We start from the raw sequence: 225,832 nt of genomic DNA on the forward strand, positions 1-225,832 counted from the left end.
ACGGCCTGCGCATCGTCGGCGAGGTCGAGAACATCGCGCCGTCCGCGTCGCGCACGTTGACCGTCGTCGCCCAGCCCGGGAAGTACTTCACCCTGTGCAAGCCGGGCATGATCGGTGAGGGCGTCGGCAAGTCGGAGTTCACGGTCACCGGAGACCGGGTCGAGGTCGCCGGTGAGGACTCCGAGCAGAAGCAGCAGGCAGTGGACCTCTACGCCGCCTTCGTGAAGGATCAGGTCGGACAGCTCGTGCCCTCCGTGGAGGAGCTCGTCGCCGCGTACGAATCGGGCGACGACGAGACCGCGCGCACGCTCTTCCCGCAGACGCGCGCCTTCTACGAGCGCATCGAGCCCGTCGCCGAGGCGCTCGGAACACTAGACCCCCGCATCGACTACCGCGAGGTGGACGCCGTGGCGGAGGGGCTCGACTGGACGGGCTTCCACCGCATCGAGAAGGACCTGTGGGTGCCGGCGCAGGATGCGCTCAACGCCGACGGCGAGACGCCGGCCTGGCAGGACTGGGCGCCGTCGACGCCCCAGGAGCGCGCGGACTACGGCGACCAGCTGATGGCCGACGTGCAAGAGCTGTACGAGTACGTGCACTCCGATGACTTCACCACGGCGCTGGACGATCAGGGCATCGGCGGGATCTCCAACGGCGCCATCGCGCTGCTCGACGAGGTCGCGACGGGCAAGATCTCGGGCGAGGAGGACTGGTGGTCGGGCACCGACCTCTACGACTTCGCGGCGAACGTCGAGGGGTCGAAGATGGCGTTCTCCCTGGTCCAGGACTTCGCGACGGCGCAGGGCGACGACGGCGCCGCGCTGGTGTCCGAGATCGAGGACGGATACACCGCCCTCGAGGGGTCTCTGGCGGCCCATGGCTCCCTCGCCGACGGATTCGTCGGCTACTCGGAGCTCACGGATGCCGACAAGCGCGAGTTCACCGATCTCATCAACGCCCTCGCGGAGCCGCTGTCGCAGCTCACCGGCACGGTCCTCGACTGATCCGAAGGGTACGGTCTCGCACGTGGACGAACGATCGAACGACGCCGCAGCCGCGGACTCCGTGCCGGTGCCGGATCCTGCGGCCTCGGCACCCTCGTCGGGTGGTCTGAGCCGGCGAGGTCTGCTCGGACTCGCGCTCGGCGGCGGGGTCGCATCCCTCGCGGCAGGCGTCGGAGCGGGCTTCGTCGGTGGTGCCGCGGTGGCGAGGGCGGAGGCGGTCGAGGACGCGCAGCGAGCATACGACTTCTTCGGTGCGCATCAGGCGGGCATCACCACGCCCGTGCAGGAGCATCTGCACTTCGCCGCGTTCGACATGATGCCCCGGACCGACCGCGACGACCTGATCTCGCTGCTGCAGGACTGGTCGTACGCGGCCTCCAGGATGGCTGCGGGACTCGAGGTGAGCGCCACCGGCGCTGTCGGCGGGGACGCCGAGGTGCCGCCCGACGACACCGGCGAGGCGCTGGGCCTGCCGGCAGCGTCGCTCACGATCACGATCGGCTTCGGACCGAGCCTGTTCGAGAACGAGGAGGGGGATCGCTACGGCATCGCGGCGCGGCGACCCGAGGGGCTCGAACGGCTGCCGGCGTTCCTGGGCGATGACCTCGACCCGCAGTCCTCCCACGGCGACCTCTGCATCCAGGCCTGCGCCGACGACCCGCAGGTGGCGGTGCACGCGATCCGCAACCTCAGCCGCATCGCCTTCGGGCGCGCACGGCTGCGCTGGTCGCAGCTCGGCTTCGGCAAGACGTCGCGCACGACCTCGGCGCAGGCCACTCCGCGCAATCTCTTCGGCTACAAGGACGGCACGGCCAACATCCTCGCGGACGACGCCGACGCCCTCGCGGCGCACGTCTGGGTCGGTGCGGACGACGAGCCCGCCTGGTTGGCCGGTGGGTCGTACCTCGTGGCCCGCAGGATCGCGATGCTGATCGAGACCTGGGACCGGGTGCGCCTGTCGGAACAGGACACGATCGTCGGGCGGGACAAGGGCTCGGGCGCTCCTCTCTCCGGTGGTGACGAGTTCACCGCGCCCGACTTCGGCACCTCCGCCATCGACGCGAACTCGCACGTGCGGCTCGCGCACCCGGAGCAGAACGGAGGCATCCGCATCCTGCGCCGCGGCTTCAACTACGTCAACGGCAACAACGACCTCGGGCGCCTCGACGCGGGGCTGTTCTTCCTCTCGTACCAGCGGGATCCCGCGCAGTTCATCAGCCTCCAGCGAGCCCTCTCCACGGATCGCATGAACGAGTACATCCGACACGTGGGATCGGGTATCTGGGTGGTCCCGCGCGGCGCGCGACAGGGGTCCTACGTCGGCGCGGAGCTCTTCGCCTGACCTTCTCCGGAGTCAGACGTCGAGGAGGTCGGCGACGAAGGCCGCCATCGAGTCCGCTCCGAAGTGGTCGTCGGCGCTGATGGTCACCACCGCATCCCCGGCGAAGAGGATCAGCTGACCGTGTGCGCCGTGCAGTCGCCACTGGCGTCCGGGGCCGTCCCAGCCCGCGAGCGCATACCGCCGGTATCCGGGGTTCTCGCCCGAGGCGACCCAGTCGGAGTGCATCCCGTCGACGAGTTCCGCGGAGACGAGGCGCACGCCCTCCCATTCACCGCGGTCGCGGATGAGTCGTCCGAGTCTCGACATCTCCTCGGTGCGCAGAGCGATGCCGCTGCCGGCGACGACCCGACCCTGCGGGCAGCGCTCCCAGGCGATGTCGCCGAGACCCAGCGGGTCGAGCAGCCTCGGCCGCAGATACTCGAGGATGTCGCCGGTCCGCGACGCCAGCACCGCCATCGCGGTGTAGCTGCTGGCATTGGAGTACTGGAACACGCGTCCGCGCGCCGTCCGACCGAGGAACTCGCGGGCGAGATCGGGCCAGTCGGTCATCAGGGTCTCCGAGTAGGGAAGGTCGATGCCGCTCGACATCGTGAGCAGATGCCGGAGGGTCACCTCGTCGACACCGTCGCCGAGGACGACGTCCGGCACGTACTCGGCGACGGGTGCATCGAGCGAGACGAGTCCCTCGTCCGCGGCGATGCCGGCGGCGAGCACGCACACCGCCTTCGCCACGGAGTGGATCTCCTCGCGGACATCCTCGGTCCACCGGTGCTCGGCGACGTCGTCGCCGATGCGCACGTGCAGTCCGTGCGCGACGAAGCCCGTCGCGTCGCTCTGCTCGACGATGAGATCTCGGATCCGCTCGGCTCGGTTCACCGCTTCACACTCGCGTCCGGGGTCTGCCGGGGGCGACGGGAGCCGGTCGGGTCGCTGCGGTGGCCCTGCCTGCCGGTGAGCTCCGGATCGGCGAACAGCCAGCGCGGTCGGGGCTCGACGAGGGGGCGGAAGATCGACCGCACCGGCTTCGTCGCGAGAGCCAGGGCGAGGACGACCGACAGCAGGGTCACGAGCGGCAGCCACAGCCAGGTCGGATCGAGGTCGCGCAGCACTCCGGACTCTCGGAACGGGTAGAGCACGAAGGAGTGCAGCAGGAACACGTACATCGTGTACTGGCCGAACCGGGTCCACCAGTGGGTGCCGCGGGGGATGAGGGCGAAGAACGCGGCGCTGAGGATGACCGCAAGCAGCATCAACGCGATGCGCGCGCCACCCGCCCACCACTGCTCGCCGCCGAGATCCGCATACGCGTCCTCATAGAAGAACCACCGACCGAGGTCGACCTGCTTCCAGACGTCGATCCAGTTCCACGCCGCGAAGCCCGCGATCGCGAGCACGCACAGTGCTGTCGCCCTGACCCACCACGGGCGCACGTCGAGCAGGCGGAGGCGCGTGACGATGTCGCGGTCGCGCAGCCACCATCCCAGCGCGAAGAACGGCAGCAGTCCGAGGGTGCGTGACAGCGAGAACGTGCTGTCGACGTTGGGCAGATAGCCCACGCCCACCGAGATGATCACGGTCCACAGCAGCGGCCAACGCAGCAGGGCGAGATAGGGGAGGACCAGACGGAAGATCCCCAGCGCCAGCAGGAACCAGAGTGTCCACGACGGCTTGGTGAAGTTCGGATCCGCCTGTCCTTCGACGAACCACTTCGTCAGCGTCCAGAGGAACTCGAAGATGACGTAGGGGACGAGGATGTCGGTGATGACCCTCGCCATCTGCACCCGGGTGGGGGAGCCGGATTTCGAGAAGTAGCCGGAGATGATCGCGAATGCCGGCATGTGGAACGCGTACAGCGCGAGATACGCGGCGAGGGCGATGTCGGAGTCGTACGTGAGGCGCTGGATCGCGTGTCCGAGCACCACCAGCACGATGCAGGCGTACCGTGCGTTGTCCCAGAAGGGGACTCTCTTGCGCGGTCTCGGGGCGGACGTGGTGGCGGGGCTCGTCGGGTCGGCTCCGGTGCTGTGCATGCTCCGAGGCTACTCGGGGAATAAAGTTGCTGGCATCGCGTTGACTCAGATACATTCACATGAATAGAACCGGATGCGCGGCACCCGATTCGAGAAGACGGAGCAATCATGAGCGAGCAGGCAGGCGTCCCGGTGCAGTTCGGCATCATGTCGGTCAGCGACATCACCCGCGATCCCACGACCGGCAACACGCCGAGCGAGCAGGAGCGCATCAAGGCGACCCTGCGGATCGCCACGCACGCGGAGGAGGTCGGTCTCGACGTCTTCGCGATCGGCGAGCACCACAACCCGCCGTTCTGGTCGTCCAGCCCCACCACCTTCCTCGCTGCGCTCGCCGCGCAGACCGAGCGTCTGATCGTGTCGACCTCGACGACCCTCATCACCACGAACGACCCGGTGCGCATCGCCGAGGAGTACGCGATGCTCCAGCACGTGTCGGACGGCCGCATGGACCTCATGCTGGGTCGCGGCAACACCGGACCGGTGTATCCGTGGTTCGGCCAGGACATCCGCCAGGGCCTTCCGCTCGCGATCGAGAACTACGCGCTGCTGCACAAGCTGTGGCGGGAGGACGTCGTGGACTGGGAGGGCAAGTTCCGCACACCCCTGCAGGGCTTCACCTCGACTCCGCGTCCCCTCGACGGTGTCGCTCCCTTCGTCTGGCACGGCTCGATCCGTACACCGGAGATCGCCGAGCAGGCCGCCTACTACGGCGACGGGTTCTTCGCGAACAACATCTTCTGGCCCAAGGAGCACTATCAGCGTCTGATCGAGCTGTACCGTCAGCGCTACGCGCACTACGGACACGGCGCGCCGGAGCAGGCGATCGTCGGTCTGGGCGGTCAGGTGTTCATGGCGGCGAAGTCGCAGGATGCCGTGAACCGGTTCCGCCCGTACTTCGACAACGCCCCTGTGTACGGGCACGGTCCGAGCATGGAGGACTTCACCGAGATGACCCCGCTCACTGTCGGGTCGCCGCAGCAGGTGATCGACCGCTATGCCGCGATGCGCGAGCACTACGGGGACTATCAGCGGCAGCTCTTCCTCATCGACCACGCCGGTCTCCCTCTGAAGACCGTGCTCGAGCAGCTCGACATCCTGGGCTCCGAGGTCGTGCCGGTGCTGCGCAAGGAGCTGGCGAAGGATCGTCCGGCGAACGTCCCGGACGCGCCGACCCATGCGTCGCGGGTGCTGGCCGAGTTCGGCGACGGCCCGACGCGTCAGGCGCGGCCCGGAGCGAACCGGGGCGACAACCTCACGGGTGACTCGCCCTACCAGGACACGCCCGCTCCTGCCGGTTCCGCCTTCGGTCTGAGCCGGAAGGGTGCCTGAGATGGCCAGCCGTCGGATCGCGGTCGTCTCGGCCGGACTCTCGAACCCGTCGTCCACCCGCATGCTGGCCGATCGCCTCGCCGCTGAGACCGTCAAGGCGCTCGCCGGTCACGACATCGAGGCGACGGTCGACGTCGTCGAGCTGCGGGACTACGCGCACGACATCACGAACAACCTGCTCACGGGGTTCGCGCCGCCGGCGCTGGAGACGGCGATCAACACCGTGGTGTCCGCCGATGCGCTCATCGCGGTCACGCCGATCTTCTCCACGAGCTACAACGGCCTCTTCAAGTCGTTCATCGACGTGCTCGACCCCGACGCCCTCACCGGGATGCCCGTGCTGATCGGCGCGAACGCCGGCACGGCCCGGCATTCGCTCGCGATCGACTACGCGATCCGCCCGCTCTTCGCCTATCTGCATGCGGATGCCGTCTCGACGGGCGTGTTCGCGGCCTCCAGCGACTGGGGCGGGGCGGGCGACGACGTCGCCCCTCTCGCGAAGAGGGTGGAGAAGGGCGCGCGTGAGCTCGCCGAGGCCGTCGCCAGGCGGGACACCACCGAGGTCCTCGACCCGTACGATCCCGCGACCTACCTCGGCGAGGGCCGGTCGTTCGGTCACATGCTCGGCGGTCTCGCCGGCGAGTGACCTCGGCGTGCGCCGCTCGACGACGATCGAGCGGCGTACGCGCGGTCTCGGGACCGGGCCATGTCAGTCGCGTCCGTCTGTGCGCCGATTCCAGCCGTACTCGGTCTCCGGACGACCCCGCGCCCCGTACCGTGCACTGCGGATGACCACTCCGGACGCGGCGAGGTGCTCGAGATACCGACGCACCGAGACACGGGACATGCCGAGCCGCTCGGCAGCCTCGCTCGCCGACATCGCACCTCCGGAACGCAGCGCGCCGGTGACCTTCTGCAGGGTGGCGTCGGAGAGCCCCTTGGGGACGAGGACGGTGCCGGTGGCACGGCCCAGCAGGGCATCGATCTCCGATTGGGTGGCCTCGCCGTCGGTCGATCGCGCCTGCTCGCGATACGAGCGGTAGGCGGTCAGACGCTCCTGGAAGACCGCGAACGGGAACGGCTTGACCAGGTACTGATACACCCCCAGCGCGGCCATCTGCCGAACGCTCTCGGCGTCCCGCACACCGGTGATCGCGATCACGTCGATCGCCGTACCGCGGGCGCGAAGTGCGCGCAGGACGTCGATCCCCGAGCCGTCGGGCATGGTCAGATCGAGCAGGACGAGGTCGAACGGCCGATCCGACGGCTGCGCCAGCAGGGCCGAGAGCGCGGCGCGGGCTCCGGCGCACTCCCCGGCGACGACGAAGCCGTCGATCCGGTCGAGGTAGGACCGATGCAGTTCGATCGTCAGGGCGTCGTCGTCGACGAGCAGGGTGCGGATCATGCCGACGCCTTCCCCCGCGTCGGGGGGAGGACGACGCGGAAAGTCGTCGGATTCTCGGACACCGCAACAGTGCCCCCGGCCCCGAGCACCACCGAGCGGACCAGTGCGAGGCCCACGCCGCGTCCCTGCGTGTCCGCCTGCTTGGTCGAGAATCCCTGGACGAAGATCTGCTCGCGGAGCGGCGCGGGGATGCCGTGGCCGCTGTCCGAGACCTCCAGCAGGATGCCCCCGTCGGCGGACGTCTGCAGAGCGACCTCGACCCAGCGTGCCTCGGCCTCGCCCGCCGCATCCATGGCGTTGTCGATGAGGTTGCCGAGCACGGCGACGCTCTCGACCGCCGACAGCGGCGACCGCGGGGTGTCGGGATCTATGCGCACCCGCCAGTCGATGCCACGCTCCTTGGCCTGCGACGCCTTGCCGAGCAGCAGCGCGCCCACCGCAGGGTCGCCGGCGCGACGGGCCGTGACCTGGTCGACCAGGGATTGGCTCTGCCGCGACGTCTCGGTCAGGATCTCGATCGCCTCGTCCGTGCGTCCGAGCTCGAGCAGGGCGACAGCGGTGTGCATGCGGTTCCCGTGCTCGTGGGTCTGCGCCCGGATCGCGTCGCCGAGGGTGCGCAGGGACTCGTACGACGACACCGCGTCGCGCACCTGCCCCGGCGGCAGATCCCCGGCGATCCGGCGTGTGAACCGGCGAGCCGCCAGAGCTCCGAGCGCCCCGAAGGCGACGAGCCCCGCGGTGATGCCGAGGGAGAGGGGGAGCCTGCGCACCAGGGTCTCCGAGATCGATTCGATGGTCACGCCAGAGGAGACCCAACCCACCGCGGCGCCGCCGGGCCCGATCACGGGCACGATCGTGCGCACGGACGGGCCCAGCGTCCCGGTGAACACCTCCGTCAACGGGCGCGGGGCATCGGGGATGGTGCCGAGGTAGCGAGCGCCGATCTGATCGAGATCCGGATGCGTCACGCGCGTGCCGTCCAGGGTCATGATCGTCACGAAGTCCAGGCCCGCATCGGCGATGACGTCCAGCGCGTAGGGCTCGAGTGCGACGCTCGTCGCCGTGAGATCGTCGCCCCCGAGCATGTCGACCACGAGCGGGGAGGATGCGACGGTCGCCGCCGTCGCGGCCGTGACCCGTTCGGCCTCGGAATGGGTGGCCCGCTGGGCATCCACCACCAGGAACACCGCGACCAGCGCTCCGAGGACGATCGCCGCGACCAGCAGCACGAGGAAGACCCGTGAGGCGATGCTGCGCGCGGGTCTCATCGGGTCCTTCCGATCGGCGGTGATCGCGGGGTCTGCGATCCCGGTAGTGACCAATACGACCACAAATGGTGCCGCGGAGGGAAGTCGGCGACGGTGAACACACCGACAGGCGACGACGCCGTCGGTCATGAGACGACGACGTTCATGATCAAGGAGGAAAACATGGCCATCACGACGGGGTTCTCCCTTCCCGGTTTCAATTCTCGCCGCGGCAAGCAGGCCTGGGACAGGCACACCTGGCTGTACGTGTCGGTGATCATCGCGGTCGTCCTCGGCGCGGCGGTGGGTCTGCTCTGGCCGCAGGTCGGTCAGAGCCTGGAGCCGATCGGCAAGGGGTTCGTGTCGCTCATCAGGATGATGATCGCCCCGATCATCTTCTGCACGATCGTGGTGGGCGTCGGATCGATCGCCAAGGCCGCCACCGTCGGCAAGATCGGCGGGCTGGCGCTGCTGTACTTCATGGTCATGTCGACGTTCGCCCTCGCGATCGGCCTCGTCGTCGGCAACATCATCCACCCCGGATCCGGCCTCGACATGGCCAACTCGAACTACGACGCGACCGACACCGAGGCGAAGACCACGACCGAGTTCGTCCTCGGCATCATCCCCACCACGTTCTTCTCCGCGTTCACCGGTGAGAGCGTCCTCCAGGTGCTGTTCATCGCCCTCCTGGTCGGCTTCGCCCTGCAGGGACTCGGGGAGAAGGGTGCCCCGATCATGGATGCGGTGAAGAACCTGCAGAAGCTGGTGTTCCGCATCCTCGGGATGATCCTCTGGCTCGCGCCGCTCGGTGCCTTCGGCGCGATCGCCGCGGTCGTCGGCAAGACCGGCGTGGCCGCGATCTGGAGCCTGGGCGTGCTCATGATCGCGTTCTACATCACCTGCATCCTGTTCATCGTCGTCGTGCTGGGGACGCTGCTCTACGCGGTCACCCGCGTCAACATCTTCAGCCTCGTGAAGTACCTCGCCAGGGAGTACCTCCTGATCGTCGGCACGTCGTCGTCAGAGTCCGCACTGCCCCGACTGATCGCGAAGATGGAGCACATCGGCGTCTCGAAGCCGGTCGTCGGCATCACCGTGCCGACCGGATACTCGTTCAACCTCGACGGCACCGCGATCTACCTGACGATGGCCTCGCTGTTCATCGCCACCGGCATGGGCCAGCCGATGACGATCGGTGAGCAGATCGGTCTGCTCGTGTTCATGATCATCGCCAGCAAGGGCGCCGCCGGGGTCACCGGTGCAGGGCTCGCGACCCTCGCCGGCGGTCTGCAGGCCTACCGCCCCGACCTGGTCGACGGCGTCGGCGTCATCGTCGGCATCGACCGCTTCATGTCGGAGGGGCGTGCGCTCACCAACTTCACCGGCAACGCGGTCGCCACCCTGCTCATCGGCACGTGGACGCGGCAGATCGACCGTGACCGCGTGACGCAGGTGCTGAGCGGCCGGATCCCGTTCGAGGAGTCGCAGCTCGACGGCGTCGACGAGCACGGCATGGTCGACGAGGAGAAGGCCGTCGACGTGCAGGGGCTCAAGGAGTCCGCCCTCGATGAGATGGCGGCCAAGCAGGCACGGGCACGGGCCCGCGAGATGCGCGGCTGAACCCGAGTCGAGGAGAGGGATGCGGGAGTCGGCGATTCGTCGGCTCCCGCATCCGTGCGGTCAACCGCTCTTGCGTCGGAACTCGCGCCGCGTCTGCGGGGCCGCTGCGCCGTGGACGGCGGAGTCGCCATCCAGGTGCGACTCGCCCTGACGGTGGTGCGCGTTCTTCTTCTCGAGCGCTTCCTTGAACTTGCGCTTCATGTCCTCGGTGGAGGAGGCGCCTTCTTCGGTGCTCATGCCCGCAAGCCTAGGCCACGTCGCTGCGCGGCGGCCGAGCGGAGTCCGACGATCCGCGTCGTCCGCGTCGTCCGCGTCGCACCGCGAGGTCGATCACCGCACCGAGACCGAGAGCCACGGCGACAGAGACGACGACGGCCACCACCGGACCCCCGGGGATCACCGCGGCCACCACCGCGCCGACCGACGCCTGGTACGCGGCCCAGCCGAGAGCAGCCGTCGTCACGAGGGCGAGATACCGGCCGGGATGGATGCGCGAGGCACCGGCGACGAGGTTGATCGCCAACCGCGCGAAGGGGACGAAACGCGCCGTGAAGAGCACGCTCGCCGTGCCGCTGTCGAGCCGGAGCCCTGCCCAGTCCAGCGCCGCCCGGATGCGAGGGCGGCGCATCCACGCCCAGCGCTCGAGACCCACGCTGCGTCCGATGAGGTAGCAGGCGATGTCTCCCAGGGCCGCTGCCGCTCCCGCGCACCCGATGACCGCCCACAGCGAGGGTGACCCCGATGACGCGGCGATCGCGCCGAGGACGGTCACGGCGATCTCCCCGGGCACGACCACCAGGAAGGCGTCGCCGAGCACGAGGAGGCTCATGACGGGGAGGGCCCAGGGGCCGGTGAGCAGATCGAGCGGCACCCCTCCACAGTGCGCGCCGGAGGTGAACGGCAACCAACGTCGGGATAACCGGTGACCGGCGCTCCAGCATCCGGTGAACTTCTGGTGGCAGCAGCCCGTTCGCGCCTCAGCCGGGGCCGACACCGGGCATCCTGGGCGGGTGAGAGTCGCGATCGTGACCGAGTCCTTCCTTCCGCACATGAACGGTGTCACCGGATCCGTGCTGCAGATCCTCCGGCACCTCGAGCGCACGGGCCATGAGGCGCACGTGCTCGCACCGGATGCCGTCGGCCTGCCGACCGAGATCTCCGGTGCGGCCGTCGAAGCCATCCCGAGCCTGGCGCTCCCCGGCTACCGCAACGTCAGGGTGGGGACCTCGCCTGCGCATCGCGTGGCGGCCTCCCTCCGACGGTTCGAGCCCGACGTCGTGCACCTCGCCTCGCCGTTCGCGCTGGGATGGCGAGGTGCGCTCGCCGCAGAGCGTCTGGACGTGCCCTCGGTGGCGGCCTATCAGACCGATGTCGCGGCGTACGCGGCGAGATACCGGGTCCCGGCGACCACGGGGCTCGCCCACACCCACATCGCGCGCCTGCACCGGCGCGCGACCCTCACGCTCGCGCCCTCGGAGGACGCCGCGCTCCGACTCGCCGACCTCGGAGTCGATCGGGTCAGGCGATGGGGCAGGGGAGTCGATGCGGAGCGCTTCCAGCCGATGCGCCGGAGTGTGCAGCTGCGTGCCGAATGGGGTGCCGAGACGGTGATCGGCTACGTCGGCCGACTCGCTCCGGAGAAGCAGGTGGAAGACCTCGCGGTGCTGCAGGACATCCCCGGGGCGCGCCTCGTGATCGTGGGAGACGGGCCGACCCGACCCCGACTGGAAGCGCTGATGCCGAGCGCGGTGTTCCTCGGGCATCTCGAGGGGGATGCGCTCGCCGCCGCGCTGGCGTCCTTCGACGTGTTCGTGCACCCCGGCGAGAGCGAGACCTTCGGACAGACGCTCCAGGAGGCGCACGCCAGCGGAGTGCCTGTCGTCGCCACCGGACGCGGCGGGCCGCTCGACCTCGTGCGGATGGGGATCGACGGATGGCTCTACCGCCCCGGAGATCTCGACGATCTGCGCATGCGCGTCGCCGATCTCGCCGGCGACGTCCGAAAGCGCAGAGCGTTCGGGGCCGCCGGGCATCAGGCCGTGCAGGGACGCAGCTGGGCCAGCGTCTGCGACCAGCTGCTGGGGCACTTCGACGAGGCGACCGCACTGCAGGCCGTCGACGCGGGAGCGCGTGCTCGCCGCAGGACCAGACCCGAGCCGTCTCGGCCGATCGTCGCCCGTCGCTGGCAGCGGTACGTCGCGCTGGGGGACTCGCTCACCGAGGGGCTGTGCGACCCCGGACCCGAGGAAACCCTGCGCGGCTGGGCGGACCGGCTGGCGCTGCTGCTCGCGTCCAGGGGAGGACTGCACTATGCCAACCTCGCCATCCGCTCGAAGCGCGTGCGCGATGTCTGCGAGATCCAGCTGCCGCGGGCGATCGAGCTCCGTCCCGACCTCGTGTCGGTGCTCATCGGGGCCAACGACCTCGTGAAACCCCGTGTCGACGTGCCCGCGCTCGCCGCAGAGCTCGAGAGCGCCGTGGCCCGCCTCCGCGGCATCGGCGCCGACGTGGTCCTGGTCACGCCCTTTCTCCCCGACCGCCGTGCGGCAGCGGTCTACGCCGCGCGCTTCGCGTCGTTCGCCACCGCACTGGCCGGTATCGCGGCACGCACCGGCGCGATCCTGATCGATACCGATCTGCATCCGACGCTGCCCGAGCGTCCCCACTGGGGTGAGGACCTCGTGCATCTCAGCAGCCGCGGTCATCGCTTCCTCGCGTACCGGGTGGGGGAGGTGCTCGGCGTCCCGCACGCCGATGCGCTCGGTGCGCTCGACGCGTCGCTCCATGAGGACGAGGCGATCAGTGCCGGGCTGTGGTGGCGTCGCCACGCGCTGCCCTGGGTGTGGCGACGCCTGCACGGCCGTGCGGCCGGAGACGGCCGGGTCGCGAAGCACGACGACTACGTCTACCTCGGGCGCTCGCGAGCGCCGCGCGGGGTCAGCGTCGGCTGATCGTCGGTGCGGCTGCGAGTCAGCGGCGACCCATGCCGTGATACGACCAGCCGGCCGCGCGCCAGAGATCGGCGTCGAGGCAGTTCCTGCCGTCGATGATCACGCGCCCGGCGACGAGCGATCCCGCATGCTCGGGGGTGAGATCCCGGCGGTACTCGTCCCATTCCGTGACGATCACGACGGCGTCCGCGTCGCGCAGCGCGTCGTCGCGTTCGGCGGCGTACCCGAGCTGAGGGTGCGCGGCCGCCGCGTTGGCGAGCGCCGCCGGATCCGTCACCACGACGTCGGCGCCCAGCCCTCGCAGCCGCACAGCGACGTCGAGCGCGGGGGAGTCGCGGATGTCGTCGCTGAAGGGCTTGAACGCCGCGCCGAGCACCGCGACCCGTCGACCGAACACGAGCCCGCCCAGTGCGTCGACGACCAGCTGCACCGCCCTGTCGCGACGACGCAGGTTGATCGCGTCGACCTCGCGGAGGAACCCCACGGCCTCTCCGCGTCCCAGCTCCTCGGCGCGTGCCGTGAAGGCGCGGATGTCCTTGGGCAGGCACCCGCCGCCGAAGCCGATCCCCGACCCGAGGTAGCGTCTGCCGATGCGGGTGTCGTGGCCCAGCGCATCCGCGAGCAGTGCGACGTCGGCGCCCGCGGCCTCGGCGATCTCGGCCATCGCGTTGATGAACGAGATCTTGGTGGCGAGGAAGGCGTTCGCGGCTCCCTTGACGAGCTCGGCGGTCGCGAGATCGGTGACCAGGAACGGGCTGCCCGCGGTCACGGCGGAGGCATACGCCTCCCGCAGCAGCGTCGCGGCCCTGACGCCCTCGGCTCCGTCTGGTACGCCGACGACGAGTCGATCGGGTGTGAGCGTGTCGTGCACGGCCCAGCCCTCGCGAAGGAACTCGGGGTTCCACACCAGTGTCGCGCCCGTCTCGTCGACACGCGCGGCCAGTCGTTCCGCGGTGCCGACCGGCACCGTGGACTTGCCGGCGATGACATCGCCACGGCGGAGATGGGGGAGCAGCGACTCCACGGCCGCGTCGACGAAGCGCAGATCGGCCGCATGCCCGCCCGCGACCTGCGGGGTTCCCACGGCGAGGAAGTGCACGTCGGATCCGCTCGCGTCCGCCATATCGCTGCTGAACTGCAGGCGCCCCGACGAGAGGCCCTCGCGCAACAGCTCCTCGAGCCGTGGTTCGAAGAACGGCGCCGTGCCGCCCGCGAGCACCGCGACCCTGTGCTCGTCGACGTCGATACCGACGACATCGTGTCCGATCGAGGCCATCGCTGCGGCGTGCACGGCACCGAGGTACCCGCATCCGATCACTGACATGCGCATGTGCCCACGAGACCGGATGCTCCTCACGCGAGGGCGTCCGAGGGGTGAACGTCGCATGGACGGTGCATGTCGGAACAGCCGGGCGCCGAGCCCACGGGGCTTTTCGGGCCGCCGCTGATAGGCTGGAGGCGGTCGACGCGTGTCGACCGCATAACTTCATATCGACTCATGGAGCGATCGGCGGAGAGCTGGTCCCCTGTGGTGGGTTCCTCGGCGGGTCGCGTCGGGTGGCTTTCTACTGGTGGCCAGCGCAGGTGACATTCGCGGGAATGACCGCGCGCCCATATCCTGCCGCATCCGCTCCTTCATGAATACGCTCGCGCACCATACGGGTACGCGAGCCTAAACAAAGAAGGAGAGACCTCTTGGAAGGTCCTGAAATCACCGCCACCGAGGCCGTTCTCGACAACGGCCGCTTCGGCACCCGCACCATCCGCTTCGAGACCGGCCGCCTCGCGCAGCAGGCTCAGGGCGCAGTCGCCGCGTACCTCGACGGCGAGACCATGCTCCTCTCGGCCACCAGCGCAGGCAAGCACCCGCGCGAGGGCTTCGACTTCTTCCCGCTGACGGTCGACGTCGAGGAGCGCTCCTACGCCGCCGGCAAGATCCCCGGCTCGTTCTTCCGTCGTGAGGGCCGCCCCTCCACCGAGGCGATCCTCGTCTGCCGTCTGATCGACCGTCCGCTGCGTCCGTCGTTCGTCGACGGCCTGCGCAACGAGGTCCAGGTCGTCATCACGGTGATGTCGATCGCTCCCGGCGAGTACTACGACGCTCTCGCGATCAACGCGGCCTCCGCGTCGACGCAGATCTCGGGTCTGCCCTTCTCGGGTCCCGTCGCCGGTGTGCGCCTCGCGTTCGTTCCCGGCCACGGCGAGCACGCCGACCAGTGGGTCGCGTTCCCGAATGCCGAGCAGGTCGCAGAGGCCGTGTTCGACCTCATCGTCGCCGGTCGCGTCGTCACCAAGTCCGACGGCTCTGAAGACGTCGCGATCATGATGGTCGAGGCCGAGGCCACCGAGGGCAGCTGGAACCTGATCAAGGCCGGCGCCACCAAGCCCGACGAGACCATCGTCGCGCAGGGCCTCGAGGCGTCGAAGCCCTTCATCGCTCAGCTCGTCAAGGCTCAGGCCGAGCTCGCAGCGACCTCGTCGAAGGAGCCGGGCGTGTACCCGGTCTTCCCGGCGTACAGCCAGGAGGTCTACGACTTCGTCGCCGGCCGCTCCTACGACGAGCTCGTCGGCGTCTACCAGATCGCCGACAAGTCCGACCGTCAGGCTGCGGACGACGCGATCAAGGACCGCGTCCGGGCAGAGCTCATCGAGGCCACCGAGTCGGGTTCGCTCCCGGCCGGCGCCCCGCTGGAGTTCTCCGCGGCGTACAAGTCCGTGACGAAGAAGATCGTCCGCGGTCGCATCCTCACCGAGGGCGCTCGCATCGACGGCCGTGGCCTCGCCGACATCCGTCCGCTCGACGCCGAGGTGCAGGTCATCCCGCGCGTGCACGGATCGGCGATCTTCCAGCGCGGTGAGACCCAGATCCTGGGCGTCACCACGCTGAACATGCTCAAGATGGAGCAGCAGATCGACTCGCTGTCGCCCACCACGAGCAAGCGCTACATGCACCACTACAACTTCCCGCCCTACTCGACCGGTGAGACCGGCCGGGTCGGTTCGCCGAAGCGTCGCGAGATCGGGCACGGCTTCCTCGCCGAGCGCGCGCTCGTGCCGGTGCTGCCGAGCCGCGAGGAGTTCCCGTACGCGATCCGTCAGGTGTCCGAGGCGCTGAGCTCCAACGGCTCGACGTCGATGGGCTCTGTCTGCGCGTCGACCCTGTCGCTGCTGAACGCCGGTGTGCCGCTGCGCGCACCTGTCGCCGGCATCGCCATGGGCCTCGTCTCCGATGAGGTCGACGGTGAGACCCGCTACGCGGCGCTGACCGACATCCTCGGTGCGGAAGACGCTCTGGGCGACATGGACTTCAAGGTCGCGGGTACGGGTGAGTTCATCACCGCCATCCAGCTCGACACGAAGCTCGACGGCATCCCGACCTCGGTCCTCGCCGGTGCGCTCACGCAGGCCCGCGATGCCCGTCTGACGATCCTCAACGTCCTGAACGCCGCGATCGACGCGCCCGACGAGATGGCGCCCACCGCGCCTCGCGTCATCAGCGTGCAGATCCCGGTCGACAAGATCGGTGAGCTGATCGGCCCGAAGGGCAAGACGATCAACGCGATCCAGGACGAGACCGGCGCGCAGATCTCCATCGAGGAGGACGGCACCGTCTACATCGGCGCGACCGACGGACCGTCGGCCGAGGCCGCGCGCGCCCAGGTCAACGCGATCGCGAACCCGACCAACCCCGAGGTGGGTGAGCAGTTCCTCGGAACCGTCGTGAAGATCGCGACGTTCGGTGCGTTCGTCTCGCTGCTTCCGGGCAAGGACGGTCTGCTGCACGTCACCGAGGTGCGCAAGCTCGCCGGTGGCAAGCGCGTCGAGAACGTCGACGACGTCCTCTCCGTCGGACAGAAGATCCTCGTGAAGATCACGAAGATCGACGACCGCGGCAAGCTGTCGCTCGAGCCCGTCATCGACGAGGCTCCTGCGGATGCTGCGGCAGAGGAGTCCGCTGCGGAGTAATCCCCAGCGCTTCGACACGGAGCCCGGTCGTCCGTCAGGACGCCCGGGCTTCGTCGTCCCCGACGTGACCAAACCGTTATGGGAAGTTCGCTCGCCGTTCCCCGGATTGGTCGGCGAGTTCGCGGAACTCGCCTACTCTCGAAGTACGCACCGGGGGGTGTATTCGGGCAGTGATGCGGGCCGTGGTCCACGGCCGAAGCGGGGTGAGGATATGCGGTTGTTCGGCGTAGGCGCAGGAGCCTCGAACGACCGTGCGCAGGAGGGCGTGGCGGAGCATCCGTCGGCACCCATCCCGATCGTCGGACCCGGAATAGGGGAGGGCATCCGCGTCCCGCTCGGAGAGACGGGTTTCGAGACCTTCCCGCTCATGCTCGGCGCCGCGGAGTTCGGCTGGAACGTCGACCTGGAGACCAGTCACGGGATCCTCGATCGCTACGTCGAGTTCGGGGGGAATGCGATCCACACCGCCGACGGCTTCTCCGGCGGACGCAGCGAGCACATCATCGGCCAGTGGCTGCAGTCCCGCGGTCAGCGGGAACGCTCCGTCGTGAGCGTGCGCATCGGTGCGCACGCCGACAACCCGGGTCTCGGATCCGTCAACCTCGTTCGCGCCGTCGAAGGATCGCTCACCCGACTCGGAGTCGAGCGGATCGACGTGCTCTACCTCGACGCGACTCTCGACAGGACGACGAACCTCGAAGACACGCTGGCGACCGTCGAATGGATGGTCGACGCCGGGAAGATCGGCGCGCTCGGAGCCTTCGGCTTCGCACCCGAACGCCTCGTCGAGGCGCGGATCCTCGCCTCGGCCGGATACCCGCGCATCGAGGTCATCGACTCTCCGTACAACCTGGTCAGGCGTCAGCCGTTCGAGGGGGATCTGCGACTCGTCGCGGGTGCGCAGAGTCTCGCCGTGACCCCGTCGCATGCGCTGGAGCACGGATTCCTGTCGGGGCGGCACCGCAGCAAGGCGCTGGCCTCGAAGGGCGTGCGCGGAGAGCAGCTGCGCGGACATCTGAACCGCCGCGGCACCAAGATCCTCCGCGCCCTCGATCAGGTCGCCACCGAACTCGAGGTTCCCGTCGCCGCCGTGTCGATCGCGTGGCTGCTCGCCCAGCGCACGGTCGCTGCGCCGATCGTGAACGCCTTCGCCGCCGAGCACGTCGACGAGCTGATGCAGGGCGCCGGTGTGACGCTGTCGCGCGCACAGGTCGCAGAGCTCACTCGCGCCGGCAACTGAGCGGCGTCACGACGCTGTCATAGACCTGGCATAGGGTGGAGTGGAACCGACAAACGCTGTCGATGAAGCGAGCGAGTTGTGACGCATTACATATATCTGGTCAGACATGGCGAACATCAGGACGCCGAGCACGGCCTCGCCGACGGACCCCTGTCGCCCCGTGGTCAGCGCCAGGCCGAGCTGATCGCCGACCGCCTCTCGGGTCTTCCGCTCGACGCCGTCTGGCACTCGCCCCTGCTGCGGGCGAACGAGACGGCCAGGGCGATCGCTGCTCGCCTGCCGTCGGTCGACCCCGCACCGACGGCGCTCTTGTTCGACTGCGTGCCCACCGGCATGACCGACGAGACTCCCGCCGCGTACGAGCCGTTCTTCGGGGCCGTCACCGACGCCGAGCTCGAGGCCGGGCGGGCGCAGATGTTCGACGCCGTCAACGAGTTCCTGGTGCGCAAGCCGGGAGACGTCCACGAGGTCCTCATCACCCACAACTTCGTCATCTCCTGGTTCGTGCGCGAGGTGCTCGGAGCTCCGGAGTGGCGGTGGATGACCCTCAACCAGGCGCACTGCGGACTCACGGTCATCGCGCAGAAGCAGGGCAGACCGTGGACGCTGCTCACGCACAACGACACCGGCCATCTTCCGGTCGAGCTCCGCACCGGCATCCCCGACACGATGCCGGTCTGATCCTCCCGCCCTCGGCCCGCCGCCGGGGCAGGGAGCCGCAGCGAAATAGACTGGGCGCATGACCATCCAGGTAGCACTCGTCGGCGGCACCGGCAAGCTCGGCTCGATCATCCGCGCGGTGATCGACGACCTCGAGGGCTTCGAGGTGGGCCGCGTGCTCACATCGCGCAGCGATCTCGCCGAGCTGGACGGCGCCGGACTCGTGATCGACGCCACCACGCCCCAGGTGAGCATCGACGTCGTGCGCGCGGCGGTCGAGCGCCGCATCAACGTGCTCGTGGCGACCTCCGGCTGGTCGACCCAGCGGCTCGCACTGGTGCGTCCGCTCGTCGAGGACGCGGGTACCGGTGCCGTGTTCATCCCGAACTTCTCCCTCGGATCCGTGCTGGGGTCCGCCCTCGCCGCCGCGGCCGCACCGTTCTTCGGGTCCGCGGAGATCGTCGAGGCGCACCACGAGGCGAAGGTCGATTCCCCGAGCGGCACCGCCGTGCGGACGGCCGAGCTGATCGCCGCCGCCAGGGCGGAGCAGGGGCCGGTGAGCGCGCCCCACGCCGACCAGCGTGCCCGCGGTCAGCAGGTGGGCAGTGTGCCCATCCATTCCCTGCGCCGTCCAGGGGTGATCGCGAAGCAGGAGGTCGTGCTCGCGGGCCCCGGGGAGTCGCTCACCTTCACCCACGACACCGTCGAGCCCGCTCTCGCCTACGCGCCCGGCATCCGCCTCGCGGTGCCGTTCGCCGCGCAGGCCATCGGCGTGCACGTCGGGCTGGAGAGCATGATCGACATCGGCATCCGCTCATGATGTCGAGGATCGGCGTCGCCCTCATGGCCGCGGCGCTGCTGGTCTACCTCGCGGTCGCGATCTGGCTCGCGGTGATGTTCTTCGCCGTCGGGACCGCGGTGTCGATCGGTATGGGAGTCGCATTGATCGTGCTCGCGCCGATCGGCGCCTGGGCGCTGGTGCGCGAGATGCAGTTCGGATTCGCGGCGGACCGTCTGGGCCGTGAACTCGATTCCGAGGGCGGCATGCCGGAGGCGGAGTCGGAACTCACCCCCAGTGGGCGTATCGCTCGCACGGATGCCGACCCGCTGATCGCGCGGTATGCAGCCGAGGCCGACGCTGCCCCGAGCGACTGGCGAGCACGGTATCGGCTCGGGGTGGTGCAGGACGCCGCAGGGCGCCGCAAGGACGCCCGTGCGAGCATCCGTGCGGCGATCCGCGTGGCCCGAGGCTGAGGCGACTCAGGCCAGCGTGGCCTCGAGCGTGATCTCGATGCCCGCGAGAGCCTGGGAGACCGGGCAGCCGACCTTGGCGTCGGCGGCGATCCGCTGGAAGTCCTCGGCGCTCAGCCCCGGTACGACGGCGTTGACGTTGAGGTGGCTGCCGGAGATCCCGACGCCCGGCTTGAAGGTGACCGAGGCGCTGGTGTCGACGCGCTCGGGCGGAGTGCCGTTCTCGGAGAGCGCGTGAGACAGCGCCATGCTGAAGCACGAGGCGTGAGCGGCGGCGATCAGCTCCTCCGGAGTGGTGGTCGTGTCGCTGCCTTCGCTGCGCGCCTTCCAGTTGATGGGGAAGGTGCCGAGCTTCGACGAGGAGAACGACACGGTGCCCGAGCCCTCCGCGAGGGATCCGGTCCAGGTGGTGGCGGCTTCGCTGGTGACGGGCATGATCTCTCCGATTCTCGCGCCGCGGGATGTGCGGACGCGTGTCCGGTCAGCCTACCGAGCGGGGCGAGGCGGGGGAACAGCCGTCGGGCGGCCGGCGCGTGATCCTCAGGTCGCGGCGGAGCCGCGCGCGACGAGTCCTGCGCGCTGCAGGAGCAGGTACAGCTGGCAGCCGAGGCAGACCGAGAAGGCTGCGTTCAGGAACGCGGCGACGAAGGCCGCGGCGGTCGCGATCGGAAGCGCCCACGGCACGCCGACCAGATGCAGGACGAGTCCGACGGTGACGACGAAGAGCCCGACGCCCTGTGCGAAGCGCGGCGGACGCGGGTCCTCGAGCTCGGTCGGAGGCGAGAGCCGAGGGCGCACGAACCGCCGGAAGACGACGCCCCAGGGTGCGGTCGATGGCCATGCGACGCCCCAGAGGAACAGGAACGCGATCACGACGGTGAGGAGAAAGCCCGGGTCGACTGCCCGCTGGGCGAGCGATGCCGAGGCGACCGCCCAGGTGCCGGATCCGAATTCCGCCGTCGCGAGCGGCTGGTATGCGAACCAGCCGAACGTCCGGGCTGTCGAGATCCCGATCAGACCGAGGAAGGTGGCCACCAGCAGAAGCACTGTCGTGATCGTGGCCGCGAAACGCGGCCCGCGCGGGTCGATACCGGGGGTGCTGGTCATCTCTGCTCCAGGATCTCTCGTCAGGCGGCGAGGGCGTCGGTCAGGGCGTGGCGCTGCGGCACGCCGTGGAAGCGGGCTAGGACGGCGCCCGAGGCGTCGACGACGAAGGTGGTGGGGGTCTGGAGCACCCGATAGCGGGACGCCAGGTCGGGGCGATGGGTGAGATCGACCTCGACATGGTGCACGCCGTCGTGCTCGGCGACGTACGACGAGAGCATCCGTCGCACCTGCGGGCAGCGGGTGCACATCTCGGTGCTGAACTGCACCAGGGTCGCATGAGAGCCCAGAGCGCCGACGCCCGCATCTGCGGGGTCGAAACGCAGTCGACCGCCCGCTCGCCGGCGGCCGTCGCGGACGCGCAGCACGATGCCGACGGCGGTGGCGAGCGCGAGCAGAGCCACGGCCGCGGCGAGGGCGAGTGCGGGCGACATGGATCGAGGATACGGGGCCGATGACGGGCCGAGGGCGGTTGTGTCGGCTCGTGACGATCGGGCATCCGCGCCCCAAGGGCGGGTAGTCTGGCAGACATGAGCGCAGCCGTCCCGACGCCGTATGAAGACCTGCTCCGCGACGTGCTGAAGTCCGGCACGCACAAGTCGGATCGCACCGGCACGGGGACCACCAGCGTCTTCGGCCGGCAGATCCGCTTCGATCTCTCCCAGGGCTTCCCCCTGATCACGACGAAGCGCGTGCACTTCAAATCGATCGCCTACGAGCTGCTCTGGTTCCTCCGCGGCGAGTCGAATGTCAGGTGGCTGCAGGACAACGGGGTCACGATCTGGGATGAATGGGCCGACGAGACCGGCGACCTCGGTCCGGTGTACGGCGTGCAGTGGCGCTCGTGGCCGACTCCCGACGGTCGGAGCATCGATCAGCTCGCCGAGGTGATCGAGCAGATCCGCCAGTCGCCCGACTCTCGTCGCCTCATCGTGTCGGCGTGGAACCCTGCCGACATCCCCGACATGGCCCTCGCGCCCTGCCACGCCCTCTTCCAGTTCTACGTCGCCGACGGCAGGCTCTCCTGCCAGCTCTACCAGCGCAGCGCCGATCTCTTCCTGGGAGTGCCGTTCAACATCGCCTCCTACGCGCTGCTCACCCTCATGGTCGCGCAGCAGGTGGGTCTCGAGCCCGGCGACTTCGTCTGGACCGGTGGCGACTGCCACATCTACGACAACCACGTCGAGCAGGTGCGCGAGCAGCTGAGCCGGGAGCCGTATCCGTACCCGACGCTGCGCTTCGCCCGCACCCCGGAGTCCGTGTTCGACTACCGGTACGAGGACTTCGTCGTCGAGGACTACCAGCACCACGCCCCGATCCGCGCGGCGGTCGCGGTATGACCTGGGTCGGCCTCATCTGGGCGGAAGCCAGGGGAGGGGTCATCGGCGCCGAAGGCGGCATGCCCTGGAACGTCCCCGAGGACCTCGCCCACTTCAAGGAGACGACCCTCGGCGCGCCCGTCATCATGGGGCGCAAGACCTGGGACTCTCTGCCCCCGCGATTCCGTCCTCTTCCCGGTCGCGACAACATCGTGGTCACGAGGCAGCAGGACTGGTCCGCGGAGGGTGCGACACGTGCCGCCACCGTGACCGATGCGGTGCGCGGACACGAGAGGGTCTGGATCATCGGCGGGGCGGAGATCTTCCGCCTGGTGATCGGCGATGCGGACCGCCTTGAGGTCACGGAGCTCGATCTCGACGTCACCGGCGACGCTTACGCGCCCGACAAGACCGGCTGGCGGCTGGTCGACGAGTCGGAGTGGGAGACCTCGCGCTCCGGCATCCGCTACCGCTTCCTCGGATACGAGCGCTGATGCCCACCGCACTCATCACGGGCGCGAGCGCCGGACTCGGCGCCGAGTTCGCCCGCGAGCTGGCCCGTCGACGGGCGGATCTGATCCTCGTCGCGCGGACGACCGAGGCTCTCGAGGACGTCGCCGCGGAACTGCGCGGCGAATTCGGTGTGGCGGTGGAGGTGCTCGCGGCCGATCTCTCGATCACGGCCGATGTGCAGCGCGTGGCCGATCGTCTCGGCGATGCGTCGGACCCGGTGGACCTCCTGATCAACAACGCGGGCTTCGGGCTGCCGCTGCAGTTCGCCGACAACGACATCGACGACGAGGTGCGCCACCTGCGGGTGCATGTCGAGGCATCGATGCGCCTCATGCACGCCGCGCTCGGATCGATGCGCGGCCGCGGAGGACGCATCATCAACGTCGCCTCCGTCGCCGGCTTCATCTCTCGGTCCACGTACTCGGCGTGCAAGAGCTGGCTCATCGGCTTCAGTCGCTGGGCGAATGTCGAATACGCGTCCGAGAAGGTCAGCGTGACGGCGGTCTGCCCGGGGTTCACGCACACGACGTTCCATGAGCGGATGGGACTCGCCCCCGGTCACGAGGGCGTCCCGTCCTTCCTGTGGCTCGATGCGCGAGACGTGGTCCGTGCGGGTCTCCGTGATGCGGCGCGAGGCAGGGCCGTCTCGGTCCCGTCGCTGCGCTACAAGGCGATCGTGGCAGTCGCGAGCCTGCTCCCGAGCTCCGTGACATCGGGTGTGGCGAGGCGCGGTCGCGTCTGATCCGGGTGCTCGGAGCGATCGCCCTCGGGCGCACCGACGCCGTTCAGCGGAATCTGCGCAGGTGGATGCCGGCGTAGGCGATCGCCGCCACGGTCTCCCCATCGGTGATGCGCCCGTCGGCGATCATGCGCAGCGTCTCGGCGAACGGCACCCAGCTGACGGCGTCGATGCCCTCCTCCGCCTGCGTGCGCGTGGAATCGTCCGCAGAGGTCAGGCCGCGGGCCAGGTACACGTGCTCGGGCGCATCCGCGATGCCGTTCAGGGCGTTCATGGTTCCGAGCGGCGTCCAGTCGGCGGCGACGAACCCGGTCTCCTCGAGCAGCTCGCGCTTCGCGGCCGCGAGAGGATCCTCGCCGTCGCTTCCCCCTGCCGGCACCTCGATCGAGACGCCCGTCGTGTACCGCTCGAGGGTGACGAGGCAGACCCGATCCTCGTCGTCGAGCGCGATCACGAAGACAGCCGGATGCCGCATCGTCACCACGCCGTAGATCCCGTCGCCGGCGGGGCCCGTGACCTGGTCCTCCCGCACCTCGATCCACCGGTTCGCGTAGACCGTCGACGACTCGTGTGTGACCCATGTCATGGTGTCGAGCCTAGGTGGCTCCGTAGGATCGTCCGTATGGGATGGCTGTTCGGAAGAAAGCGAGACGCCGAGGACGCGAACGAGGTGCTCCGGCGGTACAACGAGGCCGAGGCCGCGCGACTCACGGCGATGACCTCCGGTGCCGCGCAGGAGCCGACGGTCGACGACAGGACGCGCCCTGCGGCATCCGGCGCGCTGTCCGTGCACTCGACCGGGGCGGAGTTCCAGGTCGAGGACGTCTTCACGATCACAGGGCGCGGAATGGTCGCCACGGGCACGATGAGATCAGGCGTGCTGCGGGTGGACGATGACATCCAGGTGCTCCGTGAGGGCGTCGTGCAGGCGCAGACGCGCATCACCGGCATCGAGATGTTCCGGAAGCATGTCAAAGAGGCCACGGTCGGTGAGCTGGCGGGTCTTCTGCTCCGCGAGAAGATCGCCGTCGCCCGCGGCGACGTCATCCGCCCCGCCCCGTCTGCGTGAGCAGCACCCGAAGCGATACGCTGGGGGGCATGACGCATTCGGGCAATCCCTTCGGACAGGTCCTCGTCGCGCTCGTCACTCCGATGACGGCCGACGGCGAAGTCGACTGGCCCGCCGTCGAGAAGCACATCGACGACGTCATCACCGCGGGTGCCGACGGCATCGTCGTGACGGGGACGACGGGGGAGACCTCCACGCTCACCGACCCCGAGAAGCTCAGGCTCGTCGAGGTCGGCAAGTCCGTCTCGTCCGGGCGCGCGAAGATCATCACCGGCGGTGGATCGAACGAGACCGCGCACGCGATCGAGCTGTATCGGGCCAGCGAGAAGGCCGGGGCGGACGGCATCATGATCGTCACCCCGTATTACAACAAGCCCACGCAGGCGGGGATCCTCACGCATTTCCGACTCGTGGCTGACGCCACCGATCTGCCGGTCATCCTCTACGACATCCCCGGGCGCACCGGCGTGCCGATCAAGTACGAGACCATCCTGCGCCTCGCGAAGCACCCGAACATCCTCGCGGTGAAGGATGCGAAGGGCGACTTCTCCGAAGTCAGCCGCGTGCTGAACCAGACCGATCTGATGTACTTCTCCGGCGATGACGCGAATGCGCTCCCGCATCTCTCGATCGGGGCCACCGGCCTGATCGGCGTGACCGCGAACATCACCGCCACCCCGTACCGCACCATCGTCGACGCGGTGAATCGCGGCGATCTCGCCGCCGCCACCGTCGAGCACAAGCGTCTCGAGCCCCTGGTGCGCGCGGTCATGACGCACGTGCCGGGAACGGTCGCGGCGAAGTACATCCTGCACGGCCTCGGGCGCATCTCGAGCCCCCGCGTGCGTCTGCCGCTCGTCGGTCCCGAAGAGTGGGAGGCCGCCCTCATCGAGGACGAGCTCGACCTCGTGAGCGATCTCGCCGGTGCCGACTTCTCCAACTTCCGCCCCGACCGCAACGCGGCCGCGGGCGGCGCCCTGCCGAAAGTGCACGGCACCACCCGCTGACACCTGACGCGCCGAGGCGCGTCGTAACGAACGAACGGATGCCTCGGGCATCCGACTGAGGAGACCACATGTCCATTCCGCTCTCAGAACCCGCTGCCCTCGCCGAGGGAACCCTCCGAGTGACCCCGCTCGGCGGACTCGGCGAGATCGGCCGCAACATGACGATCTTCGAGTTCGACGGAAAGATCCTGATCGTCGACTGCGGCGTGCTCTTCCCCGAGGAGCACCAGCCGGGCGTCGACCTGATCCTGCCGGACTTCGAGCCCATCAAGCACCGCCTCGACGACATCGTCGGCGTCGTGCTCACCCACGGCCACGAGGACCACATCGGCGCCGTGCCCTACCTGCTGCGCCTCAAGAGCGACATCCCGGTGATCGGTTCGGGCCTCACCCTCGCCCTCGTCGAGGCGAAGCTCAAGGAACACCGCATCAAGGCGTACACGCTGACGGTGAAGGAGGGGCAGAACGAGAAGGTCGGGCCCTTCGACCTCGAGTTCGTCGCCGTGAACCACTCGATCCCGGATGCTCTCGCGGTCGCGATCCGCACCCCCGCCGGCCTCGTCCTCGCCACCGGCGACTTCAAGATGGACCAGCTCCCGCTCGACGGCCGGATCACCGACCTGCGTGCCTTCGCGCGCCTCGGCGAGGAGGGCGTCGATCTCTTCCTCGTGGACTCCACGAACGCCGACGTCCCCGGATTCACCCCCACGGAGCGCTCGATCGGCCCTGTGCTCGACCAGGTCATCGGCAAGGCCCCGCGCCGGGTCATCGTCGCGAGCTTCTCCAGCCACGTCCACCGTGTGCAGCAGGTCCTCGACGCCGCCCACGCGCACGGCCGTCGCGTCGCCCTGCTCGGACGGAGCATGCTGCGCAACATGACGATCGCCGAGGACCTCGGGTACCTGAAGGTGCCCAGCGGGCTGCTGATCGACTACAAGAAGGCCAAGGACCTCCCCGACGACAAGATCGTGTACATGTCCACGGGGTCGCAGGGCGAGCCGATGGCCGTGCTCAGCCGCATGGCGAACCTCGACCACGCGATCGAGCCCGGACCCGGTGACACGGTCATCCTCGCGTCCAGCCTGATCCCGGGGAACGAGAACGCCGTCTACCGCGTGATCGACGGCCTGACCAAGCTCGGCGCGAACGTCGTGCACAAGGCGAACGCCAAGGTGCACGTCTCCGGTCACGCCGCCGCCGGCGAGCTCATCTACTGCTACAACATCCTCAAGCCCAAGAACGTCCTCCCCGTCCACGGGGAGTACCGACACCTGATCGCGAACGCCAAGCTCGCGCAGGACACGGGCGTCGAGGCCGAGCGCACGATCATCGCGTCGAACGGCACCGTGATCGACCTGAAGGACGGCGACGCGCGCGTGGTCGGGCAGCTCGACCTCGGATTCGTCTATGTCGACGGCTCGACCGTCGGTGCCATCACCGATGCCGACCTCAAGGATCGTCGCATCCTCGCCGAGGAGGGGTTCGTCTCCGTCATCGTCGTCGTCGACGCCGCCACCGGCCGGATCATCTCCGGGCCCGAGATCCACGCCCGCGGCATCGCCGAGGACGACTCCGTGTTCGACGACGTGACGCCGAAGATCATCGCCGCGCTGAAGGAGGCCTCCGGCAACGGAGTCCGCGACACGCATGCGCTCTCGCAGGTGATCCGCAGGACCATCGGTCGCTGGGTGAACCAGAAGCTCCGTCGCCGTCCGATGATCGTCCCGCTCGTCATCGAGGCCTGATCCTCGACCGCGACCCCGTTCACAGCCGCGCGTCATGCGGCTGTAACGCGGGCGTCGTACCCTCCAGGCATGCCGGACGCCTTCTCGATCCGCACCGCCACACAGGCGGACGGGAGCTTCCTCGGCGACATGGTCGTCGAGGCGGCGAACTGGCGTGCGGGCGGAGCCCGCGCGCGGCATGAGATCCTCACCGCCGTCGAGCACCGTCGCTACGTGGCGGGGTGGATGCGACCGGCGGATGCGGGCTTCGTGGCTGTCGACTCCGACGACGGGCCGATCGGCGCGGCCTGGTACCGGATCCTCGCGCAGGACGACCCGGGATTCGGGTTCGTCGGCACAGCCGTGCCCGAACTCATCATCGGGGTGCGGCCGGTATGGCGGGCGCACGGGGTCGGTCGGGCGCTCCTGCGACGGCTGGTGGCCCATGCCCGCAGCCAGGGGCATCCCCGGATCAGCCTCAGCGTGGAGCACGACAACTTCGCGAAGACGCTCTACCGCTCCGAGGGCTTCATCGTCACCGAGTCGGGACCCGCGCGCGACACGATGGTGAATCGGATGTCCTGACCGTGCCGCCGGGGCATGGAAGCGTCCGGAATGCCGCGTCATTACGGGGAATGTCGGCCTCTCACCGTAACGTGAGAGCATGGCCAGGAGCACCACGAAATCAGCGCGCGCGTCCGAGAGCGCCACGCCTCGCCCGAAGAGGCAGGCCGCTCCGAAGGCTCAGGCGGCGCCCAAGAAGTACATCGACGAGATCGACAAGCCTCCGGTGGCGGTGCGGGCGTGGAACGGACTCGCCCACGGCGTGGGCGGACTCTTCCGGGCATTCGGGCCCGAGACCCTCGAGAAGGACGATCGCCGCGACGGCTTCCCGTTCCTGCTCGTGCTTCTGGCGATCGCCGGCGCGGTCAACGAATGGTTCTTCATCGGCAACGAGGTCGCTGCGAACATCAGCGCCTACTCAGTGGGGCTTCTCGTCGGGCGCGTGGCCTTCGTCATGCCGGTCCTGCTCCTCCTGCTCGCCGGCTGGCTGTTCCGCCACCCGTCGTCCGTGCACGACAACGGACGCATCGGTATCGGGTTCGGGCTGTTCATCCTCGCTCTCGCGGGCTTCTGCCACACAGCGGCAGGCCGCGCGGATTCCGCGGGTCTCCTCGTGCGTCCGCAGCCCAAGGACGGCATGCCCGCTCTCAGCGAGGCAGGCGGTCTGTTCGGCTGGATGCTCGGGGAACCGCTGTCCTACCTCACCCCGGTCGGCGCGTACATCCTGCTGTCGGTCCTCGCCGCCCTCAGCATCCTGATCCTCACGAAGACGCCGCCCAACCGCATCGGCCAGCGCCTCGGCGACCTGTACGCGTGGATGTTCGACGCGGAGCGCACCGAGAAGCCCGCCAAGGACGCCGCATCGATCGACGACGCCGACAAGGTCGACGACCCCGATGTGCTGCCGTGGTGGAGACGCAACAAGACCGGACGCGAGGAGGACCCCGACGAGGGCACCCTCGGCTCCGACGACATCACGGCGCTGCTGACGACCGCTGAGCCGACGCCCGCCTACGACCAGGCCGTCGTCGTCGAAGACCCCTACGACGCGGCCACCGAGGTGCTGTCCGAGGTGCGCGCGGTCGCCGACTCGCTCGCCGGGCAGCAGACCACGGCGCTGCTCGACGACGGGTCCGACACCGGCGAGGCCCCTGAGCTTCCCGGTCTCGACGGCTTCGGAACGGCGGGCCCGGGGGAGCGCGGGCCGCAGGCTCCCGTCGCGCCGTACATCCTGCCCTCGCCGGGTCTCCTGGTCGAAGGGCCGCCTCCTGTCGTGCGATCCGAGGCGACGGACAAGGTGATCGAGCAGATCACCAGCGTGCTGACCCAGTTCAAGGTCGATGCCAAGGTGACCGGCTTCTCGCGCGGTCCGACGGTCACCCAGTACGAGGTCGAGGTCGGTCACGGCGTCAAGGTCGAGAAGATCCTGCAGCTGAGCAACAACTTCGCGTATGCGGTGGCTTCCAACGACGTGCGCATCCTCTCGCCGATCCCCGGCAAGAGCGCCATCGGCATCGAGATCCCCAACGCCGACAAGGAGATGGTCGCGCTCGGCGACGTGCTCCGCTCGCCCGCGGCGCACAAGAGCACGCATCCCATGACCATCGGCGTCGGTAAAGACGTCGGGGGCAACATCGTCATCGCGAACCTGGCGAAGATGCCCCACCTGCTCGTGGCCGGATCCACCGGCTCGGGTAAGTCGAGCTTCGTGAACTCGATGATCACGAGCCTGCTGATGCGCGCGCGACCCAGCGATGTGCGGATGGTCCTCATCGACCCGAAGCGCGTCGAGCTGACGAGCTACGCGGGGGTTCCGCACCTCATCACGCCCATCATCACGAACCCGAAGAAGGCGGCCGAAGCGCTGCAGTGGGTCGTGAAGGAGATGGACATGCGGTACGACGATCTCGCATCGTTCGGCTTCCGACACATCGACGACTTCAACCGCGCGGTCCGCGCCGGCGAGGTGCAGCTTCCGGTGGGCAGCGAGCGCGTGCTCAAGCCGTATCCGTACCTGCTCGTGGTGGTCGACGAGCTCGCCGACCTGATGATGGTCGCCCCGCGTGACGTCGAGGACTCGATCGTGCGCATCACGCAGCTCGCGCGCGCGTCCGGCATCCACCTGGTGCTGGCCACGCAGCGTCCGAGCGTCGACGTGGTGACCGGCCTGATCAAGGCGAACGTGCCGTCCCGGCTCGCCTTCGCGGTGACCAGTGTCACCGACAGCCGGGTCATCCTCGACAGCCCCGGAGCCGACAAGCTGATCGGACAGGGCGACGCGCTCTTCTCTCCGATGGGGTCGTCCAAGCCGTTCCGTCTGCAGGGAGCGTGGGTCGACGAGAAGGAGATCGACGCCGTCGTCAAGCACGTCACGCGTCAGGCCCGCCCCGACTATCGTCCCGACGTCCAGGAGGCCCTGGAGCCGACGAAGAAGAAGGAGGTCGACGAGGACATCGGCGACGACCTCGAGCTCCTTCTCGCGGCCGCCGAGCTCATCGTCTCGTCGCAGTTCGGTTCGACGTCGATGCTCCAGCGCAAGCTGCGCGTCGGCTTCGCGAAGGCCGGACGCCTCATGGACCTCCTCGAATCGCGAGAGATCGTCGGACCCTCGGAAGGATCCAAGGCGCGCGACGTGCTGGCCACGGCCGAGCAGCTTCCCCAGGTCATGGCCAAACTGCGCGGTGATGATGCTCCTGCCGCGAACGCCGCGCCGACGGCTGTCGGAGCCACGGCCGCTGGCACGCCGCACGATCCGGTCGAGGCACAGTTCCAGGGTCTGCCCGTGGTGGAGTCCGATGACGACGGCGATGAAGACGCCTGGGGATTGACGGGGCGCGACTGATGGGCATCCCACGCCAGCTCCCGAACGCGATCACGATCGCGCGAATCCCGCTCGCCGTCGTCTTCTTCGTCGTTCTCCTCCTCGGCGGAACGTACGGCATCGAGAGTCTCGCGATGCGATGGGTCGCCGGAATACTCTTCATCGTCGCGATCTCGACCGACTGGGTCGACGGCTACCTCGCCCGACGCTTCGACATCGTCAGCGACTTCGGCAAGCTGTGGGATCCGATCGCGGACAAGCTCCTCACCGGGGCCGGTTTCGTCGGACTGGCCATTCTCGGCGAACTGCAGTGGTGGCTCGTGATCGTCATCCTGATCCGCGAGATCGGCATCACGGTGCACCGCCTGGTCGTCGCGAAGGAGCACGTCGTCGCCGCGGCCTGGATGGGCAAGGTGAAGACCGCCGTGCAGGGCGTCGCACTCTCCTGGGCGCTGCTCCCGTTGCACGTGGTGATCGGTGCGGAGCTGTGGATCGTCATCACGGCGATCCTGATGATCGCGGTGCTGATCCTCACCGTCGCGAGCGGAATCGATTACATCGTCGCGCAGGTACGAGGGTCCCGGCGATCGTCGTGACCGCATCCTCCGCGGTCGTCGCAGCGCTCTCGACGCGCGGGTGGACGCTGGGCATCGCCGAGTCGCTCACCGGCGGAGCCCTCGCGGCTGAGGTCGTCGCGGTTCCTGGAGCGTCGACCGTTCTTCTCGGCGGTGTCGTGGCGTATGCGACGCCTGTCAAGCACAGCCTTCTCGGCGTCGATGCCGAGCTGCTGGCGCGCCACGGACCCGTGCATGCCGAGGTCGCTCTGCAGATGGCCTCCGGAGTGCGCCGGGCGGTGCAGGTGCACGGACGTGACGCCGATGTCGGTGTGTCGACGACCGGCATCGCCGGCCCCGACTCGCCCGACGGCCAGCCCGTCGGAACCGTGCACATCGCCGTCGTGACACCGGAGGCAGCGAGTGCAGAGGTCTTCGGGTTCTCGGGGGATCGGGCGCAGATCCGTGCCCTCACGGTCGAAGCCGCACTCGCGCTGCTCGTGCGCGTGGTCGGGGAATAGGAGCGAGCCATCGACGGTTGTCTGGAATGTGCTCACACGGAAACCACAGCGTGCAAGGGTAGATTTTGTGAAGTTCGGTAGGACTAGACTGGCGATCTCATCGAGGCAGACCTCGATCGGACGACCTGGGAGGAGGTTCCGATGATTCTTGTACGACAGGAAATCGGCGATGTGCTGAGGGACTTCCGCCTGCAGAAGGGGCGCACGCTCCGGCAGGTTGCGAGCAAGGCTTCTGTGGCCCTCGGCTACCTCAGTGAGGTGGAGCGCGGTCAGAAGGAGGCCTCGAGCGAGATCCTCGCATCGGTGGCCGACGCCCTCGACGTTCCGATCTCGATCATCATGCGTGAAGTGGGAGACCGGATCTCGGTCCTCGAGGGCATCCAGGTGTTCCCGGATGTCGTTCCCGACGACCTCGTCGCATCGGTCGAGCCCGAGCTCTCGCTGCACTGACGCCCGGATCCCCGGACTCGCATGCGTCGTAGCGAATTCCTCCGCGCCGTCGACGCCGAGTTCGGCGGCCGTGCGTCCTCTCTCGTCAACGATCTCTCCCTGCCTCAGCTCTCGGGCCGTACGGCCGACGAGGCTCTCGAGGCCGGCGTCCCGCCCCGCGACATCTGGTCGGCGCTCTGCGTCGAGACCGATGTCCCGCTCGAGCGGCGCCACGGAGCCGGACGGCTCGAGCCGCGCGGACGCTGACGCACCCACCCGTCATTCGTTCGGTAGGACGCGCCGTGAAATCGGCGTGTCGTCGAAGATGTGTTCGATATCGGCGTAGTGTTCTGCACAAGTGGTTCAGCGGAACTGTTCTCCCGAATTCTCGGTACCGACGACGCAATGTCGGAGGTGCCTCGTACCGTGAGGAACAAGCCGAAGAGCCATACGCCTTGTCGGAGAGTTCCGCCCAGCCGGGAGGACCGCGACAGCCTACAGGCGGCACCATGCGAGCATTAGGAGCACGACATGCCATCACCCGCTGACCGCGAGAAGTCCCTCGAGACCGCACTCGCACAGATCGATCGTCAGTTCGGAAAGGGCTCGGTCATGCGGCTGGGCAGCGACGAGCGCGCACCCGTCGCCGTCATCCCGACCGGCTCCATCGCCCTCGACGTCGCGCTCGGCGTCGGAGGACTGCCGCGTGGACGTATCGTCGAGATCTACGGCCCGGAATCCTCCGGTAAGACGACGCTGACTCTGCACGCGATCGCCAACGCTCAGCGCGCCGGCGGCATCGCCGCCTTCATCGACGCCGAGCATGCGCTCGACCCGGACTACGCAGCCAAGCTCGGCGTCGACATCGACGCCCTCCTCGTCTCCCAGCCCGACACGGGTGAGCAGGCACTCGAGATCGCAGACATGCTCGTCCGCTCGGGCGCCATCGACCTGATCGTCATCGACTCGGTCGCCGCGCTCGTGCCGCGTGCCGAGATCGAGGGCGAGATGGGCGACTCGCACGTCGGACTCCAGGCCCGCCTGATGTCGCAGGCGCTGCGTAAGCTCACCGGTGGTCTCAATCAGACGAACACCACGATGATCTTCATCAACCAGCTGCGTGAGAAGATCGGTGTCTTCTTCGGTTCGCCCGAGACCACCGCCGGTGGAAAGGCGCTCAAGTTCTACGCCTCCGTCCGCATGGACATCCGGCGTATCGAGACTCTGAAGGACGGCACCGACGCAGTCGGAAACCGCACCAGGGTCAAGGTCGTCAAGAACAAGATGGCCCCGCCGTTCAAGCAGGCGGAGTTCGACATCCTCTACGGAGTCGGCATCTCTCGTGAGGGCAGCCTGATCGACTTCGGTGTCGAGCACGCGATCGTCAAGAAGTCCGGCTCGTGGTACACCTACGACGGCGACCAGCTCGGTCAGGGCAAGGAGAACGCCCGCACGTTCCTCCTCAAGAATCCTGACATCGCTCTGGCGATCGAGACGCAGATCAAGCAGAAGCTCGGCATCGGCGGAGCCTCCGAGGCTCCCGCCGATGAGCTCGCCGAGCGCCGACCGGCGTGATCATCGGCGCGCGTCAGCTCCGTACTCGGAGTGAGCGATGAGTGATCACGGGGGCGAGCCGGAACAGCTCGCCCCCGTGATCCCGCTGTTCGGTCGGACGCCCCGTGCGACACCGGCCGACAGCGGGAGTGCGGATGCCGTCTCTACACCGGCGCGTCCAGCGACCGAACCCGGAGACGGTGCAGCCGAGATTGCAGGGACCGGGAGCGCAGGCGTCGACAGCCAGCGCAACGCTACCGATGGCATCGGAGCGTGGCGATCGACGTGGAGTGGCGGTTCGGCGACGGCAGGTGCAACGGCAGGTGTGGGTGCAGCGACGGGTCCGCGTGACCCGAGCGAGCGTCACCCCGCACGAGGAGGAGCGGCGAGATCGGCTCCCAGGCTGCGGGCGCTGCACGTGGGCGAGGACTCTGCAGGAGTCGAGGACTCCGCAGGAGGCCGAGAGGCGCCGGACGCCGATGCACTGCGCGAGGCGGCGGAGCAGGTGCTCGTACGCAAGCTCCGCTCCCGTTCCCTGTCCATCTCCGAATCGCGCATGGTGCTGAAGGGGTACGAGCAGGATCGGATCAGGCTCGAGACCGGTGTGATCAACGACATCATCGACGACTTCTGTCGGCGAGGGTATCTCGACGACGCCCTCCTCGCGGACCAGCTGGTCACCTCCGGGGTCGGACGCAAGGGGCAGGGCCGGGTCGCGCTCTCGCGGGCACTCTCGCAGAGAGGCCTCCCGCGCGACATCATCGACGCGGCGCTCGACGAACTTCCCGACGACGATGCGGAACGCGCGCTGGAGTTCGCGAGGTCCAAGGCGCAGAGCCTGTCCCGCCTCGACGCTGACACCGCGCTGCGGCGACTGGTGGGTCAGCTCTCGCGGCGCGGGTATAACGGCTCGGTCGCCATGAACGCCGCCAAGACGGCACTCGCGGAGTCATCGTTCCGTGGACCGCGGTCCGGTGTGCGCTTCGTCGACTCCGACTGACGGGTTCGACGGCGCCGGGTCATCCGGGACTGCGTCGACGGGAGCTTTGCAGGAGGGTGGCGTGAGCATCGAGGCTGCGTCGGTTCGGCGGTCCGCACACGGCATCCGCGATGTGGCGCTCGTAGAATGGAGAGACCATGACTATTCCGCGCAGTGAGCCGACGATCATCAGTTCGTTGTCGGCGGCAATCGACCTCGACGGACGCCAGCGCTCCTACGAAGTGCGTACCTTCGGATGCCAGATGAACGTCCACGATTCCGAGCGGCTGTCCGGCTCTCTGGAGAGCGCCGGGTATGTCCGCGCCACCGAGGGCGACGAAGCCGACGTCGTGATCATCAACACCTGCGCGGTCCGCGACAACGCCGCAGGCAAGCTCTACGGAACTCTCGGCCAGCTCGCTTCGGTGAAGCGTCGGAAAGACGGCATGCAGATAGCCGTGGGCGGCTGCCTGGCCCAGATGGACAAGCAGGCCGTACTAGACAAGGCACCGTGGGTCGACGTCGTCTTCGGCACACACAACATGGGCTCCCTGCCGGGGCTCCTCGAGCGTGCGCGTCACAACGGCGATGCCGAGCTCGAGATCCTGGAATCGCTCGAGGTCTTCCCCTCGACTCTGCCCACGAAACGGGACTCCGCGCACAGCGGCTGGGTGTCGATCTCCGTCGGATGCAACAACACCTGCACGTTCTGCATCGTCCCCAGCCTGCGCGGCAAGGAGAAGGATCGCCGACCGGGCGACATCCTCAACGAGATCCGGCTGCTCGTCGATGACGGGGCGATCGAGGTCACCCTGCTCGGCCAGAACGTCAACTCCTACGGCGTCGAGTTCGGAGACCGCCAGGCCTTCGGCAAGCTCCTGCGCGCCGCCGGCGAGATCGAAGGCCTGGAGCGCATCCGCTTCACCAGCCCGCACCCGGCGGCGTTCACGGACGACGTGATCGACGCGATGGCCGAGACCCCGAGCGTCATGCCGCAACTGCACATGCCGTTGCAGTCGGGCAGTGACAGCATCCTCAAGGCGATGCGGCGCTCGTACCGCAGCGACCGCTTCCTCGGCATCCTCGATCGCGTGCGGGAGCGCATCCCGCACGCGGCCATCACGACCGACATCATCGTCGGGTTCCCGGGGGAGACCGATGCGGATTTCGAGGACACGCTGCGTGTCGTCGAGAAGGCGCGATTCTCGAGCGCGTTCACCTTCCAGTACTCGATCCGCGAGGGCACGCCGGCGGCGACCATGGGTGACCAGGTCCCCAAGGCGGTCGTTCAGGAGCGGTACAACCGCCTGATCGCGCTTCAGGAGCGGATCTCGCTCGAGGAGAACCAGCGTCAGGTCGGCCGCGAGGTCGAGGTCCTCGTCTCGACAGGCGAGGGCAAGAAGGATGCCGAGACGCACCGGCTCACCGGGCGCGCTCAGGACAACCGGCTGGTGCACTTCGAGATCACGCCCGGGTCGGACGTTCCGCGCCCCGGTGACGTGGTGTCGGTGATCATCACCCACGCGGCACCGTTCCACCTGCTCGCCGACGATCCCTCCGCTGCGCCTCTGCGCATCCGTCGCACTCGCGGCGGAGACGCATGGGAGCGCGGCCAGGCGGAGTCCTGTGCCGTTCCGGCGCCGAGTTCCGGTGACGGGGCGCGGGCGGTCTCGCTCGGACTCCCCACCCTGCGCGTCGGCGTGTGACTTCCGCGCACGAGGCGGCGGACCCCACACCCTCCCGCGACCTCGGAGCTCCGCGCCTCTGGGCGATCGTCGGTGCGACGGGGACAGGCAAGAGCGATCTCGCTCTCGATCTCGCCGAGGCACTGCGCGCACGCGGCAACCCCGCGGAGATCGTGAACGCCGACGCGATGCAGCTCTATCGCGGCATGGACATCGGTACGGCGAAGCTGCCGCTCGACGAGCGCCGTGGTATCCCGCATCATCTCTTCGATGTGCGTGACGTCGACGAAGACGCGGCGGTGGCCTGGTATCAGCCACTGGCACGGGCGGCGGTCTCGGAGATCCAGCAGCGTGGAGGGGACGCCATCCTCGTCGGAGGCTCCGGGCTGTATGTCTCGAGCGTCGTGTTCGACTTCGCCTTCCCCCCACGAGACCCCGTGATCCGTGAGCGTCTCGAGCAGGAACTCGCGGTCGAGGGCGTCGGGGTGCTGCTCGATCGGCTCCGCCTGCTCGACCCCGAGACGGCGGCGCGGGTCGATCCACGTAACGATCGACGGGTCATCCGTGCTCTCGAAGTCATCGAGCAGGGGAGCCGCACGCACGGAGCTGCACTGCCGGAAGCCCCTGCTCTCTGGCAGGAGCACACGCGGCTGTGCGGACTCCATGTCGATCGCGGCGTCCTGGTCCAAAGGCTCGATGCTCGAGTGGAGCGGATGTGGAGCGCAGGTCTCATCGACGAGGTGCGCGAGCTGCGCGAGCGGGGGCTCGAACGGGGGACGACCGCCCCTCGCGCGATCGGGTACGCCCAGGCGCTCGGACAGCTCGACGGGCGCCTCACAGAGCCGGAGGCGATCGCCGAGACACAGGCGCTCACCCGCCGCTACGCGCGTCGCCAGGTCTCCTGGTTCAAGCGCTACCCGGCACTGACCTGGCACGAGCCGCCGGTCGACGCGAAGACGCTGCTGCGCCTCTGACGCACGCCCTCCTGATGTCGGTGGCGCGTGCAAGAGTCGCAGCATGGCCACCCACTACTACACGTCCAGCAGCCTCGACGGATTCATCGCCACAGACGACCACTCGCTGGACTGGTTGCTGACTCAGGACATCGACCCCGAGGGGCCGATGTCCTACGCGGCGTTCGAGAAGTCCATCGGAGCATTTGCCATGGGGGCCTCGACCTTCGAGTGGGTCATGCGGCACGAAGAAGGGCGTTGGGGATACACGCAGCCCACCTGGGTCTTCACCCACAGAGAGCTCGATCTGCCGTCGGGCTCCGACATCCGTTCGGTGCAGGGCGACGTGGCGGACCTGCACTCCGACATGCTGGCCGCCGCGGACGGCAAGGACATCTGGATCGTCGGGGGAGGAGACCTCGCCGGGCAGTTCGCCGATGCCGGGCTGCTCGACGAGGTCTGGGTCCAGTACGCCCCGGTCACCCTCGGGTCCGGAGCGCCCCTGCTGCCCAGGGCATTGGACCTCGAACTCCTCGAGGTCGCACGCAACCGCGCCTTCCTGTGCGGTCGGTACCGCGTGCGGCGAGGTTGAGACGTGCGACGAGGCTGGATGCAGGCGGATCGTAGACTGGAGCCATGAGCTGGGCGGTACGGGCGTTCGAACGCGCCGACACGGAACCTGTGGTCGCCCTGTGGACGGAAGCCGGACTGACCCGGCCCTGGAACGATCCGCGACTCGACATCGAACGCAAGCTGCGGGTGCAACCGGAGCTGTTCCTCGTCGCCGAGGACACCTCGGGCGATGTCGGCGAGTCCGCCATCGTCGGCACGGTCATGGCGGGATATGACGGCCATCGGGGATGGATCTACTACCTGGCCAGCGCGGAGTCCCACCGTCACCGCGGCATCGCCCGGGCACTGGTGCACGAGGTCGAACGACTGCTGGAGGAGATGGGCTGCCCGAAGGTCCAGCTCATGGTGCGAGAGGGCAACGACGGAGTCCTCGCCTTCTACGATGCTCTGGACTACGAGCGCTTCTCGGTCACGAACCTCGGCAAGCGGTTGATCGTCGACGGGTGATCGTCGACGGGTGATCGGTCTGGGCTGAGGGGCGACTCTAGACTGGACACATGGTCGCATTCACCAAGGGACACGGCACCGGCAACGACTTCGTCATCATCGCCGATCCCGAGGGTACTCTCGAGCTCACCTCGGAGCAGGTGGCGGTCCTGTGCGATCGACACTTCGGCATCGGCGCCGACGGCATCCTCCGCGTCGTGCGCTCCGCCGCGATCGACGAGGGCCGCGCGTCGTTGCTGGAGGAACCCGCCGCCGAATGGTTCATGGACTACCGCAACGCGGACGGGTCCATCGCCGAGATGTGCGGCAACGGCATCCGGGTCTTCGCCCACTATCTCGTCCGCTCGGGGCTCGCGACCATCGAGCCCGGATCGACGCTGCCCATCGGCACGCGGGCGGGGGTCCGCGACGTGACCCGCAGCGAGACCGGATACCAGGTCGACCTCGGGCTGTGGAAGCTCTCCGGCGACGACCCGCTCGTGACCGCGGAGGGGCTGTCGGTCACCCGGCCCGGACTCGGAATCGACGTCGGCAACCCGCACGTGGTCGTGGCCCTCGCCTCCGAGGACGAGCTGGCTTCACTCGAGCTGCACCGTGCACCGGCGCTCGACCCGATCCTGCCTGCCGGTGCGAATGTCGAGTTCGTCGTGCCGGGGGAGCCCCTCGTGCGCGACGGGATCGGCCATGTCACCATGCGGGTGTCCGAGCGGGGAGTAGGCGAGACGCTCAGCTGCGGCACCGGCGTCGCGGCCACCGCTCTCGCCGTCAGGCACTGGGCGGGGGAGAAAGCCCCCCACCATTGGCGGGTCGAGGTTCCGGGAGGCACGCTCGGCGTGCGGATGTTCCCGGCGGAGGACGGCGAGCACGTCGCTCTCTCCGGCCCCGCACAGCTCGTCTACAGCGGTGAGGTCGACTTGATCTGATGCGGTCCTCGAGCCCGTTCGACCTCGTCATCTTCGACTGCGACGGCGTCCTCGTCGACAGTGAGAGGCTCTCGATCGAGGTGGATCGTCGGGTCCTGGCAGACCTCGGATGGGCGCTGTCGCACAGCGAGATCCTGCACCGGTTCGTCGGACGGTCGGCTGCCCACTTCCGTGCGGAGATCGAGCGCCACCTCGATACCTCGCTCTCCGAGGACTGGGAGGCCCCGTACCAGAGCTGGTACGAGGACACCTTCTCCCGCGAACTCACCGCCGTGCCCGGTGTGGAGTCGGCGCTGGATGAGATCCCGACTCGCACCTGCGTCGCGTCCAGCGGCTCCCACGCGAAGATCCGGCGCACGCTGGGCCTGACCGGGCTGCACTCCCGTTTCGCCGGACGGATCTTCAGTGCGGATGACGTCGTGGAGGGCAAACCCGCCCCCGACCTCTTCCTGCATGCGGCGGACAGCCTCGGAGTCGCTCCAGGACGCTGCGCAGTGGTGGAGGACAGCCGGTTCGGCGTGCAGGCCGCGCGGGCCGCGGGGATGCAGGTCTTCGGGTACTCCGGCGGTCTCACCCGGCCAGAGTGGCTCGAGCGCGAGGGTGCGACGGTGTTCTCGGACATGCGACGATTGCCCGCACTGCTGCGCGGGTGAACATCCTCGAGCCCGGACTCAGACGAGGGCGATGGGCTCGGTCGGGGGACTGCCGTGCTTGCGGACCTTGAGCACTCGATAGCCCTTGGAGGTCGTCGTGCGGTGGACGCTGTAACCGGGGCTGAACGTCGCGGCGATCCACCTCTGCAGCGAATCGGCGCCGAGGTTGCGCTGCACCACCAGCCACGCATCGCTGCGCTCGTCGAGGCGGGGTATCCACTTCTCCAGCAGTCCGTGCAGCTCGTTCTTGCCGACCCTGATCGGCGGATTCGACCGGATCGTCCGGAACGTCACGTCTGCGGGAACATCCTGCGGGAGCGAGGCGTTGACATTGGTGAGGCCGTGCGCCGCCGCGTTCCGACGAACGAGATCGAGTGCACGCTCGTTCACATCGACGGCCCACACCGTCGAGTGCGGAGCGGCGAGGGCCATCGAGAGCGTGATGGGACCCCATCCGCTTCCGAGGTCGAGAAGGTGACCTCCCGGCGGTACGGGAGGCATGTTCGCGAGTAGGACGGCAGTACCGGCATCCAGCCGATCCGGGCTGAAGACGCCACCGGCAGTGGTGACGGACAGCTCTCGGCCTGCGAGCGTCACGCGGATCGGACGCAGGTTCTCGGGGCTTGCCGGGGCCGCAGTGAAGTAATGGTCGGACCCCATACCGTGAGCGTAGCGGACACCGCGGGCTAAGGTTAAGGACCGCAACGAAACCCAGAGATTAGGAACGGATGACGGATACCACCTCACACTCCACCGGCGACGAAGCAGTCGATCGGGTACTCGCGAACGCGGAGAAGCGGACGGAGGCTCGAGTGTTCGGCGCCGCACAGGCGCTGCAGGACCGATCGACGGCGTCGCACGCGTCGTCGGACGGCGACCAGTGGGACTTGGAAGACCGCCACGCGCTGAGGCGCGTCGGCGGGCTCTCGACCGAGCTCGAAGACGTCACGGAGGTCGAGTACCGCCAGCTGCGGCTCGAGAACGTCGTCCTGGTGGGCGTGTACCCTCAGGGCGCTCAGGAGGATGCCGAGAACTCGCTCCGCGAGCTCGCGGCTCTCGCAGAGACCGCCGGCGCCGTCGTGCTCGACGGCGTGCTGCAGCGTCGCCCACACCCCGACGCCGCCACCTACATCGGGCGTGGCAAGGCGCAGGAGCTCAAGGACATCGTCGCGGCCACCGGTGCCGACACGGTGATCGCCGACACGGAGCTCGCGCCCAGCCAGCGCCGCGCTCTGGAGGACGTCGTCAAGGTCAAGGTCATCGACCGCACCACTGTGATCCTCGACATCTTCAGCCAGCACGCGAAGAGTCGCGAAGGCAAGGCGCAGGTCGAACTCGCGCAGCTCGAGTACCTGCTGCCGCGTCTGCGCGGCTGGGGTGACTCCATGAGCCGTCAGGCCGGTGGCCAGGTCGGCGCCGGCGGAGCCGGTATGGGATCCCGTGGACCGGGTGAGACGAAGATCGAGCTCGACCGCCGTCGCATCCGCACGAAGATGGCGTTGCTGCGCAAGCAGATCCGCGATTTCGGTCCCGCTCGCGAAGCGAAGCGCGCGGAGCGCAAACGCAACACGATCCCGTCCGTCGCGATCGCCGGATACACGAACGCCGGCAAGTCGAGCCTGCTGAACGCTCTGACGAGCGCCGGCGTACTGGTGGAGAACGCGCTGTTCGCGACGCTGGATGCGACGGTGCGCCGTTCCGAGACCTCGGACGGCCGCGTCTACACCCTCACCGACACGGTCGGATTCGTCCGGAACCTTCCCCACCAGCTCGTCGAGGCCTTCCGCTCCACCCTCGAGGAGGTCGGCGACGCCGACGTCGTGCTGCACGTCGTCGACGGTTCCCACCCCGACCCGGCGGGCCAGCTGCAGACGGTCCGCGATGTGATGGGCGACGTCGGCGTGCGCGACATGCCCGAGCTCGTGGTCTTCAACAAGGCCGACCTCATCGACGACGACGACCGTCTGGTGCTGCAGGGCCTCGAGCCCACGGCGCACTTCGTCTCGTCGCGGTCGGGCGAAGGCGTCGAGGAGCTGCGTGCCGCGATCGAAGAAGCGCTGCCGAAGCCCGCGGTCGAGGTGCACGCGGTCGTCCCGTACGACCGAGGCGACCTCGTCGCGGCGATCCACGAGACGGGGATGCTGCTGTCGGTCGAGCACAGCGAGGACGGCACGGTCGTCCATGCGCGGGTGTCGGAGCGGCTCGCCGCCGACCTGGCTCCGTTCGCCGCAGCCTGACGTCGTCCGCCCGGGGCCGAGCCCCGGACGGGCGGCTCAGCGGGCGATGAACCGCGCCTCGACGGTCGCCGTGATGACGATCTCATCGGGCTCGTAGGACATCGACGCGCCGGTCATATCGCCCGATTCCTGAACCATGCCACGGAATTTCGCCATACCCGCGGCGGGATGTGCGGCGGTGGGCGTGATCAGCCCGACATCCGCGATCTCGACGGGCTCGACGTCGTGGAGTCCGAGTGCGGTCGCATATGCGCGGGCCCTGGCCACGGCCACCCCGACCGCCTCGGAGGCGACCTCGCTCTCCAGCCGGGCGTTCGTCTCGGGAGTGAGGTGCCAGTTCACCCACCCGACCTCGACGCCGTCCCATGGCGACACGTCCGAGACCCAGAGGGAGAGTTCGGATGCCTCGGTGAAGGTCGCCGTCAGATCGATGCTCGCGTAGTGCACCGGAGCGAGCCTCGTGCCCTCGTTGTTCCATGGACGCTCGGCGCGCACGGACAGGCGCGTGCTCGTCCAGTCGACGACGGCGCCGGACTCCTTGCGCGCCGTGATGCTGTCGCGGACCGGCTCGGTGAGGCGCATCGCATGCTCGACGACGGAGGCGCGCTCCGGGCCCTCGGCGCGCACACTGACGCGGATCGTGGCGCGCTCGGGGGCGACTCGGATCTCGTGTTCGCCGCGGACGGTGACGGTGACTTCACTCATGGGGCGACTCTACGCCAGCGCTTCGTCGGCGAGTGGAATGGCGGAGCGCCGTCGGACGTTGTAGTCTGTGATGCTCGGGCACTTCGGTTCCGAGCAGGTAATTCCACAGTGTGACAGCGGCTCCTTCGAGAGAAGGAACACGGGGCTGATCGGTTTCGACAGCGCCTGTTAATCCACGAGAAGCGGGCCGAGGATGCAGAGTTATCTCGTAAACGCTCTCTGCAAAAAAATAGTTGCCGAAACCAAGCGCAACGACTTCGCCCTCGCTGCATAAGCGAGCCCGATAGTCCGTCAGGCCGTATGTGATTCCGATACGGATCCTGGCGTCATCTAGGAATCTTGCTGCGTGATGGCGTCTGGACGTCACGTGGGACTCTTCCCAGGCTGGGCTTGTCGACTTAGGTGTCTGTGACAAAGGTCGGAGCCGAGTAGAACGTCTGCACAGACTGCGCCCGGAGAAGACGTGGAGTCTCAGCGTTGGACGGGGGTTCGATTCCCCCCAGCTCCACCAGGTCGCTGTCACAAGCAAAGAGGCCCGCCTCCCCAGCAACCACTGGGGAGGCGGGCCTTTTCGATGTCCACGAAGGCATCGCGGCGGGCGTGCGGCCGGATCAGGCTCGCGGGTCAGGTTCCAGGCGGATCCTCGATACCGCGGCGCGCGTGTTCGACCGCCGCCTCCGCATCCTCCACGGAGCGCGCTCGCGCCGCCTGCTCCGCATCCGCCTCCTCGAGCGCGGCTCGGGCTCGCGTCGCATCGCGGCGGATGGAGACGAGCTCTGCCTCGAGTTCGCGCTCCCGGCGATCCAGTTCCTCGACGCGCAGAGACGCGGCGCGCAGGCTGCGGTCCGCCGATGCCGCGTCGCGCACCGCTCGCTCCCTGCTCTGTTCGGCGGCACGCAGGGCGCGTTCGGCCTCCCGCCGTTCGCGGCGTGCCTTCACCTCATCGCGCGGTGCGGCAGCGGTATCCGGCAGCTCCGGAGCGCCACCGCCGACGAGGGCGTCCGCGCCCTCGTCGAAGACGCCCGAGGGTTCCAGCTCACGAAGCAGCCGGCCCGAGGCGACCGCGACGGCGGCCACAGGATCGAAGAACGCGGCCGTGATCGTCTGGTGCACCGCCTCACGGGTCGAGGCTGTGACACGCTCTCCTCGCGTCTCGGCGAGCTCCGCCGCAGCCGCGGCGAGCCGGTTGGTCAACGCTCGTCGGTCGCGACCCAGCTGCGCGAGCGCGCGGGCGTCCAGGTCCTCCTGAGCCTCCCGCAGCTCGTCGGCGAGGTGCAGCGCCTCCTTCAGCTGGGAGGCACGCTCCTGCGCGAACACGTTGACGATCCACGCGGCGACCGAGGGCTTCTTCAGTGCGCGGATCTCGGCGGCGAGTGTCGAGTCAGACGTGTCTGCGGCGCGGTCATTGCGTGCGGCGATGAACTCTGCGAGCGGAGTGACGTAGAGCTCTCTCGCGATGTCCGACAACCCAGAGGCCATGCGAGCGACGATACACCGGACCTGCGGCGGGAACGTGGCGGTCGCAACCGTCCTCGGAGCCGCGACCAGTCAGTACTCTGGGGGAATGGCCACGCTGTTCTACGGTGCGTCCGATGTCCCGATCCACATCGAGGACCGGGCGCTCGCGCACTTGAAGATCGTCATCGCGACGAAGCTGCGCCGGCAGGAGAGTTTCACGCTCTCGTGGCGGCATCCCGATGGCGATGCCGGCGGACGCTCCACCATCTGGATCCACCCGTCGATCCCGCTCCGGTTCACCTTCGACGACCCCGAACAGCCGGAACTCAACCCGCAGTGGGTCGACGACCTCATGCAGTCGGTCAACTCCACCGGCGGGATCATGCTGCTCGACGAGGTGCTGGACACGTCACAGAGGTGACGACGGTGCGCAGGCCGTTCTCGCCGATCGCACCGTCGATCCGGATGGGCGTCGCGGTCAGCCGGCCCACTCGATGAGGATGAGGCTCTGCCGGGTGTCCGCGAACTTCACCCATCCGTCACCGAAGAGATACGTCATGCCGTAACCCTCCGTGTCCGTACCCATCGAGTACTGCGGGTTCTCGGTGATGTAGATGCCGTCATCCCCGTCCTCGCGGGTCCAGCCGGCGGCCAGCAGCGACGATTGCGCCTCGGTCGCGTCCTCCGCCGAGATGGGCGACCATCCGTAGAGCTGGCCGTGGTCGGAGGCGACGGTGTAGTCCGCCCAGAAGCACAGCAGACCGTCGGGCAGGGGCACTCCGCCGACCACGAACTCCTTCTCCTGGAACGTCCATCCCGCGTCGGTGAGCAACTTCACGGTGCCGGCGGAGACGATCGTGTCACACGTCGGAGCGGTCGGTGTCGCAGGCGGCGGCGTCGGGCTCGGCTCCGTGCTCGCCTCGGCGGACGGCGCCGGCGACGGCGACGCCGGGGTGGCGGCGGCATCCGGAGCGCCGGCGCACGCCGCGAGCACGACGGCCAGTGTCAGAGCGCCCAGGGCGGCCGAGATCTTGCGGTTCTTCATCATGCGCTTTCTTCAGTCGTGCAGGAGCTCGAGGAAGGCATCGTGAAGGATGCCGTTGGTGGCGAGTGTCGACAGGTCGGAGATCGTCTCGGTGCCGTCGAATCCGGTCATCCGTCCGCCGGCTTCGCGCACGATCGGCACGGCCGCGGCGACGTCGTACTCCTTGACGCCGAACTCGGCGACCATGTCGATACGACCCTCAGCCAGCAGCATGTAGGCGTAGATGTCCCCGTAGGCGCGGTCGCGCCAGACGCGGTCGGCGAGCGTCAGCAGCTGGTCGAGGTGCCCCGACTGCGCCCACTGGGTGATGCTCTGGAAGCTCACGCTGGCGTCATCGAGAGACGACACGGCGGAGGTGCGGATGCGGCGCGGCTCGGCGTCCGTCGCCGTCCAGGCCCCGGCGCCCGCAGAGGCCCACCAGCGGCGCCCCAGGGCGGGCATGCTGACGACACCGACCTGCGGCACGCCGTCGACGGCCAGCGCGATCATGGTGCCCCACAGCGGCACGCCGCGCAGGAAGTTCGCGGTGCCGTCGATCGGATCGATGATCCATTGGCGGTGCGTGCTGCCCTCCGCACCGAACTCCTCGCCGAAGATCCCGTCGTCGGGTCGCTCGGTCGCGAGGATCGCGCGGATGGCGCGTTCGGTCGCGAGGTCGGCGTCGGTGACATGGGAGCGGTCGGCCTTGGTCGACACCTTGAGGTCGGGGCTGTCGAACCGGGGAAGCGACTGCGCATCGGCGGCGTCGGCGAGGCGGAGCGCGAGGGCGAGATCGAGGTCGAGGGAACGGCGGTCGGCGCTGGGGGAGGCAGTCACCCGTCCAGGATAGTCGCCCGACCCTTCGCGACCGCGAGCCCTTCGACACGCTGCGACACGCGCGGCGGACCCGGAGGAGGAGGCTCGATTTCGCACCGCGACCGTCGGCTGGTAATGTAATTCCTCGGCCGGGGAAACCGGGCCACGCACCTCTAGCTCAATCGGCAGAGCAACTGACTCTTAATCAGTGGGTTCTCGGTTCAAGTCCGAGGGGGTGCACGGATCAGCCTCGATGACTCTCGCCAGTCATCGGGGCTTTTCTGCTTTCACGGCGATGCTGCCCGGAGCCGCACGCGTGCGCTACCTTGAGGCACACGCGAAGGGGTGGCGATGCGGCGACGGATTATCGAGGGTGGGGCGGTGTTCGCCTGCGCGCTGCTCGCGCTGGTGCTGACGGGGTGCGCCGCCGGTTCTTCGGAGACCGTCGACTACACCACGTCAGCCGTGACGCTCGCGCCCGGTTCGGCGCTGGTCGTGGACTTCGGAGAGATCAATCCCACGGTCGGCGACGAGTGGGTGATCACGCGCGAACCGGATCCCGCCGTCCTCGATCCGGGTGCCGCCGACTCGCGTTATCTCGGTGAGGACGGGGAGGTCGGCGCGCCGAGCGAGTTCCGCTATCGCTTCGCTCCGGTCGGACTCGGCACCACGGTGATCGAGTTCGAGTACCGGTTCCGCGGTGCCGTGCCCGACGAGGAGAGCGACCGGCGAAGCGCCGAGATCACCGTGACGGTCAAGCAGTAGACAGGCTGCGTCCTCGCCTCATGCGGCATCGCCCACCAGGATGGCCGCGGCATCTTCGGCGGCCGGGTCCTCGGGCTCGTCGTCGATGTGCGCCAGCGTCTTCCTGCCGAGGAGGATCGTCAACGCTGCCACCAGCACCGCGATCGCCGCCACCAGGTAGGGGACGGTGGCGCTGAACGCGTGCCAGAGTGCCGCTGCGAGCGGCGGGGCGATCGCGCCACCGAGGAAGCGCACCGAGGAGTACGCCGACGACGCCACCGACCGGGGGAGGTCCGTCGCCTCCATGACGGCTTCCGTCAGCACGGTGTTCATCACTCCGAGCAGCAGACCGCCGATCACGATGCAGATGACCAGCGCGACCGCGGACTCGACGAGGAGGCCGGCGACGACGAGATCGAGCGCGAGGAGCGGGAGCACCAGGAGGATCACCCGGGTGCGCGGCATCCGACGCATGAGCATCGGTGCGACCCAGACGCTGGTGATGGCGAGAGCGAGGCCCCATCCGAAGAAGGTGAAGCCGATGCCCATCGCCCCGAACCCGAGGGGGAAGGGCGAGAACGCCAGCAGGATGAAGAACCCGATGTTGTAGAAGAACGCCGCGGTGGCGAGCACCGCGAGGGCGGGACGCCCGAGGGCTTTGAAGGGCGCGGAGAAGGCGACGGGGGTGCGCTTCTCGCCGGGTCCCCGCAGGAGCACGAGCACGGCGAGGAAGGCGATCGCCATGAGCACCACGACTCCGAAGAACGGCGCGCGCCAGCTCTGCTCCCCGAGCAGACCGCCCAGCAGGGGCCCGATCGCGATGCCGAGGCCCAGGGCGGCCTCGTAGAGGATGATCGCCGCCGAGCTGCCGCCGGAGGCCGCCCCGACGATCGTCGCCAGGGCGGTGGAGATGAAGAGCGCATTGCCCAGCCCCCAGCCTGCACGGAAACCGATGACCGCGTCGACGCTGCCGCTGAGAGCGCAGAAGAGAGCGAAGACCACGATCAGCGCGAGTCCGATCAGCAGGGTCTTCTTCGCGCCGATGCGCGAGGAGATCCAGCTGGTGACCAGCATGGCGAGCCCGGTCACCGCGAGATAGCTGGTGAATAGCAGCTCGGTCTCGAACGGGCTCGCCTGCAGGGACTCGGCGATCGCCGGGAGGATCGGGTCGACCAGGCCGATGCCCATGAAGGCGACCACGCACGCGAACGCCACGGCCCAGACCTGTGCCGGCTGCTTCCATACGGAGGGGGTGGCGGTGCTCACTGTGCTGCTCCTGTCGGGTCGTTCGTGGTGTGCGCGGCGAGGATCTCCGCCGCGCGCGTGAGAATGCGCCAGTCCTCGTCTGCCAGCTCGGCGAAGCGCGGGGCCAGCGTGTCGCGGAATTCTGCGCGCCATGCCTGCAGTGCGTCCGATCCCGCCTCGGTGATGGCGACCGCGGTCGCTCTAGAATCCTCCGCGACGGGGGAGCGGAGCACCAGACCGTCGCGCTCCAGGACGCCGACGAGTCGTGTCATGCCCGGTTGCGTGGTGCGTGCGGCCGCGGCGAGCTCACCCACCCGTCGAGGCCCGGATCGCTCCAGCAGATTGAGTACCCGCCACTGGGCGGCGGGCGCGTCGTTTCCCGCGTCCTGGGCGGCGATGCGTCCGAGCGCGTATCCCGAGAGCACGAGGGAGGGGATGACATCCTGACGTTGCATACCAGAAAGTATATACCCGATGGTATGAATTGGATTCGGCGGTGATCGTGCTCAGCGTCGCGCGCCGGCGATCCGTGCCGAGAGCTGGTGCGCGTGCGCGAGCAGGATGCGTCCGAGCTCGGTGATCCGTTCCGGTCCGAACCGGAAGCCGACGCCCGTGAGGCTCAGCGCCCATTCCGGGCGACCCGTCCGGTCGAACACCGCAGCGCCCAGTCCCCAGCTGCCTTCCACGATCAGGCCGGGGTTCACGGCGTATCCGCGCTCCTTCGTCTCGGCGAGCCGAGTGCGCAGGGCGCTCGTGCCGTGCGTGCGACCCCATGTGCTCTCCAGCTCCGGATGCCGCTCCAGGTATGCGTCCACATCGTGGTCGGGCAGGAAGGCGAGGATGGCGAGTCCGGCGCTGGCGACGCCGAGGGGGAACCGCACGCCCTCGCTCAGCACGAAGGAGCGGATCGGGAACGAGCCCTCCTCGCGCACGAGGCACACCGTCTCGTCCGCGCGGCGCACCGAGAGGAACGCGCTCTCCTCGGTCTTCACCGCGAGCGAGCGGACGATGTCACGCGCCAGTCCGGTCACGTCGTAGCGGGTCGCCGCCACCGACCCCATCAGGAACAGCTCGGGACCGGGCATCCATCGGGCGCTCACCTCGTCGCGGTCGACCAGCCCCTCGACGCGCAGGGCGGACAGGAGCCGGTGCGCGGTGGACCGCGACAGGTCCGCGGTGCGCGCGAGGTCCACCACCGAGGCACCGTCCGCGCCGCTCGCCGTGACCGCGCGAAGGAGCCTCGCTGCTCGGGCGATCGCCTGCGTGCCGGGAACGACCTGGGCTGGTTTGTCCATGATGTGGACGCTACGGGGAGATACGCCCACATCGCAAGCGGCGCTCTTCCCGATCGCGCGGTGCGGAGGGATGCTGGAGACAGCCACCCTTCGAAGGAGCACGCGTGATCGACAAACACTGGGCCTCTGCGGCCGACGCCGTCGCCGACATCTCGGACGGCTCCTCGCTCGCGGTCGGCGGGTTCGGGCTCTCCGGCAATCCGATCGCGCTGATCGAGGCGCTCCTCGCACAGGGGACGAAGGATCTGAGCGTGGTGAGCAACAACTGCGGGGTCGACGACTGGGGTCTCGGGGTGCTGCTCGCCGCCCAGCGCATCCGCAAGATGACCTCGTCGTACGTGGGCGAGAACCGCGAGTTCGAGCGGCAGTTCCTCTCGGGCGAGCTGGAGCTCGAGCTGACGCCGCAGGGCACGCTCGCGGAGAAGCTGCGGGCGGGCGGATCGGGTATCGCCGCCTTCTTCACGCAGACCGGGGTGGGGACCCAGGTCGCCGAGGGCGGGCTGCCTCGACGCTACGCACCCGACGGGTCCGTCGCCGTCGCTTCGCCCGTCAAGGACGTGCGCACCTTCGACAACGGCCAGGGGCCGCGGGAGTATGTGCTCGAGGAGGCCATCACGACGGACTTCTCGCTCGTGCACGCGCTGGCCGGCGACCGGCACGGCAATCTGGTCTTCAACAAGGCTGCACGCAACTTCAACCCGCTCGCCGCGATGGCCGGACGCATCTGCATCGCACAGGTCGAGGAGCTCGTGGAACCCGGGGAGCTCGACCCCGATCGCATCCATCTTCCCGGTGTGTTCGTGCACCGCGTGGTCGAGGTGGGCCGCGACATCCCCAAGCGCATCGAGCGACGTACGGTCGCCACGGAAGGATCCTGACATGGCTCTCACCCGAGACGAGATGGCCGCGAGGGCGGCAGCAGAACTGCAGGACGGGTCGTACGTGAACCTCGGGATCGGACTGCCCACGCTGGTCCCCAATCACGTGCCCGACGCGGTCACCGTGGTGCTGCAGTCCGAGAACGGCATTCTGGGTGTCGGCCCGTATCCGCGCGAGGACGCCGTGGATCCCGACCTCATCAACGCCGGTAAGGAGACCGTGACCGTGCGTCCGGGGGCGGCGTTCTTCGACTCGGCGACGAGTTTCGGGATGATCCGAGGCGGCAAGATCGACGCGGCCATCCTCGGGGCGATGCAGGTGTCGGCGACGGGCGACCTCGCGAACTGGATGATCCCGGGGAAGATGGTCAAGGGTCCTGGCGGTGCGATGGACCTCGTGCACGGGGCCGCTCGCGTCATCGTCCTCATGGAGCATGTGGCGCGGGACGGATCCGCCAAGATCGTCGACTCCTGTTCGCTGCCGCTCACAGGTCGCGGCGTCGTCGACCGGATCATCACCGATCTGGCCGTGATCGACGTCACCGGCGAAGGGCTCGTGCTCGTCGAGACCGCACCGGGCGTGAGCGTGGAGCAGGTCGTCGACGCGACCGAACCTCCCCTGATCATCGCCGATGACCTGCTGAACACGAACACGAACACGAACACGGAGAGCTGAAGATGACATCGACCGACCGGTCCACGAACCCGGCCGCCGACCACGACATCGTGATCGTCGCCGCCGCCCGCACCCCGCAGGGGCGCCTCAAGGGACAGCTGGCGAGCTTCACGGCGGTGCAGCTCGGAGCCCTCGCGATCCGCGGCGCGCTGGAGCAGGCATCCGTGCCGCCCGACGTCGTCGACGCCGTGATCGTGGGGCAGGTGCTCGCCGCAGGCTCGGGGCAGAATGCCGCAAGGCAGGCGGCCATCGGCGCGGGCATCGGATGGGACGTCCCCGCGCACTCGGTGAACAAGGTCTGCCTCTCGGGGCTGACGGCGATCATCGACGCGGCACGGATGATCCGCACCGGAGACGCCACCGTGGTGGTCGCGGCCGGCATGGAGTCGATGACCCGCGCACCGCACCTGCTCATGGGCTCGCGCGACGGATGGACCTACGGCAGCGTGGAGGTTCTCGACCACATGGCGTACGACGGCCTGACCGACGCCTACGACCAGGAGAGCATGGGGGCATCGACCGAGCGTCACAACGCCCGCTTCGACCTCACCCGCCGTGCGCAGGACGAGGTCGCCGCGCTGTCGCATCAGCGGGCCGCGTCCGCGCAGGCCGCCGGGGTCTTCGACGACGAGATCGTTCCCGTCTCGGTGCCGCAGCGCCGGGGCGAGGCGCTGACGGTCACGGCGGACGAGGGCATCCGTCCCGACACCACGGTCGAGTCGCTGGGCACGCTTCGTGCGGCCTTCACGGAAGGCGGATCCATCACCGCGGGCAACTCGTCGCAGATCTCCGACGGGGCCTCCGCGGTCGTGGTGACCACCAGGGAGACGGCGGATCGACACGGATGGCCTGTGCTGGTGGCCGTCGGCGCCAGCGGTCAGACGGCGGGGCCGGACAACTCCCTGCAGGCGCAGCCCGCGCGCGCGATCAAGCGGGCCTGCGAGAAGCAGGGGATCGAGCCGTCCGATCTCGACCTCGTCGAGATCAACGAGGCGTTCGGGGCGGTCGTCGCGCGCTCGCAGACGGAACTCAGGCTGTCGAGCGACATCGTGAACATCCACGGCGGCGGCATCGCCATCGGTCACCCGATCGGCGCGTCGGGGACGCGACTGGTCGTCCACGTCGCCCATGAACTGGCGCGGCGGGGAGCGGGGACGGCTGCGGTGGCCTTGTGCGGAGGCGGCGGTCAGGGGGAGGCGCTGATCCTCACCCGGTGAGCATCAGCGCTTGATCGGCTTGATGCCCTTCTTCGCGTCCTTCTCCTGCTGCTTCTGCTGCTTCGCGTAGACGGGGGAGTCGGGCGAGACCGGGCGACCCTGCTTGGCGCGCCGCGTATCGATCGCGGCGCCGATCGCGAGGGCCATCGTGATGCCCCAGCTCACCCAGGCGAGAGCGGACCGCCACGTCAGCTTCGTTTCGCGAGAGCCGCGGAGCAGGTTCGCCCCGGTCATGAGAGATCCGAGGAGTCCGGTACCCGTGAGGTAGTTCATACCCTCACGCTACCCGGCCGAGTCCGTCGACGCTCCTGCTTGACAACCGGGCGACGCGCCTGGCATGCGGCAGCGCTCGCCCAGCCGTCGTTCGGATCGCCGCGCTATCATGGGGGAGTCGCGGCTGGTCCGCGGCCGCAATCCGTGTATCTACCGGCCGCCGGCACTCCGGCGGACAGCGGCGGCACCCGACCCCGCGTCCGCGGACGCGCGAGAGCCACGATGAGTCACGTCACCCCCACCCCGCAGCGCTCACCCCGTTCGACCGCAGAGGGGCCGGGACTGCTCCGCATCGCGGGCCTTCCCTATTTCCTGATCGCGTTCATCGCCCGCCTCCCGTTCGCGATGATGGTCGTCGGCGTCCTGACGGTCGTCGTCTCGGCGCGAGGCTCCCTGTCGCTCGGCGGACTCACCTCCGCCGCGGTGGGCCTCGGCACCGCATGCTTCGGTCCGCTGCTCGGCGCCGCGGCCGACCGGTTCGGCCAGCGCACGGTGCTGCTGATCCTCGCCCTCGCCAACGGCGCGATGCTCGTGGTCTTCACGCTCGTCGTCTACACGGGCGCGGCCGACGCGCTGGTCCTCGTCTCCGCGTTCGGCATCGGGGCGACGGCACCGCAGGTCGCCCCCATGTCGCGGTCGCGGCTCGTGACGATGATCGCGGACCGCATGCCGGAGGCCGTGCGCCCCCGGACGGTATCGGGAACCATGGCGTACGAGTCCGCGGCCGACGAGACCGTGTTCGTCTTCGGACCTTTCCTCGTCGGCATCCTCGCCTCCGTGCTCGCGCCCTGGGCGCCGCTCATCGGAGCCGCCGCTCTGACGGTGGTGTTCGTCGGCGCCTTCGCCCTGCACCCGAGCGCACGCGTGGTCTCGGTGCACCGTGGCGTCGACGGACGAGCGCCGTCCGCGGTCTCGGAGCTCTTCACCCCGCGCGTGCTCATCGTCGTCGTCGGCATCCTCGGCGTCGGCATGTTCTTCGGGACGATGCTCACCGCGCTGACCTCCTTCATGGCGGACCGCGGCGCCCCCGAGCAGGCGGGCCTGCTCTACGGGGTCATGGGGGTCGGCTCCGCCATCCTCGCGCTCGGCGTGGCCTGGCTTCCCGCTCGGTTCTCGCTGCGGGCGCGCTGGCTGGCGTTCTCCGGCATCCTGCTCGGGGGGAGCCTGCTCCTGCTGCGCGTCGACACCCCGGAGCTCATGATGCTCGCCCTCGCGATCATGGGGATCGGGATCGGCCCGACCCTGGTCACCCAGTACAGCTTCGGGGCCGCGCGCAGTCCGCTCGGTCGCTCCGCGACGGTGATGACCATGCTCGGCTCCGGCATCGTCGTCGGCCAGTCGCTCGGGGCCGCGGTCGCGGGAGAGCTCGCGGAGAGCGCAGGGACGACCAGTGCGCTCGTGCTCCCGATCATCGCCGCGTCGGTAGCGTTCGCGGCGGGGCTTGTCAACTGGCGACTGAGCGCCGCCGAACCTCGCGTAGCCTCGGTCTGAGCTTCGGTAGCCTGAGAAGCACACCTTCCAGCGTCAGGAGATCTCGCCATGTCAGACGCAGAATTCGTCGTCGTCGCCAACCGACTGCCCGTAGACCGGGTCGTGGGCATCGACGGCGTGGAAGAGTGGCGGACGTCGCCCGGCGGACTCGTCGCGGCCCTCGAGCCGATGATGCGCACTGCGCACGGCGCGTGGGTGGGATGGCCCGGCCAGCCGGATGTGCACCTCGACCGCTTCGAGATCAACGGCATCGACCTCGTGCCCGTCGCGCTCAGCGCGGAAGAAGTGGCCGACTACTACGAGGGCTTCGCGAACGACACGATCTGGCCGCTGTACCATGATGTGATCGCGCCGCCCCAGTACCACCGCGAATGGTGGGACGCCTATGTCAAGGTCAACCGGCGCTTCGCCGAGGCCGCGGCCTCCGTGGCAGCGCCGAACGCCACGGTCTGGGTGCACGACTACCAGCTGCAGCTCGTGCCGCAGATGGTCCGCGAGCTGCGGGACGACGTGACGATCGGCTACTTCCACCACATCCCGTTCCCGGCCCACGGCCTGTACGCGCAGCTGCCGTGGCGAGACCAGGTGCTCACCGGTCTGCTGGGCGCCGACGTCATCGGCTTCCAGCGCGCGCAGGACGCGACGTACTTCCTCACCGCCGTGCGGCGGCGGCTGCGCCACGAGGTCAAGGGATCCGCGGTCGCCGTTCCCACGCCCGACGGCGGCACGCGCACCGCCCTGGCGAAGGCGTTCCCGATCTCCATCGACACCGAGCCGTACCTCGAACTCGCCGCACGCCCCGAGGTGCGGGCTCGTGCGGCCGAGATCCGCGCCAGCCTCGGCAACCCCAAGAAGATCCTGCTCGGCGTCGATCGACTCGATTACACCAAAGGCATCCGGCACCGCATCAAGGCCTACGGGGAGCTGCTCGACGACGGCATCCTGAGCGTCGAGGACATCACCTTCGTGCAGGTCGCCAGTCCGAGTCGGGAGCGGGTGGACGCCTATGTGCACCTGCGGGACGAGATCGAGCTCGCGGTGGGCCGGATCAACGGCGACCACGACACGATGGGCCACACCGCCATCCGCTACCTGCATCAGGGCTACCCGCGTGAAGAGATGGTCGCGCTGTATCTCGCCGCCGACGTCATGCTCGTGACGGCGCTGCGTGACGGCATGAACCTGGTCGCGAAGGAGTACGTCGCGACCAGGGCGGACAACCGCGGGGTGCTCGTGCTCAGCGAGTTCACCGGTGCCGCGGACGAGCTGCGTCAGGCGGTGCGGGTCAATCCGCACGATATCGCGGGCCTCAAGGACGCGATCATGACGGCGGTCGAGATGACTCCGTCGGAGCAGGGCAAGCGGATGCGGTCGCTGCGTCGGCGCGTGCTCGAGAACGACGTGAACGCCTGGTCGTCGTCGTTCCTGCGTGCGCTCGCGGAGGTCCGCGGGTCCTGACCGCGGCATCCATACTGGAGGGACCCGCCTCGATTGGAGACCCTGTGACCCGTACCTGGACCCCCGGAACCGCCGATGAGGCGCTTCGTGCGATCGCCGCGACGCCGCGACTCGTCGTCGCCCTCGATTTCGACGGCACGGCGTCACCGCTCGTCCCCGACCCGATGGCGGCACGCGCACTGCCGGAGGTGGCGGCCCAGGTCGCGCGACTCGCGGCGATGCCCGACACGATCGTCGCCTACGTCTCGGGGCGCAGCATGCACGACCTCCGTGAGATCACGGAGCACACCGACGACTCGCCCATCGCTCTCGCAGGCTCCCATGGCGCCCAGTACTGGTTCCCCGGAACGGGCGAGGCCGACGCGACGGGGCCGGACACCGCCGAGGGTGACCGCGAGGAGCTGTGGGCGGCTGCGCGGCCCATCATCGATCGTCACGAGGGCGCCGAGTTCGAGCCCAAGACGTTCGGGATGGGCGTGCACACCCGCACCGCGACCGGGGAGGTCGAGAAAGAGGTGTTCGCCGAGATCGACGCGCTCGTCGCCGAACGCTTCCCGCACTGGCGTCGACGCGCCGGACACCGTGTGCTCGAGTTCTCGTCGCGCACCGAGGGCAAGGATGCCGCGATGGCGGCCCTCCGCGAGCGGTTCGATGCGACCGGCATCCTGTTCGCCGGCGACGACGTCACCGACGAGGACGCGATGCGGGTGCTGACCGACGGAGATCTCGGCGTGCGCGTGGGCCCGGGGGACAGCGCCGCCGTGCTCCGTGTGGGGAATCCACAAGAGATGGCCCAGCTTCTGGAGGCGCTCGCGGACGAGCGCGCCTCTCGGCGGGAATAGACTTCCGTCATGTCCTCGCATGATCCCTCCAGCAGCGCGCCCATCGACATCAAGCCCCGCAGTCGTGTCGTCACCGACGGCATCGAAGCGACGACCTCCCGAGGCATGCTCCGTGCCGTCGGCATGGGAGACGCGGACTGGGACAAGCCGCAGATCGGCATCGCGTCCAGCTGGAACGAGATCACGCCCTGCAACCTGAGCCTCGACCGTCTGGCGCAGGGCGCCAAGGAAGGCGTGCACTCGGGCGGCGGCTACCCGCTGCAGTTCGGCACCATCTCCGTGTCGGACGGCATCTCGATGGGACACGAGGGGATGCACTTCTCCCTCGTGTCGCGCGAGGTCATCGCCGACTCGGTCGAGACCGTGATGATGGCCGAGCGGCTCGACGGATCCGTCCTGCTGGCCGGCTGTGACAAGTCGATCCCCGGCATGCTGATGGCCAGCGCCCGTCTGGACCTGTCGAGCGTGTTCCTGTACGCGGGATCGATCGCTCCGGGGTGGGTCAAGCTCTCCGACGGCACCGAGAAGGACGTCACGATCATCGACTCGTTCGAGGCCGTCGGCGCCTGCCGCGCCGGGCTCATGAGCGAAGAGGACCTCAAGCGCATCGAGTGCGCGATCGCCCCCGGCGAGGGCGCCTGCGGTGGCATGTACACCGCCAACACGATGGCATCCGTCGCCGAAGCGCTCGGTCTGAGCCTGCCGGGATCGGCTGCGCCGCCCGCGGCCGACCGGCGTCGCGACTACTTCGCGCACCGCTCGGGCGAAGCCGTCGTCAACCTGCTCCGCCAGGGGATCACGACCCGTGACATCCTCACCAAGGAGGCGTTCGAGAACGCGATCGCCCTCGCGATGGCACTCGGCGGCTCGACCAACGTGGTGCTGCACCTGCTCGCGATCGCCCGTGAGGCGGAGATCGACCTCTCGCTGCACGACTTCAACCGCATCGGCGACAAGGTGCCGCACGTCGCCGACATGAAGCCGTTCGGGAAGTACGTCATGAACGACGTCGACCGCCACGGCGGCATCCCGGTGATCATGAAGGCGATGCTCGACGAGGGGCTGCTGCACGGCGATGCCCTCACCGTCACCGGCAAGACTCTGGCGGAGAACCTCGCGGACCTCGACCCGCAGCCGATCGACGGCGAGGTCATCCACACCTTCGACAACCCGATCCACGCGACCGGCGGCCTGACGATCCTGCACGGCTCGCTGGCTCCTGAGGGCGCCGTCGTCAAGACCGCGGGCTTCGATGCCGCGGTCTTCGAAGGCCCCGCACGGGTCTTCGAGCGCGAGCGCGCGGCGATGGATGCCGTGGCGAACGGCGAGATCGAGGCGGGCACCGTGATCGTGATCCGTTACGAGGGTCCGAAGGGCGGACCCGGCATGCGCGAGATGCTCGCGATCACCGCGGCCATCAAGGGCGCAGGGCTCGGAAAAGATGTACTACTCTTGACTGACGGACGATTCTCAGGCGGCACAACCGGCCTGTGCATCGGCCACATAGCACCCGAAGCGGTGGACGCAGGTCCTATCGCCTTCGTGCGCGATGGTGATCTGATACGGGTCGATATCGCAGCTCGCTCTCTCGACCTACTCGTCGACGAGGCGGAGCTCGCCTCCCGCCGTTCTGGCTGGGAGCCGCTACCCCCGCGCTATACCCGTGGCGTCCTTGCCAAGTACTCGCGCCTGGTGCGGTCCGCCGCCGAAGGCGCGACGACCGGCTGATCCGCGTCGGCCTCCGGCTTCCGACGTCGCCACCAGACCATCAGAAGGAATCTCATGACTGCTGACACCGTCTCGGCTGTGCCGAGGCCCCCCGCACCCAAGTCGGCCGCGCCGGAGATCACAGGCGCCGAGGCCGTGGTCCGTACGCTCGAGCTCCTCGGCATCACCGATGTCTTCGGGCTTCCCGGCGGCGCCATCCTCCCCGTCTACGACCCGCTCATGGACGCGAAGGACCTCCGTCACATCCTCGTCCGCCACGAGCAGGGAGCCGGGCACGCCGCAGAGGGGTACGCCTCCTCCTCCGGCAAGGTCGGCGTCTGCATCGCGACCTCGGGCCCCGGGGCCACGAACCTCGTCACCGCGATCGCCGACGCGTACATGGACTCCGTGCCGTTGCTGGCCATCACCGGGCAGGTGTTCTCGACCCTCATGGGGACGGACGCCTTCCAGGAGGCGGACATCGTCGGCATCACGATGCCGGTGACCAAGCACTCCTTCCTCGTGAAGGACGCGTCCGAGATCCCCGGTGCCATCGCGGCCGCCTACGAGATCGCCTCCACGGGGCGTCCCGGACCGGTTCTGGTCGACATCACCAAGGACGCCCAGCAGGCGATCGCGCCGTTCATCTGGCCCGCCAAGATCGACCTGCCCGGCTACCGACCGGTGACCAAGGCGCACGGCAAGCAGATCCAGGCCGCGGCCGCTCTTCTCGCCGACGCCAAGAAGCCCGTGCTCTACGTGGGCGGCGGTGTGATCCGCGGCCGCGCGTCGAAGGAGCTGCTCGCGCTGGCCGAGACGACCAACGCACCGGTCGTCACGACCCTGATGGCCCGCGGCGCCTTCCCGGACTCCCACCAGCAGCACCTCGGCATGCCGGGAATGCACGGCACGGTCCCGGCCGTGCTGGCGCTGCAGGAAGCAGACCTCATCGTGTCGCTCGGCGCGCGGTTCGACGACCGCGTGACGGGCAAGGCCGCGCTGTTCGCACCGAACGCGAAGGTCGTGCACGTCGACATCGACCCCGCCGAGATCTCGAAGATCCGCATGGCCGACGTCCCGATCGTGGGCGACGTCCGCGACGTGATGGTCGACCTCGAGTCCGCCTTCCGCACCGCGACGAGCACGACGACTCCCGACACCGAGGAGTGGTGGTCGTACCTCGACGGGCTGCGCACCGAGTTCCCGCTCGGGTATGCGCCGACCACCGACGGTCTGCTGGCACCCCAGCACGTGATCCAGCGCATCGGAGAGCTCACGGGGCCCGAGGGGATCTACGCGGCCGGCGTCGGTCAGCACCAGATGTGGGCGGCCCAGTTCATCAAGTACGAGCGCCCCAACTCCTGGCTGAACTCCGGGGGAGCGGGCACGATGGGCTACTCGGTTCCCGCGGCCATGGGCGCCAAGGTCGCCGAGCCCCACCGCACGGTGTGGGCGATCGACGGCGACGGATGCTTCCAGATGACCAATCAGGAACTCGCGACCTGCGCGATCAACAACATCCCGATCAAGGTCGCGATCATCAACAACTCCTCGCTGGGCATGGTGCGCCAGTGGCAGACGCTGTTCTACGACGGCCGTCACTCGAACACCGATCTGAACACGGGCCACGGCACCGTGCGCATCCCCGACTTCGTGAAGCTGGCCGAGGCCTACGGCTGCCTCGCGATCCGGGTGGAGAAGGAGGAGGAGGTGGACGCCGCGATCACGCTCGCCCTCGAGACGAACGATCGTCCGGTGGTCATCGACTTCGTGGTCAGCGCCGACTCCATGGTGTGGCCGATGGTTCCGCAGGGCGTCAGCAACAGCTACGTCCAGTACGCCCGCGAGCACGCGCCCGCCTTCGACGAGGAGGACTGACCATGTCGACTCACGTGCTGAGCCTCCTCGTGGAGAACACCCCGGGTCTGCTGACCCGTGTCGCAGGGCTCTTCGCCCGTCGCGGCTTCAACATCGACTCGCTCGCGGTGGGCGTCACCGAGGTGCCCGGCATCTCGCGCATCACGGTGGTCGTCGACCTCGATGAGCTGCCCCTCGAGCAGGTGACCAAGCAGCTCAACAAGCTGATCAACGTCATCAAGATCGTCGAGCTCGACTTCCCGACGTCCGTGCAGCGCGAGCACATGCTCGTCAAGGTGCGCACCGACAACGCGACGCGGTCGAACGTCATCGAGGTGGCGAACCTGTTCCGCGCCTCCGTCGTGGACTACGCATCCGATGCGCTCGTGATCGAGGTCACCGGCGATCGGGGCAAGGTCGATGCGCTGCTGCGGGCCCTCGAGCCTTTCGGCATCAAGGAGATCGCCCAGTCGGGGCTCCTCGCGATCGGTCGCGGCGGCAAGAGCATCACCGAGCGCGTCCTGCGCGGCTGATCAGACATCACACACGTACACGAACACCCAATCAAGGAGAGAAACCAGTGAGCACCGAGATCTTCTACGACGCAGACGCCGATCTGTCGATCATCCAGGGCAAGAAGGTCGCGATCGTCGGCTACGGCTCGCAGGGTCACGCGCACGCGCAGAACCTTCGCGACTCGGGCGTCGAGGTCGCGATCGCCCTCAAGGAGGGCTCGAAGTCGGCGCCGAAGGCGGAGGAGGCCGGTTTCGCGGTCAAGACCGTCGCGGAGGCGACCCAGTGGGCCGACCTCATCATGATCCTCGCGCCCGACCAGCACCAGCGCACGATCTACAGCGAGTCGATCGCCCCGAACCTGGCCGAGGGCAAGACCCTCGCGTTCGCGCACGGATTCAACATCCGCTTCGGCTACATCGACGCCCCCGAGGGCGTCGACGTGATCCTCGTCGCTCCGAAGGCTCCCGGCCACACGGTTCGTCGCGAGTTCGTCGCCGGCCGTGGCATCCCCGACATCATCGCGGTCGAGCGCGACGCCTCGGGCAACGCCTGGGCGACCGCGCTGTCGTACGCGAAGGCGATCGGCGGCACCCGTGCGGGTGTCATCAAGACCACCTTCACCGAAGAGACCGAGACCGACCTGTTCGGCGAGCAGGCCGTGCTGTGCGGTGGCGTCAGCCACCTCGTGCAGGCCGGCTTCGAGACGCTGACCGAGGCGGGCTACCAGCCGCAGATCGCGTACTTCGAGGTGCTGCACGAGCTGAAGCTCATCGTCGACCTCATGTGGGAGGGCGGCATCGCCAAGCAGCGCTGGTCGGTCTCCGACACGGCCGAGTACGGCGACTACGTCTCCGGTCCGCGCGTCGTCACCCCCGAGGTCAAGGAGTCGATGAAGGCGATCCTCGCCGACATCCAGAACGGCGCCTTCGCCAAGCGCTTCATCGACGACCAGGACAACGGCGCGGAGGAGTTCCTCGCGCTGCGTGCCAAGGAGGAGACGCACCCCATCGAGGCCACCGGCAAGGAGCTCCGCTCGCTCTTCGCCTGGAAGCAGCAGGATGAGGATTACGTCGACGGCAGCGCCGCACGCTGATCCGACGACTCACGCACGACAGAACGGGCATCCCTTCGGGGGTGCCCGTTCTGTCGTCCGCACGACCGCGTCCGGCGGTGCTACTCGGCCGGAGCGTCGTCGATCACGGGAGGCGCGTCTTCCCCGTTCGTCCACACGGGCGCCGGGAGGACGGTGTCCACCGCCCCGCCCTGGATCTCGCGCAGTGCATCTTCGATCTCGTCGGCGTTCTGCGGCACGGCGAGTCCGCAGGCCTTCAGCTCGGAGGCGAATTTGAGCGTCAGGCGGATCTTGCCCGCCTCCACCGCCTGCGCGGTCGTTCCGGTGCGCTTCTCGCTTCCGGTCTGGATGTCGGAGACGCTGTCGCACACGTGGTAGACCGATCCGCCGTCGACCCAGACCACCTCGTCCTCGCCGAGCAGCTGGATCACCGCCGACTGATCGGCCGTGTACTTCTCGACCGACGGCGGCGAGAAGTCGACGCCGATCACCGCGGCGATCACGGCGAGCACGATGCCGACGATGCCTGCCGTGGCCTTCTGGCCCTTGTCCATGTCCTTGTTCAGGAAGATGAGGATGATCAGCGGCAGGAAGGCGATGATCGCGATGATCGCGCCGAGCTGGTTCTGCACGAAGAACCGCAGGGTCTCCGCCCGACGCGCAGGGTCGAGGCGGTTCGCCTTCTTCCAGAGGATCGAGCCGGTGATCGCGAGTGCGGCGATCACGACGAGCAGCACGAGGAGTGCGATGAAGGCCCACTGCGGGAACTGCGCGGTGGCGCCCTGCGCCTCGAGGAGTCCCGTGTCGGGATCGCGCACGAGAGTCCCGTCGGCACCGACGAACTCGCGCTGACGCAGGAGCCAGAAGATGGCCACCGCTTCCGCCGCGATCGCGAGAACCCAGACGGCGACGGCGATCCAGCGGTAGGTGGTCGCCGTCGACCGCGCCGCGGCGGTCGGCATCCATCCGGCGGACGGATCCCGGACCTGGTCGGTCGGGTCCGACGACTCGTCACTCTTGCTCTGCTCGGCCACGGTGATCCCTCCGGACGCGGGCCCCGGTGGCCCGGATGCCCTGAGCATAGTGGACGACGTGTTCTACGCTGGGGGCATGAATTCCGATTCCGACGATGCGCTGAGCTGGGATGGCGATGAGGGCAGTGCTCGTGGGGAGCCTGTTCGGAAGAAGCCCGCGCGGACGCCCTCGGGGTCTGCTGCGACTGCGTCGAGCGAGCGCCCCGCCGACGACCCCACCTTGCCCGAGGGATGGAATGCCGTCGGCAGGGGGAGCGCCGACGTCGGGCGCCCCCAGAACGAGGACGAAGACGAGCGTCCAGCGCTCAGCACGGGGATGCTCCTGACTCTCGGAGTCATCGGCGGCGTCTACCTGCTCTACAGCATCGGATGGGTCGTGGGCGGCATGAGGCTCAAGCCTCTCGCCAATCTGATCGTCGCCGATGCCATGTACGTGCCGTGGTTCGTGCTCGCCGTCGCCGCCCCCGCGCTGTGGTTCCTCGCCGTGTGGGTGCTGACCCGCGCGAGGGCAGGCTGGATCCGCGTCGCGCTCCTGCTCCTCGGGGTCGTGCTTCTCGTGCCCTGGCCCTTCGTGACCGTGGGGGTGATCGGATCATGACCGCGCAGCAGATCGACGCGCCGCGTTCCTCGCCGTCGCCGAAGTGGCTCAGCGCTCTCGTGCTGGGACTGGCGGGCCTCTTCTACGCCTACGCGATCTGGAACGCCGTGGCGCATCTCGTCTCGATGGCGCAGAGCGGACTCACCGGCGTCGGCTGGCTGACGCTGGGCTTCGGAGTGGTCTTCCCGGCGCTCGTGTTCGTGTTCGCCTACGTGATCGGCAGGCGCCGCCGCGCCGCAGAGCTCGGTCTCGTCCTGCTCGCGGGTCTGGGCGTGGTGGCGGTGTTCTGGCTGAGCCTGATCGGCTACAGCATCCTCAACATGTCGGATCTGGTGACGGTCGCCCCCTGACCGCCCCCGTCATACGGCACGGAGCAGCCGGAGCCCTCGGGTACAGTTGACGTGATCGCGCCCCCATGGTGTGCGGCGCATCGGCCCCCTGTCGCGCTGCCCCGAAGGATCCCTGTGCCGAAGCCCGTCGTGCTCATCGCCGAAGTTCTCTCTCCTGCCACCATCGAGGCCCTCGGTCCCGACTTCGACGTGCGCAACGTCGACGGCACCGACCGCGAGGCGCTGTTCGCCGCGCTCGCCGACGCCCATGCCGTGCTCATCCGGTCGGCGACGCAGATCGACGAGGAGGCGCTGACCCATGCGCCGAACCTCAAGGTCGTCGCCCGCGCGGGTGTCGGCCTCGACAACGTCGACATCAAGGCCGCGACAACCGCGGGCGTCATGGTGGTCAACGCCCCGACCTCCAACATCGTCTCGGCCGCCGAGCTCACCGTGGGACACATCCTCAGCCTCGCCCGCCGCATCCCTGCCGCGCACGCGTCGCTCGCGGCCGGCGACTGGAAGCGCAGCTCCTTCACGGGCGCCGAGCTCTTCGAGAAGACCGTCGGCATCGTCGGCCTCGGTCGCATCGGCGCTCTCGTCGCGGCCCGTCTCGCCGCGTTCGACATGCGTGTCGTCGCCTATGACCCCTACGTCACGTCGGCGCGCGCGCAGCAGCTGGGCGTCCAGCTGCTGTCGCTCGACGAGCTCGTCGCCGAGTCCGACTTCCTGACGATCCACATGCCGAAGACCCCCGAGACCACCGGCATGATCGGTGCCGAGCAGTTCGCAGCCATGAAGCCGACCGCGTTCGTCGTCAACGTCGCTCGCGGCGGGCTGATCGATGAGGAGGCGCTGCACGCAGCCCTCGTCGCGGGCGAGATCGCCGGCGCGGGTCTCGACGTGTTCACCTCCGAGCCCCCGGCCGAGGGCGGCACGGCGCGTCCGCTGCTCGACCTGCCGAACGTGGTCGTCACTCCGCACCTCGGAGCCAGCACGGAGGAGGCACAGGAGAAGGCCGGCGTGTCCGTCGCCCGCTCGGTGCGTCTGGCCCTGGGCGGCGACCTCGTGCCGGATGCCGTCAACGTCGCCGGCGGCGTGATCGACCCCTACGTCCGCCCCGGCATCTCGCTCGTCGAGAAGCTCGGACAGATCTTCGCCGCCCTCTCGACCTCGCCGCTCACGAGCCTCGACGTCGAGGTGCACGGCGAGCTGAACGAGTATGACGTCAGCGTGCTCAAGCTCGCGGCCCTCAAGGGCGTCTTCACGAACATCGTGAGCGAGACGGTCTCATACGTCAACGCGCCTCTGCTCGCCGAGCAGCGCGGCATCGCCGTGCGTCTGCTGAAGGACGACGTGAGCGACGAGTACCGCAACGTGATCACCCTCAGCGGAGCGCTGTCTGACGGGTCGCAGCTCTCGGTCTCCGGCACCCTGACAGGTCCGAAGCAGTCCGAGAAGCTGGTCGCCATCAACGACCACGCGCTCGAGCTGCCGATCGAGAAGCACCACGTCGTGATGCTCTACACCGATCGTCCGGGAATCGTCGCCGTGTACGGGCAGAAGTTCGGTGAGGCCGGCATCAACATCGCCGGCATGCAGATCTCGCGCCTCGGTGCGGGAGACCAGGCGCTCAGCGTCCTCACGCTGGATTCGCCCGTCTCAGACGAGCTGCTCGACGACGTGCGCGACTCGATCGACGCCGACCTGTTCCGTCAGATCGAGATCACCGAGGTCTGAGCGGGGGAGTCCCTGCATCAGCGGAGCGGGAGGGCGGCCGAGAGGCGGCCTTCCCGCTCTCTGCGTGTGAGGCCGTGCGTCAGGGTGCCGTCGCGCGCAGCACGAGCGCGATCAGGTCGGAGAGCTCGTCGCTGCGGGGGACCAGTCGTTCCGGTCCGTGCACGTCGAGCGAGTTGTTGAAGTAGAGGCCGTCGCTCAGCAGCATGACGAGGTCGAGGCTCGCCGCATCCCGCACATGGGGACGGATGGTGTCCTCCCATCGGTCGCGATTCCTGCGCAGCGCGTCGGCGGCCGGGGCCGAGCCGCCCTGGGCGAGCCTGGTCGCGGCGATCAGGGCGCGATCCAGTGCGTCGTCCTCCATCACGGACGTGCGCACGTAGTACGCGACGGGTCCCTCTTCGGCTGTCGTCATCCGCTCGAGGTCGGTGGTGGTGAGGGCGTCGAGTCGCTCCAGCAGGCCTGCGGCCAGATCGTCCTTCGAGGCGAAATGGTAGAGCAGGCCACCCTTCGAGACCCCGGCGGCGCGGGCGGTGGCCTCGAGCGTCGCGGCGCGTTCGCCGTCTTCGATCACGATCGACTCGAATGCGTCCAGCACACGTTCGCGGGCCAGGGGCGGTCGGGGCATGGGGGTCCTCTGTTCGTCGTCCTTCACCGTAACGCGTGGAGATGACGATTCTGTTACTATACCATCTGGACGGTTTAGTAATCAGGCCGTCACGTTCCTGAGAGGTGTTCCATGTCCCGCACTGCGTCGATCCCGATGACAGAGACGGATGCCCCCCGCGTCGGGGCCCGCGGCTGGGCCGCGCTCGTAGTCCTGATGCTGCCTGTGCTCCTCGTGTCGGTCGACAACACGGTGCTGAGCTTCGCGCTGCCCGAGATCTCGATCGCGCTCGCCCCCACCGGCGCAGAGCAGCTGTGGATCATCGACGTGTACCCGCTCGTCCTCGCGGGGCTCCTCGTCACGATGGGCACGCTGGGGGACCGCTTCGGTCGCCGCAGGATGCTCCTCATCGGCGCCACCGGTTTCGCTGCCGTGTCGGCGCTGGCGGCCTTCGCCCCGACAGCCGGGCTGCTGATCGCGGCCCGCGCGCTGCTCGGCCTCTTCGGCGCCATGCTCATGCCGTCGACGCTGTCGCTGCTGCGGTCGATCTTCCGCAACCGCGACCAGCGGCGACTGGCGATCGCGGTCTGGGCCTCGGCGTTCTCGGCGGGATCGGCCCTCGGCCCGATCGTCGGGGGTTTCCTGCTCGAGCACTTCGACTGGGGCTCCGTGTTCCTCATCGCCGTGCCGGTGCTCATCCCGCTGCTCGTCACCGCTCCGCTGCTGGTGCCCGAGAGCCGTGACCCGAACCCCGGCCGCATCGACCTCGTCAGCATCGTGCTGTCGATGGCCGCGATGATCCCGATCGTCTACGCGATCAAGTCGCTGGCGGTCGACGGTCCCAGCCTCACCGCGGGCGCCTGGGCGCTGCTCGGAGTCGTGATGGGCTACCTCTTCGTGCGGCGTCAGCTCTCCGCCGACGTGCCGATGCTCGACATGGCCCTCTTCCGTCGCGGGTCGTTCTCCGGAGCGATCCTCGTGAACCTGCTGAGCGTGGTCGCGCTGGTCGGCTTCCTGTACTTCGTGTCGCAGCATCTGCAGCTCGTGCTCGGTCTCTCCCCGATGACCGCGGGTGCCGCGCTCGTGCCCGGAATGCTGGCGATGATCGTGGCGGGCCTCTCGGTGGTGCCGATCTCGCGGCGGGTCCGCCCGCACATCCTCGTGCCGGTGGGGCTCGTGTTCTCGCTGGCCGGATACCTGCTGGTGGCGTTCACGACCTCCGATCACGGCGTCGCGCCGTTGATCATCGCTTTCGTCGTGCTGGGCATCGGGATCGGCGGCGCGGAGACGATCTCGAACGAGCTCATCCTCTCCAGCGCCCCGGCCGAGAAGGCGGGCGCCGCGAGCGCGGTGTCCGAGACGGCCTACGAGCTCGGCGCGGTCCTCGGTACCGCGGTGCTGGGCGGTCTTATCACCGCGTTCTACCGCGGAGCGCTCGTCGTGCCCGCGGGCGTGCCCGCCGACGCCGCGCGCGCCGCCGAGGAGACACTGGCCGGGGCGTACACCGCCGCGCAGGGACTTCCCGATGCTCTCGGGACGGCACTGTGGGAGGCGGCATCCGCGGCGTTCGGCTCCGGAGTGATGGTGACCTCGCTGATCGGTGCCGGCCTGGTCGTGCTGGCCGGCGCGATCGCGGCCGTCACACTGCGCAAGGCCCCCACGCACTGACCAGTACGCTGGGAGGACCGGCCCGCTCGGCATCCGTCCGCGCGCGAGCCGGTCCATCCCGGTGCAAGGAGAGTCATGTCGCGTGTCGTGAAGCTGGCGGTCATCCCCGGCGACGGAATCGGCCCCGAGGTCGTCGCCGAGGCCGAGAAGGTGCTCGACGCGGTGACCGCGTCGTCGGAGGTCACCTTCGACAAGACCCGCTTCTCGCTGGGCGCTGCCCGCTATCTCGAGACGGGCGACACCCTGACGGACGACGACCTGCAGGCGATCGCCGGTCATGACGCGATCCTGCTCGGCGCGGTGGGCGGCACGCCAGGCGACCCGCGCCTCAAGGACGCGAACATCGAGCGCGGACTGCTCCTGAAGCTCCGTTTCACACTCGACCACTACGTGAACCTGCGTCCCTCGAAGCTGTTCGCGGGCGCGCCGGGACCGCTGTCGAACCCCGGCGAGATCGACTTCGTCGTGGTCCGCGAAGGCACCGAGGGGCCCTACGTCGGCAACGGCGGGGCGATCCGCACGGGCACACCGCACGAGGTGGCGAACGAGACCTCCGTCAACACGGCCTTCGGGGTCGAGCGGGTCGTCCGCTACGCGTTCGACCTCGCCGAGCGTCGCGGAAAGAAGGTCACGCTCGTGCACAAGACCAACGTGCTGGTGCACGCCGGGGCGATCTGGCAGCGCATCGTGAACGAGGTCGCCGCCGCGCACCCCGACGTCACGGTCGACTATCTGCACGTGGATGCCGCGACCATCTTCCTCGTCACCGACCCCTCGCGTTTCGACGTCATCGTGACCGACAACCTGTTCGGGGACATCCTCACCGATCTCGCCGGCGCGGTCACCGGGGGGATCGGTCTCGCGGCCTCCGGGAACATCAACCCGGACGGTGCGTTCCCGTCGATGTTCGAACCGGTGCACGGCTCCGCCCCCGACATCGCCGGTCAGCAGAAGGCGGATCCCACCGCGGCGATCCTGTCGGTGGCCCTGCTGCTCGACCATCTCGGCCTCACCGCCGAGGCGGCGCGGGTGAGCGCCGCCGTCGAGACGGACATCGCCACCCGCACGGGTGCGCGCACCACGGCGGACGTCGGCTCCGCGATCACCGCACTGCTCTGAACGACGGGCGTAGGCTGGACCCGCGCGAGGTTGCGCGCCGCACGAGGAATGGATGACGAGATGACGACCATCGATGCCGAGACCGCCACGACTCCGCTGGAGTTCCTGGTCAGGAAGAATCTGAGCGCGGCCACGCCCGCACGCGTCGCCGAGGTCCACGAGGACCCGGGCTTCGGCGTGGTGTTCACCGATCACATGGTCGACATCTGCTGGTCGGTCAAGGGCGGGTGGCATCGTCCGCGCGTGCAGCCGTACGGCCCGATCCCGCTCGACCCCGCAGCCTCCGTGCTGCACTACGGTCAGGAGATCTTCGAGGGCATCAAGGCCTACCGTCACGAGGACGGCTCGATCCACACCTTCCGCCCCGACCGCAACGCCGCACGTCTGCAGGCCAGTGCGCGTCGGCTGGCACTGCCCGAACTGCCCACCGAGTACTTCATCCAGTCGCTCCGCGAGCTCGTCGCGGTGGATGGCCGATGGGTGCCCTCCGGAGCCGACCAGAGCCTCTACCTGCGTCCGTTCATGTTCGCCAAGGAGGCCTTCCTCGGTGTCCGCGCCGCGCAGAAGGTCGCGTACTACGTGATCGCGAGCCCGGCGGGCGCGTACTTCAGCGGCGGCGTGAAGCCCGTGCGCATCTGGCTCTCCGAGGACTACGCCCGGGCAGGCAAGGGCGGCACCGGCAAGGCCAAGACCGGGGGCAACTACGCCTCCAGCCTGCTCGCGCAGAGCGAGGCCAGCGCGAAGGGCTGCGACCAGGTCGTGTTCCTCGACGAGAAGCGCAACGTCGAGGAGCTCGGCGGCATGAACGTGGTGTTCGTGTTCAAGGACGGCCGCATCGTGACCCCCGAGTCCGACAGCATCCTCGACGGGATCACGCGCGATTCCCTGCTGCAGCTCGCCGAGGACCGCGGCTACACGGTCGAGAGACGACCCATCTCGATCGACGAGTGGCGCGAAGGCGTCGCTTCCGGCGACATCGTCGAGGTCTTCGCGTGCGGCACCGCCGCCGTCGTGACGCCGATCGGCGCGCTGGTCGGCGAGGGCTTCGACGAGCCGCAGCCGCTCGGCGAGCTCGCGCTGTCGCTTCGCGAGGAGCTCACCGACATCCAGTACGGTCGCCGCGACGACACCCACGGCTGGCTTCTGCGTCTGGACGCCTGACTTCCGCATCATCCCCGAGACCCCGCCGTGCCCCACGCGCACGGCGGGGTCTCGTCGTCCGTGCGGCTGGCTAGGCTGGTCATATGAAGATCGCCCGTTTCAGCCACGACGACGCCATCCTGTTCGGGATCGTCGACGACACCGACCTCGTCGTCCTCTCGGGCGACCCCCTCTTCGCCGGGTACGAGCCCACGGGAGACCGCGTGCCGATCGCGGATGCGGTGATCCTCGCCCCGGTGATCCCTCGCTCGAAGATCGTGTGCGTCGGCAAGAACTACCATGACCACGCGGCCGAGATGGGCGGAGAGGCTCCCGAGGAGCCGCTGCTCTTCCTCAAGCCGAACACGTCCGTGATCGGACCGGGAGACGCCATCGTGCGCCCGGCGATCTCGGAGCAGACCGAGTACGAGGGCGAGCTCGCGGTGGTGATCGGCAAGGTCGCGAAGAACGTCAGCCAGGCCGATGCGCTCGACCATGTGCTGGGCTACACGATCGCGAACGACGTCACCGCCCGCGACCTGCAGCGCAAGGACGGCCAGTGGGCGCGTGCGAAGGGCTTCGACACGTTCTGCCCGCTCGGGCCGACCATCAGCACCGACTTCGACCCGGCCGAGGCGACGATCGAGACCCGCGTCAACGGCGAGGTGCGTCAGAAGGCGCCGCTGTCGGACATGATCCACTCCGTCGAGGCGATCATCGAGCACGCGTCGGCGGTGTTCACCCTGCTGCCCGGCGACGTCATCCTCACCGGCACGCCCGCCGGTGTCGGCGAGTTCGGCGCGGGGGACACCGTCGAGGTCGAGATCACCGGACTGGGGATCCTGCGCAACACCGTGCGCGACGCCGCACGCGCGTCATGACCGATGCCGCTCTGACCGTGGCCGAGCAGGCCGCGGTCCAGCGGCGTACGGTCCTCGTCCTGTCGATCGGGCAGGTGCTCGGGGGGATCGCGTTCGGTGCGACGGTCTCGCTCGGCGCACTGCTCGCGGCCGACCTGTCCGGCGACGACGCGCTGTCGGGCCTCGCGACGGCATCCGTCACCCTGGGGGCTGCACTGTGCGCGATCCCGCTCGCCCGGTTGGCGGCGCGGGTCGGGCGTCGTCGGGCGCTCACTCTCGGCAACATGTTCGCCCTCGTCGGCATCGCCGTGGTGATCCTGGCCGCATCGCTGCGGGTCTTCCCTCTGCTGCTCGTCGGCATCCTCATGATCGGCGCCGGCAACGCCGGCAACCTGCAGTCCCGCTTCGCCGCCACCGACCTCGCGGCAGCGAAGCACCGCGGGCGTGATCTCTCGATCGTCGTGTGGGCGACTACCATCGGCGGTGTGGCGGGCCCGCTTCTGCTCGGCCCCGGCGAGATCGTCGGCGAGGCGATCGGCATGCCGCCGCAGACCGGCTCGTACGCCTTCTCCTTCGTCGCGCAGTGCGCCGCGCTCGTGCTCTATCTCGTCGCGCTGCGTCCGGATCCGCTGCTGTCCGCGCAGCGACTCGCCACGGCGGCCGTCGCGGCGACCGGTGTGGCCGTCGCCGATCGCCCCGTGGTCGCTCGCTATGCGATCTTCGCCGTCGCGGGCTCGCACGTGGTGATGGCCTCGGTGATGGCGATGACGCCGGTGCACCTCGCCCACATGGCCCATGGTGCGCACGGCATGGCTCCCACGCCGGCCGATGTCTCGGCGCTGGTCGGGATCACCATCGCCCTGCACGTGGGCGGGATGTACGCGCTGTCGCCGCTGTTCGGCATCCTCGCCGACCGGTGGGGGCGACTGCGCGTGGTGCTGCTCGGCCAGCTGCTGCTCGGCGGGGCTCTCGCCTTCGCGGTGCTCGTGAACGATCAGGAGTGGGGCGTGATGGTAGCGCTGATCCTCCTGGGACTCGGGTGGAGCGCGGCGACGGTCGCGGGAGCGGCGCTGCTCACCGAGTCGAGTGCGCCCGAGGTCCGCACGCGACGGCAGGGGCGCAGCGATTCCCTGATGAGCCTGTCGGCGGCAGCAGGTGCCGTGCTCGCCGGGGTCGTGCTCTCGAACTTCCAGTACGCGGGACTGGGCATCGCCGCATCGGTGATCGTCCTGGCCATCGTCGTGCTCTCGCCGCTCGGACGCGCGAAACGGTGAAGGGCGTGGTGGGCGCGGACGCGACCGCGCCCACCGTCGCTCAGGTGTACCAGGTCGGCTCGGGTACCTCGTTCTTCAGCACGAACGTGCCGACCTCGCGCTTCTTGTACGCGATCGGATCGTGCAGGCTGTGCGTACGCAGGTTGCGCCAGAAGATGTCGAGGCCGACCGAACTCGCCGACGCCCGAGCACCCGTGAGCTCGTAGACCTTCGTGGCGACCGTCAGCCCGTCGTCGACGACCCGCAGCTTGCCCGCCGCGACACGCACCGCGATCTCACCGCGTCGGCGAGCGGTCAGCTCCTCCCGTGGGGCGTGCAGCACGGCGCTGATCTCGCCGCCGACGGCGTCCAGCAGTGCCTCGTCGGCCCAGAGCGTCGACGCCAGTTCGCCATAGCCTTCGAGCAGGTACCACTCGTCGGTCGCGTGCTGCTTGTCGTCTCCTCCGTACGGCCAGGGGCGCGTGCGGGTGCGCGTGTATGCGGAGGCCGTCTCGAGCGCTCCCTGCGCGATGCCGAGGTAGAAGTTCGCGAACACGAGCTGGATCGTCGGCACGTTGAGGGTGTTGTAGGTCAGCGGCCGGAACTGCCTGTCGACGAAGCCCGCCGCCTCAGCCCACGGCACGCGGACATCGCGGATCTGCACCGAGCCGGACTCGGTCAGGCGCTGGCCCAGGCTGTCCCAGTCGTCTGCGAACACGATGCCGTCCTGAGCGGTGGGGACGATGGCGAAGATGTGCGTGTCGGTGCCCTCGAGGACTCCTTCGAGCACCGTGAGATCCGAGATCTGGCCACCTGTGGAGAACGACTTGCGCCCCGAGAAGACGAGGTCGTCTCCGTCCTCTCGGATCAAGAGGTCGGAATCGCGCGGATTGACCGCCCCGCCGAAGACGAAGGCGTTCGAGGTGTACAGCTCTTCGACGGCCGCGATCTGCTCCTCCGTCCCCACGAGCCGCGCGGCCCATGCCCAGAGGTAGTGGTACCCCAGGACCTGTCCGATCGACCCGTCCCCGCGAGCGACCGTTCTGATCACCCGATAGGCCGTCTCCCACGTCTCGCCGGCGCCGCCGTGCGCTCGAGGGCCGAGCAGCGTGACCAGGCCGGAGTCCTTGAGCAGCTGCACCTCGGCGTGGGGCGTCCTGTTCGCGCGGTCCCTCTCGACGGCATCCACCGCGAGGATGTCGGCCACCTCCTGAGCGCGGCCGAGCCATTCGTCGGTGGTCTGCGGCCGTGCGCTCTCGCGCCAGCGGTCGCCGAGCCCTGTGGTCACTGCATCCGTGATCGTCACGTCTTTCCCCTTCCGGTTGGTCGATGCGGCAACGATAGGAGCACGATGCCGCTGTGCCGAGCGCTGTTACCCCGGGTGAGGGGGTGTGACGCCGGGTGAGCATCTGTGACCCGCCGTGACGGGAGGCGGGCACTCGCGAACCTCCGTGGGACGGGCAGGTCGCGACGACTCGCGGCAACTAGAATCGGAGGGATATGGCTACCCCGCACCCCCTCACCACGACCGCCAGTGGCACCGACGTCCGCGTCCGCTTCTGCCCCTCGCCGACCGGACTGCCGCATGTCGGCATGGTCCGCACGGCCCTGTTCAACTGGGCGTACGCGCGCCACACGGGCGGGAAGATGGTGTTCCGCATCGAAGACACCGACGCCGCGCGCGACAGCGAGGAGAGCTTCCGCCAGCTCGTCGACGCCCTGACCTGGCTCAAGATCGACTGGGACGAGGGCGTCGAGGTCGGTGGCCCGCACGCGCCGTACCGGCAGTCGGAGCGTCACGAGATCTACCGCGGCGTCATCGACAAGCTGCTCGCGACCGGTGCCCTCTACGAGAGCTACTCGACCGCCGAGGAGATCGACGCCCGCAACGAGGCGAACGGTCGCGCGAAGCAGCTCGGCTACGACAACTTCGATCGCACCCTGACCGAGGAGCAGAAGGCCGCGTTCCGTGCGGAGGGTCGCCAGCCGGCCCTCCGACTGCAGGCGCCTGACGAGGACCTCACGTACGTCGACCTGATCCGCGGCGAGGTGACCTTCCCCGCGGGATCGTTCCCCGACTTCGTGGTGGTGCGCCCGAACGGCATCCCGCTCTACACCTTCGTCAATCCGGTCGACGATGCGCTGATGGGCATCACGCACGTGCTGCGCGGCGAGGACCTGATGCCGTCGACCGCGCGCCAGCTCGCGCTGTACGCCGCGCTGATCGAGGCGGGCGTCACGACGTTCGTCCCGCGCTTCGCGCACATGCCGCTGGTGCTGGGGGAGACGGGCAACAAGAAGCTCTCCAAGCGCGACCCGCAGGCCGACCTGTTCCTGCACCGCGACCGCGGGTTCATCCACGAGGGGCTGCTGAACTACCTCGCACTCCTCGGCTGGTCGATCAGCCATGACCGGGACGTCTTCTCGCTCGAGGAGTTCACCACCGCCTTCGACATCGTCGACGTCAACCCGAACCCGGCCCGCTTCGACCAGAAGAAGGCCGAGTCGATCAACGGCGACCACATCAGGGCGCTCGACGGCAAGGACTTCGCCGAGCGGACCATCCCGTACCTCGCCGCCGCCGGACTCTTCGACGAGCCGACGCACGAGCAGCTGGTGCTGGCATTCCGCGTCGCGCCGCTGGTGCAGGAGCGTGTGCAGCTGCTGGGGGAGGTGCCCGGTATGGTCGGGTTCCTGTTCACCGACGAGGTGTCGTACGACGCGGATGCGCTGAAGGGCCTGCCGGCGAACGCCGCCGAGGTGCTCGAGGCGTGCGCCACGGCGCTAGAGCCGGTCGACGAGTTCACCCCGGACAGGATCCAGGAGGCTCTCGCCGAGGCTCTGGTCGAGAAGCTCGAGCTCAAGCCGCGCATAGCCTACGGACCCCCGCGCGTCGCGATCACGGGTCGTCGGGTCTCGCCGCCGTTGTTCGAGTCGATGGAGCTGCTGGGCAAGGACGAGTCGCTGCGGCGCCTGCGGGCGCTGTCCGCGTTCCTCGCCCGCTGAGTCGCAGAGCGGATGGCCGAGAGGGCGGGTGCCGACGGGCGCCCGCCCTCTCGTCGTCTTCGCGACGGAATGACAGCGCGGGAGACGGATCGGAGGGCGACGCGCCCGGCCCGGTCGGTGCGTTTTGGCATTAGGGCCGTGGCTCGGGTAGGCTTGACTCTCGGTGCGAGGCTCCGGTTTCGCCCTTGGGGTATGGTGTAATTGGCAACACGGCGGTTTCTGGTTCCGTTGTTCTTGGTTCGAGTCCAGGTACCCCAGCAAGACGAAAACCCCCGCTCAGGCGGGGGTTTCGTCGTTTCCGCGCCCGGCTTCTATTCGCACTCTCCGAGGAAGCCGAGGTAGCAGACGGCCTCGTGCGTCTCGGCGGGCCGGTAGTCGTCGTTGGACACCTGCCTCGTGTCGATCTCGGGCGTGCGGCTGAGTGTGCCGTAGGTGCCCAGGGTGGCCACGTAGTAGCCGTCGCCGTCCTGCGCCCTCATCTCGTCGATCGCGCCGCTGTACTCGGTGCAGAGGGCGGTCGCGGCTTCCGTGAGCTCCACGCCGACACAGGAGGCGGTGTAGGTGGCGGCCATGAGGTCCGTGCAGTCGGTCCAGTCCTGATTGACGGTGCAGGGGTTCGTCGAATCCATCGCCACGTCGTAGCGCCCGGTCTCGAACTCCTCGCTGTGGAAGGTCTCGGGCTGCTCCGGCACGTCGGTCTTGGTCCAATGCCGCGCCGTCGTGAACGCGAAGACCACCACGATCGCCGCGATGACGAACAGGGCGCCGAGGACCGAGAGGGTGACCCACAGGCCCACCCGCTTCTTCTTCACGGGCTGGCCGTCGGGACCGGGCAGATGACCCGGGTATCCGGGAGCCGCCCCGTACGCGGGGTCGTACCCGGGGTACGGCTGCGTCGCCGCGTAGGCCTGACCGGCGGGTGCCGCGAACACCTGATCCGCCCGCGCTGCGGGGACGGTGTCGTGGATCGGGATCGTCGGCTGCGAATCCGCGGCAGGGGCGCTCTCGGATCCGGGCGGAGCGTACGGCGCAGACACGGCGTACGCGGGAGGCGGCGGGGGAGCGGCGGCCGGGGACGGCTGGATCGACAGCCAGTACGCGTGCCAGCTCTGCGTGGATGCGGGGTCGCCGGCGACCTGCTGCGCCTCGAGGTCGGTGAGCGGAAGTCCGAGCGTCGCCCTCAGATCGGGTCTGACCAGGGCAGCGTGGAAGTCCTCGAGCGACATCGTCATAGTCAGAGGATGGCAGACCTGCGCCGCGGTCGACAATCCGGCGATCGCGCCTAGCAGGTCGGATGCGGTCGGCGCCACACCCTTCCCGAGGTGCGCCGGGGGCGGGCATCGTAATGACGGTATTCCGCAGGACGGCGCCGCAGCGGCGGTGCAGGCAGGAGCAGACCATGGCACTCACCCGAGTCGTGCCCGGGCAGACCCCCGGCATCCGTCGCGTGCGATCGGGGTCGGGGTTCCGCTATCTCGACGCCGCGGGTCAGCCGGTCGTCGAGGCCGACCGCGAGCGCATCGACGATCTCGTCATCCCGCCGCGGTGGCACGACGTGTGGATCGCGGCCGATCCGCTCGCGCACATCCAGGCCGTCGGCACCGACGATGCGGGCCGACGCCAGTACCTCTACCACCCGCTGTGGCGCACCGGTCGCGATCAGCGCAAGTTCGCCCGCGCGCTCAAGCTCGCCGCGGCGCTGCCCGCGGCGCGGGCGAAGGTCACGCGTGCCATCGGCGAGCCCGGCCTGTCGAAGGAGCGCGCCCTCGCCGTGGCTTTCCGCCTGCTCGACGACGGTGCGCTGCGCATCGGCTCGGAGCGATACCTCGTCAAGCACGGCAGCAGGGGGCTCAGCACGCTGCGGCGCCGTGACGTACGCATCGAGGGGAGCACGGTCTCGCTCGAGTTCCCGGCCAAGAGCAGGCAGCTCGCCTCGATCGAGATCACCGACGGTCCGCTCGCAGAGGCCCTGTCGGAATTCGCCGTGGGCTCGCCCCGGGAGACGCTTCTGGCGTATCGCAAGGGGCGGCGTCGAGTCCGACTGACATCGGGGGAGATCAACGCCTACCTGCGCACGGTCGCCGGGTCCGCGTTCACGGCGAAGGACTTCCGCACCCTCCACGGCACGATCCTCGCCGCGGACGCCCTCGCGCGGATCGGACGCCTCGAGACCAAGAACGAGCGGCGGCGAGCCGAGCGCCTGGCCGTGCAGGCCACGGCCTCGGCGCTCGGCAACACCATCGCGGTCGCCAGGGGGAGCTACATCGACCCGAAGGTGTTCCGGCTGTACGCCCGAGGGCGGCTGCTCGACCTCTCCGTGTCGCCCGAGACCGCCATCCGCAAGCTGCTCGCGCGGTGACACCGTCTGCGGCGTCCGGTCGTTCCGGTCAGTTCGCGCGCGGGTACGTGTAGAAGCCCTCGCCCGTCGAGACGCCGAGCTTGCCCTTGTCGATGTACTGCTCCTTGAGCAGCTGCGCGAAGCGCTGCTGCTTCTCGCCGCCCATCCGGGAGATGTTGTAGGCCGTCGTGAGACCGACGATGTCGTAGATCTCGAACGGGCCGGCCGGCGCTCCGGTGCCGATCCGCCAGGTCGCGTCGATCGCCTCGGGGTCGGCGATGCCGTCGACGAGGAGTCCGGCCCCGGCTTCGAGGAACGGCACGAGCATGGAGTTCAGGAGATAGCCCGCCTTCTCCTTCTTGATCGGGATCGGGACCATGCCGATCTCCGCCGCGAACGCGACGACCGCGTCGTAGACCGACGGGTCGGTCTCGGGAGTTCCCATCACCTCGGCGGTGTTGTGCGACCAGATCTCGTTGGCGAAGTGCAGGGCGAGGAACCGATCGGGGCGCCCCGTCGACGCGGCGAGTGCGCTGGGGAGCAGAGTCGAGGAGTTGGTCGCGAAGATGGTCGTCTCCGGCGCAGCGTCCGCGAGCGTGCGATAGATGTTCTGCTTCAGCTCCAGGTTCTCGGGGACCGCCTCGATGACGAGGTCGGCGGTGGCAGCGGCATCCGTCAGGTCGGAGGTGAGGCGGATGCGGGCGATGGTCGCCGCCGCTCGGCCGCCTGCGGCATTCTCCACACCGTCTGCGACGTATCGTGCGGCGAGTGCGTCGAACCGCTCGGCCGCGCGGTCGAGCGCGGCCTGATCGATGTCGTACGCCACGACGTCGAAGCCGTGGAAGGCGGTCTGGAACGCGATCTGCGATCCGAGGACGCCGGTGCCGAGAACGGTGATGTTCTTCATTTCTCTTCCTTCTGTGGGGGCCTTGTGGGCCGTGGTCACGATGTGACGTCGCCGCGGTCGAAGCGCTGGAGGTCGTGCGCGAAGCGCGAGACCTCGGCATCCGACCATCGAGCGAGATGGGTGTCGATCACGTCCTGCAGCGTGTCGAGCGTCCGTCGGAAGGCGTCTTCGCCGTCTGGTGTGAGTTCGAGGGGGCGACCGCGCCCCGCGGTTCCCGGCGCCTCGCGGACGAGCCCGAGCGTGATGAGGGAGGAGAGCTGCCGCGACACCGTCGAGCGGTTGAGCCGGAACATCTGCGCGATGTCGATGGACCGGATCCCCGGGGTGTCGGCGATCGCCATCACGATCGACTGATCGGTGATCGAGAGTCGGGTCTCGCCGGATCGGGCGTCCACCAGTCCTCGGCGGGTGATGGCGAGGAGGGATCGCAGCACCGCCGCACTGTCCGCTCCTCGCGCATCCGCGTCGTGCTCTTGTTGCATAGTGCAACTGTAAACCTTCATGTTGCGCAATGCAACGCAGAGCGTCGCAGGACTGCGACAGCCTTGCGACACCCTGGCGACCACCTGCCGCGATCCGCTTCCTACGCTGACGGCATGACCACTCCGTACCCGCCGCACCCGCTCTCGCCCGCACCGCCGTCGCGCACGAACGGTCTCGCCATCGCGACCCTCGTGCTGGGGATCTGCGGTTTCGCCATCATCCCGATCATCCTCGGTCACATCGCTCTGGCGCAGATCCGCGCGCGACATGAGGGCGGCGGCGGCATGGCGATCGCGGGCCTGGTGCTGGGGTATCTGACGTTCGCCGGGTACGCGGTGCTCGTCGTGGTGCTGGTCGCATCCGTGACGGGGGGAATCGTCTGGGGAGCCAGATGAAAGGATGGGGGTATGGACACAGCCAACCTCACGCGAGAGGAGACTGCCGCGCGATCCGCTGCGGTCTCGGTCCGCAGCATCCGCGTCGAACTCGATCTGACCGGAGCGCCCGAGCGGGCCCGCAGCGGATTCCCGACGGCGACGACGCTGGAGTTCGCCTCGACGGTCGAGACGACGTGGCTCGATTTCATCGGCGAGAGCGTGACGCGCCTCGTCGTCAACGGCGCAGAGCAGGAGATCGTCTACGACGGCGCCCGCATCGCGCTGCGCGGCCTCGCGAGCGTCAACACCGTCCGGGTCGAGGCCGTCGGCGCGTACAGCCGCTCCGGTGAGGGGCTGCACCGCTTCCACGACCCGGTCGACGACCGGACGTATCTGTACACGCAGTACGAACCCGCCGACTCCCGGCGGGTGATGGCCTGCTTCGAGCAGCCCGACATCAAGGCGCCCTACACGTTCGTGGTCGACGCGCCGTCGGGCTGGGAGGTGCTGTCGAATCAGACCGCCGCGGTCGTGGACGTCGGCGTCGGCGTGCAGCGCGTCGAGTTCGCCCCGACGCTCCCCATCTCCAGCTACATCACCGCGGTCGCGGCCGGCCCCTATCTCCGCGTCGACGGCGAGTGGCGGCGCGGCGAGCAGCACATCCCGCTCGGGCTGTTCGTCCGTCGGTCCCTGTCGCCGTACCTCGAATCCGATGAGATCCTCGAGGTCACCCGCCAGGGGCTCGACTTCTTCGACGAGTCGTTCGCCTCCCCGTACCCGTGGGGCAAGTACGACCAGATCTTCGTTCCCGAGTACAACCTCGGAGCCATGGAGAATCCGGGTCTCGTGACCTTCACCGAGGCGTATCTCTCGCGAGGGGCCGCGACCCAGGCCCAGCGCGCGGCGCGGGCGAACACGATCCTGCACGAGATGGCACACATGTGGTTCGGCGACCTCGTGACGATGAAGTGGTGGGACGATCTCTGGCTGAAGGAGTCCTTCGCCGACTACATGGGATCGCACGCCTCGGCCGTCGCGACCCGCTTCCACGACGCATGGGTGAAGTTCGCCGCGAACCGCAAGGCGTGGGCCTATCAGCAGGACCAGCTCCCCACCACGCATCCGATCGTCGCGGACATCACCGATCTCGAGGCGGCGAAACTCAACTTCGACGGCATCACGTACGCGAAGGGTGCGGCCGTGCTCAAGCAGCTCGTCGCGTTCGTCGGCGATGAGGCGTTCTTCGAGGGAGCGCGTCGCTACTTCGCCGCCAACGCGTTCGGCAACACGACGCTCGAGGACTTCCTCGTCGAACTCAGCGCGGTATCCGGTCGCGACATGTCGGAGTGGTCGCGAGCCTGGTTGCAGACGACCGGCGTGTCGACACTGTGGATCGAGCGGGATGCCGACGGGGCGACGGTGCTCGTGCAGAGCGATGCGCGACCGCACCGCCTGCGCGTGGGGTTCTACGAGCACGTGGACGGCCGGGTCGTCCGCCGCGAGCAGATCGCGCTGGACATCCACGACGAGCGCACTCGGGTCGAATTCCCTGACGCCGATCTCGTGCTGCTCAACGACGACGACCTGACCTACGCCAAGGTGCGCCTCGACGAGGCGTCACTGGTGACCGTCCACGACCTGCTGTCCGATGTCGAGGATCCGCTCGCGCGCGCGGTCATCTGGTCGTCGCTGTGGAACGCGACACGGGACGGCGAGCTGGCGGCGACCCGCTACACCTCGATCGTGCGAGCGCACGCGCCCGGGGAGACGAACATCGGCCTCCTGGGCGGTGTGCTCGCGAATGCGCTGTTCGCCGTCAGACACTACGTCACGGACGAGGACAGGCAGCACGAGCAGAGGCAGTGGGTGGAGGCCGCTTGGAGCGCGCTGCACGCGGCGGATGCGGGCAGCGACGCGCAGCTCTCCTGGGCGCGTGCGGTGGCGGCCGCATCGGCGTTCGATGACGTGCGTGTCGATGATCTCCGCGCGATGCTCGACGGCCAGGTGCCCGAGGGGCTCGTCGTCGACCCGGACCTGCGGTGGCAGCTGCTGACGGCGCTCGCGACGACGGGGCACGCGGGATCGAGCGAGATTGAGCACGAGCTGCAGCGTGACGACACCGGAAGCGGCCGCACCGCCGCGCGTCGGGCCCTCGCCGCGCGACCAGATGCGACGGTGCGAGCCGCCGCCTGGCACGCCGCCTGGACGGACGAGGGCCTCAGCAACGATCACCTCGATGCCGAGATCGCCGGGTTCCGTGCCGGTGGCCGCCGAGATCTCGTCGAGGGCTTCGACGAGGAGTACTTCGACCGCATCCTGCACGCGTGGCGTTCGCGGAGCATCGAGCTGGCGCGACGCCTGGTCGCTGGGCTCTTCCCCGCGATGCCGACGCTGCAGCGCGTCGACGCGTGGCTCGACGAGCACCACGACGCCCCGGCCGCCCTTCGCCGGATCGTCATCGAGCAGCGTGATCATCTCGCCCGGGACATCCGTGTGCGAGCGGCGCAGGCTCAGTCCGCCTCGAGCTCTGCGACGGTGCTCTGACCCACGGCGAGATGGTCCGGTCGATCGTCGCTCTGCGTCAGGAGGACGAGGGCGATGTACGCGGCCCAGGCTCGCGCGCGCACCCAGGTCGCGTCGTCGTAGCGAGAGCCGGTCGAGGCTCGGAACTCGGCGCGGCCTGGCGCGTCGAAGAGCATCCATGCCGACGCGAGGTCGTAGGCGGGGTCTCCCGATGTGACGTCGCCGAAGTCGATGAGCGCTGCGAGCGACCCGTCGCGAACCAGGAGGTTGCCGGGGTGCAGATCGCCGTGCACCCAGACCTGCTCGACGCTCGGCGGCGCCCCGAGACCATCGGCCCACGCCTGTCGCAGCGCCGAGCGGGTCGGGAGCGCGTCGAGCCGAGGGCGCATCGCGCTCTCCCGTGTGCTCAGGGCGCGACCGCGCACGGGATTACGCGGCGCATCGGCGGGTGCCGGTACATGGAGGGCGAGAAGTGATGCGGCGAGCCGCGGTGCCCAGCGGGAATTCACGGTTCGTGATGACCGCAGCGCGGTCGTGCCATCGATCCAGGGGATGATCGACCACGGTCGGGGGAACGCCTCGGTCGGCTCGCCGGCGAGCACCGGGATCGGAGTGCGGATGCCGAGCGCCGCCAACACCGGCCCGATCTCTGCCAGTGCACGGTGCTCGTTGGCGATGAGAGGCACCGCGAGGGCACGTCTCGGCAGGCGCACGAGCAGCTCGGAGCCGAGCCGCCACATCGCGTTGTCCCAGCCCTCGGCGAAGAGCCGGAGGGGGAGTTCGGACAGGCGCGGCGCCGCCGTGCGGAGCAGCGCCCGCACGGCGACCTCGTCGACCGGATACTCTGCGGCGGGGGAGTCCGCCATGCTCAGATGTCGAGCGACTCGCCCGGTTCGAGGACCGAGAACTCTCCGCCGCCCTGTTCAGTGGCCCACTGCAGGCGCTGGCGGTGCATGGTCTTTCCCGCGACCGACAGCGTCATGTCGTGCGTCCCGAATGCACGACGGGGCGCGACTGCGAGCACGTAGTCCATAGCCTCGCCGACCTTCAGCCAGGGTGCGCCGAGCGGGGCGGCGAGCGTGCCGACCTCGACCCCCTCGGGTACCGCGTAGGAGTCGCCGGGGTAGTAGAACGTGTCGTTGACCAGCACGCCCACGTTGTCGACCGTGGGGAGCGAGGAGTGGATCACCTCGTGGGTGCCGCCGAAGAACCGCAGGGTGAACGCACCGACCTCCACCGTGTCTCCGGGAGCGACCACGGAGATCTCGTAGCCGCCGGCGGCGGCCGCGACGCCGGCGGGCGCATAGATCGGCGTGCCGGGGGCTGCTCGGAGGATGCGGTCGAGGTGTTCGGGGGTCCAATGATCGGGATGCTCGTGCGTGATGACGAGGGCGACCAGCCCGCCGAGGTCGTTCAGCGGAGCGGTGAACGAGCCCGGATCGATGAGGAGGATGTCGTCGCCCTGCTGGATGCGGAGAGCGGCATGTTCGAATTTGGTGACGCGCATGAGACGAGTCAACTCCTTCGCGACGGCGCTGGCAAACCCCTTGCGCGTGCGCCACGCCCGGGATTCGGATGGAGTTCGGCTCGATTTGGCGGCGCGATAATCGTCATGGCATACTTGAACAGTTGTCGCGGCACGGAAACGTTCCGCCAGACGGCCCCATCGTATAGCGGCCTAGTACGCTGCCCTCTCACGGCGGTAACGCGGGTTCGAATCCCGCTGGGGTCACACAACACACGAAAGCCCTCGGTTCGCCGAGGGCTTTCGTCATCTCCGGGTGTCTCCCTCCGTTCTCCGGGCGGGGCCCGACCCGGTTCTGTAGGTCAGCGCAAGGCTGAGCGGGTCGTCGACATCAGTCGCAGCGCAGCCGCTGTCCCGATCAGCGCCGCCGCCGCGAGCGGGAAGTCGAGTCCGTACGCGGTGATCCCGACGACCGGAGTGACGAAGAGCAGCACGGCGGCGACGGTCGCACCGGCGCTCGGGTGACGGGCGACTCCGGCCGGCGGGGTCTTCTCGAACCGCACCAGCCACAGCGAGAGCGCCCACACGGCTCCGAGGACGACGAGCAGGAACAGCGGTCGCGTCCACCACCAGGCCGGACTCCCCGGCGCGGGAAGGGGGAGCGGCAACAGGAGCTGGATGCCGATGAGGATCATGATCACCGGCAGGTGCCAGAGGTAGATCGTCATGAGGCGGGAGCCGATGAGGAACACCGCGCCCTGGGCCGCCCTGGTCCGCATGAGCGCAGTGAGAGGACGACGCAGAAGCGTCAGAGCGGATGCCTGGACGACGGCGAGCATCACCATCGCCGCGGTCGGCGGCCACTGGTTGCCGAGCATGTTCCAGGAGTAGCCGCCGAGCGACACCAGGCCCCAGAGCGCGGCGTATCCGGCGGCGATGAGCAGCATCAGCTGCCAGTCCCGCCTCGCGGCGAACCACCCGTCGAACAGGAAGAACCCGAGCTGCTGGGCGAACAGCCACACGAACACGATGTTGGGGATGCCGAACAGTTCCTGACCGAGGCCGTAGCCGGTGCCCGCGATCGGCTGGATCGCGAGCATCCCGCCCACGACCGTGAAGCGGAGCGTGTCGATGACCACGGCGCCCGCGAGAAGGACGATCAGCACGTGCATGCCGTGGCGTTCGTGCAGGCCCATCATCGTCGGGGCCAGGGCCTGGACGATCATGTACGCCGCCAGGAACCAGAGCGGCGATCCGATGCCGATGGCAACCACGTCGACGAGGGCGGGGTCGAGCCCGATCAGTCGGGCGGCGCCGAGCGCTGCGGTGAGGAAGACGAAGAGTGCGAGCGCGGGGCGTGCGAGCCGCAGCAGGCGCACGCGCACGAACACGTCTGCGGACTCGCCGCGGGCGACCGCCGACCGCCAGCCGGCGCGTGCCGCGTACCCGCCGACGACGAAGAACAGCGGCATGATGTTCGCCACCCATGAGGCGGCCGTGAACCACGGCTGCGCCTCGACCGTCCGCTCGATGAGCAGCGATCCGTCGGGCGCGCGCCCGACCCCGGTGAAGAGGATGTGCACGAACACGACCAGCAGCACGCACGTGACCCGCGCCAGATCGAGCGTGAGGTCGCGGCCCTGCGGGGCCGTGCGAGGCGTCGAGACTGCGGCGGCGCTGCTCATGCCGACGACTCTAGCGGTGCACGGCTCCCGGCCCGGGGAGCCTCACTCCGAGAACTCCTCGGCGGCAGGCACCCCGACCGTGCGGCGAGCGCGACGTGCTCGTCGGATCACCCAGATCGCGAGGAGGACGACGGCACCCAGTGCGAGCCAGGGGAGGACGAAGCCGAGTGCGATGACCAGGGCGTTCAGCGACACCACGAGGCCGTTCCAGCCGGCGAACAGGCCGTCGGCGAACCCGGCGGGGTCGGCGGTCGTGGCGGGAGCCGTGCGGGTGAGCTGCACCTGCAGAGTCGACATCGAGACCTGATCCTCGAGGGCGGTGAGCTGCTGCTGGTAGGACTCGAGCTGCGCCTGTCGGTCCGTGAGCGCGACCTCGGCCTCGATGAGCTCCGCGACCGTCCCGGTCTGCGCCATGAGCTCGGTCAGCCGCTGCACCGACGCGGACGTCGCGTCGACCCGCGCGCGGAGGTCGATCGCCTCGGAGGTGACGTCCTGCTTCGAGATCGACGACGTGAGCACGTCGCCGGTCTCCGCGAGCTCGTCGACCACGGTGGTGAGGTCTGCGGAGGGCACCCTGATGCTGACCCACCCGTAGCCCGGATCCACGGGAGCGGGCGCGGAGGTGTCGTCGGTCGCCTCGCTCTTGCCGATCTCGGTGCTCTCGACGTAGCCGCCGTGCTTCTCCGCGAGGGCGGCGATCGCCGCCCCGGCATCCGCGATGTCCTTCACCTCGAGGGTGGCGTTGGCCGTCGCGATGATCTCGCGGTCCACCGCATCGTCGGCAGCGGGCGCCACCCCTGTCGACTCCGGGGCCGCATCGGAGGCGCTCTGGTCGACGCTGCCGGAGCGGGAGGTGTCGACGGCGACGCCGGGGGGCATCCCGCCCCCGTCGGCGGTGCTGGACGCGCTGCCGCCGACGATGCCGAGGATCGGCGGGGTGACGAGGACGCCCACCACGAAGGCGGCGGCCACCCCGGTGCCCGTCAGCCATCCGCGTCGGCGGGCCCGCGCTCGGGCCGCGGCCGGGGTCGGCCGGGGACGCCGGGCGGCGATCTCGTCGAACACGGCGGCCTCGATGCGCGAAGCCGCGGCATCCGACAGCTCGGGAAGGTCGTCGTGGGGTGTGTGGTCGTTCATGCGTCGCTCGCTTCCTTCACGGCACCGCGCAGTCGGGTGCGGACTCGGGAGAGACGGTTCCGGACGATCGCGTGACTCACGCCCAGCTCCTCCGCGGCAGCCTGGTACGCGTAGCCCTCCGCTGCGCAGAGTCGGAAGATCTCTCGGTCGAGGTCGCTCATCGTTCCGACCTCAGCCGCGATCCTCGCCGCCATCGCCGCGGTGATCACCTGCTCCTCGACGCTGATCGTCGAGGGGAGGGTCTCGTCGACGGCCTCTGTCGTGTGCGCCCGATCCCGCAGGCGCTGGCGCAGACGGTTCGCGGCCTGGAACCGGCAGATCGTGGCCAGCCACGGGAGGATCGACTCTCCCCGCAGCTCGAGGTCCGGCAACTTGCGCCAGGCGGTCACGAAGGTCTCCTGGGTGACGTCCTCGGCGTCGGCGGGGGAGCCGAGGATGCCGTGGGCGATCCAGTAGACCGGGCGTACGTGCAGGCGGTACAGCTCGCGGAACGCGCTCTCGTCGCCGGCCGCGGCCTGAGCCGCCCATCTCTGATCACTCGTCTGCACGGGCATCCTGTTTCCGTTCGGTGTCTCTCACCCGGGAAGTGTCGGCGGATGCCTCATCGTCTCAGATGGTCGACGAGATGTTCCTCGCGGCTGCCGGTGGTGCGTCATGTTGTGAGAGCGTGCACCCGAACGCTCCGCGCTCGGCTAGCATTGGCGACGCGAGAGGGAGTATCCCGTCAGCGCATCCGCCGTCATCACGAGCATCGACATCGCTGCTCCGGTAATGCGACGCACTTCGTGCGTGGGAGAGACTTTCGATCAACTCCCGACCCTCCGAAAGGTCAAGCACGCCCGTGGAAATCCCTCTCTGGTTCGAGATCACCTCGATGATCGTCCTGTCGATCATCCTGCTCGGCGACCTGCTCCTGATCCGCCTCCGCCCGCACATCCCCTCGACGAAGGAGTCGACCCTGTGGGTGGTGTTCTACGTCGGACTCGCGCTGCTCTTCGCGGTGCTTCTGGGGAACGTCGGCGGCTGGCGCAATGCGGGCGACTTCATCACCGGCTGGGCGCTGGAATACAGCCTCTCGATCGACAATCTCTTCGTGTTCGTGCTGATCATGGCGCAGTTCGCTGTGCCGCGGCGCCTGCAGCAGCAGGTGCTGATGGTCGGCATCATCATCGCGCTGGTCCTCCGCGGCGCGTTCATCCTCGTCGGCGTGACGATCGTCGAGCACTTCTCGCCGATCTTCTACATCTTCGGTGCGTTCCTCATCTACACCGCGATCAAGCAGGCGATGCCGGAGGGCGACCACGACGGCGAGGTGCAGCGGGAGAACTTCATCGTCCGCCTGCTGCGCCGCCGCATCGACATCAGCGAGACGTACGACGGATCTAAGCTGCGCACCACGGTCGACGGCACGCGCATGTGGACCCCGATGGTGATCGTCTTCATCACGATCGGCGTGACAGACCTCATCTTCGCGATCGACTCGATCCCGGCCATCTTCGAGATCACCACGAACGGCTTCCTCGTCTTCGCAGCCAACATCTTCGCCCTCATGGGGCTGCGCCAGCTCTACTTCCTGCTCGGTGATCTGCTCGACCGCCTTCGCTACCTGCACTACGGCATCGCCGTGATCCTCGGATTCATCGGCATCAAGCTGATCCTGCACGCCCTGCACGAGAACGAGCTGCCCTTCATCAACGGCGGCCAGCATGTGGAGTGGGTGCCCGACATCGACAACATGGTCTCGCTGGGCGTCATCGTCGCGGCGATGACCGTCGCGACGGTCGCGAGCCTGATCGCGTCGTCCCGTGACAAGCGGGCGGCGAAGCGGCTCGACCAGCCGGTGGAGTGAGGGCATCGTGATGCGTCACTGGACACCGATGGCCGTCGTCTACCTCGTCCTGGCGGTGGCGGGACTCGTCGGCACCTGGGCGTTCAACGTCCTGGCCATCACGCAGATGGTGGACTTCATCGGTGACCTCGTCGGCAGCGGCCCTGCCGTGTCGTCGATCACCATCGACCTCCTGGTCGCGGCGATCGCCGGAAGCATCTTCATCATCGTCGAGGCACGACGGATCGGCATGCGACACGGCTGGCTGTACGTGGTCGCGTCAGGGGTGACGGCATTCGCCTTCATGTTCCCGCTGTTCCTCGCCATGCGTCAGCGGCACCTCACCCGGTTGTCCACAGAGACTCAGCCTCGAGCGTGAGGTCGATGACCTGGCGCAGCAGTGCGCCGAGCGAGGTAGATCGCAACAGGGTGTAACGGTCGTAGTCGCCCAGCGGGGCGATCTCGGCGAGCTGCCATGACGAGGCGAGAGGGTCGTCGGCGAGGTCGGTGTCGGCACTCCAGGGCGAGTCGGCGCGTGCGAGCACCCGCCGCACGGTCGACTCGGCCAGGGTGCGCAGGGGAGTGAGGGCGTCGTCCCAGGTCAGCTCGGGCAGCGGCGTCACGGCCGCGCGGGGATGGGGCGCGTCATCGACCCACTCGTCGATCGAGAAGCGCGTGGTGCCGACAGCGACGATATGCAGCACGTCCGCATCGGCCGAGACGCTCGTGAGCCTCGCCATCGTGCCGATGCCGCTGCGCAGGTCGCCGCCGCCGACCTCCTGGCCCCGCTCGATGAGCACGACACCGAACTGAGGATCCTCCTCGTCGAGAAGGTGCCCGATCATCGTGAGATAGCGCGGCTCGAACACGCGGAGCGGAAGCGGGGTGTACGGGAAGAGCACCGAGCCAAGGGGAAACATCGGTAGTGCGGCCATGACCCCAGTCAACACTGCGAGACGTACAGTGAAAAGATGCGCAGACCGAGTCCCATCGTCCCGTCTCCCGGCCAGGAATCCGTCTGGGACTATCCGCGACCTCCGAGGATCGAGAAGGTGGACGAGCGTGTCACCATCCGCCTCGGCGGCGTGCTCGTCGCCGACACCCGGGCTGCGATGCGGGTGCTCGAGACGAGTCATCCCCCGGTGTACTACCTGCCGATAGCCGATTTCATCGACGGAGCGCTCGCCGATGCTCCCGGTTCGTCGTTCTGCGAGTTCAAGGGGGCCGCGCGCTACCTCGACGTGCGCGGCGGAGGTCTTGTGGCCGCGGGCGCCGCCTGGAACTACCCGGATCCCACCCCTGGATTCGAGGCGCTGAGCGATCGTGTCGCGGTCTACGCGGGGCCGATGGACGAGTGCACGGTGGGCGGTGAGGTCGTGGTCCCGCAGCCGGGCGGGTTCTACGGCGGCTGGGTGACGTCCTCCGTCGTCGGTCCGTTCAAGGGCGGGCCGGGCTCGATGGGCTGGTAGCCCCCGGACTCGCCCCTGTCTCAGAAGGCCTGCAGGTTCGCCTGCAGTCCGCCGTCGACGTGGTCGCGACGGAGCAGGCCCCGTCGGCGCAGCACCGGCACCAGCTCGTCCAGGGTGCGGTGCAGGGTGACGGGGTGGAAGTCGCCCCACAGCAGAACACCGTCGTTGCCCCACTCGCCGAGCTCCTCGACCAGGTCGGCGAACTCCTCGGCGGTTCCGACGAAACCGGAGCGGTCGGAGAGACGCCCTGTGCGGGCGAGAGCCGTGAGGTGAGCGCGCAGCGGCGCGTCGTCGCCGCGGTCGCCGAGCAGGCGCTGGATGCTGCCCCGTGAGACGTGCTCGCCGAAGAACGAGGGGTCGAGGGGCCGGTCGAGATCCAGGGCGGTGAGGTCGGTCTCGAGATCGCTCGACTGCTTGCGGGCGATCTGCCGCAGCGCCTCGTCGTCCGGGTGCGCGGAGGCCGCGACGATCCGGTCCGCCTCCTCGGCCGAGGCCGTGATGACGGGCTGGATCGCGAACAGGATCTTGATGTCGTCGGGTCTGCGACCCGCCGCGATCGCCGCATCATGGATCTTGGCCCGGTAGGCGCGGACCGAGGCTTCGTGCAGAGGAGCCAGCGCGAGTTGCACATCGGAGTGGGCGCCGGCGAAGCCGAGTCCCCGCCCCGATCCTCCGGGCGAGACGATCGCCGGCGCTCCGTCGGTGAAGGGCACGGCGTTCAGAGGTCCGTCGAAGGCGAAATGCTCGCCGCGGTGGCGGACGGCGTGCAGCTTCGATCCGTCCGCGAACACCTCCGTGGCGCGGTCCTCGACGATGGCGCCGTCCTGCCAGCTTCCCCACAGCGCCCGGATTCCGTCGAGCCACTCCTCGGCACGGTCGTAGGCCGCATCGTGCCCCAGCTGCGCGGCGGCGGAGAAGTGACGCGCACTCCCGGTGTCGGTGACGACGTTGAGTCCCAGACGATGGCCGCTGAGATGCTGCAGCGTGGCGAACTGCCTGGCCGCCGTGTACGGCAGGTAGGCCGCCGGGTTCACGGTGGGGACCACGCCGAGGTGGCGCGTGGCCTGGAACAGGTACGGCGCGAGCAGCAGCGGGTCGTGCTTGGGTCCGCCGAACGCGTGCCGCACCCGCAGGTCGATGGTCGAGGGGGACCCGAGCGAGGGGGCGTCCTCGATGATGACCAGATCGAATCCCGCCTGCTCCAGGGTGCGGGCCGCCTCCTGGTAGATGTCGGGTCTCGTCCAGTCGTAATCCCAGTCCAGAGAGGGCAGGCCCCAGCCCTGCGGTCCGAAGCCGCGGGCGAGGAACCAGCCGAAGTGCTGGAGCCGGCTCATGCCGCGACCTCCCGCGCCGGCTGGAGCACGCGATCGAGGTCGGCGATCAGGTCGGAGACGTCCTCGATGCCGATCGACAGCCGCAGCGTTCCCGGTCGCACGCCCAGCAGATCGCGCTCCTGCCGGCTGCGGTGCGAATGACTGGTCGTCTCGGGGTGCAGCACCAGCGATCGGACATCGCCGATGTGGGTCATGTGGGTGAACACCCCGACGCCGTCGACGAACGAGCGCGCCGCGTCGAGCCCGCCTCGCAGGGTGAAGGTGAACACCGAGCCGTGGCCGCCGACGAGGTACTTCTCCGCGAGGGCGTGATGGGGGTGCCCCTCCAGCCCGAGATAGTCGACGCTCTCGACCTCGTCATGGGCGGCGAGCCATCGCGCCACGTCGAGCGCATTCCGCGACTGACGCTCGACCCGGAGTCCGAGCGTCTCGGCGCCCTGGCCGATCAGGAAGGCGTTGAGCGGAGACGGTGAGGCGCCGAAACGCGGGGCGACGGACTCTCTCGCGTAGGCGATGCGCGCCGCGCCGCCGTGCCGGCTGGCGACGCTGGGGAATCCGCCGCGACCGGGGAGCACGAGGTGCGGGGCGTTGTGCCCGGCTGCGGTGGCGTCGAAGCGTCCGTCGTCGACGATGACGCCGCCGAGCACCGATCCGTGCCCGGCGAGGAATTTCGACGCCGAGTGCACGACGATCGAGGCCCCCTGCTCCAGCGGACGCACGAGGAACGGGGTGGCCAGCGTGTTGTCGACGATCAGGGGGATCGCCGCCTCGTCGGCGACGGCGCTGATCGCGGCGATGTCGAGAAGGTCGTTGCGGGCGTTCGCGATCGACTCCGCGAAGAGCGCGCGGGTGTTCGGGCGGATCTCTGCGCGCCAGGCGTCCGGGTCGCCGATGTCGTCGACGAAGGTCGTCTCGATGCCCAGTCGCGCGAGATTGTCGAGGAAGAGACCTCTGCTGCCCTCGTAGATGTGCGTCGACGAGATGATGTGATCGCCCGCCCCGGCGACCGTCAGCAGGGCGGTGACGACGGCGGCCTGACCGCTCGCGACGAGGACCGCGTCGACGCCGGACTCGAGGGCCGCGAGCTGACGTTCGACCGCACGGATGGTGGGATTCCCCGTACGGGTGTATCCGAATCCGCTGCCGGTGCCGAAGTGGTCGGCCGCGTGGTCGAAGTCCTCGAACTCGAAACCCGCGGTCAGATAGATCGGGGTCGCCCGAGATGTCGCGGCCGTCTGATTCCTGGCCGAGTGGAGGGCTCTGGTGGCGAAGCCGGTGGACTCGTCGGTCATGCTGGTGCCTCTCGAAGGTTCGTGTCAGTAGGGTGTCACGCGGCGACGCGGGGTGCGGAAGCGGTGGTAATCTGACGTCATGCGGATCGTGCTCCTTCTTAGCTGCCGCGACGAGAACTCGTTCTGAGCCCCTCCTCGTCGCGGAGTCCATCGTGGGCCGAACCGCCAGCTTCAGGAGAAACGCAATGAACAGCCCCGCAGCAGACTCCGCCTCTGTCCGCCCGAGAACCCTCGCCGAGAAGGTCTGGGACGACCACCTCGTCGTGAAGGGCGAGGACGGCGAGCCGGACCTCATCTACATCGATCTGCACCTCGTGCACGAGGTGACGAGTCCGCAGGCCTTCGACGGCCTGCGTGCCGAGGGTCGTCCCCTCCGGCGGCTCGATCTGACGATCGCCACGGAGGATCACAACACCCCGACCTGGGACATCGACAAGCCCATCGCTGACCTCACCAGCCGGACGCAGATCGAGACCCTCCGTCGCAACGCGTCCGAGTTCGGCGTGCGCCTGCATTCGCTCGGCGACGCCGAGCAGGGAATCGTCCACGTCGTCGGACCGCAGCTCGGGCTCACCATGCCGGGCATCACCGTCGTCTGCGGCGACTCGCACACCTCCACCCACGGAGCTTTCGGGGCGATGGCCTTCGGGATCGGCACCAGCGAGGTGGAGCATGTCATGGCGACACAGACGCTCCCGCTGAAGCCGTTCAAGACGATGGCGATCACCGTCGACGGCACGCTGCGCCCCGGCGTCACCGCGAAGGACATCATCCTCGCCGTCATCGCGAAGATCACCACCGGCGGTGGCCAGGGATACGTGCTGGAGTTCCGCGGCAGCGCGATCCGTGCGCTGTCGATGGAAGGGCGCATGACGATCTGCAACATGTCGATCGAGGCGGGTGCCCGCGCCGGCATGGTGGCGCCCGACGAGACGACCTTCGAGTACCTCAAGGGGCGCCCGCACGCCCCGAAGGGGCAGGACTGGGACGACGCCGTCGCCTACTGGCGCACGCTGCCCACGGACGAGGGCGCGACCTTCGACGCGGAGGTCTTCATCGACGCCGACGAGCTGGAGCCCTTCGTGACCTGGGGCACCAACCCCGGTCAGGGCAGCTCGCTGTCGGCATCCGTGCCCGATCCCGCTGACATCGCGGACCCGAACGAGCGCGCTGCGGCTCAGCGCGCGCTGGAGTACATGGACCTGGCACCGGGCACCCCGCTGAAGGAGGTCCCCGTCGACGCCGTGTTCATGGGCTCCTGCACCAACAGTCGCATCGAGGACCTGCGCGCCTTCGCCTCCATCGTCGAGGGCAGGAAGAAGGCCGACGGCGTGCGCGTCATGGTCGTCCCCGGCTCGGCGCGCGTTCGTCTCGAGGCGGAAGCCGAGGGCCTGGACAAGGTGATCACGGACTTCGGCGCCGAGTGGCGGTTCGCCGGCTGCTCGATGTGCCTCGGGATGAACCCGGATCAGCTCGCGCCGGGGGAGCGCTGCGCATCGACCTCGAACCGCAACTTCGAGGGCAGGCAGGGCAAGGGCGGTCGCACGCACCTGGTCTCGCCTCTGGTCGCCGCGGCGACGGCGATCCGCGGCACACTGTCGAGTCCCAGCGATCTGCACGAGATGGCGGAGGTCTGACCATGGAGAAGTTCACCACGCACACCGGCGTCGCCGCTCCTCTCAAGCGCTCGAACGTCGACACCGACCAGATCATCCCCGCCGTCTTCCTCAAGCGGGTCACCAAGACCGGCTTCGAGGACGCGCTCTTCCACGGATGGCGTCAGGATCCCGACTTCGTCCTGAACCAGCCGCAGTTCCAGGGGGCCTCCGTGCTCGTCGCCGGACCGGACTTCGGCACCGGCTCGAGCCGGGAGCACGCGGTGTGGGCGCTGCGCGACTTCGGATTCGCCGTCGTGCTCAGCCCCCGTTTCGCCGACATCTTCCGTGGCAACTCCGGCAAGCAGGGCCTTCTCGCGGCGACCATCTCCGAAGAGGATCTCGACCGTATCTGGGCCGAGATCGACCGCGAGCCCGGGGCATCGATCACCGTGGACCTCGAGGCGCGCACCGCGTCGATCGGCGACGTCCAGGCTGAGATCGGCATCGACGATTACACTAGATGGCGGCTCCTCGAAGGGCTCGATGACATCGGGCTCACGCTGCGCAACGAAGACAAGATCGCGCAGTTCGAGGCCCGTCGCGAGTCGTGGCGGCCCCGGACCCTCCCCGTTCAGTGAACGGCGGGGCAGGGGGAGCCGAGGGCGACCCCGCCCCGAATTCCCTGAATGAAGTGAGGCTCCGAATGACCACACCTGTGCGCGACGCTCTTGCGGACGGAGTCCCCCCACTGACCGGAGACGTCCTCGCGATCCGCGGCGGACGACCGCTGCGCGGCCGTGTCGATGTCAAGGGCGCGAAGAACCTCGCGACCAAGGCGATGGTGGCCTCACTGCTCGGCGAGACGGTGAGCACCCTTCGGGATGTTCCCGCGATCAGCGATGTCGCTGTGGTGCGTTCGCTGCTCGAGGTGCACGGTGTGCGGGTGTCCGACGGCGATGAGCCCGGCGCGCTGGTGTTCGACCCGAGCGACGTCGAGTCCGCGCACTTCGAGGAGATCGACGCGCACGCGGGTGCGTCGCGGATCCCGATCCTCTTCTGCGGTCCTTTGCTGCACCGTCTCGGACAGGCGTTCATCCCCGACCTCGGCGGCTGCCGCATCGGCGACCGCCCCATCGACTTCCACCTCGACGCACTGCGCAAGTTCGGTGCGATCGTCGAGAAGCTGCCGAGCGGCATCCGCCTGTCGACCGGTGGCGCGCGCCTGCACGGCGCGAACATCCACCTGCCGTACCCCAGCGTCGGAGCGACCGAGCAGGTCCTGCTGACGGCCGTCCGCGCCGAGGGCACCACCGAGCTGCGCAACGCGGCCATCGAGCCCGAGATCATGGACCTGATCGCCGTGCTGCAGAAGATGGGCGCGATCATCTCCTACGAGCCCAACCGCGTCATCGTCATCGAGGGCGTCGAGAAGCTCCGCGGATACGACCACCGCTCGATCTTCGACCGCAACGAGGCCGCGTCCTGGGCCTCCGCCGCGCTGGCGACCGACGGCGAGATCTTCGTCGGCGGCGCCAAGCAGCAGGAGATGCTCACCTTCCTCAACGTGTTCCGCAAGGCGGGGGGATGGTTCGACATCCAGGAGGACGGCATCCTCTTCCGTCGTGACGGCGAGCTCAAGCCCGTCGTCGTCGAGACCGACGTGCACCCCGGCTTCATGACCGACTGGCAGCAGCCTCTCGTGGTCGCGCTCACTCAGGCGAACGGCCGCTCGGTGGTCCACGAGACCGTCTACGAGAACCGACTCGGCTTCACCGACGCGCTGGTCAAGATGGGGGCCGACATCGTCGTGCACCCGCGCGGTCTGCAGGACGGCCCTCGTCGTGTGCCCCGCCGTGATCTGGAGCAGGCCGCCGTGATCACCGGACCGACGCCGCTGCACGCCGCAGACATCGTCGTCCCCGATCTCCGTGGCGGATACAGCCACGTGATCGCTGCACTCACCGCCGAAGGCGAGTCGAGGGTCTCCGGCGTCGACATCCTCAGCCGCGGCTACGAGAAGTTCCTCACCAAGCTCGACGCCGTGGGTGCCGACTTCGACGTCATCCGGTGACCGCGATGGGTTCCCGCTCGCCGGAGTCCACGCGGCCCAGCGTGTTCTGGCCGCTGGCGGCGATCATCGTGCCGATCGTGTCTCTGATCGCGAAGATCCGCATCAGGGGCGGTGAGAAGCTTCCGCAGGACGGCGCGTACGTGCTCGCCCCCAATCACTACTCGGAGTTCGATCCGCTCATCGTCGCCGTGGCGGTGTGGCGGATCGGCCGCGCTCCGCGCTTCATGGCGAAGGAGAGCCTGTTCCGCGTCCCGGTGCTGGGTGCGGCACTGCGGGCCACCGGCATGATCCCGGTGGCGAGGTCGTCGTCCGCGTCGGCGGCGAAGCAGACGCTCAAGCAGTCGGCGGAGCTCGTGGAGCACAGACGCGGCGTGATCGTCTACCCGGAGGGGACGCTGACGCGCGACCCCGACCTGTGGCCGATGCGCGGCAAGTCCGGTGCGGTGCGGCTGGCGCTGACGGACGGCATCCCGCTGATCCCGATGGCGCACTGGGGCGCTCAGGAGATCATGGGCCGCTACCAGAAGGGCCTGAGCCTGTGGCCGCTGCGCAAGCGGGTCGAGGTGGTCATCGGCGATCCGGTCGACGTGTCGGATCTGCAGGGGCGTGCGGGCGAGGCCTCGGCGCTGAACGAGGCGACCACCCGCCTGATGAACGCGATCACCGTGCTCCTCGAGGAGCTGCGAGACGAGAAGGCGCCGGCGGAGCGATGGAACCCCTCGACGCACGGACAGAAGGAGACGGGTCGCCTTGACTCCTAAACGCGGTGTGCCGACGGGACCGAGGGTCGCCGTCATCGGTGCCGGGAGCTGGGGCACCACGTTCGGCAAGATCCTCGCCGACGGTGGTGCCCAGGTCACGATGTGGGCCCGGCGCGCCGAGCTCGCGCACGAGATCGACGAGGCCAAGCGCAACTCGCGCTACCTGCCGGGCATCAACCTGCCCCGCACCATGGCGGCCACGCACGAGCTGGCCATCGCGCTGCGGGACGTCGATCAGGTGTACCTGTCGGTGCCGAGCCAGTCGCTGCGCGAGAACCTCAAGGCGCTGCGCCCGCTGCTGGCCGACAACGACGCGAAGATCGTCAGCCTGATGAAGGGCGTCGAGCGCACGACCGGACTGCGCATGAGCCAGGTCATAGAGCAGGAGCTGCGCTGCGACCCCGACCGCATCGCCGTGGCCTCGGGGCCCAACCTGGCGCTGGAGATCGCACGGGAGCAGCCCACCGCCGCCGTCATCTCCTCGCGCAGTCGGGAGACGGCCGAGGAGGTCGCACGGGCTGCCCGCAACAGCTACTTCCGGACGTTCGTGAACACCGACGTCATCGGCACCGAGTTCGGCGGTGTGCTGAAGAACCTCATCGCCGTGGCCATCGGCATCGTCGACGGCGTCGGATACGGCGAGAACACGAAGGCATCGATCATCACGCGAGGCCTCGTCGAGATGACGGACTTCGCGGTGGCGAACGGCGCCCACCCCGAGACGCTTCAGGGACTGGCGGGGCTCGGCGATCTGATCGCCACCTGCCAGTCGCCGCTGAGCCGCAACAACACGGCCGGGCGCCTGCTCGGCCAGGGATACAGCTTCCAGGACGTCGTCAAGCAGATGCAGCAGACGGCCGAGGGACTCGCGTCCGTCGCGCCCGTGCTGCAGCTGGCTCGTGAGTCCGAAGTGGACATGCCCATCGTCGAGCAGGTGAAGATGGTGCTCGACGGCAAGATGAACCCGCGCGACATCGCACCCCACCTGACGACGGACGACGACACCCCGCAGGGTGAGAGGACCAACCATGGACAAGCAGACGGTGGTGGTGCTCTTCGGAGGGCGCTCCAGCGAGCATTCGATCAGTTCCGCAACGGCGGGAGGGGTGCTGGGCGCGATTGATCGCGACCGATACGCCGTGATCCCGGTGGGGATCACCCGCGAGGGCGCCTTCGTGCTGGAGGACGACGATCCGGCGAAGTTCCCGCTGGATGCCGCGCATCTCCCCGAGGTGGCCGACAACGGCACGCGGGTGCGCTGGCCGGAGCCGGGCGGGGACCGCACTCTGCGCGTCGTGCGCGCCGACGGCACCACCGACGATCTGGGCGAGATCGACATCGTGCTGCCGATCCTGCACGGCACGCACGGCGAGGACGGAACCATCCAGGGGTACTTCGACACCCTCGAGGTGCCCTACGCGGGCGGTGGCGTTCTGGATTCCGCGTTGTGCATGGACAAGCACTTCATGAAGATCGCGCTGGGCGCGGCCGGTATCGCGGTGGCCCCGGGGCTGACCGTGCGCGCCCGTCAGTGGCAGCAGGATGCCGAGCGCATCCGCTCGCAGGCGGTCGAGCTGGGTCTTCCCCTGTTCGTCAAGCCCGCGCGGGCCGGCTCCAGCGTGGGCGTCTCGAAGGTGACGCAGGCCGAGGAGCTGGACGCGGCTCTCGCGATCGCGTTCGCCGAAGACGACAAGGTGCTCATCGAGTCGGGTGTGGTGGGTCGCGAGATCGAGGTCGCCGTGCTCGAAGGGGCCGAGGGCGTACGCGCGTCACTGCCCGGCGAGATCGTGCTGACCTCCCGAGGGTTCTACGACTTCGAGGGCAAGTACCTCGGTGGCGACGGCGTCGACGTCGTATGCCCCGCCGAGCTCGAGCAGTCCGAGATCGCGTTGATCCAGGAGACCGCGATCCGCGCCTTCGAAGCGGTCGACGGGCGTGGGCTCGCGCGGGTGGACATGTTCCTCACCGCATCAGGGGAGCTCATCGTCAACGAGCTGAACACCATGCCGGGATTCACTCCGATCTCGATGTTCCCCAAGTGCTGGGTGGCGTCGGGCCTGAGCTACGGCGACCTGATCACCGAGCTCATCGAGGCGGGCCTGCGCCGCTGAGCGTCGGAGCTCACCCCTCGGGTGCGGGCTCGCTCTGTTCGTCGGTGGGGATGCGGTCGGTGCACCGTGCCGTGGCGGGTGCGAGACCCGCGCGGATGCTGGTCGACAGCCGCTCCACCACGGTGCGGAAATCGATCTCCTCGCCGCGGCGGATGATGACCTCTATAGCCGGATCGCGGCCGTAGGTCACCAGCCGCTGACGCTCCTCCTCCTGGTCGAGGACGAGCCAGTCGACGTTGCCGATGGTGGTGCACACCTCGGCGGAGGGAGCGGGGGGCTCGACTCCGCAGCGCAGCACGACGGTCGGGTCGCCCCAGGCGCCGGTCGCCTGCGCGTCGGTCCACACGCGGTCGAGATCGCCGACGGCGTCGGGAAGGAGCACCGACACCTCTGCGCAGGCGGGGTTGTCGGCGTCGTCGGCCGGCTCGAGATGAACGGTGGTCGAGCATCCGGAGAGCAGCGCCACGAGGGCCGCAGAAGCCGCGACGACGGCGAGACGACGAGATCGGGGCATGTGTCCAGGCTACCTTTGACTCCATGTCCTCCCGACCTCGCGACGCCGATCCTCTGCTGGGTGACCTCTCCGAGGGGGAGATCCTGCGGGCGATCCTGTCGCGGACCGCACGCGGCAGCCACACGCTGCTCGGCCCCGGCGACGATGCGGCGGTCATCGCCGCCCCGTCGGGATCTGTGGTCGCCACCACCGACACTCTCGTGCACGGCCCGGACTTCCGTCTCGCATGGTCGTCGGGGTACGACCTCGGCTGGAAGGCGGCAGCGGTCAATCTCGCCGATGTCGCGGCGATGGGTGCCCGTCCCACCGCGCTGCTCGTCGCGCTGGCGATCCCGCGCGACCTGCGGCTGTCGTTCGTGGAGCGTCTGGCCGACGGCTTCCGCGAGGCCTGCGCAGCGCTCGCCCCGGGGTGCGCCGTGGTCGGGGGAGACCTGACCGTCTCCGACGTGCTCACGGTCGCGGTGACCGCGCTCGGCGACCTCGAGGGACGCGCGCCGGTGACGAGAGCGGGCGCGCGGATCGGGGACATCGTCGCGATCGCGGGGGAGCTCGGCCACGCCGCGCACGGACTGTCGGTCCTGTTCGGCAGATTCCGCGAGGCGGGCACGGGGGTGCCGGTGCCCGTCGACGTGTCGGTCCTCCGCTCCGGAGAGAGAGCGGCGCTGCAGGCGCAGCTCCGGCCGACCCCGCCGATCGGGCTCGGTCCGTTCGCGGCGACCGCCGGCGCCACCGCGATGATGGACGTCTCCGACGGTCTCGCCCTCGACGCGCGACGGATGGCGGCGGCATCCGAGGTGACGATCGCCCTCGACGCGGCGATGCTCGGCGACGATCCTCTGCGTGCTCTCGCGGGCGGGGAGGATCATGCCCTGCTGGCCGCGTTCCCACCGGGGGCGCTGCCCGCGGGATTCCGCATCATCGGCGAGGTGCGTGCGCGTGGCGATCACGACCTGCTGGTCGACGACGCCCCTGTCGACGTCTCGGGCTGGGATCCCTACCGCGACTGGGACTCGGCGTCGGGCTGAGCGGAGTCTGCGCGGGCCGCCGGCTGCGCCCACCACAGGGTGGTGTCGCCGTACGACTTCTCGCGGATGAGCTCGAGCCCGGCAGCGTCGAGGTCCGGCGGCGTGGAACGGCGGGCCCGTTCGACGATCACCAGGGCGTCGGGTGCGAGCAGCGGCGCCAGACCCACGAGGTCGGCGGTCATCGCCGCGTCGTCGAGGTCGTAGGGAGGGTCGGAGAAGACGAGATCGTAAGGTCCCGTCGCGCGCTGCAGGAACGCGCGGACGCTGCTCTGGTGCACGCGGCCCGAGGGGAGTCCCGCTTTGGCGACCGTCGCGGCGTTCCGTCGGATGAGCCCCGCCGCCGTCCGGCCCTGCTCGACGAGGTCGGCGCTCGCGGCTCCACGGCTGAGGGTCTCCAGCCCCAGCGCCCCGGAGCCGGCGTAGAGATCGAGCACGCGTGCGCCGAAGATGACGTCGGCCGAGTCGAGACCGCCGAAGAGCGACTCCCGCACGCGGTCGCTGGTCGGTCGTGTTCCCGACGAGGGCACGTCGAGTCGCGCGCCTCCCGCCCTGCCCGCGATGATCCTCGTCACCTGATCACGATACGACAGCCGCGGTGCGCGTCGTGTCGGCGCCGCCTCCTAGACTCGGAGCATGTCGCTCACGCTCGATTCGTCGCTGGAGGACGCGCTCGGCGCGACACCGGCGAAGACCCTCGGTCGCGCGTTCGGCATGAAGACGGTCGGCGACCTGCTCTCGCACTATCCGCGACGGTATGCCGACCCCGGCGAGCTCACGCCGATCCGGGAGCTCCCGATCGGTGAGACCGTGACGATCGTCGCCGAGGTGCTGTCGTCGAGTGCGCGGGCCATGCGCAACCGTCGGGGAGCGATGGTCGACGTGGTCATCGGCGACGGCATCGGCAAGATGTCGCTGACCTTCTTCGCGAAGAACCTGGCTGCGGCGAAATGGCGCTCCGACGACCTCGCGGTCGGGCGCCGTGGCGTGTTCTCCGGCAAGGTGGGCGAGTTCAACGGAATGACGCAGTTCGCGCATCCGGAATACGAGCTCTTCGACGACGAAGACGCCGCGCGGCGCCGCGCCGATGCCAGAGCAGCGGTGCTCATCCCGATCTATCCGGCGACCTCGACCCTGCAGACCTGGCAGATCGCGAAGTTCGTGGCTCGTGTCCTCGATGCGGTCGATGACGTCCCCGAACCGCTCGCCGACGACGTGCGGGCGCGCGAGGAGCTGCTGACGGCTCGCGAGGCGCTCGAACTGATCCACCGCCCCAAGACGCGCAACGACATCGACCCCGCGGTGCGCACCCTGCGCATGCACGAGGCGCTGACGCTGCAGACCGCTCTGCTGCAGCAGCGCGATGCGGTGCGGTCGCTCTCGGCGACGGCCCGACCTGCCAGGCCCGGAGGGCTGCTCGAGCGATTCGACGCATCCCTGCCCTACGACCTCACCCCCGATCAGCAGACGGTGGGAGCGCAGGTCGCCGACGACCTCGTCGGGTCCTGGCCGATGAACCGGCTGGTGCAGGGCGAGGTGGGCTCGGGAAAGACGCTGGTGGCGCTGCGCGCGATGCTCCAGGTCGCCGAGTCCGGTGGTCAGGCGGCGCTCATCGCACCGACCGAGGTGCTCGCCGGGCAGCACCTGCGCTCGATCGCCAAGATGCTCGGACCCCAGCTCGCGCCGTCGGTCATGCCGACGCTGCTGACCGGGCAGATGCCGGCGGCTGAGCGCCGCAAGGCGGCACTGCGGGTGGCGTCGGGTCAGGCGCTGATCGTGGTCGGCACGCACGCCCTGCTCGGTGAGAAGACGACCTTCGCGGATCTCGGTCTGGTCGTCGTCGACGAGCAGCACCGTTTCGGCGTGGAGCAGCGCGAGGCGCTCCGCGCGAAGGGATCGAGTCCGCACGCGCTCGTGCTCACGGCGACGCCCATCCCTCGCACCGTCGCGATGACGGTGTTCGGCGACCTCGACACCTCGGTGATCCGCACGATGCCGAAGGGCAGAGCGGGGATCGAGTCGTTCGTCGCACCGCTCGCGGAGCACCCGGGGTGGTTCAACCGGGTCTGGGACCGGGCTGCCGAGGAGATCGCGCAGGGGCGGCAGGTGTTCGCGGTCTGCGCCGCGATCGACACCGCGAAGAAGACGGCAGAGTCCGGCGAGCAGCCGCTCGCGCAACCGGAGGGGGCCACAGGTCCCCGGTGGGGCGTGGTGCAGCTCGACGAGGCGCTCGCGACGCACCCGCGGCTCGGAAGCGTGCGGCGCGCCGTGCTGCACGGGCGCATGCCCTCGGACGAGAAGGACGCGGTGATGCAGGCCTTCGCCCGCGGAGAGATCGATCTGCTGGTGGCGACCACCGTGATCGAGGTCGGCGTCGATGTGCCGAACGCGTCGACGATGATCGTCCTCGACGCCGACCGGTTCGGCGTGTCGCAGCTGCATCAGTTGCGTGGCCGCGTGGGTCGAGGCGGAGTTCCCGGTCTCTGCCTGCTCGTGACCGAGGCGGAATCCGGCTCGGTCGCCCGCGAACGGGTCGATGCGGTGGCCGCCACCCTCGACGGCTTCGCCCTCGCCGAGGTGGATCTCGAGCTCCGCGGCGAGGGCGACGTGCTCGGTGCCGCGCAGGCGGGTGTGCGCTCGTCGCTGAAGCTGCTGCGCGTCGTCAAGGACTCCGGACTCATCCTCAGGGCGCGGGAGCTCGCCGAGAGCATCCTCGCCGCCGATCCCGATCTCGTGGCCAACTCGGGTCTGCGATCGGCGATCGAGCGGCGTGTGACCGACGATGACCGCGCGGCACTCGCCAAGAACTGACCCCCGCGCCGCGTGCTTTAGGCTGGGGGAATGAGCAGTCGGATCGCTGTCGTCCCGGGTTCCTTCGATCCGCCGACCCTGGGTCATCTCGATGTGATCCGTCGCGCGGCGAAGCTGTATGACGAACTCCACGTGCTCGTCGTGCACAACCCCGGCAAAGAGGCGATGCTCCCGATCGCCCAGCGCATGTCGCTGATCGAGCAGTCCATCGCCGACGAGGGCATCGGTGACAACGTCGTGGTGGGATCGTGGAGCATGGGCCTGCTGGTCGACTACGCGCGTGACGTGGGCGCAGGAGTGCTGGTCAAGGGCATCCGCTCGCAGATCGACGTCGCCTACGAATCGCCCATGGCGATCGTGAACCGTCACCTCGCCGACATCGAGACGGTCTTCCTGCTGCCCGACCCCGCGCACGCGCTCGTGTCGAGCTCGCTGGTGAGACAGGTCGCCGGTCTCGGCGGCGACGTGTCGCCGTTCGTACCGCCGGCCGTCGCCGCGTTCCTCGACACCGGCTCCCGCGGCATCTAAGACATCGCCGGGCGCTGTCGCGCTCAGCACGGAACCAGCCTCGGCCGCCCGAGAGCCGGTACCATTGCGGGGTGCGTTCCCGAATGAATGGTCCTTTCGTCCTGCCCGTCCGCGACATCGTCCGTAGACCGGGCGAGATGCGCGAGCACGAGTTCTCGGTGACCCTGAAGGACGGCTGGGGAGAGGGGATCGTGGCCTTCGAGGCCGGGTCCGACCTCGACCTCGACGTCCGTCTGGAGTCCGTCCACGAGGGCATCCTGGTGTCCGGAACCGCCGATGCGGAGTACTCCGGTGTGTGCGGTCGCTGCCTCATCGACATCACCCGGCCCGTCGAAGTCGAGTTCCAGGAGCTTTTCGCGTATCCTGGTGAGGAAGAAACTGACTTCGAGGTTCAAGACGACCACGTGGATCTTGAAACTCTGGTCAGGGATGCTGCCGTACTGGCACTTCCTTTTCAGCCGGTGTGTCAGCCGGATTGCCCGGGTCTCGACCCGGAAACGGGCGAGAGGCTGACCGAGAGCACCGGAACGGAGCAGGCCGCTCCCATCGATCCTCGATGGAGTGCGCTCCAGAACATCACAGACCAAGACGGCACGGATGAATCTCGTGCCGCCGAGAAAGAAGAGAGCTAGTCATGGCTGGTAACCCCCCGAAGCGCAAGGTATCCCGTTCGAACACCCGCTCGCGCCGCGCGCAGTGGAAGGCGGCGCCCGTCGCGCTCGTCAAGACCATCGAGAACGGCCAGGTCGTCTACAGCCGCCCGCACCAGGCGAAGGTCGTCACCGACTCGCAGGGCACCGAGCTGTTCCTCGAGTACAAGGGTCGCAAGGTCGCCGACGTCTGAGTCGCGACTTCACTACTGTGACGAAGGTCCCTGAGGGGACGAGACCTCTCCCAGAGAAGCTCCGCGTCGATATCGACGCGGAGCTTCTGGAGTTGGCTCTCACCCATCGCTCCTACGCGTACGAGCATGGGGGCATCCCTCATAACGAGCGCCTGGAGTTCCTCGGCGACTCCGTTCTCGGCCAGGCCGTCACCGTGATGCTCTTCACCACGCACCCCACGCTCGACGAGGGCGAGCTCGCCAAGCGGCGCGCCAGCGTGGTGTCGACCGTCGCCCTGGCGGAGGTCGCACGAGCCATCGGCCTCGGCAGTCACCTGCGGTTGGGGCGGGGCGAGGAGCAGACCGGCGGACGCGATAAGGACTCGATCCTCGCCGACACCATGGAGGCCGTGATCGGGGCGACGTACCTGTCGGCAGGCCCCGACGCCGCGACCGAGCTCGTGCTGCGACTGACCGCACCGCTGCTGGCCGATCCCGAGCGCTACGGCGCCGCGATGGACCCGAAGACGAGTCTTCAGGAGCTCGCGGCTCGCGCCGGTTCACCCCCGCCCGTGTATTCGGTCGAGGCGAGCGGTCCCGATCATGACCGTCGCTTCCTCGCGACCGTCGTCGTCGGCGATGTCGTGATGACCGGCAAGGGCAGCAGCAAGAAGACCGCCGAGATGGCTGCTGCGCTCAGCGCGTGGCGACTGCTGAACGAGCGTGCCTGAGCTTCCCGAGGTAGAAGTCGTCAGAGCCGGCCTCGCTCCGGCGGCCACGGGATCGACGATCACCGCGGTCTCGGTCCTCGATGAGAGGGCTCTCACCCGTCACGTCGCCGGCGCGGCCGACTTCGCGTCCCGTCTCGAGGGCCGTACGTTCTCCGGAGCCGAGCGGCGTGGCAAGTTCCTCTGGCTGCCGCTCGACTCCGACGATGACGCGCTGATCGCGCACCTGGGCATGAGCGGACAGATGCTGTTGCGTTCGCCGGATGCCGCAGCCGAACGCCATGAGCGGATCCGCATCTTCGTCGAGCATCCTCAGCACGGCGAGCTCGCGATCGTCTTCGCCGACCAGCGCACCTTCGGCTCGCTCGCCGTCGATCGTCTGGTGCCGGACGGCGCATCTCGCATCCCCACCCAGGTCGTGCACATCGCGCGGGACCCCGTCGATCCGCTCTTCCACGACGCTGACTTCGTGCGCGCGCTGCGACGCCGCCGCAGTGCCGTCAAGCGGGTGCTGCTCGACCAGCAGGTCATCAGCGGCGTGGGGAACATCTACGCCGACGAGTCGCTGTGGGCGGCGCGCATCCACCCCGAGACTCCCGCCGACGCGCTCTCGACCGCGGCGGTGAAGCGGCTGCTCGCCGAGATCAGGATCGTGCTGGCGAAGGCACTCGCCGAGGGCGGGACGAGCTTCGATTCGCAGTACGTGAACGTGAACGGCCAGGCCGGCTACTTCGCGCACTCCCTGAACGCGTACGGGCGGGGCGGCCAGCCGTGCCCACGATGCGGCACCCTGATCGTCCGCGAGGCGTTCATGAACCGTTCGAGCCACTACTGCCCGAGGTGCCAGCGACGCCGCTGAGCGCTCGCTCGCACCTCGGATCTGCGCCCTCGTCCTGCGGGGATGAGGCACACGGCGTCATACAGCGCGGAACGAGCGGCCCAGCAGCGGCGCGGTCGCCCGGGTGCTGGCCCAGACCACCGCGATGCCGAGCGCAAGGACTCCGCCGATCGTGAGCAGGGATTCCGGGGCGACGATCAGCGCGATGCCGAGCAGCGGGAATACGAGCACGGCCGCGCACAGGGCGGAACCGAGGGCGGTGATCAGCAGCGGCGACATGATCGCACGCTGACGGGCACGGTCGACGGTCGAGACCGGCACACCGAGTCGGTGCAGACTCTGGTGCAGCTCTCTCTGGTCGAGAACAGCGGACGCCTGGTTCACCCCGACGGACGCGGCGACCATCAGGAACGAGCCGACGAGCGTGATGATGAGCCCCGTGCGCATGTCGGCGGCGAGCGCGGCGTCGGAGGCCGCGGCGGCCTCGCTGCCCATCGCGTTGATCAGCGAGACGCCGGTTCCGGCGAACACGGCCATGAAGCTGGCCATGGCGATTCCGCTGACCTGGCGCCAGGCAGCCTTGGGCGCGTCGAGCACCATGCGCGCGGCGAGCAGCCTCTCGGGTGTCTGCGCTCGACGCAGGTGTCGCGACGCGGTGATCTTGAGCACCCACGGTCCTATGACGTTGAGCACCGCGAGTGCGAGCGCGAACGTGATCGCGAGCACGATGATCGTGACGGCGAGTCCGGCGACCGTGGGGAAGACCTTCACCACGGCGAATGCGACCACGATGGCCGCGACGCCGAGGACGGCACGAATCCAGTGCACGGGTGCGGCCGTCGCCCGCAACCGCACGCCCAGCGGCGAGATGATCACGCGCCGCAGTCCGAGGGCGGAGCTTCCCGCGGCGACGACGAGGATGCCGCCGACGACCGCTGCGACGCCCGCCGGGTTCAGCAGCACCGCGTCGAGGCCGAGGGAGGCACCACGGAAGGGGATCAGTCCGATCAGCGGTGAGATCAGGAGGTAGGCGAGCACCCCGATGATCGCACCGGCAGCGGCGACCACGACCGACTCGATCACCGTGGCGACCCCCACACCCATCGGCGTGACGCCGAGCAGACGCAGGGTGGAGAGCCGCTCGTCCCGCCGACGAGCGGAGAGTCGGGCCGCGGCGCCGCCGAGGGTCGTCAGCGGCACCACCAGCAGTACGAGAGCGATCGCGGCCAGCGCCTGATAGATCGGGGCGAAGTCGTCGGTCCATCCCCAGAACGACTGAGCGCCGCCGACGACGGTGAGCACGAGGGCGGTCACCACGCCGAAGGCGACGATGGGAAGCACCACGACACCGGTCTGCTCCTTCGTGGGACGCAGGAGCAACGCGAGCACGTTCGGGTTCATGCGGACACCCCCGAGGACGCGGCCATCCCATCGCGGACCGCGACGATGCGGGAGCACCGTGCGGCGACCTCAGGGTCGTGGGTGACGACGAGCAGGGTGCGTCCCTGGCCGGTCGTCGACCACAGGAGCGCGTCCATCACCTCCTGCGAGGTATGCGAGTCCAGGGCGCCGGTGGGCTCGTCGGCGAACACCAGATCGGCGCCGGTCGCCTGTGCGCGCGCGATCGCGACGCGTTGGGCCTGACCGCCGGATAGCTCGCCGATGCGGCGATCCTCCATTCCGGCGAGACCGAGCGCCGCGAGCCAGGCGGCCGCGTGAGTCACGGCATCCGCTCGCTTCACGCCGTTGATCATCGAGGCGAGCGCGACGTTCTCGACGGCGGTGAGCTCGGGGATGAGCAGGCCCTGCTGGAAGACGAAGCCGAACCGCTCCCGTCTCAGACGCGAGCGTGCGGACTCGCCGAGAGCGGACAGCTCGATCGCCGCGCCGGTCGCGGGGCGGTACGTCACGGTTCCGGTGTCAGGGACGATGATGCCGGCGAGCACGTGCAGCAGGGTGGATTTACCCGAGCCGGATGCGCCCATGATCGCGACGGATTCGCCGCGTGTGATGGACAGATCCACTCCGGCGAGAGCGTGTGTCTCGCCGTAGGTCTTGGTCAGAGCGTGCGCGTCGAGGACGGAGTTGTTCATGTGTCCAGCCTCGCTGCAGGCACCCGATCGGTGCATCGGTCAGGCGGATGATCCGCCTCGTGCCGAGTACACCGATCGGATGACCTTCACAGCCGCTTCTGCCACGCGCCCGAGTACGAGACCGGGACGAAACCGAGGGCTTCGTTGATGCTCAGCATCGGACGGTTCTCCTCCGCGTTGAAGGTCGAGACCGTCGACGACCGGGGCATGACCTCGCGCCAGTGCAGGAGGTTCACGGTCTTCACCAGTGCGCCCAGACGGCGACCTCGGTGCGCGCTCGAGACCAGTGTGCCGAACTGATGGGTCACTCCGGTGCGGTCCGCGCCGATGAGCAGCTCGTTGTAGGCGACGATGTCGCCGGTGGGGATGTGCTGCACGGCCACGATCGAAAGCGCCTGCCCGGCTCCGGTGAGGCGTCGCTCCCGGCGCTCCACACGGTCGGCGTCCCACACCTCGGCCACGAAGTCCATGTCGCCGCTCGGCGCATCCGTCGAGAGACGAGCGAGGATCGCCGCATATCCGGGGCGGAGCTCCGCGGGAGTCGGCGCCATCCACTGCAGGACGCGATAGTCCTCACCGGCGGCCGACTCCGCGGCCAGCCTCGCCGCCCGCAGGGGCGCCGGGTCTGCGCGGAGGTCGAACTCGCTGTTGCGCTCGACCTGCTCGAGTTCGTACCCGCGTGCCTCCAGCAGGTCGGACAGGGGGATCGCCGGGATGCGCCCCCACCCGGTTCGCGGCGCGAGCATGCGCTCCTTCTCGATGGGGCGGTGCAGCGACCAGATCTGCACCAGCGAGCGACCGTGGGCGCGTGCCTCGGTCTCGGCCAGAGCGAGCAGGGCGTCTTCTACTCCCTGCCCCCAGTACCGCTCGGGCACCATCAGGTCGACCTCCGCGGCGTGCGCGTCCTCCTCCTGGGCGTAGTCGATCGTGATCATGCCGACGATCTCGTCTTCGCGCCGCGCGACGAAGCCCGTGTGGAGGGTGTCGGTCCCGTCCTGCCATCCGGCCAGCAGCTGAGCGGCGTCAGGGGCGAGGTCCGGGAGACCGACGGTCTCGTCGCAGATCTGCCGGTTCAGGTCCGCGTAGGCGCGGAAGTCCGCGGCATCCTCGTCGTCGAGCGAGCTCGGAACGGTCAGCGGCGAGATGGTCGGTGCGATCTCGATGGTGGTCATGTCAGGTCTTTCTTCCAGGCGCCCTCATAGGCGATGGCTGTGAAGCCCATGGCCTCGTTGATGGCGAGCATGGGCCGATTCTCCTCGGCGTTGTAGGTGATGATGTCCGTCGACTCCGGTGCGATGTCGATCCACGAGAGCATCGCGGCGCACTTCACCAGCTGGCCGAGACGGTGGCCACGGTGCTCGTTCAGGACCAGAGTGTCGTCCTGATGCGTCGTGCCCGTGCGGTCGGGGCCGATGCCGAGCTCGGTGAAAGCCGCCAGCGCACCCGTCTCGAGGTGCTGTGCGACCGTGACCTGGAATTCCTGGCCCATCTCGGCCAGACGCGCCTCACCCGCGATCAGGCGCTCCGCATCCCACGCCTCCTCGTCCGATTCGAGATCCGCCGACGGGGCGTCGGTGGACATGCGCGACTTGAGCCATGCGTAGCCGTCCCGATGCTCGGGTGGGGTGGGTGCCATCCACTGTCGCACTCGATAGCCCGGTGAATGCGCCTTCGCCTCCTCGAGAAGCGAGGCCGCGAGAGCGCGCGCATCCGGCGTCAGGTCGAGACGGCTCACGCGATACACCTGCTCGAGGGTGAAGCCGTGGCGCAGCAGGAACCGCGCGACATGGTCGTCCGGCACGCTTCCGAACCCGGTGCGCGCCTCCAACCGTGCGCCGTCGCTCGCCTGCTGCTCGGTCCAGTTCTGGATGACGGTGCGACCGTGCGCGCGCACGACAGCCTCCAGGTGCGGCAGGATGGCCGTCCCGATACCGCGACCCCAGACCCGCGGATGCAGTTCGATCGAGGCGATGGCGACCTTCGACCCCTCTTCGTGAGGGATGTCGACCACCGCGCGACCGACCATCTCGCCGGCGTCGCGCACGATCCACGCGACCGTGGTCCGCTCCGCCCGGGAGCGGAGCAGAGGCAGCAGCGCCTCGGGGGTGAGGTCCTGCTCGGTGCGCCCCGTCAACTCGCGGTACACCTCGTTGCGGACACGGGACAGCTCGCGGAACTCGGCCGCGTCCGCGGCATCCGCCCGTGCCGGCAGCACGAGCGGATGCAGCGTCGCGTCCTCGATCAGAGAGATGCTCATCTGAGGCCTCCAGGTCATCGCAGCTGACGCTGCAGGTCGTAGGTGAGCAGGGCGAACGTTTCGGCGGGGGTTCGTTCCCGGCGGTCGAGATGGAGCGAGTCGTACGCCGCGGGCGGTGCGACACGCCGCTCGCGACGCGGTCGCTGCGCCCGCTGGAGCAGCCAGAGGCCGATCCGCAGTGACAGACGATCCGCGAGCGCGAGACGACGCAGCTCGTCGGGAGCGGGGAGATGGAGGACCAGCTGGTCCTCGGTATCGGGCGGGTGGGTGAGGTTGCGGTGCAACGTCGTGTTCACGATGGTCCTTCGAGTGTGTGTGGTGCGGGGAGCAGCACGGGCGCCGTCGACGCGGAGCGGGGGCGCGGTGCAGCGGTGCGCGATCCGGGTCGCGCCGAAGGCGCGACCGCCGGATGCGGCGGGATCCGTGCTCCGAGGCGGAGCAGAGGGTGGGCGTGCGGACACACGTCAGAGGATGCCCGAGACGGGCGGTGCGCAGCGGATGGCGGCGCGCGGGGTCCTCGGCTCTACGAGAGAGAGCTGGTGTGGACGCCGGCGGCTACCGAATGCGCAAGACGCGGCGCGAACGGCGCGGCGAGGCCAGTGGCCTGTGCAGTGATTGTGATCATCATCGGTAACCTCCTTTCGTGTGGCGATCCGCAGGTTACGGTAGCGACACCCGGGCGTGTCCGTCAAGCACAGGCGTGTCCGGTCGGCGTGTCGCGAGGGCATCGAGTTCACCGATGGCCAGCGCGGGATGCCTGTCCTGCCGCGTGATTCCGGTAGCGTATGGGCGTGATCCACCCCCGAAGCGCGGTACGCGCATGCATCTGAAGAGCCTGACCCTCAAGGGGTTCAAGTCCTTCGCGCAGCCCACGAGCTTCGTCTTCGAACCGGGTGTCACCTGCATCGTCGGGCCCAACGGATCCGGCAAATCCAACGTCGTCGACGCCCTCGCCTGGGTCATGGGCGAACAGGGGGCCAAGACCCTGCGCGGCGGCAAGATGGAGGATGTCATCTTCGCCGGTACCTCGACGAGGGGGCCGCTGGGGCGTGCCGAGGTGCAGCTCACGATCGACAACAGCGACGGCGCGCTGCCCATCGAGTTCGCAGAGGTGACGATCAGCAGGACGCTGTTCCGCAGCGGCTCGAGCGAATACGCCATCAACGGGGAGACCTGTCGCCTGCTCGACCTGCAGGAACTGCTCAGCGACTCCGGGCTCGGGCGCGAGATGCACGTCATCGTCGGCCAGGGTCGTCTCGACACCGTGCTGCAGGCGTCCCCAGAAGACCGACGCGGCTTCATCGAAGAAGCCGCAGGCATCCTCAAGCACCGGCGGCGCAAGGAGAAGACGCTCCGCAAGCTCGATGCGATGGAGACGAACCTCACACGCCTCAGCGACCTCGCGGGGGAGATCCGCCGCCAGCTGAAGCCGCTCGGGCGCCAGGCCGAGGTGGCCAGAGAAGCTGCGACGATCGCCGCCGTGGTCCGCGACGCCAAAGCCCGTATCTTCGCCGACGACGTCGTCGCGCTCCGGACCGCTCTGGCAGACCACACCCGCACGGAGCACGAGCGTCACACCGAGCGTCTGGTGCTCTCGGATCAGGCCGAGGCCGTTCGAGCCGGCATCGCGCGGCTCGAACAGGACCAGAACTCCGTCGCGGTCGACCAGGCACGCGGGGTCGCCTTCGGGCTCGAACAGGTTCAGGAGCGGATGCGCGGGCTGTACACCCTCGCGAATCAGCGACTCGCGCTCCTCGGTTCCGAGGAGGACGACGCGGCCGTGACCTCGGTCACCGTGACGCAGAGCACGATCGATGAGGCGAAGGACGAGATCACCGAGATCTCGGCCGGACTCGGCGATGCCCAGGAAGCGGCGACGGCGGCGAGCAGGGAGGTCATGCTGGCGCGGGCCGAACTCGACACCCTCGACGTCGACATCGCCGAGCAGAGCGCTCTGGTCTCGGCCTACGACATGCGCATCAGCTCTCTGCGGGGCACGGCGGATGCTGCGGCATCTGCTCTGGCGGCTGTGCGCGGAGCGGTGCTCCGCCAGCAGAACGCGCTCGAGGCTGCCGAGAACCGGCGACGCGAGGCCGCGGAGGCGCTCGAGGCGATCGACGACACCGAGGCACCCGAGGGGACGGCGGCCGAGCACTCCGCCGCATACGAGACCGCGCAGCGCGCTGCGACGGCTGCGGAGACCGAGCGCGAGGCATTGCGCGAGCGGCTGCACGCGGCGGAGCGCGAAGTCGACGCGCTCACCGCGAAGTCCGCCGCACTCGGCAGCGCACTGGCCATCTCCGGCGGCGCGGCGGAGATCGTCAAGGCCGGCGGTCGCGGCATCCGTGGTCTGGTCGGCGATTCCGTGCAGGTCAGAGCCGGATTCGAGGCGGCCATCGCCGCGGTCCTCGGCCCGCTCGCCGAGGGGGTTCTGGTCGGCGATTCCGCCGACGCCTTCTCCCTCGCCCATGATGCGGCCACACAGCGCAGGGGAGTGGTCGACTTCGTGGTGGCCGATGCTCCGAGCCCTGTGGTCCAGCTCCCCGAGATCGATGGCGTGACTCCCGCGGTCGACACGGTCACCGCACCTGAGGGGGTGCTCGGCATCCTCTCGCACGTGCTGATCGCCGACGGGCTGGACGCGGCTCGCAGCGCCCGCGCCGCACTCGATGCCACCGAAGACACCACCACGACGATCGTCACCACCGGAGGCGATGTCGTCACCGCGCAGACTCTGCGCACCGGGTCTGGCGGCGAGCGATCGAGACTCGAGCTCGCGGCTGAACGTGAGGCCGCGAACGACCGGCTCGCTGAGGTGCAGGTGATCGTCGACACTCTGCGCGAGGCGCGCGAGGAGGCGAACGAGACCGTCGAGGTCTCTCGTCGACACGCCAAGGACGCGCTGCGGGCTCTGCGCGAGCACGACGCAGCGCTCGCCAGTCACGCCGAGCAGGTGAACCGCATCACGGTGACGCACGAGTCGGCGGTCGCCGAGTGCGAGCGCCTCGAGGCCGGTATGGAGCAGGCGCAGACGGCGGTCGAAGACGCCGCGGCGAAGGCGGAGTCCACGAAGGCCGAGTTGGAGGCTGCGGTATCGGCGCCGCGCCCTGTGCTCGATGCATCCGCTCGCGACGGACTTCTGGAGACGCTCGAACTCGCCCGGGAGGCCGAGGTGCGGGCGCGACTCGACATCGAGACGCTGCGAGAGCGCGTGCGCGCGGCGCAGTCGCGGGTCGCGAGTCTGGAGCGACAGCGCGAACAGGAGCGGGATGCCGCGGCCGAGGCCGCCCGCCGTGCTGTCATCAGGAGGGCGCAGCGCGAATCCGCCGCCGGCGTCGCATCGGAGCTGCCGCGGATCCTGGACTCGATAGATCGTTCCGTCACCGAGGCGCGAGTCGTGCTGGCGGAGGCGGAGGCTGCGCGATCGGCGCAGAACGAGGAGCTTACCGCGCTGCGAGCGCAGGAGTCGTCGTTGCGCGAGCGTCTCGCCGGGCTGACCGAGAGCGTGCATGGACTCGAACTGCAGATCCACGAGAAGAAGCTCCACCTCAACAGCCTCCTGGAGCGCGTCGCCTCGGAGCTCGCGCTGGACGAAGATATTCTCGTTACGGAATATGGTCCGGACCAGCTCGTTCCTCGCGACCCCGGCGCCGCGCCGAGCGAAGAGGATCACGCGGACGACTCGGCGATCCCGTTCGATCGCCGCATCCAGCAGCGTCGACTCGCCGACGCGGAACGCAAGCTCGCCCAGCTCGGTCGCGTCAATCCGCTCGCGCTGGAGGAGTTCGCGGCCCTCGAGCAGCGGCACGCCTTCCTCACCGAGCAGCTGGCAGATCTGACCCAGACCCGCCAGGATCTGCTGACCATCATCGCCGACCTCGACGAGCGCATGCAGATCATCTTCGCGAGCGCCTTCGAGGACACCAAACGGGCGTTCGGCGAAGTGTTCCCGCTGCTCTTCCCCGGTGGTTCCGGCAGCATCTCTCTCACCGATCCCGACAACATGCTGACCACCGGCATCGAGGTCTCGGTGCGACCGGTCGGCAAGAAGATCGAGCGGCTCTCGCTGCTCTCCGGTGGTGAGCGGTCGCTCGCGGCGGTGGCGCTGCTGGTCGCCATCTTCAAAGCGCGGCCGAGCCCGTTCTACATCCTCGACGAGGTCGAGGCGGCTCTGGACGACGCGAACCTCGGTCGGCTCCTGACGGTGTTCGAGCAGCTTCGCGAGAGCTCGCAGCTTCTGGTGATCACGCACCAGAAGCGCACGATGGAGATCGCGGATGCGCTGTACGGCGTCTCGATGCGCCAGGACGGCGTCTCCGCCGTCGTCGGACAGCGTGTCGGAGACCGCGCCGCCGTCTGACGCGGCATCCGCAGGTCGACGCGCCGCTGCACGCCTTCGCCTGCCGCTCGGGCGTGGATCCGCCCCGCCCGGGCGGATTCGGATGCCGTGTCGCGCCACGCCGGCCGGAGACTCGGATACCCGGCGCGCCGCCTCCGTCATCCGAAGTTGTGCTCAGGGTGGGGCCGCTGTGCGGGATCGTTCGGCGGGAGATCTGCGGCGAACCTGCTCACGAGTTCGCGGAAGCCCGGGGCATCCTGCGGCCTGTGCCCATGACCGCTCAGGATCTCGTGGGTGGCACCCCCACGCGCGAGGTCGGCGGCGATCTGCTCGTACTCGTCGTTCCAGCCGCCGGTCACGACCAGGGTCGGGATGCCGTGCAGCATCCGCTCGCGCACTCCGTGGCCCCAGGGAAGAGCTGTCCGAGCCCAGCGCTGCGCGAGGGCCTGCTCGGCGTCCCACTGCTCGGGCCGGAAGGACCCTCCGAACATGGCGGGGCGCAGCATCATCCAGAACCCACGGAGATCACCGGCTGCAGCCAGTGCCCGAGCCTCGGTGACGATCGCGATGTGGCGTTCGACGGACGCGTGCCCGCGGGAGATGTCGTACAGGGCCGGCTCGACGAGGACCATCCCGGCCACGTCGAGGTGAGCTGCGGCGAGCACGGTCGGCACCGCGCCGATGGAGTGAGCGACGAAGAGCGTTCGAGCGTGCGCTCGTGCCGACAGGAGCTCGCTCACCTGCGTGGAGATCGCGCTGTCGGGGGTGAACGAGACGAAGTCGCCGTCCGCGGCGTCGATCTTCGGCCATGCGTCCGTGCCACGCCGTCCGGCGCCATGGACGAACACGTGTTCGGGAGGCATCTCAGGATGGTACCCGTAGGCTGGACCCATGGCGGAGAAGTCCTGGTCCCTCACCCGAGCACTGCGCGGGATGTTCGTCAAGCCCACGATCGATGAGACGACGTGGGAGGACCTCGAGACGGCCCTGATCACGGCCGACTTCGGCCCGGAGATCAGCGAGCGCGTCGTCGACGAGCTGCGCGAGAAGGTCGAGCGCTTCCGCACGACCGATCCACAGGATCTGCAGCGCATGCTCCGTGAGACTCTCGAGGAGCATTTCGCGAAGTTCGACACGACGCTGAAGCTCACCGAACGCCCGGCCGTGGTGCTCGTCGTCGGAGTGAACGGGGTCGGCAAGACCACGACCATCGGAAAGTTCACCAAGTTCCTCCGCGGATTCCAGCGCAGCGTGGTCGTCGGCGCTGCGGACACGTTCCGCGCGGCCGCGGTCGACCAGCTCGCCACCTGGGCTCAGCGTGGCGGCGCGGCCATCGTGCGCCCGCAGCAGGAGGGGCAGGATCCGGCATCCGTCGCGTTCCAGACCATCGAGTACGCCAAGCGCGAAGGCATCGAGATCGCGATCATCGACACTGCCGGTCGGCTGCACACCAAGGGCGGACTGATGGACGAGCTCACCAAGATCCGTCGGGTGATCGAGAAGCAGGCTCCGATCAGCGAGGTCCTGCTCGTCCTCGACGCCACCACCGGGCAGAACGGCGTCATGCAGGCCGAGGCGTTCCTCGAGCACGCGGGGGTGACGGGACTCGTCCTCACGAAGCTCGACGGCTCCGCCAAAGCGGGCTTCGTCCTCGCCGTCCAGGAGCGCACCGGCATCCCGGTCAAGCTCCTCGGACAGGGCGAGGGAATCGACGACCTCACCGGATTCACCCCCCATGTCTTCGTCCAGTCGCTCGTCGGCTGACGACGGGACTACCGCCGCGAGCACGAGGCTGGTTTCATAGCGTTATGGCGATCGAACACGACTACTTCGGACTCCTGTCGTCAGGACCCGACGGCTCGATCTTCTGGTCGGAGACCGTGGAGCTCGGCGACCAGAGCGTCACCGTCGATCTCACGGCCCCCGATCAGGACGACGTCTCCACCGACGCCCTGGACATCGCGGCATCGCTGATCGCCGGGCTGGAGAGCGTCGATGACACCTCCCGCCGCGGGATGCTCGCAGAGGTCGACGATCGCACCAGCGAGGTGACCGAGTACATCCTGCAGCAGCAGGAGGCGTACGGCGACGAGCTGGAGGAGGTGCTGGTCGATGTGAGCGGCGATGCCGCCGTCGACATCATCCGATCGCTGCGGCTGATGAGCATGACGATCCTGGCCGACGAGCACGGGGGATCCGAGCCGTTCGCGGTGCTCGAGTACGCACTCGACGCCGGCACCACCGACGATGTGCTGCTCGTGAACCTCGGTTCCGACGGCAGCGTGCAGTCGGTGATGAGCGCCGACTGAGCGGTCGGCACCGGCGGGACTCCGTATGACGGACGCCGGTGCTCAGACGGCCTGAGCGAACCCGAGGTCGGCGCTCTCGGCGATGTGCGCGAGGTGCGGAGGGATCTCCCGTCCCTTCGACACCATCGACTGGGCCCACAGGCGGCCCGCGCGGTACGACGAGCGCACCAGCGGACCCGCGAGCACGCCGAGGAACCCGATCCGCTCCGCTTCCTCCTTGAACTCCACGAACTCGGCGGGCTTGACCCAGCGGGACACCGGCAGGTGCCGAGGCGACGGGCGCAGGTACTGCGTGATGGTGATGATGTCGCACCCGGCGTCATGCAGGTCGTGCAGCGCCTGCACCACCTCCTCCGGCTCCTCGCCCATGCCGAGGATGAGATTGGACTTGGTGATCAGGCCCGCGTTGCGTCCCTGCGTGAGGACATCGAGGGAGCGCTCGTAACGGAACGCCGGACGGATGCGCTTGAAGATGCGGGGCACCGTCTCGACATTGTGCGCGAACACCTCGGGACGCGCGTCGAAGATCTGGCCGAGGAAGGCGGGATCGGCATTGTGCTCGTTGGCGAGCAGCTCGACACCGGTGTTCGGGTTGAGATCGTGGATCCTGCGGACGGTCTCGGCGTTGAGCCATGCGCCCGTGTCGGGGAGGTCGTCGCGGGCCACGCTCGTCACGGTGGCGTAGCGGAGGTTCATACGCGCGACGCTCTCGGCGACGCGGCGGGGCTCGTCGGTGTCGTAGGCATCCGGCTTCCCCGTGTCGATCTGGCAGAAGTCGCAGCGTCTCGTGCACTGCGAACCGCCGATGAGGAACGTCGCCTCCCGGTCCTCCCAGCACTCGAAGATGTTGGGGCAGCCGGCCTCCTGGCACACCGTGTGCAGGTCTTCGCTCTTCACCAGCGAATGCAGAGCCGTGTACTCGGGTCCCATCTTCGCCTTGGTCTTGATCCACTCGGGCTTGCGCTCGATCGGGGTCTCCGCATTGCGGATCTCGAGGCGGAGGAGCTTGCGTCCCTCGGGTGCGGCGGTCATGCGGCAACTCCTGCGTGGTGGGGGGTCGAGTACTCGGCGAGGAAGGCGGTGGACACCGCGTCGACGACGTCGGCGGGGGAGATGTCCGCTCCGACGACCTCGCTCACCGTCGTGACGCCTGCGTCGGTGATGCCGCAGGGGATGATGCTCCCGAAGCCGGCGAGGCTGTTGTCGCAGTTGATCGCGAAGCCGTGCATGGTGACGCCCTGCTGCACGCGCACGCCGATCGCGGCGACCTTGTCCTCCGAGAGGGGGCGACGCACCCAGACGCCGCTGCGGCCGTCGACCTGATACCCGTCGACTCCGAGCGGACGGAGCACGTCGATCAGCAGGCGCTCGAGGCGGCGGACATGGGCGACCACGTCCATCGGCTCGGGAAGACGGACGATCGGATATCCCACGAGCTGCCCCGGACCGTGCCAGGTGATCTTCCCTCCTCGGTCGACATCGATGACGGGCGTGCCGTCGTGAGGTCTCTCCTGTGGTTCCGTGCGCTTCCCCGCCGTGTACACGGCCTCGTGCTCCAGCAGGATCAGGGTGTCGGGGCGATCGCCCGCGACCACGTCGGCATGCACGCGGCGCTGCAGATCCCATCCCTCGGGATAGGGGACGTAGTCGGGCGCGAGGCGCGGAGTCAGGATGTCGAGCGTGGTCATGTCACTCCCACTCGGGATAGATGGATTGCGTCTAACAATACCCCTCACTGCGATCCGCGTCGCGGCGACGCGGCGCGCGGTAGCGTGTGAGCATGATCAGCTCGAGCCGCGCCGGACGCCCGAGGGCCTCGTCCCGCGAGACGCTGGCCGATGCCGCCTGTGAGCTCTTCCTCGAGCGCGGCTACGACGCGACGTCCGTCGCCGACATCACCCAGCGGGCGGGAGTGAGCCGGTCGAGCTTCTTCAACTACTTCTCCTCGAAGAGCGACGTGCTGTGGTCGGGCTTGGACGACCGGATCGCCGGAGCCGTCGAGGACCTGAGCGCCGTGCCGCAGGATCGTCAGGGAAGCGAGGTCAGGCGCATCCTCACGACTCTGGTCGCGGACTTCGCACCCGACAGTCTCGCTCTCGCGATGACGAACGCCTCGGCGATGGGGCTCGACGACGAGTTGGTGCAGGATGCTGCGCTGCGCCAGGCGCGGCTGTCTGCGGCGCTGCGTGACCTCGCACTGCGATCCGGCGTCACTCCGGTCTCCGCCGACATCGTCGCCGCGACCTGGTCGGCGGCCGTCCTCGCAGCGGTGCGGGCCTGGGCGGAGAGCGGGGCCGGTCGGGGCACCGTCTCGGAGAGGTTCGATGACGCGGTGCGAGCCGTCGACGCACTGCCCTGGCGGGCTTTGACGCGCTGACCGCGTTCGCGCGCATCCCGCGCCGTGATGTGTCTGCGAGTCGCGTAAACTCGGTGTCACCATGGCTACCTTTGGCACGCTCTCCGATCGGCTCACCGAGACCTTCCGCAATCTGCGCACGAAGGGAAAGCTCACGGCGGCCGACGTCGACGGCACCGTGCGCGAGATCCGTCGCGCACTGCTCGATGCCGACGTCGCACTCGTCGTCGTCAAGGAATTCACCGCGAAGGTGCGTGAGCGGGCACTGGGCGATGAGGTCAACAAGGCACTCAACCCGGCGCAGCAGGTCGTGCAGATCGTCAATGAGGAGCTGGTCCAGATCCTGGGCGGCGAGCAGCGCCGCCTGCGGTTCGCCAAGACCGCGCCGACCGTGATCATGCTCGCGGGACTGCAGGGCTCGGGAAAGACTACCTTCGCCGGCAAGCTCGCGAAGCAGCTCGAGGGGGAGGGACACACGCCTCTGCTCGTCGCCGCCGACCTCCAGCGTCCGAACGCCGTCAATCAGCTGCAGGTCGTGGCCGAGCAGGCGGGCGCGACGATCTACGCCCCCGAACCCGGCAACGGCGTCGGTGACCCGGTGCGCGTGTCGCGCGACGGCGTCGAGCACGCGCGTCGCCACCAGCACGACGTCGTCATCATCGACACCGCCGGTCGTCTCGGCGTCGATGCCGAGCTGATGAAGCAGGCCTCGGACATCCGCAAGGCCACGGATCCCGACGAGGTCCTCTTCGTCATCGACGCCATGATCGGTCAGGATGCCGTCAACACCGCGAAGGCCTTCCAGGAGGGCGTGGACTTCACCGGCGTCGTGCTGTCCAAGCTCGACGGTGACGCGCGCGGTGGCGCAGCGCTCTCCGTCGCCTCGGTGACCGGACGCCCGATCATCTTCGCGTCGACCGGCGAGCGACTCGAAGACCTCGAGCCCTTCTACCCGGACCGTATGGCGAGTCGCATCCTCGACCTCGGCGACATCCTCACCCTCATCGAGCAGGCCCAGCAGGCCTTCGATGAGGAAGAGGCCGTCAAGATGGCCGAGAAGCTCGCCACCGAGCAGTTCACCCTCGAAGACTTCCTCGACCAGCTTCAGCAGATGAAGAAGATGGGATCGATGAAGAAGATGCTCGGGATGCTCCCGGGCATGGGGCAGATGAAGCAGCAGCTCGACGATTTCGACGAGCGTGAGATCGATCGCACCGAGGCCATCATCCGGTCGATGACGCCCGGCGAGCGCCGCAACCCGAAGGTGCTGAACGGATCTCGTCGACTGCGCATCGCGCGCGGTTCAGGAATGACGGTCACGGACGTCAACCAGCTCGTGCAGCGCTTCGACCAGGCGGCCAAGATGATGAAGACCGTCGCCCGCGGCGGCACGCCGAACATCCCGGGGATGGGATCGATGCCCGGGATGGGTAAGCCGGGAGCATCGTCGAAGCGCGGCAAGAAGGGCAAGTCCGCGGCAACATCCCGCTCGGGCAATCCCGCGAAGCGCGCCGCCGAGAACGCCGGGATCGCACCGTCCTCGACCCCGACGGGATCGGGCTTCGGCCTCGGTGGTGCGAAGGCGCCCAGCGAAGCCGACCTCGCCGAGATCCAGAAGCTGTTCGGCAAGGGCTGACGCTCAGGCACGCGGGCGGCGCAGTGCTCCGAGCTGTCCCGCGACGAGAGCCAGCAGGACCAGCGCGAGGCCGACCGTCTGCACAGGCGTGAACCTCTCTCCGGCGACCAGTGTGCCCAGAATCGCTGCGACCACGGGGGAGAGCAGCGCGAGCAACCCCGGCGCGATCACGGGCAGCTGCTGGATGCCGCGGAACCAGAGCGTATACGCGAGCAGGCCGCCGACGCTCCCGAGCCACAGGTAGCCGAGGGCCGCGGTGCCGTCGATCGCCGGGGGGAGACCCTCGAAGATGAGGGTGAGCGGCAGCAGGAAGAGCCCGCCCGCGGTCAGCTGCCAGCCCGCATACGCGACCGGTCCGACGCCGGACGGCCGACCCCAGCGCTTGGTGAGGACCATTCCGAGCGCGGTCGCGGTCACGCCCCCGATCGCCGCGAGCACGCCGAGCAGGTCGAGCGATGCCGCCGGTCCCAGCACGATCAGAGCCACGCCGCCCGCGCCCACCACGGCGGCGGTCGCCGTCGTCGGGCGGATGCGCTCCTGTACGACCAGGGCACCCAGCGCGAGGATGATCAGCGGCTGCACGCCGGCGACGGCGGCCGCGACACCTCCGGGCAGGCGCTCGGCCGCGAGGAACAGGAGCGCGAAGAAGGCGCCGATGTTGAGGATGCCCAGGATCAGCGCTTTGGCCCACCAGCCCCGCCGTGGCAGCGTCCCTCCGATCGCGAGAGCGATAAGGCCCGCGGGGAGGGATCGCAGCAGACCCGCCAGAAGTGGATGACCCGCGGGGAGGAGAGCGGTCGTCACCAGGTAGGTGGTGCCCCAGGAGAGGGGTGCCAGCGCGGTGAGGAGCAGTGTCGTGGTGCGGTTCATCCCTCCAGCGTGCGATCTCTGCGTCGATGAGTCCAATGCATGGTTGTCACCACAGTCATGACGAGAGATCATGTGTACATGGAGCTGCAGCAACTGAGGTACGTCATCGAGGTCGCGGCGACGCAGAGCTTCACACGCGCGGCGGAGCGGTGCTTCGTGACGCAGTCCGCACTCAGTCATCAGGTCGCAGCCCTCGAGCGCGAGCTCGGAGAACGGCTGTTCGTCCGCTCCAGTCGCAGCGTGCGCGTCACCGAGGCGGGGGAGGCCTTCCTCCTGCATGCGCGCGCCGCGGTCACCGCGGCCGACACGGCCAGGGAGGCGGCGACCTCGACAGGCGGGCGGGTCGTGGGCACGCTCCGACTGGGCATCATCCCCACCGTCACTGCGCTCGATGTGCCCGTGCTCATCGCGCGATTCCGCTCCGCCCATCCGGACGTCAGGGTCGAGCTCACCGTCGGCAACAGCGACGCGCTCGTCGAGGCGCTGCGCCGGGGCGAGCTCGATGCCGCACTGCTCGGTCTGCGAGCGGACGCGGAGCCGCAGGGGGTCGCCGTGCGGGAGCTCTCCCGGGAGCGGCTCGTGGCTGCGGTGCCACGGGGGCACCGGCTGGCAGCGCGTCGGCGCGTGCGCCTGGCAGACCTCGCGGATGAGACCTTCGCCGACTTCCCCTCCGGGACCTCGGGGCGCGCACAGAGCGACGCGGCGTTCGCCGCGGCGGGGATCCCCCGCGACGTCGCCTTCGAGGCGGACTCCGCCGCGCTCATCCTCGGCCTCGTGAGCGCCGGCGTCGCCGTGACGCTGCTGGCGCCGGGAGTGGTCGCCTCCGCCTCGTCCGAGGTGGTCGCCGTCGCGCTGGTCGACGGGCCCGAGCGGATCGAGTACGCGGCGTGGGACGCCCGTTCGCCGCGCGGCGTCACATCCGCGCTGCTCCGCGCGCTGGAGACGTCGACCCGGACCGGGAGCGGCACAGGGGTCTCGGCTGACGAAGCGTGCCCCGGATGACGAAGCGGGCCCGGAGGAATCCTCCGAGCCCGCTCCCTCACGACACTGAGGTCACTTCACGTCGTCGTCGACCCAGTCCATCGACTTGTCGACGGCCTTGCGCCACAGACGCAGCTGGCGATCGCGCTCGTCCGCATCGAGCGACGGCTCCCACCGGCGGTCTTCCTGCCAGTTCGCGGAGAGGTCGTCGAGACCGTTCCAGAACCCGACGGCGAGCCCGGCGGCGTACGCCGCGCCGAGGGCGGTGGTCTCAGCGACCACGGGGCGGACCACCGGGACACCGAGGACATCCGCCTGGAACTGCATGAGCGCATCGTTGGCGACCATGCCGCCGTCGACCTTGAGCTCCGTGAGGTCCACGCCCGCATCCGCGTTCACGGCGTCGAGCACGTCGCGGGTCTGGAAGGCCACGGCCTCCAGAGCGGCGCGCGCGATGTGGTTCTTGTTCGCATAGCGGGTGAGGCCGACGATCGCACCGCGCGCGTCCGGACGCCAGTACGGGGCGAAGAGGCCGGAGAAGGCCGGCACGATGTACACGCCGCCGTTGTCCTCGACCTTCTCGGCCAGCTCCTCGACCTCGGGAGCGGACGAGATGATCCCGAGCTGGTCGCGCAGCCACTGGATCAGCGACCCGGTGACGGCGATCGAGCCTTCGAGCGCGTAGTGCGTGGGCTGGTCGCCGAGCTTGTAGCCGACGGTGGTGAGCAGACCGTTCTTCGAGTGGACGATCTCCTCGCCCGTGTTGAAGATCAGGAAGCAGCCGGTGCCGTAGGTGTTCTTGCTCTCACCCTGCTGGAATGCGGCCTGGCCGAAGGTGGCCGCCTGCTGGTCACCGAGGATGCCCGCGATCGGGGTCTCGCGCAGCAGCGAGGAGTCCTCTGCGGCGCCGTAGACCTCGGAGGAGGAGCGGATCTCCGGCATCATCGAGCGCGGAACGCCGAAGGCCTCGAGGATGTCGTCGCGCCACTCGAGCGTCTCGAGATCCATGAACATCGTGCGAGAGGCGTTCGTGACGTCCGTGACGTGCACGCCGCCGTCGACGCCGCCGGTGAGGTTCCAGAGCACCCAGCTGTCGGTGGTGCCGAAGATCAGGTCACCGGCCTCCGCCTTCTCGCGGGCTCCGTCGACGTTCTCGAGGATCCAGGCGATCTTGGTTCCCGAGAAGTAGGTCGCGAGCGGGAGGCCGACGATGGGCTTGAAGCGCTCGACGCCGCCGTCCGCCGCCAGGCGGTCGACGATCGCCTGAGTACGGGTGTCCTGCCAGACGATGGCGTTGTAGGCGGGCTTGCCGGTGGTCTTGTCCCAGACGACCGCGGTCTCGCGCTGATTGGTGATGCCGACCGCGGCGATGTCGTGGCGGGTCAGGTCGGCGCGGCTCAGCGCCAGACCGATGACCTCCTGCACGTTGCGCCAGATCTCGGAGGCGTCGTGCTCGACCCACCCGGCCTTGGGCAGGATCTGCTCGTGCTCCTTCTGGCCCGTCGCGATGATGCTCCCCTTCTTGTCGAAGATGATCGCGCGGCTCGAGGTGGTGCCCTGGTCGATGGCGAGGATGTAGTCAGCCATGGTGTTCTCCTTTGAAGTCAGGTTCGGATCAGGCGAGGTTCAGCAGGACCGGGGCGGCGAGAGCGGCGAGTGCTCCACCGATCAGCGGACCCACGACGGGGACCCACGAGTAGGACCAGTCGCTGGAGCCCTTGCCCTTGATCGGCAGGATGGCGTGCGCGATACGAGGACCGAGGTCACGTGCGGGGTTGATGGCGTATCCGGTCGGTCCACCGAGCGACGCGCCGATGGCCACCACGACGAGGGCGACGGGCAGAGCGCTGAGCGGTCCGAGGCCTCCGGGGGTGCCGATGTCCGCGACGCCGTAGTCGGCGAACGCGAAGACCGCGAAGACGAGCACGAAGGTGCCGATCACCTCGGTGACCAGGTTCCATCCGTAGGAGCGGATCGCGGGACCGGTCGAGAAGACGCCGAGCTTGTTCGCCGCGTCGGGCTCCTCGTCGAAGTGCTGCTTGTAGGCGAGCCAGGTGAGGATCGCACCGACGATGGCACCGAGGAGCTCGGCGCCGGTGGCGACGGCGAACTGCGAGAAGTCGATCTTCCCGCCGATCAGGAGTCCGATGCCGACGGCGGGGTTCAGGATCGCACCGGAGTACGCGGAGGCGAGGACACCGACGAAGACCGCGAGGCCCCATCCCCAGTTGACCATCAGGAAGCCGCCGCCGAAGCCCTTGTTCTTCGCCAGGGCGACGTTCGCGACCACACCACAACCCAGGAGGATCAGCATCGCTGTGCCGACGAACTCCGACAGGAAGTAGAGACCGAGATTCACATCAGTCATGTCTTCATTGACCTTTCTTGAGTGCCGGGGCCCCATAGCCCCGGCACTTGTTGGGAGTTACACCGCGTGGAGGGCGGCGTTCGGATCTCTCGTCAGCCGCGTGCGCGAGACGAGATCTGGAGTCCATGTCGTTCGTTCAGGAGCAGTCGCGTCTGCTCGAGTTCGGCATCGTGCCGTGCCCGGTCCCAGTCGAGCAGAGAAGCGAGCGCGTCTGCAAGCTCCTCGAGCACATCCGCGTCTGCATTGCCGGTGAAGGCGATGCTGGTGCGGCGCAGGATCACGTCCTGCAGTCGGGCGACCATCTCGTTCTCGACCATCCAGGCGAGCTCACGGGTGGACAGGTCGCCGCCGGCGAGGGGTGCGTCCTCGCCCTGCTCGATGTGGGCCCAGACCTGGGCGGCGCGCGTGCCGTACCGGGCGAGAAGACGCTCGGCGCGATCTCCGGCGCCGGGCAGGTTCTCCTGGATCCAGATCCGACGCGCCTTCTCGGTGCGAGGGAAGTCTCGGCCGCCACCGATGGCGCGACCGGCGGTCGACACCGTGCGGGTGCGTCCGAGGAGTCCGAGGACCACGTCCGACAGGGACTCGCCGAGAGCGCGGAAGGTCGTCCACTTTCCTCCGACGAGGCTGACGAGCGGGGCGGCGCCCTTCTCGTCGACCTCGATGCGGTAGTCACGGGATACGAAACCGGGTGCGGTGTCCTCATGGCGAGGAAGCGGGCGGATGCCGGAGAAGTTGAAGACGATCTGCTCGCGCGTCACATCGATCTCGGGGAACACATGGTGGATGAGGTCGAAGAAGTAGTCGATCTCCTCTTCCGTGCACACCGGGACCTCGCGCGGGTCGGCGTCGATGTCGGTGGTCCCGACGAGCACGCGGCCCTTGAGCGGGTAGATGAGCACGATGCGTCCGTCGGAGTGCTCGAAGAAGATCTCGCGTCCGCGGGTCGCCTCGAGCAGCTCCGGGTGATCCAGCACGATGTGCGAGCCCTTGGTGCCGCCCATGAAGCGGGTGTCGGTGCCGAGCGCGTCGTTGGTGAGGTCGGTCCACGGACCCGAGGCGTTGACGACGACGTCGGCGGTGATCGGGAACTCCGTGCCGCTCTCGCGGTCGCGGAGCACGACGTTCGCTCCGTCGCGCGAGATCGCCTCGACGTAGTTCAGTGCGACCGCTCCCGGGTGCGCGGCGAGTCCGTCCTGGAGGACGTCGAGGGCCAGGCGCTCGGGATCGTGCATCGAGGCGTCGTAGTAGGTCGCCGTGTACTTGATGTTCGGGTCGATCGCGGGAAGCTCGGCGAGCGACTTCTTGCGTCCGAGGAACCGGTGACGCGGCACGGTGCCGCCATCGCGGGAGAACGTGTCGTAGATCGTGAGACCGATCTTGATCAGGAACGCACCGCGCTCCTGGGGCTTCCCGCTCTTGTGCGTGAGGAAGCGCAGCGGCGCCGAGAGGATGCCCGAGAACGTGGAGTAGATCGGGATCGTGGTCTGCAGCGGTTTGACGTAGTGCGGAGCGATCTTGAGCAGGCCGTTGCGCTCCTCGACCGACTCGCGGACGAGTCGGAATTCGCCGTTCTCCAGGTAGCGGATGCCGCCGTGGATCATGTGGCTCGACGCGGCGGATGCACCCGAGGCGAAGTCCCCGCGCTCGACGAGCACGACGTCGACGCCCTGAAGGGCGAGATCTCGGAATGTGGAGATGCCGTTGATGCCGGCTCCGATGACAAGGACGGTCGTACGTCCGGATTCACGGACCGCGCGGACTTCGGCGCGTTCCGGTGATGAGTGTGTCGACTCGATCATCTTCGACCCTTCTCTCTCTGCTTGCACCCAGCTTCGACCCATGCGCCCGTTACGCGCAAGCCAGCTGCACATATGTGCAAGTATCGAGGGGAGGAGGTCGTCATGAGCCAGTCCGACGCGGGATTCCGCGACGCGAAGCTGATCGCCGCGCTCACCGCCGCGCAGCTCTATTACATGCAGGACAAGACGATGGAGGTCATCGCCAAGGAGTTGAAGACGTCCCGATCCTCGGTGTCGCGGCTGCTCAGCTTCGCGCGGGAGAGCGGGCTCGTCGACATCCGCATCAATTCCCCGCTGGAACGGCTCGGGATGCTGGAACAGCACATCAAGGATCGCTACCACGTGGTCGCGCACGTCGTGCCGATCCCGGAGATCGTCAGCGAGGTCGAGCGCCTCGACCGCGTCGCCCTGACGGCGGGGCGCCTGCTCTCGCAGTTCGTGGACTCCAACATGATCGTCGGTGTGGCCTGGGGGTCGACGATCAGCGCGGTCAGCAGGGGGCTCACCCAGAAGGAGACCCACAACACCACGTTCGTGCAGCTCAACGGCGCGGGCAACACGCAGACCAGCGGCGTGGAGTACTCCAGCGACATCCTGCAGAGATTCGGCAGCGCCTTCGGAGCGCAGGTGCAGCAGTTCCCGGTGCCGGCGTTCTTCGACGACCCGTCGACCCGGGAGGCGATGTGGCGAGAGCGCAGCACGCGTCGGGTGCTCGATCTGCAGTCCAAGATGGACATCGCCGTGTTCAGCCTCGGTTCTCCCGCGGCCGAAGTGCCGAGCCGCGTGTATGTCGGCGGCTACCTCAGCCGCGACGACTACCGCAGTCTGCGCGAGGACCACGCGATCGGCGACGTCGCCACCGTGTTCTTCCGTGCGGACGGGTCGTGGCGGGACATCCGCGTCAATGCCCGGGCGACGGGCCCGGGACTCGACCGGCTCCGCCGCGTGCCACGGCGGGTGTGCGTGGTCTCCGGCGTGCCCAAGCTCGTCAGTCTGCGCGCGGCGATCGCGGCCGAGCTCGTCACCGACGTCGTCCTCGATGAGGGGCTCGCGCGCCGACTCCTCGACGACTGAGGACTACGGCTCCTGCGTCGATGACTCCGGGCCGGTGCGGAACTCTCTGATCAGATGCTGCACCACCGCGCGGAGATCGCCGCCGGTCGCGTTCGCGATGGTCAGCTGGCGCTCGTAGCTGGCACCGTCGCTCAGGATCGTGCCGATGCTGCCGAACTCCCGGACGCACCCGAGTTCGACCGCGATCGGAGCCAGCTCCTCGAGGATCTCGACGAGATGCTCTCGCACCGGGCGCTGGGTGCCGTCGGCATCCACGATCACGCGCGCGTCGAGTCCGTACCGTGCGGCACGCCACTTGTTCTCGCGGTGGAACCACGCCGGCATCCGGGAGAGGGAGCGCCCCTCGTCCATCTGACGCGAGAGATGCTCCACGAGGACCTGTACGAGTGCTGCGACCGCGGCCAGCTCGGGCAGCGACGAGAGGCCGTCGCACGCGCGCACCTCGATCGTGCCCCACCGCGGTGCCGGACGGATGTCCCACCGCACTTCTGTGGCATCGGCCATGACCCCCGTGCGCACCATGTCGTCGAGGTACGACTCGTACTCCGACCAGTCCTGCAGCGGCCAGGGCAGGCCGGCCGTCGGGAGCTGCTGGAACACCAGCGCGCGGTTCGAGGCGTAACCCGTGCGCTCGCCCGCCCAGAACGGGCTGGATGCCGACAGCGCCTGCAGATGAGGCAGGTAGGCGGCGAGGGCGTTGATGATCGGGATGACCTTGCGCTGATCCTCGACGCCGATGTGGACGTGGATGCCCCAGATCATCATGTTGCGGCCCCACCACTGGGTGCGCTCGATCAGCGTGTGATAGCGCGTCTTGTCGGTGACCGCCTGATCGAACCACTGTGCGAACGGGTGGCTTCCGGCGGAGAGCAGCTCGATCCCGGCGGGATCCGTGGCGGAGCGGACCGCGGCGATCGCGTTGGCGATGTCGTCGACCGCGTGGGCCACCGAATCGCCGATCCCGCTGGTCACCTCGATCGTGTTGGTGAGAAGTTCGCCGGTCACCGTGTGGCGCTCGTGGGCGCTCTCCGCCTCGAGAGCGGAGAGGAGCTCGGGCGCGCGTCCGACCAGATCGCCGCTCACCGGATCGGCGAGCATGATCTCCCACTCCAGGCCGACGGTGGACCGCGCCGACGGCGCGAATTCGAGCTTCACGAGCACAGTCTGACACGCGTCGTCGGCGACACGGCACCCACCGTGTCGCCGCGTTTCGCTCCTGAGCCGGGGATCTGGCAGAATAGAAGGTCGGACGACGTGCTCGACCCTCTATCCAGCGCTCGTCCTCCTATTTGAGCTTCCGCCGGGTGTGCACCCCACGCTCCAGGCGATCGGTTCGTCACCTTCCACACAATTCAGGAGAATCGTGGCTGTCAAGATTCGTCTCAAGCGCCTGGGCAAGATCCGCGCGCCTTACTACCGCATCGTCGTCGCCGACTCGAAGACCAAGCGCGATGGTCGCGTCATCGAGGAGATCGGCAAGTACCACCCCACCGAGGAGCCCTCGTTCATCGAGATCGACTCCGAGCGTGCGCAGTACTGGCTCTCCGTCGGCGCACAGCCGACCGAGCAGGTCGCCGCTCTGCTCAAGATCACGGGCGACTGGGGCAAGTTCAAGGGCGACAAGAACGCCAAGTCGACGCTGAAGGTCAAGGAGCCCAAGGTTCCGTTCGAGATCGACTCGTCGAAGAAGTCCGTCGTCAAGCCCAAGGCCGAGAAGAAGGTGGAGGCCCCCGCTGAGGAGGCTCCCGCCAAGGCCGACGCGGAGGCCGCTGAGGCTCCCGCCGCCGACGCAGAGTAATCCGTCGTGCTCGCCGCCGCGCTCGAACACATCGTCAAGGGGATCGTCGATCACCCTGAGGATGTCCGTATCAACGCCTCCACATCGCCGCGAGGCGACATCCTCGAGGTGCGTGTGCACCCCGATGACCGTGGACGCGTGATCGGGCGCGGCGGCCGCACCGCGAAGGCACTGCGTACGCTCGTCTCGGCGCTGGCCGATGGGCGTCGCGTCCGCGTCGATGTCGCGGACGACTGACGTGGTTGCGAAGGATCGCAACCAGGGCAAGAACCAGCTGCGCGTCGGGCGTCTCGTCAAGGCCCATGGCCTCAAAGGCGCTCTCAAGCTGGAGTTGTACACCGACAACCCGGAGCGACGCTTCACGCCGGGTGCCGAGTTCACGTTGCAGGTGCCCGAGGCATCTCCGTGGCACGGCAAGACCGTCACCGTCCGCGAGTACCGCGTGATGAACGGCAATCCTGTCGTCTTCCTGAACGACGTCGACGACCGAGAGGGTGCCGAGACGCTCGTCCGGGCCATCCTCTGGATCGACCAGGACGTCGACGAGGTCGAGGACGACGCATGGTTCGACCACCAGCTCGTCGGGCTCGACGTGTTCCGTGACGACGTCGTGATCGGCAAGGTTGCCCGCGTCGAGCACTTCCCGGCACAGGATCTGCTGATCGTCCGCGCCGGCGAGGCCGAGATCCTCGTCCCGTTCGTCAAGGCGATCGTCCCCACCGTCGACGTCGCGGCAGGGCGGGTCATCGTGACGCCCCCTCCCGGGCTCTTCGAAGAGCTTCCCGACACCGCGGATGCGGGGGAGCCCGAGGGCTCCGACGCATCCGAGTGACCGCGGGTACGGTTCCTCCGTGCGCATCGACGTCCTCTCGATCTTCCCGTCGTACTTCGACGGTCTGACACTCTCGCTGCTGGGCAGGGCGCAGAGCTCCGGCATCCTCGACCTGCGCGTGCGCGATCTGCGCGACTGGACCTCGGACCGCCATCGCACCGTCGACGACACTCCGTACGGCGGCGGGGCGGGCATGGTCATGAAGCCCGAGCCGTGGGGACTCGCGATCGACGAGCTGACGACGCCGCCGGAGTCCGTCGAGACGACCGCGCCGACGATCATCTTCCCCTCGCCCGCCGGCGAGGTGTTCACCCAGGCGACGGCCCGCGATCTGAGCACCCGCGATCACCTCATCTTCGGCTGCGGCCGCTACGAGGGCATCGACGAGCGGGTCTTCGAGTACGCAGCGTCGCGAGGCGAGGTGCGCCTGATCAGCCTCGGCGACTACGTGCTCAACGGGGGCGAGGTCGCCACCATGGCGATGATCGAGGCGATCGGTCGGCTCATACCCGGCGTGGTGGGCAATCCCGAGAGCCTGGTGGAGGAGTCCCACGAGGACGGTCTGCTCGAGTACCCCTCCTACACGAAGCCGGCGGTCTGGCGGGAGCGAGCGGTTCCCGATGTCCTGCTCAGCGGCAACCACGGCGTGATCGCCTCCTGGCGCCGAGACCAGCAGATCGAGCGGACCCGTCGGCGGCGGCCCGACCTGCTGCCCGACGACCCCTCTTAGAGAGGTCCGCTCCTTCGCGCTGATAGCGTCGCACCATGGCTGATGAGGTGCTGGCGAAGTCTTTCGAGCTGATCGGGACCGAGTACGACCGGTACCGCCCCGGGTTTCCCGCGGCGGCGGTCGATGTGCTCTGTCCCCACCCCGTGCGCGCCGCTCTCGATCTCGGTGCCGGCACCGGCAAGTTCACGGAGCTGCTCGCCGACAGGGCGGAGCGTGTCAGTGCGGTCGAACCCTCCCCGGCGATGATCTCCGTGCTGCGTTCCAAGCTCCCGGACGTCGATGCCATGCTCGGCAGCGCCGAGCAGATCCCGGTGGAGTCGGGATCGATCGACCTCGTCACCGTCGCGCAGGCCTTCCACTGGTTCGACCGGGAACCGGCCTGCGCGGAGATCGCCAGGGTCCTCGTCAGCGGGGGAGCGCTCGGGCTGATCTGGAACCACTCGGATCCGGAGTGCCCCTGGGATCGAGCGGCGCACCGGATCGCGCACCCCGCCGTGGCCGCGTCGGATGACACCACCAGCAGCGCCGGCGAGGAGCTGCCGGGATTCGAGTTCGTCCGGCGAGAGCAGATCCGGTGGGTGGAGAGGATCCGCCGTGACGCCTACCTGAAGCGCTGGTCGACGGTCAGCACGTTCCTGGTGGCGGACGACGCGACCAGGGCGGAGATGTCCGCGCAGATCGAGGCCGTGCTCGATGCCGACCCGCAGACGCACGGCCGCACGGAGTTCGACCTTCCGGTCGTCACCGACGTCTATCTGTACCGGAGCCTCTGAGAGGGTCGGGCACGTCTCAGTCGACGCCGAGGAAGGAACGGTCGGTGAGGACGATCGGCCCGTCGGCTGTCACGGCGACCGTGTGCTCGGAGTGCGCTCCGCGTGAGCCGTCGACACTGCGCAGCGTCCAGCCGTCGGGGTCGGTGACGAGTTCGTCCGTCGTCTCGAGCAGCCAGGGCTCGAGTGCGAACACGAGACCCTCTCGAAGCGGGAATCCCCGGCCGGCGCGGCCGTCGTTCGGCACGTGCGGATCGCCGTGCATGATGCGCCCGACGCCGTGGCCGCCGAAGTCGGTGTTGATGGAATAGCCCTCGCCGTGCGAGATCGCGGCGATGGCGGCCGAGATGTCACCGATCCGGTTGCCCACCACGGCGGCGGCGATGGCGGCGTCCAGCGCACGCTCCGTCGTCTCGATGATCCGCAGATCCTCGTCCCGCGGGGTCCCGACCACGAAGGACACGGCCGAATCCGCGACCCAGCCGTCGACGGATACGGCGAAGTCGAGGGAGACCAGATCGCCGTCTCGCAGCACGTAGTCGTGGGGGAGTCCGTGCAGCACGGCGTCGTTGATCGACGTGCAGATCACCTTGCCGAAGGGGCTCGCTCCGAAGGACGGGTGGTAGTCGATGTAGCAGGACTCCGCGCCTGCCTTCCGGATCAGATCGTGCGCGCGACGGTCGATCGACAGCAGATTGGTGCCGACCTTCGTCTCCTCGCGCAGGGTGGCCAGCGTCTCGGCCACGAAGCGGCCCGCGGCGCGCATCTCGTCGATCTCGGCAGGTGTGCGCAGTTCGATCATCGGGGGTGTCCTCTCGTCATCTCCATTCTCGTCGATCCGTGCGGTTCCGGCGTTCGCCGAGACGGGACCGCACGAGCATCCCGCCCCGCTCTCAGCGAACACCGAGTGCCGACCGCCCCGTGGGTCGTAGCATCGAGGCATGAGGTTGCGTCAGGCGTTCTTCCGGTGGTTGATCCCCTCGGCCTTCCTGCTGCCCCTGTGGCTGTTCATCGGCTGGGGAGTGTTCCAGGGCGGGTGGGCGATCCTCTGGGTGCTGTTCATCGCGGTGCCGTCGGTGTTCGTCGGACAGCTCTTCCTCACCCTCCTCACGCGATCGCGTCCGTCGGTGCGCGCCGAGCGCGCAGTGTCCTGGTGGGACGTCGCGGGGTTCACCGTCTGGCACGGACTGACCATCGCCGTCGGATGCTTCATCGACGGCGCGTTCGGATGGTTGCTCGCCGCGGCCGTCGTGGTCGGCATCGGCCTGGTCTGGCTGCAGCTCTGGCAGCTGTGGAGCGAGGCGAAGGGCAACGGCGCGCGCTTCCGGGAGACGATCGCCTGGTCGACCGTGCCGGGTGTGGATGAACCGGCACCGGCGACCCGAGCGCATGAGGTCATCGTGGTGCGCGAGAGCGACGAGCGGGCCTGAGCCCCGACTCGGCGACGGCTCGGCGACGTTTTGGTCGCACGCGTCATCCGTGGCAGAATGAATGTTTGTGCCGTGACCGGCTCTGCCCCAGGGGAGCCCGCGGACGCTTAGGCGCCGTTCAGCACACATCGTTCTTATTCCTTCCTACATCATGCATCCGACCTGAGGCGAGTGCAGAGAGAGACGATCATGCAGATCCTCGACGCCGTCGACGCAGCATCGCTGCGTACCGACGTTCCCGTTTTCAACCCCGGTGACACGGTCAACGTGCACGTGAACATCACCGAGGGCACCCGCTCGCGTATCCAGGTCTTCAAGGGCGTCGTCATCGGCCGCCAGGGCGATGGCGTGCGCGAGACCTTCACCGTTCGCAAGATCAGCTTCCAGGTGGGCGTCGAGCGTACCTTCCCGGTGCACTCCCCGGTGATCGACCACATCGAGGTCGTCACCCGCGGTGATGTGCGTCGCGCGAAGCTGTACTACCTCCGCCAGCTGCGGGGCAAGAAGGCCAAGATCAAGGAGAAGCGCTTCAACTGACGCGCAGGTTCTCCACAGCACCCCGGGACACGATGTCCCGGGGTGCTGTGTTCTCCCCGGGGTGTGCGACCCTTGATACTGCCGTCTCCGAGCGGTGCGAGACAGTGAAGGAACCTGATGACGAACGACTCCGCGACCGCATCCACGCCGTCCACCGGACGACGCCGCGGTTTCCTCGTCTTCCTGCGCGACGTGCTGGTGATCGTCGTGATCGCCGCGCTCGTGTCGTTCGTCGTGAAGACGTTCGTCGTGCGGTCGTTCTACATCCCCTCGGCGTCGATGGAGCGCACGCTCATCGTCGACGACCGCATCCTCGTCGACGAGCTCACCCCGCGCTGGACGCCCTACGAACGGGGCGACGTCGTGGTGTTCAAGGACCCGGGCGGGTGGCTCGACGGCCAGCCGCAGACGCCTGCGCAGCCTCCGCTGATCGAGGCCGTCGACTGGGTGCTCACCCTCGTCGGCATCTCGGCCACCGACTCCCAGGACCACCTCGTCAAGCGGGTGATCGGTCTTCCCGGCGACCATGTCGTGTGCTGCAACGCGCTCGGTCAGATCACGATCAACGGTGCGCCGATCGACGAGCTCAGCTATCTCAACCTGCCTGACGGCGACACCGCCGCGTCCAACGAGCCGTTCGACGTCGTCGTCCCGGAGGGCTCTCTGTGGCTCCTCGGCGACAATCGCGACCGGTCGCGCGATGCCCGCGCGCATCAGGATCTGCCGTCCGGGGGATTCGTGCCGATCGACAACGTCGTCGGCAAGGCATTCCTCACCACGTGGCCGTTCGACCGCCTCGGCCCGATCGACGGGCACCACGACATCTTCAACGGCGTCCCGGACCCGGAATGAGCGTCGCGGCTCCCACGCTCGCCCTCGAGCGTCGTCTGCTGCGCGAGTGCGAGATCGTGATCTCCCTCGATGAGGTGGGACGCGGTGCGCTCGCGGGCCCCGTCGCGGTGGGGGCGGCGGTGATGGACGCCGCGGGTGCCCGTCGGCGTGTTCCCGAGGGACTGCGGGATTCGAAGCTCGTCACCGAGAAGCGACGCCCCGATGTCGCCGCGCGGGCGTCCGCCTGGGTGCAGGCCTCGAGTGTGGGCTGGGCCAGCGCCGCGGAGGTGGACCAGGTCGGCATCATGCGGGCACTCGGACTCGCCGCGTCGCGGGCCGTGCAGGGCGTGCTCGCTCAGGGGATCGCCGCCGAGGGGGCGCTGGTGCTGCTCGACGGCAATCACGACTACCTCTCGGCCGTGCATCCCACGCCGCTGACCGTGCGACCCGTCATCAAGGCGGACCGCGACTGCGCTTCGGTGTCGGCGGCGTCGGTGATCGCGAAAGTGGCGCGCGACACGTATATGGCGGAGCTCCACGACGGGCATCCCGCCTATCAGTGGAATCGCAACAAGGGGTATGCGAGCCTGGAGCACCGGGATGCGATCCGGACTCTCGGGCTGTCTCCGCACCACCGGGCGTCCTGGGCCATTGCGGATGCGCCGACCCTGTTCTGAGCTGCAGTGCGTCATGGTTCCGCCGCCGACTCTAGGATGGAGTGATCATGGATGAGGAAGCCTTCGACGACTACGACCGCGAGCTCGAGCTGGCACTGTTCCGCGAGTACCGCGATGTTGTCGCACAGTTCCAGTACGTCGTGGAGACCGAGCGACGCTTCTACCTGGCCAATGAGGTCAATGTGGTGCGGCGCGACACCGAGCACGACTTCTACTTCGAGATCTCGATGAGCGACGTCTGGGTGTGGGACATCTATCGGGCAGACCGCTTCGTGAAAGCCGTCCGTGTGCTCACCTTCAAGGACGTCAACGTCGAGGAGCTGCAGCGCCGCGAGTTCGAGATCCCCCAGGAACTGTCGCTCGACGGAGAGTGATCTCTCCTGCCCGATGCAGCGCCCTGACGGGTTATCCTCAGCGGCCGGGGGATCGAGCGATCGGGAGCGTCGACGGGCCCTCGCGCACGAGACGCTGTGCTCATGGCAGCGAAAGACGAACTCGGCAGAGACGGTGAACAGCGTGCGGTCCGTCATCTGACGGAAGCCGGCTACGAGGTGGTCGACCGCAACTGGCGGTGTCCACAGGGAGAGATCGACATCGTCGCTGTGCGCGGCGAGATCCTGGCGATCGTCGAGGTGAAGACGCGGCGGACGATCGGTTTCGGGCATCCGCTCGAAGCGATCGATGCCCGCAAGGCGCGCAGGCTCTGGCAGCTCGCGCACGCCTGGGCCGCCGCGCATCCCGAGACGGCGCGAGGACGCACGATACGCGTCGAGGCGATCGGCATCGTCGGCGACCCCGCTGACGGCACGATCGAGCACCTCGAGGATGTGTCGTGACGACGGCCCGCACCTGGGCTGTCGCGCTCACCGGGGTGGACGGACACCTCGTCGAGGTCGAGGCCGACCTCTCGAATCAGACACCCGACTTCAAGATCATCGGTCTGCCCGACAAGTCGCTGGCCGAGGCCGTCCAGCGCGTGCACAACGCGTGCAAGAACTCCGCTCTGGATCTGCCGCGGCGGCGGCTCACCGTGAACCTCTCCCCGGCGAGCCTGCCGAAGCAGGGGTCGGGATTCGACCTGAGCATCGCGGTGTCCGCTCTCGCTGCGGGGGGATCGCTCTCCACCCGTGCCATCGCGGGCACGGTGCACCTCGGCGAACTCGGTCTCGACGGCCGGCTGCGCCCTGTACCCGGCGTCCTGCCCGCGGTCTTCGCGGCTGCTCGAGCCGGATTCGAGACCGTGATCGTTCCTCGCGCCAACGAGGCCGAGGCCCGTCTCGTCCCCGGGGTGGAGGTGCGTTCCGCCAGCACTCTGTCGGAGGTCGCCGTCTGGCACGGGGCCGACATCGAGGTTCTGGACGCCGACCCCGTGCCCGTGGCAGCCCCCGTGGTCGAAGAGGCGCCTGACCTCGACCTCGCCGATGTCGTGGGGCAGGAGGATGCGGTGAACGCTCTGGTCGCTGCCGCCGCCGGAGGACATCACCTGCTCCTCAGCGGGCCTCCGGGGGCGGGAAAGACGATGCTGGCTCGCAGGCTCCCCGGCATCCTGCCCCCGCTCTCCGAAGAGGAGTCGTTGGAGGTCGCGTCGATCCGCTCGCTCTCCGGCGAGTCCGTGCGGAGTCTCAGCGTCATGCCACCCCTCGAGGCCCCGCACCACAGTGCCTCAGTGGCAGCCCTCGTCGGCGGCGGATCGAGGGTGGTGAGGCCCGGGGCGATCTCGCGAGCCCACAGAGGCGTGCTCTTCCTCGACGAGGCGGCGGAGTTCTCGAGGGTCGCGCTCGACGCGCTGAGGCAGCCGCTCGAGACCGGAGCCATCGAAGTGAGTCGATCCGGAATGACCGCGTTGTTCCCTGCCCGGTTCCAACTGGTCATGGCACTGAATCCGTGCCCGTGCGGCAACTACGGCGTGCGCGGTGCCGAGTGTCTCTGTCCCTCGCTCGCGATCAGGCGCTATGCGACGAGGCTGTCGGGGCCGCTACGAGACCGCATCGACATCGAACTGCGCGTCGCGCGCGTGTCCGCGAGCCGCGCGATGACCGGCGATCGGGCGGCGTTGACCAGCGAGGTCGCCAGGCGTCGGGTTCTGGAGGCGCGGGAGTGTGCGACCGAGCGGTGGCGCGGGACGCCGTGGCGACGCAACGGAGACGTGCCGGGCGCGCGCCTGCGCCAGCCCGACATCAGGATCGCGGCGGCCGCGCGGGCTCCGCTCGACCGCGCACTGGAGCGGGGCACGCTGACGCTCCGCGGCTATGACCGCGTGCTGAGACTGGCGTGGACGATGGCGGACCTGGAGGGGGCGGTGCGACCGGGGCCCGACGAGGTCGGACGCGCGCTGTATCTGAAGCGAGGTTTCGGGTCATGATCGACGAGCTGCGAAGCGACCGGGGACTCGTCTCGGCGATGGCGGCGGTCCGCGGCGCGGGCGGTGACGAGGACGCGCTGGCCAGGGTCGCGTGGTCCGTCATCGCAGAGCCGGGCGACGGCGTCGCGGGTGCGCTGGTGGAGGCGCTGGGCGCTGCGGAGGCGCTGAGGGCCGCTCTCGATGAGGGTGTGGGTTCCACCCTTGGGCGAGCCGCCTCGGCTCTGGCCGAGGGGCGGGCGCGATGGCGGGTGCGCGCAGAGGTCCGCGCAGTGGCCGATGCCGTCCGAGCCGCGGGCGATGTTCGGGCCCGACTGCTGATACCCGGCGATTCCGAGTGGCCGCGGGCCGTCGATGATCTCGGCGTGCATGCGCCGATGGTGCTCTGGGTGCGCGGCGACGCATCGCTGCTCTCCGCCGAACCTCGCGTGGCGATCGTCGGGGCGCGCGCCGCGAGCGGTTACGGAGAGATGCTGGCGGGCGATTTCGCCGGCGAGCTGGCCGGCTCCGGCGCGGTCATCGTCTCCGGGGGCGCGTACGGGATCGACGGCGCCGCGCATCGGGCTGCCCTCGGCGTCGAGGGTCGCACGATCGCATTCCTCGCCGGCGGAGTCGACCGCGCTTATCCGCAGGGGCATCGACAACTGCTGCAGCGCATCGTCGAGACGGGGGCCGTGGTGAGCGAGGTCCCCTGCGGCACGGCGCCGACGAAGTGGCGGTTCCTCGCGCGCAATCGGCTCATCGCTGCGCTGGCTGATGCGACCGTCGTCGTCGAGGCGGGGTGGCGCAGCGGCTCGCTCAACACCGCCGGACACGCCGCCGCACTGGGGCGTCCGCTGGGTGCCGTGCCGGGGCCGGTGACATCCGCCGCATCGGCGGGCTGCCACCGGCTGCTCCGTGAATACGATGCGCGCTGCGTGACGACGTCGGAGGAGATCCGCGAGCTGTGGGGCGTCGCGGGTCGACCGCAGGGTGGCGCGCAGGGCGGTGAGGGCGTCGACCCCGAGCGACGGCGTCTGCAGGACGCGCTGAGTGTTCGCACGCCGTCGACCGTCACCGAGTTGGCCCGACGCTCGGGCCTGGCACCCACGCGCGTGAGCGCCCTTCTCGGCCTCCTCGAGCTGGAGGGCGATGCCCGTCGCACCGACGGCGGGTGGCTGAGCGGGCACAGCGATCGGCGATGAGCGGTCGAGTGCCCGTGGTGCCGGCAGATTGGCCGTGTCCGGCGGGGAGCGCGGGCGGCGCGGCTGACGTCATGGCGGCAGGAGGACCGGCAAGCTGGGGCGCATGGAGTTCCCGGCGGCAGTGGATGCCTTCGCCGACCATCTCGAGCGAGTGCGTCGGCTGTCCTCGGCGACCGTGCGCGCCTACCGGTCCGACCTCCGGGACCTCGGCGCGTCCGCGCCCGGTCTCTCTCTGGAGCAGATCACGCTGGACACGCTGCGGGACTGGCTGTGGGCGGCCACGCAGCGAGGAGACGCCCGTTCGACTCTCTCCCGTCGCGCCGCCGCCGCTCGGTCCTTCTTCAGCTGGGCGGTGGAGCAGGAGGTGCTCACGCATGATCCGAGCCTGCGTCTGATCGCGCCCAAGCGGGGGAGGACGCTGCCGACCGTCGCCTCGAAAGATGCCATGACGGCACTCCTCGAGACCCAGCGGCAGGCGGCGGAGTCCGGTGAGCCGACGGCGCTGCGCGACCACGGTGTCCTCGAGCTCCTCTACGGCGCGGGCATCCGCGTCTCGGAGCTGTGCGGCATGGACGTCGACGACCTCGACCTCGATCGTGGCACTGCACGGGTGCTGGGAAAAGGCGCCAAGGAGCGGGTCGTCCCGTTCGGGGTGCCCGCTCGTGATGCCATCGGCGCCTATCTCACCCGGGGTCGCCCGGCGCTCCTCGCCCGTGCCGCCCACCCGTCCGCCGCGCTGTTCCTGGGGAGTCGTGGGGGCCGCATCGGACCCCGCGCGGTCTACACTCTGGTCGCCGAGGTGCTCGCCCCCTTCGTGGGCGCCGACACGGTGGGGCCCCACGCATTGCGGCACACCGCGGCCACGCACCTGCTCGACGGCGGGGCCGACCTGCGCGCGGTGCAGGAGATCCTCGGACACGCGAGCCTGGGGACCACGCAGATCTACACGCACGTCTCGGCGGAGCGCCTCACCGCCACGTACCGCCTGGCGCACCCCCGCGCGTGACCCTCACGGGTCACGGCCCGTCGCAGCAGGGGAGGAGCACCGCTCTCGGCACGGACCCGAACAGGAGCAGGGGGTCGATGTACACCCCGTGCGATCTGACCCCGAGATGCAGCGTGCCTGCCACGGCATGGCCGCCGACGGCGACGGTCCCGATGACATCGCCGGCGGCCACCGTGTCGCCGGGGTGCCAGGTCGAGATCAGCGGTTCGAACGTCGACACATACCCTCCGGGATGCTCGATGGTGAGCAGCGGCCTGTCGACGACGGACCCGCGGAAGGCGACCCGACCCTCCGCCGGTGCGCGGACCTCGGCGCCGGCCGACGTCATCGCGTCGATGCCACGGTGCCCGGCTCCGTACTCGTGGGCGGGTGCCCGATACGGCGACGTCACGTCGCGGGGCCCTTCGAGCGGCCAGTCCCAACGGGGATGGACGGGGTCGGGAGCCGGATCCGCGCCCTCGAGGATGCTGCGCGCCCGCGTCGCCGTCATCACGGACGCATCCGCGCGACCGCCCATCGAGACGAGAACCAGGAGGAGGGCGAGGACGATCATCGGTGCGCGCATGGGCGGGTGGGTTCGCATCGGATCATCCTGTGCGCTCCCGTCCGCTCGCGCCTCGCGTCGCCCGTGATCTCCCCGGCAGGTGTGCGCCATACGGTCGATACGCCTTCGGTGCAGAGCGGGTGCGCGGGCTGCGCGTCCTGTATGCTGGAGGAGCACCTCGATCTCGAGGTGACTACGCGTGCCCACAGCGACTTCGGTCGTGGCATCCACTCCCACAGGTCTCGCCTCATGGCGGGCGGGTGTGCGCCGGGTACCAGGGAGTTCGATCGTTCCGATCGACTTGACAACCTCAACGGCGCAGAACCGCGTCAGAACAAGGAGACGACCATGGCTGTGGTCACCATCCGCCAGCTGCTCGACAGCGGCGTGCACTTCGGACACCAGACCCGTCGGTGGAACCCGAAGGTGAAGCGCTTCATCCTCACCGAGCGCAGCGGGATCCACATCATCGACCTGCAGCAGTCGCTCGGGTACATCGACAAGGCCTACGACTTCGTCAAGGAGACCGTCGCCCACGGCGGCACGATCCTCTTCGTCGGCACCAAGAAGCAGGCGCAGGAGATCCTCGCAGAGCAGGCGACCCGTGTCGGCCAGCCCTTCGTGAACCAGCGCTGGCTCGGTGGCCTCCTCACCAACTTCCAGACGATCTCCAAGCGACTCGCTCGCATGAAGGAGCTCGAGGAGCTCGACTACGAGACCCCTGCGAACAGCGGTTTCACGAAGAAGGAGCTCCTGCTCAAGAAGCGTGAGCTCGACAAGCTGCACAAGTCGCTCGGCGGAATCCGCAACCTCACCAAGACGCCGTCGGCCATCTGGGTCGTCGACGCCAAGCGCGAGCACCTCGCGATCGATGAGGCCAAGAAGCTCGGCATCCCCGTGATCGGAATCCTCGACACGAACGCCGACCCGGACGACTTCCAGTACCCGATCCCCGGTAACGACGACGCGATCCGCTCCGTCTCGCTGCTCACCCGCATCATCGCGGATGCCGCGGCCGAGGGTCTGCAGCAGAAGCACAACCCCGAGACGGGTGACGCCGAGCCGCTCGCCGACTGGGAGAAGGAGCTTCTCGAGACTCCCGTCCAGGAGTCCGCGGACGCCGCGACCGTCGAGACCGCCGCCGATGAGGCTGCCGTCGTCGAGACGCCGGCCGCCGACGAGACCGCCGCTGACGCGGCCGGTGCCGAGGCTCACGACGAGGCGATCGCCGCCGCTTCCGGTGAGGAGACCTCCGAGGTCGCCGCCGCCGAGGCCGCAGACGCCAAGTAATCCCGCGACCACCACACATTACGAAGCAAGGAGCCACCACACATGGCCAACTTCACCATCGCTGACCTCAAGGCGCTGCGTGAGCAGCTCGGTACCGGAATGGTCGACACCAAGAAGGCGCTCGAGGAGGCTGACGGAGACGTCGAAAAGGCCACCGAGATCCTGCGTCTCAAGGGTGCCAAGGGCAACGCGAAGCGTGCCGACCGTTCCACCAGCGAGGGACTCGTCGTCGCTCGCGAGCAGGACGGCGCCGTGACGCTCATCGAGCTCGCCTGCGAGACCGACTTCGTCGCGAAGAACGAGCGCTTCATCACGCTCGCCGAGAAGGTTGCGGATGCCGTCGCCGCCGTCAAGGCGGACTCGGTCGAGGCGGCTCTGGCCGCACCCGCCGGCGACAAGAGCGTCGAGCAGGTCATCTCGGAAGAGGCCGCGATCATCGGCGAGAAGGTCGAGCTGCGCCGCGTGCGCACCATCTCGGGCGACCATGTCGAGGTCTACCTGCACCGCACCAGCAAGGACCTGCCGCCGCAGATCGGTGTCGTCGTCGCCTACTCGGGTGACGATGCCGAGACCGCTCGCAGCATCGCCCAGCACATCTCGTTCGCGAACCCGTCGTACCTGTCCCGCGAGGACGTCCCGGCTGACGCCGTGGAGAAGGAACGCGTGATCGTCACCGAGATCTCCCGCAACGAGGGCAAGCCGGAAGCGGCACTGCCCAAGATCGTCGAGGGTCGCGTCTCCGCGTTCATCAAGCAGGTCGCACTGCTCGAGCAGGACTACGCGAAGGACAACAAGCTCTCTGTCGCCCAGGTGGCGAAGGACGCCGGTATCACCGTGACGGACTTCGCGCGCTTCAAGGTCGGCGCGTAGCAGAGTCGAAGGGGTTCGGATCAACGAGATCCGAACCCCTTCTTCATGCCCACAAGGCACTATCTTGAATCGGGACGAGAGGAACACCCCCATGACCGAAGGCACTGGACGCCGTCGCGTACTTCTGAAGCTCTCCGGCGAGGCGTTCGGCGCCGGCCAGCTGGGAGTCAACCCCGACATCGTCAGCCAGATCGCGCGCGACATCGCCGCGGCGGTCGATCGTGTCGAGATCGCCATCGTGGTCGGCGGCGGCAACTTCTTCCGCGGCGCCGAGCTCAGCCAGCGCGGCATGGACCGTGGTCGCGCGGACTACATGGGCATGCTCGGGACCGTGATGAACGCCCTCGCGCTGCAGGACTTCCTCGAGCAGGCCGGTGCGCCGACGCGCGTGCAGTCCGCGATCTCGATGACGCAGGTCGCTGAGCCCTACATCCCTCTCCGCGCGGAGCGCCACATGGAGAAGGGACGCGTCGTGATCTTCGGCGCAGGAGCAGGGCTTCCGTATTTCTCCACCGACACCGTCGCCGCGCAGCGTGCCCTCGAGATCGGTGCACAGGAGGTCCTCGTCGCCAAGAACGGCGTCGACGCGATCTACACGGCGGATCCCAACAAGCACGCGGATGCCGAGCGCATCGAACGGGTCACCTACCGTGATGCTCTGCAGCGCGGTCTGAAGGTCGTCGACTCGACCGCGTTCAGCCTGTGCATGGACAACAACATGGACATGCGCGTCTTCGGCATGGAGCCCGCGGGCAACGTCACGCGCGCACTGCTCGGAGAGCCCATCGGAACTCTCGTCACGTCCTGAGTGCCTGCGGATGCCCGGCGTCCGCGACCGATAGAATTTCAGAACACCCCGACGATAGGAGTCACCGTGATCGCGGATGTCCTCGCTGAAACAACCTCCCGTATGGCGCGCGCCGTCGAGGCCGCCAAGGAGGACTTCTCCACGGTCCGCACCGGCCGCGCCAACCCGCAGCTCTTCCAGAAGGTGCTCATCGACTACTACGGGACGCCGACTCCGCTCTCGCAGCTCGCCTCTCTGGCGAACCAGGAGGCGCGCACGCTCATCATCACGCCGTACGACAAGTCGGCGCTGAAGAGCATCGAGCAGGCGATCCGCGACATGCCCAACCTCGGTGCGAACCCGACGAACGACGGCAATCTCGTGCGTGTGACCATGCCCGAGCTCACCGCCGACCGTCGCAAGGAGTACGTCAAGCTCGTGAAGACCAAGGGCGAGGACGCGAAGGTCCACGTCCGCGGCATCCGCCGCAAGGCGAAGGACGAGCTCGATGCTCTCAAGAGCGAACTCGGTGAAGACGAGATCGCTCGGGGGGAGAAGGAGCTCGATGCCCTCACGCGCCAGCACGTCGACCTGATCGACGACGCACTCAAGCGCAAAGAGGCTGAGCTCCTCGAGGTGTAGGCGGCATGTCCGACGATCCCACCGCTGACGACACCGATACGCCGCCGATGCGCCGCGAGGTGCGCGATTCGGCGACCCCGAGTGGCGGCGGACCCCTCGAGGACGGGGCGTTCCCGGCGTTCGACCCCGCAGTGGTGCCGCCCCGGCCGCCCGCACCCGCGGTCTCCGCTCCGGCGGCTCCCTCCTCCTCGATCCCGTCTTCGCTGGACACCGCCGATCACAACGCGATCAGGGAGCAGTGGCGCGCGGCCAGGGATGAGCTGGGCACGCACGTGTCGAATGCCCGTGGCCAGCTCGATCAGGCCAACGAGCGCATCAAGGAGCGCACGGGCCGCGACCTGATCCTCGCGATCCTGATCGGCCTGGCGTTCGGTGCCGCGCTGCTCGCATCGCTGCTCTTCATCAAGGTGCTCTTCGTGCCCTTCGCTCTGGCGGCGGCACTGCTCGGCGTCTACGAGCTGTCGTTGGCGCTGCGAGGTTCAGGACGTCGGATCGACGTGGCGCCGCAGTTCGCGGCTGCGACGATGATCGTGCTGTCGGCGTTCTTCCTCGATCTGTGGCTCGTCTGGATCGTCCTGTTCCTCGCCGTCGCCTTCGTCATCGTCTGGCGCCTGGTCGGGCAGATGATCGCCGCGGACGGTCGGACGTACGGCGACGTGCTCGGCGACGTCGTCATCGGCGGCTTCGTGCAGATATACGTCCCGTTCCTCGCCGCCATCGCGCTGATCCTCCTCAAGCAGGAGGACGGGCAGTGGTGGGTGCTCAGCTTCATCGCCATCGCCGTGGCCGCGGACACGGGCGCGTATGCGGCCGGCCTCGCTTTCGGACGGCATCCGATGGCTCCGAAGATCAGCCCCAAGAAGACCTGGGAGGGCTTCGCCGGTGCCGTGGTCGCGTCGGTCGCGGCCGGAGTGCTCCTCGCCCTCTTCCTGCTGCACCTTCCCTGGTGGATCGGCGTGATCTTCGGCGCAGCGATCCTGCTGTCCGCGACGTTGGGCGACCTCGGCGAGTCCATGCTCAAGCGGGATCTCGGGATCAAGGACATGAGTTCCTGGCTCCCCGGCCACGGCGGACTGCTGGACCGCCTCGACAGCATCCTGCCGTCGACGATCCCGGCTCTCTGCCTCTACTTCCTCTTCTCCTCCTGGACGGTGCTCTGATGGTTGACGATGTCGAACGGGTCGCTGACGGTGCCGAACAGGCGCCTCCGGCATTCTCGGTGACGAGCGGCAGAGTGCGCGGATACCACCGCGCCGCCGTCGACACCTTCCTCGCCGCAGCGCGGACGGCGTTCGAAGCGGACGGCGACGACCTCAGTGCCGCCGACGTGCGCGTCGCCTCGTTCCCCCTGGTCAAGAACGGCTACGTCGTCGCCGAGGTCGACGCCGCACTCGGTCGTGTGGAGGACGCTCTGGCGGCACGCGCCCGCGAACGCGCCGTGCGTTCCGCGGGGGCCGGCGCCTGGGTGGAGCAGGCCCGAGACGAGGCTCAGGTCATCCTCGATCATCTCGCGCGCCCGGCGAAGCACCGCTTCGCGCGGACCGGTGTGCTCACCTTCGGCTACCGGATCGACGAGGTCGACCACGTCAGCGGACGGATCGCCCGGTATCTCCGTGACGGAGAGCCGCTGACCGCCGAGCAGCTGCGGTCCGCGGCGTTCCGGATGCAGCGGGGCGGGTACCGCGAGGAGCAGGTCGATGCCCTGCTGGACGCGGCCGTCGACGTGATCCTGGCCGTTCGCTGAGCGTTCTCGTGGCCTCTTCGGAGCGCACCGGGTAGACTCCCCTCTATCGTGAACTCCCGAAACGACATGACCCCCCTCCGCGACGACGTCTCGCCGATGCCTGCATCAGCGACTCTCTCGGCGCGCTCGGGCAGTCGTCGACGTGGTGTGGTCGGGTTCTTCAGCGCTCTGGCGGTCGTGGGTTTCGCCGCCGCCATGGTCGCTCCGACGGGTGTGGCGCTGGCTGAGCAGCCCCTGGCCGAGGGGCCGGAATCCGCATACGCGGCGGCGCTCACCGAGACGCAGAACCTCACCGTGACCGTCGAGGGCGCCGAGATCGCTCCGATCCAGCGCGGCACCTTCTCGGTGTACGTCACCCCGAAGCCGACTCCGACGCCCACCCCCTCGACAGCCTCCTCCGGTGACTCCGGTTCGGGCTCGGGAGGCGGCGGACCGCTCTTCTACACCGGCGGCGGCGCCCCTGCGGAGTGGATGGCTGCGGCCGGGATCGCCGAGTCCGACTGGGGCTACGTCGACTACATCGTCTCGCGCGAGAGCGGGTGGAACCCGAACGCGACGAACAGGTCGTCGGGTGCCTGCGGTCTCGTCCAGGCTCTCCCCTGCAGCAAGGTGCCGGGCAACGGCTACGACCCTGTCGACAACCTCCGGTGGGCGACGGGCTACGCGACCGGTCGGTACGGCAGCTGGGCCGGCGCGCACGCGTTCTGGACGAACAACCACTGGTGGTGAGCGGCCGTCATGGCCCGCTCCCGCAGACGCCGTCCGTCGCGCCCGGACGCCGAGGATTCGCTCGACCGCCTGCTCGCCTCCTGGAAGCGCTCCGAGGTGCGCCGCGGCGCGCAGTGGACTGTGCAGCCGGTGTCGGCGGCACAGGCGCTCAAGGAATACATCTGCCCGGGGTGCGGACGCACCGTCGCGCCGGGCAGGGCCCACCTGGTCGTCTGGCGCGCCGATGGCGTACTGGGCGACGCGGCAGATCTCGCCTCCCGGCGACACTGGCACACACACTGTTGGAGGATCGCATGAGCATCGAGATTCGTGGACCTCTCGAGCTTCCGGCTCGACGCGAGGACATCGTCCTCGAGACGGCCGACGGGCTGAGCCTCGTCGGCGAGCTGGCGATGCCGGAATCGTCGGGTCCGGTGGCGACGCTCGTCACGCTGCATCCGCTGCCCACCGCCGGTGGTTTCATGGACTCCCACATCATCCGCAAGGCGGCGGCACGTCTGCCGGCACTGGCGGACCTCGCCGTGCTGCGCTTCAACACTCGGGGCACCACCTCGCCGCGAGGCACCAGCGACGGGGCGTTCGACGGGGGAGCGGCGGAGCAGTTCGACGTGGCCGCCGCGATGGACTTCGTGCGCGAACGCGGCTTGCCTCGTCCCTGGTTGCTCGGTTGGTCGTTCGGCACAGAGCTCGCGCTCAAGTACGGGCGCCAGCACGACGTGGAGGGCATCATCCTCCTCTCGCCTCCGCTGCACCGTGCGACAGCCGCAGAGGTCGCGGCGTGGGCGGATTCGGACGTCGACGTGGTCGTCCTCGTGCCTGAGCTCGACGACTACCTCCGCCCGCCCGAGGCCCGGGAGCGCTTCGCCTCCATCCCGCACGCCACACTGATCGCGGTCGAGGGCGGCAAGCACCTGTGGGTGGGGGAGAGCCAGACGCGCCGCGTGCTGACGGAGATCGTCGCAGCGGTGAATCCGACGGCGCTCCCGCTGCCGACCGAGTGGCCGTCGGCCTAGAGCTCGTTCATCCGCGGGATCAGCACCTGGCGGTAGAGGATCAGAATGCTCGCTGCCACCGGGATGGCGATCAGAGCGCCGAGAAGGCCCAGCAGGCTTCCACCCGCGAGCGCCGCGACCACGACGACCGCGCCAGGCACGGAGACGGCCCGGCTCATGATGCGCGGCGAGATCACGTACGCCTCGATCTGCATGTAGATGAGGTAGTAGACCGCCGCGGCGATCGCGGTGGCCGGTGAGCCGAGGCCCGGGATCAGGCACACGAGCACGATGATCGTCGAACCCGTGAGTGTTCCCACGAGCGGGATCAGAGAGAAGAAGAAGGCGACGACGGCGAGCACGGCCGGGAACGGCGCATCGATGATCGTGAGGAAGATCATGCTCAGGATGCCGTTGATCACCCCCTGCGTGACCTGCCCCATGACGTAGTAGCCGACGGAGTCCGTGATCTGCTCGGCCAGGTCGATGAAGCGCTCCCGCTTCGACGCGGGGGCGAGCTGGTAGACAGCGCGCTTCAGCGACGGAGTGGAGGCGGTCAGATAGATCGTCAGGATGAGGACGATGAACGCGCCGAAGAGCCCGCTGACCACGGCGCCGCTCGCCGCGAGAACGCTCTGGCCGATGGATCCGCCGATCTGCGCGAGATTGGTCTCGAGCCAGTTCGAGACGTAGGCGAACACCTCGTCGACCTTCAGGTTCGGGAAGGTGTCGACCATCCACTGTCGGAGGTCGGCGAGCAGAGTGTCGCGCTGCACGAGGACCGTGATCTGGGCGATGAGCTGCGAGATCTGGTCGACCAGCACCGGGATGACGATCAGGATGATGCCGGCGAAGATGCTGAGGACGCCGAGGATCGTGATCAGCACCGCGACCCAGCGGGGCAGCTTCTTGCGCTCGAGGAACGAGACGAGCGGATCGAGTCCCAGGCTCAGGAAGAGGGCGGTGCCGACATAGAGCAGCACGGTCGACAGACTCTCGACGCTGCCGATCAGCAGGATGCCGAGTCCCACGCCGAGCGTCGCCACCAGGGCGGTGCGGAACGGGTTGTGGATCTTCATCGCGGCTCCTCGGGAATACGGGTGCTGCAAGGCTATCGAGCGCACCGGGACTCGCCGACACGACGTGCCGCGCGACCGGGTGAGGCATGCCCTCGTGGGCAACACTCAGGAGCTTTCGCTAGTCTGAAACGTCGAGTGTTGCGACTCGGGTGTGCGCCCGCGTCGTGTGAGGAGACTATTCGTGCGTTTCGTATGGGCCGTCGTGGCCTTCGTGCTGGCCGCGGGACTGATCGCTGCAGGCATAGCCCAGCGAACCATCTTCATGGGTCCGTCGACCCAGGAGGCGGCGGTCGCCGTGGAAGAACCCGCCCCGTATGTGCTGCTGGACGGCGACGTCCTGCGTGAGCACCCGGGCGCTCAGACCCTCCTCGTCCGTGGTGACGGCGACATCTTCGCGGCGTATGGCAGGACCGCCGACATAGAGGCGTGGCTCGCCGGTTCGTCGTACAACCACGCCTCGGTCGGCGCGGACGGCGACATCGACGTCGCGTTCGTCGAAGCCGCAGAGCCGGAGGATGACGGAGGTGACACGGCGGGGGAGACCCCGGCCCCGGAGGAGACCCCTGCGGTGGAGGAGACTCCCGCACCCGAGGAGTCCGCTGCCACGGAGGAGACTCCCGCCACCGAGGAGACCCCTGCGGCAGAAGAGACGCCGACCACCGAGGAGGCTCCCGCGGAGGAGGCTCCGGCGGCGGAGACCACGACCGGACGCAGCCCTGTGGGCTCCGACCTCTGGCTCGACTCCTTCACCGACACCGATTCGCTCATCGCCGACATGCAGCTCCCGGAGGGCGTGAGCGTGATCATCGCGCGCGACGGCACCGCAGACGCACCCGAGGACATCGCGGTCTCCTGGCCGCTGGACACGTCGACGCCGCTCGCGGGGCCGCTGCTCTCCGCCGGAGCCGCGATGCTCCTCGTCGGCCTCGTCCTCTACGTCCTGGCGATCCGCCATCAGCGCCGCGGTCGCGGTCCGCGCCGCAAGGGCCCTGGCCCTCTTCCCCCCACGGAGCCCATCGACATCGCACAGCTTCCGCCGGCGGAGCGCGCGGCGATCGAGGAGACGCCGTCGGCGCCCGCGCCGGACACCTCGGCGACTGACGCTCCGGCACCGGATGGGAAGCCCGCGGACGCGTCGGCCACGCCCGGCAGCGACACGTCCGGCAGCGATGTCCGCACGTCGGAGCGGCGCGCATCCGCGCCGGCACGCCGGCGACGTCTGCTGGCTATCCCGGCGATCGCTCTGACCGCGCTCATCGCGACCGGGTGCTCGGCCCAGTCCTGGCCGCAATTCGGTGAGGGCACCCCGTCGCCGTCGCCGACCGCGACGATCATCGCGCCGGAGAACCAGAAGCCGCCGGCCGTCACCGAGGCGCAGGCGAAGCGCATCCTGCAGGAGGTCTCGGCCACGCTGTCCGACGCGGATGCCGCGATGGACATCGATCTGGCGGCCACGAGGCTCGACGGACCGGCGCTGACCGCTCGCACGACCGAGTACGCGCTGCGCACCGCTCTGCCCGACACCACCCCTCCCGCGGCGATCCCGACCGATGAGGTCGAGGTCGTGCTCCCCGAGGCGACCGACCGCTGGCCGCGCACCGTGCTGCTGCTGTCCAAGAGCAGCGGGGACGACACGATCCCGCCGGTCATCCTGACGATGACGCAGCAGGACCCGTGGTCGAACTACAAGGTCGACAACATGGCCGAGATGTCTGCGGACGCCGCCTTCCCGAAGGTCGCCGCAGCCTGGCTCGGCACGTCGCTCATCCCCGACGACTCCGCATTCCTGAGCATCCGACCCGCCGACCTCGCGACGATGTTCGCGGATGCGGTCGACGAGGGCGAGCAGAGTGCGTCGTACGGACAGTTCGACGAGCTCTCGCAGAACCTCGCGCAGTCGATCCGCGACAGCCGACAGTCTGTGGTTCAGAACCTGGCGGACAACGGCGCGGCCGAGACCAGCCAGACCTCGTTCGACATCGTGCCCGCGGATCCCGCGCCGGTGTCGATGGCCACGCTCGACAGCGGTGCGATCGTCGCGGTCTCGCTCATCGACACCGAGTCGGTGACGCCGACCTCCGCCGATGCGGTGATCCGCTTCGGCGACAACGCCCAGGCGAAAGCGCTGACCGGGGTGACCGAGTCCGCCAAGGGCGTCACCACCAAGTACGAATTCCAGTTGTTCTTCTCCGTCCCCGCCCAGGGTTCCTCTGAGCAGATCCGGCTTCTCGCCGTGCGCCAGGACCTTCTCTCCGTCGAGGTGATCAAGTGACCGAAATGTCTCCCGCCGCTCTCCGAGGTGCTGTCGACCTCTCCTCCCTCCGCAATCGTCCCGCGGCTCCCGCGCCCGGCGCGCAGCCTCAGACAGGGGCGCCCATGGCCGATGTGGTCGTCGACGCGACGGACGAATCGTTCGGCCAGATCCTTGAGCTGTCGCGCACCGTTCCGGTGGTCGTCGACCTCTGGGCGGAGTGGTGCGGACCCTGCAAGCAGCTCAGCCCCATCATCGAGAAGGTCACGCGCGAGCTCGGCGGCAAGGTGCTGCTCGCGAAAGTCGACGTCGATGCCAACCCGCAGCTCGCTCAGGGGTTCCGTGCGCAGTCGATCCCCATGGTGGTCGCGCTGATCGCGGGTCAGCCGGTCCCCATGTTCACCGGAGCGGTGCCGGAGCAGCAGGTGCGCGAGGTGTTCGCGCAGCTCCTGCAGCTCGCGGCGCAGAACGGCGTCACCGGCTCGCTCGATGTGGGAGCGCCCTCCGAGCAGGCTGACGTGCCCGAAGAGCCGCCGATGCCGCCGCTGCACGCGGAGGCGTTCGCCGCGATCGAGATGGGCGATTACGCGGCCGCGATCGTCGCCTACGAGAAGGCGCTCGCGGAGAACCCCCGCGACGAGGATGCCATCGCGGGACTGGGGCAGGTGCGCCTGCTGGAGCGCGTCCAGAAGCTCGACCTCCAGGATGCACGGGCCGCGGCGGCAGCGGGTCCGCTGGACATCGCGGCGCAGTTCGACGTCGCCGACCTCGATCTCGCCGGCGGACACGTCGACGACGCCTTCGGTCGGCTGCTGGACCTCTTCGCTCAGCTGCCGTCGGACGAGCGCACGCCGGTGCGCGAGCGGCTCGTCGAGCTCTTCGGGCTCATCGGCGTGACCGACCCCCGCGTCGTCATGGCGCGCAACAGGCTCACGTCACTGCTCTTCTGAGGCGTTCGCCGCGCGGTCGGCACTCGGCATCTGCCGATCAGCGTCCGCGCGGCGCAGACGGTCACCCGTGGGTGATCGTCGGGACGTGCGGCTCTCCCTCGTAGCGCAGCCAGATCGTCGACAGCGCGGGCAGCGTCATGGTCGTGGACGCGACGCCGTCGCCGTCGTCATGAGCGACGACCATCCCGAGATTTCCCGAGCCGCGTCCGCCGTAGGCGGCAGCATCCGTGTTGAGGATCTCCTGCCACACCCCGGCTCCGGGGAGGGTCAGGCGGTATCCGCTGCGTTCCAGGCCGGCGAAGTTGCTGATCACGGCCACCCGACCGCCGTGCGCGTCGCGACGCTCGAACGCGATCACGTTCGGATCCCAGCTCGGTGCCCCGAGGCGCGAGAACGAGGATCCGTCGCTGTCGCGCTCCCACAGCGGCGCCTGCGCGCGATAGGCGCGATTGAGTTCGCCGACGAAGTCCTGCAGCTGTGCGTGCGAGGGCTGATCGAGCAGCCACCAGTCGAGTTCGCGGGACTCGGACCACTCGCCGAGCTGCCCGAACTCCTGCCCCATGAAGAGGAGCTTCTTGCCGGGGTGCCCCCACATGTAGCCGAGGTACGCTCGCACATTCGCGAGCTTGTGCCAGTGGTCGCCCGGCATCTTCGAGACGAGACTGCCCTTGCCGTGCACGACCTCGTCGTGGCTGATCGGCAGCAGATAGTTCTCGCCGAAGGCGTAGACGAACGAGAAGGTCATCTCGCCCTCGTGGTGCGCCCGGTACATGGGATCGCGCTCGATGTACTGGAGCGAGTCGTTCATCCAGCCCATGTTCCACTTGAACCCGAACCCCAGACCCGCGTGATCGGTCGGGGCGGTGACACCGGGGAAGCTGGTGGACTCCTCCGCGATCATCAGCACGCCGGGGTGCACGCGGTATGCGGTGGCGTTGACCTCCTGGAGGAACCGGATGGCCTCGAGATTCTCCCTGCCGCCGTGGATGTTCGGTTCCCATTCACCGTCGTTGCGCGAGTAGTCGAGGTACAGCATCGATGCGACGGCATCGACACGGAGCCCGTCGACATGGAACTCGCTGAGCCAGAACAGTGCGTTCGCGACCAGGAAGCCCCGCACCTCGGCGCGGCCGTAGTCGAAGATGAGCGTGCCCCAGTCCTGGTGCTCGCCGCGGCGCGGATCCGGGTGCTCGTACAGGGGCTGTCCGTCGAACCGGGCGAGTGCGAAGGCATCCTTGGGGAAGTGCCCAGGAACCCAGTCCATGATCACGCCGATGCCCGCCTGATGCAGGCGGTCGATCAGGTATCGCAGATCGTCGGGGCTGCCGAAACGGCTCGTGGCGGCGTAGTACCCGCTCACCTGGTAGCCCCAGGATCCTCCGAACGGATGCTCCGCCAGAGGCATGAACTCGACGTGGGTGAAGCCGGTCTCCGTCACGTGCTCGATCAGCGGATCCGCCGCATCGCGGTAGCTCAGACCACCCCGCCAGGATCCCAGGTGCACCTCGTAGACCGAGAGCGACTGAGCGACCGCGTGCGTCGCCGCACGCCGCGTCATCCACGCACCGTCCGACCAGGCGTACGTCGACTGCGTGATGACCGAGGCGGTCTCCGGCGGGACCTGCGCGGCCTGCGCCATCGGGTCCGCCTTGAAGATCCAGGAACCGTCTCTGGTACGGATCTCGTACTTGTAGGTCGTGCCCGCAGCGAGGTCGGGGACGAACAGCTCCCAGATCCCGCTTCCGCCCATCGAGCGCATCGCGTGGGACTCGCCGCTCCACCCGTTGACGTCGCCGACGACGCGCACCGCGGTCGCGTTCGGAGCCCAGACGGCGAACGCCACACCGGACTCCCCGTCGACCACGCGCGGGTGGGCGCCGAGTGCGTCCCACAGCCGTTCGTGGCGTCCCTCCGCGATCAGATGCAGATCGAGCTCTCCGAGCGTGGGTCCGTGCCGGTACGGGTCTCCGGCGAGTGTCTCCTCGCCTCCCGCATAGGCCGTGGCGAGACGGTAGGCGACGGGTGCCCCGGCATGCTGAGCCTCCCAGATGCCCTCTGCGACGTGCGCGAGCTGCAGGCGCGAGCCGTCCTCGAACACCGCTGCGACGGACTCGGCCAGCGGCCGCCGTGCGCGGATGACGGTGACGGTGCGTCCGCTCGCATCGGTTGCCGGGTGCGAGCCGAGGACGGCGTGCGGGTCGTGGTGGCCCCCCGCCGCGACCGCGGTCCATTCCGACGTCGTCGTCGTATCTTCTGCGTGGCTCATGCTCGGCTCCTCACCTTCAGGATGTGCACCGGCTCGGCGAAGGCGTCGAGGCGCACGTAGTTGTGATCGGCCCAGGTCCAGACAGCTCCGGTGAGCAGATCCTCGACCTCGAAGGGCTCGCCAGGCTCGACACCCCAGACGGTGGTGTCGAGGTGAACGGTGGTCTCACGCACCGAGTGCGGGTCGACGTTGGCGATCACGAGGATCGTGTCGGGGGAGCCGGTCCCGGTGAACGCGGCGTCCAGATGCTTGCTGTAGACGAGCACGGCATCGTCGTCGCTCCAGTGCACCGAGAGGTTGCGCAGCTGACGCAGCGCGGGGTGGGCACCGCGGATCTCGTTGAGCCGGCGCAGCAGGGGCGCCAGTGAGTCGCCCGCCGCCTCGGCACCCTCCCAGTCCCTGACCTTGTACTCGTACTTCTCGTTGTCGATGTTCTCCTCGGAGCCCGGGCGGGCGACGTTCTCGAAGAGCTCGTACCCCGCGTACACGCCGTACACGGGGGCGGCCGTCGCGGCGATGCACGCGCGGATGCGGTAGGCGGCCCTCCCGCCGAACTGCAGGTACTCGGTGAGGATGTCGTGGGTGTTGACGAACAGGTTCGGCCGCATGTAGTCGCTGGTGTCGTGCGAGACGCTGGAGAGGAACTCCTCGAGCTCCGCCTTCGTGTTCCGCCACGTGAAGTAGCTGTAGCTCTGCTGGAATCCGACGGCGGCCAGCGCCCGCATGACGGCGGGGCGGGTGAACGCCTCGGCGAGGAAGATGACGTCGGAATCCACGGCGTTCACCGTGGCGATCAGCCACTCCCAGAACTGCAACGGCTTGGTGTGCGGATTGTCGACTCGGAAGATCTTCACGCCCTCGCGCACCCAGTGCTGGACGATCCGCAGCATCTCGCGGTAGATGCCCTCAGGGTCGTTGTCGAAGTTGAGCGGATAGATGTCCTGATACTTCTTCGGAGGGTTCTCCGCAAACGCGATCGTACCGTCGGGCAGCGTCGTGAACCACTCCGGGTGCTCTGCGACCCACGGGTGGTCTGGCGAGGCCTGCAGCGCCAGGTCGAGGGCCACCTCGAGCCCTTCCGCCCGAGCGGCACGCACGAACGCCCGGAAGTCGGCGGGCTTGCCCAGGTCGGGGTGGATGGCGTCGTGACCCCCCTCTGCGGCGCCGATCGCATACGGCGAGCCGGGGTCGGCGGGCTCGGTGGTGAGCGTGTTGTTCCGTCCCTTGCGGTTGGTCACGCCGATCGGGTGCACCGGAACGAGGTAGATCACGTCGAAGCCCATCGCCGCGACCGCGGGCAGGCGCCTGGCCGCGGTACGGAACGTGCCGCTCTTGATCGAGCCGTCCTTCAGCCGGCGCGCGCCCTCGGAGCGCGGGAAGAACTCATACCAGGCACCCACGCCCGCCGCGGTGCGCTCGACCAGCAGACGGTGCGGGGCAGAGACGGAGCGCAGGGAGGTCAGCGGCCGGTCGGCGAAGATGTGCGCGAGCTCCGGGTCGGTCGACACGGCGATGGTCGTCTCGGCGTCTCCGTCGGCGAGCGAGGCGGCGACGCCGGCCAGCCTCTTGCGCTGCGCAGCGGGCCGGTCCTTCTCCGCAGCGGCGCGGGACAGCAGCTGGGCGCCCAGAGCGGCCATCACCGGCACATCCACACCTGCCGCCACCTTGAGCTCGGCGGCGTGGGCCCAGGTCGCGAAGTCGTCGGCGAATCCCTCGAAGCGGAAGGACCAGTCTCCCTGCACGTCGATGGCGACGTCGGCGGCCCACCGATCGGTGCCGTCGAGCAGCGGCGTGAGATGGTGCAGACTCTCGTCGCCGTCCGGCGCGGTCAGACGCAGGTGCACCCCGATGATGTCGTGGCCCTCGCGGAACGACACGACGCTGAACGGCACGACCTCGCCGACCACGGCCTTGGGCGGGAATCCCTCGGGGACGCGGGGGCGGGCATCCAGCAGCGGGATCCTCGTCGTGCGGAGGCCCTCGCCATCCGATACGGCGCCGACGGGGCGCAGCGGGATCTGAGACGGGCTCCGGAGAGCATTCGGACGGATGCTGCTTGTACGTGCGGCCACTCCCCGAATGTACCGCCCCGGACGCACAGCGGGTAGCGCGCCGACGGCTCCGGCGCGCCGCACGTCACTCCACCCGGAACAGTCGCATCGAGGTGCCGGGGATGGGCAGGATGTGCCCGGGGGCGAAGGTCTCCTCGACGGTGCTCGGACGCTCGTCGGCGCTCGACCACAACGACACGAAGCGCGTCGCATCCTCGAGGTCTTCCGGCAGTCGCACGTCGATCGGGGACTCCGTGCCGTGCACGATCAGCAGGATCCGGTTCGCCTCTTCGCGATCGGGCGTCGACGCCGCGACGTACTGCAGCGTGCGGTTGCCGGGGTCGGTCCACTGCTCGCTCTCCATCGTCTCGCCGTTCTGGTCGAACCAGTCCATGACGGAGGCGTTGGGGATGTGCTCGCCCAGACGCGCGTACCGGCTGGGCCGGAGGGCGGGATTCTCCGATCGCAGTCGGATCAGCCGCGCGACGTGCGCGCGCAGGTCGTCCTGCCACGGCTCCGGTTCCCAGCTCAGCCAGGTCATCGCGGAGTCCTGCGCATAGGCGTTGTTGTTGCCGCGCTGCGTGCGTCCGACCTCGTCGCCGGCCGTGAGCATCGGGATGCCCGCCGACAGCAGCAGCGTTCCCAGCAGGTTCCGCAGGGCCTTGCGGCGAGCGGCGAGGATGGTCGCATCGTCGGTCGGGCCCTCGATCCCGTGGTTGAACGCGCGGTTCATGTCGGCGCCGTCGCGATTGTGCTCGCCGTTGGCCTCGTTGTGCTTCACGTCGTAGGACACGAGGTCGTGCAGGGTGAAGCCGTCGTGCGCGGTGACGAAGTTGATGCTGGCGAGCGGACCGCGCTCGTCTGCGAAGGTGTTCGAGGATCCGGCCAGTCTGGTCGCGAACCCGCCGACCCCGACCGGGGCGGAGGCGCGGCGCGCGTAGTCGATGTCGCTCAGCCAGAAGTTCCGCACGCGATCGCGGTAGCGGTCGTTCCACTCCATCCAGCCGCGGGGGAAGTTCCCCGTCTGCCAGCCGCCCATGCCCACGTCCCACGGCTCGGCGATGAGCTTGGTGTCCTTCAGGATCGGATCGTTCGCGATGGCGGTGAGCAGCGGATGATCCGGGGTGTACGTGTGCGCGGAGTCACGGGCGATCGCCGCCGCGAGGTCGAACCGGAACCCGTCGATCTGCATCTCCTCGGCCCAGTAGCGCAGCGAGTCGAGGACCAGTCGGGCGCCTGCGTCGGTCGAGGTGTCGAGCGTGTTGCCGCATCCGGTGGTGTCGATGTAGGCGCCCGAGGCGTCCTGCCGGTAGTACGCCGCGTTGTCGATGCCGCGGAAGCTCGAACGGGGTCCGCCGAGTCCTTCCTCGGACGTGTGGTTGTAGACCACGTCGAGGATGACCTCGAGGCCCGCCTCGTGCAGCAGCCTGACCATGCCCTTGAACTCGGCGAGGACGGCTTCGGGGCCGCCCTTGCGGGCATCCTCGGTGGCGTAGGCGTTGTGCGGGGTGAAGAAGTTGAGGGTGTTGTACCCCCAGTAGTTCGTGAGGCCGCGTTCGAGCAGACGGGGCTCGGGCACGAAGGCGTGCACCGGGAGCAGCTCGATCGAGGTGATGCCCAGCTCGTGGAAGTACTCGATCATCGCCGGGTGGGCGAGACCCGCGTAGGTGCCGTGCAGGGCCGGCGGGACATCGGGCTGCCGCTTGGTGAGTCCCTTGAGATGTCCCTCGTAGATCACCGTGCGATCGAGGGGGATGCGCGGCTTCGCCGACTGCCCCCAGTCGAATCCGTCGACGATGACCACCGACCGCCACTCCTCGTACCCGTCTCCCTGGGCGAGACCCCGGGCGTAGGGGTCGAGCAGCAGGGTCTCGGGGTTGAACGTGTTGCCGGGGCCGTGGGGGCCGCCGACCCTGATCGCGTAGCGTGTGCCCGGCTGCAGCAGCTCCGTCGTGACCTCCCACACACCGCCGGGGAGTCGCTCGAGCGTCGCCTGATCGACCACCCAGTCGAGGTCCGTGGCGTCGAAGACGACGAGCTCGATCGACGAGGCGTTCTGCGACCAGACGCGGAGCGTGCCGACGCCGTCGTGGAGGCGGACGCCGAGGTCGTCGAGTACAGGACCGCCGGGCACGGTGAAGTCTCGGTTCGCGGGCATGAGTACACCTTAGAGGTCCGGGCCATGGTGCCAGGACAGGGTGCGCCGGGGTGCCCGCGAGCCGGGAGCCCCAGAAATGCGGGAGAGTGGAGGGATGCAGCACTATCTCGACCACGCGGCGACCACACCGCTGCGCCCCGAGGCGCGGAGCGCATGGCTGGCCGCGAGCGAGACGGTGGGCAACGCGTCGTCCACCCACGGCGCGGGCCAGGACGCGCGGCGCCTTCTCGAGGAGTCGCGCGAGCGTGCGGCGGCAGTGCTCGGCTGCGATCCCATCGAGGTCGTCTTCACGTCCGGGGGCACCGAGTCGATCAACCTCGCGGTGCAGGGGCTCTGGCATGCGCGCCCCGTGGACACCGATGCCATCGTGATGCCGGATGCCGAGCACCATGCGACCGTGGACACGGTCGAGGCGCTGCTCGCGGCGGGGGCGACCCTGCGCTCCGTCCCGGTGGATCGCACGGCCGCGATCGATCTGGGCGTCTTCTCCGCTCGACTGCCCGGGGCGGCACTGGCCACCGCGCTGATCGCCAACAACGAGGCGGGGACGATCAACGACGCGGCCGCGCTGGCCGCCGCGGCGGCCGCGGCGCGGGTCCCGCTGCACCTCGATGCGGTGTCCGCGCTCGGGCATGTCCCGCTCTCGTTCCGCGGGCTGCGCGGCGACGCGCCCGACGCCGCAGGTCTCGTCGCGATGAGTGTCGCCGGCCACAAGATCGGCGCCCCCGTCGGAGTGGGCGCGCTCGTCGCGGCACGCACGGCCCGTCTCGCCGCGCTGCTGCGCGGAGGCGCGCAGCAGCGTGGTCTGCGTGCGGGGACCCAGGATGTCGCCGGTGCCGCGGCGTTCGCCGTCGCGCTGGAGCTCGCCGAGGCCGAGCGGGAGGCCGAGCATTCGCGGCTGCAGACGTTGCGGGATCGTCTGATCGACGGCACCCTGCACCGCGTGCCGCAGGCGCGGCTCCTGGGCGACCCTCACGAGAGGCTCCCCGGCAACGCACACCTCCTCTTTCCCGGCGCCGTCGGCGAGAGCCTGCTCTTCCTGCTCGACATGGCCGGCATCGCTGCGTCGACCGGATCCGCCTGTCAGGCGGGAGTGGCGGAGCCGTCGCACGTGGTGATGGCGATGGGACGCAGCGAAGAGGACGCGCGCAGCGTCCTCAGGTTCTCCCTCGGGCGCACGTCGAGCGATGACGACATCGCTGCGGTGCTCGACGCCATCGCCGATGCGTACTCGCGCGCATCCGGCTCCGGCTCAGCCGAGCGCTCGTAGACTGGGGGCATGAGGATACTTGCGGCCATGAGTGGCGGCGTCGACTCGGCCGTCGCGGCCGCCCGCGCCGTCGACGCCGGTCACGACGTCGTCGGCGTGCACCTGGCTCTCTCGCGTGCCGGCGGCACCCTGCGCACCGGTAGCAGAGGATGCTGCACGATCGAAGACGCGCTGGATGCCCGACGTGCGGCCGATCTCCTCGGCATCCCGTTCTACGTGTGGGACTTCTCCGAGCGTTTCCGCGAAGACGTGATCGCCGACTTCGTGTCGGAGTATCAGGCAGGGCGCACCCCGAATCCCTGTATGCGCTGCAACGAGAAGATCAAGTTCGCCGCCCTCCTCGAGCGCGCGATCGAGCTGGGCTTCGACGCGGTGTGCACGGGGCACTACGCCACCCTCATCCCGACGGAGGCCGGCCTCGAGCTGCACCGTGCGGCCGACAACGCGAAGGATCAGTCGTACGTGCTCGGAGTGCTGACGACCGAGCAGCTCGCCCACACCTACTTCCCGCTCGGCACGACGCCCTCGAAGGCCGTCGTGCGAGCGGAGGCCGCGGATCGCGGACTGACGGTCGCGCAGAAGCCCGACAGCCACGACATCTGCTTCATCCCCGACGGCGACACCCGGGGCTGGCTCGCAGAGAAGGTCGGCACGGCGACGGGTGAGATCGTCGATCGCACGGGCGAGATCGTGGGGTCGCACGAGGGTGCGCACGCGTTCACGGTGGGTCAGCGCCGCGGTCTCAAGCTCGGAGTCCCGGCGTCGGACGGCAAGCCGCGATTCGTGCTCGAAGTCCGACCGGTCTCGAACACGGTCGTCGTCGGCCCGAAGGAGGCGCTCGCGATCCGCGAGATCTCGGGCGAACGCTTCAGTTGGGCGGGGGCGGCTCCCGTGGAGTCGGAGTTCGAGTGCGAGGTGCAGATCCGCGCCCACGCCGAGCCCGAGCCCGCCCGCGCCTTCGTGTCGTCCGACGGCGTGCGCGTCGAGCCGGAGCAGCCGCTCAACGGCGTCGCACCGGGGCAGACCGCCGTGCTCTATGTCGGCACCCGCGTGCTCGGTCAGTTCACGATCGACCGCACGGTATCGGCGGTGCCGGTCGACGCGTAGCGCCTCCCTCGGGATGTCGGTGGCCGCTCGTAGACTGGGGTGGTGCCGGAGAACATCTCGCTGGAAGACGCCCGTATCGAAGCCGAGGAGCTGACCACTCGCATCCTCGAGGCGAAGGACGCGTACTACGGGCGCGACACCTCCGTCGTCGACGACGCCACCTACGACGGCTGGATGCACCGGCTCGAAGAGCTCGAGCGGCTGCATCCGGAGCTGCAGGGTCAGGATTCTCCCACCCAGATGGTGGGCGCGGCCGAAGCGACAGGGCTTGCGACCATCGAGCACGCCGAGCGCATGCTGAGCCTCGACAACGTGTTCTCGATCGACGAGCTCCGTGAGTGGGCCGCGAAGACGCGCGCCGCGGCCGGACGAGATGTCGACTGGCTGACCGAGCTCAAGATCGACGGACTCGCGATCAATCTGCGCTACGAGAACGGGATACTGACGTCGGCCGCGACGCGGGGCGACGGCCGGGTCGGCGAGATCGTCACCGAGAACGCGCTTCGTCTGCCCGAGATCCCCCGGGAGCTCAGCGGCGAGGGGCACCCCGAGATCGTCGAGGTCCGGGGAGAGGTGTTCATACCCGTGGCCGCCTTCGAACGGCTCAACGCCGCACAGGCCACGTTCCGCGAACGGGCCTATGCCGACGCGCTCGCTCGCTGGGAGGCACGGGGCGGGGCGAAGAAGCCGTTCGACGAAGAGAAGGCTCGCACCGCGGCGGCCCGGCGCTTCCCCTCGTTCGCGAATCCGAGGAACGCGGCGAGCGGCGGTCTGCGTCAGCAGATCGACAAGAAGGACGGACTCGAGCTCGAAGCGGGGATGCTGCGGATCGCATCCCTCGCGCTCTACGTGCACGGCATCGGCGCTTGGCCTGATCCGCCGGTCGCTGCGCAGAGCCAGGTCTATGAGCAGCTGGCCAAGTGGGGGCTGCCCACGAGCCCGCACACCAGGGTCTGCACGAGCATCGACGAGGTCGCGGCGTTCGTCGAGTACTTCGGAGAGCACCGTCATGACATCGAGCACGAGCTCGACGGCATCGTCGTGAAGGTCGACGAGCTGTCACTGCATGATGAACTGGGCACGACCAGCCGTGCGCCCCGCTGGGCGATCGCATACAAGTACCCGCCCGAAGAGGTGCAGACGAAGCTCCTCGACATCGTCGTCTCCGTCGGACGCACGGGGCGTGCCACACCGTTCGCCGTGATGGCTCCCGCGCACGTCGCGGGGTCCGTCGTCCGACAGGCGACACTGCACAACAAAGACGTCGTGAAGGCGAAGGGCGTGCTGATCGGCGACACGGTCGTGCTGCGCAAGGCGGGCGACGTGATCCCCGAGGTCCTCGGACCGGTCGTCGAGAAGCGCGACGGCACCGAACGGGAGTTCGTGATGCCGGTCGACTGCCCCGAGTGCGGCACGCCGCTGCGTGCGATGAAGGAGGGCGACATCGATCTGCGCTGCCCGAACGCGCGCTCATGTCCCGCCCAGGTGCGCGGGCGCGTCGAGCACATCGGATCCCGCGGCGCTCTCGACATCGAGGCGCTCGGCGAGGTCACGGCGGCGGCGTTGACGCAGCCCACGTCACCCGTCACACCCCCTCTCGAGACCGAGGCGGGGCTGTTCGCACTGACCCTCGACGAGATCGTGCCGATCGAGCTGTTCGTGCGCGATGCCGAGACCGGGCTCCCCAAGGAAGACGACGACGGACTGGTGAAGACCAGGGCGCCGTTCCGCCGCAACCCGACCGCGGCCGAGAAGAAGTCCGGCCTCGAGGGTCCTCAGCCCTCGTCCCAGGCACTCACGCTGCTGGCGGAGCTCGAGAAGGCCAAGACGAAGGATCTCTGGCGTCTTCTCGTCTCCTTGAACATCCGTCACGTCGGCCCCGTCGCCGCGCGTGCGCTCGCGCAGTGGTTCGGCTCGCTCGACGCCATCCGTGCGGCGTCGCGTGAAGAGCTCGCGGCGGTCGAAGGGGTCGGCGGCATCATCGCGGACTCGCTGCTCGCCTGGTTCGACGTGGACTGGCATCAGGAGATCGTGCGGCGATGGGCCGAAGCCGGCGTGCAGTGGTCGACCCCCGGGCACCCGGGGCCCGGCGCGGCGGTCGTCGAGGGCGGTGTGCTCGAGGGACTCACCATCGTGGCGACCGGGTCGCTCGACGGCTACACCCGCGACGGCGCGCAAGAGGCCATCATCAAGGCGGGCGGTAAGGCCGCGTCGAGCGTCTCGAAGAAGACGGACTTCGTGGCGGCGGGGCCGGGGGCAGGCTCGAAGCTCGGCAGAGCAGAGGAACTCGGCATCCGCATCCTCGACGCGGCGCAGTTCCACATCCTCGTGACCGAAGGGCCGGACGCGCTCGGATGAAGCGCTACGGACCGCTGATCGTCGTTCCCGGCGCGCTGGCCATCGGCGATCCCGGCAGGCACCACCTCCGGCTCACGCCGGATGCGGTGCTGTTCCGCAGGGGTACGGAGAACACCGGGACGGTCGCCTGGTCGCAGATCGATCGCGTGATGCTCGACGTGCCGACCACGCGCTTCCGGCTGCCCGGCCTCGTCAGCACCCTCGTGATCGGCGCACTGACGTTCCTGACTCTCGACAGTCTCGATCTCGACCCCGACGACGGATCGATCGAGGTGACGATAGGGGGCGAGCCGACCACAGCGCCACTCAGCCGCCATCATGTCGGCGGCTATTGGGCGCCAACGGTCGACGGGGCGCACCGACTGCTTCGGCATCTCATCGCGCATCCCGAGCAGCGCGCGCTGCTCGCGCGCCCGGAATCGCTTCTCGACGTCGCAGCCAAGCTCGCACGCAGATGACCCCCGGGCTGAGCCCGAGGGTCATCTGCACAGCGGCTGCGGCAGGCGGTCAGGCCTTGTGTCGCGGCTTGCGGAACGGCTTCTCGTCGCGGTCGCCCCGAGCGGGACGCTCGTCACGGTCGTAGCGCGGACGCTCGTCGCGACGCTCGAACCCGCCACGCGCACCGTCACGAGGGCCGTCATTACGGCGCGCCCCGGGCCCGCGGTCGGGCTTGATCTCGATGAGACGTCCCGAGATGCGGGTGTCCTTCAGCTTTTCCAGCACCGACGAGTCCATGTTCGCGGGCAGCTCGACGACGGTGAAGTCCGGGCGGATGTTGATCGCTCCGAAGTCATCGCGGCCGAGGCCTCCCTCGTTCGCGAGCGCGCCGACGATCTGACGCGGCTCGACCCGGTGACGGCGTCCGACCTCGATGCGGTACGGCGCGTAGTCACCGCGCCCGCGACGCTCACGCGGCTCACGGGTCTCGCGCCGATCGCCGCGGCCGCTGCTGTTCTCACGCGGAGGACGGTTGTCGAACTCGACGGCCTTCGAGAGGGCGTCGTCGGACGGATCGAGCAGCAGTGGTGTGTCGCCCTGCGCGACCACTGCGAGAGCCGCGGCCACGTCGGCCTCGGGCACGTCGTGGTTGCGCACGTAGTGGGCGATGATGTCGCGGAACTTCTCGATGCGCGCGTCGTCGCCGAGGGCGGCCGTGATCGCATCGTCGAACCGGGCGAGACGCGTCGTGTTCACGTCGTCCATGCTCGGCAGCTGCATCTGGGTCGGCTGCTGCCTGGTGGCCTTCTCGATCGCCTTGAGCAGGTAGCGTTCGCGCGGCGTGATGAAGCTGATCGCGTCGCCGGTGCGTCCGGCCCGGCCCGTGCGGCCGATGCGGTGCACGTACGACTCGGTGTCGGTGGGGATGTCGAAGTTGACGACGTGGCTGATGCGCTCGACGTCGAGCCCACGGGCTGCGACGTCGGTCGCGACGAGGATGTCGAGCTTGCTCGCCTTGAGCTGGTTCACGCTGCGCTCGCGCTGCACCTGAGGCACGTCGCCGTTGATCGCCGCAGCGGAGTATCCGCGGGCGCGGAGCTTCTCGGCCAGCGTCTCGGTCTCGTTCTTCGTGCGGACGAACACGATCATCCCGTCGAAGTTCTCGACCTCGAGGATGCGGGTGAGCGCGTCGACCTTCTGCGCGTACGACACCACGAGATAGCGCTGGGTGATGTTCGTGCCGGTCGCGGTCTTCGACTTGATGCTGATCTCTTCGGGCTCGCGCAGGTACTTCTGTGCGAGGCGACGGATCTGGGGCGGCATCGTGGCCGAGAACAGGGCGACCTGCTTCTCCTCGGGCGTCTGCGCGAGGATCTGCTCGACGTCCTCGGCGAAGCCCATCTTCAGCATCTCATCGGCCTCGTCGAGGACCAGGTACTGCAGCTGGGACAGGTCGAGCGTGCCCTTGGCGAGGTGGTCCATGATGCGACCGGGGGTGCCGACGATCACGTGCACGCCGCGGCGGAGCGCGGACAGCTGCACACCGTAGCCCTGGCCGCCGTAGACGGGGAGGACGTGGACGCCCTTCATCTTCGAGGCGTACGACTCGAAGGCCTCGCACACCTGCAGGGCGAGTTCACGGGTCGGTGCGAGCACCAGCGCCTGCGGGGTCTTCTGCGACACGTCGAGGCGCTCCAGCACGGGGAGCGCGAAGGCCGCGGTCTTTCCCGTTCCGGTCTGCGCCATGCCGACGACATCGCGTCCGGACAGGAGAGTCGGGATCGTCGCGGCCTGGATGGGGGAGGGGGTCTCGTAGCCGAGGTCCTTGATGGCCTTGAGGACGGGCCCGGTGATGCCGAGCTCCTCGAATCCAGGGGTCTCGGGGGCGTCAGTGGGCACAGCGTCTTCAGGAGTCACTGACCAAGGGTAGCGCCTTCCTAGATCCGATGCCTGTGAGGCCGCCCTCAGGAGGCGCTGAGCGCGAGCAGCCTCTCCCTGACCTGGCGCCGGAGCACCTTCCCGATCAGAGACTTCGGCAGTTCGTCGACGACGAAGACACGTCGAGGCACCTTGTACGGAGTGAGGATGCTGCGGGCGTACTCGCGGATGGCCTCGACATCGACATCCGCCGCTCCGTCGACCACGATCGCGGCCACGACCTCTTCCCCGGAGTGCTCGCTGGGGAGCCCGACCACCGCGGCATCCACGACGAGCGGATGCTGTCGCAGGGCGTTCTCGACCTCGGTCGGGGCCACGTTGAATCCGCCCGTGATGATGAGCTCCTTGATGCGGTCGACGATCCGGATGAACCCCGCCGGGTCGATCGTCACGATGTCGCCGGTGCGGAACCAGCCGTTGATGAACACGGCCTCGGTCTCCTCGGGCTTGCCGTAGTAGCCGGAGAACACCTGCGGGCCGCGCACGAGCAGCTCCCCCGGAGCGCCCTCGTCGACGTCGACGCTCGGGTTCTCGGGATCCACCACCCGGCACTCGGTGCCGGGGAGCGGAAGGCCGACGGTGCCGGGGACCCGGTTGTCCGCGACCGGATTCGCCATCAGCACCGGGGAGCACTCGCTCAGCCCGTACCCCTCGACGAGGAAGCCGTGCGTGGCGGCCTCGAACGGCACCACCAGATCGTGCGGCAGTGCCATCGCCCCGGAGATCGCCACCTCGATGCCGTCGAGGGAGACCCCCCGCTCCGTCGCGGCCATGAGCAGGCGGTCGGCGATCGGCGGCACCAGGGGCAGGAACGTCGCCGGATGCTTCTTCATCACGTCGAGGACCAGGTCGGGGTCGAACTTCGGGAAGAGCACGAGACGCGCTCCCATCGACATCGCGAAGGTCAGGCACAGCGTCAGGCCGTACGCATGGAACATCGGCAGCACCGCGTACACGACGCAGCCCTTGCCGCGCTGGATCGACGGCACCCAGGCACGGGACTGCGCCGCGTTCGCGAGCAGATTGCGATGCGTGAGCGCCGCGCCCTTCGGCGTGCCCGTCGTGCCCGACGTGTATTGGATGATCGCCAGATCGTCGGTCGAGGGAGTGGGGTGCGTGGCGGGGAGCGGTGCGGAGCGCAGCAGCGTCTCCCACGTCACGGTGCCACGGACGCGCGCGGTCAGCGCCGCGCGAGAATCACGGGCCTTGGCCACAGGCAGCCGGAGTGCGACGCGGGTGAGAAGCGGCATCGCCCGCGTCACATCGACCGAGATCAGATTCGTGACCGCGAGGTCGGCGGGGAACTCCTGGACGGTGGCGACGACCTTGTTCCACACGATCGCGTGCTTCGCCCCGTGGTCCTCGAACTGCTTGCGCAGCTCTCGCGGGGTGTAGAGCGGGTTGTGCTCCACCACGACCGCGCCGAGCCGCAGCACGGCGTAGAACGCGATGATGTGCTGAGGGCAGTTCGGGAGGACGATCGCCACAGGATCGCCCGCACGCACACCGAGATCGCGGAGTCCCGCGGCGGCGCGGTCGATCGCGTCCTGCATCCGCGCGTAGGTGGTCTCCCGCCCGAAGAACTGCAGCGCCGGGGCGTCGGGGTAATCCCTGACAGACGCGGCGACGATGTCGATCAGCGATCCGGACACGGGGGAGAGGTCTTCGGGGACGCCTGCGGCGTAGCTGTCGACCCACGGACGAGGAGGCTGGAACGAGCTCACCAGCTCAGCATAGGGGTGGGGGTGTGCTCACGGCGGGGCGACGGCAGGACCGCTGACTACACTGGAAGCGTGTCTGAAATCACCCCTGAACTCGTACGCCATCTCGGCGTGCTCGCGCGCATCCAGCTCAACGACGACGAGGTGACCCGGCTCACGGGCCAGCTCGACGCCATCGTCGACAACATCGCGAAGGTGTCGGAGGTGGCAGGCCCCGAGGTCGCCGCGACGAGCCATCCGATCCCGCTGAGCAACGTCTACCGCCCCGACGTGGTCGGCGAGACCCTGACGCATGAGCAGGTCCTCCAGAACGCACCGGACCAGGCCGACGGCCGCTTCCGCGTCACCGCGATCCTGGGAGAAGAACAGTGAGCGACATCATCCGTCTGACCGCGGCCGAACTCGCCGACAAGCTCGCGAGCCGCGAGATCTCCAGCGTCGAGGCGACCCGCGCGCACCTCGACCGCATCGCGGCCGTCGACGGCGACGTCCACGCCTTCCTGCACGTCAACGAGGGCGCACTCGACGCGGCGGCCGACATCGACGCCCGACGCGCGGCAGGGGAGCAGCTCGGCCCGATCGCCGGCGTCCCCCTCGCCATCAAGGACGTGCTGGTCACGACCGACCAGCCGACCACCAGCGGGTCGCGGATCCTCGAGGGCTACCGCTCTCCGTACGACGCCACCGTCGTCGCCCGCTCTCGTGCGGCCGGACTCATCCCTCTCGGCAAGACCAACATGGACGAGTTCGCCATGGGGTCGTCGACGGAGCACTCGGCGTACGGTCCGACCCGCAACCCGTGGGATCTCGACCGGATCCCCGGCGGGTCCGGCGGCGGGTCCGCCGCGGCCGTCGCCGCCTTCGAGGCGCCTCTCGCGCTCGGATCCGACACGGGCGGTTCGATCCGTCAGCCTGCACACGTCACGGGAACGGTCGGCGTGAAGCCCACCTATGGCGGTGTCAGCCGTTACGGGGCGATCGCCCTCGCCTCGAGCCTCGACCAGGTCGGTCCGGTCACCCGCACAGTGCTCGACGCGGGCCTGCTGCACGACGCGATCGGCGGACACGATCCGAAGGACTCCACGTCGCTGCGCGAGGAGTGGCCGTCGTTCGCGGATGCCGCCCGTGAGGGCGCTCGTGGAGACGTGCTCAAGGGGCTCAAGGTCGGAGTGATCCGTGAGCTGCCCGACAGCGGGTTCCAGCCCGGCGTCGCGGAGTCGTTCCGCAGCGCACTCGCCCTCATGGAGGCGCAGGGGGCGGAGATCGTCGAGATCGGCGCACCGCACTTCGAGTACGGCGTGGCCGCGTACTACCTGATCCTGCCGGCAGAGGCCTCCAGCAACCTCGCGAAGTTCGACTCCGTGCGCTTCGGTCTCCGCGTCACTCCTGACGGCAACCCCACCGTCGAAGACGTCATGTCGGCGACGCGAGACGCCGGTTTCGGCGACGAGGTCAAGCGTCGCATCATCCTGGGCACGTACGCACTGTCGGCGGGGTACTACGACGCGTACTACGGCAGCGCGCAGAAGGTCCGCACGCTCATCCAGCAGGACTTCGACAACGCATTCGCCGAGGTCGACGTGATCGCGACGCCGTCTGCGCCGACCACGGCGTTCAAGATCGGCGAGAAGATCGACGACCCGCTGCAGATGTACCTGAACGACATCACGACCATCCCGGTGAACCTCGCTGGAGTGCCCGGCATCTCGATCCCGAGCGGTCTCGCCTCCGACGACGGTCTGCCCGTCGGCATCCAGTTCATCGCGCCGGCGCGGCAGGACGCCCGTCTCTACAGGGTCGGTGCTGCCGTCGAGACGCTGCTGGTCGATTCGTGGGGGGCTCCGCTCCTCACCCGTGCACCCCAGCTCGCAGGAGGGAACCGCTGATGGCCGCCGCCAAGCTCATGGACTTCGACAAGGCCCTCGAACTGTTCGAGCCCGTCCTCGGATTCGAGGTGCACGTCGAACTCAACACGAACACGAAGATGTTCTCGGACGCGCCGAATCCCGCCAACGAGCTCTACCACGCCGCCGAGCCGAACACGCTGATCGCTCCCGTCGACCTCGGCCTCCCCGGGGCGCTCCCCGTCGTGAACGAGACGGCGATCCGTTCGTCGATCAGCCTCGGCCTCGCGCTCGGATGCTCGATCGCTCCGTCGAGCCGTTTCGCGCGCAAGAACTACTTCTACCCGGATCTCGGCAAGAACTATCAGATCTCCCAGTTCGATGAGCCGATCGCGTTCGAGGGATCCGTCGAGGTCGAGCTCGAAGACGGCACGATCGTGCAGATCCCGATCGAGCGCGCGCATATGGAGGAGGACGCCGGCAAGCTCACGCACATGGGTGGGGCGACCGGCCGCATCCAGGGCGCCGAGTACTCCCTCGTCGACTACAACCGCGCGGGTGTCCCGCTGGTCGAGATCGTCACGAAGGTGATCTTCGGTGCGGAGCACCGCGCCCCCGAGGTCGCCAAGGCCTACGTCGCGACGATCCGCGACATCGTGCGCAGCCTGGGGATCTCCGAGGCTCGACTGGAGCGCGGCAACCTGCGATGCGACGCCAACGTCTCGCTGCGCCCGCGCGGACAGGAGAAGCTCGGCACTCGCACCGAGACGAAGAACGTCAACTCGATGCGCTCGGTCGAGCGTGCCGTCCGCTACGAGATCCAGCGCCAGGCGCAGATCCTCGCTGACGGCGGCACGATCACGCAGGAGACACGTCACTGGCACGAGGACACCGGCACCACCTCGCCCGGTCGTCCGAAGTCGGATGCCGACGACTACCGCTACTTCCCTGAGCCCGACCTCGTTCCGGTGGAGCCGGCGCCCGAGCTGATCGAGGAGCTGCGCGCGCAGCTGCCCGAGCAGCCCGTGGCTCGTCGCCGTCGGCTCATGGCCGAGTGGGCGTTCACCGACCTGGAGTTCCAGGATGTGCGCAACGGCGGCCTGCTCGATGTCGTCGAGGCGACGATCGCGGCCGGGGCCGCACCGGCCTCGGCGCGCAAGTGGTGGACGGGTGAGATCACCCGCCTCGCGAACGCGCAGGAGAAGGATGCGGCGCAGCTGATCTCGCCGCAGAACGTCGCCGCCCTGCAGAAGCTCGTCGATGCGGGGACCCTCACCGACAAGCTCGCACGCCAGGTGCTCGAGGGCGTCATCGCCGGCGAGGGCACGCCGCAAGAGGTCGTCGACAGCCGCGGTCTGGCCGTGGTCTCCGACGACGGAGCGCTCATCGCCGCCATCGACCAGGCCCTGGCTGCACAGCCCGACGTGCTCGCCAAGATCAAGGACGGCAAGGTGCAGGCCGCCGGGGCCGTCATCGGCGCCGTGATGAAGGCGATGAAGGGCCAGGCCGACGCCGCGCGCGTCCGCGAACTCGTTCTCGAGCGCGCTGCGCAGTAACCGGGTCCCCCGGGCCTCATGTCGGAGGTCCGGGGGACAATGGTCTCATGGGACACGGTGATGGCAGAGGGCGCATCGTCTCGCCCGCCGACGCCGATGATGCAGGTACGAGCATCCTCCATGTCGACATGGATGCGTTCTACGCCGCGGTCGAGGTGCTCGACGACCCGACTCTTCGTGGGCTGCCGCTGATCATCGGAGCGCCCGATGGTCGGTCCGTGGTCTCGAGCGCGTCCTACGAGGCGCGCCGCTACGGAGTTCGCGCCGCCATGCCGGTGTCTCAGGCCTTGCGCCTGTGCCCCTCGGCGAGGATCGTGCCCCCGCACTTCCCTCGATACCACGAGGTCTCGCGCCAGGTGATGGCGATCTTCGAGTCCTTCACCCCTCTCGTCGAGCCGCTGTCGGTCGACGAGGCTTTTCTGGATGTCCGCGGCGTGCGCCGTCTGTGGGGGAGTCCCGCCCGGATCGCTCAGCTGGTGCGCGAGCGCGTGCACGATGAGGTCGGCATCACCTGCAGCGTCGGGGTCGCCGCGACCAAGCACGTGGCCAAGATCGCCTCCACGGTCTCGAAGCCGGACGGCATGCTCGTCGTCGCCGCAGCCGACACGCAGGCGTTCCTCGATCCACGCTCGGTCCGCGCGATGTGGGGCGTGGGCCCGAAGGCCGCTGAGGCACTGGAGGGGCGCGGCATCCGCACGATCCGCGACATCCGCACCGCATCGCGCCCCGTGCTCGACCGAGCCGTCGGACCCGCTCTGGCCACCAGATTGACGCAACTCGCCCGCGGCGAAGACGCTCGCTCCGTCGAGACCGAGCGCATCGAGAAGAGCATCGGTCATGAGGAGACGTTCGACACCGATGTCACCGATCGCTCGTACCTTCGGGCGGAGCTGCTTCGTCTCGCCGATCGGGTGGGCGCTCGACTGCGCAGGGCGGAATGGGAGACGTCGACCGTCGCCATCAAAGTGCGCTTCGACGACTTCCGCACGCTCAGCCGTTCGCTGACGCTCCCGGAGCCCACAGCGGTGAGTCAGCGGATCGGCGAGGCCGCTCAGGCGCTCTTCGACCAGATCGACCGGCGTGACCCTGTGCGGCTCGTCGGTGTGCGGGCGGAGAAGCTGCGGCCCGCCGGAAGGGGCGGTTTCGGTCTCTGGGACGACGACGAGGACTGGCGTCGGGTCGAGGGGGCGGTCGATGACGCCGTGGCTCGCTTCGGGTCGGCGATGATCGGTCGGGCGCGCCACATCGGCCGAGGCGAGGGCCGGGGGTCTGCTCAGCATCCGAAGGCGCACGGAGTGGATTGACCCCTCGACCGTGCGTCGACTGGGCTAGCGTGGGGGAATGCCCAACATTGCACTGGAACTCGGAAAGCAGACGGCGTCGTTCGGCGTGAAGAGCGCGTACGGCGAGACGCTGGATGTCGACGGCGTGAGCATCACTCCGGTCGCGTTCACGTATTCAGGCTTCGGCGGAGGCAGCGGCGACGGCGCAGAGGGTGGCGGCGGTGGCGGTGTGTCCGTGCCGGTCGGCGTCTACGTGCGCCGTGAGGAAGGACTCAGGTTCGAGCCGAACATCGTCACTCTGATCGTCGTCGCCATCCCGTTCGTCTGGACCGCAGGACGCGCTCTCTCTCGCATCATCCGTGCCCTCAAGAAGTGACGATCCCGTCGCGGCCGCTCTCGAGCTGGCCGCGACGTCGATCATCGCCGACGTGCGCGCCCTCGCCGCGTCGAACCCGGTCGTCCTGATCGATGGCCGCAGCGGGGCGGGCAAGACCACGCTCGCCCGCACGCTCGTCGAGCGGTGGCCGATCGCGGGACGCGTGCAGCTGATCGCTCTCGACTCCCTCTACCCCGGGTGGGATGGGCTGGAGGAGGGCGTGTCGCGCGCTCTCGACGGGATTCTCCGGCCGCACGGTCGCGGGTGCCTCGGGTCCTGGCAGCGCTGGGATTGGGGTGCGGGCACGGAGGCCGAGACTCACGCGGTCGATCCCGCCCTCGGCGTCATCGTGGAGGGCAGCGGGATACTCACGCCGGCGACGGCCGCGATCGCCGACGTGGCCATCTGGCTGGAGTCGGGGGAGAGCGGACGCAAGACACGGGCGCTGCGACGTGACGGTGACACCTATCGGCCGCACTGGGATCGCTGGGCGGCGCAGGAGCAAGATCACATCGTCCTCGACGATCCACGGGGCCTCGCGACGCGCGTCGTTGAAGTGCCATGACACCAGGGCGCGCCCGAGTCAGAGCAGTTCGTCGGCGGCCTCGATGATGAGCTCCAGGCGGTATCCGAGCCAGTCGTAGACTCCGAACCTCGCATCGTCCGGATCGTGGTCTTCGTCGGACTCGATGCCCAATCGCGCGGCGATCACGAGTCGCAGCGACGTGAGAGTGCGCATCCACGCGTCGACGTCCGATTCCGGGATCTCGATGACGTGCTCTTCGAACGCTTCGGACTGTGTGATCGCATCGAGGTCGGCTCGGAGAGCATCGAGGGCGGCGCGTACCGTGTCGGCGTCGAGGGCGCGGCGGTCCAGCAGATCGTCACGCGTCGTCTCCCGGAACGAGCGTGAGGCGTCGACATCTTCGGGGTACGGATCGGGCACGAGACGATCGATGGCGGGATCGGTGAGGTCGCGGCCGGCCCCGACCAGGTCGCGGAGGTCATCGACGAGGCGGGCCAGCTGAGCACCTTCGACCCTGGCCATCTCGATGTGCACGATGTCGCCCGTCATGCGGCCGATCTCCTCACGGTCGCCCAGAGTCCGTAGTCGTGCATCGCCTGCGCATGCACTTCCATGGTCTCGCGGGGCCCGGTCGCGACGATCGCGTGACCGTCATGGTGCACCGAGCGCATCAGTTGCGTGGCTCGCTCGACCGAGTATCCGAAGTACGTGCGGAACACCCTGACGACATAGCTCATCAGATTGACCGGGTCGTTCCACACGACGACCTCCCAGGGCTCAAGGGGTGCCGCGGACAGATCCGTGGTCTCGTCGAGGTCCGGCGTGGCGAGCGGCGTCATGCCCACCCCCACTCATGCAGCTGGTCGTCGTCGATTCCGTAGAAGTGCGCGATCTCGTGCACGAGAGTCGTGTGCACCTCGTCACGGAGTTCGTCCTCGTCGTCACAGGCCGCGAGGTGCGGCTCGCGGTAGACGACGATCCGATCGGGAAGCTCGCCCGACCCGTACTGAGTGCGTTCTGTCAGTGCCAGACCGTCATAGAGCCCGAAAAGGTCGAGGGTTCCGTCCTCCGGTCGGTCCTCGACGACGAAGACGACGTTCTCGAGGCCGTCGACCATCTCATCGGGCAGACGATCGAGCTCGTCGACGACGAGTTCTTCGAAGGGGGCAGCATCCATCTCCATCGTCTTCAGCCTATTGCCCGCCGATGTCGCCCGCGTGGCCGGCGTCAGTGCAGGAAGACGAGGAGCCCGGCGACGGCGATGAACAGCACACCGAAGACCGAGTTCAGCATGCGCTGTCCGCGGGACGAGCGAGTGAGCCTGCGGAACGGCCGCGCTGCCGCGGCGAAGAAGCCCCACATCACCGCGACGTCGACGACGATCACGGTGGCGATGAGAGCGAGGTACTGGGGGAGCTGTGGTTGATCGAGACGGATGAACTGGGGGATGAACGCGAGGAAGAACACGATCGCCTTCGGGTTCAGCAGATTCACCCAGAAGCCTCGTCTGATCATCGGCCAGTGTCCTTCACGGAGATCGACCGTCTCTTGGTCGACTGCATCCGGTGTGCTCGCTTTGGCGAGGATCAGCCGGACCCCGAGGAACACGAGGTACGCGGCGCCGGCATAGCGGATGACCGTGAACAGCACCTCAGACCGCGACACGATGAGCCCGAGACCTGCGGCGACGATGGCCGCGTGCACGACGAGGGCGAGCTGCTGCCCGATGATGCCCCAGATCGCACGTCTCCAGCCCTGGTTGAGAGCATTGGACATGGTGTTTATGGCACCCGCGCCCGGCGTGAAGCTGATCACCACGCACGCTGTCAGGAGTGAGAACCAGACGGCGAGGGACATCAGACAATCCTATGGGCGAGCTTCGGGAGTGCCGCCGACGGGCGACGTGAAATCAGAGGTGATACGAGAGAAGGCCCGGGTCTCGGACCCGGGCCTTCTCGCTGTGGGGTGAGTAACGGGACTCGAACCCGCGACATCCGGCACCACAAGCCAGCGCTCTACCAGCTGAGCTATACCCACCATGTGCCAACCGGAGTTGGCAACCAGACGAGTCTATTACATGTTGAGAGTGAACTCTGACACGGTGCGCGTCGCGATGTCGCGGGCGTCGTCGCTCGACGGCCCGGGCTCGTCGACGAACACCGCCTCGCGGTAGTAGCGCAGCTCGCGGATGGATTCGAGGATGTCGGCGAGGGCGCGATGCCCGCCGTCCTTGCTGGGGGCCTGGAAGAAGACCCGCGGGTACCAGCGACGCGAGAGCTCTTTGATGCTCGAGACGTCGACGTTCCGGTAATGCAGCCAGTTGTCGACCTGCGGCATGTACTTCGCGAGGAACATGCGGTCGGTGCCGATCGTGTTGCCTGCCAGGGGTGCCTTGCGCTCCACGGGGGCGAATCGCTTGATGTAGGCGAGGGTCTGCTCCTCGGCCTCGGCCAGCGAGACGCCGTCAGGGATCTCGGTGATGAGTCCCGAGGTCTCGTGCATCTTCGTGACGAAGTCGTTCATGTTCTCGAGCGACGCCGCACTCGGGCGGATCACCACCTGGAAACCCGGGTCGACCGGTCGCAGTTCGAAATCGGTGATGACCACCGCGATCTCGACGAGCTCATCGATGGAGAGATCGAGGCCGGTCATCTCGCAGTCGATCCACACGAGGCGGTCGTTCTCTGAGGCAGATACCATTTCGCCATCCTATCGACGGCTCCGACATCGCAGCCCGGGACGGTACGCTGGATGCGTGCGCCTCCGTAGCTCAGGGGAAAGAGCAGGAGCCTTCTAATCTCTTGGTCGCAGGTTCGAATCCTGCCGGGGGCACCATTCCTCCGCGGTTTCGCGGTCGTGAGCTGCGCGGTCGGCGGTCATCACCCGGCTCGGAGCGCGGCGACCGCGTCATCAGGGTTCCAGAAGTCGCCCACCAGACGGAACGTCGCGGTGGCGAGATGCAGACGCTCCGCGCGATAGCGGATGCCGAGCGGATGCGGCACGAGGCGCAGATGCCCCAGGACTCGGCCGTCGTCGCCCTGCACACGCCAGAGGTGGTCGGACGCGCGCACGAGGTGCGTTCGGGGACTGGACAGCCGGGGGGTCGCGTAGGGAACCTCGGGCAGGGACGTGGTCAGGGTGTCGGACATGGAATCTCCTCTCATTCCTCGAACATACGATCGACCACCGACATTACGATTCGCCCGGCGGACCGGCGGACGAGACCGCCTCTTCTGCACGATTCATGGGTTCACGAGGTTGTCCCGTCGTCGTGTGTTCGACCGCGGAACGCTGCCTCGACCTGACGCACTCTGGATCGATCCGGGGCAGTCCCGGGCCACAGAGGAGGCATCATGCACGACACGGTCACCATCGTCGGAAACGTCGCGACGGACCCCACGCAGGGGCGGACGGCAGGCGGCATCCCCGTCACGAACTTCCGGCTCGCGAGCACGCATCGACGCTTCGACGAGGCGACGCAGAGGTGGATCGACGTGGGGACGAACTGGTACTCCGTCGCCGCGTTCCGGCAGCTCGCGGAGAACGCGAAGACCTCGCTCCGTTCCGGGGACAGCGTGATCGTCACCGGGCGGATGAAGATCCGCACATGGGAGAACAACGGCAAGCAGGGCACGAGCGTCGACATCGATGCGGAGGTCATCGGGCACGATCTTCGCTGGGGGACGACCGCCTATCGGCGCAGCGCGCGGTCGACGTCGCCCGAGCAGGTCTCCCGCGGCACCGCCGGAGCCGGGCAGGCGGACGAAGTCGCGGGGGAGGGATCCGCCGAGCACGAGGAACGCGAGATCCAGACGCCGTGGTCGGCGGACGATGCCGACTACACCCCGAACGGCCAACACGAGGAGGAGGCGGCGGCCGAGCGATGACACACTCGGCGCACGCTTGCGGACGCGCACCCTAGACTCGGTTCGTGCTTCGACGATCGGACTCCCACGTAAGCCGCGTCCTCGGCGTGGTCGGCGCCACGACGATGCTGATGCTCGTTCTGGCCTCCTGCGGTCCGACTCCATCCCCGGATCCCGTGCGGTCGCCCGCGGTGGAGAGCCCCGGCGCCACCGAAGAGCCGGCGGGACCGAGCTATGTGCCCGACGGGACGGCCGATGACAATCTCCCGCTCTTCTCGGCCATCGTGGCCCAGGTCTGGGCATCCGATCAGCGGGCCTCGGGTCGGGCGTACATCGACGCGCTGATCGCTGCGGGCTTCGACCGCTCGGCGATGCAGGTGACGCAGGATTCGACGACCGTGGGCAACCCGGCGGAGAGCCTGCAGTTCTCCGTGCGGTGGGGCGAGAAGGAGTGCCTGGTCGGTCAGGTGGGTCCGTCCACCGGCGACCCGGTGACGGTCGTGCTGCCGCAGCTGGCCGAGGGGCGTTGCCTCGTCGGCACCACCCGTGCCATCGACTGGTGACGACCTTCGCCTGACAGCGCTCTCGGTGGTCCCGGCCGTAATCGCCGGTAGGCTGGAGTGTCGATCTTCGACGCCAACAGAAGGAGCGGTTTTCGGTGGCTGAGTACATCTACTCGATGGTTCGTGCGCGCAAGGCGGTGGGCGAGAAGCTCATCCTCGACGACGTCACGATGGCGTTCCTCCCCGGCGCCAAGATCGGCATGGTGGGGCCCAACGGCGCCGGCAAGTCGACGATCCTCAAGATCATGGCGGGTCTCGACACGCCCTCGAACGGCGAGGCCAAGCTCTCGCCCGGATTCTCCGTCGGCATCCTCATGCAGGAGCCGGAGCTTGACGAGTCGAAGACCGTGCTGGAGAACATCCAGGACGGGATCGCGATCAAGGCGAAGGTCGATCGATTCAACGAGATCTCCATGCTGATGGCGGATCCCGATGCTGACTTCGACGCTCTGCTCGCGGAGATGGGCACGCTGCAGGAGGAGATCGACTCTGCAGACGGGTGGGACCTCGATTCCCAGCTCGAGCAGGCGATGGATGCTCTGCGTACGCCCCCGGCCGATGCTGCGATCGCGCCGCTGTCCGGTGGAGAGAAGCGTCGTGTCGCCCTGGCGAAGCTGCTGCTGCAGAAGCCCGACCTCCTGCTCCTCGACGAGCCCACGAACCACCTCGACGCGGAGAGCGTCCTGTGGCTCGAACAGCACCTGCAGGCCTACAAGGGCGCCGTCATCGCCATCACCCACGACCGGTACTTCCTCGACCACGTCGCGGAGTGGATCGCCGAGGTCGACCGCGGACGCCTCATCGGCTACGAGGGCAACTACTCGACCTACCTGGAGAAGAAGGGCGAGCGCCTCGAGATCCAGGGCAAGAAGGACGCCAAGCTCGCCAAGCGCCTCAAGGAGGAGCTGGAGTGGGTCCGGTCGAGCGCGAAGGGCCGTCAGACCAAGTCGAAGGCTCGTCTCGCCCGTTACGAAGAGATGGCGAACGAGGCCGAACGGACCAGAAAGCTGGACTTCGAGGAGATCTCGATCCCGGCGGGTCCTCGTCTCGGCAGCATCGTCATCGACGCGAAGAAGCTCGAGAAGGGCTTCGACGGCCGGATGCTCATCGACGGGCTCAGCTTCAACCTGCCGCCGAACGGCATCGTGGGCGTCATCGGCCCGAACGGTGTCGGCAAGACCACGCTCTTCAAGACGATCGTCGGTCTCGAGCCCCTCGACGCCGGTGACCTCAAGATCGGCGAGACGGTCAAGATCAGCTACGTCGACCAGTCGCGGTCCAACATCGACCCCGACAAGACGCTGTGGGAGGTCGTCTCCGACGGACTGGACTACATCACGGTCGGCAAGACCGAGATCCCCTCGCGAGCGTACGTGTCGAAGTTCGGCTTCAAGGGCCCGGACCAGCAGAAGAAGGCGGGCGTGCTCTCGGGTGGTGAGCGCAACCGCCTGAACCTCGCGTTGACCCTCAAGGAGGGTGGCAACCTGCTGCTCCTCGACGAGCCGACCAACGACCTGGACGTCGAGACCCTGGGTTCGCTCGAGAACGCCCTTCTCGAGTTCCCCGGTTGCGCCGTGGTGATCACACACGACCGGTGGTTCCTCGACCGCATCGCCACGCACATCCTCGCCTACGAGGGCACCGACGAGAAGCCGGCGAAGTGGTACTGGTTCGAGGGCAACTTCGAAGCCTACGAGGAGAACAAGATCGAGCGCCTCGGTCCGGATGCTGCAAAGCCGCACCGTTCCACGCATCGCAAGCTCACTCGCGACTGAGTCAGCGATGACCGACCTGACACCGGGACCCCGCCTGCACATCCCGATCCATCTCCGCTGGGGGGATCTGGATGCGTTCAACCACGTCAACAACACCTCGATGCTGAAACTGCTCGAGGAGGCGCGCGTGCGCGCGTTCTGGCGTGCGGGGCCCGGTGAGCAGGCGCCGTCGACGGCCGTCCTCGACTCCGGAATCGACGAGGGTGTGCTCACCCTGATCGCCCGGCAGGAGATCGAGTACCTCGCGCCAGTTCCATACCAGCGTCGACCACTCGAGGTGCAGATGTGGTTCGGCAAGCTCGGCGGATCCAGCGTCGAGGTCTGCTACGAGGTGCACAACGACCCCGCATCCGAGCCGCGCACCATCTACGCGCGCTCGACGGCCGTGATCGTTCTCGTGGATGCGGGCACCGGGCGACCGACCCGGCTCACCCCGGAGATGCGCGAGGCCTGGGAGCCCTTCGTGGGACCGTCGATCGAGTACGCGCACCGTTGACCCGGCGGGGGTGCACGCTCCGCTGACTCGGAACGAGTGTGCGCTCCGCGGACCCGGCGGGTGGCCGTCACTCCGCCGTCGGCACCCTCACCATGATCTCCTGCGCCACCGAGGCGACGAGTTCGCCGGCCTCGGTGTAGATGCGTCCCTGGGCGAGCCCTCGACCGCCTCGGGAGTTCGGGGACTCCTGCAGATACAGCAGCCACTCGTCGACGCGGGCAGGGCGGTGCCACCACATCGCGTGATCGAGGCTCGCCACCTTCAACCCCGGAAGTCCCCAGAACAGCCCATGGGCGCGCAGGATCGACTCCTGAATCGTCATGTCGCTCAGGTACGCCAGCGCAGCGCGATGGATCCTCTGGTCGTCGGGGAGCGGAGCCTTCATGCGCATCCAGACCCCCTGCTGCGGCACACGGGAGTCGTCGCTCGGCAGGAACAGCGGCGAATCGATGTGTCGTACATCCGCCGCACGGTCGCTGAGCATCCGCGCCACGCCCGCCGGCAGTCCCTCGACACGCTGCTCGTCGGGGCGCAGGGTATCCGGCCCTGGCACGTCATCGGGCATCGGGACGGCGTGCTCGACCCCGGGGTCGGCGTCCTGGAACGAGGCGATCATCGAGAAGATCGGCACACCGTTCTGGTACGCCTGAGAACGGCGGGTGGAGAACGAACGACCGTCGTGGATCCGGTCGACGGCGATCGTGATGCCCTGACTCGCATCGCCCGGTCGAAGGAAGTACCCGTGCATCGAATGCACCGCGCGGTCCTCGGGCAGAGTGCGCTCCGCAGCGAGAAGACTCTGGGCGAGAACCTGGCCGCCGTAGATCCGCCCCGAGGGCATCGGGTGCGACGAGCCCGTGAAGATGTCCTCGGTCGTGCGGGCCTGCGTCGAATCGAGGTCCAGCACCGACAGGAGCTGTGCGACGGTGCTGATCGCGTGTGCGTCCGGGGTCATGGCGTCCTTCCCGCGACTGCTGCCGCCGCTGACCTTGATAGTTTAGAGGGTGTGCCGCACCAGCTCCTCCTCGCCGATCCCGAGACGTCGAAGGACGTCCTGACCTTCATCGGGCGAGCCACGCGCATCTCCGACGAGGGGGTGCGACTGCAGGCCACCGGAGGCGTTCTCGCCCTGACCGGCGCAGCGCTGTCGCCGCACGGACTGTTCGATCAGACGCCGACCGTTCTCGCCATGCGCATCGTGCAGGCGGATCCCGAACTCGAGTGCGACGTGGTCGTGGCAGCGCTCACGGCAGACGAGCAGGACGATCGCGCGCTCGTCCTGCCGGAGACGGGCCTCTCACCGGCTTGGGCGGGGATCGCCCCGCCGCGCGGCCAGTGGAAGGCGGAATCGAACCTCGCCGCGTCCGTCATCGCCCAGCGTGCTCAGTGGGGCATCAGCGCCGTCGCCCGCGGGGCGACTCCGGGGTCGGGGGAGGAGGCCGTCCGCGCCCTCCGCGCCGCGATCTGGGGTGAGCCGGACGAGGATCTCGGCGGGCTGCCGCGCGGCGTCGCGTTCGCAGCCGATGCGTTCGGGTTCATCTCCGGCGAGGAGGACGTGCCCGTCATGCGCTCCGGCCGCTGGACCAGGCTCGCGTTCCGCCGCGGCCACGTGCTCGCCCGCGGTCCGGTGGCGACCGGACTCACGGCCGTTCGCGGAACGGGCGCAGCGGAGTGACCGACCGAGGCGGTCACCCACTTCAGGCCGAAGCCGCGCGACCCGCCTGACGGCCCGAGAACAGGCATCCCCCGAGGAAAGTCCCCTCGAGCGCCCGGTACCCGTGAACGCCGCCGCCACCGAAGCCGCTGGCCTCTCCTGCGGCGAAGAGGCCGGCGATCGGTTCGCCGTCGAGCCCGAGGGCGCGTCCGTCCAGGTCGGTCGTGATCCCGCCGAGCGACTTCCGGGTGAGCACGTGCAGCTTGACGGCGACGAGTGGGCCGGCTGAGGGATCCTGCAGCCGATGCGGAGCCGCCGTACGGATGAGGCGATCTCCGCGATACCCGCGCATCGAGCGCAGCATCCCGATCTGCGCATCCTTCGTGAAGTCGTTCTCGATCTCGAGGTCCCGGGCGACGACCTCGCGGCGGACGTGATCGATGTCGAGGAACTCGCCCCCCGGATGCGCCGCCATCTGTTCGAGGAGCGATTCCAGATCGTTCTCGACGATGAAGTCCTCGCCCTCGTCCAGGAACGCCTGCACGGGGCCGGTGGGACCTTTCGCGAGTCGCGACTTCAGGAGCAGTCCCACGTCTTTGCCGGTGAGATCGGGATTCTGCTCGCTGCCGGAGAGCGCGAACTCCTTCTCGACGATCTGGCGCGAGGTCACGAACCAGGAGTGGTCATGGCCGGTCGCGCGCAGGTGAGCGAGGGTTCCCAGCGTGTCGAATCCGGGGAACAGCGGCACCGGCAGGCGGGTGCCGGTGGCATCGAGCCACAGAGACGACGGACCGGGAAGGATGCGGATGCCGTGCGACGGCCACACCGGATCCCAGTTGGTGATCCCTTCGACGTAGTGCCACATGCGGTCGCCGTTGATGAGCCGGGCTCCCGCGGCCTCCGACACCGCATGCATCGAACCGTCGACGTAAGCGGGCACGCCGGTCAGCATGTGCGCCGGTGGCGTTCCCAGATGCTCGGGCCAGGCGGCCCGCACGAGGTCATGGTTCCCGCCGATGCCCCCTGAGGCCACGATCGTCGCCCCGGCGCTGATCTCGAAGTCGGAGATCGCTCGCCGAGAGCTCTCGACGCCCCGCGCGGCCGCAGTCGATTCGAGGATCTGCCCTCTGGCCCCCGTGACCGCGCCATCGGTGACGACCAGCTCGGTCACGCGGTGGCGGGGGAGGATCGTGAGGTGTCCCTCGCGCTCGCCCTGCTCCACCGCCGCGGCGAAGGGCGCGACGATCCCAGGCCCGGTGCCCCAGGTGATGTGGAACCGCGGCACCGAGTTGCCGGGGCCGAGCGCCCCGTAGCCGCCGCGCTCCGCCCAGCCGACCACCGGGAAGAAGCCCACGCCCCGCTCGCGCAGCCAGGCCCGCTTCTCGCCGGCGGCGAACTGGAGGTAGGCCTCGGCCCAGCGTCGCGGCCACTCGTCCTCGGGCCTGTCGAACGCCGCCGTGCCGAGCCAGTCCTGCGTCGCGAGGGCCAGCGAGTCGCGGATGCCCATGCGCCGTTGCTCGGGGGAGTCGATGAGGAACAGTCCGCCGAAGGACCACCAGGCCTGGCCGCCGAGGTTCGTCCGGGGCTCCTGATCGATCAGGATCACGCGGCGGCCGGCATCCAACGCCTCGCTCGCGGCCACGAGACCGGCGAGCCCCCATCCGATGACCAGGACGTCGGCGGACTGGGGCGTGGTCGTCATGTGCTCTCCGTTGATTCCTGACGTGATCTCGTCTCGAGCGGGGATCGTCCCTCAGCTGGAGCGCCGATGCCTGACGGCTCGAATGTGTTCACCATGGCATATGCCGCGCGCTCGAGATAGTCCCACAGCGTGGATTCGTGCAGGGGCGACAACTGCGCCTCGTCCACCGCCGTCCGCATGTGTCGAAGCCACCGGTCCCGGGCGTCGGGGTCGACGTGGAACGGCATGTGCCGCATCCGCAGTCGGGGGTGCCCCCGAGTCTCGCCGTAGGTGGTCGGCCCTCCCCAGTACTGCTCGAGGAACATCAGCAGACGCTCTTCCGCCGGCCCGAGGTCGTCTTCGGGGTACATCGGCTTGAGGACCGGATCCCGTGCGACCTCCCGGTAGAAGACCGCGACGATCTTCGCGAAGGTCTCTCGACCGCCCACTTCGTCGTAGAAGGTCACTTCTGGGGACTCCCGTCGTCGTTCGTCTTCTTGCGCCGCCAGATGCCGCGATCCGGGATGACGGGCACGCCCGTGACGGCATTGGGCCGCGTCCTGGGGGGATTGGCCCCGCGCACCCGGCGCGCACCGTCGAGCCCGGTCGGCACGACCGTCGTCATGCTCGGGAAGTCGATCGCGTGCTCGCGCATGGTCGTGCGCAGACGCTTGCGCAGCTCCTGCGCGACGTCGTCCTTCGCATTCGCGCGCGCCTTGATCACGAGCCGCACGACCAGGGCATCGCCGTCGATCGACTCGAGGCCCCACAGCTCGGGCTTCTCGACGATGCGGGTGCGCCACTTCGGGTCTTTGGCCAGGCCCTGCGCGGTCTCGAGCATGAGCTTCTCGACCTGGTCGAGGTCGGAGTCCACGGGGACGCCGAGGTCGATGATCGCCCGCGCCCATCCCTGAGACATGTTGCCGATGCGCAGCACCTCGCCGTTGCGGACGTACCAGAGCGTTCCGTTGACATCACGCACCTGGGTGATCCGGACGCTGACGTACTCGACGACGCCCGAGGCGAGCCCGAGGTCGACGACATCGCCGATGCCGATCTGGTCCTCGGCCACGATGAAGATGCCGTTCAGCACGTCCTTGACGATGTTCTGCGCTCCGAAGCCCAGGCCGGCGCCGACGGCGGCCGTCAGCAGCGTGAGCGAGCCGAGCAGGCTGTTGTCGAGCGCATTCACGATGAGGACCAGCGCGATCACCACGAGCATCACGTTGACGATGTTCTGCAGGATGGTGCCGAGGGTGCGGGTCCTCTGCACCAGACGCATATCGGCGAGAGGGGAGCGCTCCAGCGCCTGGGTGTCGTCGACGTCCGCCTTGGTCTTCGCCGAATCGACGATGCGGTGCACCACCCGGCGGATCACCACGCGCAGCACGAGTGCGATGAGCACGCACGCGACGATGATGATGCCGACGCTGAGGGCCCTGCCGCCGATGACGCCGAGGACATCGAGCGTGCTGGCCCACCATTTCGGCAGGTCGGCGGGGGCGGGCTCGGGGGTGACTTGGAATGGCTGCATCATCACCTCCAGAGTAGCGATCAGGCCTCTGCGCGGGCTGGACACACCGCGCAGAGGCCTGATCGAAAGGGGGGTCTCAGTCCTCGGCGTCGCGCGACTGTGCGGACAGTGCGCGCTCCACGTCGGCGAGGTTCTCTAGGACGAGACGGCGAAGTGCCGGAGCCGCGTCCTGGTTCTCCGACAGCCAGGTCCTCGTCGCGTCGCGCAGCTCCGCATCGGCGATCGCGGTGGGGAAGAGCCCGACGATCAGATACTGGGCGATCTGGTACGTGCGCGACTCCCAGATCGGGAGCAGCATGTCGAAGTACTTCGCGACGAACGGCCGCAGCACCTCGGCACCCGCCGGGTGCACGAAGCCGAGTGCGGCGGATCGGACGATGGTGTTCGGCGCATCTCCGCGCTCGATCAGCGACTCCCAGGCGGCGTCCTTGGCTGCGGCGTCGGGCAGAGCCGCTCGGGCCTGGGCGGCGAACTCGCCACCCTTCGAGGTGTTGTCGGCCGCGAGTGCGGCATCGATGGAGGCCGCGTCGGTGGCGCCGATCGTGGCGAGACCGACGAGCAGCTGCCAGTTGAGGTCGGCGTCGATCTCGAGCCCCGGGAGCGTCTCCTCGCCGGATCGCAGACGGCCGATGATGCCGGCGTGCTCCGGGGTGACGAGCGATCCGGCGAAGGCGGTCACGAACTGCAGCTGGCTGTCGCTGCCCGACTCCGCGGACTCGGCCAGCGCCCAGATGCCGTCGGCGATCTTCTGCCGCGCAGCGAGACGCTTTTCGGGGGTGACGTACAAGGTGGCAGCGGTGCGCAGCTGGGCGAGCGTGGTACGCACGGTCGTCGACTCGGTCTCGCGTCCGATGTTGCCGAGCACGAGGTCGATGTAATCGGAGGCTGCGGTCTCGGCGTCGCGGGTCTGGTCCCAGGCGGCTCCCCAGACGAGCGATCGCGCGAGGGGATCGCTGATGTCGGCGAGATGCGCGATCGCGGTGGCGAGGGACTTCTCGTCGAGGCGGATCTTCGCGTAGGCGAGGTCGTTGTCGTTGAGCAGCACGAGATCGGGACGCGTGAGCCCGTGGAGCTCCGGGACCTCGGTGCGGTCGCCGTCGACATCGACCTCCGCGTAGTGCGTGCGCACGAGAGCGCCGTTCTCGAGCGTATAGAAGCCGATGCCGAGACGGTGCGGGCGGATCGTGGGGTAGTCGGCGGGAGCCGTCTGCGTCACCGCGAAACGCGTGATGGTGCCGTCGGCGTCATCGGCGATGAGCGGCTCGAGCGTGTTGACACCGGCGGTCTCCAGCCACTTCTTCGACCAGGTCGTCAGGTCGCGACCGCTGGTGGCCTCGAGTTCGGTGAGCAGGTCGCTGAGCTCGGTGTTGCCCCAGGAGTGCTTCTGGAAGTACTGCGAGACGCCGGCGAAGAACTCCTCGATGCCGACCCAGGCAGCGAGCTGCTTGAGGACGGAACCGCCCTTCGCGTACGTGATGCCGTCGAAGTTGACCTGCACGTCTTCGAGGTCGTTGATCACGGCGGTGATCGGGTGCGTCGAGGGCAGCTGGTCCTGGCGGTACGCCCAGGTCTTCTCCATGGCGTTGAAGGTGGTCCACGCCTCGGTCCACTCGGTGGCCTCGGCGGTGGCGATGGTGGAGGCCCACTCGGCGAAGGACTCGTTGAGCCAGAGGTCGTTCCACCACTTCATCGTGACGAGATCGCCGAACCACATGTGGGCGAGCTCGTGCAGGATCGTGACGACACGACGTTCCTTGACGGCATCCGTCACCTTGCTGCGGAAGACGTAGGTCTCAGTGAAGGTCACCGCCCCGGCGTTCTCCATCGCACCCGCGTTGAACTCGGGCACGAAGAGCTGGTCGTACTTGGCGAACGGGTACGGGACGCCGAACTTGGACTCGAAATACGCGAAGCCTTCGCGCGTCTTGTCGAAGATGTAGTCGGCGTCGAGGTGCTGCCACAGGCTCTTGCGGCCGTAGACGCCGAGGGGGATCACGCGACCCGAGGCGCTGGTGAGCTCGGAGAACGTCGACTCGTACGGTCCGGCGACGAGTGCCGTGATGTACGAGGAGATGCGGGGGGTGGGCTCGAAGCCCCACGTGGCGACCGAGTGGTCGTCGTGCACGATCGGCTCGGGGGTGGGGGAGTTGGAGACGACCTTCCACGACGACGGTGCCGTCACCGTGAACTGGAACGTGGCCTTGAGGTCGGGCTGCTCGAACACCGCGAACACGCGACGCGAGTCGGGGACCTCGAACTGGGAGTAGAGGTAGACCTCGCCGTCGACGGGGTCGACGAAGCGATGCAGCCCCTCTCCGGTGTTGGTGTAGGCGCAGTCCGCGTCGACGACGAGGACGTTCTCGGCCTGCAGACCGGAGAGGGCGATCCGGGAGTCCTCGAACACCTCGTCGGGGTCGAGCTGCTCGCCGTTGAGCGAGATCTCGCGCACCTCGCGAGCGATCAGGTCGATGAAGGTGAAGCTCTCCGGCGTCGCGGTGAAGCGCACGACGCTGCGGGATCCGAAGACCTCGGCGCCCTTCGTCAGGTCGAGCGAGACCTCGTACGACTGGGTGTCGACGACGTCACGGCGCTCCTGCGCTTCGATGCGGGTGAGGTTCTCTCCAGGCACAGCGGTACTCCCAGGGGTGAGGGGATGCTGCCGCAACCCAGCGCAGTTGGCGCCCACGGCAACCCTGACAGCCTACGCCAGCACGGCGGCCTGTCACGCTCTCCGGAGGTGAAAGAATGAAGGGGTGACCGCGATCGAGCCGAACACCGTCCGCTTTTCCTCTGCTGCCGCCTCCACGGGCGCGCCCTATATGACGACTCCCGTCGCCTATGACGGGATCCTCCTCGCCGGCTTCGGCGGGCCGGAGGGTCAGGATGACGTCATCCCGTTCCTGCGCAACGTCACGCGCGGCCGCGGCATCCCCGATGAGCGCCTGGAGGAGGTCGCGCACCACTACCGTCACTTCGGCGGTGTGAGCCCGATCAACGGACAGAACCGCATCCTGAAGGAGGCGCTCGAGGGCGAGCTGGCCCGCCGGGGCATCGATCTGCCGGTGTACTGGGGCAACCGCAACTGGAGCCCGTACCTCGAGGAGGTCGTGACCGAGGCCGCGGCCGACGGGAAGCGGACGCTGCTCGCCTTCGCGACGAGCGCCTACAGCTCCTTCTCGAGCTGCCGACAGTACCGCGAGGACTTCGCCCGTGTGCTCGAGGAGACGAATCTCGGCGAGACGGTGACGATCGACAAGATCCGTCCGTTCTACGACCACCCCGGATTCGTGGAGTCCTTCGAGACGGGTGTGCGCGAGGCCGTCGAGACGTTCATGAGTCAGGGCATCGCGCCCTCCGAGATCCAGATCCTCTTCTCCACCCACAGCATCCCGACCGCCGATGCGGAGCGCTCCGGCGCCCGCGACATCGACTGGGGAGAGGGCGGCGCCTACGCGGCTCAGCACCTCGCGGTCGCCGCCTGGGTCATGGACAGAGTCCGTGAGAGCATCCCCGAGGCTGCGGAGGTGTCGTGGGAGCTGGTGTACCAGTCCCGTTCCGGCCCCGCATCGCAGCCGTGGCTCGAGCCTGACGTGTGCGACGTGATCGGCGAGCTCCCCGCACGCGGGCGCAAGGCCGTCGCGGTCGTCCCGGTCGGCTTCATGAGCGATCACATGGAGGTGCTCTGGGATCTCGACACCGAGGCGGCCGAGGCCGCCGAAGAGGCGGGGCTCGCCTTCACACGTACCCCGACGCCGGGTGTCGCGCCCTCGTTCGTCACCGGCATCGTCGATCTGATCGTGGAGCGCCTCGAGGGGCGCCCCAACGAGGAGCGACCGCACGTGACCTCTCTCCCCGGGGCGTTCGACGTCTGTCGTCCTGGCTGCTGCGAGAACGTGCGTGCGGGTTTCAAGCCGGCCGCCTCCGGCATCGCCCCGTGAGCATCCGCTGAGGGGCTGCGCTTCTAGGATGGATGCCATGCGCATCCACATCGCCACCGATCACGCCGGTCTCGACTTCTCGACGCAGCTGCAGGAGCACCTCCGCGGCGCCGGGCACGAGGTCGTCGATCATGGTCCGATCGAGTACGACGCGGTCGACGACTACCCCGCGTTCTGCATCCGCGCGGCCCAGGCCGTCGTGGCGGATCAGGCTGCGGGCGTCGAGACCCTCGGGGTCGTCTTCGGAGGATCGGGCAACGGCGAACAGATCGCGGCGAACAAGGTCGCGGGCGTGCGTGCCGCTCTGGTCTGGAACACTTCGACCGCCGAGCTCGCCCGCGAGCACAACGATGCGAACGTCATCTCGATCGGCGCGCGCCAGCACACGTTCGAAGAGGTCACCTCCTTCATCGACACGTTCATCGCGACCCCCTTCTCGCACGACGAGCGGCACGTGCGACGGATCGGTCAGATCGCGGACTTCGAGCGCGACGGCTCGCTGCTTCCGGACCCTCGGGCCTGACATGCCGGAGGGGCATTCCGTACATCGCATCGCACGGCAGTTCGACCGCAACTTCGTCGGCAAAGCGCTGAGCGCCTCGAGCCCCCAGGGGCGGTTCGCCGAGGGCGCCGCCGTCCTCGACGGGCGTGAAGCGCTGAGCGTGCAGGCCGTCGGCAAGCAGATGTTCCTCGAAGCGGAGGGCGACGTCTGGCTCCGGGTGCACCTGGGCCTCTACGGGGCCTGGGACTTCGCCGGCGACATCATCGTCGATTTGACCATCGCCGCCGCGAACGGACGCATGGGCCAAACGAACCAGCGGGGTACGATCATCGACGAGGAGCCGGTCGACGGCGCGGCGTCGGATGACGCGATCCTCGATGAGGCGGGTGAGAACTCGCTTTCGTCCATCGGCGCACCACGACGCACCCGCGTGCACGTCCGCATGTCGGAACAGACGAAGGGACTCGCCGATGAAGGGCTGGAGTGGCCGCCGCCGGTGGTGGGTCAGGTGCGTCTGCGGCTGATGACCGACATCACCGCGGCCGACCTGCGCGGACCCACGGCGTGCGTGCTGCAGACCCCGGAGGAGATGCTGGCGAGTGTCGCCAAGCTCGGCCCCGATCCGCTCGTGGGCGATCCGGTGGAGAACGAGGCGCGGTTCGTCCGCGCCGTACGCCGGAAGCCGACCGCGATAGCGCTGCTCCTGATGGACCAGGCCGTCGTCAGCGGCATCGGCAACGTGTACCGCGCCGAGATGCTCTTCCGTCAGCGACTGAACCCGCACACGCCTGGGCGTGAGGTTCCGGAGGACGTGGTGCGTGCGCTCTGGCACGACTGGGTGCGTCTGCTCCCCATCGGCGTCGAGACAGGTCAGATGATGACCATGGACGACCTCTCCGCCGCGCAGTATCGCGCAGCGATGGCGAACCGCGACGATCGGCACTGGGTCTACCACCGGGCGGGCCTGCCCTGTCGGATCTGCGGCACCGAGATCGCACTCGAGGAGATCGGCGCGCGAAAGCTCTACTGGTGTCCGCGCTGCCAGGCGTGAGCCGTCGACCGTAGGCTGGGAGGATGCGTCAGAATCCCAGTTTCACGCTTGCGGACGTTCAGGAGATCCGTCGTGTCATCGATGGCAATCCGTGGGCGACGATCGTGAGCGACGGCCCTGAGGGCCTCGTGTCTTCGCACTATGCGGTGCTGCTCGACGACGGGAGGGACGATCTCACGATCGTGGGCCACGTCGGACGCCCCGATGACCGGATCCACGGCATGGGCGAGCGCGAACTGCTCGTCGTCCTTCAGGGGCCTCACGGCTACATCTCGCCGGGGTGGTACGGCGACGTCCAGGCCGTGCCGACGTGGAACTACACCGCCGTGCACCTCGCCGGGGTCCCCGAGATCCTGAGCGATGAGGAGAACCTCCGTGTGCTGGACCGGCTCGTCGACCGGTTCGAGGCGCGGATGCCGGATCCGCGCCGGATGTGGGAGCGTCCGAACGATCCCGCGTTCATCGAGCGGCTGGCCGCCGGCACCGTCGGATTCCGCCTCACACCGACGCGCGTCGTCGCCAAGCGCAAGCTCAGCCAGAACAAGGACGCCGAGACGATCGAGGCGGTGATCGCGCATCTCGAGGGCGACGGGCCGTACGCACAGCCCGAACTCGCCGCCGACATGAGGCGCGCGCATCAGGCCCGTCTCGGAGCGGCCGGATGAGCGGCGTCGGATCCCGGATCGGCACCGTCGCGAACGTGCGCATCGCGGGCCCCGGCAGTGAGTTCCTGATCGACGACGAGCCGGTCGACATCTTCCTCGACGACGGGCTGATCGCGGACATCGCGCCGGCAGGAGCGCTGGGCACGTCCGGCGAGGTCCTCGACGGACACGGGGCCTGGGCGGTCCCCGGCCTGTGGGACAACCACGTGCACACGGTGCAGTGGGCGCTCGCGACCGAACGCGTCGCGCTCGGAGGGGCATCGTCCGCGGCGGAGGCCGCATCGATCATGGCGGCCGCCGCGCCTCTGCCCGACGGTCGCAAGGTCGGCAGCGGTTTTCGCGATGCGCTGTGGCCGGACGCTCCCGAACTCGCGCTGCTCGACCGCGCCACCGGCACCGTGCCGACATACCTGATCAACGCCGATGTGCACAGCACCTGGCTGAACTCCGCCGCGCTGCGGCTCGAGGGGTTCTCGAGCCCTGACGGGATGCTGCGCGAGCAGGACGCGTTCGAGATCTCGCGACGGCTGAACGCCGTCGAGCCGCTTCGCGCCGACATCGCCGTCCGAGCGGCGGGTGAGCGCGCGGCATCGCGAGGGGTTGTCGGACTCGTCGACTTCGACATGGCCTGGAATGCCGAGGCCTGGTCACGGCGCGTCGCCGCAGGGTTCGCCGCACACAGGGTGGATTTCGCGATCTACCCCTCCGACCTGACACGGGCGATCGCCGAGGGACTGCGATCCGGTGACCCGCATGAGCACTCGGAGACGCCGGAGGCCGCTCGCGGGCTGATCAGCGTGGGACCGCTGAAGGTCATCAGCGACGGATCGCTGGGGACTCGGACGGCCGCATGTTCGCACCCCTATCCCGGAGATCCGGAGAACTTCGGAGTGCTCACGGTCCCGCCCGCCGAGCTCACCGAACTCCTCACCGCCGCGACCGGGGGCGGTCTCGGCGTCGCCGTGCACGCGATCGGAGACCGCGCGGTCACCGCAGCCCTCGACGCCTTCACCCTCTCCGGTGCCGCCGGCACCATCGAGCATGCACAGCTCGTGCGCCACGCGGATCTCGCCCGCTTCGGTCGCCTCGGGCTGATCGCGAGTGTGCAGCCTCAGCACGCTCTCGACGACCGAGATCTCGTCGGCACGCACTGGGCCGGGCAGACGTCAGTGGGCTACCCGCTCAGAGCCCTCCGCGACGCCGGGGTCGAGCTCCGGTTCGGATCCGATGCCCCCGTCGCCCCGCTGGATCCGTGGCAGGCGATCGCCGCTGCGGTCACTCGCACCGATGACGATCGCGCCGCGTGGCATCCGGAGGAGCGACTCACTCGTGCGCAGGCGCTCCAGGCCAGCGTCCGCACCACCCTGCGCCCTGGACAGCTCGCCGACATCGCCCTCTGCGGCGTCGATCCGCTGCAGGCCTCGGGTGCGGATCTGCGCGCCATGCCGGTCATCGCGACGCTCGTGGCCGGCCGCGTCACGCACGGCGCCTGAGACTCCCGGACACGAGAGAGGGCACTCGGACGCGAAAGAGGGCACCGGGATGACCCCGGTGCCCTCGTCGATACGTCTGGTGATCAGGCGGCGATGTGCGACACGAGGAACCAGCGGTCCTTCTCGAGTCCGCGCATGACCTCGATCGCGACGTCCTGGCTGGTGAGGTCGACCTCGTCGAGACCGTCGATCGCGGCCTTCACATCGACGAGGATCGCGTCGATGTCGGCGATGACGGCGCGCACGAGCTCGTCGGACTGCGTGAAGCCTGCAGGAACCGAGGTGGCTCCGGCCTTGGCGGCGACGGCGCTGACGCGGGCGTCGATCGGGAGCCCCAGGGCGACGATCCGCTCGGCCGCGGTGTCCGCGAAGTCACCGGCGTGGGCGACGATCGTGTCGAGCAGCTCGTGCACGCCGACGAAGTTCGCGCCGCGAACGTGCCAGTGGGCCTGCTTGCCGTTGACCGTCAGTGCCTGCAGTCCCAGGACGACGGGGGAGAGGAACTGAGCCGCTGCGGCTGCCACGGTCGGGTCGCTGGCGGTGGTGGGAACGGTCTGTACCTTGCTCATGCTGTGCTCCTCTGAAGTGCTCTTCTCGTACCTGATGAAGACAACGCTACTCATCTGAAAACATTCCGCAAGCAAGCGAAGGCTCGGCTTAGTGCCCCGGAAACACGCGGTATTCCTGGGATGTGAGGGTAGTCTCCCCTCATGGTCATCGCACGTGGAGCATCCGTTCTCGCACTTCCGGGAAAGGAGCCCTCGATCGCTCAGGACGTCTTCGTCGCCGACGGTGCGCGCATCGTCGGACAGGTCTCGCTGGCCGCAGGCTCGAGCGTCTGGTACAACGCCGTGCTGCGCGCGGACTCCGCCTCCATCACCGTCGGTGCCCGGAGCAACCTGCAGGACAACGTCTCGGTCCACGTCGACGCCGACCATCCCGTGCTCCTGGGAGCGGACGTGTCGATCGGACACAATGCCGTCGTGCACGGCTGCACGATCGGCGACGGCTCGCTCGTCGGCATGGGCGCCGTGGTGCTCAGTGGCGCGGTCATCGGCGCAGGGTGCCTCGTGGCGGGCGGTGCCGTCGTCCTCGGCGGCACTCAGGTGCCCGACGGATCCCTGGTCGCGGGGATACCAGCCACGGTGCGCAGACCCCTCACCGACGACGAGAGGGTGGGACTCCGCGACAACGCCGATGCCTATCTCCGCCACGTGCGCGCGCACATCGAGGCCACACCGGTCTGACTCCATCGGCCCGCTAGGCTGGTCTGCGCGGGGCGGTGGCCAAGCTGGTTAAGGCAGTGGGCTCATAACCCAACGATCGCGGGTTCAAGTCCCGCCCGCCCTACTCCCGCACGACTGCTGACGCGACCATGCCTGCATCGCTCGCCTCTCGTGCCGCGCGCTCGACGGGCGCGAACACGAGTGCGAGGCCCGCGACCAGACCACCGAGACCGCCGAAGACCATGTCGCCGATCGTGTCCTGATACGTCACGAAGATCTCGTCGCTCAGATACGTCAGGCCCAGCCACTCGACCATCTCCCACATCGCGCTGAGCGCCAGCGCGATCAGGGGGAGAAGGACGAGCGGGGTACGAGCCGACACCGCGTCGCCGCGGGTGATCGGCGCGATCCGGGCGCGCGTGAGCACGACGGCGGCGATGACCGCGAGCACGCCGGTGCAGGCGAAATGCAGCAGCAGATCCCATCCGGGGACGCTGCGGTACAGATCGAACACGTTGCTCCACGCCGCCGCGAGGACGAGCACGCACGTGGTCAGATCGAACCATCCGCGCAGGCCCAGCATCCGTGGCAGCATCAGGGCGGGGAGGGCGAGCGCGGTGATCCCGACGTCCGTCGGCGCGAGCACGATCGCCGCGACACCGACCGCGACCACTCCGATGACACGGAGGGCGTCCGCCGCCCATTCCGCGGCGGTGCGGGGAGGACGCAGGAAGTCCTCTCTGAGAGTCATCGGCCATCCTTCACGATCGTGAGCAGACTCTGCACCGGCAGGTGATCCGAGGGGCGGATGCCGTCGAACGATCGGTCGTTCATGGCGGCCTCCCGCACGTGGATGCCGGGAGTGACGAGGATCCGGTCGATGCGGCGTCCTCCGGCGCGGGCAGGTCGATACCCCGGGCACGTGCCCCACTCGGGGGTCAGCCGCGTCTCCGCCTCGCTCCAGCTGTCCGCCAGCCCTCCCGCGATCAGAGCCCGCACGGCCGACGACCCGTCCCCGGCGTTCAGGTCACCCATCACGAGGGCCGGCGCGGTGCTGCGGGCGACGAGCGCCACGACGGCGCGCGCGGAGTGCGCACGCGAGGCGCGGGAGAGGTGATCGAGGTGGGTGTTCACGACCAGCAGAGACAGGCCGGTGGCGACATCCGTGAACTCCGCGGCCACGAGGATCCGGGGGATCAGGTTGCCCCAGCCGATCGATCCCGGCATGCTGGGCGTGTCCGAGAGCGCCTGCTGGGTCCACGACCTCAGCGTCACCCGCGAGGTGTCGTAGAGGATCGGAGTGCCCTCGCCGTCGCCGTGTCTCCCGCGACCTCGACCGAGCGACCGGTACCGCGGGCCCAGCGCCTCTCGGACGACGCGCAGCGCCTGGGGCCGCACCTCCTGCAGCCCCAGGATCGTCGGGCCCTCCGCTTCGAGCAGCGCCGCGACGGCCGGGGCGCGCCGGCCCCACCGGTCTGCTCGGCGGACCAGGGGACTGTCCATCGCGCGACGGATGTTGAAGGACATCACGTGGAGGTCCGGAGCCGACGCGGGCCCCATGACCGCAGGAGTGCTCATGCGAGCACCCGCCGCGCCGCACGTCGGCGCAGACTCTCCGTGACAAGACGTCGCCACCGTCGCGGAGGGAAGTCGTGGGGCCAATGCACGACGACGCTGCGATACCCCCGGTGCACCCGACGGCCGAACCGGCCATCGGTGAACGGTCGCATCGACATCCCCATACGGCCCTCCGGCAGCATGCCGATGCGGTGCCCCCTGCCGAGATGGAAAGCGAGGTCGAGGTCGTCGTGCAGCTCGGGGTCGTCGCGATGCACTTCGCCGCGCACGGACTCCCATGCCTCGCGGCGGAATGCCAGGTTGGAGCCGAACAGCGGCGGATGCCCGAGCGTGAGGCCCAGCAGCGCGCGATACGCACCGAGGTAGAGCAGCTCCAACGGCGTGCGGAGCGCGGCCGGCCCGTCGGTGAACCGCGCTCGACCGGTGAACGCGGCGATGTCCGCGTCCGCGGCGAACGCGCCGACGACCGCTCGCACCCATCCAGGCTCCGGCACGCAGTCCGCGTCGAGACGGAGGATGAGATCGCCGCGGGCGGCGTCGTAGCCGGCGGACGCCGCAGCCGGGATCCCGGGATCATCGCAGCGCACGACACGCGCCCCCGCGGCTCTGGCGCGATCGGCCGAGTCGTCGGAGGAGCCGTTGTCGACGACGATGATCTCGTCGACCGGTCGATCCTGAGCGGCGAGCGCCGACAGGCAGCGCGTCAGCAGCGCCGCATCGTCCTTCACGGGGATGACCACCGAGACCGCCGGCTCGCCTCGCGATACGACTGTGACGGTCCCGTGCCGTGCGGCGTCGGAACGGCACACGGCCTCGCCATCCCCTCGGGTACCCGTCATACCGATCGTCCTGTCATCGCCTACAGTCTGACACCGTGGCCGCGGCGCGGCGAGGGACTTGACAGTGGATGAGGGTCACGGCACACGCCGGTGTGTCAGACGCCACGGCACACGCCGGTGTGTCAGACGCTCAACGCGTCCTCGGGCGGATCGAGCAGCTCGTCGACGAGCATCACGCCGCCGGTCGAGTTCGCCGAGTGGGCGAGTGCCTCGATCCACCGGCGGCTCAGTGACGTGGCCTCCGCCTCGTCGAAGACGAAACGGAGGGGGATCGAGGGGTGCAGCCACACCGTGGAGCGACCCTGAGGCTGGTCGTCGGGGTGTCGCCAGGTGAGGGTGAAGCTCTCGTTGCGGCGCAGCTTCGTCGCGATGACGACCTTGAGATGCGCGAGCGGGCGGTCGTCGATCCGGATCGGGTCCGATCCGCCGTAGTAGAGGTAACCCATGGTCGAGAATCTATTCGCCCGCGACTCGAGTGTCCCGGCACGTGGCCTCCCTGCGCGCGGTTCGCGAACAGGTCGTGCGCGAACTGTCATCGGCCGTGCATGGCGACCGTCTGCGAGGGCAGCACTCCGAAGCTCTCCCGATAGGCCGTGGCGAAGCGCGACGGGTGCGAGAATCCCCATCGACGGGCGACCGCGGACACGGTCGACGGAGCCCCCGACCGCAGCTCGCGGTGGGCACCGTCGAGACGCGCCTGGCGCAGGCGTTCGGCCGGCGTGGTGTCGAGCGCACGGCGGAAGGCGTACTGGAGTCCCCTCGTCGAGATGTGCACGGCCGTCGCCACATCGTCGACGGTGATGGGTCGGTGCGCGTTCTCGGCGATGAACTCGAGCGCACGACGCACCGTGACGGGTGCCGGCGACGTCTGCGCCGACCGCTGACGTCGTGGCGCACCAGCGATCGAGAACGTGGCGAGCGTCGCCGCGGCCGCGTGACGATCGAGCTCCGCACGCAGCAGCTCGTCGTGATCGTCGAGCTCCGCCAGGCTGCGCTCGAGGTAGGTGAACATCCGATCCCAGGCCGCCGCCAGCGAGGCCGACCGGGGCGAGAGGTCCGATGCGTGCAGAGAGAGCGTGTCGTCGCCGCTGATCGTGCGGGCGAGTCGCTGCAATGACGTGGGTTCGAACACGACGGCGCTGACCCGCGCTCCGCGCTCCCAGTGAGAGTGGACTCGGGCGCCGTCGCTGATCCACGGACGACTCGCATCGAGGTCGGCCCGGTCGGAGCGGATGCGCACGGCAGGGCCCTCGATCCGGCAGACGAGGAACTGATTCTCGGGCTGAACGGTCGAGCGCACCTCCGCGGCGAGGTCGTAGCGGACCACGCTCGCGCCGGTCAGATCTGCCGAATGCCAGTCGAAGAAGAAGCGCTGACGGTCGACGTCGTGGAGCACGGCTGACGGGACGTACTGCTTCCAGGTGCTCTCGACACGGGTGGCGTCATCGGTGCGCAGGCGCATGCGGATCCACCTCCTCCGCATCGCGGCGTGCCCGCACGGGCCACTCGCCGTCGAGCCTGTCGTCAGGATCGAGTCGACCGATCCGGATGAAGTACTCCGTGAGGCTCGCGGCCTGGGAGCGCGCCCATCCGATCTGTCGTGTGTGCAACTCGTCGAGCGTGTCGGGGAGGACGAACTGGCGGGCCAGAGCCTGGGCGACGCGACCTGCGGCGACCGCATCCGCCGACGCCTGATGCGCATCGTCGAGGGGCACCGCGTACAGCGCGGCGACGACCTCGAGCGTGCGCTTGCCCGGTCGGTACCTGTCGTACGCCTTGTCGATGACGAGCGGGTCGATCACGGGTGCGGGGTCCTCGAGCGGAAGCACCCCGTGTCGACGGGCCTCGTGTGCCAGCAGCGAGAAGTCGTACGCCGCGTTGTAGGCGACGATGGGAACGCCCTGCGACAACAGCGACCGCAGGGCTCCCGTGACCTGCGCGACCACCTCGGCGACGGGCCTGCCCAGGCGGCGGGCGTGCTCGGTGGTGACGCCGTGGACGGCGGTGGCGCCGTCGGGGATGGGGATCCCGGGGTCTGCGAGCCAGTCCCTCGCGGCGATCTCGCGCCCGTCCGCGTCGAGGAGGCCGACGTGCGCGGTGACGACCCTGTCGTTCTCGACGTCGACACCCGTCGTCTCCAGATCGAACACGCCCACGCGGGTGATCCAATGGGGGAGGGACGAGACCTGAGGCATGCTTTCACCGTAGATCCGGTCTCCGACATCCGCGCGGAGGGACACGGGATGCCGCTCCCGGCCTCCGTACACTGGACGCATGCCCGTGCCCTCGCCGTATGCCGACCGCCTCAGCCGACTTCCGGTCGAACGTCACGAGGTGGAGGTGCGCGGGGGCACGACGGCCTACTGGACGTACGGTCCTGCCGACGCCGCGACGACGATCGTCGCCGTGCACGGCTTCCGCGGGGAGCACCACGGTCTCGAGCCCGTCCTCGCGTATCTCCCCGAGGTCCGTGTGATCGCTCCGGATCTCCCGGGGTTCGGGGAGACGGTTCCGGTGAGCGGGCGCACGTACGATCTCGACGAGTATGTCGGATGGCTGCGCGAGTTCTCGGACGCGGTCGCGCCCGGCGCCGTGATCCTCGGCCATTCCTTCGGCTCCATCGTCGCCGCTGCTGCGGTGGCGGGCGGCCTGGAGACGCCGAAGCTGATCCTGGTCAACCCGATCGGCGCTCCGGCCCTGGAGGGGCCGAAGGGGATCATGACCCGCCTCGCGGTGCTCTACTACGCCCTGGGTGCGCGGCTTCCGGAGAAGCTGGGCACCGCGCTGCTGCGCAACAGGGCGGTCGTCAGAGTGATGAGCGTCACGATGGCGAAGACCTCGGATCGGGGTCTGCGCCGCTTCATCCACGACCAGCACGACACCTACTTCTCACGCTTCGCCGACCGCGATGTGCTGCGCGACGCATTCGTCACCAGCGTGTCGCACGACGTCAGCGAGTTCGCGTCGGAGATCGCCACCCCCACACTGCTGATCGCCGCCCAGCGCGACGACATCACCCCGATCGAGGTCGAGCGTGAGCTGGCCACCCGCTTCGACGAGGCGACCCTCGTCGAGATCGCGCACGTCGGACACCTGATCCACTACGAGACGCCGGCCGAAGCGGCGGGCGCCGTCCGCCGCTTCCTCAGGATTCCCGTCGCGCGAGGCCGATGAGACCGGCGACCCGGAACGGGATCACCTCGCCCATCGCCAGTGAGGTCTCGGTGCGCTCGACGCCCTCGATCGACAGGATGCGTGCGTCGGTGTCGAACAGATGCCGCGCGTCGCGGCAGGCGACGCGTGCGAGCAGGTCGATCGATCCGCTGAGCCCGTGCGCCTGCACCACCTCGGGGATCCGCGCGAGCTCCGTGATGATGCGGGGGAGCTCGGTCTGCCGCACGCCGATGCTCACGAACGCCTGCAGCGGGAACCCCAGGACGTCCGTCGAGAACGAGCGCTCGTAGGACTGGAAGATGCCCGTCTGCTCCAGCCTCGCCATGCGCGCCTGGATGGTGTTCCGTGAGAGCCCGAGGTTCTCGGCGAGGGCGACGATGGTGACCCTCGGGTCATCCGCGAGTGCGGCGAGCAGTTCGAGATCTATGCGGTCGAGTCCAGCCATAGTGCCAAACCATAGCAGGGCAGGTCGGGCCGATATTTGGCAACATGCTCAAGCCGATCCCCATTGCTTGAGCGAGGTGATGAGCGGACGTACGCTCGAGTGAACCGGCGATGAGGCCGGGGCTGCGCGGAGAACCCGAGCCGGCGGCCACGAACCCAGGAGGACGACGATGTCACCGCAGGTCACCCCGATCGCCGACACCGCGCAGGATCTCGAGCTCACCGAGCGCATGATCGCGCCGGACGGTCAGCGCGTCGCGAACCCCCGACTCGACGCCTTCGTCGACGACGTCGACGCCGAGCAGCTGCGCGCGCTGCACCGCGACATGGTCATCCTCCGCCGCATCGACGCGGAGGGCGTCGCGCTGCAGCGGCAGGGCCAGCTGGGGCTGTGGGCTCCGTGTCAGGGCCAGGAGGCCACGCAGATCGGCACGGCGCGCGCGCTGGCCGCGAGGGACTACGTGTTCCCCAGCTACCGCGAGACGGGCGTGATCTACGCGCGCGGTGCGAAGCCCGGCGACTACGTGCGGATGTGGCGCGGGGAGGAAGGCGCAGGGCACGACCCGGACGCTCTGCGCGTCGCACCTCTGCAGATCATCATCGGCGCCCAGACTCTGCATGCGGTGGGCTACGGCCTCGGCATCCTCCATGACGAGGCCGACGAGGTGGCGGTCACCTACTTCGGCGATGGAGCGACCAGCCAGGGCGATGTGAACGAGGCGATGATCTTCGCGGCGTCCTACGGGGCGCCCGTCGTGTTCGTCTGCCAGAACAACCACTGGGCGATCTCGGAGCCGGTGAGCGTGCAGTCCGCGTATCCGATCGCGGGTCGCGCGCCGGGGTTCGGCATCCCGAGCGTGCGCGTCGACGGCAACGACGTGCTCGCCTGCATGGCGGCGATGCGGTGGGCGCTGGCCCACGCACGGGCAGGCAAGGGGCCCGCGTACATCGAGGCCGTGACCTACCGGATGGGCCCCCACACGACCGCAGACGACCCGACCCGCTATCGCCCGCAGGCGGAGCTCGACGACTGGCGGCGTCGCGACCCCATCTCCCGTCTGGAGGAGCACCTGCGCGATCTCGGGGAACTCGGTGACGACCACGTGGCCGCGACCCAGGCGGCCGCCGACGAGATCGCGCGCGAGATGCGCGCGGAGTGCCTCGGCATGGTGACGCGTCCGCCGCTCGCCATGTTCGACGGTGTCTACGCCGAGCCGCACTCGGGCCTCGATCGTCAGCGCGACGAGTATGCGGCTCACCTCGCGTCGTTCGAGGGGGAGGCGTGACCATGGCCGCGACGGAGATGACCCTCGGGAAGGCGCTGGGCGCGGGACTGCGACAGGCCATGCGCGACGACGACAGGGTCGTGCTGCTCGGGGAGGACATCGGCAAGCTCGGAGGAGTCTTCCGCATCACCGACGGACTGCTCGACGAGTTCGGCGCGAAGCGGGTCATCGACACCCCACTGGCCGAATCAGGCATCGTCGGCATGGCCGTGGGACTCGCGTTCCGCGGCTATCGCCCGGTGGTCGAGATCCAGTTCGACGGTTTCGTCTATCCCGCGTTCGATCAGATCGTGGCCCAGGTCGCCAAGCTGCACTACCGCACGCAGGGGCGTGTCCGGATGCCCATCACCATCCGCATCCCGTGGGCCGGGGGGATCGGTGCCGCCGAGCATCACTCGGAGTCGCCGGAAGCCTACTTCGTGCACACCGCAGGGCTCAGGGTGATCGCCGTGTCGAACCCCGAGGATGCCTACCGCAGCCTGCGCCAGGCGATCGCGTCCGACGACCCGGTGATCTTCTTCGAGCCCAAGCGGCTCTACCACCACAAGGGGCAGGTCGATCTCGACGCACCGCTCGCCGATGCCGCGCCGATGGGCCTCGCCCGCGTCGTGCGCCCGGGGACGGATGCCACGCTCATCACCTACGGTGCGATGGTGACCACGGCGCTGCAGGCCGCCGAGGCCGCGGAGGACGAGGGGATCTCGCTCGAGGTCGTCGATCTCCGCTCCCTGTCGCCGGTCGACTACGGCACCGTCGCGGCGTCGGTCCGCAAGACCGGCCGCGTCGTCGTCGCGCATGAGGCGTCCCGCGAGGCCGGGGTGGCGGCGGAGGTCATCGCCAGCATCACCGAGCGGTGCTTCGAGTACCTCGAATCCGCACCGCTGCGGGTCACGGGACACGATGTCCCCTACCCGCCGGCCAAGCTCGAGAAGTACCATCTTCCGGATCTCGACCGACTGCTGGATGCGGTGGACCGGGTGCTGGACCGCCCGCACAGCCTGACGGGAGCGGACGCATGATCGCGGAGTTCCGACTGCCCGACCTCGGCGAAGGTCTCGCCGAGGCGGAGGTGGTGCAGTGGCTGGTCGCGCCGGGCGACGAGGTGGCACTGAATCAGACACTGGCCGAGGTCGAGACCGCGAAGGCCGTGGTCGAGCTGCCCTCGCCCTACGAGGGCAGGGTGACCGTGCTGCACGCGGAGGCGGGCGAGACCGTGCCGGTGGGTGCGCCCCTCATCGCGTTCGACGTCGCGGGATCCGACGAGGCCCCGGGTGCGCAGACCCCGTCCGAGGAGGCACGGGGGGAGGAGAAGGCGCAGCCGAACCTCGTCGGATACGGCGCCGCGCCCTCGTCCGCGGGCCGACCCGCCCGTCGGGCCCGCCGTGCCGCGGCGACACACCGAGCCGTGGACACCGCCGTCCTGGAAGCGGCTCCGCACGACGCAGCTCCTCGCGCGAGCGTGGAGACGACGGTCGAGCGTCCTCGATCGACGCCGCCGGTGAGGGCGTATGCCAAGCGCCTCGGCGTCGATCTCGCTCTGGTCGCCGCGGTCGTGGGAGATCGTGTGATCACCCGCGACGACATCGAGGACTACGAGCGGCGCGTCGGGGGCACCGCTCCCGACGTCGCGGGCGTCGCGGTGATCGAGGACATCGTTCCTCCTGCGTCGACCCTGCACGAGGGGCGACGCGAGACGCGCGTGCCCATCCGAGGTGTGCGCAAGCACACCGCGGCCGCCATGGTCGAGAGCGCTTTCACGGCGCCCCATGTCACGGTCTTCCACACCGTCGACGTCACCGCGACCATGGAGCTGCTGTCGACCTTCAAAGAGGATCGCGCATTGGCCGGTCATCGGATCGGCCCGCTCTCCGTCGTCGCCAAGGCCGTCTGCCTCGCCTTGGGGAGGGCCCCGGAGCTGAACGCACGGTGGGACGCGGAGTCCGGCGAGATCATTCGCTACGACTACGTCGATCTCGGTATCGCCGCAGCGACGGAGCGCGGACTGATCGTGCCCCACATCCGCGACGCGCAGACGCTCACTCTCCTCGAGCTGGCCGATGCGCTGGGTTCTCTCGCATCGACCGCCCGATCCGGCAGGACCTCGCCGGCCGAACTCCTCGGCGGCACCTTCTCGATCTCCAACATCGGGGTCTTCGGTGTGGATGCGGGGACGCCGATCCTTCCCCCGGGGCAGTCCGGCATCCTCGCTGTCGGGGCCGTCCGGCGTCAGCCCTGGGAGTACCGGGGCGAGATCGCACTGCGCCAGATGATGACGCTGAGCCTGTCGTTCGACCACCGGCTGGTGGACGGCGCCGAGGGGGCGCGCTTCCTTCGCGACGTCGCCGACGTCCTGGAGCAGCCGGGGCGGGCGATGCTGCTCAGGTGACCGCGCGCAGCGCCGATTCCGCCATCGCGGCCAGCACGGCCGCGGTGGCGGAGCGCTGTCTGGCGGCCGCCCTGGTGCTGTGCGGCGTCGAGTTGATGAGCCCGAAGCACGCCTGCACCCGCAGTCGTCTCTCGTCCGCGTCGGCGTCGATGAGGGGGGAGAGGGTCTCGATCCACAGCTCGATGTAGGCGCGCTGCAGGCGCCGGACCTCTGCGTGGTCGCGCGCATCGAGATGCGCCACATCCCGGTCCTGCACGCGGATCACATCCGCATGGCCGAGGGCGAACTCCACGTGGAACTCGATCAGCGCACGCATCCGCTCCTCGGGCGTCGCACCCTCCGCCGCCACGCGCGATCCGCCGTCGACGAGGTCGACGCTGACCTTCACCAGCACGGCTCCGAGGAGCGACTGCTTGCCCGCGAAGTGACGGTAGACGGCCGGGCCGGATACGCCGACCGCCGCCCCGATGTCCTCGAGGCTCACGCCGTTGTACCCGCTCCGGGCGAACAGCCGGGCGGCCTCGCGGAGGATCGCGTCCGAGCGCTCTGCCTTGGCGCGATCGCGCGCGGTGACGGGGCTTGTCATCTCAGTTAATCCTCGCTAACCTGATGTCATCGGTTAGTGCACACTAACCGAGAATGCATGACGTGCGCCAGGGCGATGTCGCCGGCGCACCGTGGGTCGAGGAGGACGTCACGATGCCCGCAACCCAGCAGGAGCTCGCTGCGGAGCTGCGCCGGCGGCTGACGTCGGCCGCGCAGGGCGGCCCGGAGCAGTCCAGACAGAGGCACCTCGCGCGAGGCAAGCTGCTGCCGCGAGACCGCGTCGCGCGGCTGCTCGACGAGGGCAGCCCCTTCCTCGAGATCTCCCCGCTGGCCGCCGAGGGGCTGTACGGGGGAGAAGCGCCCGCGGCGGGCGTCATCGCAGGGATCGGGCTCGTGCACGGACGTCACGTGATGGTGGTGTGCAACGACGCGACCGTCAAGGGGGGAACCTACCTCCCGCTCACGGTCAAGAAGCACCTGCGTGCGCAGGAGATCGCCCTCGAGAATCTGTTGCCGTGCCTGTACCTGGTGGACTCGGGCGGAGCGTTCCTGCCGAAGCAGGACGAGGTGTTCCCCGATCGGGAGCACTTCGGCCGCATCTTCTACAACCAGGCGCGGATGTCGGCCGCGGGCATCCCTCAGTTGGCCGCGGTGCTCGGTTCGTGCACGGCGGGCGGTGCATACGTGCCGGCGATGAGCGACGAGACCGTCATCGTGCGCGATCAGGGCACCATCTTCCTCGGCGGGCCCCCGTTGGTGAAGGCCGCGATCGGAGAGATCGTGTCGGCCGAGGAGCTCGGCGGCGGTGAGATGCACGCCAGGCGCAGCGGCGTGGTCGATCACCTCGCAGAGGACGACGAGCACGCGCTCGAGATCCTCCGCGACATCGTGGACACCCTGCCGGCCCCCGGTGACCCGGCCTGGGAGGTGCGCGAGAGCCACGCTCCCGCCGAGGCGGGTTCGCTGTACGACGTCGTGCCGGTCGACGTGAACGCGGCGTACGACGTGCACGAGGTGATCGACCGCCTCGTCGACGGCGACTCGTTCCACGAGTTCAAGGCCGAATACGCCACGACGTTGATCACCGGCTTCGCGCGTCTGCACGGACACCCGATCGGGATCGTCGCGAACAACGGCGTCCTCTTCAGCGAATCGGCGCTCAAGGGCGCGCACTTCATCGAACTGTGCGATCAGCGCGGCATCCCGCTGCTGTTCCTGCAGAACATCACCGGCTTCATGGTCGGATCCGATGCCGAGGCCGGCGGGATCGCGAAGGACGGAGCCAAGATGGTCACCGCGGTGGCGAGCACCCGGGTGCCCAAGCTCACGGTGATCATCGGGGGCTCGTTCGGCGCCGGGAACTATTCGATGTGCGGCCGCGCGTACTCCCCGAGATTCCTGTGGACCTGGCCCGCCAGCCGGATCTCCGTCATGGGCGGTGCGCAGGCGGCCTCCGTCCTCGGCACGGTGAAAGAGGACCAGCTCGCCGCGAGGGGGGAGATTTGGGACGAGGGCGAGCGCGCCGCGTTCGAGCGTCCGATCCGAGAGACGTACGAGACCCAGGGCGAGCCGTACTACGCGACCGCCCGGCTCTGGGACGACGGCATCATCGACCCGGCCGAGACCCGCGACCGTCTGGGGCTCGCCCTCGACGTCATCGCCCGCAGCCCGCTGCCCGAGCCCCGCTTCGGCCTGTTCCGGATGTGATCGACATGACCACCATGCACAACACCACAGAAGACCCGTCCTTCGAGACCGTGCTCGTCGCCAATCGTGGCGAGATCGCCCGACGGATCATCCGCACGCTCCGGCGGCTCGGCATCCACAGCGTCGCGGTGTACAGCGATGCGGACGCCGATGCTCCGCACGTGCACGAGGCGGACGAGGCGGTGCGGATCGGGGCCGCACCCGCGGCCGATTCGTATCTCGACATCGACGCCGTGATCGGCGCAGCACGGCGCACCGGCGCACAGGCGATCCACCCCGGCTACGGCTTCCTCTCCGAGAGCGTCGGCCTCGCCGACGCGTGCGCCGAGAGCGGCATCGTCTTCATCGGGCCGTCGACGCATGCTCTGCAGATCATGGGAGACAAGGCTAAGGCCCGCGACCACGTGATGCGCTCCGGGGTTCCTGTGGTGCCGGGATTCGACGCCCGAGGCCTCTCGGACGCCGAGATCGCCGACGAGGCCGGCTCGGTCGGATTCCCCCTGCTCGTCAAGCCCAGCGCCGGCGGTGGGGGCAAGGGCATGGAGGTCGTGGCCGACGCCGCGGCGCTGCCCGCTGCTCTGGCGTCGGCGCGGCGTGTCGCGGCGTCCGCATTCGGAGATGACGCGCTGATCCTGGAACGACTCATCGGCCGTCCCCGCCACATCGAGGTGCAGGTCTTCGGCGACACCCATGGCACGGTGATCGCGCTCGGCGAGCGCGAGTGCACTCTGCAGCGCCGCCATCAGAAGGTCATCGAGGAGGCGCCGTCGGCCGGCATCCCCGATCCGACGAGGGAGAGGCTGCTCGAGGCTGCCGTCCAGGCGGCGCGCAGCGTCTCATACGTGGGCGCGGGAACGGTGGAGTTCCTCATCGATGCCGACCGGCCCGACGAGGTCTTCTTCATCGAGATGAACACCCGGCTGCAGGTCGAACATCCCGTCACCGAGGAGGTGACGGGGCTGGATCTCGTCGCCCTTCAACTGCGGGTCGCGGCAGGTGGACGGCTCGACCCGCCGCCCGCCGTGCGCGGGCACGCGGTCGAGGCCCGGGTGTACGCGGAGTCGCCGGAGCGCGGCTTCCTTCCCTCGACAGGACGGATCCTGCTGTTCGCGCCGCCGGAAGGCGTGCGAGTCGACGCCGCGGTGCAGACGGGAAGCGAGGTCACCGGCTTCTACGATCCGATGATCGCGAAGGTCATCGCGGTCGCTCCTGACCGCGCCACCGCCCTTCGGCGCCTCGACGAGGCTCTGCGGACGACGATCGTGCTGGGCGTCGACACCAACATCGCGTTCCTGCGTCGTCTGTGCCGGGATGAGCGGGTCGTCGCCGGAGACCTCGACACCGGGCTCATCGAGACGCTGCTGCCGCTGTCCACCGAGGAGCCGACGCCGGCCATGCTCACGGCCGCGGGTGCGCTCGCGCTCGGATGCGAGGTGGAGCGGGGGCGCGACGCGGGCCTCTCCCGTCGGGCCGGCACCGTATGGCGCGACCTGAGCCGCACTGCGGTGCGGACCGTGTCGCTGCTCACCGACCAGGACGAGGTGCTGATCGCGCCTTCGCCCCATGGAGGAGCCGAGAGCGGCTCGGATCCGCGAGCTCCCGAGGGCTGCATCGCCTCGGCCGTCGACGACGACGGTGCGATCTGGGTGGGGGAGGACGGGCGTACCGCTCGCCTGCGGCCGATCTCGCGGCGTGACCGAATGCGGCGGAGGCTCGCCGCACGCGACGAGCGCACGGCATCCGCGGAGCCCGAGGCCCGTGCCCCGATGCCGGGCAGCGTGGTCGCGGTGCACGTGACCGAGGGGGCGTCGGTCGCAGCGGGAACCCCCTTGATCTCGATCGAGGCGATGAAGATGGAGCACCCGGTGACGGCGCCGCACGACGGAGTGGTGCGGCTGCTGGTGGGTGTGGGCGATCAGGTGCGGCGCGACCAGGCGGTCGCCCGAGTGACGACGGAGGAGAACCGATGAACGAACAGCTGACCGATGAGGAGCGCGAGCTCGCGGCGATGGTGCGCGATTTCGCCGACACCGTCGTCGCCCCGCAGGCCTACGAGGCGGACCGCACGCACACGCTCTCGATGGACGTGGTGGCCCAGATGGGCGACCTCGGTCTGTTCGGATTGCCCTTCCCCGAGGAGTACGGCGGTCAGGGCGGCGACTACATGGCGCTCGGCATCGCGATCGAGGCGCTGGGGCGCGTCGATCAGTCGATCGCGATCACCCTGGAGGCCGGCGTCAGCCTCGGTGCGATGCCCGTGTTCCGGTTCGGCACCGAGGAGCAGAAGCAGGAGCTCCTCCCCGATCTGCTCGCCGGCCGCGCCCTCGCGGGCTTCGGCCTGACCGAGCCCGAAGCCGGCAGTGATGCCGGGGCGACCAGGACCACCGCGCGCCGGGACGGCGACGACTGGGTGATCGACGGATCGAAGCAGTTCATCACGAACTCCGGCACTCCGATCACGCGATTCGTCACGGTCACCGCCGTCACGGGCACAGAGGGGGGACGCAAGCGGATATCGACGATCATCGTGCCGAACGGCACTCCCGGATTCACCGTCGAGGCGCCGTACGACAAGGTCGGCTGGAACGCCTCGGACACGCATCCGCTGACGTTCGACGGGGCGAGGGTGCCCGCGGCCAACCTCCTGGGCGCGGAAGGGAGCGGCTTCCGCAACTTCCTCAGCATCCTCGACGAAGGCCGCATCGCGATCGCCGCGCTCTCGACCGGTGCGGCCGAGGGATGCCTGGAGGCCTCGGTGGAGTACGCGAAGAGTCGCACGATCTTCGGCAGCGCCCTGAGCACCCGGCAGAACGCGCAGTTCACCCTCGCCCGGATGCGGGCCCGCGTGCACACCGCGCGACTCGCATGGCACCATGCCGCCCGACTCCGCGACGCGGGGAAGCCGTTCGCGGAGCAGGCCGCGATCGCCAAGCTCGTCGCGGGCGAGGCAGCGATGGACAATGCCAGGGACGCGACCCAGATCTTCGGCGGCAACGGCTTCATGAACGAGTTCCCGGTGGCGCGTCACTACCGCGACTCGAAGATCCTTGAGATCGGCGAGGGCACCACCGAGGTGCAGCTGCTGGTGATCGCCCGCGCGCTCGGACTCGCCGGGTAGCGTGGCAGCATGAGCTCGCACGACATCGTCCAACGAGGCCTGTATCTCGAGGAGTTCGAGGTGGGTGCGCGGTACCTGCACCGACCCGGCCGCACGGCCACGGAGACGGACAACGTGCTCTTCACGACGTTGACCATGAACACCCAGGGCCTGCACCTCGACGCGGCGTTCGCCGAGACGCAGGAGCCGTTCCGGCAGCGCCTCATGAACTCGATGTGGACCCTGTCGACGATGGTCGGCGCCTCCGTCGCACAGCTCACCCAGGGGACGCTCGTCGCGCAGCTCGGACTCGGCGACATCGCGTTCCCGCATCCGCTGTTCGCCGGCGACACCCTCTACACCGAGAGCGTGATCGTGGAGAGCCGGGGATCGACATCCCGCCCCGGGCAGGGCATCGTGACGATCGCGCACACAGGTCGGAATCAGGACGACGTGGTCGTCGCGACGGCGACCCGCACGGTGCTCGTGCACCGTCGACCGGATGCGGACGGAGGCACGCGATGACGTTCCGACTCGGACCTGCGCTCCTGTTCTGCCCCGCCGATCGTCCTGAGCGGTTCCGCGGCGCGCTCGACAAGGCGGATGCCGTGATCCTCGACCTCGAGGACGCGGTGCTCCCCGCCGCGAAGGCCACCGCGCGCGGCAATCTCATCGACGCCGACATCGACCCCGATCGGGTCGTCGTGCGTGTCAACGCTCCGGGAACCGAAGCGTTCGTGTCCGACCTCGCCACCCTGTCTCAGACCGATTTCCGCACCGTCATGGTGGCGAAGACGGAGAGCCCCGAGAGCCTCGCGCCGTTCGACCCGCGGTTCTCGCTGATCGCGCTGTGCGAGACCGCGCGGGGGGTGCACGCGGCCGCCCGCATCGCCGCGCATCCGCAGGTGATCGCCATGATGTGGGGTGCGGAGGACCTCGTCGCCTCGCTCGGCGGTACGTCCAGCCGGCGTCCGGACGGCGGCTACCGGGACGTGGCCCGCTACGCCCGCTCGCGGGTGCTCCTCGAGTCCGGTGCGCACGGCAAGGCGGCGATCGACGCGGTCCACGTCGACATCGACGACATCGTGGGGCTGGAGAGCGAAGCGAGAGATGCCGTCGCCTCCGGCTTCGGGGCCACCGCATGCATCCACCCGAGTCAGGTCGCTGTCATCCGTGCCGCATACCGCCCGGACGACGCGACGCTCGCCTGGGCGCGTGCCGTGCTGGATGCCGCCGTCGTCGAGCGCGGGGTGTTCCGCTTCGAGGGGCGGATGATCGATGAGCCTGTGCTCCGGCACGCACGATCGGTCGTCTCGCGAGCACAGTGAGAGCGGCCTGCCGGCGCTCCTCCGACCACGGCCCGAGAGCGACGTGAACCGTCAGACGAGCGCGAACTGATCGAGCAGCCGCACCGAGTGCGGAGAGACCTCGAAGCGATGGGCCGATCCGTTGGCGAGCACGTCGCCGTCCCGGGGCAGGGTGCCGCCGGACACGCGATCGATCACCGCGCGGATCACCCCGCCGTGGGCGACGACGATCACCGATTCCGCGACCGGTGCGGTGCGTTCCCGTGATTCGCGCGCGATGCGGTGCAGAGCGCCGAGGGCACGATCGCCGACCGCGTCGAGCGTCTCGGCGCCGGGGACCTCCGCATGCCAGTCGCCGTAGGTCGCGAGATACTCCTCGACGAGCAGTCCCTCGCCTTCGCCGAACTCCCGCTCGCGCACGTCCGCGACGGCGTCGCCGAGGGGGAGGCCGAGGCGGTCGGCGATGATCTGCGCGGTCTCGCGGGCGCGCGCGAGAGGGCTCGAGGTCACCGCGTGGTGCGTCCCGTCGGCCAGTCGCTCCGCTGCCGCGTAGGCATCGGCCCTGCCCGTCTCGTTGAGCGGGATGTCGGTCGATCCCTGGATGCGGCGGCCGAGGTTCCAGTCGGTCTGACCGTGTCGGACGAGGGTGATGAGGGTCATCGGAGCATCTCCTGGAGGGCGGGGAGCACGTCGCTGGTGCCCGCCGCGATGGTGACGTGGGCCCAGGTGTCGGCTCTGGTCGGCTCGTGATTGACGATGATCAGCGGGATGCCGCGACGCCGCGCGCGCTCCACGAGCCGCACGCCGGAGTTCACGACCAGCGAGGAGCCGGCGACGATGAGGGCGGTGCTCGACCGCAGCAGGGACTCCGCGGCCCGGAAGCGATCGAGCGGCACGTACTCGCCGAAGAACACGACGTCCGGCTTCAGCATCCCCTCGCACACCGTGCAGACGGGGATCACGAAGCCGTCGGTGGTCTCGGGCAGCACATCGCCGTCGGGGGCCAGTGCGATGTTCTCGGGGACGGTAATCCAGGGGTTGAGCTCCTCGATCTGCACCGCGATGTCGCGACGGTCGAAGACCTGTCCGCAGCGCAGACACAGCACGCGGCGCATGGTCCCGTGCACCTCGATGACGTGCGAGCTGCCCGCCCGCAGGTGCAGGCCGTCGACGTTCTGGGTGATCACCCCGGACACCACGCCGGACGATTCCATCTCCGCGAGCGCGCGGTGTCCCGCGTTCGGCTCCGCCCGCGCGAAGGCCCGCCAGCCCAGATGTCCGCCCACCCAGTAGCGACGTCGCGCGCGCTCGTCGGCGAGGTAGGTCTGGATCGTCATCGGGTTGCTGCGCGCAGGGGCGCCTTCGCCCCGGTAGGCGGGGATGCCGGAATCGGTCGACAGACCAGCGCCGGTGAGCAGTGCGATGCGCGTTCCGCGCAGCAGCTCGGCGGCGCGGGCGACGGTGGCCGACAACTCGGCGGTGTTCGACACGCTCACATGACCTCCTCGATCGAGTCTACGGTGCGCACGCACGCCGGACGCCCGGCGGCAGCGTGCGGACGACGGGGCGATCCGGCGTCGGTGACAGACTGGAGTCGTGGAACTGCTGACTGTGACGGATGCCGACGATCGACGCCTCGACGACTACCGCGGACTGACCGACACGGCGTTGCGCACCCGCAGCGATCCCTCGGGCGGGCTGTACATCGCCGAATCGACCAAGGTCATCGCCCGCGCGGTCGCCGCCGGGCACAGGCCGCGCTCCGTGCTCGTGCAGGAGCGCCGGGTGGACGACATCCGCGCGATCGTCGGCGATCTGGACGTTCCCGTGTACATCGTCCCCGACGCGGTGGCGGAGGCGGTGACCGGCTTCGCCGTGCATCGCGGCACGATCGCGTCGATGCATCGCCCGGAGCTGCCGTCGGTGCGCGAGGTGATCGAGGGCGCGTCGGTGGTGCTGGTCCTCGAGAACATCGGCGATCACACCAACGTGTGTGACTCCAAAACACGCGTTCCAGGGCCTCCACGGAGGGCCCGCTCGCGCATCGCCATCCTAGAGGGATTGGCTGACCACGCCAATGTCGGGAGTGCGATGAGAAACGCTGCAGCGCTCGGCATCGACGCAGTTCTGGTGACGCCAACTTGCTCGGATCCTCTGTACCGGCGCTCCGTGCGCGTCTCCATGGGCACGGTGTTCCAGGTGCCGTGGACGCGGATTCCGGAGTGGCCAGCAGGCATCCACGAGCTGCAAGACGCCGGCTACGTCGTGGCGGGAATGACGCTGGGGGAGGGAGCGATCACCCTCGACGAGCTGGTCGCTGAAGATCACGAGAAGCTCGCTCTGGTGTTCGGCACCGAAGGCGACGGCATCACACCAGCAACTGACCGCCTACTCGATCGCCGCGTGACCATTCCCATGATGGGTGGGGTCGACTCGCTGAACGTTGCTGCGGCGACGGCGGTGACGTTCTACGCGACCAGATAGCCCGCACCCGACGCACCAGGCTGGGTTCCGGACTCATGTCCGAGGTCGCCGATACGCTTCGAGGAAAGACGCGCCTAACTTAGCGGTGCGAAACAACAGGGTGAACGGGACGATAACTAGCATGACGAATGCCGCGCACAGGACCACCAGCCTCAATGCGGCGAAAGCTGGGAAGAACGACGTGTTCTACACACAGTGACCCGAGATTGAGCGCGAGATGAACGCTTATGTCGAGTACGACCCTGACGTGTTCCGCGACAAGGTGGTCCTGTTGCCGTGCGATGACCCCGAGTGGTTCAACCGCGCCAAGGGAAACAGGTAGGTCGGCGTGATGGCGACGGGCTACGAGCGGTACAGCAAGCACGCGGTCTGGGAGTCTCTGCGGCTCAAGCGGGAGTCGCTCAACGCGGCCAGGTTCGACAATGCCGAGGCCGAGCAATGGCGTGAAGACATCGTGGAGTGGCTTGACGAGGCGCTCAAGACGCGCGCTGCCCGGCAGCCTGCGCTCTATCTCAGCACGTTGGACGTCCTCAGCTCGGCGCTCAACCAGCTCCCAGTCGACACTGCCGGTTTCCAACAGTTCATCGCGTATCGCCAGCAGAACGGCCATGCTTTCCAGCAGCTAGAACAAGCGCTTCGCGCGCTGCCGCTGCCACCGCCCAAGGATCTGAAGGCAAACTATGTCGAGCTCCTCGACCAGGAAGTCATTACCCGGAACAAGCGGCTCGGCGAGCTGGAGCAGCGCGTCGCAGAGACCGAGCAATCGCTGAAGCTGCGCCTTGCTGAGCTGGATAAAGTCACGACCGAGGTCCAAACACTGCGCACGGAAATCCAAGCCGAACGCGAAGCCATCACAGCGGTCAGCCAATCAGCCGATACCGACATGCGTGATGCCTGGACAGAAGCACTCGAAGTCTGGCGCAAGGATCGCGAGGCCACAGACCTGGAGCACGACACGCAAGCGCTCGCGAGCATCGCCGCGCTCGCGGCGACAACTAAGGCCGGCGAGGCGCTTGCCGAACACGCAGCCGGCGACCTCAGCGCCGCCGACTGGTACGGTCGGGCGAAGCGGGAGCGTCGCGCCGCGCACTTGATCCGTTTCGGGGCATGGGCGGCTTTTCTTTTCGCAGGGGCCGTTGGCTTCTACATCGTCAACGAAGCCATCATTAAGAACTTCGACATCTCCGTTGGCGGGGGAATCCTCCGTGCCTCGATCGCGGTCGTCATCGGTGCGTTCGGCGGATTGCTGCTGCGCGAAGCCGGCAGGCACTTCCGCGAGGCGGACACTGCCGAGGATGTCGCTCTCTCCCTCAAGGCACTGGCTCCGTTCTATGCGAACTCCGCGGACGGGATCCGACTGGCGGCACGAGTCGAGCTCGGCGATGCGGTGCTCGTAAAGAACGTGCTTTCCCGTTTCTCACATCGGGATGCAGCGAAGCATTCCAGCGAGGTCAAGACGGAAGAACTGCCAGGACTGGTCAAGGAAGCCGCGAACGCTTTGAAACTGGCCGAGAACGCTTCGACTAAACCGTAGGAGCTGACGCACTCGACGCAAACAGCATGATGCGCTGATCTTGCCCAGGCAACGCCCCCCAACAGAACGAGACACAGTGACCGCTTACGAAGACGTTCTCGATTGGATCGCTACCCGACCCTGGTGGCAACAACGCGCGCTGGCACGCATCGCGAGCGGGGAAACGATCGGCGAGACCGAGTACGAAGAGATCGCCAAAAGCCTGTTCGATAAGCCGCCCGTCGCTCCGGAAGGCGGCTGGCTCGCATCGGTTACCATCCCTCAGAGCACGAACGACGAGCCGGTGCGGATCGTCGCCGTCAAGGGCGTGTCCAACGTCAATCGGCTCGCCGAGAACCAGGAGCTGACGTTCGCGCCAGACGGACTGACCGTCGTGTATGGCAACAATGGCAGCGGGAAGTCCGGGTACGCGCGCATTCTTCAGTCCATGGTGCGGGCCCGCCACCGAGCAGACATTCTCCCCGACGTTTTTGCTGAATCCCCGGGAGAGCAGTCGGGCGAAGTCACGTTCCGCGTTGCAGACACCGAGTACACCTCGACCCTCGGGTCCACCGCCGATGCTGCTCTCGGACGGGTTGCCCTCTACGACGAGCACTGCGGAGACACCTACCTCAACTCGGAAGCCGAGATCTCGTACCGACCTTCAGCGGTGCAACTTCTTGATGACCTTTCGACCCTGACCGCCGGCGTGCGACGAGTCATCGACAAGTGGAAAACCGAGAAAGGTACGCCAGGAGCACTTCCCGAGGTCGTCGATCCAGGATCGGCTGCAACTTTCCTGAAGGCTCTCACGGCCAAGACGACGGATGCGGAGATCACTGCGGCCGCCACTTGCCCCCACGACGTCGATCAGAAGCTGAGCGACCAGATCGAGGAAGTAGCTCGACTTCGAACCGCTGATCCTGCACAGGAGAAGCAGAAGTTGACCAGAAAGGCCAATGCGCTCGATCTGGTCGCTGAGCACTTACTCAGCCTCGACCGCTCGTTGGGCTCCGCTGTGCACGAGAAACTGCAGAACTTGAGTGCGAAGGCGAAGGTGGCGCAGGAAGCGGCGGACGCAGCGTCTGTGACCACCTTCGGAGACGAGCCGCTTGCCGGTATCGGATCACCGGTCTGGAAGGCGCTGTGGCAGGCAGCTGAGAAGTACTCACTTACCGTCTACCCAGAGCACGACTTCCCGCACGCAGAAGAAAGCGCAGTGTGCGTCTTGTGCCAGCAGTCGCTCGACACCGGAGGCAGCGCACGGCTGAAGCGGTTCCACGATTTCGTCTCCGACACGACAGCCCAGGATGCTGAGACGGCAAAAGCGGAACTCGATACGTTTCTCGCGGTTCTCGGCCGGCAGCCGGTGGAGAACCAAGCGATCGCGGTCGCCATCGCGACTATCGAGCAGTCAGAGCCGGAGGTCACCGCGCGGGTCCAGCCGTTTTTCGCTGCTTTCCGCGCACGCCAGGCCGCCATGATCGCGGACGAGCAACCGGCGGACGTAAACATCGCCGCAGAAACTGTCGCGTTTACAGCGCAGGCTAAAGGCCTTCGTGACCAAGCTGACTCGATCGACGCCGCTGAATTCGCGGGGCGTCTCGCTCAGGCGCAGGCCGAAGAGAACCGACTGCGCGACCAGATTGCGATGCGCGATGGGCGGCTGCAGATCGAGGCGGAACGTGCCCGCCTGCGCGAGTTGACGGTGCTCAATGACAAGTTCTCCGAAGCGAATACACGCGCCCTCACCGACAAAGTAGGTGAATTGACGAAGAAGTACGTGACCGAAGAGGCGCGAGATCGCTTCACACGCGAGACGGACCGACTCGAACTGGAGCGGGTTACCTTCAAAGCAACTAAGTCGCGCCAGGGTATGGGTCTGCTCCATAAAGCCGACTTCTTGAATGCGCGCGCAGGGGCACGCCTCGGCGACGTTCTCTCCGAGGGTGAGCAAACCGCGCTCGGCTTCGCTGGATTCCTGACCGAAGTGCACTTCGACACGAGCAAGTCTGCGTTGGTCTTCGACGACCCCGTTTCTTCGCTTGACCACATGCGGCGCGAGGCGGTTGCCCACCGAATCATCGATCTGGCGGGGGAGCGGCAGGTCATCATTTTCACGCATGACATCGCCTTCACGATGGTGCTCCGCAAGATCGCAGAAGCCGCGAACGTCCCCTTCGCAACTCGAGGTATCGAACGCAAGCGCAAGATTGGACCAGGGTTTACGACCCTCAAGCATCCCTGGACGGCCCAGGACGCCGCGCAACGCGTAGATAGCCTTCGGCAAGAAGTGGCGGCTCTGCGGCGTGACGAAGAAGGTATGTCCGAGCCCGAGTACCAACGGGCGACAGAGGAAATTGCCGGTCACATGTCACAGACGTGGGAACGCATCATCAGCCAGGTACTGGCCGAGCCCCTCGTCGACTACAAGTCTCTGGAGGTCAGGGTCGGGAAGCTGCGCGTCATCGGGCGGGTCACGCCTGACGACGTCAAGACATATGACGATTCGTACACAAGGATCTCTGGTTGGGCGCTAAGGCACGATCCGCACCCCGAACTGAACTACACGCCGCCGTCCGTGGATACTCTGAAGGCCGAGATCGACGTGCTCGATACCTGGTTGAAGGGCGTTAAGAAGCATCAACAGCCCTGAACTCGATCAATCACTCTGTTCTTCGGAAGCTCGCAACGCCATACGGCCTCGGTTTGCTTCGATGACTCGTTCGGCTCGGACCTCCGCGGCAACGAACTTGATCAGCGGGTCGCGGTCCTCTGCCAGAGCATCGAGAATCTGAGCCGGGGCATCTGGGTTCAACGCCACCAGAAGTGCCAGATCAGAGCTGCGGCCGGCGAGATCCGCCAGTACGTCGATCGGTGTTGCGCCGTTGAACGCGACAGCCTGCTGTGTTTCGGCATCATTCTCGACAGCTAGTAGCCGCAATACCTCTGGAGGCGTGTTCGGGTTGGCCGCGACGACACGCCTAACCTGCTTACTTCGACGCTCACCGCCGAGGAACGTAAGAATGTCGGGCGTTGCCAATGGGTTGTACGCGACTTGCGCACGAACTTCGGCGCGCTTGTTCGCTGCCATCGCATGCAACTCGGACACCTTAGGAGGCGTCCGTTTCGGAGCGATCTCGACTGCGCCGACTTCGGCAGGGTCAGTGTCTTCGGCGGTATCGGCGACAGGATTGCGGAAGGCTGCAATGCGAACGTCAAGGTCTGGATCGAGGAACAGTGCGTTGAGTGCGTCGCCCGGGAGGTTTGAATTGCGTGCCGCACATTTCCGCACTTCAGCATCCTCGTCCTGCGCCAGCAGTTCCAGGATTTTCACTGGCGTATGTGAATGAGTGGCGACAGCGCATCGAACCTCTTCGTCGCGGCTCTTGGCGAGTCGCACCAGCGTCGTTGCTCCGGTGCGGGCGTCTTCGGCTGCCTCCAATCGGAGGTTCGGTTGGCGCATGCGGCTCTTCGACAGTCGATCAAGGGCTTCTTCGACCAAAGTGTATGGAAGTGCGAGGTCGCCACGTGAGGTTGCCGCCTGCAGCGCCTCCAGGAGTTCGAGATCACTCGCCGTGGTCAGCAGAGATGCTGCAAGCTTCGCCGCGAGATCGCCAGGAAGCGCCTCGTTGGCGAGCACTGCCACGCGAATCGTCTTGGACTTGTCCTCGGCAAGCAACTGCAGAGCCGGCACGGGGGCTGTGCTGTTCAGGGCCACTGTCAGTCGGACGTCAACTGAACGATCCCGGGCAAGCCGCTCCATCACGGCATCGGGCATTTGCTGCGACCCCGCGAACCACTCCCTCGCTTCGGCGGATCGCACTGACTGGATCTTCTCGGCCAGAAGGTCGACGCTCACGGCGTCTAGCGTTGGATTGCCGGCCAGCGCTGTCAAGATTTCGGGTGAGTTCTCATGGATCAGCTCCCTGAGCATCGCTGGCGGCGTTGCCGGGTGTGAGGCGATGACTGCCAGCATCTGCGCGTTGTACTCCGCAGGCGTGCACCACTTCTCGTAGGCTGTGAGCCCCTGGGTGCGGAACGTCAGCCGGGCAGATTTGGAAGCGGCAAGCTCGCTAAGGGTCTTGCTCATGGCGTCATCATGGACGGGCAGTGACCGCTTGAGCGCGGACCAGCGGATCTCAGCATCGCTATCGGTGAAGAGCTTCTCCCGCACGGCGAGATCAGCAATGGGAAGGCTGTTCGCCACGATGTGCCGAATGTGCGCAGGCTGATCGTCCTGCATCAACGAGATCTTCAGTTCATTCGGCAGTCCGTTCTTCAAACGCTCGGGAAGGTCGTTCCTCCGGTCAGCAATCGCCGCCCAGACACGACTTGCCTGCGGAAGCGGAAGACCGGGATTCCAGCCAAGGCGGTTGCCAATGAAGAGGTGGACCAGCTGTTCCAGAAGTCCGAGGTTCGCATCAGCTGGGTCGCGATCCTGGCGAATCTGCACGGCATGCGGGGCCAAGGCACCTGGATTCCCTGGCTGCACCGCCACCAGGTCATGAGTGTTCGCAACAGTGCCGGTTGCTGCAGGGGGGACTGGCGAGCTCGTCTCAATGCTGTGAGCCGATCCAGTCGCTTCTTGCCGCCATGCGCCTGCGTTCGCGGCGGCCGCGCGTCGCACCATCAAGCTCGTGTCCTGAGCGAACGCAGACAGTATCTCATTTGGCGTCGCGGGGTTCATTGCCACGCCTTCACGTACGCGCGCGTAGCGGTCTGCGGCCAGCGTTCGCAGCGTGTCTTCAGGCGTCGCGGGATTCCTTCCCACTCGGAACCTCAGGTCCGTGTCGTCCCCGAGAGCCAGCGCCAGGAGCATCGCATGGGGTGTGTTGCGGTTGTCTGCCAGCAGTTGCAGCTTGCGGCGTTCTGAGACGGGAACGTGAACGGCGATCTGGTTCCGCTTCGTCGCGTTCACGAATCCTTCGCGCAACGTCGGCAGCAGCTCATCGGGATCGCCATCGAGCAGTCGCTCAAGGCTCCAGATCGGCATGAGCCCTTGCCGTGGAAGCCAGATGCCCACACTGCGCACGGCCAACTCGTCTTCGAGATCGAGCATGACATACCCGAGCAACTGCCGCAGAAACCCGCGCAACTTGGGAATGCTCAACTCCGCGTATACCTTGCAGTCGATCAGCGTGTCGCCGACAAGCCAATCGCCATCAGCTCCGCCCAGCAGCATCGCACCGCTGAACCCCGGATTCGGCTCGAAGCGGTCGCCGTCGGCAATTCGGTCGCGCCAGGCGTTGATCTGGGATGCGTTCGCCACGAGCAGCGAACGAATGTCCGCGATCGCCAGTGGATCGATCGAGGCGGCAAACGAGAGCCCGTCATCTACGGCGTCGCATGATGCGCCTACAGAACCGCTCAGTGCCTCAGGCCCGGCCCGATAAAACTGCTCGCAGTGAGCGAGCAGTATTGATGCGCGGTCGAGATCAGCCTCATCCGAAGGCGCGGACAGCAGCTGTTCTGCCACTTGGAACGCTTCGGTCAGTATCCGTGCCCGATGCAACCCATTCTCGATCTCGTCGATGAAACGGGGCAGTTCGGTAATGCCAGCAGCTGAAGCTGAATCCTGTAGGTCGAAGCCATCCAACGCAAGGCGGGTGCGGATGTCGAATGCTGTCCCAGACCGCGCCGCATCGACACCACGGGGGACAGGAATGAGAAGATCCCTGTCGGAGAGCTCTGGCAGACCCAAGGTCGCGGCCATGGCATAAGCGGCTTGCGTGCCACCGCGGGTGCCACTCAGCCGCGGGGAGATCCCGTCAAGATACGCACGTACTGGCGAACCCGCGTCTCGCAACTCGCTCGTAAGGCTCACGGATTGATCTTCGCAGATCGGAACGTTTGGCTCGAAGATCCCGTTCACCGTCTCGGTGCCACCTCTGGCCGTGCGTCGCACCGCCCGACGTCCCAACCCTGATTTTGAGCTCAAATCACGGGGCCGCCAGTGCTCGCTGCACGTGACGGGTCAGCACTCCTGAGCTGTTACCAGACACCCATTTCAGCCAGCCGCGCCCACCGCGGGATCAGTGCCGCGAGAGTGATGATGAGCGCGGCGGCCCCGACCGCAATCGACACGGCGCGAACGCGCCACTTGACGGGCTCGAAGTCATTTCTGGCCAGAATGACACCGCTCGCGAAGGGCAGGGCAAAGGGAACGATGCTCAGCACTACCAGAGCGAAAACGGCGGACTCCCGCCATGTCTCATCCGAGTACAACAGCCCGATGAGCATCAACCAGCCTTTGGTCAAAGCCATCAGCGTTCCGATGCCTCCAATGACGCTGGACAGCACGATCATCGTCCGCGGCCGGAGCGCGTCCTCTCCTAGCGAGGCGTGCACCAGGACCAGCACGGACAGGAGCGCCGTCAGCGCCAGGTAGCTGACGTCCGCGAAGCCCCATTCGCCGGTGTTGATCGGCACGAGCCCCATGATCATCAGGAACAAGTGAAAGATCGCGAGAACCATCCCGACGCCGATCAAGCAGACGGTGGAGATCGAGATGAGCTGCTCAGAGCGCGTCGCCGGCTCCGGTTCTACCCAAAGCGTGGCCGGCTTCGTTGATTCCATGCTGACGACTCTCCTCTGTGAACCTGGACGATCTCCCGTCGCCCACGCGTTGACTGCGCTATCGCGCCTCAAGCACGGCGACGAACGCCCGATGGTCGGTGCCGCCAGATGCCGAAGGCTCCATGACCCGGGCATCGAGTACCGACCATGCTTCGCCGGCCAAGACGTGATCGATCGGCGAAGCCAGCCATGCAGGAACGGTGGATGGCCAGGTACCTGTGGCCGCAGCATTGGCCTGCTCGGCTGCATCCTGGCAATTGCCGAGCTCCAGAAGATCGACCGTGGCGTTGAAGTCGCCAGCGACGATGACGTCGGATCCGAGCGAGCTGCATTGCCCGGCGATCCACTGCAGGCCTGCTCTCCAGTCGTCCATGCTCTCGGGCAGGGGCGGTGCCGGATGCGCCGCGACGATCACCGGCCCGTCTCCATCGACTGGACGCCAGACGCCGCTCGGAAGACCAGGTGTCGATCCTGCAGCCTCGTCGAGCTCGTAGTTGCCAAGCTCGTCTCCGACGAGCAGCGACGTCGGGATCCACGACTCCTCGAGCGAGCCGGCAACGGCGCGGGTGGTCGCTGGCGTCAAATGCATGCCCTCGAGGGCGACCAGGCGCGAGACCTCGGCGGCAGCATCCTCATCCATCTCCGGCAGGCTCACGACGTCGGCCTGCACCTCGAGGACGAGCTCGGCGACATCTGCGGGGGAGGTTGCCCCACCCTGGGCGTTCCAGACCAGGACGGTCAGATCGCCGTCCGGCAGCCCTGCTGCACCCGTCTCTGAACTTCCGCGGGCCAGGAGCACGCCAGCATTCCCGACGCTTGCGGTCAGAGTGGCGACCGCGATCCCCGCAGCAATGCTCGCCACCAGCCGGGGTCGCCGTCGGAGCAGCAGGAACACCGCTGCAGCGACGATGGCAACGCACAGGAGTGCAAGTGCCAGCGGGGCGCGGAATGCGATGAGCTGTGCGATGCCGAAAAGGCGCTGCGCGGCGAGTGCCTGCGGCCAGGTCAGCAGGACCGCCACAGGAATGCAGACCAGCAACGTGATGCTCAGGCCGAGACGACCCCGACCCGCGTCCCTTCCGGTCGAGGCTGGCTCTTGTTCCGCAGCTTCGGCGACGCGAGTCACAGGCCCCATGTCGGCTGACTGGCTCCCGGCGACAGCAGCACCGCCCACCCCGCGAGGACCAGCGCGATCGCGACGAGAGGCATCACCACGACAAGGGCCCGCGCGGCAATGCTTCGCTTGCGCCAGGTCCAGATGCCCCGCACTACAAGCCAGAGCAGCAGCCCCGCTGCGATGGCGAAGAAGAACAGTCCGACGGTCACGCCCAACGGGCTCTCGGAGCCTTCCCAGTGGTAGGTCGTGCCGAACTCCCACGGCCGCCACACCAGCCCTGCCATGCCGATCCAGAACGTGCCGATCAGGCCCGTGATGACTGCGGCGAGCCCGAGAATGAGCGGGGCGATCTGGCCCTCGCCCTGGCTGCCCGCCACGGCTGCATTCTCCTGCGTCGCGGTCACGGTCCAGCCCTTCCGAAGCGGCACTTCTCTTGAAGTCGTCGATTCGATCCTATTGATCGGTGACGCGAACTCCTGGTGAACCGCTGGGGCTCCGTGTATTACCTGCCGTTCGGCTCGCTGCCCGCGGCCAGGCGCGTGTGGAGCTCTACTCGTGCTCCGATGCATCGCGTACGGCCGACTTGATCAGCGCTGACAGGTCATCGACGAACTGCTGGCACAGCGCCAACACCGTGGGTCCGCCGTTCTCCAGCCGGCATTCGGCCAGCCGCGCATCATCGATCGGGATCCGCTTCAGAAATCCGCTGGGTCCGGTGACTTCGATAGACGCGCCGGTCTCGCCTGGTCCCGCGGCTCCCAGCCTCACCTCGACCGGGGCGTCCAAAGGAACGCTGGCCGCCCGCATCGCTGCATTGCCGAAGTTGGATGCGCTGTTGTTAAATACGCTGCTGATCATCGTCGCCTCTCCTCGTCGCGTGGATCCTTCGTAGCGCACGCCGCGCAAAGCCGGGGTGGGACGACGACTCGAGCCCTTCGGATACTTCTCTGCGTACTCGCGCTGGATCTCGGGCGGCAGTTCGAGCCACATGATCGCCACCTGCTCCCAGAACGCCTTCCAGTACTCTGCCTCGGTCGGCCGAGCATTCAAAGCAGCTGTGCCCTGGTCCCCGTCTATGGGCGCGACTTTACGGCGGAGGTGCGGTCGAATGTCGGGGCTCTCTGTGTGGTCGATCAGTCCGTCCATCGACCGGTTCTAGATCCGATGTAAGTGCAGACACTATCCGAACATCCTTGATCAGCTGTAGTGCCCCGTCGCGGGCCGATCTACCGAAGCGATTTGAGTGATCAATTGGGTTGTTCGACGTTTTCAGAAGCAAGTCCTAGGAAGAGAACGACGCCTATCACGGAGATACCCCTCTTTGTCCGTGCTGCGGGACGTCCCTGACCAAGCGGTACGTCTACTCCGAGATGCACTGCGAGAACTGCAGATTCGGGCTCGACGATGAGGAGGGCACTGACCGGAGCGATGAGTCCCTGAGCGTGTACGAAGCAGCGGACATCTGGGCTTCCCACGGGAAGGACGAGGAATACGCCTTCGGGTACTCCGAGGCTGAGCTCGAAGAGGCTCTGCGGAGCTAGCCCACCTTGGCGCGGCCACCGTCTGCATATCGTGGTTCCCGACCACGGTCGCGACTCGTGTCGTCGCCAACTGGCACACTGAGGTCATGCCTCGGATCACCCTCACCGCTGGAAACGACTTGGTCCAGCGTCTCGCTGGTGAGACTGATCCGGTCCGGGCCGTCATCGAGCTCATCTGGAACAGCCTTGATGCTGACGCCAACGAGGTGTCGGTCACTCTCAACCGCAATGTCGCGGACGGCATCGTCGGCGTCGCTGTTCGCGATGACGGCCTCGGCATGAGCCCGGAACGCGTCGAGCAGGACTTCAAGTGGGTGGGGAACTCCTGGAAGCTCGGGGCGCGCGTTACCGAGCGTGAGAAGCGGCCCCTGCACGGCAGGCTTGGCCAGGGGCGTCTGCGCGCCTTCGCGCTGGGAACCCGCATCACTTGGGAGACCGTTGGTGAGGATGCCACGGGCGCGTTCAAGAAGACTCGCGTGTCGTCGACCATTGACCATCGCAACGACTTCTCCGGCCCCGATCCTGTGGATGCCCAGGGACCGACCTATACGGAGTTCCTGGCTGAAGGCCGCGACTCGCTCGGCCGGCTCGAAGGCGACTCTGCCCGGCCGCGCATCGCTGCTGCCCTCGCTCTGCATCTGCTGACTTTCCCGAAGATCGAAGTCCGGTACGACGGAGTAAGGATCGACCCCGCCGCGAGCATCGAGCGCGAGACGACGCACGAGCTGAAGTGGTCCTACGACGGTGCCGAGCGCCGCGCCGCACTGAAAGTCGTCGAGTGGCGGGATGTGAAGGGCCGGGCGCTCTATCTCTGCGACGAGAAGGGCGTTCCGGTTGATGAGTCCCCGATCAGGCGCTTCGCCGACTTCAACTTCGCCGCCTACGTCCTATGGGAGGACATGACGGAGCATGCCAACGAGGTGCTGCTCGTCGATATGGAGCAGGAGACCTCCCTGCTCGGATCCCTGATGCAGGTCGTGGACTCCACGCTCGAGGACCACTTCGAGGCTCGCCGTGCCGAGCAGCGTCGCGAGCTCGTCGGACGCTGGAAAGAGACCAAGACCTACCCCTACGAAGGCGATCCTGCCTCGGAGGAAGAAGCGGTTGAGCGAGCGACTTTCGATGTCGTCGCGACCGCTGTTCGTCGGCACATACCCAAGACCCGCGGCCAGGAGAAGCTGACGCTGGGTCTCCTCAAGGACACGCTTCAGCGGAACCCCGATGGCGTGAAGACGCTCCTGAACCAGTACGTCGGGCTCACCGAAGGCGAGAGCGAAGAACTCGATCGGCTGCTCGAGCGCACGCCGCTCTCAAGGCTCATCCGGGCGACTACCGACGTGACCGACCGCCTGGACTTCCTGAGCGCTCTTCGCGAGATCGTCTTCAACCCCGAAGCCAAAGGGCTGGTCAAGGAGCGGGACCACCTGCACAAGATCCTGGAGCGCGAGAGCTGGGTATTCGGGGAGCAGTTCAACATGATGAGCTCTGAGATAGGTCTCACCCGAGCGCTCGAGCAGCACCTCAGCATGCTTGGCCGCGAGGGGGAGCCCATTACGAAGGTCACGAAGACCGACGGCAGCCAGGGCCGCCTGGACTTGATGTTCTCGCTGGCCGCACCCGAGCACGAGACGAAGCGGCATCTGGTCGTGGAGCTGAAGGCCCCATCGGTGGTCGCGTCGTACAAGGAGGCCAGCCAGATCAAGGGCTATGCGCGCGCCATCGTCGAGGATCCGCAGTTCGCCGGCACCCACACCGTCTGGGATTTCGTGCTCGTCGTGAACGACTACAACAACGACGTGCGGCGCGACATCAACCAGCGTGGCCGTGAGTCGGGGCTGCTCGATGAGTCCGAGCTCGACCCGAACTCCCCGCTGCGCTACAGGGTCTGGGTTCGTCGCTGGTCAGAGATCCTCGAGTCCGCGGACCAGCGCTTGCTCTACTACAAGCGTGGCTTGCAGCACGATGCCTCGCTCATCGACGTCAAGCGGTACCTGCACGAGCACCATGCAGACGTGCTGCCCGAGGGGCTGTTCTCGGAGGACGAACCGAACTAGTCCGGATTCTCATCCGTGTGGTTGACAACCCAGCGTGTCTGCCTGGTACCGAACGCCCGCATGCTCAATACACCAACCAGCAAGGAGGTGCCGATGAGCCGTTCGTATGAGTGGCTACCTGACCGCCATATCGGCGTCGCAGCAACCCTCGCGCATGCAGACGAAACCATTGCGCAGGCGGCCAGCATTCTCTTCGAGTACCAACGCCAGCCTGACGGGATCATCCGGCTCCGCGAGGTGCCAGTAGTCACGTACAGCGAAACTGTAGTCACAGGCCTGGCTCCGATCCCGCGCAAGGTACCACTGCTCGTGGCAGACGCACTGGTGTCCCTGCGCAACGCGATCGAGCACACCATCTTCGGCGAGATCGAGCATCTCGACGGGGTGCTGGACGAGAAGACGGCCCGGCTTGTCGAGATGCCGGCCGCAACGAGCTTCGATGATTTCCAAGAATGGATCAAGCGCCGTCAGAAGAACGGTCCGCCGTCGCTTCACCGCGGAAGCGAACTTCTCCGGCGGATCGAAGGACTGCAGCCCTATCAGCGAACGAAGGATCCCAAAGACCACCCGATGGCGTTGCTGGCTTCGCACACCAACCACTCCAAGCATCGTGCGCCGGCGATCACTTCCGTGCGGTTGGCCGCGATCCATCGCGAAGACCAATCGCCACCGTCGTTGGCCGAGGTGCAACGGCTTCCCGAAGTTCCGCTGCAAGTAGGAGATGTGATCGCCCGCACTCCACGTGGCGCGCGCATCCCGGTGGCCCTGTTTCCGACCATAGGCATCAACAGACCCGGAACCACTCGCTGGCCCGTGCTGATGAAGGAACTCGAGGATCTCGCTTCATGGGTGCGTACCCAGGCTGTCCCGCGACTAGTCACAGGAGCGGACCCGCCCTCGTCGGTGCTGCCTGCGAGATACGACATCGCGGTCGGCCACACCGACGAGCGCAAGGCCTTGTCCGATGGTTCAACGTTCTC

At 68.5% G+C, this 225,832-nt stretch carries 224 protein-coding genes, 6 tRNA genes and 1 other RNA gene (2 of these 231 cut by a window edge); 146 read left to right on the forward strand and 85 right to left on the reverse strand.

Features of this window, described 5'->3' with window-relative positions; all coding sequences use genetic code 11:
* Positions 1-1,004: the 3' portion of an iron uptake system protein EfeO gene (gene efeO / locus ASD43_RS09945; RefSeq protein ID WP_056416810.1), read on the forward strand. Its footprint begins 229 nt before the window's first position; the window shows 1,004 of its 1,233 coding nt (coding positions 230-1,233); its start codon lies off the left edge, out of view; it ends in the stop codon at positions 1,002-1,004.
* Between the two features lie 61 nt (positions 1,005-1,065).
* Positions 1,066-2,346: an iron uptake transporter deferrochelatase/peroxidase subunit gene (gene efeB, locus ASD43_RS09950; protein ID WP_056419436.1), complete on the forward strand. Its 1,281-nt coding sequence runs from the start codon at positions 1,066-1,068 to the stop codon at positions 2,344-2,346.
* 12 nt (positions 2,347-2,358) lie between these two features.
* Here the strand turns inward: efeB and ASD43_RS09955 are convergent, their stop codons facing one another.
* Both ASD43_RS09955 and ASD43_RS09960 read right to left on the reverse strand, forming a co-directional pair.
* The gene (locus ASD43_RS09955; RefSeq protein WP_056416813.1) at positions 2,359-3,222 is read right to left on the reverse strand and encodes a serine hydrolase domain-containing protein; all 864 of its coding nucleotides are present in this window, start codon (positions 3,220-3,222) and stop codon (positions 2,359-2,361) included.
* Positions 3,219-4,376: an acyltransferase family protein gene (locus ASD43_RS09960; RefSeq protein WP_056416816.1), complete on the reverse strand. Its 1,158-nt coding sequence runs from the start codon at positions 4,374-4,376 to the stop codon at positions 3,219-3,221. The genes ASD43_RS09955 and ASD43_RS09960 overlap by 4 nt, the downstream gene beginning before the upstream one ends.
* A gap of 108 nt (positions 4,377-4,484) precedes the next feature.
* On the opposite strand from ASD43_RS09960, the gene ASD43_RS09965 reads away from it, so the two are divergent.
* Together ASD43_RS09965 and ASD43_RS09970 are read left to right on the forward strand one after the other, a co-directional pair.
* Positions 4,485-5,708, forward strand: a complete 1,224-nt coding sequence (locus tag ASD43_RS09965; RefSeq protein WP_056416821.1) for an LLM class flavin-dependent oxidoreductase — start codon at positions 4,485-4,487, stop codon at positions 5,706-5,708.
* 1 nt (position 5,709) lies between these two features.
* Positions 5,710-6,354, forward strand: a complete 645-nt coding sequence (locus ASD43_RS09970) for an FMN reductase (RefSeq protein ID WP_056416824.1) — start codon at positions 5,710-5,712, stop codon at positions 6,352-6,354.
* 63 nt (positions 6,355-6,417) lie between these two features.
* On the opposite strand, the gene ASD43_RS09975 is transcribed toward ASD43_RS09970, so the two are convergent.
* The gene (locus ASD43_RS09975) at positions 6,418-7,113 is read right to left on the reverse strand and encodes a response regulator (protein ID WP_056416826.1); all 696 of its coding nucleotides are present in this window, start codon (positions 7,111-7,113) and stop codon (positions 6,418-6,420) included.
* A complete protein-coding gene (locus ASD43_RS09980; RefSeq protein WP_056416831.1) occupies positions 7,110-8,381 on the reverse strand; it encodes a sensor histidine kinase in 1,272 nt (423 codons plus the stop codon). The genes ASD43_RS09975 and ASD43_RS09980 overlap by 4 nt, the downstream gene beginning before the upstream one ends.
* Positions 8,382-8,543: 162 nt before the next feature.
* Between ASD43_RS09980 and ASD43_RS09985 the strand changes: the two genes are divergently transcribed.
* Positions 8,544-9,983: a cation:dicarboxylate symporter family transporter gene (locus ASD43_RS09985; RefSeq protein WP_056419439.1), complete on the forward strand. Its 1,440-nt coding sequence runs from the start codon at positions 8,544-8,546 to the stop codon at positions 9,981-9,983.
* Positions 9,984-10,043: 60 nt separating this feature from the next.
* On the opposite strand, the gene ASD43_RS17315 is transcribed toward ASD43_RS09985, so the two are convergent.
* Together ASD43_RS17315 and ASD43_RS09990 are read right to left on the reverse strand one after the other, a co-directional pair.
* The gene (locus ASD43_RS17315) at positions 10,044-10,220 is read right to left on the reverse strand and encodes a DUF5302 domain-containing protein (protein WP_162247495.1); all 177 of its coding nucleotides are present in this window, start codon (positions 10,218-10,220) and stop codon (positions 10,044-10,046) included.
* Positions 10,221-10,230: 10 nt separating this feature from the next.
* Positions 10,231-10,854, reverse strand: coding sequence for a DedA family protein (locus ASD43_RS09990; protein WP_235564099.1), 624 nt, complete (start codon positions 10,852-10,854; stop codon positions 10,231-10,233).
* Positions 10,855-11,008: 154 nt separating this feature from the next.
* Here ASD43_RS09990 and ASD43_RS09995 point away from each other — a divergent pair, with 154 nt between their 5' ends.
* Complete coding sequence (locus tag ASD43_RS09995) at positions 11,009-12,934, forward strand: GDSL-type esterase/lipase family protein (protein WP_235564104.1); 1,926 nt, start codon at positions 11,009-11,011, stop codon at positions 12,932-12,934.
* Between the two features lie 19 nt (positions 12,935-12,953).
* On the opposite strand, the gene ASD43_RS10000 is transcribed toward ASD43_RS09995, so the two are convergent.
* Positions 12,954-14,264 carry a UDP-glucose dehydrogenase family protein gene (locus ASD43_RS10000; RefSeq protein WP_056416833.1) on the reverse strand — a complete coding sequence of 437 codons (1,311 nt, stop codon included), beginning with the start codon at positions 14,262-14,264 and terminating at the stop codon, positions 12,954-12,956.
* 365 nt (positions 14,265-14,629) lie between these two features.
* Here ASD43_RS10000 and ASD43_RS10005 point away from each other — a divergent pair, with 365 nt between their 5' ends.
* From ASD43_RS10005 to ASD43_RS10025, 5 genes are all read left to right on the forward strand, one after another.
* A complete protein-coding gene (locus ASD43_RS10005; protein ID WP_056416836.1) occupies positions 14,630-16,900 on the forward strand; it encodes a polyribonucleotide nucleotidyltransferase in 2,271 nt (756 codons plus the stop codon).
* A 211-nt stretch (positions 16,901-17,111) separates the two neighbouring features.
* Positions 17,112-18,140: an aldo/keto reductase gene (locus tag ASD43_RS10010; protein ID WP_056416840.1), complete on the forward strand. Its 1,029-nt coding sequence runs from the start codon at positions 17,112-17,114 to the stop codon at positions 18,138-18,140.
* A 78-nt stretch (positions 18,141-18,218) separates the two neighbouring features.
* Positions 18,219-18,821, forward strand: coding sequence for a histidine phosphatase family protein (locus ASD43_RS10015; RefSeq protein ID WP_056416844.1), 603 nt, complete (start codon positions 18,219-18,221; stop codon positions 18,819-18,821).
* A gap of 58 nt (positions 18,822-18,879) precedes the next feature.
* Entirely contained in the window at positions 18,880-19,620 is a 741-nt protein-coding gene (gene dapB / locus ASD43_RS10020; protein ID WP_056416850.1) for a 4-hydroxy-tetrahydrodipicolinate reductase, read from the forward strand.
* Positions 19,617-20,054, forward strand: a complete 438-nt coding sequence (locus tag ASD43_RS10025) for a hypothetical protein (protein ID WP_235564106.1) — start codon at positions 19,617-19,619, stop codon at positions 20,052-20,054. The genes dapB and ASD43_RS10025 overlap by 4 nt, the downstream gene beginning before the upstream one ends.
* Before the next feature lie 6 nt (positions 20,055-20,060).
* Here the strand turns inward: ASD43_RS10025 and ASD43_RS10030 are convergent, their stop codons facing one another.
* The 3 genes from ASD43_RS10030 to ASD43_RS10040 form a co-directional block, all read right to left on the reverse strand.
* Positions 20,061-20,486, reverse strand: coding sequence for an OsmC family peroxiredoxin (locus tag ASD43_RS10030; protein ID WP_056416857.1), 426 nt, complete (start codon positions 20,484-20,486; stop codon positions 20,061-20,063).
* A 105-nt stretch (positions 20,487-20,591) separates the two neighbouring features.
* Positions 20,592-21,158 carry a DUF4395 domain-containing protein gene (locus ASD43_RS10035; RefSeq protein WP_056416860.1) on the reverse strand — a complete coding sequence of 189 codons (567 nt, stop codon included), beginning with the start codon at positions 21,156-21,158 and terminating at the stop codon, positions 20,592-20,594.
* A gap of 20 nt (positions 21,159-21,178) precedes the next feature.
* Positions 21,179-21,589 (reverse strand): thioredoxin family protein, encoded by a 411-nt coding sequence (locus ASD43_RS10040; protein WP_056416862.1) that lies wholly within the window; start codon positions 21,587-21,589, stop codon positions 21,179-21,181.
* Between the two features lie 96 nt (positions 21,590-21,685).
* Between ASD43_RS10040 and ASD43_RS10045 the strand changes: the two genes are divergently transcribed.
* From ASD43_RS10045 to ASD43_RS10055, 3 genes are read left to right on the forward strand one after another with little or no spacing between them, the layout of a single operon-like run.
* On the forward strand, positions 21,686-22,495 hold the full coding sequence (locus ASD43_RS10045; RefSeq protein ID WP_056416868.1) for a thymidylate synthase: 810 nt from the start codon (positions 21,686-21,688) through the stop codon (positions 22,493-22,495).
* Positions 22,492-22,968, forward strand: coding sequence for a dihydrofolate reductase (locus ASD43_RS10050; RefSeq protein WP_056416871.1), 477 nt, complete (start codon positions 22,492-22,494; stop codon positions 22,966-22,968). Before ASD43_RS10045 ends, ASD43_RS10050 begins: the two co-directional genes overlap by 4 nt.
* Entirely contained in the window at positions 22,968-23,729 is a 762-nt protein-coding gene (locus ASD43_RS10055; protein WP_056416875.1) for an SDR family NAD(P)-dependent oxidoreductase, read from the forward strand. The genes ASD43_RS10050 and ASD43_RS10055 overlap by 1 nt, the downstream gene beginning before the upstream one ends.
* Positions 23,730-23,772: 43 nt before the next feature.
* Here the strand turns inward: ASD43_RS10055 and ASD43_RS10060 are convergent, their stop codons facing one another.
* A complete protein-coding gene (locus tag ASD43_RS10060; protein ID WP_056416879.1) occupies positions 23,773-24,312 on the reverse strand; it encodes an NUDIX domain-containing protein in 540 nt (179 codons plus the stop codon).
* Positions 24,313-24,348: 36 nt separating this feature from the next.
* Here ASD43_RS10060 and ASD43_RS17015 point away from each other — a divergent pair, with 36 nt between their 5' ends.
* From ASD43_RS17015 to ASD43_RS10145, 17 genes are all read left to right on the forward strand, one after another.
* Positions 24,349-24,795, forward strand: a complete 447-nt coding sequence (locus ASD43_RS17015) for an EF-Tu/IF-2/RF-3 family GTPase (RefSeq protein WP_082539350.1) — start codon at positions 24,349-24,351, stop codon at positions 24,793-24,795.
* A gap of 29 nt (positions 24,796-24,824) precedes the next feature.
* On the forward strand, positions 24,825-25,802 hold the full coding sequence (gene dapA, locus ASD43_RS10070; protein ID WP_056416883.1) for a 4-hydroxy-tetrahydrodipicolinate synthase: 978 nt from the start codon (positions 24,825-24,827) through the stop codon (positions 25,800-25,802).
* A 68-nt stretch (positions 25,803-25,870) separates the two neighbouring features.
* On the forward strand, positions 25,871-27,547 hold the full coding sequence (locus ASD43_RS10075) for a ribonuclease J (RefSeq protein ID WP_056416885.1): 1,677 nt from the start codon (positions 25,871-25,873) through the stop codon (positions 27,545-27,547).
* A gap of 69 nt (positions 27,548-27,616) precedes the next feature.
* A complete protein-coding gene (locus ASD43_RS10080) occupies positions 27,617-28,111 on the forward strand; it encodes a GNAT family N-acetyltransferase (RefSeq protein ID WP_056416890.1) in 495 nt (164 codons plus the stop codon).
* 79 nt (positions 28,112-28,190) lie between these two features.
* Positions 28,191-30,932 carry an FtsK/SpoIIIE family DNA translocase gene (locus ASD43_RS10085; protein ID WP_056416893.1) on the forward strand — a complete coding sequence of 914 codons (2,742 nt, stop codon included), beginning with the start codon at positions 28,191-28,193 and terminating at the stop codon, positions 30,930-30,932.
* Positions 30,932-31,507 (forward strand): CDP-diacylglycerol--glycerol-3-phosphate 3-phosphatidyltransferase, encoded by a 576-nt coding sequence (pgsA, locus tag ASD43_RS10090; protein ID WP_056416897.1) that lies wholly within the window; start codon positions 30,932-30,934, stop codon positions 31,505-31,507. Before ASD43_RS10085 ends, pgsA begins: the two co-directional genes overlap by 1 nt.
* Positions 31,504-31,986, forward strand: coding sequence for a CinA family protein (locus tag ASD43_RS10095; protein WP_056416899.1), 483 nt, complete (start codon positions 31,504-31,506; stop codon positions 31,984-31,986). The genes pgsA and ASD43_RS10095 overlap by 4 nt, the downstream gene beginning before the upstream one ends.
* 141 nt (positions 31,987-32,127) lie before the next feature.
* Positions 32,128-32,436 (forward strand): helix-turn-helix domain-containing protein, encoded by a 309-nt coding sequence (locus ASD43_RS10100; RefSeq protein ID WP_042541772.1) that lies wholly within the window; start codon positions 32,128-32,130, stop codon positions 32,434-32,436.
* Between the two features lie 21 nt (positions 32,437-32,457).
* Positions 32,458-32,682, forward strand: a complete 225-nt coding sequence (locus ASD43_RS10105) for a DUF3046 domain-containing protein (protein ID WP_056416901.1) — start codon at positions 32,458-32,460, stop codon at positions 32,680-32,682.
* Positions 32,683-32,946: 264 nt separating this feature from the next.
* Positions 32,947-33,990, forward strand: coding sequence for a recombinase RecA (recA, locus tag ASD43_RS10110; RefSeq protein WP_056416904.1), 1,044 nt, complete (start codon positions 32,947-32,949; stop codon positions 33,988-33,990).
* Positions 33,991-34,387: 397 nt separating this feature from the next.
* Positions 34,388-34,969, forward strand: coding sequence for a regulatory protein RecX (locus ASD43_RS17220; RefSeq protein WP_056416907.1), 582 nt, complete (start codon positions 34,388-34,390; stop codon positions 34,967-34,969).
* A gap of 137 nt (positions 34,970-35,106) precedes the next feature.
* Entirely contained in the window at positions 35,107-36,654 is a 1,548-nt protein-coding gene (miaB, locus tag ASD43_RS10120) for a tRNA (N6-isopentenyl adenosine(37)-C2)-methylthiotransferase MiaB (protein ID WP_056416911.1), read from the forward strand.
* Complete coding sequence (gene miaA / locus ASD43_RS10125) at positions 36,651-37,607, forward strand: tRNA (adenosine(37)-N6)-dimethylallyltransferase MiaA (protein WP_056416912.1); 957 nt, start codon at positions 36,651-36,653, stop codon at positions 37,605-37,607. The genes miaB and miaA overlap by 4 nt, the downstream gene beginning before the upstream one ends.
* Before the next feature lie 43 nt (positions 37,608-37,650).
* Positions 37,651-38,178 carry a dihydrofolate reductase family protein gene (locus ASD43_RS10130; protein ID WP_056416915.1) on the forward strand — a complete coding sequence of 176 codons (528 nt, stop codon included), beginning with the start codon at positions 37,651-37,653 and terminating at the stop codon, positions 38,176-38,178.
* 44 nt (positions 38,179-38,222) lie between these two features.
* Positions 38,223-38,666, forward strand: a complete 444-nt coding sequence (locus ASD43_RS10135) for a GNAT family acetyltransferase (RefSeq protein WP_056416918.1) — start codon at positions 38,223-38,225, stop codon at positions 38,664-38,666.
* A gap of 50 nt (positions 38,667-38,716) precedes the next feature.
* Entirely contained in the window at positions 38,717-39,589 is an 873-nt protein-coding gene (gene dapF, locus ASD43_RS10140; protein WP_056416921.1) for a diaminopimelate epimerase, read from the forward strand.
* A complete protein-coding gene (locus tag ASD43_RS10145; protein WP_056416923.1) occupies positions 39,589-40,242 on the forward strand; it encodes an HAD family hydrolase in 654 nt (217 codons plus the stop codon). The genes dapF and ASD43_RS10145 overlap by 1 nt, the downstream gene beginning before the upstream one ends.
* 18 nt (positions 40,243-40,260) lie before the next feature.
* Here the strand turns inward: ASD43_RS10145 and ASD43_RS10150 are convergent, their stop codons facing one another.
* Complete coding sequence (locus tag ASD43_RS10150) at positions 40,261-40,902, reverse strand: class I SAM-dependent methyltransferase (protein ID WP_056416926.1); 642 nt, start codon at positions 40,900-40,902, stop codon at positions 40,261-40,263.
* Positions 40,903-40,970: 68 nt separating this feature from the next.
* On the opposite strand from ASD43_RS10150, the gene hflX reads away from it, so the two are divergent.
* Positions 40,971-42,479: a GTPase HflX gene (hflX, locus tag ASD43_RS10155; RefSeq protein WP_056416929.1), complete on the forward strand. Its 1,509-nt coding sequence runs from the start codon at positions 40,971-40,973 to the stop codon at positions 42,477-42,479.
* Positions 42,480-42,515: 36 nt separating this feature from the next.
* Here the strand turns inward: hflX and ASD43_RS10160 are convergent, their stop codons facing one another.
* Complete coding sequence (locus tag ASD43_RS10160; RefSeq protein WP_056416932.1) at positions 42,516-43,184, reverse strand: SIMPL domain-containing protein; 669 nt, start codon at positions 43,182-43,184, stop codon at positions 42,516-42,518.
* A gap of 141 nt (positions 43,185-43,325) precedes the next feature.
* Here ASD43_RS10160 and ssrA point away from each other — a divergent pair.
* Positions 43,326-43,695, forward strand: a transfer-messenger RNA (tmRNA) gene (gene ssrA, locus ASD43_RS17025).
* A gap of 113 nt (positions 43,696-43,808) precedes the next feature.
* On the opposite strand, the gene ASD43_RS10165 is transcribed toward ssrA, so the two are convergent.
* Complete coding sequence (locus tag ASD43_RS10165; protein ID WP_056416936.1) at positions 43,809-44,663, reverse strand: hypothetical protein; 855 nt, start codon at positions 44,661-44,663, stop codon at positions 43,809-43,811.
* 85 nt (positions 44,664-44,748) lie between these two features.
* Between ASD43_RS10165 and ASD43_RS10170 the strand changes: the two genes are divergently transcribed.
* Positions 44,749-45,063, forward strand: coding sequence for a DUF7882 family protein (locus tag ASD43_RS10170; RefSeq protein WP_056416939.1), 315 nt, complete (start codon positions 44,749-44,751; stop codon positions 45,061-45,063).
* A gap of 57 nt (positions 45,064-45,120) precedes the next feature.
* Here the strand turns inward: ASD43_RS10170 and ASD43_RS10175 are convergent, their stop codons facing one another.
* Both ASD43_RS10175 and hisN read right to left on the reverse strand, forming a co-directional pair.
* Positions 45,121-45,687, reverse strand: a complete 567-nt coding sequence (locus tag ASD43_RS10175) for a hypothetical protein (RefSeq protein ID WP_056419449.1) — start codon at positions 45,685-45,687, stop codon at positions 45,121-45,123.
* 12 nt (positions 45,688-45,699) lie between these two features.
* A complete protein-coding gene (gene hisN, locus ASD43_RS10180) occupies positions 45,700-46,503 on the reverse strand; it encodes a histidinol-phosphatase (protein ID WP_056416943.1) in 804 nt (267 codons plus the stop codon).
* A 146-nt stretch (positions 46,504-46,649) separates the two neighbouring features.
* On the opposite strand from hisN, the gene ASD43_RS10185 reads away from it, so the two are divergent.
* Both ASD43_RS10185 and ASD43_RS10190 read left to right on the forward strand, forming a co-directional pair.
* A tRNA-Lys gene (locus ASD43_RS10185) sits at positions 46,650-46,722 on the forward strand.
* A 111-nt stretch (positions 46,723-46,833) separates the two neighbouring features.
* On the forward strand, positions 46,834-47,247 hold the full coding sequence (locus ASD43_RS10190; RefSeq protein ID WP_157550947.1) for a protease inhibitor I42 family protein: 414 nt from the start codon (positions 46,834-46,836) through the stop codon (positions 47,245-47,247).
* 18 nt (positions 47,248-47,265) lie between these two features.
* Here ASD43_RS10190 and ASD43_RS10195 read toward each other — a convergent pair whose 3' ends face one another.
* Genes ASD43_RS10195 through ASD43_RS10205 form a run of 3 tightly spaced genes read right to left on the reverse strand, consistent with a single transcriptional unit; the run spans position 47,266 to position 49,766 of the window.
* On the reverse strand, positions 47,266-48,492 hold the full coding sequence (locus ASD43_RS10195; RefSeq protein ID WP_056416950.1) for an MFS transporter: 1,227 nt from the start codon (positions 48,490-48,492) through the stop codon (positions 47,266-47,268).
* Positions 48,489-48,926 carry a MarR family winged helix-turn-helix transcriptional regulator gene (locus ASD43_RS17545; RefSeq protein WP_056416953.1) on the reverse strand — a complete coding sequence of 146 codons (438 nt, stop codon included), beginning with the start codon at positions 48,924-48,926 and terminating at the stop codon, positions 48,489-48,491. Before ASD43_RS17545 ends, ASD43_RS10195 begins: the two co-directional genes overlap by 4 nt.
* Positions 48,927-48,977: 51 nt before the next feature.
* On the reverse strand, positions 48,978-49,766 hold the full coding sequence (locus ASD43_RS10205) for an IclR family transcriptional regulator (protein ID WP_056416956.1): 789 nt from the start codon (positions 49,764-49,766) through the stop codon (positions 48,978-48,980).
* A 104-nt stretch (positions 49,767-49,870) separates the two neighbouring features.
* Between ASD43_RS10205 and ASD43_RS10210 the strand changes: the two genes are divergently transcribed.
* Genes ASD43_RS10210 through ASD43_RS10220 form a run of 3 tightly spaced genes read left to right on the forward strand, consistent with a single transcriptional unit; the run spans position 49,871 to position 52,537 of the window.
* Entirely contained in the window at positions 49,871-50,644 is a 774-nt protein-coding gene (locus ASD43_RS10210; protein WP_056416959.1) for a CoA transferase subunit A, read from the forward strand.
* Between the two features lies 1 nt (position 50,645).
* On the forward strand, positions 50,646-51,320 hold the full coding sequence (locus ASD43_RS10215) for a 3-oxoacid CoA-transferase subunit B (protein ID WP_200946583.1): 675 nt from the start codon (positions 50,646-50,648) through the stop codon (positions 51,318-51,320).
* 2 nt (positions 51,321-51,322) lie between these two features.
* Positions 51,323-52,537, forward strand: coding sequence for an acetyl-CoA C-acetyltransferase (locus ASD43_RS10220; protein WP_056416964.1), 1,215 nt, complete (start codon positions 51,323-51,325; stop codon positions 52,535-52,537).
* Positions 52,538-52,540: 3 nt separating this feature from the next.
* On the opposite strand, the gene ASD43_RS10225 is transcribed toward ASD43_RS10220, so the two are convergent.
* On the reverse strand, positions 52,541-52,810 hold the full coding sequence (locus ASD43_RS10225; RefSeq protein ID WP_056416967.1) for a hypothetical protein: 270 nt from the start codon (positions 52,808-52,810) through the stop codon (positions 52,541-52,543).
* A gap of 222 nt (positions 52,811-53,032) precedes the next feature.
* Here ASD43_RS10225 and ASD43_RS10230 point away from each other — a divergent pair, with 222 nt between their 5' ends.
* Genes ASD43_RS10230 through ilvC form a run of 7 tightly spaced genes read left to right on the forward strand, consistent with a single transcriptional unit; the run spans position 53,033 to position 61,774 of the window.
* Entirely contained in the window at positions 53,033-54,301 is a 1,269-nt protein-coding gene (locus ASD43_RS10230) for an MFS transporter (RefSeq protein ID WP_056416970.1), read from the forward strand.
* A gap of 48 nt (positions 54,302-54,349) precedes the next feature.
* Positions 54,350-55,759, forward strand: coding sequence for an alpha,alpha-trehalose-phosphate synthase (UDP-forming) (locus tag ASD43_RS10235; RefSeq protein ID WP_056416973.1), 1,410 nt, complete (start codon positions 54,350-54,352; stop codon positions 55,757-55,759).
* 44 nt (positions 55,760-55,803) lie between these two features.
* The gene (otsB, locus tag ASD43_RS10240; protein WP_056416975.1) at positions 55,804-56,601 is read left to right on the forward strand and encodes a trehalose-phosphatase; all 798 of its coding nucleotides are present in this window, start codon (positions 55,804-55,806) and stop codon (positions 56,599-56,601) included.
* Positions 56,602-56,610: 9 nt separating this feature from the next.
* Positions 56,611-58,329 (forward strand): dihydroxy-acid dehydratase, encoded by a 1,719-nt coding sequence (ilvD, locus tag ASD43_RS10245; protein ID WP_056416979.1) that lies wholly within the window; start codon positions 56,611-56,613, stop codon positions 58,327-58,329.
* A 54-nt stretch (positions 58,330-58,383) separates the two neighbouring features.
* Positions 58,384-60,186 (forward strand): acetolactate synthase large subunit, encoded by a 1,803-nt coding sequence (locus tag ASD43_RS10250; protein ID WP_056416982.1) that lies wholly within the window; start codon positions 58,384-58,386, stop codon positions 60,184-60,186.
* A gap of 2 nt (positions 60,187-60,188) precedes the next feature.
* Entirely contained in the window at positions 60,189-60,698 is a 510-nt protein-coding gene (ilvN, locus tag ASD43_RS10255) for an acetolactate synthase small subunit (RefSeq protein ID WP_045255283.1), read from the forward strand.
* A gap of 47 nt (positions 60,699-60,745) precedes the next feature.
* Complete coding sequence (ilvC, locus tag ASD43_RS10260) at positions 60,746-61,774, forward strand: ketol-acid reductoisomerase (RefSeq protein ID WP_045255282.1); 1,029 nt, start codon at positions 60,746-60,748, stop codon at positions 61,772-61,774.
* An 80-nt stretch (positions 61,775-61,854) separates the two neighbouring features.
* Here the strand turns inward: ilvC and ASD43_RS10265 are convergent, their stop codons facing one another.
* Positions 61,855-62,787: a hypothetical protein gene (locus ASD43_RS10265; protein ID WP_056416985.1), complete on the reverse strand. Its 933-nt coding sequence runs from the start codon at positions 62,785-62,787 to the stop codon at positions 61,855-61,857.
* A 76-nt stretch (positions 62,788-62,863) separates the two neighbouring features.
* On the opposite strand from ASD43_RS10265, the gene ASD43_RS10270 reads away from it, so the two are divergent.
* The 3 genes from ASD43_RS10270 (at position 62,864) to serA (ending at position 65,454) form a co-directional block, all read left to right on the forward strand.
* Positions 62,864-63,385, forward strand: coding sequence for a hypothetical protein (locus ASD43_RS10270; protein ID WP_056419456.1), 522 nt, complete (start codon positions 62,864-62,866; stop codon positions 63,383-63,385).
* Positions 63,382-63,735 carry a hypothetical protein gene (locus tag ASD43_RS10275; protein WP_056416988.1) on the forward strand — a complete coding sequence of 118 codons (354 nt, stop codon included), beginning with the start codon at positions 63,382-63,384 and terminating at the stop codon, positions 63,733-63,735. Before ASD43_RS10270 ends, ASD43_RS10275 begins: the two co-directional genes overlap by 4 nt.
* Before the next feature lie 114 nt (positions 63,736-63,849).
* Positions 63,850-65,454, forward strand: coding sequence for a phosphoglycerate dehydrogenase (gene serA / locus ASD43_RS10280; RefSeq protein WP_045255280.1), 1,605 nt, complete (start codon positions 63,850-63,852; stop codon positions 65,452-65,454).
* Between the two features lie 79 nt (positions 65,455-65,533).
* On the opposite strand, the gene ASD43_RS10285 is transcribed toward serA, so the two are convergent.
* Complete coding sequence (locus tag ASD43_RS10285; RefSeq protein WP_056416991.1) at positions 65,534-66,079, reverse strand: TetR/AcrR family transcriptional regulator; 546 nt, start codon at positions 66,077-66,079, stop codon at positions 65,534-65,536.
* A 111-nt stretch (positions 66,080-66,190) separates the two neighbouring features.
* Here ASD43_RS10285 and ASD43_RS10290 point away from each other — a divergent pair, with 111 nt between their 5' ends.
* From ASD43_RS10290 to ASD43_RS10310, 5 genes are all read left to right on the forward strand, one after another.
* Positions 66,191-67,726 (forward strand): MFS transporter, encoded by a 1,536-nt coding sequence (locus ASD43_RS10290; protein WP_056416994.1) that lies wholly within the window; start codon positions 66,191-66,193, stop codon positions 67,724-67,726.
* Positions 67,727-67,801: 75 nt separating this feature from the next.
* On the forward strand, positions 67,802-68,845 hold the full coding sequence (locus tag ASD43_RS10295) for a 3-isopropylmalate dehydrogenase (RefSeq protein ID WP_056416998.1): 1,044 nt from the start codon (positions 67,802-67,804) through the stop codon (positions 68,843-68,845).
* Between the two features lie 60 nt (positions 68,846-68,905).
* Positions 68,906-70,006, forward strand: a complete 1,101-nt coding sequence (locus ASD43_RS10300) for a branched-chain amino acid aminotransferase (RefSeq protein ID WP_056419459.1) — start codon at positions 68,906-68,908, stop codon at positions 70,004-70,006.
* Between the two features lie 83 nt (positions 70,007-70,089).
* Positions 70,090-70,866, forward strand: coding sequence for a fumarylacetoacetate hydrolase family protein (locus ASD43_RS10305; protein ID WP_056417002.1), 777 nt, complete (start codon positions 70,090-70,092; stop codon positions 70,864-70,866).
* Entirely contained in the window at positions 70,863-72,119 is a 1,257-nt protein-coding gene (locus ASD43_RS10310) for an MFS transporter (protein ID WP_056417006.1), read from the forward strand. Before ASD43_RS10305 ends, ASD43_RS10310 begins: the two co-directional genes overlap by 4 nt.
* 40 nt (positions 72,120-72,159) lie before the next feature.
* On the opposite strand, the gene ASD43_RS10315 is transcribed toward ASD43_RS10310, so the two are convergent.
* Positions 72,160-73,404, reverse strand: coding sequence for an acyl-CoA dehydrogenase family protein (locus ASD43_RS10315; RefSeq protein ID WP_235564108.1), 1,245 nt, complete (start codon positions 73,402-73,404; stop codon positions 72,160-72,162).
* Positions 73,405-73,598: 194 nt separating this feature from the next.
* Here ASD43_RS10315 and gltX point away from each other — a divergent pair, with 194 nt between their 5' ends.
* Positions 73,599-75,104 (forward strand): glutamate--tRNA ligase, encoded by a 1,506-nt coding sequence (gltX, locus tag ASD43_RS10320; RefSeq protein WP_056417009.1) that lies wholly within the window; start codon positions 73,599-73,601, stop codon positions 75,102-75,104.
* A 186-nt stretch (positions 75,105-75,290) separates the two neighbouring features.
* Positions 75,291-75,362: transfer RNA gene (locus tag ASD43_RS10325), tRNA-Gln, on the forward strand.
* 53 nt (positions 75,363-75,415) lie between these two features.
* Here ASD43_RS10325 and ASD43_RS10330 read toward each other — a convergent pair.
* Entirely contained in the window at positions 75,416-76,336 is a 921-nt protein-coding gene (locus tag ASD43_RS10330) for a hypothetical protein (protein WP_056417011.1), read from the reverse strand.
* A 167-nt stretch (positions 76,337-76,503) separates the two neighbouring features.
* On the opposite strand from ASD43_RS10330, the gene ASD43_RS10335 reads away from it, so the two are divergent.
* The gene (locus ASD43_RS10335; protein WP_056417014.1) at positions 76,504-77,463 is read left to right on the forward strand and encodes a DNA topoisomerase IB; all 960 of its coding nucleotides are present in this window, start codon (positions 76,504-76,506) and stop codon (positions 77,461-77,463) included.
* 28 nt (positions 77,464-77,491) lie between these two features.
* Here the strand turns inward: ASD43_RS10335 and ASD43_RS10340 are convergent, their stop codons facing one another.
* Both ASD43_RS10340 and ASD43_RS10345 read right to left on the reverse strand, forming a co-directional pair.
* Positions 77,492-78,349, reverse strand: a complete 858-nt coding sequence (locus tag ASD43_RS10340) for a 3-hydroxyacyl-CoA dehydrogenase (RefSeq protein WP_056417016.1) — start codon at positions 78,347-78,349, stop codon at positions 77,492-77,494.
* A 35-nt stretch (positions 78,350-78,384) separates the two neighbouring features.
* Positions 78,385-78,831, reverse strand: a complete 447-nt coding sequence (locus ASD43_RS10345; RefSeq protein WP_149423156.1) for a MarR family winged helix-turn-helix transcriptional regulator — start codon at positions 78,829-78,831, stop codon at positions 78,385-78,387.
* A 114-nt stretch (positions 78,832-78,945) separates the two neighbouring features.
* Here ASD43_RS10345 and ASD43_RS10350 point away from each other — a divergent pair, with 114 nt between their 5' ends.
* Both ASD43_RS10350 and pepN (ASD43_RS10355) read left to right on the forward strand, forming a co-directional pair.
* Positions 78,946-79,227 (forward strand): DUF4190 domain-containing protein, encoded by a 282-nt coding sequence (locus ASD43_RS10350; protein WP_056417023.1) that lies wholly within the window; start codon positions 78,946-78,948, stop codon positions 79,225-79,227.
* A gap of 12 nt (positions 79,228-79,239) precedes the next feature.
* Positions 79,240-81,753: an aminopeptidase N gene (gene pepN, locus ASD43_RS10355; RefSeq protein ID WP_056417026.1), complete on the forward strand. Its 2,514-nt coding sequence runs from the start codon at positions 79,240-79,242 to the stop codon at positions 81,751-81,753.
* Here the strand turns inward: pepN (ASD43_RS10355) and ASD43_RS10360 are convergent.
* Complete coding sequence (locus tag ASD43_RS10360; protein ID WP_056417029.1) at positions 81,720-82,598, reverse strand: aminoglycoside phosphotransferase family protein; 879 nt, start codon at positions 82,596-82,598, stop codon at positions 81,720-81,722. The two genes, pepN (ASD43_RS10355) and ASD43_RS10360, sit on opposite strands and share 34 nt — an antisense overlap.
* Positions 82,599-82,600: 2 nt before the next feature.
* Positions 82,601-83,239, reverse strand: coding sequence for an MBL fold metallo-hydrolase (locus tag ASD43_RS10365; protein ID WP_056417033.1), 639 nt, complete (start codon positions 83,237-83,239; stop codon positions 82,601-82,603).
* Positions 83,240-83,391: 152 nt separating this feature from the next.
* Here ASD43_RS10365 and ASD43_RS10370 point away from each other — a divergent pair.
* Positions 83,392-83,464 (forward strand) — tRNA-Glu (locus ASD43_RS10370).
* 95 nt (positions 83,465-83,559) lie between these two features.
* Here the strand turns inward: ASD43_RS10370 and ASD43_RS10375 are convergent.
* From ASD43_RS10375 to ASD43_RS10385, 3 genes are read right to left on the reverse strand one after another with little or no spacing between them, the layout of a single operon-like run.
* Positions 83,560-84,882 (reverse strand): acyltransferase family protein, encoded by a 1,323-nt coding sequence (locus ASD43_RS10375; protein WP_056417036.1) that lies wholly within the window; start codon positions 84,880-84,882, stop codon positions 83,560-83,562.
* Positions 84,883-84,924: 42 nt separating this feature from the next.
* Complete coding sequence (locus ASD43_RS10380) at positions 84,925-86,019, reverse strand: DUF4349 domain-containing protein (RefSeq protein WP_056417039.1); 1,095 nt, start codon at positions 86,017-86,019, stop codon at positions 84,925-84,927.
* Complete coding sequence (locus tag ASD43_RS10385) at positions 86,016-86,573, reverse strand: RNA polymerase sigma factor (protein WP_056417042.1); 558 nt, start codon at positions 86,571-86,573, stop codon at positions 86,016-86,018. The genes ASD43_RS10380 and ASD43_RS10385 overlap by 4 nt, the downstream gene beginning before the upstream one ends.
* Positions 86,574-86,860: 287 nt before the next feature.
* Between ASD43_RS10385 and ASD43_RS10390 the strand changes: the two genes are divergently transcribed.
* Positions 86,861-87,868 carry a TerC/Alx family metal homeostasis membrane protein gene (locus tag ASD43_RS10390; RefSeq protein ID WP_056417045.1) on the forward strand — a complete coding sequence of 336 codons (1,008 nt, stop codon included), beginning with the start codon at positions 86,861-86,863 and terminating at the stop codon, positions 87,866-87,868.
* A 7-nt stretch (positions 87,869-87,875) separates the two neighbouring features.
* Positions 87,876-88,226: a DUF2834 domain-containing protein gene (locus ASD43_RS10395; protein WP_149423149.1), complete on the forward strand. Its 351-nt coding sequence runs from the start codon at positions 87,876-87,878 to the stop codon at positions 88,224-88,226.
* Here ASD43_RS10395 and ASD43_RS10400 read toward each other — a convergent pair.
* On the reverse strand, positions 88,189-88,782 hold the full coding sequence (locus tag ASD43_RS10400; RefSeq protein ID WP_056417051.1) for an LON peptidase substrate-binding domain-containing protein: 594 nt from the start codon (positions 88,780-88,782) through the stop codon (positions 88,189-88,191). The genes ASD43_RS10395 and ASD43_RS10400 overlap by 38 nt on opposite strands.
* A gap of 36 nt (positions 88,783-88,818) precedes the next feature.
* Between ASD43_RS10400 and ASD43_RS10405 the strand changes: the two genes are divergently transcribed.
* Positions 88,819-89,316, forward strand: coding sequence for a DUF427 domain-containing protein (locus tag ASD43_RS10405; protein WP_056417054.1), 498 nt, complete (start codon positions 88,819-88,821; stop codon positions 89,314-89,316).
* A gap of 20 nt (positions 89,317-89,336) precedes the next feature.
* On the opposite strand, the gene ASD43_RS10410 is transcribed toward ASD43_RS10405, so the two are convergent.
* Together ASD43_RS10410 and ASD43_RS10415 are read right to left on the reverse strand one after the other, a co-directional pair.
* Entirely contained in the window at positions 89,337-90,650 is a 1,314-nt protein-coding gene (locus ASD43_RS10410; RefSeq protein WP_056417059.1) for an LLM class flavin-dependent oxidoreductase, read from the reverse strand.
* On the reverse strand, positions 90,647-91,942 hold the full coding sequence (locus ASD43_RS10415; RefSeq protein ID WP_056417061.1) for an O-acetylhomoserine aminocarboxypropyltransferase/cysteine synthase family protein: 1,296 nt from the start codon (positions 91,940-91,942) through the stop codon (positions 90,647-90,649). The genes ASD43_RS10410 and ASD43_RS10415 overlap by 4 nt, the downstream gene beginning before the upstream one ends.
* A gap of 185 nt (positions 91,943-92,127) precedes the next feature.
* Here ASD43_RS10415 and leuC point away from each other — a divergent pair, with 185 nt between their 5' ends.
* From leuC to ASD43_RS10445, 6 genes are all read left to right on the forward strand, one after another.
* Positions 92,128-93,579: a 3-isopropylmalate dehydratase large subunit gene (leuC, locus tag ASD43_RS10420; protein WP_056417064.1), complete on the forward strand. Its 1,452-nt coding sequence runs from the start codon at positions 92,128-92,130 to the stop codon at positions 93,577-93,579.
* A gap of 2 nt (positions 93,580-93,581) precedes the next feature.
* The gene (gene leuD, locus ASD43_RS10425; protein ID WP_056417067.1) at positions 93,582-94,178 is read left to right on the forward strand and encodes a 3-isopropylmalate dehydratase small subunit; all 597 of its coding nucleotides are present in this window, start codon (positions 93,582-93,584) and stop codon (positions 94,176-94,178) included.
* A gap of 65 nt (positions 94,179-94,243) precedes the next feature.
* Complete coding sequence (gene murA / locus ASD43_RS10430) at positions 94,244-95,611, forward strand: UDP-N-acetylglucosamine 1-carboxyvinyltransferase (RefSeq protein ID WP_045255255.1); 1,368 nt, start codon at positions 94,244-94,246, stop codon at positions 95,609-95,611.
* A 5-nt stretch (positions 95,612-95,616) separates the two neighbouring features.
* Positions 95,617-96,372 carry a lysophospholipid acyltransferase family protein gene (locus ASD43_RS10435; protein ID WP_056419465.1) on the forward strand — a complete coding sequence of 252 codons (756 nt, stop codon included), beginning with the start codon at positions 95,617-95,619 and terminating at the stop codon, positions 96,370-96,372.
* A complete protein-coding gene (locus tag ASD43_RS10440) occupies positions 96,362-97,495 on the forward strand; it encodes an NAD(P)H-dependent glycerol-3-phosphate dehydrogenase (RefSeq protein ID WP_056417070.1) in 1,134 nt (377 codons plus the stop codon). The genes ASD43_RS10435 and ASD43_RS10440 overlap by 11 nt, the downstream gene beginning before the upstream one ends.
* A complete protein-coding gene (locus ASD43_RS10445; RefSeq protein ID WP_056417073.1) occupies positions 97,401-98,483 on the forward strand; it encodes a D-alanine--D-alanine ligase family protein in 1,083 nt (360 codons plus the stop codon). The genes ASD43_RS10440 and ASD43_RS10445 overlap by 95 nt, the downstream gene beginning before the upstream one ends.
* A gap of 10 nt (positions 98,484-98,493) precedes the next feature.
* Here ASD43_RS10445 and ASD43_RS10450 read toward each other — a convergent pair whose 3' ends face one another.
* Complete coding sequence (locus ASD43_RS10450) at positions 98,494-98,997, reverse strand: DUF3515 family protein (protein WP_056417076.1); 504 nt, start codon at positions 98,995-98,997, stop codon at positions 98,494-98,496.
* 23 nt (positions 98,998-99,020) lie between these two features.
* On the opposite strand from ASD43_RS10450, the gene thiL reads away from it, so the two are divergent.
* On the forward strand, positions 99,021-100,022 hold the full coding sequence (gene thiL / locus ASD43_RS10455) for a thiamine-phosphate kinase (RefSeq protein WP_056417079.1): 1,002 nt from the start codon (positions 99,021-99,023) through the stop codon (positions 100,020-100,022).
* On the opposite strand, the gene rsmD is transcribed toward thiL, so the two are convergent.
* Positions 99,992-100,594, reverse strand: a complete 603-nt coding sequence (gene rsmD, locus ASD43_RS10460; RefSeq protein ID WP_056417082.1) for a 16S rRNA (guanine(966)-N(2))-methyltransferase RsmD — start codon at positions 100,592-100,594, stop codon at positions 99,992-99,994. The two genes, thiL and rsmD, sit on opposite strands and share 31 nt — an antisense overlap.
* 61 nt (positions 100,595-100,655) lie before the next feature.
* On the opposite strand from rsmD, the gene ASD43_RS10465 reads away from it, so the two are divergent.
* From ASD43_RS10465 to mutM, 6 genes are all read left to right on the forward strand, one after another.
* Positions 100,656-102,830 (forward strand): ATP-dependent DNA helicase RecG, encoded by a 2,175-nt coding sequence (locus tag ASD43_RS10465; protein WP_056417085.1) that lies wholly within the window; start codon positions 100,656-100,658, stop codon positions 102,828-102,830.
* Positions 102,831-102,860: 30 nt separating this feature from the next.
* Positions 102,861-103,358 (forward strand): pantetheine-phosphate adenylyltransferase, encoded by a 498-nt coding sequence (coaD, locus tag ASD43_RS10470; RefSeq protein WP_045255248.1) that lies wholly within the window; start codon positions 102,861-102,863, stop codon positions 103,356-103,358.
* A gap of 83 nt (positions 103,359-103,441) precedes the next feature.
* Positions 103,442-103,990: a YceD family protein gene (locus ASD43_RS10475; protein ID WP_056417088.1), complete on the forward strand. Its 549-nt coding sequence runs from the start codon at positions 103,442-103,444 to the stop codon at positions 103,988-103,990.
* A 2-nt stretch (positions 103,991-103,992) separates the two neighbouring features.
* The gene (gene rpmF, locus ASD43_RS10480) at positions 103,993-104,202 is read left to right on the forward strand and encodes a 50S ribosomal protein L32 (protein WP_017830754.1); all 210 of its coding nucleotides are present in this window, start codon (positions 103,993-103,995) and stop codon (positions 104,200-104,202) included.
* A gap of 17 nt (positions 104,203-104,219) precedes the next feature.
* Complete coding sequence (gene rnc / locus ASD43_RS10485; RefSeq protein ID WP_056417093.1) at positions 104,220-104,912, forward strand: ribonuclease III; 693 nt, start codon at positions 104,220-104,222, stop codon at positions 104,910-104,912.
* Positions 104,905-105,768: a bifunctional DNA-formamidopyrimidine glycosylase/DNA-(apurinic or apyrimidinic site) lyase gene (mutM, locus tag ASD43_RS10490; RefSeq protein WP_056417096.1), complete on the forward strand. Its 864-nt coding sequence runs from the start codon at positions 104,905-104,907 to the stop codon at positions 105,766-105,768. The genes rnc and mutM overlap by 8 nt, the downstream gene beginning before the upstream one ends.
* A 57-nt stretch (positions 105,769-105,825) precedes the next feature.
* Here the strand turns inward: mutM and ASD43_RS10495 are convergent, their stop codons facing one another.
* From ASD43_RS10495 to ASD43_RS10515, 5 genes are all read right to left on the reverse strand, one after another.
* Entirely contained in the window at positions 105,826-107,148 is a 1,323-nt protein-coding gene (locus tag ASD43_RS10495) for an FtsX-like permease family protein (RefSeq protein ID WP_056417099.1), read from the reverse strand.
* A complete protein-coding gene (locus ASD43_RS10500; protein ID WP_056417103.1) occupies positions 107,145-107,840 on the reverse strand; it encodes an ABC transporter ATP-binding protein in 696 nt (231 codons plus the stop codon). Before ASD43_RS10500 ends, ASD43_RS10495 begins: the two co-directional genes overlap by 4 nt.
* A gap of 86 nt (positions 107,841-107,926) precedes the next feature.
* On the reverse strand, positions 107,927-109,012 hold the full coding sequence (locus ASD43_RS10505; RefSeq protein WP_056417105.1) for a GNAT family N-acetyltransferase: 1,086 nt from the start codon (positions 109,010-109,012) through the stop codon (positions 107,927-107,929).
* Positions 109,009-110,097, reverse strand: a complete 1,089-nt coding sequence (locus ASD43_RS10510) for a GNAT family N-acetyltransferase (protein WP_157550950.1) — start codon at positions 110,095-110,097, stop codon at positions 109,009-109,011. The genes ASD43_RS10505 and ASD43_RS10510 overlap by 4 nt, the downstream gene beginning before the upstream one ends.
* 14 nt (positions 110,098-110,111) lie before the next feature.
* On the reverse strand, positions 110,112-110,393 hold the full coding sequence (locus tag ASD43_RS10515; protein ID WP_056417108.1) for a hypothetical protein: 282 nt from the start codon (positions 110,391-110,393) through the stop codon (positions 110,112-110,114).
* Between the two features lie 524 nt (positions 110,394-110,917).
* Here ASD43_RS10515 and smc point away from each other — a divergent pair.
* Positions 110,918-114,457: a chromosome segregation protein SMC gene (smc, locus tag ASD43_RS10520; RefSeq protein ID WP_056417111.1), complete on the forward strand. Its 3,540-nt coding sequence runs from the start codon at positions 110,918-110,920 to the stop codon at positions 114,455-114,457.
* 137 nt (positions 114,458-114,594) lie between these two features.
* Here the strand turns inward: smc and ASD43_RS10525 are convergent, their stop codons facing one another.
* Entirely contained in the window at positions 114,595-115,299 is a 705-nt protein-coding gene (locus tag ASD43_RS10525) for an alpha/beta hydrolase (protein ID WP_056417114.1), read from the reverse strand.
* Between the two features lie 28 nt (positions 115,300-115,327).
* Here ASD43_RS10525 and ftsY point away from each other — a divergent pair, with 28 nt between their 5' ends.
* Positions 115,328-116,200 (forward strand): signal recognition particle-docking protein FtsY, encoded by an 873-nt coding sequence (ftsY, locus tag ASD43_RS10530; RefSeq protein ID WP_056417117.1) that lies wholly within the window; start codon positions 115,328-115,330, stop codon positions 116,198-116,200.
* A gap of 44 nt (positions 116,201-116,244) precedes the next feature.
* Positions 116,245-116,745, forward strand: a complete 501-nt coding sequence (locus ASD43_RS10535; RefSeq protein ID WP_056417120.1) for a DUF2004 domain-containing protein — start codon at positions 116,245-116,247, stop codon at positions 116,743-116,745.
* A gap of 42 nt (positions 116,746-116,787) precedes the next feature.
* On the opposite strand, the gene lipA is transcribed toward ASD43_RS10535, so the two are convergent.
* Together lipA and lipB are read right to left on the reverse strand one after the other, a co-directional pair.
* Positions 116,788-117,777 (reverse strand): lipoyl synthase, encoded by a 990-nt coding sequence (gene lipA / locus ASD43_RS10540; RefSeq protein ID WP_056417123.1) that lies wholly within the window; start codon positions 117,775-117,777, stop codon positions 116,788-116,790.
* Complete coding sequence (gene lipB, locus ASD43_RS10545; protein WP_056417128.1) at positions 117,774-118,433, reverse strand: lipoyl(octanoyl) transferase LipB; 660 nt, start codon at positions 118,431-118,433, stop codon at positions 117,774-117,776. Before lipB ends, lipA begins: the two co-directional genes overlap by 4 nt.
* Positions 118,434-118,525: 92 nt before the next feature.
* Between lipB and ASD43_RS10550 the strand changes: the two genes are divergently transcribed.
* The gene (locus tag ASD43_RS10550; protein ID WP_056419472.1) at positions 118,526-119,122 is read left to right on the forward strand and encodes a TetR/AcrR family transcriptional regulator; all 597 of its coding nucleotides are present in this window, start codon (positions 118,526-118,528) and stop codon (positions 119,120-119,122) included.
* A 61-nt stretch (positions 119,123-119,183) separates the two neighbouring features.
* Entirely contained in the window at positions 119,184-120,737 is a 1,554-nt protein-coding gene (gene ffh, locus ASD43_RS10555) for a signal recognition particle protein (protein ID WP_056417131.1), read from the forward strand.
* A gap of 3 nt (positions 120,738-120,740) precedes the next feature.
* On the opposite strand, the gene ASD43_RS10560 is transcribed toward ffh, so the two are convergent.
* Positions 120,741-121,607, reverse strand: coding sequence for an EamA family transporter (locus tag ASD43_RS10560; RefSeq protein ID WP_056417134.1), 867 nt, complete (start codon positions 121,605-121,607; stop codon positions 120,741-120,743).
* A gap of 39 nt (positions 121,608-121,646) precedes the next feature.
* Here ASD43_RS10560 and ASD43_RS10565 point away from each other — a divergent pair, with 39 nt between their 5' ends.
* The gene (locus tag ASD43_RS10565) at positions 121,647-122,609 is read left to right on the forward strand and encodes a LysR family transcriptional regulator (protein ID WP_235564112.1); all 963 of its coding nucleotides are present in this window, start codon (positions 121,647-121,649) and stop codon (positions 122,607-122,609) included.
* 51 nt (positions 122,610-122,660) lie between these two features.
* On the opposite strand, the gene glpK is transcribed toward ASD43_RS10565, so the two are convergent.
* The 3 genes from glpK to ASD43_RS10580 form a co-directional block, all read right to left on the reverse strand.
* Complete coding sequence (gene glpK, locus ASD43_RS10570) at positions 122,661-124,175, reverse strand: glycerol kinase GlpK (RefSeq protein WP_056417138.1); 1,515 nt, start codon at positions 124,173-124,175, stop codon at positions 122,661-122,663.
* Positions 124,176-124,203: 28 nt separating this feature from the next.
* Complete coding sequence (locus tag ASD43_RS10575; RefSeq protein WP_056417141.1) at positions 124,204-124,956, reverse strand: MIP/aquaporin family protein; 753 nt, start codon at positions 124,954-124,956, stop codon at positions 124,204-124,206.
* 92 nt (positions 124,957-125,048) lie between these two features.
* Entirely contained in the window at positions 125,049-126,758 is a 1,710-nt protein-coding gene (locus ASD43_RS10580; RefSeq protein WP_056417143.1) for a glycerol-3-phosphate dehydrogenase/oxidase, read from the reverse strand.
* 102 nt (positions 126,759-126,860) lie between these two features.
* Between ASD43_RS10580 and ASD43_RS10585 the strand changes: the two genes are divergently transcribed.
* Positions 126,861-127,832, forward strand: coding sequence for a sugar-binding transcriptional regulator (locus ASD43_RS10585; protein WP_082539353.1), 972 nt, complete (start codon positions 126,861-126,863; stop codon positions 127,830-127,832).
* Between the two features lie 3 nt (positions 127,833-127,835).
* Here ASD43_RS10585 and ASD43_RS10590 read toward each other — a convergent pair whose 3' ends face one another.
* A complete protein-coding gene (locus ASD43_RS10590) occupies positions 127,836-128,987 on the reverse strand; it encodes a glutamate--cysteine ligase (protein WP_056419475.1) in 1,152 nt (383 codons plus the stop codon).
* Between the two features lie 208 nt (positions 128,988-129,195).
* On the opposite strand from ASD43_RS10590, the gene rpsP reads away from it, so the two are divergent.
* Genes rpsP through ASD43_RS10615 form a run of 5 tightly spaced genes read left to right on the forward strand, consistent with a single transcriptional unit; the run spans position 129,196 to position 131,965 of the window.
* Entirely contained in the window at positions 129,196-129,630 is a 435-nt protein-coding gene (gene rpsP, locus ASD43_RS10595; protein WP_056417146.1) for a 30S ribosomal protein S16, read from the forward strand.
* A gap of 6 nt (positions 129,631-129,636) precedes the next feature.
* The gene (locus ASD43_RS10600) at positions 129,637-129,867 is read left to right on the forward strand and encodes an RNA-binding protein (protein WP_056417151.1); all 231 of its coding nucleotides are present in this window, start codon (positions 129,637-129,639) and stop codon (positions 129,865-129,867) included.
* The gene (gene rimM, locus ASD43_RS10605; protein ID WP_056419478.1) at positions 129,851-130,462 is read left to right on the forward strand and encodes a ribosome maturation factor RimM; all 612 of its coding nucleotides are present in this window, start codon (positions 129,851-129,853) and stop codon (positions 130,460-130,462) included. Before ASD43_RS10600 ends, rimM begins: the two co-directional genes overlap by 17 nt.
* Before the next feature lie 19 nt (positions 130,463-130,481).
* Entirely contained in the window at positions 130,482-131,192 is a 711-nt protein-coding gene (gene trmD, locus ASD43_RS10610) for a tRNA (guanosine(37)-N1)-methyltransferase TrmD (RefSeq protein ID WP_056417158.1), read from the forward strand.
* Positions 131,193-131,227: 35 nt separating this feature from the next.
* Complete coding sequence (locus ASD43_RS10615; RefSeq protein ID WP_056417161.1) at positions 131,228-131,965, forward strand: class I SAM-dependent methyltransferase; 738 nt, start codon at positions 131,228-131,230, stop codon at positions 131,963-131,965.
* Between the two features lie 16 nt (positions 131,966-131,981).
* On the opposite strand, the gene map is transcribed toward ASD43_RS10615, so the two are convergent.
* Entirely contained in the window at positions 131,982-132,764 is a 783-nt protein-coding gene (map, locus tag ASD43_RS10620; RefSeq protein ID WP_056419480.1) for a type I methionyl aminopeptidase, read from the reverse strand.
* A 139-nt stretch (positions 132,765-132,903) separates the two neighbouring features.
* Between map and ASD43_RS10625 the strand changes: the two genes are divergently transcribed.
* The 9 genes from ASD43_RS10625 to ASD43_RS10665 all read left to right on the forward strand — a co-directional run bounded on the left by ASD43_RS10625 (position 132,904) and on the right by ASD43_RS10665 (position 139,986).
* A complete protein-coding gene (locus ASD43_RS10625; RefSeq protein ID WP_056417164.1) occupies positions 132,904-133,392 on the forward strand; it encodes a hypothetical protein in 489 nt (162 codons plus the stop codon).
* 189 nt (positions 133,393-133,581) lie between these two features.
* On the forward strand, positions 133,582-133,929 hold the full coding sequence (gene rplS, locus ASD43_RS10630; RefSeq protein ID WP_056419484.1) for a 50S ribosomal protein L19: 348 nt from the start codon (positions 133,582-133,584) through the stop codon (positions 133,927-133,929).
* Positions 133,930-134,046: 117 nt separating this feature from the next.
* Positions 134,047-134,781, forward strand: a complete 735-nt coding sequence (gene lepB, locus ASD43_RS10635) for a signal peptidase I (RefSeq protein WP_056417166.1) — start codon at positions 134,047-134,049, stop codon at positions 134,779-134,781.
* Positions 134,778-135,437 (forward strand): ribonuclease HII, encoded by a 660-nt coding sequence (locus ASD43_RS10640; protein ID WP_056417169.1) that lies wholly within the window; start codon positions 134,778-134,780, stop codon positions 135,435-135,437. The genes lepB and ASD43_RS10640 overlap by 4 nt, the downstream gene beginning before the upstream one ends.
* Positions 135,438-135,484: 47 nt before the next feature.
* Complete coding sequence (locus ASD43_RS10645; protein ID WP_056419488.1) at positions 135,485-135,811, forward strand: DUF2469 family protein; 327 nt, start codon at positions 135,485-135,487, stop codon at positions 135,809-135,811.
* A 102-nt stretch (positions 135,812-135,913) separates the two neighbouring features.
* Entirely contained in the window at positions 135,914-136,273 is a 360-nt protein-coding gene (locus ASD43_RS10650) for a YraN family protein (RefSeq protein ID WP_056419491.1), read from the forward strand.
* Positions 136,270-137,799 (forward strand): YifB family Mg chelatase-like AAA ATPase, encoded by a 1,530-nt coding sequence (locus tag ASD43_RS10655; protein ID WP_056417176.1) that lies wholly within the window; start codon positions 136,270-136,272, stop codon positions 137,797-137,799. Before ASD43_RS10650 ends, ASD43_RS10655 begins: the two co-directional genes overlap by 4 nt.
* A complete protein-coding gene (gene dprA / locus ASD43_RS10660; RefSeq protein ID WP_056417179.1) occupies positions 137,796-138,980 on the forward strand; it encodes a DNA-processing protein DprA in 1,185 nt (394 codons plus the stop codon). The genes ASD43_RS10655 and dprA overlap by 4 nt, the downstream gene beginning before the upstream one ends.
* Before the next feature lie 103 nt (positions 138,981-139,083).
* Positions 139,084-139,986: a tyrosine recombinase XerC gene (locus ASD43_RS10665; RefSeq protein ID WP_056417182.1), complete on the forward strand. Its 903-nt coding sequence runs from the start codon at positions 139,084-139,086 to the stop codon at positions 139,984-139,986.
* Positions 139,987-139,996: 10 nt separating this feature from the next.
* Here ASD43_RS10665 and ASD43_RS10670 read toward each other — a convergent pair whose 3' ends face one another.
* On the reverse strand, positions 139,997-140,569 hold the full coding sequence (locus ASD43_RS10670) for a murein hydrolase activator EnvC family protein (protein ID WP_056417189.1): 573 nt from the start codon (positions 140,567-140,569) through the stop codon (positions 139,997-139,999).
* 309 nt (positions 140,570-140,878) lie between these two features.
* On the opposite strand from ASD43_RS10670, the gene rpsB reads away from it, so the two are divergent.
* The 9 genes from rpsB (at position 140,879) to ASD43_RS10715 (ending at position 147,605) form a co-directional block, all read left to right on the forward strand.
* Complete coding sequence (gene rpsB / locus ASD43_RS10675) at positions 140,879-141,820, forward strand: 30S ribosomal protein S2 (protein WP_056417199.1); 942 nt, start codon at positions 140,879-140,881, stop codon at positions 141,818-141,820.
* Positions 141,821-141,862: 42 nt separating this feature from the next.
* Entirely contained in the window at positions 141,863-142,690 is an 828-nt protein-coding gene (gene tsf / locus ASD43_RS10680) for a translation elongation factor Ts (RefSeq protein WP_056417202.1), read from the forward strand.
* Positions 142,691-142,781: 91 nt separating this feature from the next.
* Entirely contained in the window at positions 142,782-143,498 is a 717-nt protein-coding gene (gene pyrH, locus ASD43_RS10685; protein ID WP_045255213.1) for a UMP kinase, read from the forward strand.
* Between the two features lie 66 nt (positions 143,499-143,564).
* Positions 143,565-144,119, forward strand: a complete 555-nt coding sequence (gene frr, locus ASD43_RS10690) for a ribosome recycling factor (protein ID WP_056417204.1) — start codon at positions 143,565-143,567, stop codon at positions 144,117-144,119.
* A gap of 5 nt (positions 144,120-144,124) precedes the next feature.
* Positions 144,125-145,279: a phosphatidate cytidylyltransferase gene (locus ASD43_RS10695; RefSeq protein WP_056417207.1), complete on the forward strand. Its 1,155-nt coding sequence runs from the start codon at positions 144,125-144,127 to the stop codon at positions 145,277-145,279.
* On the forward strand, positions 145,279-145,863 hold the full coding sequence (locus tag ASD43_RS10700; RefSeq protein ID WP_056417210.1) for a DivIVA domain-containing protein: 585 nt from the start codon (positions 145,279-145,281) through the stop codon (positions 145,861-145,863). The genes ASD43_RS10695 and ASD43_RS10700 overlap by 1 nt, the downstream gene beginning before the upstream one ends.
* 66 nt (positions 145,864-145,929) lie before the next feature.
* Positions 145,930-146,592 (forward strand): transglycosylase SLT domain-containing protein, encoded by a 663-nt coding sequence (locus ASD43_RS10705; protein WP_235564113.1) that lies wholly within the window; start codon positions 145,930-145,932, stop codon positions 146,590-146,592.
* Positions 146,593-146,601: 9 nt separating this feature from the next.
* Positions 146,602-146,889 (forward strand): hypothetical protein, encoded by a 288-nt coding sequence (locus ASD43_RS10710; RefSeq protein WP_056417213.1) that lies wholly within the window; start codon positions 146,602-146,604, stop codon positions 146,887-146,889.
* A complete protein-coding gene (locus ASD43_RS10715) occupies positions 146,886-147,605 on the forward strand; it encodes an alpha/beta hydrolase (RefSeq protein WP_056417216.1) in 720 nt (239 codons plus the stop codon). The genes ASD43_RS10710 and ASD43_RS10715 overlap by 4 nt, the downstream gene beginning before the upstream one ends.
* Here ASD43_RS10715 and ASD43_RS10720 read toward each other — a convergent pair.
* Positions 147,602-148,663 carry an AI-2E family transporter gene (locus tag ASD43_RS10720; protein WP_045255207.1) on the reverse strand — a complete coding sequence of 354 codons (1,062 nt, stop codon included), beginning with the start codon at positions 148,661-148,663 and terminating at the stop codon, positions 147,602-147,604. The two genes, ASD43_RS10715 and ASD43_RS10720, sit on opposite strands and share 4 nt — an antisense overlap.
* 181 nt (positions 148,664-148,844) lie before the next feature.
* Between ASD43_RS10720 and ASD43_RS10725 the strand changes: the two genes are divergently transcribed.
* On the forward strand, positions 148,845-150,935 hold the full coding sequence (locus ASD43_RS10725) for a hypothetical protein (RefSeq protein WP_056417218.1): 2,091 nt from the start codon (positions 148,845-148,847) through the stop codon (positions 150,933-150,935).
* A 5-nt stretch (positions 150,936-150,940) separates the two neighbouring features.
* Positions 150,941-151,864 (forward strand): tetratricopeptide repeat protein, encoded by a 924-nt coding sequence (locus ASD43_RS10730; RefSeq protein ID WP_056417226.1) that lies wholly within the window; start codon positions 150,941-150,943, stop codon positions 151,862-151,864.
* A 61-nt stretch (positions 151,865-151,925) separates the two neighbouring features.
* Here the strand turns inward: ASD43_RS10730 and glgB are convergent, their stop codons facing one another.
* The 3 genes from glgB to glgX all read right to left on the reverse strand — a co-directional run bounded on the left by glgB (position 151,926) and on the right by glgX (position 158,339).
* Positions 151,926-154,130 carry a 1,4-alpha-glucan branching protein GlgB gene (gene glgB, locus ASD43_RS10735; protein ID WP_056417228.1) on the reverse strand — a complete coding sequence of 735 codons (2,205 nt, stop codon included), beginning with the start codon at positions 154,128-154,130 and terminating at the stop codon, positions 151,926-151,928.
* Complete coding sequence (locus ASD43_RS10740) at positions 154,127-156,202, reverse strand: alpha-1,4-glucan--maltose-1-phosphate maltosyltransferase (RefSeq protein ID WP_082539354.1); 2,076 nt, start codon at positions 156,200-156,202, stop codon at positions 154,127-154,129. The genes glgB and ASD43_RS10740 overlap by 4 nt, the downstream gene beginning before the upstream one ends.
* A gap of 64 nt (positions 156,203-156,266) precedes the next feature.
* Entirely contained in the window at positions 156,267-158,339 is a 2,073-nt protein-coding gene (gene glgX, locus ASD43_RS10745) for a glycogen debranching protein GlgX (RefSeq protein WP_056417231.1), read from the reverse strand.
* 94 nt (positions 158,340-158,433) lie between these two features.
* On the opposite strand from glgX, the gene ASD43_RS10750 reads away from it, so the two are divergent.
* The 4 genes from ASD43_RS10750 to ASD43_RS10765 are packed head-to-tail and all read left to right on the forward strand — an operon-like array spanning position 158,434 to position 163,532.
* Positions 158,434-159,609 carry a cysteine desulfurase family protein gene (locus ASD43_RS10750; protein WP_056417234.1) on the forward strand — a complete coding sequence of 392 codons (1,176 nt, stop codon included), beginning with the start codon at positions 158,434-158,436 and terminating at the stop codon, positions 159,607-159,609.
* Positions 159,610-159,618: 9 nt separating this feature from the next.
* Complete coding sequence (mnmA, locus tag ASD43_RS10755) at positions 159,619-160,716, forward strand: tRNA 2-thiouridine(34) synthase MnmA (RefSeq protein WP_082539355.1); 1,098 nt, start codon at positions 159,619-159,621, stop codon at positions 160,714-160,716.
* Positions 160,717-160,758: 42 nt separating this feature from the next.
* On the forward strand, positions 160,759-163,074 hold the full coding sequence (gene ligA, locus ASD43_RS10760; RefSeq protein ID WP_056419501.1) for an NAD-dependent DNA ligase LigA: 2,316 nt from the start codon (positions 160,759-160,761) through the stop codon (positions 163,072-163,074).
* Positions 163,071-163,532, forward strand: a complete 462-nt coding sequence (locus tag ASD43_RS10765) for a hypothetical protein (RefSeq protein WP_056417240.1) — start codon at positions 163,071-163,073, stop codon at positions 163,530-163,532. The genes ligA and ASD43_RS10765 overlap by 4 nt, the downstream gene beginning before the upstream one ends.
* Positions 163,533-163,581: 49 nt before the next feature.
* On the opposite strand, the gene ASD43_RS10770 is transcribed toward ASD43_RS10765, so the two are convergent.
* Both ASD43_RS10770 and ASD43_RS10775 read right to left on the reverse strand, forming a co-directional pair.
* Complete coding sequence (locus tag ASD43_RS10770) at positions 163,582-165,429, reverse strand: DEAD/DEAH box helicase (RefSeq protein ID WP_056417243.1); 1,848 nt, start codon at positions 165,427-165,429, stop codon at positions 163,582-163,584.
* Positions 165,430-165,476: 47 nt separating this feature from the next.
* A complete protein-coding gene (locus ASD43_RS10775; RefSeq protein ID WP_056417250.1) occupies positions 165,477-167,174 on the reverse strand; it encodes a long-chain-fatty-acid--CoA ligase in 1,698 nt (565 codons plus the stop codon).
* 69 nt (positions 167,175-167,243) lie between these two features.
* Here ASD43_RS10775 and gatC point away from each other — a divergent pair, with 69 nt between their 5' ends.
* The 6 genes from gatC to ASD43_RS10805 are packed head-to-tail and all read left to right on the forward strand — an operon-like array spanning position 167,244 to position 172,795.
* Entirely contained in the window at positions 167,244-167,543 is a 300-nt protein-coding gene (gene gatC / locus ASD43_RS10780) for an Asp-tRNA(Asn)/Glu-tRNA(Gln) amidotransferase subunit GatC (protein WP_056417254.1), read from the forward strand.
* Positions 167,540-169,057, forward strand: coding sequence for an Asp-tRNA(Asn)/Glu-tRNA(Gln) amidotransferase subunit GatA (gene gatA / locus ASD43_RS10785; RefSeq protein ID WP_056417256.1), 1,518 nt, complete (start codon positions 167,540-167,542; stop codon positions 169,055-169,057). Before gatC ends, gatA begins: the two co-directional genes overlap by 4 nt.
* The gene (gatB, locus tag ASD43_RS10790) at positions 169,057-170,571 is read left to right on the forward strand and encodes an Asp-tRNA(Asn)/Glu-tRNA(Gln) amidotransferase subunit GatB (RefSeq protein WP_056417259.1); all 1,515 of its coding nucleotides are present in this window, start codon (positions 169,057-169,059) and stop codon (positions 170,569-170,571) included. Before gatA ends, gatB begins: the two co-directional genes overlap by 1 nt.
* A 47-nt stretch (positions 170,572-170,618) precedes the next feature.
* Positions 170,619-171,875: a DNA polymerase IV gene (gene dinB, locus ASD43_RS10795; RefSeq protein WP_056417262.1), complete on the forward strand. Its 1,257-nt coding sequence runs from the start codon at positions 170,619-170,621 to the stop codon at positions 171,873-171,875.
* A gap of 37 nt (positions 171,876-171,912) precedes the next feature.
* On the forward strand, positions 171,913-172,230 hold the full coding sequence (locus ASD43_RS10800; protein ID WP_045255191.1) for a hypothetical protein: 318 nt from the start codon (positions 171,913-171,915) through the stop codon (positions 172,228-172,230).
* Entirely contained in the window at positions 172,214-172,795 is a 582-nt protein-coding gene (locus tag ASD43_RS10805) for a hypothetical protein (protein ID WP_082539357.1), read from the forward strand. The genes ASD43_RS10800 and ASD43_RS10805 overlap by 17 nt, the downstream gene beginning before the upstream one ends.
* 18 nt (positions 172,796-172,813) lie before the next feature.
* Here ASD43_RS10805 and ASD43_RS10810 read toward each other — a convergent pair whose 3' ends face one another.
* The 6 genes from ASD43_RS10810 to orn form a co-directional block, all read right to left on the reverse strand.
* Entirely contained in the window at positions 172,814-173,305 is a 492-nt protein-coding gene (locus tag ASD43_RS10810; RefSeq protein WP_056417266.1) for a DUF2017 family protein, read from the reverse strand.
* Positions 173,302-173,595 (reverse strand): ATP-dependent Clp protease adapter ClpS, encoded by a 294-nt coding sequence (clpS, locus tag ASD43_RS10815; protein ID WP_056419508.1) that lies wholly within the window; start codon positions 173,593-173,595, stop codon positions 173,302-173,304. Before clpS ends, ASD43_RS10810 begins: the two co-directional genes overlap by 4 nt.
* Positions 173,592-173,939 (reverse strand): metallopeptidase family protein, encoded by a 348-nt coding sequence (locus ASD43_RS10820; RefSeq protein WP_056417269.1) that lies wholly within the window; start codon positions 173,937-173,939, stop codon positions 173,592-173,594. The genes clpS and ASD43_RS10820 overlap by 4 nt, the downstream gene beginning before the upstream one ends.
* Positions 173,940-173,983: 44 nt before the next feature.
* Complete coding sequence (locus tag ASD43_RS10825) at positions 173,984-174,613, reverse strand: LysE family transporter (RefSeq protein ID WP_056417272.1); 630 nt, start codon at positions 174,611-174,613, stop codon at positions 173,984-173,986.
* 104 nt (positions 174,614-174,717) lie between these two features.
* Positions 174,718-174,793 (reverse strand) — tRNA-His (locus tag ASD43_RS10830).
* A gap of 36 nt (positions 174,794-174,829) precedes the next feature.
* Positions 174,830-175,456 (reverse strand): oligoribonuclease, encoded by a 627-nt coding sequence (gene orn, locus ASD43_RS10835; protein WP_056417275.1) that lies wholly within the window; start codon positions 175,454-175,456, stop codon positions 174,830-174,832.
* A 59-nt stretch (positions 175,457-175,515) separates the two neighbouring features.
* Between orn and ASD43_RS10840 the strand changes: the two genes are divergently transcribed.
* Positions 175,516-175,591: transfer RNA gene (locus tag ASD43_RS10840), tRNA-Arg, on the forward strand.
* A gap of 44 nt (positions 175,592-175,635) precedes the next feature.
* Here the strand turns inward: ASD43_RS10840 and ASD43_RS10845 are convergent.
* Complete coding sequence (locus ASD43_RS10845) at positions 175,636-175,905, reverse strand: hypothetical protein (protein WP_056417278.1); 270 nt, start codon at positions 175,903-175,905, stop codon at positions 175,636-175,638.
* A 204-nt stretch (positions 175,906-176,109) separates the two neighbouring features.
* Here ASD43_RS10845 and ASD43_RS10850 point away from each other — a divergent pair, with 204 nt between their 5' ends.
* From ASD43_RS10850 to ASD43_RS10865, 4 genes are all read left to right on the forward strand, one after another.
* On the forward strand, positions 176,110-176,643 hold the full coding sequence (locus tag ASD43_RS10850; protein WP_056417280.1) for a single-stranded DNA-binding protein: 534 nt from the start codon (positions 176,110-176,112) through the stop codon (positions 176,641-176,643).
* A gap of 44 nt (positions 176,644-176,687) precedes the next feature.
* Positions 176,688-177,185 (forward strand): DUF6993 domain-containing protein, encoded by a 498-nt coding sequence (locus tag ASD43_RS17415; RefSeq protein ID WP_200946585.1) that lies wholly within the window; start codon positions 176,688-176,690, stop codon positions 177,183-177,185.
* A 95-nt stretch (positions 177,186-177,280) separates the two neighbouring features.
* Positions 177,281-178,960 carry an energy-dependent translational throttle protein EttA gene (gene ettA, locus ASD43_RS10860; protein WP_056417283.1) on the forward strand — a complete coding sequence of 560 codons (1,680 nt, stop codon included), beginning with the start codon at positions 177,281-177,283 and terminating at the stop codon, positions 178,958-178,960.
* A gap of 7 nt (positions 178,961-178,967) precedes the next feature.
* Positions 178,968-179,456 carry an acyl-CoA thioesterase gene (locus ASD43_RS10865; RefSeq protein ID WP_056417286.1) on the forward strand — a complete coding sequence of 163 codons (489 nt, stop codon included), beginning with the start codon at positions 178,968-178,970 and terminating at the stop codon, positions 179,454-179,456.
* Positions 179,457-179,523: 67 nt separating this feature from the next.
* Here the strand turns inward: ASD43_RS10865 and ASD43_RS10870 are convergent, their stop codons facing one another.
* Positions 179,524-180,411, reverse strand: coding sequence for an acyl-CoA thioesterase (locus ASD43_RS10870; RefSeq protein ID WP_056417288.1), 888 nt, complete (start codon positions 180,409-180,411; stop codon positions 179,524-179,526).
* A 51-nt stretch (positions 180,412-180,462) separates the two neighbouring features.
* On the opposite strand from ASD43_RS10870, the gene ASD43_RS10875 reads away from it, so the two are divergent.
* Positions 180,463-181,131 (forward strand): hypothetical protein, encoded by a 669-nt coding sequence (locus tag ASD43_RS10875; RefSeq protein WP_056417291.1) that lies wholly within the window; start codon positions 180,463-180,465, stop codon positions 181,129-181,131.
* A 22-nt stretch (positions 181,132-181,153) separates the two neighbouring features.
* Here the strand turns inward: ASD43_RS10875 and ASD43_RS10880 are convergent, their stop codons facing one another.
* From ASD43_RS10880 to pepN (ASD43_RS10895), 4 genes are all read right to left on the reverse strand, one after another.
* Complete coding sequence (locus tag ASD43_RS10880; RefSeq protein ID WP_056417293.1) at positions 181,154-182,812, reverse strand: FAD-binding dehydrogenase; 1,659 nt, start codon at positions 182,810-182,812, stop codon at positions 181,154-181,156.
* Positions 182,809-183,300: a globin gene (locus ASD43_RS10885; RefSeq protein ID WP_442922231.1), complete on the reverse strand. Its 492-nt coding sequence runs from the start codon at positions 183,298-183,300 to the stop codon at positions 182,809-182,811. The genes ASD43_RS10880 and ASD43_RS10885 overlap by 4 nt, the downstream gene beginning before the upstream one ends.
* A complete protein-coding gene (locus tag ASD43_RS10890; protein WP_056417300.1) occupies positions 183,255-184,328 on the reverse strand; it encodes a mechanosensitive ion channel family protein in 1,074 nt (357 codons plus the stop codon). Before ASD43_RS10890 ends, ASD43_RS10885 begins: the two co-directional genes overlap by 46 nt.
* A 73-nt stretch (positions 184,329-184,401) precedes the next feature.
* The gene (pepN, locus tag ASD43_RS10895; protein WP_056417302.1) at positions 184,402-186,954 is read right to left on the reverse strand and encodes an aminopeptidase N; all 2,553 of its coding nucleotides are present in this window, start codon (positions 186,952-186,954) and stop codon (positions 184,402-184,404) included.
* 124 nt (positions 186,955-187,078) lie between these two features.
* On the opposite strand from pepN (ASD43_RS10895), the gene ASD43_RS10900 reads away from it, so the two are divergent.
* Genes ASD43_RS10900 through ASD43_RS10920 form a run of 5 tightly spaced genes read left to right on the forward strand, consistent with a single transcriptional unit; the run spans position 187,079 to position 191,974 of the window.
* On the forward strand, positions 187,079-188,263 hold the full coding sequence (locus tag ASD43_RS10900) for a ferrochelatase (RefSeq protein ID WP_056417305.1): 1,185 nt from the start codon (positions 187,079-187,081) through the stop codon (positions 188,261-188,263).
* A 37-nt stretch (positions 188,264-188,300) separates the two neighbouring features.
* On the forward strand, positions 188,301-188,786 hold the full coding sequence (locus ASD43_RS10905) for a ribose-5-phosphate isomerase (protein WP_056417308.1): 486 nt from the start codon (positions 188,301-188,303) through the stop codon (positions 188,784-188,786).
* A gap of 1 nt (position 188,787) precedes the next feature.
* On the forward strand, positions 188,788-189,816 hold the full coding sequence (locus ASD43_RS10910; RefSeq protein WP_056417311.1) for an Fpg/Nei family DNA glycosylase: 1,029 nt from the start codon (positions 188,788-188,790) through the stop codon (positions 189,814-189,816).
* Between the two features lie 23 nt (positions 189,817-189,839).
* Positions 189,840-190,481: an FMN-binding negative transcriptional regulator gene (locus ASD43_RS10915; RefSeq protein ID WP_056417313.1), complete on the forward strand. Its 642-nt coding sequence runs from the start codon at positions 189,840-189,842 to the stop codon at positions 190,479-190,481.
* A complete protein-coding gene (locus ASD43_RS10920; protein WP_056417316.1) occupies positions 190,478-191,974 on the forward strand; it encodes an amidohydrolase in 1,497 nt (498 codons plus the stop codon). The genes ASD43_RS10915 and ASD43_RS10920 overlap by 4 nt, the downstream gene beginning before the upstream one ends.
* 83 nt (positions 191,975-192,057) lie before the next feature.
* Here the strand turns inward: ASD43_RS10920 and ASD43_RS10925 are convergent, their stop codons facing one another.
* Positions 192,058-192,543: a Dps family protein gene (locus ASD43_RS10925; protein WP_045255174.1), complete on the reverse strand. Its 486-nt coding sequence runs from the start codon at positions 192,541-192,543 to the stop codon at positions 192,058-192,060.
* Between the two features lie 141 nt (positions 192,544-192,684).
* Here ASD43_RS10925 and ASD43_RS10930 point away from each other — a divergent pair, with 141 nt between their 5' ends.
* Together ASD43_RS10930 and ASD43_RS10935 are read left to right on the forward strand one after the other, a co-directional pair.
* Positions 192,685-193,221, forward strand: coding sequence for a gamma carbonic anhydrase family protein (locus tag ASD43_RS10930; protein WP_056417319.1), 537 nt, complete (start codon positions 192,685-192,687; stop codon positions 193,219-193,221).
* 29 nt (positions 193,222-193,250) lie between these two features.
* Positions 193,251-193,324, forward strand: a tRNA-Ile gene (locus ASD43_RS10935).
* Here ASD43_RS10935 and ASD43_RS10940 read toward each other — a convergent pair.
* The 6 genes from ASD43_RS10940 to ASD43_RS10965 form a co-directional block, all read right to left on the reverse strand.
* The gene (locus ASD43_RS10940; RefSeq protein ID WP_056417322.1) at positions 193,322-193,951 is read right to left on the reverse strand and encodes a hypothetical protein; all 630 of its coding nucleotides are present in this window, start codon (positions 193,949-193,951) and stop codon (positions 193,322-193,324) included. The genes ASD43_RS10935 and ASD43_RS10940 overlap by 3 nt on opposite strands.
* Entirely contained in the window at positions 193,948-194,778 is an 831-nt protein-coding gene (locus ASD43_RS10945) for an endonuclease/exonuclease/phosphatase family protein (protein WP_056417325.1), read from the reverse strand. The genes ASD43_RS10940 and ASD43_RS10945 overlap by 4 nt, the downstream gene beginning before the upstream one ends.
* Positions 194,775-195,617, reverse strand: a complete 843-nt coding sequence (locus ASD43_RS10950) for a glycosyltransferase (protein WP_082539358.1) — start codon at positions 195,615-195,617, stop codon at positions 194,775-194,777. Before ASD43_RS10950 ends, ASD43_RS10945 begins: the two co-directional genes overlap by 4 nt.
* A gap of 122 nt (positions 195,618-195,739) precedes the next feature.
* Positions 195,740-196,063 (reverse strand): DUF7882 family protein, encoded by a 324-nt coding sequence (locus tag ASD43_RS10955; RefSeq protein WP_056417328.1) that lies wholly within the window; start codon positions 196,061-196,063, stop codon positions 195,740-195,742.
* An 86-nt stretch (positions 196,064-196,149) separates the two neighbouring features.
* Positions 196,150-197,079: a helix-turn-helix transcriptional regulator gene (locus tag ASD43_RS10960; RefSeq protein WP_056417331.1), complete on the reverse strand. Its 930-nt coding sequence runs from the start codon at positions 197,077-197,079 to the stop codon at positions 196,150-196,152.
* Positions 197,060-197,812 carry an exonuclease domain-containing protein gene (locus tag ASD43_RS10965; RefSeq protein WP_056419513.1) on the reverse strand — a complete coding sequence of 251 codons (753 nt, stop codon included), beginning with the start codon at positions 197,810-197,812 and terminating at the stop codon, positions 197,060-197,062. Before ASD43_RS10965 ends, ASD43_RS10960 begins: the two co-directional genes overlap by 20 nt.
* Positions 197,813-197,891: 79 nt before the next feature.
* Here ASD43_RS10965 and ASD43_RS10970 point away from each other — a divergent pair, with 79 nt between their 5' ends.
* The gene (locus ASD43_RS10970) at positions 197,892-198,791 is read left to right on the forward strand and encodes an alpha/beta fold hydrolase (RefSeq protein WP_056417334.1); all 900 of its coding nucleotides are present in this window, start codon (positions 197,892-197,894) and stop codon (positions 198,789-198,791) included.
* Here the strand turns inward: ASD43_RS10970 and ASD43_RS10975 are convergent.
* Complete coding sequence (locus ASD43_RS10975; RefSeq protein WP_056417336.1) at positions 198,763-199,236, reverse strand: Lrp/AsnC family transcriptional regulator; 474 nt, start codon at positions 199,234-199,236, stop codon at positions 198,763-198,765. The genes ASD43_RS10970 and ASD43_RS10975 overlap by 29 nt on opposite strands.
* Positions 199,237-199,405: 169 nt before the next feature.
* Here ASD43_RS10975 and pdhA point away from each other — a divergent pair, with 169 nt between their 5' ends.
* Genes pdhA through ASD43_RS10990 form a run of 3 tightly spaced genes read left to right on the forward strand, consistent with a single transcriptional unit; the run spans position 199,406 to position 202,907 of the window.
* Entirely contained in the window at positions 199,406-200,521 is a 1,116-nt protein-coding gene (gene pdhA, locus ASD43_RS10980; protein WP_056417339.1) for a pyruvate dehydrogenase (acetyl-transferring) E1 component subunit alpha, read from the forward strand.
* 2 nt (positions 200,522-200,523) lie between these two features.
* Positions 200,524-201,540 carry an alpha-ketoacid dehydrogenase subunit beta gene (locus ASD43_RS10985; RefSeq protein ID WP_056417342.1) on the forward strand — a complete coding sequence of 339 codons (1,017 nt, stop codon included), beginning with the start codon at positions 200,524-200,526 and terminating at the stop codon, positions 201,538-201,540.
* Entirely contained in the window at positions 201,537-202,907 is a 1,371-nt protein-coding gene (locus ASD43_RS10990) for a dihydrolipoamide acetyltransferase family protein (protein WP_056417345.1), read from the forward strand. Before ASD43_RS10985 ends, ASD43_RS10990 begins: the two co-directional genes overlap by 4 nt.
* Here the strand turns inward: ASD43_RS10990 and ASD43_RS10995 are convergent.
* Positions 202,900-203,493, reverse strand: coding sequence for a TetR/AcrR family transcriptional regulator (locus ASD43_RS10995; RefSeq protein WP_056417348.1), 594 nt, complete (start codon positions 203,491-203,493; stop codon positions 202,900-202,902). The genes ASD43_RS10990 and ASD43_RS10995 overlap by 8 nt on opposite strands.
* A 113-nt stretch (positions 203,494-203,606) precedes the next feature.
* On the opposite strand from ASD43_RS10995, the gene ASD43_RS11000 reads away from it, so the two are divergent.
* The 5 genes from ASD43_RS11000 to ASD43_RS11020 are packed head-to-tail and all read left to right on the forward strand — an operon-like array spanning position 203,607 to position 209,585.
* Positions 203,607-205,160: a carboxyl transferase domain-containing protein gene (locus tag ASD43_RS11000; protein WP_056419516.1), complete on the forward strand. Its 1,554-nt coding sequence runs from the start codon at positions 203,607-203,609 to the stop codon at positions 205,158-205,160.
* Positions 205,161-205,165: 5 nt separating this feature from the next.
* Entirely contained in the window at positions 205,166-207,130 is a 1,965-nt protein-coding gene (locus ASD43_RS11005; RefSeq protein WP_056419519.1) for an ATP-binding protein, read from the forward strand.
* Complete coding sequence (locus tag ASD43_RS11010) at positions 207,127-208,278, forward strand: acyl-CoA dehydrogenase family protein (protein ID WP_056417351.1); 1,152 nt, start codon at positions 207,127-207,129, stop codon at positions 208,276-208,278. The genes ASD43_RS11005 and ASD43_RS11010 overlap by 4 nt, the downstream gene beginning before the upstream one ends.
* Before the next feature lie 9 nt (positions 208,279-208,287).
* Positions 208,288-208,782 carry a MaoC family dehydratase gene (locus tag ASD43_RS11015; protein WP_056417354.1) on the forward strand — a complete coding sequence of 165 codons (495 nt, stop codon included), beginning with the start codon at positions 208,288-208,290 and terminating at the stop codon, positions 208,780-208,782.
* On the forward strand, positions 208,779-209,585 hold the full coding sequence (locus ASD43_RS11020) for an HpcH/HpaI aldolase/citrate lyase family protein (protein ID WP_056417358.1): 807 nt from the start codon (positions 208,779-208,781) through the stop codon (positions 209,583-209,585). The genes ASD43_RS11015 and ASD43_RS11020 overlap by 4 nt, the downstream gene beginning before the upstream one ends.
* A 51-nt stretch (positions 209,586-209,636) precedes the next feature.
* Here the strand turns inward: ASD43_RS11020 and ASD43_RS11025 are convergent, their stop codons facing one another.
* Both ASD43_RS11025 and ASD43_RS11030 read right to left on the reverse strand, forming a co-directional pair.
* Entirely contained in the window at positions 209,637-210,224 is a 588-nt protein-coding gene (locus ASD43_RS11025; RefSeq protein ID WP_056417361.1) for a histidine phosphatase family protein, read from the reverse strand.
* Complete coding sequence (locus tag ASD43_RS11030; protein WP_056417364.1) at positions 210,221-211,060, reverse strand: Sir2 family NAD-dependent protein deacetylase; 840 nt, start codon at positions 211,058-211,060, stop codon at positions 210,221-210,223. Before ASD43_RS11030 ends, ASD43_RS11025 begins: the two co-directional genes overlap by 4 nt.
* Before the next feature lie 100 nt (positions 211,061-211,160).
* On the opposite strand from ASD43_RS11030, the gene ASD43_RS11035 reads away from it, so the two are divergent.
* The 4 genes from ASD43_RS11035 (at position 211,161) to ASD43_RS11045 (ending at position 216,217) form a co-directional block, all read left to right on the forward strand.
* Positions 211,161-212,048 carry a TrmH family RNA methyltransferase gene (locus ASD43_RS11035; protein ID WP_056417367.1) on the forward strand — a complete coding sequence of 296 codons (888 nt, stop codon included), beginning with the start codon at positions 211,161-211,163 and terminating at the stop codon, positions 212,046-212,048.
* Positions 212,049-212,253: 205 nt separating this feature from the next.
* Positions 212,254-212,370: an adenine-specific methyltransferase EcoRI family protein gene (locus ASD43_RS17550; RefSeq protein WP_268776170.1), complete on the forward strand. Its 117-nt coding sequence runs from the start codon at positions 212,254-212,256 to the stop codon at positions 212,368-212,370.
* A gap of 9 nt (positions 212,371-212,379) precedes the next feature.
* A complete protein-coding gene (locus ASD43_RS11040; RefSeq protein WP_056417370.1) occupies positions 212,380-213,582 on the forward strand; it encodes a hypothetical protein in 1,203 nt (400 codons plus the stop codon).
* A 76-nt stretch (positions 213,583-213,658) separates the two neighbouring features.
* Positions 213,659-216,217, forward strand: coding sequence for an AAA family ATPase (locus ASD43_RS11045; RefSeq protein WP_056417373.1), 2,559 nt, complete (start codon positions 213,659-213,661; stop codon positions 216,215-216,217).
* 6 nt (positions 216,218-216,223) lie between these two features.
* Here ASD43_RS11045 and ASD43_RS11050 read toward each other — a convergent pair whose 3' ends face one another.
* From ASD43_RS11050 to ASD43_RS17555, 5 genes are all read right to left on the reverse strand, one after another.
* The gene (locus ASD43_RS11050; RefSeq protein ID WP_157550952.1) at positions 216,224-219,388 is read right to left on the reverse strand and encodes a hypothetical protein; all 3,165 of its coding nucleotides are present in this window, start codon (positions 219,386-219,388) and stop codon (positions 216,224-216,226) included.
* Positions 219,389-219,555: 167 nt separating this feature from the next.
* Positions 219,556-220,140: a hypothetical protein gene (locus tag ASD43_RS11055; protein WP_056417381.1), complete on the reverse strand. Its 585-nt coding sequence runs from the start codon at positions 220,138-220,140 to the stop codon at positions 219,556-219,558.
* Between the two features lie 58 nt (positions 220,141-220,198).
* Positions 220,199-221,266 (reverse strand): endonuclease/exonuclease/phosphatase family protein, encoded by a 1,068-nt coding sequence (locus tag ASD43_RS11060; RefSeq protein ID WP_162247496.1) that lies wholly within the window; start codon positions 221,264-221,266, stop codon positions 220,199-220,201.
* A complete protein-coding gene (locus ASD43_RS11065) occupies positions 221,263-221,634 on the reverse strand; it encodes a hypothetical protein (RefSeq protein ID WP_156149315.1) in 372 nt (123 codons plus the stop codon). Before ASD43_RS11065 ends, ASD43_RS11060 begins: the two co-directional genes overlap by 4 nt.
* 172 nt (positions 221,635-221,806) lie before the next feature.
* Entirely contained in the window at positions 221,807-222,403 is a 597-nt protein-coding gene (locus ASD43_RS17555; RefSeq protein WP_235564115.1) for a hypothetical protein, read from the reverse strand.
* A gap of 481 nt (positions 222,404-222,884) precedes the next feature.
* On the opposite strand from ASD43_RS17555, the gene ASD43_RS11075 reads away from it, so the two are divergent.
* Positions 222,885-224,852, forward strand: coding sequence for an ATP-binding protein (locus ASD43_RS11075; protein ID WP_056417388.1), 1,968 nt, complete (start codon positions 222,885-222,887; stop codon positions 224,850-224,852).
* Positions 224,853-224,945: 93 nt separating this feature from the next.
* Positions 224,946-225,832, forward strand: the 5' portion of a protein-coding gene (locus ASD43_RS11080) for a hypothetical protein (protein ID WP_056417391.1). 265 nt of this gene lie beyond the right edge of the window; only the first 887 of its 1,152 coding nucleotides appear in the window; it begins with the start codon at positions 224,946-224,948; its stop codon lies beyond the right edge, outside the window.

Source organism: Microbacterium sp. Root553 (assembly GCF_001426995.1).
In the GTDB taxonomy this organism is placed as follows: Bacteria; Actinomycetota; Actinomycetes; order Actinomycetales; family Microbacteriaceae; genus Microbacterium.

Coding starts and splice junctions, on each gene's coding strand:
- ASD43_RS09960 (WP_056416816.1), bottom strand. CDS start 4,376: ATGCACAGCACCGGAGCCGACCCGACGAGCCCCGCCACCACGTCCGCC.
- ASD43_RS09965 (WP_056416821.1), top strand. CDS start 4,485: ATGAGCGAGCAGGCAGGCGTCCCGGTGCAGTTCGGCATCATGTCGGTC.
- ASD43_RS09970 (WP_056416824.1), top strand. CDS start 5,710: ATGGCCAGCCGTCGGATCGCGGTCGTCTCGGCCGGACTCTCGAACCCG.
- ASD43_RS09975 (WP_056416826.1), bottom strand. CDS start 7,113: ATGATCCGCACCCTGCTCGTCGACGACGACGCCCTGACGATCGAACTG.
- ASD43_RS09980 (WP_056416831.1), bottom strand. CDS start 8,381: ATGAGACCCGCGCGCAGCATCGCCTCACGGGTCTTCCTCGTGCTGCTG.
- ASD43_RS09985 (WP_056419439.1), top strand. CDS start 8,544: ATGGCCATCACGACGGGGTTCTCCCTTCCCGGTTTCAATTCTCGCCGC.
- ASD43_RS17315 (WP_162247495.1), bottom strand. CDS start 10,220: ATGAGCACCGAAGAAGGCGCCTCCTCCACCGAGGACATGAAGCGCAAG.
- ASD43_RS10000 (WP_056416833.1), bottom strand. CDS start 14,264: ATGCGCATGTCAGTGATCGGATGCGGGTACCTCGGTGCCGTGCACGCC.
- ASD43_RS10010 (WP_056416840.1), top strand. CDS start 17,112: ATGCGGTTGTTCGGCGTAGGCGCAGGAGCCTCGAACGACCGTGCGCAG.
- dapB (WP_056416850.1), top strand. CDS start 18,880: ATGACCATCCAGGTAGCACTCGTCGGCGGCACCGGCAAGCTCGGCTCG.
- ASD43_RS10025 (WP_235564106.1), top strand. CDS start 19,617: ATGATGTCGAGGATCGGCGTCGCCCTCATGGCCGCGGCGCTGCTGGTC.
- ASD43_RS10030 (WP_056416857.1), bottom strand. CDS start 20,486: ATGCCCGTCACCAGCGAAGCCGCCACCACCTGGACCGGATCCCTCGCG.
- ASD43_RS10035 (WP_056416860.1), bottom strand. CDS start 21,158: ATGACCAGCACCCCCGGTATCGACCCGCGCGGGCCGCGTTTCGCGGCC.
- ASD43_RS10040 (WP_056416862.1), bottom strand. CDS start 21,589: ATGTCGCCCGCACTCGCCCTCGCCGCGGCCGTGGCTCTGCTCGCGCTC.
- ASD43_RS10045 (WP_056416868.1), top strand. CDS start 21,686: ATGAGCGCAGCCGTCCCGACGCCGTATGAAGACCTGCTCCGCGACGTG.
- ASD43_RS10050 (WP_056416871.1), top strand. CDS start 22,492: ATGACCTGGGTCGGCCTCATCTGGGCGGAAGCCAGGGGAGGGGTCATC.
- ASD43_RS10055 (WP_056416875.1), top strand. CDS start 22,968: ATGCCCACCGCACTCATCACGGGCGCGAGCGCCGGACTCGGCGCCGAG.
- ASD43_RS10060 (WP_056416879.1), bottom strand. CDS start 24,312: ATGACATGGGTCACACACGAGTCGTCGACGGTCTACGCGAACCGGTGG.
- ASD43_RS17015 (WP_082539350.1), top strand. CDS start 24,349: ATGGGATGGCTGTTCGGAAGAAAGCGAGACGCCGAGGACGCGAACGAG.
- dapA (WP_056416883.1), top strand. CDS start 24,825: ATGACGCATTCGGGCAATCCCTTCGGACAGGTCCTCGTCGCGCTCGTC.
- ASD43_RS10075 (WP_056416885.1), top strand. CDS start 25,871: ATGTCCATTCCGCTCTCAGAACCCGCTGCCCTCGCCGAGGGAACCCTC.
- ASD43_RS10080 (WP_056416890.1), top strand. CDS start 27,617: ATGCCGGACGCCTTCTCGATCCGCACCGCCACACAGGCGGACGGGAGC.
- ASD43_RS10085 (WP_056416893.1), top strand. CDS start 28,191: ATGGCCAGGAGCACCACGAAATCAGCGCGCGCGTCCGAGAGCGCCACG.
- pgsA (WP_056416897.1), top strand. CDS start 30,932: ATGGGCATCCCACGCCAGCTCCCGAACGCGATCACGATCGCGCGAATC.
- ASD43_RS10100 (WP_042541772.1), top strand. CDS start 32,128: ATGATTCTTGTACGACAGGAAATCGGCGATGTGCTGAGGGACTTCCGC.
- ASD43_RS10105 (WP_056416901.1), top strand. CDS start 32,458: ATGCGTCGTAGCGAATTCCTCCGCGCCGTCGACGCCGAGTTCGGCGGC.
- recA (WP_056416904.1), top strand. CDS start 32,947: ATGCCATCACCCGCTGACCGCGAGAAGTCCCTCGAGACCGCACTCGCA.
- miaB (WP_056416911.1), top strand. CDS start 35,107: ATGACTATTCCGCGCAGTGAGCCGACGATCATCAGTTCGTTGTCGGCG.
- ASD43_RS10130 (WP_056416915.1), top strand. CDS start 37,651: ATGGCCACCCACTACTACACGTCCAGCAGCCTCGACGGATTCATCGCC.
- ASD43_RS10135 (WP_056416918.1), top strand. CDS start 38,223: ATGAGCTGGGCGGTACGGGCGTTCGAACGCGCCGACACGGAACCTGTG.
- dapF (WP_056416921.1), top strand. CDS start 38,717: ATGGTCGCATTCACCAAGGGACACGGCACCGGCAACGACTTCGTCATC.
- ASD43_RS10145 (WP_056416923.1), top strand. CDS start 39,589: ATGCGGTCCTCGAGCCCGTTCGACCTCGTCATCTTCGACTGCGACGGC.
- ASD43_RS10150 (WP_056416926.1), bottom strand. CDS start 40,902: ATGGGGTCCGACCATTACTTCACTGCGGCCCCGGCAAGCCCCGAGAAC.
- hflX (WP_056416929.1), top strand. CDS start 40,971: ATGACGGATACCACCTCACACTCCACCGGCGACGAAGCAGTCGATCGG.
- ASD43_RS10160 (WP_056416932.1), bottom strand. CDS start 43,184: ATGAGTGAAGTCACCGTCACCGTCCGCGGCGAACACGAGATCCGAGTC.
- ASD43_RS10165 (WP_056416936.1), bottom strand. CDS start 44,663: ATGGCCTCTGGGTTGTCGGACATCGCGAGAGAGCTCTACGTCACTCCG.
- ASD43_RS10170 (WP_056416939.1), top strand. CDS start 44,749: ATGGCCACGCTGTTCTACGGTGCGTCCGATGTCCCGATCCACATCGAG.
- ASD43_RS10175 (WP_056419449.1), bottom strand. CDS start 45,687: ATGAAGAACCGCAAGATCTCGGCCGCCCTGGGCGCTCTGACACTGGCC.
- ASD43_RS10190 (WP_157550947.1), top strand. CDS start 46,834: ATGCGGCGACGGATTATCGAGGGTGGGGCGGTGTTCGCCTGCGCGCTG.
- ASD43_RS17545 (WP_056416953.1), bottom strand. CDS start 48,926: ATGCAACGTCAGGATGTCATCCCCTCCCTCGTGCTCTCGGGATACGCG.
- ASD43_RS10205 (WP_056416956.1), bottom strand. CDS start 49,766: ATGGACAAACCAGCCCAGGTCGTTCCCGGCACGCAGGCGATCGCCCGA.
- ASD43_RS10215 (WP_200946583.1), top strand. CDS start 50,646: ATGGCTCTCACCCGAGACGAGATGGCCGCGAGGGCGGCAGCAGAACTG.
- ASD43_RS10220 (WP_056416964.1), top strand. CDS start 51,323: ATGACATCGACCGACCGGTCCACGAACCCGGCCGCCGACCACGACATC.
- ASD43_RS10225 (WP_056416967.1), bottom strand. CDS start 52,810: ATGAACTACCTCACGGGTACCGGACTCCTCGGATCTCTCATGACCGGG.
- ASD43_RS10230 (WP_056416970.1), top strand. CDS start 53,033: ATGAGTCACGTCACCCCCACCCCGCAGCGCTCACCCCGTTCGACCGCA.
- ASD43_RS10235 (WP_056416973.1), top strand. CDS start 54,350: ATGTCAGACGCAGAATTCGTCGTCGTCGCCAACCGACTGCCCGTAGAC.
- ilvD (WP_056416979.1), top strand. CDS start 56,611: ATGTCCTCGCATGATCCCTCCAGCAGCGCGCCCATCGACATCAAGCCC.
- ASD43_RS10250 (WP_056416982.1), top strand. CDS start 58,384: ATGACTGCTGACACCGTCTCGGCTGTGCCGAGGCCCCCCGCACCCAAG.
- ilvN (WP_045255283.1), top strand. CDS start 60,189: ATGTCGACTCACGTGCTGAGCCTCCTCGTGGAGAACACCCCGGGTCTG.
- ASD43_RS10270 (WP_056419456.1), top strand. CDS start 62,864: ATGAATTCCGATTCCGACGATGCGCTGAGCTGGGATGGCGATGAGGGC.
- ASD43_RS10275 (WP_056416988.1), top strand. CDS start 63,382: ATGACCGCGCAGCAGATCGACGCGCCGCGTTCCTCGCCGTCGCCGAAG.
- ASD43_RS10285 (WP_056416991.1), bottom strand. CDS start 66,079: ATGCCCCGACCGCCCCTGGCCCGCGAACGTGTGCTGGACGCATTCGAG.
- ASD43_RS10290 (WP_056416994.1), top strand. CDS start 66,191: ATGTCCCGCACTGCGTCGATCCCGATGACAGAGACGGATGCCCCCCGC.
- ASD43_RS10295 (WP_056416998.1), top strand. CDS start 67,802: ATGTCGCGTGTCGTGAAGCTGGCGGTCATCCCCGGCGACGGAATCGGC.
- ASD43_RS10300 (WP_056419459.1), top strand. CDS start 68,906: ATGACGACCATCGATGCCGAGACCGCCACGACTCCGCTGGAGTTCCTG.
- ASD43_RS10305 (WP_056417002.1), top strand. CDS start 70,090: ATGAAGATCGCCCGTTTCAGCCACGACGACGCCATCCTGTTCGGGATC.
- ASD43_RS10310 (WP_056417006.1), top strand. CDS start 70,863: ATGACCGATGCCGCTCTGACCGTGGCCGAGCAGGCCGCGGTCCAGCGG.
- gltX (WP_056417009.1), top strand. CDS start 73,599: ATGGCTACCCCGCACCCCCTCACCACGACCGCCAGTGGCACCGACGTC.
- ASD43_RS10330 (WP_056417011.1), bottom strand. CDS start 76,336: ATGACGATGTCGCTCGAGGACTTCCACGCTGCCCTGGTCAGACCCGAT.
- ASD43_RS10335 (WP_056417014.1), top strand. CDS start 76,504: ATGGCACTCACCCGAGTCGTGCCCGGGCAGACCCCCGGCATCCGTCGC.
- ASD43_RS10340 (WP_056417016.1), bottom strand. CDS start 78,349: ATGAAGAACATCACCGTTCTCGGCACCGGCGTCCTCGGATCGCAGATC.
- ASD43_RS10345 (WP_149423156.1), bottom strand. CDS start 78,831: ATGCAACAAGAGCACGACGCGGATGCGCGAGGAGCGGACAGTGCGGCG.
- ASD43_RS10350 (WP_056417023.1), top strand. CDS start 78,946: ATGACCACTCCGTACCCGCCGCACCCGCTCTCGCCCGCACCGCCGTCG.
- pepN (WP_056417026.1), top strand. CDS start 79,240: ATGGACACAGCCAACCTCACGCGAGAGGAGACTGCCGCGCGATCCGCT.
- ASD43_RS10360 (WP_056417029.1), bottom strand. CDS start 82,598: ATGGCGGACTCCCCCGCCGCAGAGTATCCGGTCGACGAGGTCGCCGTG.
- ASD43_RS10365 (WP_056417033.1), bottom strand. CDS start 83,239: ATGCGCGTCACCAAATTCGAACATGCCGCTCTCCGCATCCAGCAGGGC.
- ASD43_RS10375 (WP_056417036.1), bottom strand. CDS start 84,882: ATGAGCAGCGCCGCCGCAGTCTCGACGCCTCGCACGGCCCCGCAGGGC.
- ASD43_RS10380 (WP_056417039.1), bottom strand. CDS start 86,019: ATGAACGACCACACACCCCACGACGACCTTCCCGAGCTGTCGGATGCC.
- ASD43_RS10385 (WP_056417042.1), bottom strand. CDS start 86,573: ATGCCCGTGCAGACGAGTGATCAGAGATGGGCGGCTCAGGCCGCGGCC.
- ASD43_RS10400 (WP_056417051.1), bottom strand. CDS start 88,782: ATGGCCGCACTACCGATGTTTCCCCTTGGCTCGGTGCTCTTCCCGTAC.
- ASD43_RS10405 (WP_056417054.1), top strand. CDS start 88,819: ATGCGCAGACCGAGTCCCATCGTCCCGTCTCCCGGCCAGGAATCCGTC.
- ASD43_RS10410 (WP_056417059.1), bottom strand. CDS start 90,650: ATGAGCCGGCTCCAGCACTTCGGCTGGTTCCTCGCCCGCGGCTTCGGA.
- ASD43_RS10415 (WP_056417061.1), bottom strand. CDS start 91,942: ATGACCGACGAGTCCACCGGCTTCGCCACCAGAGCCCTCCACTCGGCC.
- leuC (WP_056417064.1), top strand. CDS start 92,128: ATGAACAGCCCCGCAGCAGACTCCGCCTCTGTCCGCCCGAGAACCCTC.
- leuD (WP_056417067.1), top strand. CDS start 93,582: ATGGAGAAGTTCACCACGCACACCGGCGTCGCCGCTCCTCTCAAGCGC.
- murA (WP_045255255.1), top strand. CDS start 94,244: ATGACCACACCTGTGCGCGACGCTCTTGCGGACGGAGTCCCCCCACTG.
- ASD43_RS10435 (WP_056419465.1), top strand. CDS start 95,617: ATGGGTTCCCGCTCGCCGGAGTCCACGCGGCCCAGCGTGTTCTGGCCG.
- ASD43_RS10445 (WP_056417073.1), top strand. CDS start 97,401: ATGGACAAGCAGACGGTGGTGGTGCTCTTCGGAGGGCGCTCCAGCGAG.
- ASD43_RS10450 (WP_056417076.1), bottom strand. CDS start 98,997: ATGCCCCGATCTCGTCGTCTCGCCGTCGTCGCGGCTTCTGCGGCCCTC.
- thiL (WP_056417079.1), top strand. CDS start 99,021: ATGTCCTCCCGACCTCGCGACGCCGATCCTCTGCTGGGTGACCTCTCC.
- ASD43_RS10465 (WP_056417085.1), top strand. CDS start 100,656: ATGTCGCTCACGCTCGATTCGTCGCTGGAGGACGCGCTCGGCGCGACA.
- coaD (WP_045255248.1), top strand. CDS start 102,861: ATGAGCAGTCGGATCGCTGTCGTCCCGGGTTCCTTCGATCCGCCGACC.
- ASD43_RS10475 (WP_056417088.1), top strand. CDS start 103,442: ATGAATGGTCCTTTCGTCCTGCCCGTCCGCGACATCGTCCGTAGACCG.
- rpmF (WP_017830754.1), top strand. CDS start 103,993: ATGGCTGGTAACCCCCCGAAGCGCAAGGTATCCCGTTCGAACACCCGC.
- ASD43_RS10495 (WP_056417099.1), bottom strand. CDS start 107,148: ATGAACCCGAACGTGCTCGCGTTGCTCCTGCGTCCCACGAAGGAGCAG.
- ASD43_RS10500 (WP_056417103.1), bottom strand. CDS start 107,840: ATGAACAACTCCGTCCTCGACGCGCACGCTCTGACCAAGACCTACGGC.
- ASD43_RS10505 (WP_056417105.1), bottom strand. CDS start 109,012: ATGACCACCATCGAGATCGCACCGACCATCTCGCCGCTGACCGTTCCG.
- ASD43_RS10510 (WP_157550950.1), bottom strand. CDS start 110,097: ATGAGCATCTCTCTGATCGAGGACGCGACGCTGCATCCGCTCGTGCTG.
- smc (WP_056417111.1), top strand. CDS start 110,918: ATGCATCTGAAGAGCCTGACCCTCAAGGGGTTCAAGTCCTTCGCGCAG.
- ASD43_RS10525 (WP_056417114.1), bottom strand. CDS start 115,299: ATGCCTCCCGAACACGTGTTCGTCCATGGCGCCGGACGGCGTGGCACG.
- ftsY (WP_056417117.1), top strand. CDS start 115,328: ATGGCGGAGAAGTCCTGGTCCCTCACCCGAGCACTGCGCGGGATGTTC.
- ASD43_RS10535 (WP_056417120.1), top strand. CDS start 116,245: ATGGCGATCGAACACGACTACTTCGGACTCCTGTCGTCAGGACCCGAC.
- lipA (WP_056417123.1), bottom strand. CDS start 117,777: ATGACCGCCGCACCCGAGGGACGCAAGCTCCTCCGCCTCGAGATCCGC.
- lipB (WP_056417128.1), bottom strand. CDS start 118,433: ATGACCACGCTCGACATCCTGACTCCGCGCCTCGCGCCCGACTACGTC.
- ASD43_RS10550 (WP_056419472.1), top strand. CDS start 118,526: ATGATCAGCTCGAGCCGCGCCGGACGCCCGAGGGCCTCGTCCCGCGAG.
- ffh (WP_056417131.1), top strand. CDS start 119,184: ATGGCTACCTTTGGCACGCTCTCCGATCGGCTCACCGAGACCTTCCGC.
- ASD43_RS10560 (WP_056417134.1), bottom strand. CDS start 121,607: ATGAACCGCACCACGACACTGCTCCTCACCGCGCTGGCACCCCTCTCC.
- ASD43_RS10565 (WP_235564112.1), top strand. CDS start 121,647: ATGGTTGTCACCACAGTCATGACGAGAGATCATGTGTACATGGAGCTG.
- glpK (WP_056417138.1), bottom strand. CDS start 124,175: ATGGCTGACTACATCCTCGCCATCGACCAGGGCACCACCTCGAGCCGC.
- ASD43_RS10575 (WP_056417141.1), bottom strand. CDS start 124,956: ATGACTGATGTGAATCTCGGTCTCTACTTCCTGTCGGAGTTCGTCGGC.
- ASD43_RS10580 (WP_056417143.1), bottom strand. CDS start 126,758: ATGATCGAGTCGACACACTCATCACCGGAACGCGCCGAAGTCCGCGCG.
- ASD43_RS10585 (WP_082539353.1), top strand. CDS start 126,861: ATGAGCCAGTCCGACGCGGGATTCCGCGACGCGAAGCTGATCGCCGCG.
- rimM (WP_056419478.1), top strand. CDS start 129,851: ATGTCGCGGACGACTGACGTGGTTGCGAAGGATCGCAACCAGGGCAAG.
- ASD43_RS10615 (WP_056417161.1), top strand. CDS start 131,228: ATGGCTGATGAGGTGCTGGCGAAGTCTTTCGAGCTGATCGGGACCGAG.
- map (WP_056419480.1), bottom strand. CDS start 132,764: ATGATCGAACTGCGCACACCTGCCGAGATCGACGAGATGCGCGCCGCG.
- ASD43_RS10625 (WP_056417164.1), top strand. CDS start 132,904: ATGAGGTTGCGTCAGGCGTTCTTCCGGTGGTTGATCCCCTCGGCCTTC.
- rplS (WP_056419484.1), top strand. CDS start 133,582: ATGCAGATCCTCGACGCCGTCGACGCAGCATCGCTGCGTACCGACGTT.
- lepB (WP_056417166.1), top strand. CDS start 134,047: ATGACGAACGACTCCGCGACCGCATCCACGCCGTCCACCGGACGACGC.
- ASD43_RS10640 (WP_056417169.1), top strand. CDS start 134,778: ATGAGCGTCGCGGCTCCCACGCTCGCCCTCGAGCGTCGTCTGCTGCGC.
- ASD43_RS10645 (WP_056419488.1), top strand. CDS start 135,485: ATGGATGAGGAAGCCTTCGACGACTACGACCGCGAGCTCGAGCTGGCA.
- ASD43_RS10650 (WP_056419491.1), top strand. CDS start 135,914: ATGGCAGCGAAAGACGAACTCGGCAGAGACGGTGAACAGCGTGCGGTC.
- dprA (WP_056417179.1), top strand. CDS start 137,796: ATGATCGACGAGCTGCGAAGCGACCGGGGACTCGTCTCGGCGATGGCG.
- ASD43_RS10665 (WP_056417182.1), top strand. CDS start 139,084: ATGGAGTTCCCGGCGGCAGTGGATGCCTTCGCCGACCATCTCGAGCGA.
- ASD43_RS10670 (WP_056417189.1), bottom strand. CDS start 140,569: ATGCGAACCCACCCGCCCATGCGCGCACCGATGATCGTCCTCGCCCTC.
- rpsB (WP_056417199.1), top strand. CDS start 140,879: ATGGCTGTGGTCACCATCCGCCAGCTGCTCGACAGCGGCGTGCACTTC.
- tsf (WP_056417202.1), top strand. CDS start 141,863: ATGGCCAACTTCACCATCGCTGACCTCAAGGCGCTGCGTGAGCAGCTC.
- pyrH (WP_045255213.1), top strand. CDS start 142,782: ATGACCGAAGGCACTGGACGCCGTCGCGTACTTCTGAAGCTCTCCGGC.
- ASD43_RS10695 (WP_056417207.1), top strand. CDS start 144,125: ATGTCCGACGATCCCACCGCTGACGACACCGATACGCCGCCGATGCGC.
- ASD43_RS10700 (WP_056417210.1), top strand. CDS start 145,279: ATGGTTGACGATGTCGAACGGGTCGCTGACGGTGCCGAACAGGCGCCT.
- ASD43_RS10705 (WP_235564113.1), top strand. CDS start 145,930: ATGACCCCCCTCCGCGACGACGTCTCGCCGATGCCTGCATCAGCGACT.
- ASD43_RS10710 (WP_056417213.1), top strand. CDS start 146,602: ATGGCCCGCTCCCGCAGACGCCGTCCGTCGCGCCCGGACGCCGAGGAT.
- ASD43_RS10715 (WP_056417216.1), top strand. CDS start 146,886: ATGAGCATCGAGATTCGTGGACCTCTCGAGCTTCCGGCTCGACGCGAG.
- ASD43_RS10720 (WP_045255207.1), bottom strand. CDS start 148,663: ATGAAGATCCACAACCCGTTCCGCACCGCCCTGGTGGCGACGCTCGGC.
- ASD43_RS10730 (WP_056417226.1), top strand. CDS start 150,941: ATGTCTCCCGCCGCTCTCCGAGGTGCTGTCGACCTCTCCTCCCTCCGC.
- glgB (WP_056417228.1), bottom strand. CDS start 154,130: ATGAGCCACGCAGAAGATACGACGACGACGTCGGAATGGACCGCGGTC.
- glgX (WP_056417231.1), bottom strand. CDS start 158,339: ATGCCCGCGAACCGAGACTTCACCGTGCCCGGCGGTCCTGTACTCGAC.
- ASD43_RS10750 (WP_056417234.1), top strand. CDS start 158,434: ATGCAGCACTATCTCGACCACGCGGCGACCACACCGCTGCGCCCCGAG.
- mnmA (WP_082539355.1), top strand. CDS start 159,619: ATGAGGATACTTGCGGCCATGAGTGGCGGCGTCGACTCGGCCGTCGCG.
- ASD43_RS10765 (WP_056417240.1), top strand. CDS start 163,071: ATGAAGCGCTACGGACCGCTGATCGTCGTTCCCGGCGCGCTGGCCATC.
- gatB (WP_056417259.1), top strand. CDS start 169,057: ATGGCCGCCGCCAAGCTCATGGACTTCGACAAGGCCCTCGAACTGTTC.
- dinB (WP_056417262.1), top strand. CDS start 170,619: ATGGGACACGGTGATGGCAGAGGGCGCATCGTCTCGCCCGCCGACGCC.
- ASD43_RS10800 (WP_045255191.1), top strand. CDS start 171,913: ATGCCCAACATTGCACTGGAACTCGGAAAGCAGACGGCGTCGTTCGGC.
- ASD43_RS10810 (WP_056417266.1), bottom strand. CDS start 173,305: ATGACGGGCGACATCGTGCACATCGAGATGGCCAGGGTCGAAGGTGCT.
- clpS (WP_056419508.1), bottom strand. CDS start 173,595: ATGACGCCGCTCGCCACGCCGGACCTCGACGAGACCACGGATCTGTCC.
- ASD43_RS10820 (WP_056417269.1), bottom strand. CDS start 173,939: ATGGAGATGGATGCTGCCCCCTTCGAAGAACTCGTCGTCGACGAGCTC.
- ASD43_RS10825 (WP_056417272.1), bottom strand. CDS start 174,613: ATGTCCCTCGCCGTCTGGTTCTCACTCCTGACAGCGTGCGTGGTGATC.
- orn (WP_056417275.1), bottom strand. CDS start 175,456: ATGGTATCTGCCTCAGAGAACGACCGCCTCGTGTGGATCGACTGCGAG.
- ASD43_RS10845 (WP_056417278.1), bottom strand. CDS start 175,905: ATGTCCGACACCCTGACCACGTCCCTGCCCGAGGTTCCCTACGCGACC.
- ASD43_RS10850 (WP_056417280.1), top strand. CDS start 176,110: ATGCACGACACGGTCACCATCGTCGGAAACGTCGCGACGGACCCCACG.
- ASD43_RS10865 (WP_056417286.1), top strand. CDS start 178,968: ATGACCGACCTGACACCGGGACCCCGCCTGCACATCCCGATCCATCTC.
- ASD43_RS10870 (WP_056417288.1), bottom strand. CDS start 180,411: ATGACCCCGGACGCACACGCGATCAGCACCGTCGCACAGCTCCTGTCG.
- ASD43_RS10880 (WP_056417293.1), bottom strand. CDS start 182,812: ATGACGACCACGCCCCAGTCCGCCGACGTCCTGGTCATCGGATGGGGG.
- ASD43_RS10890 (WP_056417300.1), bottom strand. CDS start 184,328: ATGATGCAGCCATTCCAAGTCACCCCCGAGCCCGCCCCCGCCGACCTG.
- ASD43_RS10905 (WP_056417308.1), top strand. CDS start 188,301: ATGCGCATCCACATCGCCACCGATCACGCCGGTCTCGACTTCTCGACG.
- ASD43_RS10910 (WP_056417311.1), top strand. CDS start 188,788: ATGCCGGAGGGGCATTCCGTACATCGCATCGCACGGCAGTTCGACCGC.
- ASD43_RS10915 (WP_056417313.1), top strand. CDS start 189,840: ATGCGTCAGAATCCCAGTTTCACGCTTGCGGACGTTCAGGAGATCCGT.
- ASD43_RS10920 (WP_056417316.1), top strand. CDS start 190,478: ATGAGCGGCGTCGGATCCCGGATCGGCACCGTCGCGAACGTGCGCATC.
- ASD43_RS10925 (WP_045255174.1), bottom strand. CDS start 192,543: ATGAGCAAGGTACAGACCGTTCCCACCACCGCCAGCGACCCGACCGTG.
- ASD43_RS10930 (WP_056417319.1), top strand. CDS start 192,685: ATGGTCATCGCACGTGGAGCATCCGTTCTCGCACTTCCGGGAAAGGAG.
- ASD43_RS10940 (WP_056417322.1), bottom strand. CDS start 193,951: ATGACTCTCAGAGAGGACTTCCTGCGTCCTCCCCGCACCGCCGCGGAA.
- ASD43_RS10945 (WP_056417325.1), bottom strand. CDS start 194,778: ATGAGCACTCCTGCGGTCATGGGGCCCGCGTCGGCTCCGGACCTCCAC.
- ASD43_RS10950 (WP_082539358.1), bottom strand. CDS start 195,617: ATGACGGGTACCCGAGGGGATGGCGAGGCCGTGTGCCGTTCCGACGCC.
- ASD43_RS10955 (WP_056417328.1), bottom strand. CDS start 196,063: ATGGGTTACCTCTACTACGGCGGATCGGACCCGATCCGGATCGACGAC.
- ASD43_RS10960 (WP_056417331.1), bottom strand. CDS start 197,079: ATGCGCCTGCGCACCGATGACGCCACCCGTGTCGAGAGCACCTGGAAG.
- ASD43_RS10965 (WP_056419513.1), bottom strand. CDS start 197,812: ATGCCTCAGGTCTCGTCCCTCCCCCATTGGATCACCCGCGTGGGCGTG.
- ASD43_RS10970 (WP_056417334.1), top strand. CDS start 197,892: ATGCCCGTGCCCTCGCCGTATGCCGACCGCCTCAGCCGACTTCCGGTC.
- ASD43_RS10975 (WP_056417336.1), bottom strand. CDS start 199,236: ATGGCTGGACTCGACCGCATAGATCTCGAACTGCTCGCCGCACTCGCG.
- pdhA (WP_056417339.1), top strand. CDS start 199,406: ATGTCACCGCAGGTCACCCCGATCGCCGACACCGCGCAGGATCTCGAG.
- ASD43_RS10985 (WP_056417342.1), top strand. CDS start 200,524: ATGGCCGCGACGGAGATGACCCTCGGGAAGGCGCTGGGCGCGGGACTG.
- ASD43_RS10990 (WP_056417345.1), top strand. CDS start 201,537: ATGATCGCGGAGTTCCGACTGCCCGACCTCGGCGAAGGTCTCGCCGAG.
- ASD43_RS10995 (WP_056417348.1), bottom strand. CDS start 203,493: ATGACAAGCCCCGTCACCGCGCGCGATCGCGCCAAGGCAGAGCGCTCG.
- ASD43_RS11000 (WP_056419516.1), top strand. CDS start 203,607: ATGCCCGCAACCCAGCAGGAGCTCGCTGCGGAGCTGCGCCGGCGGCTG.
- ASD43_RS11005 (WP_056419519.1), top strand. CDS start 205,166: ATGACCACCATGCACAACACCACAGAAGACCCGTCCTTCGAGACCGTG.
- ASD43_RS11010 (WP_056417351.1), top strand. CDS start 207,127: ATGAACGAACAGCTGACCGATGAGGAGCGCGAGCTCGCGGCGATGGTG.
- ASD43_RS11015 (WP_056417354.1), top strand. CDS start 208,288: ATGAGCTCGCACGACATCGTCCAACGAGGCCTGTATCTCGAGGAGTTC.
- ASD43_RS11020 (WP_056417358.1), top strand. CDS start 208,779: ATGACGTTCCGACTCGGACCTGCGCTCCTGTTCTGCCCCGCCGATCGT.
- ASD43_RS11025 (WP_056417361.1), bottom strand. CDS start 210,224: ATGACCCTCATCACCCTCGTCCGACACGGTCAGACCGACTGGAACCTC.
- ASD43_RS11040 (WP_056417370.1), top strand. CDS start 212,380: ATGGCGACGGGCTACGAGCGGTACAGCAAGCACGCGGTCTGGGAGTCT.
- ASD43_RS11055 (WP_056417381.1), bottom strand. CDS start 220,140: ATGGAATCAACGAAGCCGGCCACGCTTTGGGTAGAACCGGAGCCGGCG.
- ASD43_RS17555 (WP_235564115.1), bottom strand. CDS start 222,403: ATGGACGGACTGATCGACCACACAGAGAGCCCCGACATTCGACCGCAC.
- ASD43_RS11075 (WP_056417388.1), top strand. CDS start 222,885: ATGCCTCGGATCACCCTCACCGCTGGAAACGACTTGGTCCAGCGTCTC.